This is a genomic window from Rhizobium sp. AQ_MP (genome assembly GCF_014237835.1).
In the GTDB taxonomy this organism is placed as follows: Bacteria; Pseudomonadota; Alphaproteobacteria; order Rhizobiales; family Rhizobiaceae; genus Allorhizobium.
In genome coordinates, this window is the sequence record NZ_JACJVI010000006.1 from 1 (window position 1) to 173,992 (window position 173,992).

Annotated in this window: 148 protein-coding genes, 4 tRNA genes, 1 pseudogene and 1 riboswitch; of the genes and pseudogenes, 80 read left to right on the forward strand and 73 right to left on the reverse strand. The window is 61.3% G+C overall.

The annotated features are described in order from the left end of the window. Positions 1-259 (forward strand): annotated as a pseudogene (locus H6M51_RS11270) (hypothetical protein); the annotation flags it as partial. Beyond that, on the forward strand, positions 256-558 hold the full coding sequence (locus tag H6M51_RS11275; protein ID WP_185809959.1) for an AzlD domain-containing protein: 303 nt from the start codon (positions 256-258) through the stop codon (positions 556-558). The pseudogene H6M51_RS11270 and the gene H6M51_RS11275, both read left to right, overlap by 4 nt. 39 nt (positions 559-597) lie before the next feature. On the opposite strand, the gene H6M51_RS11280 is transcribed toward H6M51_RS11275, so the two are convergent. Next, complete coding sequence (locus H6M51_RS11280) at positions 598-2,094, reverse strand: replicative DNA helicase (RefSeq protein ID WP_185809960.1); 1,497 nt, start codon at positions 2,092-2,094, stop codon at positions 598-600. 403 nt (positions 2,095-2,497) lie between these two features. Between H6M51_RS11280 and H6M51_RS11285 the strand changes: the two genes are divergently transcribed. The 3 genes from H6M51_RS11285 to H6M51_RS11295 are packed head-to-tail and all read left to right on the forward strand — an operon-like array spanning position 2,498 to position 5,694. Beyond that, entirely contained in the window at positions 2,498-2,953 is a 456-nt protein-coding gene (locus tag H6M51_RS11285; RefSeq protein ID WP_185809961.1) for a MarR family winged helix-turn-helix transcriptional regulator, read from the forward strand. After that, the gene (locus tag H6M51_RS11290) at positions 2,950-4,626 is read left to right on the forward strand and encodes an MFS transporter (protein ID WP_185809962.1); all 1,677 of its coding nucleotides are present in this window, start codon (positions 2,950-2,952) and stop codon (positions 4,624-4,626) included. The genes H6M51_RS11285 and H6M51_RS11290 overlap by 4 nt, the downstream gene beginning before the upstream one ends. A gap of 21 nt (positions 4,627-4,647) precedes the next feature. Next, entirely contained in the window at positions 4,648-5,694 is a 1,047-nt protein-coding gene (locus H6M51_RS11295; protein ID WP_185809963.1) for an HlyD family secretion protein, read from the forward strand. A gap of 90 nt (positions 5,695-5,784) precedes the next feature. Here the strand turns inward: H6M51_RS11295 and rplI are convergent, their stop codons facing one another. From rplI to H6M51_RS11325, 7 genes are all read right to left on the reverse strand, one after another. Then, positions 5,785-6,363 carry a 50S ribosomal protein L9 gene (rplI, locus tag H6M51_RS11300; protein ID WP_185809964.1) on the reverse strand — a complete coding sequence of 193 codons (579 nt, stop codon included), beginning with the start codon at positions 6,361-6,363 and terminating at the stop codon, positions 5,785-5,787. Positions 6,364-6,383: 20 nt separating this feature from the next. After that, entirely contained in the window at positions 6,384-7,358 is a 975-nt protein-coding gene (locus H6M51_RS11305; RefSeq protein ID WP_185809965.1) for a DUF2232 domain-containing protein, read from the reverse strand. 182 nt (positions 7,359-7,540) lie between these two features. Next, the gene (rpsR, locus tag H6M51_RS11310) at positions 7,541-7,789 is read right to left on the reverse strand and encodes a 30S ribosomal protein S18 (protein WP_028736123.1); all 249 of its coding nucleotides are present in this window, start codon (positions 7,787-7,789) and stop codon (positions 7,541-7,543) included. 24 nt (positions 7,790-7,813) lie between these two features. Further along, positions 7,814-8,269, reverse strand: a complete 456-nt coding sequence (gene rpsF / locus H6M51_RS11315; protein WP_138288047.1) for a 30S ribosomal protein S6 — start codon at positions 8,267-8,269, stop codon at positions 7,814-7,816. Between the two features lie 314 nt (positions 8,270-8,583). Continuing rightward, positions 8,584-8,823: a hypothetical protein gene (locus H6M51_RS24630; RefSeq protein ID WP_246780492.1), complete on the reverse strand. Its 240-nt coding sequence runs from the start codon at positions 8,821-8,823 to the stop codon at positions 8,584-8,586. Continuing rightward, entirely contained in the window at positions 8,717-9,523 is an 807-nt protein-coding gene (locus H6M51_RS11320; RefSeq protein ID WP_246780493.1) for a sodium:calcium antiporter, read from the reverse strand. The genes H6M51_RS24630 and H6M51_RS11320 overlap by 107 nt, the downstream gene beginning before the upstream one ends. A 132-nt stretch (positions 9,524-9,655) precedes the next feature. Further along, a complete protein-coding gene (locus H6M51_RS11325; RefSeq protein WP_185809966.1) occupies positions 9,656-10,699 on the reverse strand; it encodes an aldo/keto reductase in 1,044 nt (347 codons plus the stop codon). A 208-nt stretch (positions 10,700-10,907) separates the two neighbouring features. Between H6M51_RS11325 and fabD the strand changes: the two genes are divergently transcribed. From fabD to gmk, 7 genes are all read left to right on the forward strand, one after another. Beyond that, positions 10,908-11,894 (forward strand): ACP S-malonyltransferase, encoded by a 987-nt coding sequence (gene fabD, locus H6M51_RS11330; RefSeq protein ID WP_185809967.1) that lies wholly within the window; start codon positions 10,908-10,910, stop codon positions 11,892-11,894. After that, entirely contained in the window at positions 11,882-12,619 is a 738-nt protein-coding gene (fabG, locus tag H6M51_RS11335) for a 3-oxoacyl-[acyl-carrier-protein] reductase (protein ID WP_113459274.1), read from the forward strand. The genes fabD and fabG overlap by 13 nt, the downstream gene beginning before the upstream one ends. 275 nt (positions 12,620-12,894) lie before the next feature. Continuing rightward, entirely contained in the window at positions 12,895-13,131 is a 237-nt protein-coding gene (locus H6M51_RS11340; protein ID WP_006727438.1) for an acyl carrier protein, read from the forward strand. A gap of 132 nt (positions 13,132-13,263) precedes the next feature. Beyond that, complete coding sequence (fabF, locus tag H6M51_RS11345) at positions 13,264-14,520, forward strand: beta-ketoacyl-ACP synthase II (RefSeq protein WP_185809968.1); 1,257 nt, start codon at positions 13,264-13,266, stop codon at positions 14,518-14,520. 189 nt (positions 14,521-14,709) lie between these two features. Beyond that, the gene (mltG, locus tag H6M51_RS11350; protein ID WP_185810089.1) at positions 14,710-15,933 is read left to right on the forward strand and encodes an endolytic transglycosylase MltG; all 1,224 of its coding nucleotides are present in this window, start codon (positions 14,710-14,712) and stop codon (positions 15,931-15,933) included. 20 nt (positions 15,934-15,953) lie between these two features. Then, a complete protein-coding gene (locus H6M51_RS11355) occupies positions 15,954-16,844 on the forward strand; it encodes a YicC/YloC family endoribonuclease (RefSeq protein WP_185809969.1) in 891 nt (296 codons plus the stop codon). A 2-nt stretch (positions 16,845-16,846) separates the two neighbouring features. Further along, entirely contained in the window at positions 16,847-17,494 is a 648-nt protein-coding gene (gmk, locus tag H6M51_RS11360) for a guanylate kinase (protein WP_185809970.1), read from the forward strand. 63 nt (positions 17,495-17,557) lie between these two features. Here the strand turns inward: gmk and betC are convergent, their stop codons facing one another. Both betC and H6M51_RS11370 read right to left on the reverse strand, forming a co-directional pair. Then, positions 17,558-19,045, reverse strand: coding sequence for a choline-sulfatase (betC, locus tag H6M51_RS11365; RefSeq protein WP_210314812.1), 1,488 nt, complete (start codon positions 19,043-19,045; stop codon positions 17,558-17,560). Positions 19,046-19,087: 42 nt separating this feature from the next. After that, the gene (locus tag H6M51_RS11370; RefSeq protein ID WP_407073577.1) at positions 19,088-19,990 is read right to left on the reverse strand and encodes a choline ABC transporter substrate-binding protein; all 903 of its coding nucleotides are present in this window, start codon (positions 19,988-19,990) and stop codon (positions 19,088-19,090) included. 154 nt (positions 19,991-20,144) lie between these two features. Here H6M51_RS11370 and H6M51_RS11375 point away from each other — a divergent pair, with 154 nt between their 5' ends. Next, the gene (locus H6M51_RS11375) at positions 20,145-21,062 is read left to right on the forward strand and encodes a LysR family transcriptional regulator (protein WP_185809973.1); all 918 of its coding nucleotides are present in this window, start codon (positions 20,145-20,147) and stop codon (positions 21,060-21,062) included. Positions 21,063-21,198: 136 nt separating this feature from the next. Then, a complete protein-coding gene (locus H6M51_RS11380) occupies positions 21,199-23,388 on the forward strand; it encodes a methyl-accepting chemotaxis protein (RefSeq protein ID WP_185809974.1) in 2,190 nt (729 codons plus the stop codon). 17 nt (positions 23,389-23,405) lie between these two features. On the opposite strand, the gene rsmA is transcribed toward H6M51_RS11380, so the two are convergent. The 6 genes from rsmA to lptF form a co-directional block, all read right to left on the reverse strand. Further along, complete coding sequence (rsmA, locus tag H6M51_RS11385; RefSeq protein WP_185810090.1) at positions 23,406-24,233, reverse strand: 16S rRNA (adenine(1518)-N(6)/adenine(1519)-N(6))-dimethyltransferase RsmA; 828 nt, start codon at positions 24,231-24,233, stop codon at positions 23,406-23,408. Then, positions 24,233-25,255, reverse strand: a complete 1,023-nt coding sequence (gene pdxA / locus H6M51_RS11390; protein WP_185809975.1) for a 4-hydroxythreonine-4-phosphate dehydrogenase PdxA — start codon at positions 25,253-25,255, stop codon at positions 24,233-24,235. The genes rsmA and pdxA overlap by 1 nt, the downstream gene beginning before the upstream one ends. An 18-nt stretch (positions 25,256-25,273) precedes the next feature. Continuing rightward, complete coding sequence (locus H6M51_RS11395) at positions 25,274-26,224, reverse strand: peptidylprolyl isomerase (RefSeq protein ID WP_185809976.1); 951 nt, start codon at positions 26,222-26,224, stop codon at positions 25,274-25,276. 127 nt (positions 26,225-26,351) lie between these two features. Continuing rightward, on the reverse strand, positions 26,352-28,688 hold the full coding sequence (locus H6M51_RS11400) for an LPS-assembly protein LptD (protein ID WP_348644461.1): 2,337 nt from the start codon (positions 28,686-28,688) through the stop codon (positions 26,352-26,354). Then, positions 28,688-29,731, reverse strand: coding sequence for an LPS export ABC transporter permease LptG (lptG, locus tag H6M51_RS11405; RefSeq protein ID WP_210314813.1), 1,044 nt, complete (start codon positions 29,729-29,731; stop codon positions 28,688-28,690). Before lptG ends, H6M51_RS11400 begins: the two co-directional genes overlap by 1 nt. A gap of 35 nt (positions 29,732-29,766) precedes the next feature. Beyond that, a complete protein-coding gene (lptF, locus tag H6M51_RS11410) occupies positions 29,767-30,933 on the reverse strand; it encodes an LPS export ABC transporter permease LptF (protein WP_185809978.1) in 1,167 nt (388 codons plus the stop codon). A 269-nt stretch (positions 30,934-31,202) separates the two neighbouring features. Here lptF and H6M51_RS11415 point away from each other — a divergent pair, with 269 nt between their 5' ends. Together H6M51_RS11415 and H6M51_RS11420 are read left to right on the forward strand one after the other, a co-directional pair. After that, positions 31,203-32,699 carry a leucyl aminopeptidase gene (locus H6M51_RS11415; protein WP_185809979.1) on the forward strand — a complete coding sequence of 499 codons (1,497 nt, stop codon included), beginning with the start codon at positions 31,203-31,205 and terminating at the stop codon, positions 32,697-32,699. 17 nt (positions 32,700-32,716) lie between these two features. Then, on the forward strand, positions 32,717-33,166 hold the full coding sequence (locus tag H6M51_RS11420; RefSeq protein WP_185810092.1) for a DNA polymerase III subunit chi: 450 nt from the start codon (positions 32,717-32,719) through the stop codon (positions 33,164-33,166). A 37-nt stretch (positions 33,167-33,203) separates the two neighbouring features. Here H6M51_RS11420 and H6M51_RS11425 read toward each other — a convergent pair whose 3' ends face one another. Continuing rightward, entirely contained in the window at positions 33,204-35,267 is a 2,064-nt protein-coding gene (locus tag H6M51_RS11425) for a prolyl oligopeptidase family serine peptidase (RefSeq protein ID WP_185809980.1), read from the reverse strand. A gap of 144 nt (positions 35,268-35,411) precedes the next feature. Between H6M51_RS11425 and H6M51_RS11430 the strand changes: the two genes are divergently transcribed. Next, the gene (locus tag H6M51_RS11430) at positions 35,412-35,609 is read left to right on the forward strand and encodes a hypothetical protein (protein WP_185809981.1); all 198 of its coding nucleotides are present in this window, start codon (positions 35,412-35,414) and stop codon (positions 35,607-35,609) included. A gap of 67 nt (positions 35,610-35,676) precedes the next feature. Here the strand turns inward: H6M51_RS11430 and H6M51_RS11435 are convergent, their stop codons facing one another. The 4 genes from H6M51_RS11435 to H6M51_RS11450 all read right to left on the reverse strand — a co-directional run bounded on the left by H6M51_RS11435 (position 35,677) and on the right by H6M51_RS11450 (position 41,684). Then, complete coding sequence (locus tag H6M51_RS11435; protein ID WP_185809982.1) at positions 35,677-37,629, reverse strand: methyl-accepting chemotaxis protein; 1,953 nt, start codon at positions 37,627-37,629, stop codon at positions 35,677-35,679. Positions 37,630-38,062: 433 nt separating this feature from the next. Further along, entirely contained in the window at positions 38,063-39,952 is a 1,890-nt protein-coding gene (locus H6M51_RS11440; RefSeq protein ID WP_185809983.1) for an ABC-F family ATP-binding cassette domain-containing protein, read from the reverse strand. A gap of 65 nt (positions 39,953-40,017) precedes the next feature. After that, on the reverse strand, positions 40,018-41,055 hold the full coding sequence (locus H6M51_RS11445) for a diguanylate cyclase domain-containing protein (RefSeq protein WP_246780494.1): 1,038 nt from the start codon (positions 41,053-41,055) through the stop codon (positions 40,018-40,020). 122 nt (positions 41,056-41,177) lie between these two features. Beyond that, positions 41,178-41,684: a DinB family protein gene (locus tag H6M51_RS11450; protein WP_185809985.1), complete on the reverse strand. Its 507-nt coding sequence runs from the start codon at positions 41,682-41,684 to the stop codon at positions 41,178-41,180. A gap of 135 nt (positions 41,685-41,819) precedes the next feature. On the opposite strand from H6M51_RS11450, the gene H6M51_RS11455 reads away from it, so the two are divergent. Both H6M51_RS11455 and ndk read left to right on the forward strand, forming a co-directional pair. Then, positions 41,820-42,503 carry a glutathione S-transferase family protein gene (locus H6M51_RS11455; protein WP_185809986.1) on the forward strand — a complete coding sequence of 228 codons (684 nt, stop codon included), beginning with the start codon at positions 41,820-41,822 and terminating at the stop codon, positions 42,501-42,503. Between the two features lie 117 nt (positions 42,504-42,620). Continuing rightward, the gene (gene ndk / locus H6M51_RS11460; protein ID WP_185809987.1) at positions 42,621-43,043 is read left to right on the forward strand and encodes a nucleoside-diphosphate kinase; all 423 of its coding nucleotides are present in this window, start codon (positions 42,621-42,623) and stop codon (positions 43,041-43,043) included. Between the two features lie 103 nt (positions 43,044-43,146). Here the strand turns inward: ndk and H6M51_RS11465 are convergent, their stop codons facing one another. After that, a complete protein-coding gene (locus tag H6M51_RS11465) occupies positions 43,147-43,659 on the reverse strand; it encodes a hypothetical protein (protein WP_185809988.1) in 513 nt (170 codons plus the stop codon). Continuing rightward, positions 43,656-44,207 carry a CGNR zinc finger domain-containing protein gene (locus H6M51_RS11470; RefSeq protein ID WP_185809989.1) on the reverse strand — a complete coding sequence of 184 codons (552 nt, stop codon included), beginning with the start codon at positions 44,205-44,207 and terminating at the stop codon, positions 43,656-43,658. Before H6M51_RS11470 ends, H6M51_RS11465 begins: the two co-directional genes overlap by 4 nt. A gap of 59 nt (positions 44,208-44,266) precedes the next feature. On the opposite strand from H6M51_RS11470, the gene H6M51_RS11475 reads away from it, so the two are divergent. Next, the gene (locus tag H6M51_RS11475; protein WP_185809990.1) at positions 44,267-45,163 is read left to right on the forward strand and encodes a branched-chain amino acid ABC transporter permease; all 897 of its coding nucleotides are present in this window, start codon (positions 44,267-44,269) and stop codon (positions 45,161-45,163) included. Here H6M51_RS11475 and H6M51_RS11480 read toward each other — a convergent pair. From H6M51_RS11480 to H6M51_RS11500, 5 genes are all read right to left on the reverse strand, one after another. Continuing rightward, positions 45,153-45,617, reverse strand: a complete 465-nt coding sequence (locus H6M51_RS11480) for a molybdenum cofactor biosynthesis protein MoaE (RefSeq protein WP_185810093.1) — start codon at positions 45,615-45,617, stop codon at positions 45,153-45,155. The two genes, H6M51_RS11475 and H6M51_RS11480, sit on opposite strands and share 11 nt — an antisense overlap. A 34-nt stretch (positions 45,618-45,651) precedes the next feature. After that, on the reverse strand, positions 45,652-45,906 hold the full coding sequence (gene moaD, locus H6M51_RS11485; protein WP_185809991.1) for a molybdopterin converting factor subunit 1: 255 nt from the start codon (positions 45,904-45,906) through the stop codon (positions 45,652-45,654). Between the two features lies 1 nt (position 45,907). Then, entirely contained in the window at positions 45,908-46,489 is a 582-nt protein-coding gene (pgsA, locus tag H6M51_RS11490) for a CDP-diacylglycerol--glycerol-3-phosphate 3-phosphatidyltransferase (protein WP_185809992.1), read from the reverse strand. Between the two features lie 121 nt (positions 46,490-46,610). Further along, a complete protein-coding gene (gene uvrC, locus H6M51_RS11495) occupies positions 46,611-48,638 on the reverse strand; it encodes an excinuclease ABC subunit UvrC (protein WP_185809993.1) in 2,028 nt (675 codons plus the stop codon). Beyond that, complete coding sequence (locus H6M51_RS11500) at positions 48,635-49,393, reverse strand: SDR family oxidoreductase (RefSeq protein WP_185810094.1); 759 nt, start codon at positions 49,391-49,393, stop codon at positions 48,635-48,637. Before H6M51_RS11500 ends, uvrC begins: the two co-directional genes overlap by 4 nt. 366 nt (positions 49,394-49,759) lie before the next feature. On the opposite strand from H6M51_RS11500, the gene H6M51_RS11505 reads away from it, so the two are divergent. After that, entirely contained in the window at positions 49,760-50,419 is a 660-nt protein-coding gene (locus tag H6M51_RS11505; RefSeq protein WP_185809994.1) for an outer membrane protein, read from the forward strand. A gap of 76 nt (positions 50,420-50,495) precedes the next feature. Here H6M51_RS11505 and H6M51_RS11510 read toward each other — a convergent pair whose 3' ends face one another. Genes H6M51_RS11510 through H6M51_RS11520 form a run of 3 tightly spaced genes read right to left on the reverse strand, consistent with a single transcriptional unit; the run spans position 50,496 to position 52,759 of the window. After that, positions 50,496-51,092, reverse strand: coding sequence for a glutathione S-transferase (locus H6M51_RS11510; protein WP_185809995.1), 597 nt, complete (start codon positions 51,090-51,092; stop codon positions 50,496-50,498). Between the two features lie 29 nt (positions 51,093-51,121). Further along, positions 51,122-51,883: a ribonuclease T2 family protein gene (locus H6M51_RS11515; protein ID WP_185809996.1), complete on the reverse strand. Its 762-nt coding sequence runs from the start codon at positions 51,881-51,883 to the stop codon at positions 51,122-51,124. 12 nt (positions 51,884-51,895) lie between these two features. Further along, positions 51,896-52,759, reverse strand: coding sequence for a 23S rRNA (adenine(2030)-N(6))-methyltransferase RlmJ (locus H6M51_RS11520; protein ID WP_185809997.1), 864 nt, complete (start codon positions 52,757-52,759; stop codon positions 51,896-51,898). A gap of 33 nt (positions 52,760-52,792) precedes the next feature. Here H6M51_RS11520 and H6M51_RS11525 point away from each other — a divergent pair, with 33 nt between their 5' ends. Then, on the forward strand, positions 52,793-54,949 hold the full coding sequence (locus H6M51_RS11525) for a molybdopterin-dependent oxidoreductase (RefSeq protein WP_185809998.1): 2,157 nt from the start codon (positions 52,793-52,795) through the stop codon (positions 54,947-54,949). A gap of 2 nt (positions 54,950-54,951) precedes the next feature. Further along, positions 54,952-55,539, forward strand: a complete 588-nt coding sequence (locus H6M51_RS11530) for an NUDIX domain-containing protein (RefSeq protein WP_185809999.1) — start codon at positions 54,952-54,954, stop codon at positions 55,537-55,539. 9 nt (positions 55,540-55,548) lie between these two features. On the opposite strand, the gene purN is transcribed toward H6M51_RS11530, so the two are convergent. Both purN and purM read right to left on the reverse strand, forming a co-directional pair. After that, positions 55,549-56,205 carry a phosphoribosylglycinamide formyltransferase gene (gene purN / locus H6M51_RS11535; RefSeq protein WP_185810000.1) on the reverse strand — a complete coding sequence of 219 codons (657 nt, stop codon included), beginning with the start codon at positions 56,203-56,205 and terminating at the stop codon, positions 55,549-55,551. After that, the gene (purM, locus tag H6M51_RS11540; protein WP_185810001.1) at positions 56,202-57,275 is read right to left on the reverse strand and encodes a phosphoribosylformylglycinamidine cyclo-ligase; all 1,074 of its coding nucleotides are present in this window, start codon (positions 57,273-57,275) and stop codon (positions 56,202-56,204) included. The genes purN and purM overlap by 4 nt, the downstream gene beginning before the upstream one ends. Before the next feature lie 239 nt (positions 57,276-57,514). Between purM and H6M51_RS11545 the strand changes: the two genes are divergently transcribed. The 5 genes from H6M51_RS11545 (at position 57,515) to H6M51_RS11565 (ending at position 63,813) form a co-directional block, all read left to right on the forward strand. Next, positions 57,515-58,669 carry an AI-2E family transporter gene (locus H6M51_RS11545; RefSeq protein WP_185810002.1) on the forward strand — a complete coding sequence of 385 codons (1,155 nt, stop codon included), beginning with the start codon at positions 57,515-57,517 and terminating at the stop codon, positions 58,667-58,669. Further along, positions 58,670-59,383, forward strand: a complete 714-nt coding sequence (gene hdaA / locus H6M51_RS11550) for a DnaA regulatory inactivator HdaA (protein WP_185810003.1) — start codon at positions 58,670-58,672, stop codon at positions 59,381-59,383. It abuts the gene before it with no gap. Between the two features lie 65 nt (positions 59,384-59,448). Beyond that, entirely contained in the window at positions 59,449-61,641 is a 2,193-nt protein-coding gene (locus H6M51_RS11555; RefSeq protein WP_185810004.1) for an RNA degradosome polyphosphate kinase, read from the forward strand. 12 nt (positions 61,642-61,653) lie between these two features. Next, entirely contained in the window at positions 61,654-63,174 is a 1,521-nt protein-coding gene (ppx, locus tag H6M51_RS11560) for an exopolyphosphatase (protein ID WP_185810005.1), read from the forward strand. Between the two features lie 240 nt (positions 63,175-63,414). Then, positions 63,415-63,813 carry a hypothetical protein gene (locus H6M51_RS11565; protein WP_185810006.1) on the forward strand — a complete coding sequence of 133 codons (399 nt, stop codon included), beginning with the start codon at positions 63,415-63,417 and terminating at the stop codon, positions 63,811-63,813. A gap of 121 nt (positions 63,814-63,934) precedes the next feature. On the opposite strand, the gene H6M51_RS11570 is transcribed toward H6M51_RS11565, so the two are convergent. From H6M51_RS11570 to H6M51_RS11620, 11 genes are all read right to left on the reverse strand, one after another. Next, a complete protein-coding gene (locus H6M51_RS11570; RefSeq protein WP_185810007.1) occupies positions 63,935-65,293 on the reverse strand; it encodes an esterase-like activity of phytase family protein in 1,359 nt (452 codons plus the stop codon). Between the two features lie 89 nt (positions 65,294-65,382). After that, complete coding sequence (locus H6M51_RS11575; RefSeq protein WP_185810095.1) at positions 65,383-67,086, reverse strand: aconitase X; 1,704 nt, start codon at positions 67,084-67,086, stop codon at positions 65,383-65,385. Further along, positions 67,086-68,096 carry a DUF2891 domain-containing protein gene (locus tag H6M51_RS11580; protein ID WP_185810008.1) on the reverse strand — a complete coding sequence of 337 codons (1,011 nt, stop codon included), beginning with the start codon at positions 68,094-68,096 and terminating at the stop codon, positions 67,086-67,088. The genes H6M51_RS11575 and H6M51_RS11580 overlap by 1 nt, the downstream gene beginning before the upstream one ends. Beyond that, positions 68,093-69,070, reverse strand: a complete 978-nt coding sequence (locus tag H6M51_RS11585) for a small ribosomal subunit Rsm22 family protein (protein ID WP_185810009.1) — start codon at positions 69,068-69,070, stop codon at positions 68,093-68,095. The genes H6M51_RS11580 and H6M51_RS11585 overlap by 4 nt, the downstream gene beginning before the upstream one ends. Before the next feature lie 8 nt (positions 69,071-69,078). Further along, positions 69,079-69,576, reverse strand: a complete 498-nt coding sequence (locus tag H6M51_RS11590; protein WP_185810010.1) for a GNAT family N-acetyltransferase — start codon at positions 69,574-69,576, stop codon at positions 69,079-69,081. 3 nt (positions 69,577-69,579) lie between these two features. After that, positions 69,580-70,725 (reverse strand): ribonuclease D, encoded by a 1,146-nt coding sequence (gene rnd / locus H6M51_RS11595; protein WP_185810011.1) that lies wholly within the window; start codon positions 70,723-70,725, stop codon positions 69,580-69,582. A 115-nt stretch (positions 70,726-70,840) separates the two neighbouring features. Beyond that, positions 70,841-71,728, reverse strand: coding sequence for an MBL fold metallo-hydrolase (locus H6M51_RS11600; RefSeq protein WP_185810012.1), 888 nt, complete (start codon positions 71,726-71,728; stop codon positions 70,841-70,843). A 2-nt stretch (positions 71,729-71,730) separates the two neighbouring features. Then, complete coding sequence (locus tag H6M51_RS11605) at positions 71,731-73,140, reverse strand: multicopper oxidase family protein (RefSeq protein WP_185810013.1); 1,410 nt, start codon at positions 73,138-73,140, stop codon at positions 71,731-71,733. Between the two features lie 99 nt (positions 73,141-73,239). Then, entirely contained in the window at positions 73,240-74,478 is a 1,239-nt protein-coding gene (locus H6M51_RS11610; protein ID WP_185810014.1) for an MFS transporter, read from the reverse strand. Positions 74,479-74,611: 133 nt separating this feature from the next. Continuing rightward, the gene (locus H6M51_RS11615) at positions 74,612-75,451 is read right to left on the reverse strand and encodes a hypothetical protein (RefSeq protein ID WP_185810015.1); all 840 of its coding nucleotides are present in this window, start codon (positions 75,449-75,451) and stop codon (positions 74,612-74,614) included. A gap of 8 nt (positions 75,452-75,459) precedes the next feature. Beyond that, entirely contained in the window at positions 75,460-75,891 is a 432-nt protein-coding gene (locus H6M51_RS11620; protein ID WP_185810016.1) for an ABA4-like family protein, read from the reverse strand. 99 nt (positions 75,892-75,990) lie between these two features. Here H6M51_RS11620 and H6M51_RS11625 point away from each other — a divergent pair, with 99 nt between their 5' ends. The 5 genes from H6M51_RS11625 (at position 75,991) to H6M51_RS24855 (ending at position 98,803) form a co-directional block, all read left to right on the forward strand. Further along, a complete protein-coding gene (locus H6M51_RS11625) occupies positions 75,991-76,593 on the forward strand; it encodes a TetR/AcrR family transcriptional regulator (protein WP_185810017.1) in 603 nt (200 codons plus the stop codon). 181 nt (positions 76,594-76,774) lie between these two features. Next, positions 76,775-77,701, forward strand: coding sequence for a hypothetical protein (locus tag H6M51_RS11630; protein ID WP_185810018.1), 927 nt, complete (start codon positions 76,775-76,777; stop codon positions 77,699-77,701). Continuing rightward, positions 77,698-78,825 carry a DNA cytosine methyltransferase gene (locus H6M51_RS11635; protein WP_185810019.1) on the forward strand — a complete coding sequence of 376 codons (1,128 nt, stop codon included), beginning with the start codon at positions 77,698-77,700 and terminating at the stop codon, positions 78,823-78,825. Before H6M51_RS11630 ends, H6M51_RS11635 begins: the two co-directional genes overlap by 4 nt. A 204-nt stretch (positions 78,826-79,029) precedes the next feature. Then, the gene (aspS, locus tag H6M51_RS11640; protein ID WP_185810020.1) at positions 79,030-80,820 is read left to right on the forward strand and encodes an aspartate--tRNA ligase; all 1,791 of its coding nucleotides are present in this window, start codon (positions 79,030-79,032) and stop codon (positions 80,818-80,820) included. A 604-nt stretch (positions 80,821-81,424) separates the two neighbouring features. Next, positions 81,425-98,803, forward strand: a complete 17,379-nt coding sequence (locus H6M51_RS24855) for a tandem-95 repeat protein (protein WP_185810021.1) — start codon at positions 81,425-81,427, stop codon at positions 98,801-98,803. A gap of 231 nt (positions 98,804-99,034) precedes the next feature. Here H6M51_RS24855 and H6M51_RS11650 read toward each other — a convergent pair whose 3' ends face one another. Continuing rightward, positions 99,035-100,231: a hypothetical protein gene (locus H6M51_RS11650; RefSeq protein ID WP_185810022.1), complete on the reverse strand. Its 1,197-nt coding sequence runs from the start codon at positions 100,229-100,231 to the stop codon at positions 99,035-99,037. 206 nt (positions 100,232-100,437) lie between these two features. Between H6M51_RS11650 and parC the strand changes: the two genes are divergently transcribed. Further along, entirely contained in the window at positions 100,438-102,714 is a 2,277-nt protein-coding gene (gene parC / locus H6M51_RS11655) for a DNA topoisomerase IV subunit A (RefSeq protein WP_185810023.1), read from the forward strand. Positions 102,715-102,766: 52 nt separating this feature from the next. On the opposite strand, the gene H6M51_RS11660 is transcribed toward parC, so the two are convergent. Together H6M51_RS11660 and H6M51_RS11665 are read right to left on the reverse strand one after the other, a co-directional pair. Continuing rightward, positions 102,767-103,909, reverse strand: coding sequence for a cyclic nucleotide-binding domain-containing protein (locus tag H6M51_RS11660; protein WP_185810024.1), 1,143 nt, complete (start codon positions 103,907-103,909; stop codon positions 102,767-102,769). Positions 103,910-104,015: 106 nt separating this feature from the next. Then, entirely contained in the window at positions 104,016-105,917 is a 1,902-nt protein-coding gene (locus H6M51_RS11665; protein ID WP_185810025.1) for a GGDEF domain-containing phosphodiesterase, read from the reverse strand. Between the two features lie 329 nt (positions 105,918-106,246). On the opposite strand from H6M51_RS11665, the gene H6M51_RS11670 reads away from it, so the two are divergent. Continuing rightward, the gene (locus H6M51_RS11670) at positions 106,247-107,290 is read left to right on the forward strand and encodes a class I SAM-dependent methyltransferase (RefSeq protein ID WP_185810026.1); all 1,044 of its coding nucleotides are present in this window, start codon (positions 106,247-106,249) and stop codon (positions 107,288-107,290) included. An 85-nt stretch (positions 107,291-107,375) separates the two neighbouring features. Here the strand turns inward: H6M51_RS11670 and H6M51_RS11675 are convergent, their stop codons facing one another. From H6M51_RS11675 to hemB, 3 genes are all read right to left on the reverse strand, one after another. Then, a complete protein-coding gene (locus H6M51_RS11675; RefSeq protein ID WP_185810096.1) occupies positions 107,376-108,137 on the reverse strand; it encodes an arginyltransferase in 762 nt (253 codons plus the stop codon). Between the two features lie 120 nt (positions 108,138-108,257). Beyond that, entirely contained in the window at positions 108,258-108,716 is a 459-nt protein-coding gene (locus H6M51_RS11680) for an RDD family protein (RefSeq protein ID WP_185810027.1), read from the reverse strand. Positions 108,717-108,785: 69 nt separating this feature from the next. Next, complete coding sequence (gene hemB / locus H6M51_RS11685; RefSeq protein ID WP_185810028.1) at positions 108,786-109,802, reverse strand: porphobilinogen synthase; 1,017 nt, start codon at positions 109,800-109,802, stop codon at positions 108,786-108,788. A gap of 179 nt (positions 109,803-109,981) precedes the next feature. Between hemB and H6M51_RS11690 the strand changes: the two genes are divergently transcribed. From H6M51_RS11690 to ribD, 10 genes are all read left to right on the forward strand, one after another. After that, positions 109,982-110,419, forward strand: coding sequence for a DUF6163 family protein (locus H6M51_RS11690; protein WP_185810029.1), 438 nt, complete (start codon positions 109,982-109,984; stop codon positions 110,417-110,419). A gap of 132 nt (positions 110,420-110,551) precedes the next feature. Next, positions 110,552-111,061 (forward strand): transcriptional regulator LdtR, encoded by a 510-nt coding sequence (ldtR, locus tag H6M51_RS11695; RefSeq protein ID WP_102021346.1) that lies wholly within the window; start codon positions 110,552-110,554, stop codon positions 111,059-111,061. A 299-nt stretch (positions 111,062-111,360) separates the two neighbouring features. Further along, a complete protein-coding gene (locus H6M51_RS11700; protein ID WP_185810030.1) occupies positions 111,361-112,689 on the forward strand; it encodes a murein L,D-transpeptidase in 1,329 nt (442 codons plus the stop codon). Between the two features lie 142 nt (positions 112,690-112,831). After that, complete coding sequence (locus tag H6M51_RS11705) at positions 112,832-114,325, forward strand: FAD-binding protein (protein ID WP_185810031.1); 1,494 nt, start codon at positions 112,832-112,834, stop codon at positions 114,323-114,325. Between the two features lie 10 nt (positions 114,326-114,335). Then, positions 114,336-114,740, forward strand: a complete 405-nt coding sequence (locus H6M51_RS11710; RefSeq protein ID WP_185810032.1) for a DUF4383 domain-containing protein — start codon at positions 114,336-114,338, stop codon at positions 114,738-114,740. Next, positions 114,741-115,811 carry a hypothetical protein gene (locus tag H6M51_RS11715; protein ID WP_185810033.1) on the forward strand — a complete coding sequence of 357 codons (1,071 nt, stop codon included), beginning with the start codon at positions 114,741-114,743 and terminating at the stop codon, positions 115,809-115,811. Then, positions 115,801-116,124, forward strand: coding sequence for a hypothetical protein (locus tag H6M51_RS11720; RefSeq protein WP_185810034.1), 324 nt, complete (start codon positions 115,801-115,803; stop codon positions 116,122-116,124). The genes H6M51_RS11715 and H6M51_RS11720 overlap by 11 nt, the downstream gene beginning before the upstream one ends. A 127-nt stretch (positions 116,125-116,251) precedes the next feature. Then, on the forward strand, positions 116,252-117,541 hold the full coding sequence (glyA, locus tag H6M51_RS11725; RefSeq protein ID WP_185810035.1) for a serine hydroxymethyltransferase: 1,290 nt from the start codon (positions 116,252-116,254) through the stop codon (positions 117,539-117,541). Between the two features lie 12 nt (positions 117,542-117,553). Continuing rightward, positions 117,554-118,030, forward strand: coding sequence for a transcriptional regulator NrdR (gene nrdR / locus H6M51_RS11730; RefSeq protein WP_185810036.1), 477 nt, complete (start codon positions 117,554-117,556; stop codon positions 118,028-118,030). 1 nt (position 118,031) lies between these two features. After that, on the forward strand, positions 118,032-119,120 hold the full coding sequence (ribD, locus tag H6M51_RS11735; protein ID WP_185810037.1) for a bifunctional diaminohydroxyphosphoribosylaminopyrimidine deaminase/5-amino-6-(5-phosphoribosylamino)uracil reductase RibD: 1,089 nt from the start codon (positions 118,032-118,034) through the stop codon (positions 119,118-119,120). A gap of 232 nt (positions 119,121-119,352) precedes the next feature. Here the strand turns inward: ribD and H6M51_RS11740 are convergent, their stop codons facing one another. Beyond that, a complete protein-coding gene (locus H6M51_RS11740) occupies positions 119,353-119,715 on the reverse strand; it encodes a hypothetical protein (RefSeq protein ID WP_185810038.1) in 363 nt (120 codons plus the stop codon). A 327-nt stretch (positions 119,716-120,042) separates the two neighbouring features. On the opposite strand from H6M51_RS11740, the gene ribH reads away from it, so the two are divergent. The 4 genes from ribH (at position 120,043) to H6M51_RS11760 (ending at position 124,514) form a co-directional block, all read left to right on the forward strand. Next, entirely contained in the window at positions 120,043-120,501 is a 459-nt protein-coding gene (gene ribH / locus H6M51_RS11745; protein ID WP_185810039.1) for a 6,7-dimethyl-8-ribityllumazine synthase, read from the forward strand. 3 nt (positions 120,502-120,504) lie between these two features. Then, on the forward strand, positions 120,505-120,984 hold the full coding sequence (gene nusB, locus H6M51_RS11750; RefSeq protein WP_185810040.1) for a transcription antitermination factor NusB: 480 nt from the start codon (positions 120,505-120,507) through the stop codon (positions 120,982-120,984). Between the two features lie 10 nt (positions 120,985-120,994). Further along, positions 120,995-122,221 (forward strand): MFS transporter, encoded by a 1,227-nt coding sequence (locus H6M51_RS11755; RefSeq protein ID WP_185810041.1) that lies wholly within the window; start codon positions 120,995-120,997, stop codon positions 122,219-122,221. A gap of 154 nt (positions 122,222-122,375) precedes the next feature. Beyond that, positions 122,376-124,514 (forward strand): sodium-translocating pyrophosphatase, encoded by a 2,139-nt coding sequence (locus H6M51_RS11760; protein WP_185810042.1) that lies wholly within the window; start codon positions 122,376-122,378, stop codon positions 124,512-124,514. A gap of 96 nt (positions 124,515-124,610) precedes the next feature. On the opposite strand, the gene H6M51_RS11765 is transcribed toward H6M51_RS11760, so the two are convergent. Further along, positions 124,611-125,114, reverse strand: coding sequence for an outer membrane protein assembly factor BamE (locus H6M51_RS11765; protein WP_185810043.1), 504 nt, complete (start codon positions 125,112-125,114; stop codon positions 124,611-124,613). Positions 125,115-125,355: 241 nt separating this feature from the next. Here H6M51_RS11765 and H6M51_RS11770 point away from each other — a divergent pair, with 241 nt between their 5' ends. The 9 genes from H6M51_RS11770 (at position 125,356) to H6M51_RS11810 (ending at position 131,658) form a co-directional block, all read left to right on the forward strand. Next, positions 125,356-125,895 (forward strand): ubiquinol-cytochrome C chaperone family protein, encoded by a 540-nt coding sequence (locus H6M51_RS11770; RefSeq protein ID WP_185810044.1) that lies wholly within the window; start codon positions 125,356-125,358, stop codon positions 125,893-125,895. A 62-nt stretch (positions 125,896-125,957) separates the two neighbouring features. After that, on the forward strand, positions 125,958-126,518 hold the full coding sequence (locus H6M51_RS11775; protein WP_185810045.1) for a DUF177 domain-containing protein: 561 nt from the start codon (positions 125,958-125,960) through the stop codon (positions 126,516-126,518). Positions 126,519-126,619: 101 nt separating this feature from the next. Next, positions 126,620-127,666, forward strand: coding sequence for a phosphate acyltransferase PlsX (plsX, locus tag H6M51_RS11780; protein WP_185810046.1), 1,047 nt, complete (start codon positions 126,620-126,622; stop codon positions 127,664-127,666). 16 nt (positions 127,667-127,682) lie between these two features. Then, positions 127,683-128,654 carry a beta-ketoacyl-ACP synthase III gene (locus tag H6M51_RS11785; RefSeq protein WP_185810047.1) on the forward strand — a complete coding sequence of 324 codons (972 nt, stop codon included), beginning with the start codon at positions 127,683-127,685 and terminating at the stop codon, positions 128,652-128,654. Between the two features lie 108 nt (positions 128,655-128,762). Further along, a complete protein-coding gene (locus H6M51_RS11790) occupies positions 128,763-129,101 on the forward strand; it encodes an integration host factor subunit alpha (protein ID WP_185810048.1) in 339 nt (112 codons plus the stop codon). A 125-nt stretch (positions 129,102-129,226) separates the two neighbouring features. Then, on the forward strand, positions 129,227-129,760 hold the full coding sequence (locus H6M51_RS11795; protein WP_185810097.1) for a MerR family transcriptional regulator: 534 nt from the start codon (positions 129,227-129,229) through the stop codon (positions 129,758-129,760). A gap of 82 nt (positions 129,761-129,842) precedes the next feature. After that, positions 129,843-130,256, forward strand: coding sequence for a hypothetical protein (locus tag H6M51_RS11800; protein WP_185810049.1), 414 nt, complete (start codon positions 129,843-129,845; stop codon positions 130,254-130,256). Positions 130,257-130,377: 121 nt separating this feature from the next. Then, a tRNA-Pro gene (locus tag H6M51_RS11805) sits at positions 130,378-130,454 on the forward strand. 178 nt (positions 130,455-130,632) lie between these two features. Then, a complete protein-coding gene (locus H6M51_RS11810) occupies positions 130,633-131,658 on the forward strand; it encodes a PHB depolymerase family esterase (protein WP_185810050.1) in 1,026 nt (341 codons plus the stop codon). 24 nt (positions 131,659-131,682) lie between these two features. Here H6M51_RS11810 and H6M51_RS11815 read toward each other — a convergent pair whose 3' ends face one another. From H6M51_RS11815 to H6M51_RS11840, 6 genes are all read right to left on the reverse strand, one after another. After that, positions 131,683-131,832, reverse strand: coding sequence for a hypothetical protein (locus tag H6M51_RS11815; RefSeq protein WP_185810051.1), 150 nt, complete (start codon positions 131,830-131,832; stop codon positions 131,683-131,685). Between the two features lie 77 nt (positions 131,833-131,909). Beyond that, positions 131,910-132,125, reverse strand: coding sequence for a hypothetical protein (locus tag H6M51_RS11820; RefSeq protein WP_246780495.1), 216 nt, complete (start codon positions 132,123-132,125; stop codon positions 131,910-131,912). A 143-nt stretch (positions 132,126-132,268) separates the two neighbouring features. Continuing rightward, entirely contained in the window at positions 132,269-133,504 is a 1,236-nt protein-coding gene (locus H6M51_RS11825) for an O-antigen ligase family protein (protein ID WP_407073578.1), read from the reverse strand. Next, a complete protein-coding gene (locus tag H6M51_RS11830; protein WP_185810054.1) occupies positions 133,498-135,051 on the reverse strand; it encodes an undecaprenyl-phosphate glucose phosphotransferase in 1,554 nt (517 codons plus the stop codon). Before H6M51_RS11830 ends, H6M51_RS11825 begins: the two co-directional genes overlap by 7 nt. A 110-nt stretch (positions 135,052-135,161) precedes the next feature. Then, entirely contained in the window at positions 135,162-136,304 is a 1,143-nt protein-coding gene (locus H6M51_RS11835; protein ID WP_185810055.1) for a glycosyltransferase family 4 protein, read from the reverse strand. 3 nt (positions 136,305-136,307) lie between these two features. Further along, positions 136,308-136,883, reverse strand: a complete 576-nt coding sequence (locus tag H6M51_RS11840) for a polysaccharide biosynthesis/export family protein (protein ID WP_185810056.1) — start codon at positions 136,881-136,883, stop codon at positions 136,308-136,310. A gap of 184 nt (positions 136,884-137,067) precedes the next feature. Between H6M51_RS11840 and H6M51_RS11845 the strand changes: the two genes are divergently transcribed. Beyond that, positions 137,068-139,263 carry an exopolysaccharide transport family protein gene (locus tag H6M51_RS11845; protein ID WP_185810057.1) on the forward strand — a complete coding sequence of 732 codons (2,196 nt, stop codon included), beginning with the start codon at positions 137,068-137,070 and terminating at the stop codon, positions 139,261-139,263. 30 nt (positions 139,264-139,293) lie between these two features. Here the strand turns inward: H6M51_RS11845 and H6M51_RS11850 are convergent, their stop codons facing one another. Both H6M51_RS11850 and H6M51_RS11855 read right to left on the reverse strand, forming a co-directional pair. Further along, positions 139,294-140,556, reverse strand: coding sequence for a GNAT family N-acetyltransferase (locus H6M51_RS11850; protein ID WP_185810058.1), 1,263 nt, complete (start codon positions 140,554-140,556; stop codon positions 139,294-139,296). A gap of 115 nt (positions 140,557-140,671) precedes the next feature. Beyond that, positions 140,672-140,899: a DUF2842 domain-containing protein gene (locus tag H6M51_RS11855; RefSeq protein ID WP_185810059.1), complete on the reverse strand. Its 228-nt coding sequence runs from the start codon at positions 140,897-140,899 to the stop codon at positions 140,672-140,674. Between the two features lie 115 nt (positions 140,900-141,014). Here H6M51_RS11855 and H6M51_RS11860 point away from each other — a divergent pair, with 115 nt between their 5' ends. Continuing rightward, positions 141,015-142,118: a COX15/CtaA family protein gene (locus H6M51_RS11860; protein WP_185810060.1), complete on the forward strand. Its 1,104-nt coding sequence runs from the start codon at positions 141,015-141,017 to the stop codon at positions 142,116-142,118. Position 142,119: 1 nt separating this feature from the next. On the opposite strand, the gene H6M51_RS11865 is transcribed toward H6M51_RS11860, so the two are convergent. The 6 genes from H6M51_RS11865 to rplM all read right to left on the reverse strand — a co-directional run bounded on the left by H6M51_RS11865 (position 142,120) and on the right by rplM (position 146,509). Beyond that, positions 142,120-142,944 carry a class III extradiol ring-cleavage dioxygenase gene (locus H6M51_RS11865; RefSeq protein ID WP_185810061.1) on the reverse strand — a complete coding sequence of 275 codons (825 nt, stop codon included), beginning with the start codon at positions 142,942-142,944 and terminating at the stop codon, positions 142,120-142,122. 110 nt (positions 142,945-143,054) lie between these two features. Continuing rightward, positions 143,055-143,444, reverse strand: a complete 390-nt coding sequence (locus tag H6M51_RS11870; protein WP_185810062.1) for a VOC family protein — start codon at positions 143,442-143,444, stop codon at positions 143,055-143,057. A gap of 27 nt (positions 143,445-143,471) precedes the next feature. After that, positions 143,472-144,404, reverse strand: coding sequence for an N-acetyl-gamma-glutamyl-phosphate reductase (gene argC / locus H6M51_RS11875; RefSeq protein ID WP_185810063.1), 933 nt, complete (start codon positions 144,402-144,404; stop codon positions 143,472-143,474). 68 nt (positions 144,405-144,472) lie between these two features. Beyond that, positions 144,473-145,426: an agmatinase gene (speB, locus tag H6M51_RS11880; protein WP_185810064.1), complete on the reverse strand. Its 954-nt coding sequence runs from the start codon at positions 145,424-145,426 to the stop codon at positions 144,473-144,475. A 151-nt stretch (positions 145,427-145,577) separates the two neighbouring features. Further along, on the reverse strand, positions 145,578-146,042 hold the full coding sequence (gene rpsI / locus H6M51_RS11885; protein ID WP_185810065.1) for a 30S ribosomal protein S9: 465 nt from the start codon (positions 146,040-146,042) through the stop codon (positions 145,578-145,580). Positions 146,043-146,044: 2 nt separating this feature from the next. After that, positions 146,045-146,509: a 50S ribosomal protein L13 gene (rplM, locus tag H6M51_RS11890; protein ID WP_185810066.1), complete on the reverse strand. Its 465-nt coding sequence runs from the start codon at positions 146,507-146,509 to the stop codon at positions 146,045-146,047. Positions 146,510-146,927: 418 nt separating this feature from the next. On the opposite strand from rplM, the gene H6M51_RS11895 reads away from it, so the two are divergent. Further along, complete coding sequence (locus H6M51_RS11895) at positions 146,928-147,359, forward strand: VOC family protein (protein ID WP_185810067.1); 432 nt, start codon at positions 146,928-146,930, stop codon at positions 147,357-147,359. Between the two features lie 115 nt (positions 147,360-147,474). Beyond that, the gene (locus H6M51_RS11900; protein WP_185810068.1) at positions 147,475-147,939 is read left to right on the forward strand and encodes a CoA-binding protein; all 465 of its coding nucleotides are present in this window, start codon (positions 147,475-147,477) and stop codon (positions 147,937-147,939) included. A gap of 13 nt (positions 147,940-147,952) precedes the next feature. Here the strand turns inward: H6M51_RS11900 and H6M51_RS11905 are convergent, their stop codons facing one another. Continuing rightward, positions 147,953-148,297, reverse strand: a complete 345-nt coding sequence (locus tag H6M51_RS11905) for a hypothetical protein (RefSeq protein WP_185810069.1) — start codon at positions 148,295-148,297, stop codon at positions 147,953-147,955. Positions 148,298-148,413: 116 nt separating this feature from the next. Here H6M51_RS11905 and H6M51_RS11910 point away from each other — a divergent pair, with 116 nt between their 5' ends. Further along, on the forward strand, positions 148,414-148,845 hold the full coding sequence (locus H6M51_RS11910) for a CoA-binding protein (RefSeq protein ID WP_185810070.1): 432 nt from the start codon (positions 148,414-148,416) through the stop codon (positions 148,843-148,845). A gap of 4 nt (positions 148,846-148,849) precedes the next feature. On the opposite strand, the gene H6M51_RS11915 is transcribed toward H6M51_RS11910, so the two are convergent. Next, complete coding sequence (locus H6M51_RS11915) at positions 148,850-149,281, reverse strand: DUF6455 family protein (RefSeq protein ID WP_185810071.1); 432 nt, start codon at positions 149,279-149,281, stop codon at positions 148,850-148,852. A gap of 167 nt (positions 149,282-149,448) precedes the next feature. On the opposite strand from H6M51_RS11915, the gene H6M51_RS11920 reads away from it, so the two are divergent. Both H6M51_RS11920 and H6M51_RS11925 read left to right on the forward strand, forming a co-directional pair. Continuing rightward, positions 149,449-150,735: an O-acetylhomoserine aminocarboxypropyltransferase gene (locus H6M51_RS11920; RefSeq protein WP_185810072.1), complete on the forward strand. Its 1,287-nt coding sequence runs from the start codon at positions 149,449-149,451 to the stop codon at positions 150,733-150,735. A gap of 54 nt (positions 150,736-150,789) precedes the next feature. After that, positions 150,790-151,134 (forward strand): cupin domain-containing protein, encoded by a 345-nt coding sequence (locus H6M51_RS11925; RefSeq protein WP_185810073.1) that lies wholly within the window; start codon positions 150,790-150,792, stop codon positions 151,132-151,134. Here H6M51_RS11925 and H6M51_RS11930 read toward each other — a convergent pair. Beyond that, positions 151,131-151,790, reverse strand: a complete 660-nt coding sequence (locus H6M51_RS11930; protein ID WP_185810074.1) for a glutathione S-transferase family protein — start codon at positions 151,788-151,790, stop codon at positions 151,131-151,133. The genes H6M51_RS11925 and H6M51_RS11930 overlap by 4 nt on opposite strands. A gap of 119 nt (positions 151,791-151,909) precedes the next feature. Here H6M51_RS11930 and H6M51_RS11935 point away from each other — a divergent pair, with 119 nt between their 5' ends. Continuing rightward, positions 151,910-152,908: a YafY family protein gene (locus H6M51_RS11935; protein WP_185810075.1), complete on the forward strand. Its 999-nt coding sequence runs from the start codon at positions 151,910-151,912 to the stop codon at positions 152,906-152,908. Here the strand turns inward: H6M51_RS11935 and H6M51_RS11940 are convergent. After that, positions 152,898-154,145 carry a cytochrome P450 gene (locus tag H6M51_RS11940; RefSeq protein ID WP_185810076.1) on the reverse strand — a complete coding sequence of 416 codons (1,248 nt, stop codon included), beginning with the start codon at positions 154,143-154,145 and terminating at the stop codon, positions 152,898-152,900. The two genes, H6M51_RS11935 and H6M51_RS11940, sit on opposite strands and share 11 nt — an antisense overlap. Before the next feature lie 49 nt (positions 154,146-154,194). After that, positions 154,195-155,439 (reverse strand): GGDEF domain-containing protein, encoded by a 1,245-nt coding sequence (locus tag H6M51_RS11945; protein WP_185810077.1) that lies wholly within the window; start codon positions 155,437-155,439, stop codon positions 154,195-154,197. Between the two features lie 358 nt (positions 155,440-155,797). On the opposite strand from H6M51_RS11945, the gene clpP reads away from it, so the two are divergent. The 6 genes from clpP to H6M51_RS11975 all read left to right on the forward strand — a co-directional run bounded on the left by clpP (position 155,798) and on the right by H6M51_RS11975 (position 164,985). Then, positions 155,798-156,433 carry an ATP-dependent Clp endopeptidase proteolytic subunit ClpP gene (gene clpP, locus H6M51_RS11950; protein WP_185810078.1) on the forward strand — a complete coding sequence of 212 codons (636 nt, stop codon included), beginning with the start codon at positions 155,798-155,800 and terminating at the stop codon, positions 156,431-156,433. Positions 156,434-156,720: 287 nt separating this feature from the next. Further along, positions 156,721-157,998: an ATP-dependent Clp protease ATP-binding subunit ClpX gene (clpX, locus tag H6M51_RS11955; RefSeq protein WP_006727556.1), complete on the forward strand. Its 1,278-nt coding sequence runs from the start codon at positions 156,721-156,723 to the stop codon at positions 157,996-157,998. A gap of 457 nt (positions 157,999-158,455) precedes the next feature. Beyond that, a complete protein-coding gene (gene lon, locus H6M51_RS11960; protein ID WP_185810079.1) occupies positions 158,456-160,873 on the forward strand; it encodes an endopeptidase La in 2,418 nt (805 codons plus the stop codon). Positions 160,874-161,079: 206 nt separating this feature from the next. Next, a complete protein-coding gene (gene hupB, locus H6M51_RS11965; RefSeq protein WP_099057464.1) occupies positions 161,080-161,355 on the forward strand; it encodes a DNA-binding protein HupB in 276 nt (91 codons plus the stop codon). A gap of 141 nt (positions 161,356-161,496) precedes the next feature. Continuing rightward, positions 161,497-161,651, forward strand: a riboswitch (FMN riboswitch). 134 nt (positions 161,652-161,785) lie between these two features. Continuing rightward, positions 161,786-162,688, forward strand: a complete 903-nt coding sequence (locus H6M51_RS11970) for a DMT family transporter (RefSeq protein ID WP_185810080.1) — start codon at positions 161,786-161,788, stop codon at positions 162,686-162,688. Positions 162,689-162,786: 98 nt separating this feature from the next. Beyond that, positions 162,787-164,985: an esterase-like activity of phytase family protein gene (locus H6M51_RS11975; RefSeq protein WP_185810081.1), complete on the forward strand. Its 2,199-nt coding sequence runs from the start codon at positions 162,787-162,789 to the stop codon at positions 164,983-164,985. Between the two features lie 75 nt (positions 164,986-165,060). On the opposite strand, the gene H6M51_RS11980 is transcribed toward H6M51_RS11975, so the two are convergent. Next, positions 165,061-166,047, reverse strand: a complete 987-nt coding sequence (locus H6M51_RS11980; protein WP_185810082.1) for an aldo/keto reductase — start codon at positions 166,045-166,047, stop codon at positions 165,061-165,063. A 140-nt stretch (positions 166,048-166,187) separates the two neighbouring features. On the opposite strand from H6M51_RS11980, the gene H6M51_RS11985 reads away from it, so the two are divergent. The 6 genes from H6M51_RS11985 (at position 166,188) to H6M51_RS12010 (ending at position 173,214) form a co-directional block, all read left to right on the forward strand. Next, positions 166,188-166,352 carry a DUF2256 domain-containing protein gene (locus H6M51_RS11985; RefSeq protein WP_185810083.1) on the forward strand — a complete coding sequence of 55 codons (165 nt, stop codon included), beginning with the start codon at positions 166,188-166,190 and terminating at the stop codon, positions 166,350-166,352. 32 nt (positions 166,353-166,384) lie between these two features. Continuing rightward, complete coding sequence (locus H6M51_RS11990; protein WP_185810084.1) at positions 166,385-167,704, forward strand: MFS transporter; 1,320 nt, start codon at positions 166,385-166,387, stop codon at positions 167,702-167,704. Positions 167,705-167,838: 134 nt separating this feature from the next. Beyond that, the gene (locus tag H6M51_RS11995; RefSeq protein ID WP_185810085.1) at positions 167,839-169,248 is read left to right on the forward strand and encodes a UDP-glucose/GDP-mannose dehydrogenase family protein; all 1,410 of its coding nucleotides are present in this window, start codon (positions 167,839-167,841) and stop codon (positions 169,246-169,248) included. Between the two features lie 116 nt (positions 169,249-169,364). Then, positions 169,365-170,096: a GntR family transcriptional regulator gene (locus tag H6M51_RS12000; RefSeq protein ID WP_407073576.1), complete on the forward strand. Its 732-nt coding sequence runs from the start codon at positions 169,365-169,367 to the stop codon at positions 170,094-170,096. A gap of 94 nt (positions 170,097-170,190) precedes the next feature. Next, the gene (locus H6M51_RS12005) at positions 170,191-171,093 is read left to right on the forward strand and encodes a dihydrodipicolinate synthase family protein (RefSeq protein ID WP_185810087.1); all 903 of its coding nucleotides are present in this window, start codon (positions 170,191-170,193) and stop codon (positions 171,091-171,093) included. Between the two features lie 213 nt (positions 171,094-171,306). Continuing rightward, entirely contained in the window at positions 171,307-173,214 is a 1,908-nt protein-coding gene (locus tag H6M51_RS12010; protein WP_185810088.1) for a CASTOR/POLLUX-related putative ion channel, read from the forward strand. A gap of 154 nt (positions 173,215-173,368) precedes the next feature. On the opposite strand, the gene H6M51_RS12015 is transcribed toward H6M51_RS12010, so the two are convergent. Beyond that, a tRNA-Val gene (locus tag H6M51_RS12015) sits at positions 173,369-173,444 on the reverse strand. A 336-nt stretch (positions 173,445-173,780) separates the two neighbouring features. Between H6M51_RS12015 and H6M51_RS12020 the strand changes: the two genes are divergently transcribed. After that, a tRNA-Asp gene (locus H6M51_RS12020) sits at positions 173,781-173,857 on the forward strand. Between the two features lie 62 nt (positions 173,858-173,919). Then, positions 173,920-173,992: transfer RNA gene (locus tag H6M51_RS12025), tRNA-Asp, on the forward strand.

Below are 173,992 nucleotides of genomic sequence, written 5' to 3' on the forward strand. Positions count from 1 at the left end.
GGTTGCGCTTCATTCTCTGGTCCTCTCGATGGGCCAGAGCTTACTTCAAAATGGATTAGTTCAGCGGGGCAAGGTCATCGTCATCCTCATTGCAGGCTTCTGGCGTGGGCCGCGTACGGGACTGATCCTCATCGGCAGCGGTTCAAGTGCATTGCTCGTCCACCAGCTTGTGCCGGGTGTCTGGTACATCCTCGCCGGAGCACTCGGCGGCGTCGCCGTCGCGGCCTTGAGCTCGCTCGCCAAGGGGGAGAGAGCATGACCGTAGACTTGAACACGCTGCTTGCGATCCTCGCCATGGCGGCCGCCACCATCACCACCCGCCAGACGGGCTTGCTGGTCGGGCGCCTCCTTCGGCTGTCGCCCAGGGCAGAAGACATCCTCGCCGCCATCCCGCCCTCGGTGCTGATGGCCGTGGTAACGCCGACGGCCTTTGCCACGGGGTGGGCCGAAACGGCGGGCTGCGCGGTTGTTGCACTGGCGGCAAACCGCCTGCCGCTTCTGCCGGCCGCTGCCGCCGGCGTCGTCACCGTTGCCGCCTTGAGAGCCGCCGGTCTCTAGTCGTCAAAAAAAAGAGCGCCACTCCGGCGCCCTTCGATCTCACGGTTCTTCGTATTGAATGAAGGTCGGATCGGCCAGATCCGCAAAGCGGGTGAATTCCGACTGGAAGGCGAGCTTCACGGTACCCGTCGGTCCGTGACGCTGCTTGGCAATGATGACATCGGCCGTTCCCTTGACCTTGTCCATATGCGCTTCCCATTCCGGATACTTTGGATCGGCGGGGTCACGGGGCTCCAGGTTCTTGACGTAGTATTCCTCGCGGAACACGAAGAGCACCACGTCGGCGTCCTGCTCGATCGAACCCGATTCACGAAGGTCGGAGAGCTGCGGACGCTTGTCTTCGCGGCTTTCGACCTGACGCGAGAGCTGCGAAAGGGCAACGATCGGAACGTTCAACTCCTTGCCGAGCGACTTCAGACCCGTGGTGATCTGGGTGATTTCCTGCACGCGGTTTTCGCCCGCCTTGCCGGCGCCGGTCATCAGCTGGATATAGTCCACGACGAGGAAGTCGAGACCGCGCTGGCGCTTCAGGCGACGGGCACGCGCAGCCAGCTGGGCGATCGAGATACCACCGGTCTGGTCGATGAACAGCGGCACCTTCTGCATGGTCTGGGAAAAGCCCACGAGCTTTTCGAATTCGTGCTCGGTGATGTCACCGCGGCGGATCTTCGACGACGAGACTTCCGTCTGCTCCGACATGATACGGGTGGCGAGCTGTTCGGCTGACATTTCGAGCGAGTAGAAGCCGACGACGCCGCCGTTCTTCGCCTTGAAGGAGCCATCCGGCAGCACTTCCGGTTCGTAGGCGGCTGCGATGTTCCAGGCGATGTTGGTGGCAAGCGAGGTCTTGCCCATACCCGGACGTCCCGCAAGCACGATCAAGTCGGAGCGCTGCAATCCGCCCATCTTGGCATCGAGCGACATGATGCCGGTCGAAATGCCCGAGAGGTTGCCGTCGCGCTCGAAGGCAGCCCCCGCCATGTCGACGGCCTGCGCCACCGCGTCCGAGAAGGACTGGAAACCCCCATCGTAGCGGCCGTTTTCGGCCAGAGCAAAGAGGCGGCGCTCGGTGTCTTCGATCTGCGCCTGCGGCGGCATGTCGAGCGGCGCGTCATAGGCGATGTTGACGACGTCCTCGCCGATCTGGATCAGCGAGCGGCGTAGCGCCAGGTCATAGATAGCGCGACCATAGTCTTCCGCATTGATGATGGTGACCGCTTCGGAGGCCAGGCGCGCGAGATATTGCGCGACCGTCAGGTCGCCGACCTTCTGGTCGGCCGGCAGGAAGGTCTTGATGGTGACCGGGTTCGCCGTCTTGCCCATGCGGATGATTTCGGAGGCAACCTCGAAGATCTTCCGATGTAGCGGCTCATAGAGATGGTCGGGCTTCAGGAAGTCCGAAACGCGATAGAAGGCATCGTTGTTGACGAGGATGGCGCCGAGCAAAGCCTGTTCGGCTTCGATGTTGTTCGGAGCCTCCCGGTAGAGCGGCTCAGTCGGCTGGACCGGGCTCAGTTTGCGCGCAGCATCGTTCATTCGTTCGCATCCAATCCATGTGTCGGCGGTGGCTGCACCATAGCGAGAACGTGAGGCGGCGAAATGGCTCGCGCAGCAACCCACATTGATTCACAGGCGCCTCATCGCGACTTCAGAAAAAGCCGAGGTTTCGGATCTTTTCGGTTGACTGTGACATTCAACGAATCGGCCTCGGGAACGCACATTCTAGCAGACTGTAAGGTCGGTATGCGCGAAAAACCCGGTCGCGATGGTCCGCGAAAGGCGGGATGGACTGCATGAAACGGACTGAAGTGTCCGGCTGCGGGTCCGCTCCATTCCGATATTGCATGGCTGCCATGGCACAAACACGCTTGAATACCGCACTCCAGCGATTAAATAGGGACAATATAGATAGCAACCTAATTATTAGGAGGCGTTGCGGATGTCGCGGCAGTCCCAGAACGAACAGCTTTTCGACGAAATGTCGGCTTTCAACCGAAAGCTCCGGGCCTTCTTTGACGCAGCCGTGCGCGAGGAGGGGCTGACCCTTGCTCGGGCTCGTGCGCTCTTTGCCATCGCTCGCCGCGGTCCGCTGACCCAGAAGGAACTGGCCGAAGAACTCGAAATCGAGACGCCGACGCTGGTCAGGGTTCTCGATGGCATGGCGGGCCAGAAGCTGATCGTGCGCACTGAAGACCCGAACGACCGTCGGGCCAAGCGGATCGCCATGACCGAAGCAGGCAAGGTGGCCTTCGACAGGATGTATGTTCTTGCTGCTGGCTTGCGCGAAGAAATCGCGGCCGAAATCACGCAAGGCGACCTGGAGATCGCCCTGTCGGTCGTCCGGCGGCTGACCCGCAACCTCCAGCGTCTCGACCAGGAAAAGGTGCGGACATGAGCTCCGTCATGAAGGCCGCTACGCTCGTTCCGGCAGACGAGGCCAGAGCGCCTGCGCCGCCACCTGCTGCCGACGCGGCCGCTCTGGCCATGCCGCCGGCCAAGCCGCTGGGGCTGGGAGCCATCTACATTGCTTCCGGCCTCCTGCTGTTCATCACCCAGGGACTGGGCATGAATATCGTCAACGCCAATCTCTATCAGTTGCAGGGCGAGTTCTCGGCGACCGCCGTCGAGGCCGCCTGGCTTTCGGCCGCCTATATGGCGCCCTATGCCACGCTGTCGATCGCGCTCTTCAAGGTGCGCACCCAGTATGGCCTTCGCCCCTTTGCGGAGTGGAGCATCCTGCTCTTCGTGGTGGCCTCGGCGCTCAATCTCTTCGTCAACGACCTGCAGTCCGCCCTTGTCGTCCGCTTCATCAGCGGCTGTGCCGCAGCCCCGATCTCGACGCTCGGATTCATGTATGTGCTGGAGGCGTTTCCGCTGCAGCGCAAGCTCACCCATGGGCTGAGCATTGCCCTCATGGGCACACTGTTGGCGGCCCCGCTGGCGCGGATGATCTCGCCGAGCCTGCTTGAGGTCGAGGGCTGGCAGGCGCTCTATTCGCTGGAGGTTGGTCTGGCGCTCGTCTCCATGGCCATCATCTTTGCCCTGCCGCTCACCCCGCCGCCGCGCGCCAAGGTGATCGAGCGCATCGACATCCTTTCCTATCTGCTGCTGGCCGCAGGCATCGGCTGCCTTGCCGTCTTCCTGACGCTTGGTCGTCTATACTGGTGGTTCGAGACCTGGTGGCTCGGCGCCTTGCTCGCGGCATCGATCCTTTTCCTCGCAGCAACCGCCTTGATCGAAGCGCACCGGACCAATCCGATGCTCGACTTTCGCTGGATCTTCTCGCGCGACAATCTGCACATGGCTGCCGTGCTCCTGGTCTTTCGCGCCGTGTCGTCCGAGCAGTCATCGACCGCCGTCAGCTTCTTCCAGCAGATCGGGCTGCTCAACGACCAGCAGTTCGCGCTCTGGGGCTTCGTTCTTGTGGCTTCGGTTGCTGGCGGGCTGTTCTGCATGGTCCTGATGTCCTCGAGGTTCGTGGCCGCAGCGCATGTCATCGCCTTGGTGCTGATCGCTGCAGGTGCCTATCTCGACAGCCAGGCCACCAGCCTGACGCGCCCCGAGCAGTTCTATCTCAGCCAGAGCATGATCGCCTTTGGGGCGGCGATGTTCCTGCCTCCCGTCATGGCCAAGGGCTTTATGGCAGCCTTGCAGAAGGGGCCGACCTACATCGTCAACTTCATCGTGATCTTTCTCTTCACCCAGATCACCGGAGCCCTTTTGACGACCTCGTTCCTCGCCACCTTCGTCACCATTCGCGAGAAGTTCCATTCGAGCCATCTGGTCGAGAGCATCCTTCTGACGCGGCCCGAAGTCGCCCAGCGAGTCAGCCAGTTGGCTGGCGCCTACGGCAAGGTCATCAGCGACCCGAGCATCCTCAAGGCAGAAGGGCTCACGCTGTTGTCACAGCAGGTGACCCGCGAGGCCTATGTCCTCGCCTACACCGATACCTTCCTGCTGATTTCACTCGTGACGACCGCAGCGCTCGCCGTGCTCCTCGTCCACCTCGCCTGGAAGGGCCTGCGCAATCTGCGTGCCGCCCCGGCCGGGCAAGCCCTCCAATCCTGACGTTCGAAAGAGTGTACCGCCATGTTGAAGAAATTCCTGACCCCCGCCACCATCCTGATCATCCTCGGCGCTCTAATCGGCACCTCTCTGGTGCTCTACGCCTGGCGCCTGCCACCCTTCACCAGCTCCATCGAAATGACCGACAACGCCTATGTCCGGGGCTATGTCACGACCCTGAGCCCGCAGGTCAGCGGCTATGTGGTCGACGTGCCGGTCCAGGATTACCAGTCGGTGGAGAAGGGCCAGCTCCTCGCGCGTATCGATGACCGCATTTATCGCCAGAAGCTTGCCCAGGCCGAAGCCGCTCTTGCGACCCAGAGGGCGGCCCTCGACAATTCCCGCCAGCAGGAGACGGCAGCCCAAGCCCGTATCGCCTCCAGCGAGGCTGCCGTCGATTCGGTAAATGCGGACCTTGAGCAGGCCGAGAGCCAGTCCAACCGCCAGGACAGCCTGATCCGCAGCGGCGTCGTTGCCACCAGTGCCCAGGAACAGGCCCATGCTGCTCGGGACCGGGCCCGGGCAGCAATGGCCCAGGCGAAGGCCGCCGTCGAGGTTTCCCGCCAGGACCTGCAGACGATCATCGTCAACCGCAACTCCCTTGAGGCGGCCGTCGCCAACGCTCAGGCGGCAGTCGAGCTCGCGAAGATCGATCTCTCCAACACCGAGATCCGGGCTCCGCGCGATGGAAAGCTCGGCGAGGTCGGTGTCCGCGTCGGCCAATATGTGGCGGCCGGCACCCAGCTCATGGCAGTCGTGCCGAAGGACGTCTGGATCATCGCCAACTTCAAGGAGACCCAGCTCGCCGGCATGACCGTCGGCCAGCCCGTCGAGATCCGTGTCGATGCGCTGGACCGCAAGGTCCTGAAGGGCAGGGTGGAGCGCTTTTCGCCCGCGACCGGCTCCGAGTTCTCGGTCATCAAGGCTGACAATGCGAGCGGGAATTTCGTCAAGATCGCCCAGCGTATGGGGGTGCGCATCGCCGTCGACGACACCACGGAGGCCGCATCGCTTCTGACCCCCGGCATGTCGGTCACCGTACGCATCGACAAGAGCGTCGGTCCCGCCTGAGGGAGACACTGTAGGACAATGAAAAAGCCCGGCTTTGCGGATGCAAGGCCGGGCTTTCCGTGACTGTCACACCCGAAGGTGCAAAAGCGCTTAGCGGTCTTCGTCGCCGTCGAGGTCGGCTTCCGGATCGAAGAAGTCTTCCGGACGCAGCGCATCTTCGTCAACGCCGTAGATGGCGTCGGCCGAGGTCAGGCTCTCGCCCTTGGCCTGGCGCTCGGCTTCTTCGGCCGAACGGGCAACGTTGAGCTCGACGGTCAGCTCGACTTCCGAATGCAGGTGCAGCGTGACCTGGTGGAGGCCGATCGACTTGATCGGGGTGTTCAGCTCGACCTGGTTGCGGCCGATGTTGAAGCCTTCGGCAGCCAGGATCTCGACGACGTCACGGGCGGCGACCGAACCGTAGAGCTGGCCGGTTTCGCCAGCCGAACGGACGACGAGGAAGGACTTGCCGGCGAGAGCGTCGGCGACCTTCTGGGCTTCCGACTTGCGCTCGAGGTTGCGGGCCTCGAGTGTAGCGCGCTCGGCTTCGAAACGCTTCTTGTTGGCTTCGTTGGCGCGCAGCGCCTTGCCCTGCGGCAGCAGGTAGTTACGGGCGAAGCCGTCGCGAACCTTTACGGTTTCGCCCATCTGGCCGAGCTTGGCGATGCGTTCGAGGAGAATGACCTGCATTGTCGTGTTCCTTTCAGTTTTCAGTCAGTTTCGGAGTTTTCGGTGTCGGCCTTGCGGGCCGGCGTGAGGGCAACGGTCCGCCGGGTATCGGAGAGGCCGATGATGAGGGGGATCATGAGCGGCAAGAGCATGATCGAAGAGAGATAGGCGAGCACCAGGGCCGGCAGGCGCCAGTCCTTGCCGCGCGTCTTGTGATGCATGGAGGCAAAGCCTGCCATCAGGAAGCCGGCGCCGAAGGTCCCGCAGACGGTGGCGCCGATCATCGCCGGCACACCACCGATAAAGCAGGCGATAATGCCGGCGAGAAAGATGAAGACCGTGTTGCGGTTCATCCGAAGCGCCGAGGGGAAATCCTCGCGCGGACGCTTGTTGCGCCCTGATGCCGTCACGATCCGCACGGCGATGTAATACATCATCGTCAGAAGCAGCACCCAGGTGCCGCCCTGGATCATCGGCAGCAGGATGACCATGGTCCGCTTCAACTGTTCAAGGGCAACCGCATCCGGCAGCATGGCCGGATCCTGCGTGCTCATCGCCTGCACCATGGCATCCACCAACTGGCCGGTGAACTCCGGTCCGAAGCCGATGATGACACCGAGCACGACGACGGCGATCGTCACGAAGCTGCAGAGCTGCAGGATGATGTCCGACAGCGGGTACCAGGCCATCAGGTGGTCCGGACCGCCGATCTCGGAAGCCGGACGCGCCAGGCTCGACAGGTGCGCCAGCCAGCCGGCAGGCGCCAGCGTGAAGATCGACATGCCGAAGGCGAACATCGGCGAGACGCTGATGGTGCCGAGCAGCGCTGCGGTGACGATGGCGGTGATGGATGCGACATTGCCCCAGCCGAGGCCGACGATCAGCACAGGCAGGGCGGAGGCTGCGTAAAGAAGCGAGGCAAGCGATGGCTGTGCCGCAGCGCCCATGACCAACAGGGCGGCAGTAAGACCGGCAACGAAGCCGGTGGTCAGCAATTTGACATCCAGTTTTTGCACGTCGCTGTCCTGCTGGTTCAAGCAGTTAGGGGAGGGGCCTCAAGCGATTGCGCAAAAAGCATCCCCAACATGGGATTTCGCCTGACGTCGCGGCAGCGCGCCATCGGGCAGTCGGTTCCGATCCGCGCCCAACGCGGAAGGGATGAAGCCCGCCGACAGGAGCCGGCAGGCTTCAGATCAGATCAGGCGACGACGTACGGCAGGAGGCCGAGGAAGCGGGCGCGCTTGATGGCCTGGGCCAGCTCACGCTGCTTCTTCTGCGAAACTGCAGTGATACGGGACGGAACGATCTTGCCGCGCTCGGAAATGTAGCGCTGCAGGAGACGGACGTCCTTGTAGTCGATCTTCGGTGCGTTCGCGCCCGAGAAGGGGCAGGTCTTGCGACGACGATGGAACGGGCGGCGTGCCGGAGCAGAGGATGCATCAGCCATTGTGTTTTCTCCTATTGCTCGAGATTAAGCGCGGTCTTCGCGCGGACGGCGCTCGAAGCCACCTTCACGGGGGCCACGGTCCGGACGCGGACCACGATCGCCGAAGTCGCGGCGCGGGCCACGATCGTCGCCTTCGCGGCGCGGACGGTCGTCACGGTCGCGCTTCTGCATCATCGCGGACGGGCCCTCTTCATGGGCTTCGACAGCGATGGTCATGTAACGAAGAACGTCTTCGTTGATGCGCATCTGGCGCTCCATTTCATGGACGGCAGCCGCCGGAGCGTCGATGTCCATGAGAGCGTAGTGAGCCTTGCGGTTCTTCTTGATGCGGTACGTGAGGGACTTGAGGCCCCAGTTTTCGATGCGCCCGACCTTGCCGCCGTTAGCTTCGATGACACCCTTGTACTGTTCGACGAGGGCATCAACCTGCTGAGCGGACATATCCTGCCGGGCAAGGAATACGTGTTCGTAAAGAGCCATGTAAGCTTTGCCTTTTCTTGCGGTTGTCGTCACCCGGATCCGGCGCTAAGCCTCACAGACTGCTCCTGTGCGGCAAGCCGCGGCAAGAAAAGTAGTGTGTTCGAGACGGTCGAGAGCGGAGACACGGGAGACCGGAAACCCTTAATAGTTCCTGCTGCAGACCTTGCGAGCCTGCCAGCCCTCCGTTCAGCCACCAGCCAGAGGACCGGGTGTTGTGAACGGCGCGCTTATACCCCTCTTGGCCATAAAAGCAAGGGCCGCACGGCATTTTCTGCCGGCGGCCCAGGTGCGGGGTCGGAAAATACTTCGCTGCCTCAGATTTGTACCAGCGCCGAGGTGTAGCCCACATAGGCCACCAGCATGGCTCCAGCGGTGAGCCTGCGAACTCCGAGATGCGACAGAAGCAGGAAGGCGAAGCCGATCGTCACACCGAGCATGACGGGCACGTCAAAGCTGCCGAACCGTGGTGCGACCGCAATGGGCTGGATGACGGACGTCACGCCGAGGATGAACAGGATGTTGAAGATGTTCGATCCGACGATATTCCCGATCATGATACATGATATCGGAATGCTTGCGCACCGCTGACATGATGCCGGTTGCCAGTTCCGGCAGCGAGGTGCCAACGGCCACGACGGTCAGGCCGATGACGGCTTCTGATACGCCGAAATCGCGGGCGAGGTTGGTTGCTCCGCGGACCAGAAGCTCGGCGCCGACGAAGAGGGTCACCAGGCCGCCCAGGATGAGCAGCGCCATGAAACCGCTTCCGAGCGTCTCATGTTTGACTTCTTCTTCTGCAACGTCCTCGACGGTGCCCTTGCTGTTGAAATAGGCATAGGCCACATAGGCCAGAAGAACAGCGACCATCACAAATCCGGCCAGCCGTCCGATGGCCGCAAACTGCGTCAGCCCGAGGAGCAGGATCGCTGCGGCCACCATGACATAGCTGTCACGCTTAACCCCTTTGTCCCAGTGGGTAATGGGCAAGATCATCGCACAGGCGCCGATGATGAGCAGGATGTTGGCAGTGTTCGATCCAACGACATTGCCGAGTGCAATGTCAGAAGAGCCGCTAATCGCCGCGCGCACGGACACCAGCAATTCCGGCATGGATGTGCCGAAGCCAACGATCACGAGAGACACGATCAGCGTCGGAATGGCGAGCTTCTGGGCGAGTGCGATGGAGCCGCGCAACAGCCATTCCGCCCCGAAGTACAGTCCGACCAACCCGCCGGCAACCAACAAGTAATCCAATTCAATCCCCCAGGTTTTCGGCAGCAAGGCCAGTCTTCGATCGCCGTCGCAAGTGGTGATGCACTGCAGCGATGTACAGGTCACGGCCATTCACGTTTTTGTTGGTCGAACGGCCGGAGATAATGCCGCTGCTTAGATGGGCATCGGATAGACGCGGTGGATCTTCGCAATCTCCTGCAGCACCTCATCTGCAAGCTTGAGATCGGAGCCGCTGATATTGATCTTCAACTGCTCCATCGTGGTGGCGCCGATGATCACCGAAGCCATAAACGCACGTGTCAGGCAGAAGGCGATCGCCATGGCGGAGGGATCCAGTCCGTGTTTGGCCGCAAGCTCGACATAGGCGCGCGTCGCGGATTCCTGATGCGGGACAAGACGACCGCCGATGTCGCCGTTGATCGAACCGCGTGACCCGGCGGGCTTCTTGCCGTCGAGATATTTGCCCGAGAGGATGCCGCCGGCCAGCGGCGAATAGGCGAGTAGGCCGACATCTTCATGGTGCGAAAGTTCGGCAAGGTCGAGATCGTAGTGCCGATAGAGCAGATTGTATTCGTTCTGGATCGTCGCGATACGGGGAAGCCCCTTGGCTTCGGCAAGCGTCAGATATTTCTGCGTGCCCCAGGCGGTTTCGTTGGAGAGGCCGACGGCTCTCAGTTTGCCGGCCTTCACGCAGTCACCGAGGGCGTCGAGAATTTCAGCGATGTCCGATGCTGCTTTGGCCTTGTCCTGCTTGAAAGGGTTGTAGTTCCACGCGCCGCGGAAATGGAAATGCCCGCGGTTCGGCCAGTGGATCTGATAGAGATCGACATAGTCGGTTTTCAGCCGCTTCAGGCTGGCATCGAGCGCTTCCTTGACGACGGCACCGGTGATCGGCTTGCCATCGCGGATATAGGGACGACCCGGGCCCGCGACCTTGGTTGCCAGTACCACCTTCTCGCGATTGCCGGTTTTCTCGAACCAGTCGCCGATGAGGCGCTCGGTATCGGCGTATGTTTCCGCAGACAGCGGCGTTGTCGGATAAAGCTCGGCCGTATCGAAGAAGTTCACACCCTGGTCAAGCGCGTGGTCCATCTGCGCATAGGCTTCCTCGCGCGTGTTCTGGGAGCCCCAGGTCATCGTGCCCAGGCAGATTTCGGAAACAAGGATATCGGTGCGGCCGAGCCGGTTCATCTTCATGGGAAAGCCTCTGATGTCGAGAAAATTGCCTGCGGAGGCGGAGGGCGGTGCGAGACAATTTAGGCAGAAATTGATGTACCGCAAGATGCCGATAGCTGTGGAACAGCCCGGTCGAAGTGACGGTTCGAGGGGGCGTCACCGGGGTGCAAGGCTTGACTTACAAGGCCCATCTGTGAATTGACAGGGAAAAACCAAGGGAGAAACGCCCATGTCAGTCGCATTCACCTTCCCGGGCCAGGGCAGTCAGGCCGTCGGGATGGGCAAGGACCTTGCCGACAATTTTGCAGAAGCCCGTGCCGTTTTCGCAGAAGTTGACGAAGCGCTCGGCCAGAAACTGTCCGACATCATGTGGAATGGTCCGGAAGAGACGCTGACGCTGACCGCCAATGCCCAGCCGGCGCTGATGGCTGTCTCCATGGCCGTCATTCGTGTGCTTGAAGCCAAGGGCCTGGATCTCAAGTCCAAGATCGCATACGTCGCTGGTCACTCGCTCGGCGAGTATTCCGCCCTCTGCGCTGCCGGAACCTTCTCGATCGCCGATACCGCACGCCTTCTGCGCATTCGCGGCAACGCCATGCAGGCGGCCGTTCCCGTAGGTGAGGGCGCCATGGCTGCCATCATCGGCCTGGAGCACGGTGATGTGCAGGCGATCTGCGCGGAAGCTTCCGCAGCCGGTCCCTGCCAGATCGCCAACGACAATGGCGGCGGTCAGCTGGTCATCTCGGGCGGCAAGGCTGCGGTGGAAAAGGCGGCAGCTCTTGCCACCGAAAAGGGCGCCAAGCGCGCCATCATGCTGCCGGTGTCTGCACCCTTCCATTCGGCTCTGATGGGCCCGGCGGCCGATGCCATGCGCGAGGCCCTTTCCAAGGTCGAAAAGAAAGACCCCATCGTGCCCCTCATCGCCAATGTGCGCGCCGCTCCCGTGACCTCAGCGACCGAAATCGCCGATCTGCTCGTCGAGCAGGTCACCGGCCAGGTGCGCTGGCGCGAAACGGTCGAATGGTTCGGCGCCAATGGCGTGACGACGCTCTATGAGATCGGCTCAGGCAAGGTTCTGACGGGTCTCGCCCGCCGCATCGACAAGAACATCAACGGCGTCGCCGTGAATGGCCCGGCCGATATCGACGCGGCTCTTGCCGCACTCACGGCTGATCGCCTCAACGAACAACAAGGAAAACGATCATGTTCGATCTGACCGGCCGCAAGGCTCTCGTGACCGGCGCCACAGGCGGCATCGGCGAAGAAATCGCTCGCCAGCTGCATGCCCAGGGCGCGATCGTCGGCCTGCATGGCACCCGTGTCGAAAAGCTGGAGGCGCTGGCCGCCGAACTCGGTGACCGCGTCAAGATCTTCCCGGCCAACCTTTCGGACCGAGATGAAGTGAAGGCACTGGGCGAAAAGGCCGAAGCTGAACTCGAAGGCGTCGACATCCTCGTCAACAATGCCGGCATCACCAAGGACGGCCTGTTCGTCCGCATGTCCGATGCCGACTGGGATGCGGTTCTGGAAGTCAATCTCACCGCCGTCTTCCGCCTGACCCGCGAGCTGACCCATCCGATGATGCGTCGCCGCTTTGGCCGCATCATCAACATCACCTCTGTCGTCGGCGTCACCGGCAATCCGGGCCAGGCCAACTACTGCGCCTCCAAGGCCGGCATGATCGGCTTTACCAAGTCGCTCGGCCAGGAAATCGCCACCCGCAACGTGACCGTCAACTGCGTCGCTCCGGGCTTTATCGAGAGCGCCATGACCGGCAAGCTGAACGACAAGCAGAAGGAAGCGATCATGGGGGCCATCCCCATGAAGCGCATGGGCACCGGTGCCGAAGTTGCCTCCGCCGTCGTCTACCTCGCCTCCAACGAAGCCGCCTACATGACCGGCCAGACGCTGCACGTGAATGGCGGCATGGCGATGATCTGACCGAATTGCCGGAAAGAGCCCTTGCGCAATAGGATGTTGACCGAGGCGAAGGGGCGAATTTCTGGCTTTGCGGCGCGCTTAAACCGTGTTAAGCGCTCCATGACTGTGAGCAGTCGCTCCGTCTCATGAGCCGAAGTTTATGCTTTTGTTTGCATAAACCGCTCTGGGTCAGGGCCGAAGGGTTTGCTGGTGGGGACGAAAGCGTCACCGGCTGAATGCAGGGCAGGGTAGCCATTACGGCTCCCTCTGAATTTTAGAAGGTCGAGGATACCGACATGAGCGATATCGCAGAACGCGTGAAGAAAATTGTAGTTGATCATCTCGGCGTTGACGCTGAAAAGGTCGTCGAAGGCGCGAGCTTCATCGACGATCTGGGCGCTGACTCGCTCGACACCGTCGAACTCGTCATGGCCTTCGAAGAAGAATTCGGCGTCGAGATCCCGGACGATGCAGCGGACTCGATCCTGACGGTCGGCGACGCCGTAAAGTTCATCGAGAAGGCCCAGGCCTGATCGATCAGACTGCTGCGGAAGGCGGGTGCGAGCCCGTCCTGTCCGCTTGGGCCCGCGATGAGCGGGCCTTGTTGTATCTGGACCTTTGTTTACAGTGACTTCGGTCAACGAATTTGGGGTGGGCTTCGCACGATGAGACGTGTCGTCATCACCGGTACCGGCATGGTATCGCCTCTGGGAGTGGGTACGGAACTGACCTGGCAGCGGCTTCTCGCCAGCCAGAGCGGCGCTCGCCTGGTCACGGAATTCGAGGTCGAGGACCTGCCGGCCAAGATCGCCTGCCGTATCCCGACCGAAGGTGAAGGCGCCTGGAATCCGGATGACTGGATGGAGCTCAAGGAGCAGCGCAAGGTCGATCACTTCATCATCTACGCGGTCGCAGCGGCCGATATGGCGCTGAAGGATGCCGGCTGGGAGCCGAAGACGGATGACGAGCAATGCGCCACCGGCGTGCTGATCGGCTCCGGAATCGGCGGTATCGAAGGCATTGTCGAAGCAGGCCACATCCTGCGCGACAAGGGCCCGCGCCGCCTGTCGCCCTTCTTCATCCCTGGTCGCCTGATCAACCTCGCTTCCGGCCAGGTGTCGATCCGCCACAAGCTGCGCGGTCCGAACCATTCCGTCGTGACCGCCTGCTCGACCGGCGCCCATGCCATTGGTGATGCAGCCCGTCTCGTCGCTCTTGGCGATGCCGACGTGATGGTCGCCGGCGGCACGGAATCGCCGATCAGCCGCATTTCGCTGGCCGGTTTCGCTGCCTGCAAGGCGCTGTCGACAGCCCGCAACGACGATCCGACCGCCGCCTCGCGCCCCTATGACAAGGACCGTGACGGTTTCGTTATGGGTGAGGGCGCCGGCATCGTGGTTCTCGAAGAACTGGAACACGCCAAGGCACGCGGTGCCAAAATCTATGCCGAAGTCGTCGGCTACGGTCTGTCGGGCGACGCCTTCCATATCACCGCTCCCTCGGAAGATGGGGACGGCGCCTTCCGCTGCATGACCATGGCGCTGAAGCGCGCCGGCCTGAAGCCGTCCGACATCGACTACATCAACGCCCATGGCACCTCGACCATGGCCGACACGATCGAACTCGGCGCCGTGGAGCGACTGCTCGGCGACCACGCCGAAAACGTCTCGATGTCGTCGACCAAGTCGGCGATCGGGCATCTGCTCGGCGCCGCCGGTGCCGTCGAGGCGATCTTCTCGACGCTCGCCATCCGCGACAACATCGCGCCGCCGACGCTCAACCTCGACAATCCCGATGTCGAGACCAAGATCGACCTCGTGCCGCACAAGGCGCGCAAGCGCGAGATCAATGTCGCCCTGTCGAATTCCTTCGGCTTCGGCGGCACCAACGCCTCGCTGGTGCTGAAGCGCTACGAGGCCTGATCGGGTCGGGCGGAGGGGCATTGCTCCGGCCGCCCTCGATTGCACGGAATGACGGCGGACTGCTCTTGCCCGCCGCCACTGTCTGCGGGTAGAAATCTTCCCAACGCCCGGCGCATCTGTGCCGGACGATGACCCGGATTTTTGCCGCATTGCTGGATGAAACAGCCGCGAGTGCGAAACAAAGAAGGATTGCCGGTGACCGACAACAGCCAGAACGGCGGTAGCCAGAACAACGGTGTCTCCTTCGGCCGCGATGCCGATAGCCAGCCGGGCAAGGGACCCTTCATTCCGAAATCGCCCAACGAGGCGCTGCGTCCCGAACGAGTGCCGCAGCCGCCGCGCCGTTCGCGCAAGGCGCGAAGCCAGCTGGTCATTTTCCTGAATTTCCTGATGACCATGGTGGTCTTCGTCAGCGTCGTCGCTGTGGCCGGCTTCTTTTATGTGATGGACGCCTACCAGAAGCCGGGTCCTCTGGCCGCAAACACCAATTTCGTCGTGCGCAGCGGCGCTGGCCTCGCCGAGATCGCCAACAATCTCGAGCGCAATGGCATCGTGTCGGATGCACGCATCTACCGCTACGTGACCACCACCTATCTCCAGGAAGGTCAGACTTTGAAGGCGGGCGAATACGAGATCAAGGCCGGCGCTTCTATGAAGGACATCACGGCGCTGCTGGAATCCGGCAAGTCGATCCTCTACTCGGTGTCGCTGCCGGAAGGCCTGACGGTCAAGCAGATATTCCAGCGTCTCGCCAACGATCCCGTGCTCGAAGGTGACCTGCCCGCCGAATTGCCGCCCGAAGGCAGCCTGCGCCCTGACACTTACAAGTTTACCCGTGGGACCAACCGCGCCGAGATCGTCGCCCAGATGCGCGCCGCCCAGGAGCGCCTGATCGACCAGATCTGGGAGAAGCGTGATCCGGATCTCCCGGTCAAGACGAAGGAAGAATTCGTCACGCTGGCATCGATCGTCGAGAAGGAAACCGGCAAGGACGACGAGCGCGCCCATGTCGCCTCCGTCTTCATCAACCGTCTGAACAAGGGCATGCGCCTGCAGTCCGACCCAACCATCATCTACGGTCTCTTCGGCGGCGACGGCAAACCGGCCGACCGTCCGATCTTCCAATCGGACATCAAGAAGGAAACGCCCTACAACACCTACGTGATCAAGGGACTGCCGCCTGGACCGATCGCCAATCCGGGCCGGGCCGCCCTCGAGGCTGTCGCACATCCGTGGAAGACGGAAGACCTCTATTTCGTCGCCGACGGCACCGGTGGCCATGCGTTTGCGGCCACCTTGCAGGAGCACAACGCCAATGTGCGCCGCTGGCGTAAGATCGAGGCTGAACGCGCCCAGCAGACGCCGGCAACGTTGGATGTCGAGCCGGAAGCCGATCCGACGGCCAACAACTGAGACTGGCGAGGGGCAGGGATATGACACTGCAATCCATGACGGGCTTTGCCCGGGTCGAGGGCTCGTCCGGTCGTTACCGCTGGGCCTGGGAACTGCGTTCGGTCAACGGCAAGGGGCTCGATCTGCGCACCCGCCTGCCGCAGGGTCACGAGGCGCTGGAAACCGATATCCGCCGGCTCGCCGGCGAACGGCTGACGCGCGGCAATCTGCAGATCGGCCTGAGCGTTACGGTCAGTGAAAACCGCGTCGAGGCGGTCCTCAACCGCGATGCCCTGGCTGCGGTTCTGGCGCTGCGCGATGAACTGGGCCCCGAGATTCTCGATCCGGCACCCCTTCGCCTCGATACGCTGCTGTCAATCCGGGGGCTCGTCGACATGCGCGAGGCGACCGACGATGCCGATGCCATTGCCTCCCGTGACGCCGACATTCTCGCTGGTCTTGAGCGCGCCATTCTCGCGCTCGCCGAGATGCGCACGATCGAGGGTGGCGCCCTGCGCCGTATCCTCGAGGAGCATATCGGCAAGATCGAGGAGCTCGCCTTGCAGATCGAGGCAGACCCGTCTCGCTCGCCCGAAGAGATTGCCCGACGGCTGGAGGCCCAGCTTGCCAGTCTGATGGATACGACCAGCGGACTCGATCGTGACCGGCTCCATCAGGAAATCGCCCTGATCGCCACGAAGGCCGATCTGCGCGAAGAGATCGACCGGCTGAAGGCGCATGTCACGGCCGCCCGCGAACTGCTGGCAGCAGGTGGCCCGGTCGGTCGCAAGCTCGATTTCCTGGCGCAGGAATTTAACCGAGAATCAAATACTATCTGTTCCAAATCGAATTCTGTCGCGGTCACGGCCGCCGGCATCGAATTGAAGGTCGTCATCGACCAGTTCCGCGAACAGGTTCAAAATCTGGAGTAGTCATGGCCGCTGCCGCCCCCCAATCCGTCAAGATCGCAAGGCGCGGCCTGATGCTGGTCATTTCCTCTCCCTCCGGTGCGGGCAAATCGACGATCGCCCGGACGCTGATGGACCGCGACCAGCACATCAGCCTTTCGGTCAGCGTCACAACGCGCCCGCGCCGCCAGAGCGAGATCGAGGGAGTGCATTACCACTTCGTCTCCCAGCGCGAATTCGAGCGCCTGCGCGACAGCGACTCGTTGCTCGAATGGGCTGAGGTCCACGGCAATTACTACGGCACGCCCCGTGAAGCCGTAGAAACGGCAATGGGCGAGGGCCGCGACATGCTCTTCGACATCGACTGGCAGGGCGCCCAGCAGCTGCAGGAAAAGATGTCGGCCGACGTCGTCTCGATCTTCATCCTGCCGCCGACCATGGCCGAACTGCAGTCCCGTCTGCACCGTCGCGCGGAAGACACCGAAGAGGTGATCCAGACCCGCCTCAACAATTCCCGCGCCGAGATCGCCCATTGGCGCGAATATGACTATGTCATCGTCAACGACGACCTGAACTCGGCTTTCGATGCCGTGCAGTCGATCGTCAAGGCCGAGCGCCTGCGCCGCGACCGTCGCCACGGTCTCTTCGATTTCGTTGAGGGCCTGATTGCCTGAGGCGATGAATGGGCTGGAATGAAAAAAGGGCGGCGCGATTATCTCGGCCGCCCTTTTCCGTTTTCACTCGCCACGCGGAAAGCGCTGGCTTTCCTCGAGGATGTTGAGGTCCATGTGGTTGCGCATGTAGCGCTCGGACGCCTTCTGCAGCGGCTGGTAATCCCAGGGGAAATAGGCGCCGTTGCGAAGCGCCGTGTAAACGATGTGGCGACGTGCCTGGCTCTCGCGGACCGCGGCATCGAAGCGCGAGAGATCCCATCGTCTTGAGGCTTCCTTGCTGAGTGCTTCGAAGATCTCGGCCGCAGCCGGGTCCTCAGCGAGATTGGTGAGCTCGTAAGGGTCGGCTTCGAGATCGGTGAGGATCGGCGGATCCGCTTCGCAAAGTGTCAGCTTGTAACGGGCGTCACGCAGCCCGACCATCGGGCTGACCGTGCCCTCGGCGGCATATTCCATCGGTACGATCCCGCGGCCACCTCTTCCCGTTGCAAGCGGCATCAGATCCTCGCCATCGGTCCAGTCGAGAATGGTCGTGATGTCGATGCCGGCAAGGCCGGCCAGCGTTGGCGTGACGTCGAGCGTCGAGACTGGCGTCGTTACCAGACGTCCCTCGATACCCGGGACCGCCATCATCATCGGAACCCGTGCCGAGCCCTCGAAGAAGTTCATCTTGAACCAGAGGCCGCGCTCGCCGAGCATGTCGCCATGGTCGGAGACGAAAAGGATGACGGTGTTGTCGGCCATTCTCGTGCGGTGAAGCACGTCCAGGATGTCGCCGATCTTGTCGTCGACATAGGAGATGTTGGCGAAATAGCCCTGACGCGCCCGCGCGACGTTCTCGTCGGTGATGTCGAAGGCGACATGATCGCAGGCATCCATCAGCCGGCGCGAATGAGGGTCCTGTTCGTCATAAGGGATCGCAGGCACGCTGGGCTGAAGGGCCTCGCAGCCCTCGTAGAGATCCCAGTATTTCCGCCGCGCGACATAAGGGTCATGCGGATGGGTGAAGCTGACCGTCATGCACCAGGGGCGCTGGTCATGGCCGCGTGAGAGGTCGTAGAGCCGGCGCGTGGCGTTGTAGGCCACCTCATCGTCGTACTCCATCTGGTTGGTGATCTCAGCGACGCCTGCACCGGTGACAGAGCCGAGATTGTGATACCACCAGTCGATGCGCTCGCCCGGCTTGCGGTAGTCAGGAGTCCATCCGAAATCGGCGGGATAGATGTCCGTGGTCAGCCGCTCCTCGAAACCATGCAGCTGATCGGGTCCGACGAAATGCATCTTGCCGGAGAGGCTGGTCTGGTAGCCGGCGGCCCGCAGGTGATGCGCAAATGTCGGGATATCCGAGGCGAATTCTGCGGCATTGTCGTAAACGCGGGTTCGGCTCGGCAGCTGTCCGGACATGAACGAGGCGCGCGCCGGCGCGCAAAGTGGGCTTGCCGTGTAGGTGTTGGCGAAGCGCACGGAGCGCTGCGCCAGAGCTTTCAGATGCGGGGCATGCAGGAAGTCGGCGGGACCATCCGGAAAGAAGGTCCCGTTGAACTGATCCACCATCAGGATCAGGATATTCGGGCGTGATGTCACGGGTCTTTGACCTTACAGACCGAGGGAGGACTTGACCGCCGCGTCGCCCGGCTGGCCGTCGAGAGTGGTAACGCCCTTGAGCCATGTGTCGAGCACAGAAGGGTTCGCCTTCAGCCAGGCGGATGCTGCTTCTTTCGAGTCCTTTCCGCCAAGGATTTCGCCCATCAGCACGTTTTCCATCGAGACGTCGAAGGTCATCTGCTTGAACAGCGTCGCGGCGTTCGGGCAGCTTGCGCTCCAGCCGGTGCGTGCCAGCGTGTAGACCTCCGCACCACCGAAATTGGGGCCGAAATAGGCGTCGCCGCCGGAGAGATAGGTGAGGTCGAATGCCTCGTTCATCGGATGCGGCGCCCAGGCGAGGAAGACCACGCCCTTGCCTTCCTTCGTTGCCCGCTCAACCTGCGCCAGCATGGCCTGCTCGCCGGATTCGACCAGTTCCCAGCCCTTAAGGCCGAACTCGCCAGCATCGATCATCTTCTGGATATTGGCGTTTGCGGGTGCGCCCGGCTCGATGCCGTAGATCTTGCTGTCGAACTCGTCCGGGTTCTTCCCGAGATCGGCGAAATCCTTGATGCCCTTCGCAGCCGTTGCCGTCGGCACGGCGAGTGTGAACTTTGCGCCTTCAAGGTTCTTTTCCATCACCTCGATGGCCTTGGCGCCGTTCAGGTCGTCGATGAAGGCCTGCTGTGCGGGCATCCAGTTGCCAAGGAAGACGTCGATCTCGCCATTCTTCATCGACTGGTAGCCGATCGGAACCGACAGCGTCTTGACGTCCGGCTCATAGCCGAGCGCGTCGAGAACGACCGATGCAACACCATTGGTCGCAGTGATGTCGGTCCAGCCAGGATCTGACAATCGGACGACCTTGCAACTGTCGGCGTCCGCGGCCGCCACCGAGGTCGTGATCAACAACATTGCCAGAGCAGCGAGCCCGCAAAGGCGTGTGCTGGACGTGAGTGTCTTGCGCATGATGGTTCCCTCTTGTTGTGATATTGGTTACTCTTATTCAAGAGATGCGCCATTGACCTGTGAAGCGGGAGATTTTTGATGTTTCACATAGAATCCTTTTATGTCTGAGGCGTTGGTCGATCTCGGGTGGATGCGATTGCTGGTCGAGGTCGACCGAAAGGGTTCCCTGTCGGCCGCTGCAGAGGCCCTCGGCCTGACCCAACCGGCCGTGAGTTATCAGATCCGCCTTCTGGAGCAGCGGTTTGGTCAGCCCTTGCTGCATCGCCTGCACAGGGGTGTCAGGTATACGGATGAAGGGCGTCGGCTGCTCGCGATTGCGGAAAGAACGGTGTCGGAGGTAGATGCCCTGCAGCGCAGTGTGCGCGCGGCGCGCAGAAGGCCGACCGTGCGGCTCGCCACAGATTACGCCTTCTCAAGCCTCTGGCTCATTCCGCGCATGCATGCCTTTCGGCAGCACCATCCGGAAATCGATTTGCAGATCGTGGCAAGCCAGCGCCTCGGTCATCACTGGCGCGAGGATGCGGATCTCGCTGTCGCTTTCGGGGCGGGCAGCGAGTTTGGCCCGGATGCCCGTCTGCTGATGCCTGAGCGTGTCGTACCAGTGTGCACGCCCATGCTTGCACGCAGTCTCGCGGACGCGCCGGGCCTGGCGATCCGGCAATGCCCCCTGATCCATCTCGAAGCCGAACAGGTCTCGCCCTGGCTCGACTGGCCAGCCTACCTGTCGCGCCTGAAACGGGGCGAAAGCCTGGAGGACAGTCCGGGTGATCTTCGTTTCAACACCTATGCGCTCGTGGTTCAGGCGGCCATGGCCGGGCAAGGTGTCGCCCTTGGCTGGCTGGGCATCGTGGACCACCTGCTGGACGCTAACCTGCTGGTCATGGCAGGCGACATGGTCTCAGTCCAGGGGCGGGGTTATTGGCTGGTACCCGGCAGCAGCAGCGAAGCCGTGTCATTGCTCGCCGCTTGGTTGGTCGACGAGGCCTCTGGTTCATCTGCCCAGCAAATACCCCACTGAAACAGCGAAGAAAACGCAGCATTGTTCAATTTGCGCAATTCAACAATGACTAATGTTTAACCATTGTATTGCATGATTTCGATGACGCTATGGTTGTGTCGTCTTAGCGAATACTAATGCAATGCTGGGGATCGTGATGAGACTGACAGATGTTTCAGTGACTTGGCGCCTCACGATGGCGCTTGCCATACCGCTCGTGGCTCTGGCCGGCCTGGCCTATGTCGAAATCAATACGACGTTTGCTGCTTACCAGCACGCGCGCCACCTGAACGTCGTGAGCGCGGATCTGGGTGTCATCGGGGATCTGGTGCATGCGCTCCAAGGGGAACGGGCTGAAGCAGTGGGTCTGCTTGCTTCCAAGGGGCGGGAGCATGGCGCCGAACTTCAGGCCGCCCGAACAGCAGGTGCGCCCGCCCTGGACAAGATGGATCAGGTTCTCGCCGACATGAAGGCCGAGGGCGACCCAACTCTGATGCGCCACGAACAGGAGCTCGAGGTGGTGCTGGCAAAGCTTCCACAGATCCGGGCCTCGACAGACAATCTGACCTTGGCGCCCACGGAGGCGTTCGTCTACTACACTGATCTCGTTCACCGTCTGATGAATGTCTCGCGCGAGTTCTCGCTCGCAGTCGGCGCCCGAGGGGTTGTCGGCAAGATGATGGCCTACAGCCTGCTGATGAACGCCAAGGAAGTCGCCGGGCAGGAGCGCAATTTGGGGCACGCCTTCATTTCCGAGGGCAAGTTCGACGAGGCGCACTATCTCGATTTCCTCGGCATGTTCGGCTCGCAAAAGTCACTGATCGACCAGTATCTCGAACTCTTGCCGGACGAGGTTCGTGAGCACTATCGCGACTCTCTTCACACGCCGGATGCCGAGGCGGTCGAGGATATCCGCTCGAAGATGATGGTGGGTGGCCTGTCTGCCGACCTCAGTGTGTTCGACAGCGGCGAATGGCTGGAGCGTTCGGCGCGCCGAATCGAGCGCTTGAAAGAGCTCGAAAACGAAACACTCGCAACGATCGTCGTCGATGCCCAGAACATGGCTGCGGATGAATACGAACACCTGCTGCGCGTCGCCGGGATCACCGGTACCGTCCTGACCTTCGCCTGTTTCTTTGCGATTTCTCTGTCACTGACCGTCGTGCGGCCGCTGCGTCGCCTGACAAGGACGATGAACGACCTCGCAGCCGGGAATGTTGAAGTCGACATGATCCGCGCGGAGAGCAAGGACGAGATCGGACAAATGGGTCGGGCCGTCACCGAATACATCGCGCTTGCCAAGGCTCGCATGATCCGGGAACGCCAGGAGCAGGAGGAAGCAGAGCGGATCAAGCGAGCGGCTGAACTGGAAGCCGAGCGGGAACGGGCGGAACGTGCCGCGGAGATCGCTTACGCCGTTGAACAACTGGCCAGTGGTCTGGATGCATTGTCTTCCGGTGAGATCGGCTACCGTCTTTCCAAACCCTTCGCACCCTCCCTCGATCCGCTGCGCCTGAGTTTCAACGGCTCGATGGAGCGGCTGTGCGGCGTGATGGCGACCATCCGCCAGAGTACAGGACAGTTGCATGGCGGCTCCCAGGAGCTTCAGCTGGCGGCGGACGATCTCGCCCGGCGCACCGAGCGCCAGGCTGCGGCACTGGAGGAAGCTGCGGCCTCGATAACCCAGATCACCGCGACCATGACGAGCTCGGCGCAACGGGCGGAAGAAGCCGGCCATCTGGTGCGCGAAGCGAGCCTGACCGCCCAGAAGTCCGGCGCCGTCGTATCGGATACGGTCAAGGCAATGCATCATATCGAACAGTCCTCCGGACAGATCAGCCAGATCATCTCGGTGATCGATGAAATCGCCTTCCAGACCAACCTTCTGGCGCTGAATGCCGGCGTCGAGGCAGCCCGCGCTGGGGAAGCTGGCAAGGGCTTCGCTGTCGTTGCACAGGAAGTCCGAGAGCTTGCCCAGCGGTCTGCCAATGCTGCGCGTGAGATCAAGGCCCTGATCAACCGATCGACCCAGGAAGTCGAAGCTGGTGTCCGACTGGTCAACGAAACCGGAACGACCCTCAGGGGCATCGAAGACCACGTGATGAAGATCAACGAGCGCGTCGCGGCCATCGTTGCAGCTGCGAAAGAGCAGTCGGCTGCGCTCAACGAGATCAGTCAGGCTGTCAGCCAGATGGACCAGGTGACGCAGCAGAACGCAGCGATGGTCGAGGAAGCAAGTGCTGCGACATCGAGTGTGGCAACCGAAGCAGACCGGCTCAATGGCCAGATCGCCATGTTCAAACTGCCCGGGAACGAGAACCGTCAGCGCGGCCGAGAGGCCGCCTGACCCGCCGAGCCTGCCACTCAGAGCAGATTGGCGATGCGACAGAATTCCTCGACGCTGAGCGTTTCCGCCCGGCGTTGAGGATCGATCTCGGCGCGGGCGAGCAAAGCTTCCCCGCCGATCGGCTTGAGGCTCTGCCGGAGCATCTTGCGACGCTGGCCGAAGGCAGTCTGGGTGACCTTTTCCAGCTTGTCCGGATCACAGGACAGGGGCTTTTCGATTGGCACGAGATGCACCACGGTCGAGGTGACCTTGGGCGGCGGCGTGAAGGCCTGCGGGGGAATGTCGAAGGCCATATGCGCCTCCGTCCGCCAGCCGCAGAGCACCCCAAGCCGGCCATAGTGATTGTCGTCCTCACGCGCCACGATGCGCTGCCCGACTTCCTTCTGGAACATCAGCGTCAGAGACTGCCAGAAGGGCGGCCATTGGCGTGGCAGAAGCCAGTTGACCAGCAATTGCGTGCCGACATTGTAGGGCAGGTTCGCGATGATCTTGACCGGCTCGCCACGAGCCAAGTTCTCGAAATCGGTCTTCAGGGCATCACCCTCGATCACCTCAAGGCGACCGGGATAATGGTCGGCAATCTCCTGCAGGGCCGGCAGGCAACGCGGATCACGCTCGATCGCAATGACCTTCTTCGCGCCAAGTGCCAGGATTGCACGCGTAAGACCGCCTGGACCCGGCCCGACTTCGATCACCGTCACGCCTTGAAGGGAACCTGCATTGCGGGCCACCTTCTGGGTGAGGTTCAGGTCGAGAAGGAAGTTCTGTCCGAGCGCCTTCTTGGCATCCAGTCCATGGCGCGCAATCACATCGCGCAGCGGCGGCAATCCATCGAGCGCGGCCATCAGCGTGACGCGTCCCTGGCGCGTGCCATGCAATCCGCCATCTGCAAGGCTGCAACGAGGCTGGTTTCCTTGGCAAAACCGCTGCCCGCCAGACCGAAGGCCGTCCCGTGGTCGGGCGAGGTGCGAATGAACGGGAGACCCAGCGTCACGTTGACGCTGTCGTCGAAACCGAGTGCTTTCGCCGGAATCAGCGCCTGGTCGTGATACATGCAGATTGCAACGTCATAGCGAGTGCGCGCGTCGTCGTGGAACATGGTGTCGGCGGGCAGGGGGCCGAAGGCATCGATGCCCTCGTCACGCAGCCTGCGGATCGCGGGATGGATGATGTCGTCGTCCTCATGGCCGATGGTACCATTCTCGCCGGCATGCGGGTTGAGGCCAGCAACCGCCAGACGTGGCGAGGCCATTCCAAACCGCTCCGCCAGATCCTTCGCGACGATCCGGCAGGTGTCGACGATCAGGTCTTGCGTGAGCGAAGCGGGGACATCCTTGAGCGGGATATGGATGGTCACCGGAACCGCCTTCAGCTTCGGCCCTGCGAGCATCATCACCGGCATCACGGAACCGCCCTTTGCCCGCGCCGCCAGATCGGCGAGAAACTCGGTATGCCCGGGAAAGCCGAAGCCGGCTTCGTAAAGCACGGATTTGGCGATCGGGTTGGTAACAACCGCACGCACCGCACCCACGAGGCACAAAGATACGGCAGTCTCGATGGCTGCAATCGTGCCGCGGGCGTTTGCCACGTGGGGCTTGCCTGCCAGGACGTCCACGCCAGTCGGAATGGCAAGAACCGGCAGCGCACGCGGGAAAACGTCTGCAGCGCAGGCCGCATCCGTCTCCTCCAGGTCGAGGTCTATGTCCAACTGGCGGGCGCGCACCTTCAGGACGGACGGATCACCGACGTAAAGGAAAGGCGGGAGACCGAGTTCATGGCGATTAAGCCAGGCTTGCAAAGCAATGTCCGGCCCGATCCCGGCAGGATCGCCCTGGCTGAGCGCCAGGGGAAGAACGCCATTGGTCATGGATCGGCCTTTCGCCGCTTACTGCATTACGATCTGGGCCTTGGAGCGCAGTTCCTCGAGGTACTTCTCGGAATTCGGGTTTTCACCCTGCTGCTCCTTGCCGATGTCCTCGGCACGAAACACGACTTCTGCCGCGACGTCGTCCGACACCTGGCGCTGGTTGCAGATCGCGAGATACTCAACGCCGCGCTCGGTCACGCGGGTTGCCGTGGTCCCGCCCTTTGCCTTTTCGACCAGCGGCTTCCATTCCGGCGGCATTTCCGGCTCAAGAACACGGCCGAGATTGCGGATGGACACGTCGAGATAATTCTTCGCGAATTCCATCGCCTGATCGCAGCCGGGGAAAGAAGCACGCGACTTCTCGGCCTCAGCCTTGCGCTTCCCGACAGTGCCCTTCTTCGACGCAGGCACGACAAAGATGACCTGCTTCAGGAAGTACTCGGTCGTGATCGGCTTTTGCTTGTTCTCGAGAAGACGGGTGACGAGATCCTCGTTCGACAAACGCCCACGAGAACCTGCACCATAACGGGCGTTCACGAGACGTGGCCAGCTCATGGACACGGCGATGAAAGCCTTGAAATGCGCGGCACCCACGCCGGCCTGGTCGAGCACGGAGTTGAGCTGCGCAATCGAGAGCTTGTTTGATGAGGCAAACCGCTCGAATGAGGCGTCGACGTCAGCCGTGCTGACGGACATTCCGACACGTGCGATCTCTTCACGCTTCAGCGCTTCATTGACCAGCTCTTCCTTCGCGATCTTCTGCAGATTGCCGGTTCGCCGCTGCAGCTTGAGGAATGCAACGCGCCGGCTGACATCTCCAGTGGTAATGGCGGTCTTGTTAACGACGGCGACCACGGAAGTCGCGGCCTGAGCCAGCGTCGGCATGAAGATCGGAGTGGGGCTTACGCTTAAGGACAGCGCGATGACGCCGGCAAGCAGCAGACCGGTGCCCTTCTTCGCAATGGCCATCTGTCATCCTTTCTCCGGAGCGGAACTCATCGCTGCGGACATAACTCTTCGCATAGATTTTAGAACTGCCGCACGGATTGCACAATCCATGCGGCAAAACAATGACCTGTCGCGCAGCGACGCGAACTCACCGGATCGCGGTGTCCCTCACGTTGATCTCTCCGAGCGTGCGGAACACCAGTCTTCCGCCGATTGTCCAGTCGTTTGCTGTCTGGGCGTTCGGATCATATTTGTCCGAGTAGCTGATCGTGAACACTGTGCACTCGTCCGCATAGGATAGTCCCACGCTGCGGCGGTTGAACTTGTTTGCGTCGATGTCATAGTTCAGCGAACCGAACACGGACCAGTTCTCGGTGACCTTCACGGTGGATGACGTGGCGATTGTCTGATTGTCGGTACGGTACGAGTATTCCGGACGGGCATCGACCTGCGAGAAGGTGACACTGGTCGTGAACCTGTCCTGAGAATATGTCGCATTGACGTCGGTTCGGCGAATATCGAGCGATTTCTCATCCAGACGAACACCGGCACTGACCGACAAGCCCATCGGCAGATCGAACCCGGCCGACGCGACATAGTCAGAAACGTCGGTCTCCAGACCGGATCGCGTACCGACGGCGAGCAAATCCTGGGTCGCATACGAGTTCAGACCGGCCAGATGGTAGGATTGGCCAATGACCGCTCTAACACCGACGCCGTTATCGAAGCTGCCGGTGTAGCGCATGCCAACGTTCGCACGCGTGCCACCCTCGACACGATCGAAGCCCGAAAATTTATTGCGCGAGAACAGGTTGCTCGCATCAAACACCAGGCTTTGGGCGTCTTCGTTCGGAAGCTGACCCGGATAGCTTTCGTTGTTGCGGGCGTAAATCTGCGCGATCGGTTCAATGATGTGAGAGCTGTTGGCTGTGGTGATCAGCCATGGATACCGCGCCTCAATCCCGGCCGTTAGCATGCCTCGAGTTGGGAGGTCATTTGACGTGTAGCCGCCCGTATAGTTGCCGGGCGCGTTCATCGCGAGACCATAGACATCACCGCGAGCGGCCAGCAGCGGTGTGATCTGCACACCACCGGGACCGTCGAAGGTGCGCTGCCACTCCAGTTCGCTGGACAGACGGCCCATATGCCCCTTGAGACCGCGATAGACATCGAACGAACCATCGCCGTTGAGGTCGGCAAACTCGCTGGAGAAGCGCGATAAGGACGTGAAGTTCAACGTGCCGGACAACTGCCCGCCGGCAACGAGTTCGGGAGCATAATAGCTGTAGTCGATCACCGGCAGAACGGTGGCCTGCTTCTTTTCCGACGTATCGTTTACATCGGCGTCCTGCACGTCGAAATAATAGCCGCGCATGTCGAAGAAGTTACGCTCGCCAATCCCGGTGAGGTAAGCGACATTGGTGTGGGTTGCGGCATTCAAACCTTCGACACCGTAGGTGCGTGCGAAATTGTTGTCGCTCTGCACCATCACATCCCAGCCGAATGTCCAGCGTGGATTGATCTGGAACTCGCCTTTCGACGCCACGAGGCCGCGCAACTCGCGCGAGGCGTCACTGGTGCCGGCGGTGAACCGGTCTGTGTTCATTTGACTGATGCCGGCGAAGCGGAGGTTCGCCTGGCCTTTTTCAAAGCGCTGGCGGATTTCGGCTTCAAGCAGCACGCCCTGCGCCGTGAAGCCTGTCGCGGTCACCGTGGCATCACGGTCCGGGGCAATTGCGATGTAGTAGGGCACAGAAATGCCGAAGCCGACATTTTGACCCGAGCGGAATCTGGGGAACAAGAAGCCCGTCTTGCGCTTTACGGTGTTGTCCGGCACGACGATGAACGGCAGCGTCACCAGAGACTTGCCGAACAGTTCGAAGCGTGCGCGTTCGAGACGAACAGTGTGCTTCGTGCCGTCCTGAACCACGCGTTCGGCCTTCACCTGCCAAAGAGGAGGCCGAGAGGGGTTTTCAGCGCAAGGAAGGCAGGCCGTGTAGACGCCCTTGTGCAGGATCATCTGGTTGCCGCCAACCCGTTCGGCGGTTTCTGCGACGAGACGTGTATTGTCGGTTGTCTCAAGGCGGAGCGATTGCAGGAAGCCGTCCGAGAACTTGTTCGTCACGTCCAGCGAATCCGCATAGATGCGGTTGCCGGTCGGTTCGACGAGTTCGATATTGCCGGCTGCGGTCACGCGGCCCGTTTTCTGGTCGTAGACGACCTGACGGGCGACCATCTGGTAGCCGGCATAATTGATCTGTACCGCGCCATTCGCGACAACGCGCTCGGCATCACGGTCATAAACGAGTTCATTGGCTGCAAGAAGCAGCTTTGCGTCATCAGGGACGGTGCCTGCAGCCGACGCGGAGTCGGACAGGCTCTGCGCATGCACGAGAGGCGCGGTGGGCGCCATCGCGCACACAGCGACACTGGTCAGCAGGGCTACTGAGAGCCTCCTGATATTCCCGCGGTCTTTTACCGCCACTAACCATCCTCCTTGTGAAGCAGAATCGTTGCCCCCAATGCCATCGCTACGACAACTGGGACCCAGGCCGCAACATACGGCGGCATGACGCCGCTGCTTCCGAATGCCCTGACGAGCACAGAGACAACATAAAGCACGAAGCCTGACAATATTCCACCCAGAATCACCGTTCTCGATTGGTTGATACGGCTGAATTTCAGCGACACGGTTGCCGCAATCAGCGTCATTGCAACCATCAGGAATGGCATCGAAAGCAGCGAATGGAACTGGGTTTCCAGAGCGTAAGGAGCTATTCCAAACGACCGCGCGACTTCAATTTTCTGAAAAAGATCATAAAAAGCAACGCTTTCAGGTCTGGCCAGCCGCTGCTGAACGAATTCCTCGTTGAGATTGGTCGCGACCCGTGCTTCGGCAAGGCGGCTCTGGATCTCGCCGGGACGCGTCTCAAGAACGTCGGTAAGCTTCCAGTAACCATCTTTCAAGGTAGCTGTGCGCGCATCCTGACGCAGGATGATGCGGCCCTCCTTGTCGAAGTGCAGCAAGACCGCATCTACGAGCAGGGTCCCGTCCTCCAGGACAGACCGCGCGCCCAGAGCAACATCGGTATCTCCACTTGATTGGCGAAGCCACGGGATCGGGGCCGGTTTTGCGCTGCCTGCAGCCTCACGCCACCGTGTTTCGATCTCGGTCCCTTGGCGCTCTCCCCAGGCTGCCAGCGGGTTGATGACGAGCGTCGTGAGAAGGCCAATCAGTGTCGCGCCGATCAGGAACGGCGCCATGAATTGCCAGACCGAGATGCCCGCCGCGCGAGCCACGACGAGCTCGGACTTGCGATTGAGCGCGATCAGCGTTGCCATGCCGACGAAAAGACCGATGAACGGAACCGTTTGCTGCAGGATGAGCGGAAGGCGGAGCGCCGTGAGGTAGAGGACGCCCGTCACGGAGTAACCCGGGAGATTGTCAAAGCGGCCGGATGTTTCTGTGAAATCGATCAGATAGGTGATCGAGATGACGCCGAGGAAAAACCAGAGCGTCGTCATCATATAGCGGCGGAAAAAGTAAAGGCCGAGGGTCCAGATCACGCGGTGCCTCCCGCATTCTGGCCAAGCCGCCTCTGAGTCATGGCAACGGCTTTGTTCAAGAGCGCGGATACTGCCTTGGGAAGCCGTGGGCTGCGGTTTGTCGCGAGCATGAAGGTCGCTGCCCCGCCGCTTGCCAGCGGAACCAGATACTGCAAAGGCACGAACGCCGTAGAGGTTTCCGCAAGCGAGGTCACATAGTTCGAGCCCCAGAACACCGTCAGCGCCATGATCAATGCTGATGCCATCGGATGGAGTCTTGCCTCGCGATGGGAGCGGGCGTCGCCGCACATCATCAGGCTGATGAGGGCAAACACCAGAGGGAAGAAGGAGGCGGTGATCCGCCGATGCAATTCTGCCGAGAAGTCGTTTGGGTTGCTGACGTAGCGCTCATCCAGCGGATCAGGGTCCGCAAGGTAGAGGATATCACGGTCCTTGGCGCCGTAGCGCGCCTCACCGCGCTCTTCTGACAGATCGGAGAGGTCGAAGGCGTATCTGTCGAAGCGGATGACCGTCACGTCTCCATTCGGCGCCTTCCGCTGGACTTCTCCGTCCTGCATGATGAGCGCCTTGCCAGTTTCCTCCACTGCGCCCTCACGCGCGTAATAGATGAGCTCGGACGACGGATCGCGAGAATCAGCCACCAGAAGCCCCTTCATCTGACGACCGGCCTGCCGCTCCGAAATCTGCACGAAAAGTCCCGGCTCGATCTGTCGAAAGGTCTTTTCTTCGATCACGGAGGAGAGCAGGTCGGCATAGGCGGTGGCGATCATGGTGCGGACATTGACACGCATCGCCGGTTCGACGAAGCCGATCATGACGAACGAGAATATGCTCAAACCACCGGCCAGCATCAGAAGCGGGCGCTGGATCGTCCGCCGCGGCGCGCCGGCGGCATCGATCACCGCAAGCTCCGAATCGTTGTTCATCGTCGTCAGCGTGTGGGTGATGCCGATGACGAGGGCGAAGGGCAGTACGGTTGAGATGATCGTCGGGAGGATCATCGTTGCCAGCAACATGAAGGATCCCACCGACTGGCCGCTATCCGTGACCAGGTTGATGCGCCGCAACACCTGCGTGGTCCAGATGATCGCCAGCACCGGCACAAGCGCCGTGAGGAACATCAGGACGACCCGTCGCAGAATGTATTGTTCGAGTATCTTCATAGGGTTCCCTTGCTGGCGCGACACGCAGACACCGCGCCGAGGATTGGCTTTCTCTACGATGCTTGCGGCGATTTGGCGACCGTCGAAAGGCAATTTCCCCCGCTTGGTGAAATCCTTTTTTCGGCAACCGCGATAAATCGGACACGCCCCGACCCTGGGCGCGGCATTCAGGGGATTGGCATCTAATCGCGTGGCCAAACTCTTGCCATCGTTCGCGAAAACACCATGATCTCTTCAGGACTTCTCCCCACGAATGCAAGGTGCCCCTTATGTCGTTGAAACTCGCCGTCTCCTTCGCCAAGTCTCATTCACCGGCCGGAGGGCTTGCCATCCTTTTGACGACCTCTGGTACGGATACGCCGGCTGGGGCTTCCGAAGCGGATCCGGCAAAAGTCTATGCGCGGGCAGCCAAGGCGGCGAAATTCTCCGGCAAGTCGCTTGCCACGCTTGACATCGTTGCGCCGCATGGTTCGCCGCTTGACCGATTGGTCGCTCTCGGCCTCGGCAAGGGCGACAACCTTTCGGCCCATGACTGGCTGAAAGCCGGAGGCGTTGCCACGGCGGCTCTCAAGGGTGCCGAGACGGTAACCATCTATCTCGACGTGCCCGGACTTGAGGTCTCGCCGAAGGCCGCCGCCGATTTTGCACTCGGCATGTTGCTGCGGGCTTACAAGTTTGACATCTACAAGACCAAGAAGAAGTCGGAGGACGAGGAGGATAAGGCCGACAAGACGATCAAGGTAACCATCGTCGCCGCCGAGGCGTCTGCGGCCAAGAAGGCCTTTGCCGAAACCGAAGCGATTGCCGACGGCGTCGTTCTCGCCCGCAACCTGGTGAACGAACCCGCCAATGTGCTCGGCCCGCTGGAATTCGCCGCCAAGGCCAAGGAGCTCGAGAAGCTGGGGGTCGAAGTCGAGATCTTGACCGAGAAGGAAATGAAGAAACTCGGCATGGGCGCGCTTCTCGGTGTAGCACAAGGCTCGGTCCGTCCGCCTCGCCTGGTGGTGATGCAGTGGAAGGGTGGCAAGTCCAAGGACAAGCCGCTGGCCTTTGTCGGCAAGGGCGTGGTCTTCGATACCGGCGGCATCTCGATCAAGCCCGCCGGTGGCATGGAGGATATGAAGGGCGACATGGGCGGCGCTGCTGCCGTCACGGGATTGATGCATGTTCTGGCCGCCCGCAAGGCCAAGGTGAATGCCATTGGTATCCTCGGCCTCGTCGAGAACATGCCTGACGGCAACGCCCAGCGTCCCGGCGATATCGTGACCTCAATGTCGGGTCAGACGATCGAAGTCATCAACACAGATGCGGAAGGCCGCCTCGTGCTCTGCGATGCGCTCTGGTACTGCAACGACCGTTTCCAGCCGGCCTTCATGATCAACCTCGCCACATTGACCGGCGCGATCGGTGTTGCGCTCGGCAACCTTCATGCCGGCCTTTTCTCCAACGACGACGATCTGTCGGAAAAGCTCCTCGCCGCAGGCCTGACGACCAACGAACGGCTGTGGCGTATGCCGCTCGGCAAGGACTACGACAAGATGATCGACTCCAAGTTCGCCGACATGAAGAACACCGGTGGACGGCAGGCCGGCTCGATCACCGCCGCCCAGTTCTTGAAGCGCTTCGTCAAGGACACGCCCTGGGCCCATCTCGACATTGCGGGCACCGCGATCGGTTCGCCGACCGATGAGATCAACCAGTCCTGGGCCTCTGGTTACGGCGTGCGTCTGCTGGATGAGCTTGTCCGCGCGTACTACGAATCTTGATGATGGCGAGCGCATCCGTGGCCGACGTTCTCTTCTACCATCTGACGGAATCGAAGCTGGAGGACGCGCTGCCGCCGCTACTCGAGAAGAGCGTCGAGCGGGGCTGGCGCGTCGCGGTCCAGACCTGCGATGCCGAACGCCGAGATGCTCTGGACGCGCATCTGTGGACCTATCGGGAGGAGAGCTTTCTGCCGCATGGCACGGAGGACGGTGCCTCACCAGAGCGCCAGCCGGTTCTGTTGACGACAGTTACGGACAACATGAACCAGGCCAGTGTCCGCTTTATGGTCGATGGTGCAGAGCCTCCGGCGGACCTTCCTTACGACCGCGTCGTCTTCGTTTTCGACGGCTACGATACGGAACAGCTTGAACGTGCTCGCGCTCAATGGAAGCGGCTGAAGGGTGAGGGGCATTCGCTCACCTATTGGCAGCAGACACCAGAGGGGCGTTGGGAAAAGAAGGCGTGATTGGGAAAGGGCGTTTCAGCGGCGCCCTTTCTCGATCTCAGGCTTTCATGATCGTCTGGCGCAAGAAGCTGTAGCCCATGGCGGTCCGCCGCGCCATTTCCGCCGAATTGCCGGCCCCGCCATGACCGCCGGAGCCATATTCGTGGAAGAGAGGCAGGTGTCCGGCCCCTTCCAGCCGCATCGCAAAGCGCCGCGCATGCGAAGGATGCACCCGGTCATCATTGCTGGAGCTTTCGATATAGACGGGCGGATAGGCTTGGTCCGATGCCGGCTTCACCTGATGCAGGGGTGAGTAGCTGAGGAGGAACGCGCGGTCTTTCTCGTCGTCCGGGTTGCCGTATTCGTCGATCCAGGCCCGCCCGGCGGGGAAGAGATGGAAGCGGGTCATGTCGAGCACCGGAACCCGGCACCAGACGGCGCCGAAATCATCCGGATAACGCGTCAGCATGACGCCGGTGAGCAGGCCGCCATTGCTGGCGCCGGTACAGGCAATCCGCGACGAGTTCGTATAGCCGCGCTTGATCAGATCTCGGGCGATCGCGACAAAGTCCTCGTATGCCTTGTGGCGGCCTTCACGCTTCACGGGCTTGTGCCAATCCGGCCCCAGTTCTGAGCCGCCGCGGATATAGGCCTGCACATAGGCGCCACCCTGTTCCAGAAAGCGGCCGGTAGTCCCGGAATAGTGCGGCGCAAGAGGTGCAGCAAAACCGCCATAACCGTAGATCAGAACCGGAAGCTCGCCCTTCTTCCACACCTTCGGCAGCACCAGATGGTAAGGCACATTGGTGCCATCCTCCGATATCGCTTCCAGAAGTTCGCTGGTCATGCCCTCCGCGTCAAAGAACGCGGGCGATGTTTCCTGCGGCACCAGCGCAAGCGGTTCCCTAGTCGGATTGCGGTCCCGGTCGGAGGGGGCGAGCGTGTATCGGGTCGGAGGCACCAGGAAGCCGGAGCCGATCACATGAAGCGTGTCGTCTCCCAAATGCAGGTCGGCGTGAAGCGGCGTGAAATAAAGCGCCTCGATGCCGTCCGGCAAATCGATCCGCTGGGGCACCGCTTCCTCTTGCGTCAGATCGAGTGCATAGAGTTCGGGCGAGAGGCGATCATCGACGGTGTAGATCGCCCAGTGGCGGAGCAGGGTGAAGTGATGCACCGCGCGGCCCGGCTGCGGCTCCACCAGAATGCGCCGCTTCGGCGCCAGCGGTTCAGAATCGAACGGTGTCAGCGCTTGCAACACCAGGCTGCCAGACGCCACCTGCTCGTCGCTCTTTGCGAGCCAAAGGATGTGGCTGTGGTTGATGTCAAAGCCGATGTCCCGTGGCAGCGGCAATCGGCGGGCGGCGCCATCGGCGTCCTCGACATGAAGGCTGAGCTTGCCGATCTCGTGGTTCGCCATGAAGACCCGGATCTGTCGCGTGTCGGGTCCCGTGTGCCCGCCGAGTTCGGGGTCGATGATAAAGCCATAGCCAGTGACGTCGGTGGCAGCAGCTTCAAACAGGATCTCCGCCTCTGCCGGGGCTTCGCCCCGACGCAATCGCCGTCCGACCCTTGGCCAGCCGGATTGCGTGGCGGAGAAGGCGTCGATCGATCCGAAATAGGCGATCTCGTCGGCGCTGAGCCAGGACGCCTGAGCCCGGACTGCCGGCGTGTCGAAGCCACCGTCCACCACTCGTTTCGTTTCCAGATCGAACTCAAGAAAACGCGTCAGGTCCGAGCCACCGTCGGACAGGCGCAGCAGAACGCGCGTCGGTTCGAAGGGGCAGGTGACACAGCCGCCGAAGATCCAGCGTTTCCCCTCTCGTGCGCAGAAAGCATCGACATCGAAGACCGGATCCCAAGCTGCATCGGCGCGCGGCGCATCAGTCGCCGGCAGTCGGCGCAGGACGCCGAGCGGATTGTCTCGGGACCGGTTGAAATCGAACAGCCAGTCGCCGCGCTGCGTGGGCACGATCAGCCTGTCCTGGCGCTCCATCATCGACCGAAGTGCCTCGGCGTCTGCCTCCATTTCAGGTGTCGCCAGTGCCTCGTGAGAACGTGCGTTCCGTGCGGAAATGAAGGCCAGCGTCTGCGGATCGTCATCCTTTTCGAGAAAGAGATCCATGGCGCTGCTCCTTTGCATTTTCATCATTGCATTCGCTCAGGCGAGATCGGTGCGACAGAAGTCCTCGCCCACATGGTGGAAGGGCCCTCCTTAGGCCTTGGCGCCTGCATAGGAAAATCAGTCGCCAAAATTGAGGCAGGCCGGATGGTGCCCCACGCCATGGCGCGAAAAGGCGTCGATGGCGGCAAGCCGCCTGATGACCTGGCCTGCGGTCGCGTCGTCCTTGTTTTCGAGAGCTACGACACGGAACAACTGGGACGGTCTAAGCGGCTGAAAGGCGATGGGCGCGCGCTGCCCTGCTGGGAGCAGACACCGGAGGGGCGCCGGGAAAAGAAGGCTTGAACACTGTCTGAAGATAACAGGTGGAAGGGCTGCCTTGGGCAGCCCTTCGCGTGAATGGTGACGTCGATCAGCCTCCGGCTGCAGCGCGTTTCGAGGGGACCCCGCCATCATTCGCGACTGGCATGGACACGCGTCTTGACGGCGCTGCGGTCTCCAGCTTGAAGTGGCTGATCAGCCGTGAAAGATTGACCGCGTCGTCGGCCAGCCGGTTGGTGCTTGCTGTCGTCTCTTCGACCATGGCCGCATTGCGCTGGGTGAACTGGTCCATCTGGCCGACGGCAGTGTTGACCTCCTGCAGCTTGTGAGACTGCTCCTTGGCCGCTGCCGCGATCTGGTGGACAGACTGGTTGATGTGCATGACATGGTCCCTGATCCGGGAGAGCGCGTCTCCGGTTGCCGTGACCAGCCGCACGCCGATGCCGACCTCCTCGCCTGACTTGGTGATCAGCGACTTGATATCCTTGGCCGCACCCGCCGAACGCTGGGCGAGTTCACGCACTTCCTGCGCGACGACGGCAAAGCCCTTGCCGGCCTCGCCCGCGCGCGCGGCCTCGACACCGGCATTGAGCGCGAGAAGATTAGTCTGGAAGGCGATCTCGTCGATGACATTGATGATCTGTCCGATCTCGCCGGAAGCCTGCTCGATCCGGCCCATGGCCGCAACCGCGTCACCAACGACCGAGCTCGATTCTTCGGTGCTGCGGCGCGCTTCGTCGACCATCTGTGTCGCCAGCAACGCCGTCGCGGTCGATTGCTGGACAGCCGCAGTGATCTCCTCCAGAGCGGAGGAAGTCTCTTCGAGCGCCGCAGCCTGCTGTTCGGTTCGTTTTGCAAGATCGTCGGAGGCGAAGCGCAACTCGCCGGAGCCGGACCTGATCTGGTCGATGGAGGTGCGGACTTCAGAGACGACTGTTCGAAGGACCTGCATTGTGCCGTTCACATTGCCCTGAAGCTCGGCGAAAGCTCCGTGGAACTCGCCGCGCATCGCATCGGTCAGGTCGCCCTCGGAAAGACCGGCGATGACGCGCCGGGTTTCCGCGAGGCCTGTATCGATCGAACGAACCAGATCGTTCATCGAGGTGGCGAAGGCGTTCAGATCGGGGAATTCAAAGTCTCGGTCGATTCGCTGCGTGAAATCTCCGGCGATAGCCGCCGCACAGACCTGGCCGATGCTTTCCTGCAACTCGTCGCAACGCTGCTTCATCCGGTGTTCCTGGGCGTTCATCTCCCGCACCCGCAAACCGTTCTGCTTGAAGACGTCGACGGCGCGGGCCATGTCACCGATTTCGTTCTGCCGCTCGAGATAGGCGATCTCCACGTCGAATTCGTCGCGTGCCAGGCGCCCCATGACGCGGGTCATCCGTTCGATCGGCTTCGTGACGCCGCGGGCGACGAAGAGCATGGCAGCGATGCCTGCCAGTGCACCGACGACCAGGATCGCGGCATTGCTGAGAAGCGACAGGTGGAAGTTGCTGGCGCTTTCTTCGAACATTGCGGCAGCCGCGTCGACATTGGCGTCGCGGAAGGTGTCCGCAAAGCCGTCCATCTCGTCATAGGCAACGACCATCTCGCCCGTCAGAAGCGCGGCAGCGGCAGCCTTGTCGCCAGCGCGCGACAGCTCGATCATGCGTTGGCCTTCCGCAAGATATCGTTCGGCGCTTGCCTTGAAGCCTTCGAAGGCCGGACGTTCGGCAGGAAGCGTGATCATTGCTTCGTAACGCGCCATGCGGTCCCTGAGCTTCTCGACCTCCTTGGCGACAGCAGCATCGGCGGCGGCAAGTGTCTCAGGAGTGGTGCTGAGGATATGCCGCGTCTGCAAGGCACGCAGATTGGCGATCGAGATGTTGAGACGGTTGGTGATATCGACGACCGGCACGGATCCCTGCGCCAGCCGCTGGACATTGGAAAAGACGCCGTTCATCGACCAGAGGGCAAAGCCGCCCTGGATGACAAGCAGTGAAAGAAGAAGCATGAAGGCCCCGAGAAGCGAGGCTTTGATGGACAAGGGTTTCGTCGACATTGAGCAGCTTTCCATTCGCTCCGGGCCGCACCGTCATGGCGCCGCTCGCGGGGGAGGGAGTGCTCCGGCTTCATCGCCGAGGCGCGTATCTGTCGTGCAATTTTCCAGAGGCAAAGCTTCGCCGCTCCCTGCAACGGGTGGGCCGTTGGGGACACAAACGCGGTCACGCTCAGACACCGTACAAGAAGGCTGACGGCACTCGGACAAATGCACTGTGGATTGAAGTAGGCGAACCTAACTCGCGGAAATGATGTGGCGAGGACTTTAATAGTTTACTAAAATGCCCGCTTCAGTTGCAAAATACCGTAAAATAGCGATGTAAAAAGCCTGTGAGTTCCATGAGATAGCTATGAAACACAACCAATTGCTGAAATTCTGTGAGCCAAAAGCCTCAAGGCCCAAAGACGAAGCTGCAGAAACGTGGCAAGCATAATCAGCTTGCCATGCCCTCTTCATACTCTGCCGAGAGCTCCAGCCACTGCTCTTCCGCCTCCGACAGCTTTGCCGCCGCTTCTCCGCGTTGTTTTGCCTTCTCCGCCGCTTTGGCTGGCGCTTTTTCATAAAGCGCAGGGTCCGCGAGTTCCTTGTCGAGCGCCTGAATCAAAGTCTCCAGCTTCTTCGTCAAGGCTTCGACTTCGTTGATTCTTTTCTTCAGCGGCGCGAGGCTCGCGCGCTTGTCGGCAGCCGCTTTACGCTGTTCGGCCTTGTTGACGGTTTCAGCGCCACCCTCGCTCCTGTCCTTCTCGACAGGCTTCTTGCCCGATGCGATGATCAGCGACCGATACTCTTCCATGTCGCCGTCGAAGTTCGTCACGGTGCCGTTGTTAACCAGCCAGAGCCGGTCGACGGTCGCCTCAATCAGGTGGCGATCGTGAGAGATCAGGATGACGGCACCCTCATAGTCGTTGAGCGCCTCGATCAGCGCCTTGCGGCTGTCAATGTCGAGGTGGTTGGTCGGTTCGTCGAGGATCAAGAGGTTCGGCGCGTGGAAGGCCGCAAGCCCCATCAGCAGACGCGCCTTTTCTCCGCCGGAGAGATCCTTGGCTGCCGTTTCCATCTTCTCTGTCGCCAGCCCCATCTGGGCGACACGGGCACGCACCTTGGCTTCCGGCTCTTGGCTCATGAGGCGGCGGACATGATCGACGGGGCTCTCGTTCGGGATCAGGTCGTCCAGCTGATGCTGGGCAAAGAAGCCGATCTTCAGGCTCGGCGCCGTCTTCAGTTGCCCGCCCTGGGCTTCCAGCCGCCCGGAGATGAACTTGGCGAAGGTTGACTTGCCGTTGCCGTTCGAGCCGAGCAGCGCGATGCGGTCGTCGTTGTCGATCCGGAGATTGAGGTTCTTCAGGATCGGCTTGCCAGGCTCGTAGCCGACAACTCCGCCGGAAATGGCGACGATCGGTGAGGCCGGCTGCTTTTCGGGTTTTGGGAAGGTGATAGGGTGAACGTGGTCCTCGATGACGGCGGCGACCGTCCCCATGCGCTCCAGCGCCTTGATGCGGCTCTGTGCCTGCTTGGCCTTGGTCGCCTTGGCGCGGAAGCGGTCGATGAAGCTCTGCAAGTGTTTGCGGGCGGCGTCATTCTTCGCCTTGGCCTTCATCTGCAATTCGTCGTTTTCGGCCTTCTGCCGCTCGAAGCTGTCATAACCGCCGCGGTAGAAGGTCAGCTTCTTCTGGTCGAGATGGACGATCGAATTGACCGCGGTGTTCAAGAGATCGCGGTCATGGCTGATGATGATCACGGTATGCGGATAACGCCGCACATAGTCTTCGAGCCACAGCGTGCCTTCGAGATCGAGATAGTTGGTCGGCTCGTCGAGCAGCAGAAGATCCGGCTCGGCAAACAGCACAGAGGCGAGCGCCACGCGCATGCGCCATCCGCCGGAAAAGGACGAGGCCGGGCGCAGCTGCGCCTCGTGGTCGAAACCGAGGCCGGAAAGGATCGTTGCTGCACGCGCTTCGGCCGAATGCGCGCCGATATCGGCAAGCCGCGTCTGGATTTCGGCAATGCGATGCGGATCGGTCGCCGTCTCGGCTTCCGCAAGAAGCGCCGTGCGTTCCTTGTCGGCGGAAAGCACGATCGAGATCAGCGACTCCTCGGTCCCGGGCGCCTCCTGCGCCACCTGGCCGATCCGGGCATTCTTCGGGATCGAGATCGAACCGCTTTCGGAGGCGAGATCACCGGTGATGATCCGAAACAGCGTCGACTTGCCGGCCCCGTTCTTGCCGACGAGGCCGGCCTTGGTACCGGCCGGCAAGGATACGCTGGCATGGTCGATAAGCAGGCGTCCTGCAACGCGGGCGGAGATGTCGGTGATCGTAATCATGGCACTGGCTTTTGGCCGAAGTCACGGCCAAAGGCAAGCGCGCGTGGGCAGGTCTCGCGCAGGGATCAGGCGACCTGTTTGTGACCCGGCTTGTAGCCGATGATCGGCTGCCGCGGGTTCTGCCGGGCGAGGATGGTCGCCGTCTTTGCGATGCCAAGCCAGCTGGCTGGATCGGCCGCCTCGTGCGCCATCGCATGACCGATCGCCAGCGGCAGGCCCCCGACCTCCTGTGACGTTTCCGACGCGAAGACGAGGTTGTTTTCCGCTGTAGTGAACAGCCTTTCGGCGATGATGTGCGCTTCGTCGGCATTGATGCCCTCGAATACGAAGGCAAAGGTGTCGGCCTCGATGCGGGCGATGACGTCGTTCTTCTTGATTGCCTTGCGGAAGATGCCTGCGAGGCCCTTGATCAGCTTGCTGACCGCTTCCTCGCCGAATTGGTGCTGCAGGCCGGGCAGATCGAGGATCTCGATGAGGACAAGCGCTGCCGGATGCGAGGGCGACGCATCGGCATGAAGCTCGTCCAGCGTCCGGAACAGGCTGATGCGGTTCGGAAGGCCCGTGAGCCTGTCCTTGGTCATGGCGGCTTGAGCGGCCCGGATTGCCCTGTCGGCGCTCTTCAGGCTTTCCAGGCTCGCTGTTACATCGGAGGTCAGCTGCGTTTCGGCACGCACCATGTCCAGCCCGATCGCGGAAATCAGGTCGAGTTCGGCCAGTACCTGTTCCAGTCCGCCGCCCAAATCTTCGCGGATCGAGCGGATGACGCCTTCAACCGAATTGGTGAAGGCCCGCTTTTGCGTCAGGCCGAGTGCCAGCTGTTCCGTGAGCCGCGTCAGCGTCTTCAGCGCCTCCGTCTGCAGTCTTTCCGCCGTCATGCCACAATGCCCGGGCAGGCGATGCTTGAGACCGAGATTGTCCAGCGCTGCCTGGGTCGGGCGGGCGCCCAGCTCGGCGATGTCGCGCGCGAGTTCAGGATTGCCGCCGCAAAAGGCTTCATGCACGAGCTCGAAGTTTCGCGGAACTCCGGCGATCTGGTGTCTCAGCATGAAGACCGTGATCTTCTGCAACTCCTCCGCTGAACCCGTATTCGGTGGCGCCTGCATGCCCGCTGTCCCCTTGCTCCGTCTTGGCGCGCAGTTTGCCCGACATGGCTGCATATTTCGTTAAGCCATGATCGTGCTCCAGCCGTGTGGTTAGCCTGGGGTGAACGCACCGTATGGGGTGCTCAGAGATATGCCGTGCCCTCACTGCGCACGAAATAGATCAGGTCGAGCGAGAGACTTGGCTTGCCCATGCCAGTCAGCCCCGCATGCACCTGTCCGCGATGATGGGTCTGGTGGTTGAAGAAATGCGTGAGCGCCGGCCAGAGTTTATGTGTCACCAGTTCCGATGACGCGACGGGAGTGTAGCTGAAGGATGCTTCGAGCTGTTGAGGGGTGAGGCTTTCGACGGTGCGGATGATGCGTGCATCCTCCTCGACCCGCGCTGCCCTCAACGCCTCGAAATCCGGGCAGGGTCTTTCATTCAGCGCCTTTGGCTTCGGGCCTTCGCCGGTGATGCGGTTGAGCCACACGCGGTCAGCGATCAGGATATGGCTGAGCGTGCCGAAGACCGATCCGAAGAAGGCACCGGTATCCCGATGAAGCTCCTCATCCGTCAGGTCTGCGCTGGCGGCATAGATGAGTCGGTTGGCCCAGGCATTATAGGCTGCGAGCATCTGATAGTTCTGCATGGTGCACTCCTGAATGGCGTCCGAAACGCAGTCTAGCGTGCTTCGACCGAAATGGGGGTGATGGGATCCATGAAAAAAGCTGATTTGCATCAAGGCGCGTGATCAGCTTGTCTGGCGCGACGCCAGGAGAACCCGATGACGATCACGCTTTATTCGCTGTGCGGCGCCGATGTCGCCCGACCCTTTTCGCCCCATTGCTGGAAGGCCGTGATGGCCCTTCATCACAAGGGTCTTGCCTTCGAGGAGCGGCCGCTCGCCTTCACGGCGATCCCGACGGTTGAAGGCGGCTTCTCCAGGACAGTCCCGATCCTGCGGGATGATCAGGAATTGATTTCCGACAGCTTTCGTATCGCGCTCTATCTGGAAGAGACCTATCCGGAACAACCGAGCCTGTTCGGCGGGCAGGGCGGAGTTGCCGCCGCACGCCTTGTCGAGGGCTATTCTCAACATGTCGTCCATCCCGCGATCACCAGGATCGCACTGGTCGACATCCACGACATGCTGGCCCCGGCCGATCAGGCCTATTTCCGCAAGAGCCGCGAGGAGAGGCTTGGAAAGACGTTCGAAGAAATGGCCGCAGGACGGGACGCCGCCATCGCCGCATTGCCGGCCGCTCTGCAGCCACTCCGCCACATGCTGGGCTTCCGGCCCTTCGTCGGTGGCGCCGCTCCCCTGTTCGGCGACTACATCCTCTTCGGTGCGCTGCAGTGGCTGAGGATCACCACGGGATCCATCCATCTGCCGCCAGACGATCCGGTCAGCCTCTGGTTCGATCGATGCCTCGGACTCTATGACGGCGCTGCCCGTGCCGTCGTCTAGGAGGGCAGGATAGGCTGATTGTGACGTCGTCGTGAAATTGTTGACCCCCTCTTGTCTTCGTGATTCGGGGCGGGTAGATACCGCCCACTTTCCCTGACAGACAAAAGGATGAGACAGATGGCGATTGAACGCACCTTCTCGATGATCAAGCCCGATGCCACCAAGCGTAACCTGACCGGTGCGATCACCAAGGTTTTCGAAGACAACGGCCTTCGCGTCGTCGCTTCCAAGCGCGTATGGATGTCCAAGCGCGAAGCCGAAGGCTTCTACGCCGTTCACAAGGATCGCCCCTTCTTCGGCGAACTGGTTGAAGGCATGACCTCGGGCCCGACCGTCGTTCAGGTTCTCGAAGGCGAAAACGCCATCCTGAAGAACCGCGAGATCATGGGCGCCACCAACCCGGCCAACGCTCACGAAGGCACCATCCGCAAGATGTTCGCCCTGTCGATCGGCGAAAACTCGGTCCACGGTTCGGATGCTCCGGAAACCGCTGCCCAGGAAATCAAGTACTGGTTCGCCGACACCGAAATCGTCGGCTGAATCAAGTCCTGAGGCATGCGCCTCAAGACATTGGATTGATTGATGAACCGGAGCCGAGAGGCTCCGGTTTTTCGTTGCGTGAAGCATAGACCAAGATGGCACCCTATGCCGCGGGGCAGGTCTGATCCTTGCCATAATCGGCCGTGCCGTCCGCACCGTAAACTTCGGGATTGGGCGCGTAGACCGGCCCCACCACAAGCGCTTTGCCCGGCATGATGGTTTGATCGAGGCTCGAGGTCAGCGTCGTCTCGATGGTCTGGATGACCTTGTCCTCCCCGTCGAGAATCCGGATCGAAATGGCATAGGGACGATCCTTGACGACGCAATGCACAGGTGGACTTTCCAGCGACACCTTCTCCCAGAAGGGAAAGATCCTGGTTCGGGTGACCAGAGCAGCCCCGCCGGCGGGGTTCTCGAACCTCGCTTCGACGAAGCTCGGTTCCGGCAGGGGACCGTTGCGGGCGAGGGTCACGACATAGGTGGCCTGTGCGACACGATAGTTGAAGATGAAGATCTTGCCCGAGAGCTTCAGCGGTTCGTCGACATCCTCCCGCTGGCAGCCCGAGAGTGGCAGCAGCCCACCGAGCAGGGCAAGGCTGATCAAGATCGCCTTCATGGCGCGGCTTCCTTCTTCTTGCGCTGATAATGCCGGTTTGCCTTCACCCTGTTGCCGCAGACGGCCATGTCGCACCAGGTGCGGCTGCGGTTCTTGCTGCGGTCGAGGAAGAGCCAGCCGCAATTGCCGCAGATTTTTATCCGCTCCGGCTGCGGCTCGCAGATTAGGCCGAGCGCCGAGTGGGCCGTGGCCGCCTCCAGGCTCGCGTCGTCCGGAGCAGCGCGCAAGGCGATGGCAGCGGCCTCCAGAAGATTGGCCAGCTGTTCTCTACTGTCATCGCCCACCACGCGGCGCCGGAAATAGGCGTCGATGGCCTCCCTCAGCTGCAGGAAGAGCGTCTGGTTGTTCTCGGCAACCGGTCTCAGTGTCGTGAATCTGCTCCGCTCCGCAGACAGGTTTGCGGCCGCCGGCGCAAAGGCTTCGAGCTGTTCGGGCACGGCGAAACGATCACGCCGGCCCTCAGGGTCGTGACGGAGGATGACGCTGTTCGCCACATCGAAGGCGAGCGCGCCACCGGCAAAACGGTGCGGAGTCCAGGTAAAGCTCATGGAGTCAATATAACTGGTAAAAGCAATTTTGTAAGTTATAAATGCAGCGGGAGGGATGCATGGCCTACCTGCTGCAACAGCTTCTGAATGCGCTGCCCATGGCCGGCCTCTATGCCTGCCTCGCTTTCGGTTACGCGCTTGCTTTCGGCGTGACGAAGCGGCCCGACATCACCTTTGGGGCACTGGTCGCCTTTGCCGGCCAGATCTGTCTTCTGTTCACCGATCTTGGCTGGAGCCGCCTCTATCTGGTTTTTCCAGCCGCCATGTCCCTTGGGCTGGCAACAGGCCTTGCCTATGCGCTGCTGGCCGGCCTGTGGAACGCGCGCCATGTCATGCTGCCCCTGCACAGGCGCTCACCCAATGCCGTGATCGTCGCCTCGCTCGGTGCCGTGCTGCTGCTTTCCGAAGCCGCGCGTCTGGCGCTCGACACGCGAAGCCTCTGGCTGCCGCCGATAGGCAGGCAGATCGTCACGCTGATGGAGGTCGATGGACGGACCATCGGGCTCAGCATGCTGCAGATCCTGCATGTCGGTTTGATGGTCCTGCTTGTGGCGGTTGGCCAGGCTGCGCTGTCTGCCAGCCGGGCAGGGCGGCTGTGGCGGGCCGTCAGTCAGGATCCCCTGGCAAGCCGTCTTGTCGGGGTCGATGCCGATGCTGTGTTCGTCCTGTCGTTGATGGCTGCGTCACTCTTCGCGGCGCTGGGCGGACTGTCGGCAACCGTGCTCTACGGCACCATGGATTTCGGCGCAGGACTGATGTTCGGACTGAAGGTCGTCCTGGTGGCGGCGGTCGGAGGCTATTCCCGGCCGCTCCGGTCGGCCATGGGGGCCGCAGCCGTGGCCTTTGCCGAAGCCCTGTGGAGCGCCTATGGCCCGATGGTCTGGCGCGATGCCGTGATCATATCAGCGTTGGTCTGGCTTTTGGTGATCAGCCGCCGCGAGCGGATCATTCCTTGATCCAGCGATCCCGCGCGCTGTCATCGGCATCCTTGGCCGCAACCCAGTCGCCGCTCGACCCATCCTGGCCGTGCTCCTTCTTCCAGAAGGGCGCGGAGGTCTTGAGGAAATCCATGACGAAGTTGGCGCCGTCGAAGGCTGCCTGGCGATGCGGTGCCGCGGCAATCACAAGCACGATCTGCTCCCCCGCCTCGATGCGGCCGTAGCGATGGATGGCGGTCAGCCCGATAAGGGAGAAACGATCGATGGCCAGCTGCGCGATGCGCAGCATTTCGGCTTCGGCCATGCCGGGATAGTGTTCGAGCTCCAGGGCAGAAAGCGTGCCCGCTTCGTTACGGCAGAGGCCGACGAAGGAGACGAGCGCGCCGATGTCATGGCAACCCGCCGTCAACAGGCGTGACTCCGCGGCTGCATCGAAGTCGTCACGCTGCACGCGAATGGTGGGCGAGAAGATTGCCGTCACAGCTTTGTCTCCAGCCTGCTGGGGATCAGCCCCCGGTCATCGGCGGAAAGATACCGATCTCGCGGGCGCCTGCGATCGGCTCGTGATGCTCCACATGCTCCTGATTGATCGCCACCCGGATGGCACGCGGCACCCGCAACGCCTCCTCATAGCCTTCGCCCAGGGTTGCAAGCCATGTCACCAGATCGCCGGCGGTCTTCACCTCCGCCGGTATGTCCAGCTCTTCCTCGCCCTTGCCGATCCGCTCACGCACCCAGGCGAAATAGACGAGCTTCACCATCTCAATCCACCATGTGCTTCAGGCCGGCGCGGAAATAGTCATAGCCGGTATAGATGGTCAGAATGGCCGCGACCCAGAGCAGCGTGATGCCGGCTTCGGTCGTGTAGGGCAGAACCTTGTCGCCGGCAGGACCTGCCAGCAGGAAACCGAGCGCAAACATCTGCGCCGTCGTTTTCCACTTGGCAATCCGGGTGACCGGAACGGAGACTTTCAGCGCCGCCAGATATTCGCGCAGGCCCGACACCAGGATCTCGCGGCAGAGAATGGTGATCGCCGCCCACAGTGACCATCCGGCAATGGTTCCGTCAGCCGCCATCAAGAGCAGCACCGAGGCAATCAGCAGCTTGTCTGCGATCGGGTCCAGCATCTTGCCGATATTGGACGTCTGGTTCCAGATCCGCGCCAGATAGCCGTCGAGATAGTCGGTGATCGACGCGACCACGAAGATCGCCAGCGCCGTCCAGCGGGCGAAGTCGGAGCTTTGCAGCCGGCCTTCCAGGAAGAAGCACACGACGATCAGCGGCACGGCGAGAATGCGGGCGTAGGTCAGGAGATTGGGAATGTTGTATGCGCGCGAAGCCATGATGCCCTGTCTGTGAATTCTGATGCGTCTTTAGATGTGATGGGTTTCGGTTGGGCCCGTCAACCCAAGAATTCTGAATAGCCTGTTCGATGCGGTCGACTTCGGCTGCGTCGTTTCCGTGTCAATCACCGCTACTTTCGTGAAAATGATTGTAGATGAGACGGGCCACGGCCTCGGAAATGCCTTCGACAGCCATAAGATCACTGACGGCGGCTCGGGATACAGCCTTTGCCGTGCCGAAATGCTGTAGCAATGCGCGTTTGCGCGTCGGCCCGATCCCGGCAATCTCGTCGAGCGGGTTCTTCACCATCTCCTTCTTGCGCCGTGCCCGATGCGATCCGATCGCAAAACGGTGGGCTTCGTCGCGCATGCGCTGGATGAAGTAGAGCACCGGGTCGCGCGGTGGCAGCGTGAAGTCCGGCTTGCCCTCGACGAAGAAGCGCTCGCGCCCTGCATCGCGGTCGACACCTTTGGCGACACCGATGGCAATCACGCTCTCGGTGATGTCCAGGTCAGCAAGAATCTTGCGCACCGCCGTCATCTGCCCCTGGCCGCCGTCGATGAGAATGACGTCCGGCCAGGCCGGGAAGGCGGCATCCGCGGAATCCTCGGGCGCGACGCTTCTGTCAGGCTTGCCCTCTTCCTTGAGCAGGCGGGAGAAGCGGCGGGTCATCACTTCGCGCATCATGCCGAAGTCGTCCCCAGGCGTAATGTCCGTCGATTTGATGTTGAACTTGCGATACTGGCCCTTCACGAAGCCTTCCGGCCCCGCGACCACCATGCCGCCCACGGCATTGGTGCCCATGATGTGCGAGTTGTCGTAGATCTCGATGCGGCGCGGCACGTAAGGCAGCTGGAAAGTCTCGGCGAGCCCCGCCAGCAGACGCGACTGCGATGCGGTTTCGGCAAGCTTGCGACCATGCGCCTCCCGGGCATTGGCGCTCACGTGATCGACGAGATCCTTCTTCTCCCCACGCTGCGGCACACTGATCGAAACCTTGTGGCCGGCCTTTTCCGAAAGCGCCGTGGCCAGCAGATCCTGCTCCTCGACCTCTTCGGAGAGAAGGATCAGACGCGGCACCGGCTTGTCGTCATAGAACTGCGCCAGGAAAGAGTTGAGCACCTCCGCTGCGCTGAGCTGCGGATCCGCCTTGGGGAAATAGGCCTGGTTGCCCCAGTTCTGGCTGGCGCGGAAGAAGAAGACCTGGATACAGGACAGCCCGCCTTCGTGATGGATGGCGAAGACATCCGCCTCGTCCACCCCGGCCGGATTGATGCCCTGGTGGCTCTGGACATGGGAGAGGCCAGCCAGACGATCGCGGAACACGGCGGCGCGCTCGAAGTCGAGATCTTCCGCTGCCTCGTTCATCGCGCGCGCCATGGCTTCCTTGACGTTCTGGCTTTTGCCCGAAAGGAAGTCCTTGGCCTCGCGCACCAAGCCGACATAGTCCTGGTCGCTGATCTCATGGGTGCAGGGGCCCGAACAGCGCTTGATTTGGTAGAGAAGGCAGGGGCGTGTGCGGCTCTCGAAGACGCTGTCGGTGCAGGTGCGCAAGAGAAAGGCGCGCTGCAGCGAGTTGATCGTGCGGCCGACGGCGCTGGCGGAGGCAAACGGGCCGAAATAGTCGCCCTTGCGAGCCCGCGCTCCGCGATGCTTGTAGATCGCCGGAGAGCGGCTGTCGCCAGTGATCAGGATATAAGGAAAGCTCTTGTCATCGCGCAGCAGCACATTGTAGCGCGGCCTGAGGCGCTTGATCAGGTTGGCTTCGAGCAGCAGCGCCTCGACCTCGGTCCTGGTCGTGACGAATTCCATGTGCACGGTCTCTCGCACCATGCGCGACAGGCGGTTCGAATGAACTCGGCCTTGCGCATAGTTGCTGACGCGCTTCTTCAGGCTGCGCGCCTTGCCGACATACATGACGTCGCCGTCCTTGTTCAGCATGCGATAAACGCCCGGCGCATTCGGCAGGCGCTTGACGAATTCGCCGATCAGATCGGCGCCGGTCAGTCCGGCCTCGTCGAGGCCATCGACATGCCAGTCGATCTCGATGCCGGGGCGGGTAACATCCGCCTCGACCACGATATCGTCGTCGTCCTCTTCCGTGCCGTCATAGAGAACGCCGCCATCGGGCAGCTTTCCTCCATTCATTCATTGATCTCCGTGCCGTGCCAAATCAGATGCTGGCCTCCGTCCAAGGCGATCATTTGGCCGGTGATCGACGGCGTGTCAAAAAGAAAGCGGATCGTCCGGCCGAATTCCTCGAGCGATGGCCCTCGTTTCAGGGGCAGGCTGTCGACCTGAGCCTGAAAATCCTCAGGCCGCTGCCGCTCGGAGATGAGGGTAGGGCCGGGGCCGATGGCGTTCACGCGGACACGGGGCGAAAAGGCCTGGGCGAGGGTCTGCGTCGCCGTCCACAGCGTCGCCTTTGAGAGCGTATAGGAAAAGAACGTCGGCTTCAGTGCCAGCACCCGCTGGTCGATGATATTGACGATCAGGCCGGAGCGATCCTCGGGAAGGGCTTTGACCAGCGCGCCGCTCAGTATCGCCGGAGCCCGGACATGCAGATTGAAATGCCGGTCGAAGATTTCGGGATCGAAATCGATGGCGGAGTCGTCTTCGAAGACGGAAGCATTGTTGACGAGCACCCCAACGGGCCCGAACTCGGCCTGGGTCCTCGAGATCAGGGTCCCGGTCTCGGAAATGTTACCGAGGTCCGCCTTCAGCGCGATCGCCCGTTTTCCCTCGGATTGCAGGTCGCGGGCCACAGCCTCAGCGGCCTCAATCGATCCGTGTGCATGCAATGCCACGGCAAAACCATGTGCGGCCAAGTCTTCGGCGATCGCCCGTCCAAGTCGTTTCGCGGATCCGGTGATCAATGCCACCTTCGGGATGCCGTTTTGCATCGGTCTAACCTTGTTCTGCATGAGCTGTTGCGCTGCATATATGGCGCGTCTCCGATATTTAAACGGGCATGACTTGAAACTTTCGTCACCCGTTTCTGTCAGGCAGCCGTGTAACGTTAAAGTATAACGTCGGAAAACTCTGAGTATATCCCGTAAACCATTTGTTATGGTTAACGAATCGTTTGTGTCTTTTAAGCAACGTCCCGATTTGGTCACTGCTCTGCCACAATCAATTCACATTTTGGCTCTTCCATTTCCTCAATTTTTATTCATTTAGACAGTCGGAACGGACAGGGAATACCCACTAACGTTCAGGCCGCCGTTGGTTCTTAGTGAAGAGCGGCCCGGAACCGAAAGGAGACTAACATGCGTACCCTCAAGATCATGCTTCTGGCATCCGCCACCTCGCTCGCAGCTTTCGCCGCCCAGGCAGCCGACGCAATCTACCAGGCCCCGGAAGCCCCGGCTGCTGCTGAATCCTATTCTGTACCGGCAGGAAACTGGTCGGGTGCCTATGTCGGTGGTGGTCTGACCTATGACTTCGGCAAGTTCACCAGCTCGACCAATGGTCGCGACGCCAAAGGCCTCGGCGGCACCGTCTACGGCGGTTACAACATGCAGAGCGGCTCCATCGTATACGGTGGTGAAGCCGACATCAGCTATGCCGGCGAAGATGGCAATGCTGGCAGCCAGGCTCCGGTCGGCGCCCTGAAGGGCACCCAGGGCGTCAACGGCTCCGTTCGCGGTCGCGTCGGCTACGACCTGAACCCCTTCATGGTCTACGGCACGGCTGGTCTGGCTGTTGCCAACCACAAGCTGGAAGGCGGCGGTGCCAATGACGAGAAGCTGGCCGCCGGTTACACGGTCGGCGCTGGTGTCGAAACCTTCGTCACCGACAACATCACCGCGCGCGTAGAATATCGCTACAGCGACTACCAGAAGCGCGATTTCAACCTCGGCAACTCGACCATTTCCCGTGGCTTCGATGACCATTCGGTCAAGGTCGGCATGGGCGTGAAGTTCTGATCCACACGATCCAGAAATGAAGAAAAGCCGGGGCATCGTCCCGGCTTTTCTGATTCTGGTGGAAAGCTGCGGCAGGTCAGGCCTTCGGCCTGAGGGCGGGGTAGGGCTCGAACTGCCTGGCGAATTTCGCCGGCCATTCCGTCAATGCTGCACGGCCGTTCTCCCATTCTCCGGGGAAGCGCAGCATCAGATATCCAAGCGTCGCGGCAAGCGCAAAGTGCCCGGCATGCAACTTCTTGCCGGTTTTTGGCAGGTGCTTGTCGAGGTGATCCAGGCTGCGATTGATCTTTGCCCATTGCCGGTCGATCGCATCCTGGCTGACCAGTTCCGGTGGCCGGAAACGCTTCTCGTAGACGATGGCAAGCAGGCAGTCGCTGATCCCGTCGGCCAGTGCTTCCAAGACCTCGGCCTCGGTCCGCTTCTCGTCCTTCTTCGGATAGAGCCGCTTGTCACCGATCCGGTGCAGATAATGCATGATGGAACGGCTGTCGAAGATGGCAAAGCCGTCCTCGGTGATCAGCGTCGGGATCTTGCCGAGCGGATTGGCGGCCAGCAGTTCCGGCGGGTTTTCCGCCGTGTTGACCCTGATTTCCTCCAGTTTGATGCCGAGATGGCGGGCCGCCATGCGAACCTTGGAGGAATAGGGAGAGGCGGGCGCGAAGAGCAGCTTCATGACGGTTTCCTCCGGCGCGTGTTGCGGATTCATCGGTTGGGCGGGACGCTGATCTCGGATCGGCGGCAGGATCGGTTGTCGACCTCCGGGCAGGAACGGAAGCCAAGCGAAGGATCGAGACATATCCTGATTTCATCGACTCTCTCCCTATCACAGGTCACGGCTACTGCCGAGCGGGTGAGACCTGGATTGCTGCCGATGAAGGCGGCCTCAACCGCCTGCGGGGACGTTCGGCTTTCGATGCTTACATTCGACAGCTCATTTGGAATCCGAATTTTCTCATAGGCCTGGCGTACCAGGCTGAAGTAGTCGCTCATGCCGAGACCCGAGCAGGACCCATGTTTGCGCCATTGATGGCCGATCAGCCCCATGCTGGGCATGATGTCAATCACGGTTCGCCCTATCCGCTCCGGGACACGGCTTCCCTCGGCTGTGGGGCAGTTTTCCGGCCAGCCTTGTTCGTTCTGCGGCCAGAGACCATGGACCACCCACCCGAACTCCTTGCCCTCGCCGCATTGCTCACGATTGCGCCCCGCGGCCTCGCTGTCGCAAAAGGTCGGCGACCAGGACAAGGCCAGCACGTAGAAATCAAAGCCGCTCCCTTGGGGTGCGTTCCCAGTATCCGGCCCGGTCTCCGGCTGACGCAATTCGGGAGAGCGCGGCGAGGAGGATTCGGTTGATGGCGCAGTCGGGTTATACCGTTCGCCGGGGCCGTCGGCCGGCAGCAGACTGTAGACGACCGAGGCCGCGAGTAGCAGCCCGAAGGCGTAAAGACCGGTATAGCGTCCCATGCAGTGCCTCGCTCACTCTTCTCCGCGAAGCCAGAAGCAGCGATGCGAGGCATAGCGGTCCTGCGCCATCAGCCGCTTGAGTTCCGGCAGCGCCAGATGCATCTCGTCCTTCAGCGTGTAGGGCGGATTGACCACGATCAGGCCGGTGCCGGAAAGCCCCGTCTGGTCCCGGTCACTTTTCACATTGAGTTCGGCGCAGAGAATCTTCGGGACATCAAGCGCCTGGAGCGCCTCGTGGAACTCCTTGATCGGCGCGCCCTTCTTGATCGGATACCAGAGGCAATAAACACCGTTGCCGAAACGGCGATGGGCCTTGGCAAGGCCATCCACCAGTCGCTCATACTCGCCTTCCTTCTCGAAGGGCGGATCGACCAGCACGATGCCGCGCTTTTCCTTCGGCGGCAGATGTGCGTTCAGCGTCAGCCAGCCGTCAAGTTCGGTCACCCGCACCTGGAAATCGCCTTCGAACAGACGGGAGAGGGCGCGCGAATCCTCCGGATGCAGCTCCATCGCCGAAAGCCTGTCCTGCGGGCGGAAAAGGTCCCGGGCGAGTTTCGGCGAACCCGGATACTTCAGCAAAGGGCCGCCCGTCTCGCGGCCCGGGTTGAGTGCCTTTACCGCATCGAGATAGGGCGCCATGATCTCGGCCACCTTCTCCGGCAGCTCGGCGTCGATCACCTTGCCGATGCCTTCGAGCCATTCGCCGGTCTTCTGTGCCTCCTCGGAGGAGAGGTCATAGAGGCCGATGCCGGCATGGGTGTCGAGCACGCGAAAGGCCTTGTCCTTCTGCTGCAGGTAGACGATCAGCCTGGACAGCACGAGATGCTTCAAGACATCGGCAAAATTGCCCGCGTGATAGATGTGGCGATAATTCATGAAGCGTTCCGATGGCAGTGATGAATTGTTCGAATGGGGCTTTTGAGCGTTCCGGCCTTGGCCTATAACCGGCCCATGAACATCCAGAGCCCCATCCGAAACCGGTCGATCGGTCATACGGCCTGTCCGCATGACTGTCCATCCACCTGCGCCCTCGACGTCGAACTGACCGAGGACGGCCGCATCGGTCGCATGCGCGGGGCAACCGAGAACAGCTACACCGCCGGCGTCATTTGCGCCAAGGTCGCCCGTTATGCCGAGCGGCTCTATCACCCCGACCGCCTGATCAAGCCGGCGCGCAGGGCAGGGGCCAAGGGTGCAGGCCAGTGGCAGGATGTCACCTGGGAAGCCGCTCTCGACGAGATAGCAGATGCCTTCGTCAAGGCCGAGCAGCGGCATGGTTCGGAAGCCATCTGGCCCTATTTCTACGCCGGCACCATGGGCCTCGTGCAGCGCGATTCCATTGAGAGACTGCGCCACGCCAAGAAATATTCTGGCTTCTTCGGCACGATCTGCACCAACATGGCCTGGACCGGCTATGTCATGGGCACCGGCACGCTGCGCGGCCCGGACCCGCGCGAGATGGCCGTCTCCGATTGCGTCGTCATCTGGGGCACCAATGCGGTCACCACCCAGGTGAATGTCATGACCCATGCCATCAAGGCGCGGAAAGACCGTGGTGCCAAGATCGTGGTCGTCGACATCTACGACAATCCGACGATGAAGCAGGCCGATATGGCCCTGATCCTGAAGCCCGGCACCGATGCAGCACTCGCCTGCGCCGCCATGCATGTCGCTTTCCGCGATGGTCATGCGGACCGCGAATACATGGCGAAATTCGCCGACGATCCGGTAGGTCTGGAAGCGCATCTCAAGGACAAGACGCCGGAATGGGCCTCCGCCATCACCGGCCTCTCGGTCGAAGAGATCGAAGCCTTCGCCCGCCTCGTCGGCCAGACGAAAAAGACCTATTTCCGCCTCGGCTATGGCTTCACCCGCAGCCGCAATGGTGCCGTCTCCATGCATGCGGCCCTGTCGCTCTCGACCGTGCTCGGCGCCTGGCAATACGAGGGCGGTGGTGCGTTCCATTCGAACAGCGACATCTTCCAGCTAAACAAGGCGGAACTGATGGGCACGGCCATGGTCGACCCCGAGATCCGCATGCTCGACCAGTCGCAGATCGGCCGCGTGCTGACCGGTGACGCCGAGGCGCTGCGCCATCGCGGCCCGGTCGATGCGCTGATCATCCAGAATACCAACCCGGTGAATGTCGCGCCCGAACAGCGGCTGGTGAAGCAGGGCTTCCTGCGCAACGACCTCTTCGTTGCCGTGCACGAGCAGTTCATGACCGAGACGGCGGAACTCGCCGACATCGTGCTGCCGGCCACCATGTTCGTTGAGCATGATGACATCTATCGCGGCGGCGGCCAGAGCCATATCCTGCTCGGGCCGAAACTTGTCGATGCGCCGCCCTTGGTGCGCACCAATCTCTTCGTCATCGAGGAACTGGCCAAGCGCCTCGGCGTCGCGGATCGTCCCGGCTTCGGCAAGACCGAGCGGGAGCATATCGAGCACATGCTCGCGGTCAGCGGCAAGCCGGATTTCGACACGCTGATCGAGGACAAGTGGCTCGATTGCCAGCCGGCCTTCGAGGACGCGCACTATCTGAATGGTTTTGGCCATCCGGACGGCAAGTTCCGCTTCAAGCCGGATTGGGAAGGGACGCCCGCTCCGAACAAGCCACCCGCAAGGCTCGGCTCTCTTGGCCCCGTGACGCAACTACCCGTCTATCCCGATCAGGTCGACCTGATCGAAGTGGCCGATGCCGAACATCCCTTCCGGCTTGCGACCTCTCCGGCACGCAACTTCCTCAACTCCACCTTCGCCGAGACCAAGACCTCGCGCGACAAGGAAGGCCGTCCTGAGGTCATGGTGAACCCCGCCGATGCCTCAAGCCTCGGCCTCGCCGATGGCGATGTTGTCCGCCTCGGCAATTCCAGGGGCGAGCTGCGCATCCATGCGAAGATCACCGATGCCGTGAAGCCGGGCGTGCTGGTGGCCGAGGGCCTGTGGCCGAACAAGGCTCATCTCGATGGCGAGGGCATCAACGTCCTGACCGGTGCGGATCCCGCTGCCCCGCATGGCGGGGCCGCGTTCCACGACAACAAGGTCTGGATGAGAAAAGCATAAATATGAGCATTTTCGACAAGGCCCGGATCGCGATCCTGGAAGACAAGACGCTGTGGAAGGGCTGGAGCCACCTGCGCGGCATCACTTTCGATTTCTTCCGCGAGGGCAGGGCGCCCCACCGCCTCTCCTGGGAGGTCTTCGAACGACGCGAGGCAGTCGGCATCCTGCTGCACAATGTCGAGCGTGACACCGTGACCCTTGTGCGGCAGTTGCGTATTCCGGCTTATCTGATGGGCGATCACGCCTATCTGCTGGAGGTTCCGGCCGGCTTCATCGACGAAGGCGAAACGCCTGAGGAAGCAGTGCTGCGCGAAGCGTTGGAGGAAACCGGCTACCGGATCACAACGGCACGACCGACCTTTACAGCCTATATGTCGCCGGGATCAGTGACCGAAAAGCTGCATGGCTTCTACGCCAGGGTCACCGATGCCGACCGGATCGCACAGGGCGGTGGCCTCGAAGATGAGCAGGAAGATCTCGAGATCGTCGAACTGCCCTTTGCCGAGGCGCGAGAGATGGTCCAGACTGGCGAAATCGTGGATGCCAAGACAATCATGCTCTTGCAATGGGCGGCGTTGGACAGCAAATGAGCGCGTGCCTCAGGCGCTGATCAACCTGGCGCTTGCGTCCGTCCCCGATGAGAGCCGCTCGACGCTGCCGTCCGCGCGCATGGTTACCTGCCCCGATGCCACCAGCTTCAGTGCCGCCGCATAGGTCTGGTGCTCCACCGTCAGCACGCGTGCCGCCAGCGTCTCTGCCGTGTCATCGATCAGTACGGGCACGACCGACTGCGCAATAACAGGGCCTTCATCCATGCCTTCGGTGACGAAATGCACGGTGCAGCCGGCGACCTTCATGCCCGCGTCGATGGCTCGCTGATGCGTGTTGAGGCCCGGGAACAGCGGCAGAAGGGAGGGATGGATGTTGAGGATCCGTCCTTCATGCGGACGGATGAAATCGCCGGATAGCAGGCGCATATAGCCCGCGAGGCAAACAAGGTCAGGACCGATCTCGGCGAGTGCGGCGAGGATGGCAGCCTCGTGCTCACCCTTTGAGGCATAAGACTTGCGTTCGAAAACGTGCGTCGGAATGCCCAGCGCTTCTGCCTTGGCAAGGCCGCCGGCCTCGGGCTTGTCGGAGAAGACGGCTACGATCTCGGCCGGGTAATCGGCTGCTTCGCAGGCTTTTGCCAGCGCCAGCATGTTCGACCCGCCGCCGGAAATGAAGGCGACGACGCGTTTGCGCGATCCGCTCATAGGGCGAGCGTACCCTTGTAGGTCACGCCATGCGCACCCTCTTCGCGGGCGATCATGCGACCCAGACGGGCAACGGTCTCACCTTCGGCTTCCAGCACCTTGGTGACCTCGTCCACCTTGTCGGCGGAGACGACGACGATCATGCCGATGCCGCAGTTGAAGGTGCGCAGCATCTCGTTCTGGGCAACGCCGCCGGTCTTGGCGAGCCAGGAGAAGACGGCTGGAACTTGGAAGGAGGAGAGATCGATCTCGGCAGCCAGATGCTTCGGCAGCACGCGCGGGATATTCTCCGGGAAACCGCCGCCGGTGATATGGGCGAGCGCCTTCAACGCCCCAGTTTCCTTGATCGCCTTCAGAAGCGGCTTCACATAGATGCGGGTCGGGGTCAGAAGCGCTGCACCGAGCGACTGTCCTTCGGCGAAGGGCGCCGGCGCATCCCAGGCAAGGCCCGAGAGTTCGACGATCTTGCGCACCAGCGAAAAGCCGTTGGAATGCACGCCCGAGGAGGATAGGCCGAGGATCACGTCGCCTTCGGCGATGTCGCCTGCCGGCAAAAGCTCGCCCCGCTCGGCAGCACCGACGGCAAAGCCTGCAAGGTCGTAATCGCCTTTGGAATACATGCCCGGCATTTCGGCCGTCTCGCCGCCGATCAGTGCGCAGCCTGCCTCGCGGCAGCCGGCGGCAATGCCCTGGACGATTGCCGCACCCTGGTCAGGGTCGAGCTTGCCGGTGGCGAAATAGTCGAGAAAGAGCAGGGGCTCAGCGCCCTGGACGACGAGATCGTTGACGCACATGGCAACGAGGTCGATGCCGACGGTGTCGTGAATGTCGGCGTCGATCGCGATCTTCAGCTTGGTGCCGACGCCGTCATTGGCGGCCACCAGGATCGGGTCCTTGAAGCCCGCGGCCTTGAGGTCGAAGAGGCCGCCGAAACCGCCGATCTCGCCATCCGCACCGGGACGGCGGGTCGACTTCACGGCCGGCTTGATCTTCTCGACCATCAGGTTGCCCGCGTCGATGTCGACGCCCGCATCGCTATAGGTCAACCCGTTCTTGCCAGCCTGGCTCATGCCTGCCTCCGATCCTGCGAGAATTTCGGCTGGCCATGGCATGAAGAGGCGTCTGATGCAAGCAGCGAGCCGGAGAAGCGCACGATTTCCCGGCCATTCTCGGCTCTGATCCCATCTTCTCGCTGCCGAACCGGCCGCAGTTCTTGACCAAGGCTTCTGCGGTAACCTATCTCCTGTTACGGCGTTGCAGCAGAGAGATTTCGCCTCGCCTGGAGCAGAACGTAAAAACGGAGACGGACATGCCTCGCTACATCAGTGGAATTGGCCTCCGCCGCCAGGTCCTCTTCTGGCTCTTGACGCTGGCTGTCTTCATCGCCTTCCTGATGCTGTTCTCGTCGATCCTGCTGCCCTTCATCGCCGGCATGGCGCTCGCCTATTTTCTCGATCCGGTCGCCGACCGGCTGGAGCGCATCGGCCTCAGTCGCCTGATGGCGACGATTGTCATTCTCGTATCCTTTGTCGTTGTTTTCGTGCTGTCGCTGATGATCATCATTCCGGTGCTCGCCAGCCAGATGAACGACTTCATCCAGCGGGTCCCCGGTTATGTGACCCAGCTGCAGAGTTTCATTGCCACCTCCAACGCCTCATGGCTGCCGGATTGGGTCAATGGCCAGATGGGCACCATCAAGGAGAACTTCTCGCGCTACATCAGCCAAGGCGTGGGCTTCATCGGCACGCTGCTCGAACAGATCTGGAACTCCGGCAAGGCGCTGCTCGATATCGCCTCGCTGCTCGTCGTCACCCCCGTTGTCGCCTTCTATCTGCTGCTCGACTGGGACCACATGATCGAGAAGGTCGACAGCTGGGTGCCGCGTAACCAGGTGGCAACCGTCCGCAAGTTGGCGACGGAACTCGACAGCACGATTGCCGGCTTCGTCCGTGGCCAGGGCTCGCTCTGCCTGATCCTTGGAATCTTCTATGCGATCGCGCTTTCGGTCGCCGGTCTCAACTTCGGCCTGCTCATCGGCTTCTTCACCGGCATGATCAGCTTCATTCCCTATGTCGGCTCGACCGTCGGCCTGCTTCTGTCGCTCGGCGTCGCCCTGGTTCAGTTCTGGCCGGATTTCATCTGGGTCGGCGTCATTGCCGGCATCTTCTTTTTCGGCCAGTTCATCGAGGGCAACATTCTCCAGCCCAAGCTGGTGGGGAAAAGTGTTGGCCTGCATCCGGTATGGCTGATGTTTGCGCTGTTTGCCTTCGGTGCGCTTTTCGGCTTTGTCGGCGTGCTCGTGGCCGTTCCGGCCGCAGCGGCGGTCGGCGTGCTTGTTCGCTTCGCCATCTCGCGTTATCTTGAAAGCGATCTCTATTACGGAACGACGGTCGCGATTGCGCCTCCTTCCCCCGCCGTGGCCGAGATCGCTCCCCCTGTGAACAGAGACGTGCCAGAGGCATGAATGACTGACGCCAAGATGGCTCCCGAAAAGCGCGGAGCCGCAGAACAACTGCCGCTCGCTTTCGAGCATGGCTCGGCGACCGGCCGTGACGACCTGCTGGTTTCCGAGCGCATGGCGGCTGCCGTGTCGATCGTCGACGCCTGGCCGAACTGGCCCTCGCCGGTGGTCATCCTCACGGGACCGGAAGGCTCGGGCAAGTCGCACCTCGCGCAGATCTTCCGCGACACCGCCGGCGCCACCGATATCCTGCCCAAACCGGGCGAGAAAGCTTCCGAGGCCGCCGCTGCCGGCCCGGTGCTGTTCGAGGATGCCGACCGGACGGGTTTCGACGAGGTGGAACTCTTTCATGTCATCAATGCCGTGCGCCAGCACGGCACGACCTTGCTCATCACCTCGCGCAGCTTCCCGCCATCCTGGAATGTCGCTCTGCCGGATCTGAATTCTCGGCTGAAGGCGGCCACCGTCGTGGAGATCGGAGCGCCGGACGAAGAGCTTCTCGGCCAGCTGATCACCAAGCTCTTTGCCGATCGCCAGCTTTACATCGATGACAAGATTGTCGGCTATATCGTCAGTCGCATGGAGCGTTCCTTCTCGGCCGCCCAGGTGGTGGTCGATCGAATGGACAGGCTGGCCCTTGCCCGCCGCGCCAAGATCAGCCGCAGCCTGGCCGCAGAGGTTCTCGAAACTCTTGAGGCGGCCGATATCCGGGAATAGTCGTCGTCACAGATCTGTCGTCAAACTGTTATAATCGGCACCAACGACAAACGAAGGGGCGAATCATGGACAGCGCAGTACACGGCACGGATGGCGAAACCGGTCTGGAGGTCGCGCCCGCCGAGGATCTGCTGACCAGCCCACTGCGCTTCATCAACCGCGAATTCTCCTGGCTCCAGTTCAATCGCCGTGTTCTCGAGGAGACGCTGAACACTGCCCACCCGCTTCTGGAGCGCGTGCGCTTCCTGTCGATCTCGGCAGCGAACCTCGACGAGTTCTTCATGGTGCGCGTGGCCGGCCTCGAAGGTCAGGTCCGCCAGGGCATCGTGATCAAGAGTCCCGATGGCAAGACGCCCGCCGAACAGCTCGATGATATCCTGAAGGAAATCGACAACCTGCAGATGGAGCAGCAGGCCTCGCTCGCCGTCCTGCAGCAATACTTGGCCCAGGAAGAGATCCTGATCGTTCGCCCGGCGGCCCTGTCCGAGGCGGACCGCGGCTGGCTCGAAACCACCTTCGAGGAATCGATCTTCCCGGTCCTGACCCCGCTCTCGATCGACCCGGCCCACCCGTTCCCCTTCATCCCCAACCTCGGCTTCTCCATGGGTCTGCAGCTTTGCTCCAGCCGCACCGGCGAGCCGATGACCGCGCTTCTGCGTCTGCCGCCCACCCTCGACCGTTTCATCCGCCTCCCGGATGAGGGCGCCACGATCCGCTACATCACGCTCGAGGATATGGTCGGCCTGTTCATCAACCGGCTTTACCCGGGATATGAGGTCAAGGGCTTCGGCACCTTCCGTATCATCCGCGACAGCGATATCGAAGTCGAGGAAGAGGCTGAAGATCTGGTGCGCTTCTTCGAGACAGCGCTGAAGCGTCGCCGCCGCGGCTCCGTCATCCGCATCGAGGTGGACAGCGAGATGCCGGTGGCGCTGCGCCAGTTCGTGGTGCATGAACTTGGTGTTGCCGATAATCGCGTTGCGGTTCTCCCGGGGCTGCTAGCGCTGAACACGATTTCCGAAATCACCAAGGCGCCGCGCGACGATCTGCGCTTCGAGCAATACAATGCCCGCTTCCCGGAGCGCGTGCGCGAGCATGCCGGCGACTGCCTCGCGGCGATCCGCGAAAAGGACATGATCGTCCACCACCCCTATGAGAGCTTCGATGTCGTCGTGCAGTTCCTGCTGCAGGCTGCCCGCGATCCCGACGTGCTCGCGATCAAGCAGACGCTCTATCGGACCTCGAACGACAGCCCGATCGTCCGCGCCCTGATCGACGCTGCCGAGGCCGGAAAGTCGGTAACCGCCCTGGTCGAACTCAAGGCCCGTTTTGACGAAGAAGCGAATATCCGCTGGGCCCGCGACCTCGAGCGTGCCGGCGTGCAGGTCGTCTTCGGCTTCATCGAACTCAAGACCCACGCCAAGATGTCCATGGTCGTGCGCCGCGAGGATGGCAAGCTCCGCACCTATTGCCACCTCGGCACCGGCAACTATCATCCGGTCACCGCGAAGATCTACACGGATCTCTCCTTCTTCACCTGCAATCCGAAGATCGCCCATGACATGGCGAATGTCTTCAACTTCATCACGGGCTACGGCGAGCCGGAAGAGGGCATGAAGCTTGCGGTCTCGCCCTACACGCTGCGCCCGCGCATCCTGAAGCATATCCGCGAGGAAATCGAACATGCCAGGGCCGGGCGTCCGGCTGCCATCTGGATGAAGATGAACTCGCTCGTCGATCCCGAGATCATCGACGCACTGTATGAGGCAAGCGGAGCAGCGGTCGAGGTCGACCTCGTCATTCGCGGCATCTGCTGCCTTCGCCCGCGTGTGCCCGGGCTCTCCGACAACATCCGCGTCAAGTCGATCGTCGGACGTTTCCTGGAGCACAGCCGCATCTTCTGCTTCGGCAACGGCCATGGCCTGCCCTCGGAAAAGGCGCTCGTCTATATCGGCTCTGCCGACATGATGCCGCGCAATCTCGACCGCCGGGTCGAAACTTTGGTGCCGCTCATTAACCCCACTGTCCATGAGCAGGTCCTGTCCCAGATCATGCTGGGCAACCTGATTGACAATCAACAGAGCTACGAGATATTGCCCGACGGTACATCACGGCGAATTGAAGTGCGACAGGGTGAGGAACCTTTCAACGCCCAGCACTATTTCATGACCAATCCGAGCCTGTCTGGTCGCGGAGAAGCCTTGAAATCAAGCGCACCGAAACTGATTGCCGGTCTGATTTCCGGCAGGAAACGATAACACTGGTACCTCATGACAAGATCTGAAGCGCAGGGGCGTCTTCCCGGTATCGCCCCTGTCTCCGTTGTCGACATCGGCTCCAACTCGATCCGCCTCGTGATCTACGAGGGATTGTCCCGCGCACCGACGGTTCTCTTCAACGAGAAGGTTCTTTGTGGTCTCGGCAAGGGGGTCGCCACCACCGGCCGGATGGACGAGGATGGTGTCGAACGGGCGCTGGTTGCACTGCGCCGCTTTCGTGCCCTCTCCAACCAGGCCCAGGCTACGCGTATGTATGTGCTGGCGACGGCGGCCGCGCGTGAGGCGTCCAACGGTCCGGATTTCATCCGTCGTGCCGAGGAGATTCTTGGGCACGAAATTCAGGTCCTGACCGGCGAGGAAGAGGCGAAGTATTCCGCGCTTGGCGTGGTGAGCGGCTTCCATGATGCCGATGGCATTGCCGGCGACCTCGGCGGCGGTTCGCTGGAATTGATCGACATCAGTGGCAAGAGCTTCGGTCAGGGCATCACGCTGCCGCTCGGCGGCCTGCGCCTCTCAGAAAGCGTCGATGGATCGCTGCCCAAGGCACGTGGGCTCGCCAAGAAGCTGGTGGCCGATGCATCGCTCCTGAAAAAGGGGCAGGGACGCACTTTCTATGCGGTCGGCGGCACCTGGCGCAACATCGCCAAGCTGCACATGGAAATCCGCAAATATCCGCTGCACATGATGCAGGGCTATGAGCTGCCCTATGACGAGATCGCCTTCTTCCTCGAAGAGATCATCTCCGGCGCCAACAGCCGCGACCCGGCCTGGTCGGTCATTTCGAAGAGCCGCCGCAACCTGATCCCCTTTGGCGCGATCGCCATGCGCGAGGTGATTGAGATCATGCAGCCGAAAAGCGTCTGCTTCTCGGCCCAGGGCGTGCGCGAAGGCTATCTGTATTCGCTGCTTCTCGAAGAGGAACAGGCGCTCGATCCGCTGATCGAGGCGGCTGACGAACTCGCCATCCTGCGTGCCCGCTCGCCCGAACATGCCCGCGAACTCGCCGCCTGGACCGGTCGCATGATGCCGTACTTCGACATCGAGGAGACCGAAGAGGAAAGCCGCTATCGCCAGGCGGCCTGTCTGCTGGCCGATATCAGCTGGCGCGCCCATCCCGATTATCGCGGCCTGCAGGCGCTGAACGTGATTGCCCACTCCTCCTTCGTCGGCATCACCCATCCGGGCCGCGCCTTCATCGCGCTCACAAACTACTATCGCTTCGAAGGCCTGCATGACGACGGCCAGACCGGCCCGCTGGCGGCGATCGCCACCGAGCGCCTGCTCGACCGGGCAAAGCTTGTCGGCGGCATGCTGCGCGTCGTCTACCTCTTCTCGGCCTCCATGCCGGGGGTGGTCCACAATCTGAGCTTCCGTCGCTCCTCCAATCCCGAGCTCGACCTCGAATTCGTCGTGCCCAAGGCCTACGAGGACTTCGCCGGCGAGCGGCTCGATGGCCGCCTGATGCAGCTGTCGAAGCTGACCGGCAAGCGGCTGGCCTTCGTCTACGAATAACCGGGGATTGCCCGCAGCCAGGATATCGATAATTCTCTGATCGGAACCGCGCCTTGGGCGCGGTCCTGACGGCTTACGCCGTGCTGTGGTCCAACTCCGGGGTGTAGCGATATGGTGTTCGGCAGGCTTGGCAGAGGTCGCAATCGTCTGGCGCGCGAGGTGGTCTCCGCGACCGTACGGGCATTGCCGCTACTCTTGGCCACGGCAGCTTGTGTGTCGGCGGAGGATGCCCGCAAGTGGATGGGCGACCAGCAGGAGAACGTTGCCACGCTGATCTATGGTGTGCCGCAGAGCGACGACGCGCCGATTGCCTTCCGATGCGAGCTGCCGGCCCGCGACTTCTTCATCACCATGGCCGTGGACCCGAACTTCGAGCCGAAGGCAGGGACGGTTCCACTGACGCTGACCGCGCCGCCATCGATGGAGCAGCTGACGCTCGAGGCGGACATCCTGTTCATTGAGGACATGGAGGTTACATTCCTGGAAGCCAAGCCAGCTTTCGACGTGCCGATTGCGCGGATGCTGAAGCAGGGCAACGAATTGCGCTTCACGCTAGGCGAAAAGACCTTTGTTTATCCCCTGGCCGGGGCGGCGGACGCCATGGGACCAATTGAGGCGGCCTGCGCCAAGCCCACTTGAAGGCCGGTTTGCTCTGTCTGCCAGAACAACAATGGCGCGGGACCACTGGCCCCGTGCATTGACGTGATGCGACCGGATCGGGCGGCGCCTGCCGCCCGACCCATGCACGAATGACTGCCGCTTACTTCGCCGCGAGGAAATCGCCCACTTCGAGCAGGACGAATTCGTTGTCGTCGGCTTTATCCAGAGCGCGACCCGCCGAGAAGGGCAGGTTGTTGTCGTTGCCGACGATGATGTGGGTCGGATCGACCACATCGACATTCTCGATGGTGACGAAGGGCATGTCATAAAAACCTTCGCCGCCGCCTTGGCGCTTCTTGTTGTCGGGGTCCTCGATCTTCATCAGGTCGATATAGCCGATCTTGCGCACGGCCTTGCCGGCCATCTCGTCCGTCATCTCGATCTTGTAGATGCGCTTGTGCTTGGCGGGAACGGCAAAGCAGTCGGCAGCTGGCGCCTTCGGATCGGCGCAGGCCTTTTCAACGACACCTGCACCGTTGTCGCGCTCGATGACCAGCGCCGTCGTTTCGTCGATCATGTTGAAATCGCCGATCGCCTCGCCGCCTTCGGACAGCGGATAAAGCCAGGTCTTGCCGGTCCAAGCCTTGGAGGCGGCATCGAGTTCGATGATGCGCAGTGCGGTGAGGCCATCGGCCTTTTCGACCGAGCCGTCTTCGAGATAAAGCGGACCTTCGAGCATGCCATAGAGCTTCGTGCCGTCCTTCGACATGGCGAGGCCCTCATAGCCGCCGGAGCGCTTCAGGTTGAAGGCCGGCATCTTGGCGGCCGGATTGGCCGGGACGACGATGGTCGGATTGTCGGGCGACCTAACCTCGATCTCGCCGGCCTTGGTCGCGATGACGTCGGTCAGCACGCCCTCGGTCGAGAACTTCAGGATGTAGGGGCCGAGTTCTTCGCCGACCCAGAAACCGTCCGCGACCGGCTGGATGGATTCGACGTCGAAGTCCGCACCCGTCAGATAGCGCTTGTCCGAACCTTCCATGGCGATCGGGAACGGAGCCTTCTTGTCGGGATCGGAGAGGAAGAGGGTCTTTTCGACCTTTACCGAACCGGCATCCCAGTCGAAGGTAAGGTGATGCAGCATCAGCATGGCGTCGGTGGAGTTCGTCTTCGAGCCGAAGCCGTTGTCCGAGAGGCTCCAGAAGCTGCCGTCGGGCATGGCCTTGATGCCGGAGAAACCCTGCAGCGGCTGGCCGTCGAAGGGCAGCGAAAGGCCGGTCAGGCGAACGCCGTCCTTGCCGGGCACGCTGCCGAGCGCGTCCGCACGCTTGCGGTCGGCGGTCGAGAACTTGCCGGAGGTCTTGAGATAGGCCGGCGCATCGGTGGGTGCGGCGATGATGGTATTGGCTGGCAGGATCGCGTGGTTCACGAGCTTGGTCGAAAAGACCTTCTCTTCGGCCGAGGCCTGGGAAACGAAGAGAACGAAGAGGGCAGCAGACGTCAAAAGAGCTTTGGTCATGGCGTCACCTTGTTGGAAGGGAGGAAACGCCAGAGTGCTATTGAGGCTTCATGTCGCACCGATTGCGATCAGGTGAAATTTCGATGACGTCAGCGGTTACCCACAGGCGCCCCGAGCCATCCAGGCAGAACGCCGCGATCCTCGCCCGTGACGGCCGCCTCGACACAGGCCGCGAGACTGCCGAAACGCATGGCCCGTCCGGTGAGGCCCGGGCCGTAATGGGCATATTTGCCGGAATTGGTCATGATGACCTCAGCATCGACCGGTATGACAGGCTCGGTCACCATGCACCAGCAGGTGTCGTTGACGAGCGTGACGCCGAACGCCGTGAGCACGGCGACATCGCCCGAAGCCTCCGCCTTGGTCATCTCCGCGCGCCCGCAGGTGACCACCAGTGGCACATGCGGAGCCCGTGTCTTGTTCCGACAGAGGGCTGCTAGGGCGGCAAGCTCGGTGGCCGAAAAATGCGGGTTACCGAGCGATACAAGCTGTACTGGGCCAGCCTCTGCACCGTTCAGTTCTTTCCAGGCCCGCAGCAGGTCCTGGTGGGTCAGCGAAATGGTCGGCAAGTCGAGGTCTGCGAATGAATTGGGCTCAAGTGCTTCCGGCGTGACGCCGGCGATGTGGAACATCGGCGCCGCCGAGGTGGTGGCAAATGCTGCACCGAAGGCCTTGAGAGCGTCTGTATCCGGGCGGTGCCCGGACACCCCCTCGACCAGCGGAATGGCCTCGGGCGAAACGGTACCGATCAGATAGCCGAGCAATGGCCAGAGGCTGTCATCCACGCCCTCGAGCGGTGGCACGGTGACCCGCACCTGCGGGGCACGCTCCTCCGGCAGATGACAGCCCGCCTTGGGAGCCCGTCCCGTCAGCGCGATCGCGATGTCGAGATAGTCAGGATATTTCATCGTCCGGGCGCCGAGCACGCTGTTGGCATAGACGACGGCATTCGATTCCGCCCAGACGATCTGCTCGTCGCGCGCGGGCCGGTCGTCGAGCAGATAAGGCGCGCAGGTGAAGGTCGCTTGTGCCCCCATTGCCACATAGGCATCCGCCACAGCCGCTGCCGGACGCCCAAGCGTGTCCGGAACACCCTGCGCCTGCCAGCGCCGGTGATCGACCGAAATCGCATTCAGCGTCGTCGGCACCACGACGCGACCGCCGAGATCGCGCAGCTTCTCTGCAAAGGCGAGACCGCCAGGACCGGTATAGATGCAGCCGTCGATATGGGCGCGAGTGATGTCGATGAGTTCCGTCGCGCCTTCGAGCGCCGCCATCCTGAGCACGATCCGCATGGCAACCGCTGCCGCTTCGCCCCGCTCTCCGGCGAGAATGGCCTGGTCCTGATCCGTCAGCGCGATGTCCGAACCAATCCCTGCAACGGCATCGCTGATCCGGACCCGCCTGGCCATCTTCAATGCCGCAAATGCTTGCTTTCCGACCGCAATCACCGGAATCGACCGCGCGAACACCTCCTCAGCGACGATGACGCCAAGCGTGATGATCGCTTCTGGATGTTCAAGCACGATGGCGGCAGGCCCTTGTCCATTGAGGATCAGTTCGAGGATGACGCCGCTTCCGGTGCAGGAGCCACGGCTTGTCGGCAGGGCGAGCACGCGGCCTGTCAGTCGCTCGCCGCTCAACGGGTGATGCCGGTCGATGATCTCGCCGGTTGCTGCGTCCGCACCGCCCCAGAAGCTGAGCGCCGTATCGGTGAACAGCACCTCTCCCTCCGCAGAGCCTGAAACGAGCACGCGGCCGTTGATATCGACGGTGTCATGGAGGCTGCTCATCATTCCGCCTCCGTCAGTGCCAGGACCGCAAAGCTCGCCAGCCAGTGTTCACCCATATAGTCGCCAGCCACATGCGCGATCCCGGCTTGCAGATGCCCATGCGCGGCCTCGATCATCACGGGCCGGCGCGGGTCCGTGTCGGGCAGGGTGCCCGCCAGAGAGGTCCAGCACCAGGCGCGGCTGAGGCTCAGGCCATCGAGATGGGCGATCTTGCCATCCGAGCGATCGGAAACGGAGGCGGGCGTAAACAGCGTGCGCGGCTGGCTGGCTGCGATGTCAGGCAGGAAACCATCGAACCAGCGGGCGAATTCGGCAGCCGGCAGAAGCCGGCGCATGCATTCCGCTTCGATCAGCGTCGGTGACAGGAAGTCGTCGCCCGAGGGCTCGCCCCAGGCAGGGCAGGCGGTGTCAGCGCCGTACCAGCGTTGCGCCGTAGCCCGCAGTAGATCGAAGAGGCTGTCGTCTCCGGCGGTCTCGGCATAGTCGGCGGCGAGCCTCAGCGCAAAGGCCGTGTTGTAATGCGTGCCTGTTCGCACCGGATAGGTGGCAAGCGGCAGGAAGTCGCGGAAACGCTGGACGATCCGCTCTGTCAGCGGCGACAACGCCTTGGTCCAGGCGGGATCCTCATGACCCTCAAGCTCGGCGGCAAGCTTCAGCAGCCAGCCCCAGCCATAGGGACGCTCGTAACCGCGCGCCATCGGCCGGTCGAAATAGGCGCATTCGCCGGCGATCCTGTCGGGCACCAGCATCGTTGAGAAGAGATCACGGATCGCCTGCGCCTGCGGGATCTTGGGATGAAGGCGCAAGAGCCGCGCCAGCATCCAGTAGCCATGCACGCAGGAATGCCAGTCGTAGCTGCCAAAGAAGACCGGATGCAGTTCGGATGGCGTCTTCGCGTCCTCAGGCCCTTCGAGCCCATGCAGGATGTGATTGGGGTATTCGCGGGTGACATGGCCGAGCGCGATCATCGCAAGGCTAGAGGCGTACTCGGATGTCAGCCGCGAAGTCATCCCTTATTCCCCAGTTCGAGCCGGTCGCCCCAGTCGGCCCGCCTGATGTCCTTGAAGGCCTCGCCGTCGCGCTTGCTGAGCGTCAGCTCGGCAGCCGTGCCATCGGTTCGACAGAGCTTGACCCGCCCGACACCGCCATTGACGCGCGGCGGAGACAGCACCCGGTCGCCGCGGATCGTGACAGGCTGGCGCGAGGCAGCGATGAAGATGTATTTCTCGTCTTCCCACGGCACTTCGGCGCCCTTGGCCATCCGGTGCACGCGCGAGCGCGCCACGCGCCTCGAGAAGTGGCACCAGTCCGGTGCCACGATCGGACAGTCTTCAGAATGCATGCAGGGGGCGACAAGGTGGGCGCCGAGGGATCGAAGTCTGTCGCGAACGGCCAGAATGCGCTGCCAGCCGGCCGGCGTACCCGGCTCGATGACGATGAGCATACCCTTGGTCAGTGTCCAGAGTTTTTCCGTGACAGTTCCGATGGTTGCCGGCGGAAGCTCGTCCAGAACATAGGCAAGCGTCACCAGATCGGCTGGTCCAAGCGCCGGGATCTTGCCAGTCACGTCACCCGCTTGCCAGTGGCTTTTCACGCTACCGGAGGCGGCGAGTTTTTCGCCGACGCTGCGGATCGCGCCACTCGCTTCCACCATCTCGGCGGATGCCAGACTGCTCCACGTATCTGCCGCCGCCCAGAGTGCCGTGCCGGGGCCACAGCCGAGATCGATCAGTGTCTCCGGCTGAAAGTCCGGTGCCGCGTCCTCGACCATGGCCAATGCCGCGCGAACGGCGGCAAAGGTGGCGGGAAGGCGGGTCGCGAGATAGGCTTTGGCGGCCAGCGCATCATCGATATGAAAGCGTCCGTCGCGCACTTCGCGTCGGTAGCGATCCGAGAGAATCGAGCTGGCCTTGGCGAGTTTTTCGAGAGGTTCGCCTGAAAGCATCTGGTCGACAGCAGAGCGGAGAGGTGCGGGAAGCTCCATGATGTCCCTCAGCCGCGCCGTGCCGCCCATTCGGGGCGGAGGATGGACATGAGAAAGAAATCCGAGCGGCTGCCATCGGGCAGCAGCGCCGCCTCGCGCAGCACGCCTTCCTGGATGAAGCCGACCTTGCGATAGACGGTCTGCGCTCTCAAGTTGCCGCTGACCACATCGAGCCAGAGGCGATGGGCATTGGTTTCGAGGAAGGCAAAGTCGACGGCACCGGCAAGCAGCGGTGTGCCGACGCCCTTTTCCGGGCTGGAGACAGCGATGCGCTTGACGCAGGCATTCCCGTCGCGCCGGTTGAGATCCATCAGAATGACAAAGCCGAGCGCCGAACCCTCAGGATTCTCGCCGATCAGATAGGCGAAAGCCGGATTGGCCAAATGCGCCCTGTGTTCGTCGAGGCTGTAGCGGCCGACGAACTGGTCATAGCCCGGCTTGCGCTCGGTCTCCATGACGAACGGGATATCGGCCTCCGTCGCACGGCGCAGAACAAGCGCCGTCACGGATCAGAACTCCACCGCTTCGACGCGCTTGCCGACGAAGCGCAGGCCGACGCCGCCGGAGATGAGCTTTAGCGCGAGGTCGCCGAACAGCTCCTTTCGCCAACCCTGGAGCGCCGCCACTTCCGCCTTCTCGCCTTCGGCTGCGATCTTTTCGAGATCGTCGCTGTTGGCGATGACCTTGGAGGCCACGCCATGCTTTTCCGAGGTGAGACGCAGCAGCACCTTGAGGAGTTCGACGGCCGATTGCGTGCCTTCGGGCGCATGGGTGTGGCGCTGGAGATGCGGCATTTCCGACTTCGGCAGCGCGAGTGCGGCATTCACCTGTTCGAGGATCGCAGCGCCGGAACTCGAGCGCTCCCAGCCCTTCGGGATGGTGCGGAGCCGCCCGAGCGCCTCCACATCCTTCGGCTGCTGCTGGGCGATCTCGTAGATCGCATCGTCTTTCAACACGCGCGAACGCGGCACGTTGCGCGAACGCGCCTCGCGCTCGCGCCAGGCGGCGACATACTGCATGACGGCAAGTTCCGTCGGCTTGCGCAGCCGCATCTTCAGCCGCTGCCAGGCCTGTTCGGGCGGCAGGTCATAGGTTTCGCGGGATTCGAGGATCGCCATTTCCTCGGTCAGCCATTCCGCCCGGCCTTCGGCATCCAGCTGGCCTTTCAGCTTCAGATAGACGTCGCGCAGATGGGTGACATCGGCCAGCGCATAATCGAGCTGCTTTTCCGACAGCGGACGGCGGCTCCAGTCGGTGAAGCGCGAGGTCTTGTCGATATGGACGTTCTTCACCTTCTGCACGAGTTGGTCGTAGGACACGCTGTCGCCGAAGCCGCAGACCATGGCCGCAACCTGCGTGTCGAAGATCGGATGCGGGATCAGATCGCCGAGATGGAAGATGATTTCGATGTCCTGGCGGGCCGCATGGAAGACCTTCACCACGGCCGGATTGGCCATCAGCTCGAAGAACGGCTTGAGGTCCAGGCCCTTGGCCATCGGGTCGATAATGTACTCATGCTCCGGGCTCGCCATCTGGATCAGGCAGAGTTCCGGCCAGAAGGTCGTTTCGCGGAGAAATTCCGTGTCGATCGTGATGAAATCGGATTGAGCGAGGAGGCGGCAGGCCTCTTCGAGCGCAGCAGTGGTATCGATCATTTCGGCTCGGTCATGGAAACTACAGGATCAACCTTAGTTTCCCTTCTGGCCTCCGATGTCAATATGAACGGCCCCGAAACCGGGTCCGCAGCAGTTTTCGAGGCGGAGAAGCGCCTTATTCGTCAGTCTCTCCGGTCTTCAACGCGGCGATGTTCTGGCTGTGGACGGCCTCATAGGGCGCGAAATAGGTGAGTATTCCCGCGGCCAGTTCCGGTGCGATGAAGCTTTCAAGGCCCTCGGTCTCGAGCTCCGGATCGTCGAGCCGGGCAAGCAGCCGCGTGAGATAATCGCGCGTGGCCGTAATCAGCGATGGCGAATAGCCGCCCGAGGCAATCACCGTCTCGTCGCCATGATTGGGCAGGATGTGAGTGAAATCAAGCGTCGCCAGCCGGTCGAGTTCGGCGATGTGGCGCGGCGTATTCTCCGGCTCGGAGATATAGGTGACTGTGTCCTCCAGCGTGTCGCCGGCCAGCAGCACGCCGAGATGCGGCAGCAGCAGAACCGTCCCGTCGGCGCTGTGGATGTCGAACTGTATGAGCCTGACGGTGATATCGCCGACCTCGAGCACCGTCTCGCCCTCGAAGGTCTCCGTCGGCATGACGACCGGATTGATCGGCGGGTCCTTCTCGGCAAGCACCTTGCGCTTCTCGATCAGCGTATTGCGCGTCAGCGTGTTCGAGAGGATCGGACAGTCGATGAAGCCGGCATTGCCTGCCACATGATCGGTATGCCAGTGGCTGAGCACGACCCGGATGCTGGTGACGCCGAGGCTGGAAAGATGGCTGCGGATGGCGCGGGCATGGTCGAAAGATATATGCGTGTCGTAGACGAGCGCTTCCGCGCCAGAGACGATGGCATAACTCGCAACGCCGAGACTATAGGCGCCATCGTCGAGCCAATTGGGCTTGTCCGAATGCAGCCGCTTCCCCTCGATACGCCCGTCGTAATAGGCGAAGATATCAGGGTAGGGCTGGTGGATGCGCAGCGTCTCGGCAAGGTTCATGCTCAGGTCACCCGGAAATAGCCGGTCATGCCGGTCTTCTGGTGTTCTATAATGTGGCAATGAAAGACCCAGTCGCCTGGGTTGTCGGCCACAAGCGCAAGCTGGACCTTTTCATCCGGCAGCACAAGATAGGTGTCCGAGACGAGCGGCTGGACCTCGCGTTTGTTCGAAGAGATCGCCTTGAAATTCATCCCGTGCAGATGGATGGGATGGGCATGCGGCGTGACGTTCTCGACGTTCAGCAAATAGGTTTGGCCCAGTTTCAGCTCCGCGATTGGCGCGGTCGGATCGGGTGTGTCGCCGGGATAGGGCACCTTGTTGATCGCCCAGAAGGAATAGCCGAGCGTCCCGCAGATCGAATCGCGCGCAGCCGTTTCGGCGGTGGCGCTGAGTAGCAGCGGGATCTGGGTGGCGTTGGAGAGATCGGCATCCACGCCGGCGTTTTCCGCAAGCGGGCCGAGATCCCCGAGATGGCGTTTCAGCGATGAGCCGACGGCCCTGAGTCGCGCCACCACCTTCGGCGTCGACGGCCTTACGTCCTCAAGCACCATCTCTACACCTTCGCTGTCGGCAATGCGGACGGCAAGATCGAGCCGTTGGCCGGGCGAGACGACCGCCATGTCGAGTGGCAGACGTTGAGGCACCGGATGTCCGTCGATCGCGATGATCTGTGCCTGTGCCCCTTTGAGGCGCAGATTGTAGATGCGCGTGACATCAGCCGCGAGGATGCGGACACGCACGATGCCGCCGGCCGGGACGTCATAACGCGGCTCGGGTTGCCAGTTGGCGGTGCGCAGCGTGCCGAAGGTCCCGGTTTTGGCCGCATCGCGCGGCTTGAACTGCTCGATGAACTGGCTGTCGCCACCAAGCCGGAAATCCCTCAGATTCAGGACCACCTCGCTATCGAAGGTGGGATCGCGCTCATCTTCCACCACCAGCACACCGGCAAGCCCACGGCCCATCTGGGTCAGCGTGTTGCAATGCGGGTGATACCAGAAGGTGCCGGCATCCGGCGGCGAGAAGGCATAGTCGAAGCGGTCGCCGGTATAGACGTAAGGCTGCGTGACGAAAGGCACGCCGTCCTGGGCGTTCGGCAGGCGGATACCGTGCCAGTGGATCGTCGTCGGCTCGTCCAGCCGGTTGATGAGCCGCGCCTTGAAGGGCTCGCCGCGCTTGGTGCGCAGGATCGGCGGGGAGGGATCGGCAGACGTTTGCCCGGCCAGCGCATAGCGCATCACCCCGCGCGTCGCCTGCTTGCCGTCGAGCATGACATCGCCGGTCAGCGCCTCGATTTCGATCGGGTCTGTCGCCGCGAGCGCCTGGCTCAGACGTGGCATCACGGCAAGACCCGCGCCATAGGCGCCAAGCACGGCGGCGGATTTGAGAAGGGTACGGCGGGAAATGGAAGACACGGTCTGAACTCTTGCTGGTCACCCAGTTCTTAAAGTTGAGCGGTTCATTCAGCAATAGGCTGAGCCGGTCATGCTGTCGCAGGCGTGATGATCGTCACCTCAGCCGCCATCCTTCTCGTTCGGCGGGGTCGCGAGCTTGCTGAAGAAGGTCGAGGTACGCAGCAGGCTGCGGAAACGCATCCGCCGCTTCTCGGTCGGCACGGCATCGCGGGCCCGGATGCGGGCGAGCGTATAGGCGACGAAGAAGGTCAAGACCACGATCGTATAAGCAAACAGCGCATGCGGCCCGAAAGCATCCATCAGGAAGGAGGCAATGAGCGGCCCGACGACCGCGCCGATCGACCAGAAGAACAGCGTTCCCGCCGAGACCAGCGCATGCTGGCCGGGGGCGGCATGGTCATTGGCATGGGCCGAACAGAGGGAATAGAGCGGTAGTGCAAAGGCGCCGAAGACGAAGATGCCGATGAAATTGGCGAGCTCCCCGTCACCCGCCAGAAAGGCGAGGTAGATCGAGGCGATGAGCGCCCCGATCGTCGAGACGAGGATGATGACGCGGCGGTCCAGTTTGTCGGAGTAATGCCCGAGCGGATATTGCAGCACGATGCCGGCAAAGATGCCGATGCTCATGAAGGTGGCGATCGACGTCACCGACAGGCCGATGCCATCGGCATAGATCGGCCCGAGCGAGCGGAAGCTCGAATTGGTGAGCCCGATGACGATGCAGCCGACGGTCGCAAGCGGCGAGACCGACCAGAGCACCTTGAGGTCGAACTTCACATCTTTCGGCGGGGCAGGGCTCGACTTGTCGGCAAAGGAGATCGGCACCAACGACAGCGAAAGCGCCATGGCGATGATGGCAAAGAGATCGATGCCCGACACGCCGAACAGCGGGATCATGTATTGCGCCGCCGTCACCGAGCCGAGATCGACGAAGCGGTAAACGGAGAGCGTGCGCGCTCGGGTGGCATTGGTGACGCGGGCGTTCAGCCAGCTTTCGACGACGGCAAACAATCCCGCAAAGCACACACCCTGCACGAGGCGCATGAGGAACCAGGAGATCGGGTCGATCACCAGCACCATCATGATCGACGCGGCGGATGCGATGGCGGCAAGCGCCGAGAAGGCTCTGATATGCCCGATCGCCCGCATGATCTTGGTGATGTAAACGCAGCCGAAGACGAAGCCGATGAAATAGCCCGCACCGACCATGCCGATCACGGATGTGCTGAAGCCCTCCTCGATGCCGCGCAGCGCGATGAACGTGCCCTGCAAACCGTTGCCGCCGATCAGGATGCCGGCGGTGATCAGAAGCGGGATGAGGGGGCGGATATCATGCATGAGGGGGCCTGCGGGCCACGGCGAAGCATTATGGTGTCGAGTCGGTGCCGGGCAGGTCCGAAGTCCTAAACCTCTTTCACGGATGGCGACAGACCAAAATCGCAGCCCGTCGCCTTCCGCCCGGATTTGACCGTCAGAGGAAGGGCCGCCCCTGGACAGCCTGGACGAAAGTGCCGATGACCACGGCAATCGAAAGGATGGCGCCGAGCGCAATCCCGGGTCTGGCAAAGCGGGGTGCAATCCGATCCAGGGCCAGTCCCAGGATCGTCAGGGCCTGCATGATATGGGTGGCGAAGAAATGCGGCACACGCAGATCCCCGCCGGTCCGCGACCAGCCGACGAGCGGCAGGCCGCCCAGATCCGTCCTGACACCGCCGACCCAATGACCGGGGCCGTCGATCTCGCCGCTGCCGAGCGCAAAGGCGGTTAAGAGGGTCGCGATACTACCAAGCACCAGGCCCCAGCCACCGCCGAGCCTCAAGCCGTTGGGCGCTTCGGGTCTGGGACGCAGCAGGATATAGACCCCGATCACCAGGCTCGACAGCACGAGCAAAGCGGCGCCTGCGCCCATCACGCTATAGGCCATCGCCTCGAACGGCGTGCTATCGTTGAAATGCGAGGCCCGGCCCCGGGCTGCCTGCAGCGTGATGTAGAGAATTTCACCGCTCGCCGTGATCACGGCAACCATACTTGCGAGCCAGACGCCGCGCCCGGCCCGTGTCCTCTGCTCGATGAGCGGCAGCAGCCAAAGCAGCGTTCCCAGCATCAGGATGAGCGACGCCTGAAATTTCAGCGGCTTGCTCCAGACGCTGATGTCGTTGAGCACGCGCTCGTCTATGAAAAGCGCGATCAGGCTGGGAAGGGCCAGCGCCATCTGCAGCCCGATGCCGAGGATCAGCAGGCGGCGTGTCCTGTCTTCCAAAGCCTGGACGTCCTGCGAAGAGGCGGGCGAAATGCCGTCATTGAAGAGCATGTCTTCGGTCAGACCTTTCGGAAAGTCAGCGCCGCCTCTGTGGCGCGGGTGAGATAAAAGAGCAGAAGACCGAGCGGCCCGAACATGAAGGTCGCAACGAGGATCGGCGCCTGCAGCACGCGGTTCCAGCCGCGCTTGTCGGCCTCGACGGCAATAAAGGTGCCGATGAAGAGATCGAAGGCGAGGTAATGCACCCAGCCCGCCACCAGCACCGGATCGCTCATGAAGAGTGCGCGCACCTCGGCAATCGAGCCGAAACCGCCGCCCTCGATGCGGAAGAAATAGACGAAGACCAGAACGGCATAGGTTAGCGACAGCGCCCCGATTAGACCCAGGCGGATGAAGGCGATCAGCGCGCCCCAACGTGGGGCGAGAATGAGCAGCAGCCAGCCGGCCATGGCGGTGCTGCTGGCGAGGGAAAACACTGTTGCGGCGGACATGCTGACCTCATCTTGACGGTGACAAGATAAGCATGCGGCTAAACTTGGCAATGTCAAGATTGATTTTGACGGCGGGTTGCGGAGGGACTATGAAGGGGCATGGCAAGACAGAAATCCTATCACCACGGCGACCTGCGCCAGGCGCTGATCGACAATGGCCTTGATATGCTGGAGGAGCATGGCCTCGAAGGCCTGACGCTGCGCAAACTCGCCGCTCGCGTCGGCGTCTCCCATGCCGCCCCCGAACATCACTTCCCGACGCTCAGGCATCTGCTGACCGCCTTTGCCACGGAGGGGTTCCGACTGTTTGCCGCCTCGATGCGCTCTGCCATGGCGCAAGCGCCGGATGATCCGGCAGAACAGCTGCGCGCCGCCTCGCGTGGTTACCTCGCCTTTGCGACCACGCGTCCGCATCTCTTCCGCCTGATGTTCACCGCCAACCGCCTCGACTGGGAAGATCCGGCCCTCGGCCCCCCGGCAAACGCGGCCCACGCCGTGCTTGAGGAAATCTCGTTGCCGGTGGCGCGCCGCCTGAAGCGGGACACGCCGGAGGGCAGGGCCGCCGTCGAACAGCTCGTCTGGTCGCAGATCCACGGTCACGCCCATCTGATGATCGACGGAAAGTTGCAGGCAGAGGGCGGAGCGGGCTGCGAGCCGTTTGCGGCGCCGCTGGATCTGGCGAGTGTGCTTTTGCCGGGGTGAGGGGGGGACTGGCTTGCGTCTTTACTTCGCCAAGTCAGTCCGTCATCGGACCTTCGAAAAGGTTCCACTGTCTCGCACCTTTCAACCGGCTATTGACAGTGCACGAATATGTCTGGTTCGACTGTGAGAAAATGACTCCTTCAATGTTCACTTTTTGTTCGATGTGTGCTATGGGTGATGGATGACAGACGAAACTGACCTCGACGCAACCGCGCCAAAGCGCCGCCGGGCCGCCAAGCAGGATGCTGTCACCGCCGTGAGGGCTAAGAGCCTCCAAAGTCACGGCAAGAATTCGAAGGTCTATGTGCCAGTCATTCTGAAGCTGTTTCGGGATCGTTGGCGGCCAGGAGCTGCAACTGTGGTGTTCTCGCTCGATGATGTTCGCACGGCTGTAGAGGCCGTCCGCGCGGTGTCCGACAATCCCGATGCGATCTCTGCACGAAATGCAGCCGATGTGGTTTACCGTATGCGTTCGCGCACAGTGCTGCCGGATGAAATTCTGTCCAAAGGTTTTCACGTCTTGCGCGCTATCGGGCGTGGACTGTATCAGTTTGAAAAAGCATCGAGTGGCATCATGGAAGTGCCGGTCTGCGAACTCACGCCTGCGATCGATCAGACGCCGATGCCTGTCAGAAGGCTGTTACCCGAAACGATGGCAGAAATGGACGAACAGGCATTGCTGTCGGTTGTCGGGTATTGTCAGCTTCTCGATCACTTCACCGGCATGAAAATTTATCGGTTGCGTTCCCATGTACGGAAAAGCGTACCAGGTATTGGGCAAGCTGAACTTGATGCAATTGACGTTGGCATCTCAACGGCCGACGACGACGTGCCAGTGGTATTTCCGATCGAGGCCAAGGCCGTGTCAGACGAACTCAACCGAGTGCAAATATATAACATGATTCAATATACAGCTCACTATTTTCCGGGCCTTAAAGTTCGGCCGCTCGCTCTGAAGGTCGATTATCAGTCAGCCGTTCATATCATGGAGTTCAACGTTGCGTCGCGACCGGGCGATCTTCGCATCGTCCGGTCCGCAAGCTACGCCATCAACACGTCGGAGGCTCAAATAGCGATGATCCGCGCGACTAATGTGCCGAAACAATGACAAAACCGATCGGTATTGAGTTGTTCGCCGGCTGTGGCGGGCTTTCCACCGGATTCTTGGATGCGGGCCTTAATGTCGCCGCAGGGTTCGAACTCGATGCTCGGGCCGTGGACGCGTATAACTATAATCACGGCTATCGCGGCAGTGCGGGCTTTCTCGTAGACCTCAACGTCGCAGCCGGATGCGAACTGCTTCGGCTAGCAAACTTGAAAAAGATCGATTTTATCGCCGGCGGACCGCCTTGCCAGCCTTTCTCGATTGCCGGCAAAAGACAAGGCAAGCAAGACATTCGAGCCAATCTAATTGGCCGTTTCATAAGACTTGTGGATGAGCTTCGGCCATCAGCCTTCATGCTGGAAAACGTGCCCAATCTTGCGGCAATCTCGGGCGGGGAATATCTCGATGAGATCAAGGCCGAGCTGCGAACGCTCGATTATGCCGTAGATCACCGCATAGTATCGGCAGCAGATTTTGGAGTGCCGCAAAATCGCAGGCGCCTCGTCGTGCTGGGCATGTTGGGCAGCGAATCGGTCCGCTTCCCGGTCGCTACTCATGGCTCAGTCGAGCGTCCCTACGTGTCGGCCTCAGACGCAATTGGAGATTTGCCCGACGCCGGTGAGTTCGGCGAAACTGGTATCTACAACCACGAGCCTACCTTGCATTCGGCCGATATGGTCGCGCGTTTGAGCACTTTGGAGCCGGGCAAGCGCGAGCGCGGATCATTCCACGATCGTTTGCATCCCGAACGCCCATCGTACACGCTTCGTGCAGGGTCGGGAAATTTCAGCCCACTGAGACCGGTTCATTATAAGTATCATAGAGTTGTCACGGTACGCGAGAGCGCCAGACTGCAAGGCTTCTCGGACGATTTTCGCTGGCCAGACCGAATTCCCCGCCTGCAGCAATACCGTCAGGTAGGAAATGCCGTGCCACCCCCAATGGCCAAAGCATTTGCGGAGTGCCTCGCCGACCAACTGGGCTGGCAACTTGAGCCGGCAAGGTTCGCTGGAGACCCCGCTGCACGTGCACCGGCAAACGTGCTCAGTGATGCCGAAAGGAAAGCGCTGCGTGCCGTTAGAATGCGAGGAGCCTCGCTCGGCAAGGTAGCTCTTTCGAGCAACTGAAGGCGTCTCTTGCCCGGATATCAGGCCCAGCGCTCCTGTTTGGCCAAGCTTCTTGCCGCACCTTAGACGCAGCGCACGCCCCGCCCCAACACCACGCAGCCTTGACAAATCAGCCACACCATGCGCTTTTCCGCCCGATTTTCTATCGGTCGCGCGCCTCGTCTGTTGGTGCCTTTTCGACCGTCACATTCGGGATACCTGATCATGCATCGTTACCGCAGCCACACCTGTGCCGCTCTTCGCAAGTCCGACGTCGGATCGACCGTTCGCCTGTCGGGCTGGGTCCATCGCGTTCGCGACCATGGCGGCGTGCTCTTCATCGATCTGCGCGATCACTATGGCATCACCCAGGTCGTCGCCGATCCGGATAGCCCCGCCTTCAAGACGGCCGAAACCGTGCGCGGCGAATGGGTCATCCGCATCGACGGCCTGGTCAAGGCCCGCACGGATGACACCGTCAACAAGAACATGCCGACCGGCGAGATCGAGCTTTACGCTCAGGAAATCGAGGTTCTCTCGGCCGCCAAGGAACTGCCGCTGCCGGTCTTCGGCGAGCCGGACTATCCGGAAGACGTGCGCCTGAAGTATCGCTTCCTCGACCTGCGCCGCGACACGCTGCACAAGAACATCGTCAAGCGCACGCAGATCATTTCCGCCATGCGCACCGGCATGGCCGAAGCCGGCTTTGCCGAATACACGACGCCGATCCTGACGGCCTCTTCGCCGGAAGGCGCGCGCGACTTCCTGGTGCCGAGCCGCATCCATGAAGGCAAGTTCTTCGCGCTGCCCCAGGCGCCGCAGCAGTACAAGCAGCTCTTGATGGTCGCCGGTTTCGACCGTTACTTCCAGATCGCGCCGTGCTTCCGCGACGAAGACCCGCGTGCCGACCGTCTGCCGGGCGAATTCTACCAGCTCGACGTCGAAATGAGCTTCGTCACCCAGGAAGATGTCTGGGGCACGATGGAGCCGATGATGACGAAGGTCTTCGAGCAGTTCGCCGAAGGCAAGCCGGTCACCAAGCAGTGGCCGCGCATCCCCTATGACGAGGCGATCCGCAAGTATGGCTCCGACAAGCCGGACCTGCGCAACCCGATCGTCATGCAGGCCGTTACCGACCACTTCCGCGATTCCGGCTTCAAGATCTTCGCCAACATGATCGCCTCCAACCCGAAGGTCGAAGTCTGGGCAATCCCGGCCAAGACCGGCGGCTCCCGCGCCTTCTGCGACCGCATGAACGCCTGGGCGCAGAGCGCCGGCCAGCCGGGCCTCGGCTATATCTTCTGGAAGGAAGAAGACGGCAAGCTCGGCGGCTCCGGCCCGCTCGCCAAGAACATTGGCGAAGAGCGCACCGAAGCGATCCGCACCCAGCTCGGCCTCGAAGCAGGCGACGCCTGCTTCTTCGTCGCCGGCGACCCGGCCAAGTTCTACAAGTTTGCCGGCGAAGCCCGCACCCGCGCCGGCGAGGAACTGAACCTCGTCGATCGCGACCGTTTCGAAATGTGCTGGATTGTCGACTTCCCGTTCTACGAATACAACGAGGACGAAAAGAAGATCGACTTCGCCCACAACCCCTTCTCGATGCCGCAGGGTGGTCTGGAAGCGCTGGAAAGCCAGGATCCCCTGTCGCTGAAGGCCTATCAGTATGACGCCGTCTGCAACGGCTTCGAAATCGCCTCGGGCTCGATCCGTAACCAGTCGCCGGAACTGATGGTCAAGGCGTTCGAGCTGGTCGGCCTGTCGAAGGACGACGTCGAGGAGCGCTTCGGCGGCATGTATCGTGCCTTCCAGTACGGCGCCCCTCCGCATGGCGGCTGCGCCTTCGGCATCGACCGCGTGGTTATGCTGCTGGTCGGTGCGAAGAACCTGCGCGAAATCTCGCTCTTCCCGATGAACCAGCAGGCGCAGGACTTGCTGATGAACGCCCCGTCGCCGGCCACCCCGACGCAGCTGCGCGAACTCGCGCTCCGCGTCGTGCCGCAGCCGAAGAAGGACTGAACGGCTCTGCATATCTGGAGTTCGCAAAGGCCGGGAGCGATCCCGGCCTTTTGTTCGTAAACGCTCCGGTTGTGTCTCGCTCACGATTTCGGGCAGGCGAAGTGAGACCCCGCGGTCCACTCAAGCGGCGGCAGGGGTACGAGCCGATCGGCGGCCGACCGCGACAACATCACCCGCAGAACGGAGTTCAGTCAGTCTCAAGGCTCTGCAGGGGGCAGGCGAAGGGGTCGAAAGCGCCCGCGCGGCCGCTGTTCCAATGGGGAGGGCTCGCGGGTCGGACATGGTCGCCATCGACGCGCCACGTCTGCGAAAACCGGCTGAAACCGAGATATCCGAGGTGAGTCTCGCTCTCGATCGGTCGAGTCGACGTATGATTCGGATTCGGCATTGAAAAGCCGGAAAAAGGGGTCGAAATCGCCTTTTTCGACATTTGACTAAAACTTTCTAAATCACCGGTCTGCAAGCATTTTCTGGCCGAAGTTAACGCCATTTTCAATAATGGTCGCTCACGGCATAACCGGCTATGCGTTAGCGGTTAACAGACTGTTGATTCCCGCGCGTCGGACGCACTAACTGCGGTCACGATATTAAGGGGTTAGTCACCATGTCTATTGAAGATCCGCGCCTGTCCAACATCGACAACACGTCCGCAGCTGATGATTTGTATTCGGCTATGGAAGACCAACTCGGATTTGGACGCGATGAGGTCGACGGGGTCGAGGTGGCGCAGGCTCAGACGCCAGAAGCCGGTCGCACGGATCGCCTCCCGGCCCAGCCGCCGGTTCAGACGGCATCTGCCACCATTCCGAGTGAAGTGACGCCAAACGCACAGAACGTCGTTACGCTCCCGGCAGGTATCGAACTGGACAACCTGGAGTTCCAGGTCGACGGCGAGAACCTGGTTTTGGTCCTGGATGACGGCACCCAGATCGTTGTAGTCGGTGGTGCGGCCAACATCCCGACCTTCGTCATCGGCGATGTCGAACTTCCCCAGGTCGCTCTCTTCGCAGCACTCGAAGGCTCGAACATCAACGTCGCAGCCGGACCGGACGGCACTTTCACCGCCCAGTCGACGCCCGGCAACAGTCGCGATTTCGACGACCAGGCCATTAGCAACGGCGTCGAGCAGTTCGGCTTCAGCGCCCTGCTGGACGGAACGGATCAGGAAGATGCTGCAGTTGGCGGCGCGGCTGGCTTCATAGATGGCCGTCCGCTTTTTGGCGTGCAGGGGAATTTTTCGCTCTCCGAAACGGTGCTGGTCGACGCCAATCCCAACAACCAGACGGTCAATGGCCGGATTGTATTCTCCCAGGGAAGTGATTTCGGCACGATCCGCAGCATCGGCTTCGTTGCGGCCGCTGATGTGACGGAGGCGACGAATGTCGCAGGCGCCAACATTGCGCTGACATCCGCCGGGGTCCCCGTGGTTATCACTGCGTCTGCCGACGGTCTGACGCTGACGGGCGCGGCCAATGGCGTGACGATCTTCACCCTGACGGTCACCAATGTCGTGGAAGGCTTCTTCACCTTCACGCTCTCGGGTCCGGTCGACAACCCCGGAGTAGGGCAGTCGGGCATCAATGACCTCCTGCGCCTGACCTTCAACGTTACGATCGCCGACAGAGACGGTGACACGGTGACGGGCAATTTTGCCATCGACATCGCGGATGACGCTCCGACCGTCTCGCAGGGCGCGACCGGCACGGTCGAGGACGAAGCTCTCGTCGGCGGCAACAACGAGAACGAGGGAACCGGCCTTTCGGCTGTCGCCACCGGCTCCCTCAACGTCAACTGGGGTGCGGACAATAACAATGACGGCCTGCTGGGCGATCGCTCGGTCGCTTTCACCTCCGCCACTGTCGGCGTGACCGGCGCCTTTGGGACCGGCCTGAGCTCGATGGGTGAGGCGGTCTCGACCGTCCTGCTGGCTAACGGCACGCTGGTCGGCTACACCGGCAGCGCGGTTCCGACCGCAGCCACCGCCGGCAACGTGGTTTTCTTCGTTACCCTGTCTGACGCGGCTTCCGGTTCCTACACCTTCACGCTCGTAAAGCCGCTGGATCATGCTGCGGGTTCGCAGGAAAATACTCTGTCGCTCACCTTCGGTTACAGGGCCACCGACAGCGATGGCGACAGCGTCACCTCCAACTTCGTGATCAATGTCGTTGACGATGCGCCCGTGCAGGGAGAGGTCGGCGCCGCCAATCCGATCTCCGAGGACGACGTTTCCAAATATCCTGCGACCGACACGACAGAGGGCGAAGATCCCTCGACGACGGGTTCGCTCGGTATCCGTTGGGGCGCGGACAACAATATCCGGGGTGAAACCGAGGGCGACGTTTTCGGTCGCACCGTCCGCTTCTTTGGTGCCGCGGTCACGTCCGGGAGCGAGGCAGCGCCAGGTCTGGCGGTTCAGGGCCAGGTCGCGTCGGGAACCTATCAAGATCCGGGCCGCCTCGGCCTGCAGATCTCGGGCGGCTCGTTCAGTTCGGCTGGCCATACGCTCAGCTTCCGGGTCATCGATCTCGCCAATGGCGGCCAGTCCATCATCGCATTCTACGAGGTGCCGGGCAAAGGCGAGCAACTCGACCGTGTCGATGTGTTCAAGATCACGCTCGATCCCACCGCGGCGAATGGCAGCTACAAGGTCGAACTGTTCCAGCCGCTCGATCATGACAAGGGCTCGGACTCCATCCGCCTGAGCTTCGGCTTCCAGGGGACGGATTCCGACGGCGACAGCGCCGCAGCTGCAACCGCCAGTGTGGTTATTGCCGACGACGCGCCGGTCCAGGGTAAGCCAGGCGAACGTCCGACCCTCAATGAAGATGACGTCTCTCAATATCCCCTGACCGACGCAACCCCGAACCGGGACGTCAGGAAGACGGACGCTGTATCGCTCGGCATTTCCTGGGGTGCCGATGACAACATTCGCGGCGAGACGAAAGGCGATGAATTTGGCCGTACGGTCAAGTTCTTCGGCACAACGAAGTCAGAGGGCGAGGGTGAGGCGAGAATTCTCCCCGTTGGATCGCAGGTCGCAGCAGGCAGCTACGCCAACCCTGAAGCCCTTGGCCTTTCCATTCGCGGTGGAACCTTCACGTCCGGCGGCAAGTCGCTCTATTATGTGGTCTCGGATCTCGCCAATGGCGGTCAGACGCTGACCGCCTACATCGATGGTAGCGAGCCGCGCGCCAAGGTATTCGAAATCGTTCTTGATCCGACCGCCAAGAACGGCTCCTACACGGTCGAGATCTTCCGCGAGCTCGATCACACTGTCGGCAGCGATGCGCTTCGGATTTCCTTCAAGTATCAGGGCACCGATGCCGATGGCGACAGCGCCGCAGCCGGCGAAGCCAGTGTTCGGATCCGTGACGATCAGCCGGTTCAGGGTGAGCCGGGTCGGCGGCCGAGCCTCAACGAGGACGATGTCTCCAACTATGACCTGACGGATGCAACCCCGAACCGCGACGTCAGGAAGACGGACGCTGTATCGCTCGGCATTTCCTGGGGTGCGGATGACAACATTCGTGGCGAGACGAAGGGTGATGAATTCGGCCGCACGGTCAAGTTCTTCGCTGCCGGCAAACCGGAACGAAACGAAGATGCGCCGCCTGCTTTCAACGGCAATCAAGTCGCCGCCAACACCTATTACCGACCAGAGGCCGTTGGCCTCTCCATTCGCGGCGGGACCTTCACGTCCGGCGGCAAGTCGCTCTATTACGTGGTCTCGGATCTCGCCAATGGCGGTCAGACGCTGACGGCCTACATCGATGGTAGCGAGCCGCGCGCCAAGGTCTTCGAGATCGTTCTCGATCCGACCGCGAAGAACGGCTCCTATACGGTCGAGATCTTCCGCGAGCTCGATCACAGTGTCGGTAAGAACGCGCTTCAGATCTTCTTCAAGTATCAGGGTACCGATGCCGACGGCGACAGCGCCGCGGCCGGCGTAGCCAGCGTTCGGATTCGCGACGACGAGCCGGTTCAGGGCGAGGTCGGCGCAATCCCGACTCTGAGCGAAGACGACGTCTCCGCATACGAACAGACGGATGCGACGCAGCCCGATGATGTCACCAAGACGAGCCCGGTCTCGCTGGGCATCGCCTGGGGCGCGGATGACAACATTCGTGGCGAGACGAAGGGTGATGAATTCGGCCGAACGGTTCGGTTCTTCGGCACGACGACAACGGCGGGCGAGGATAAGAAGCCTGTCACCGCCTCCGCTCAGGTGTCCGAAATCACGACGACAAACGCTGCGGCGGTTGGCCTGTCGATCGAAGGTGGCAACTTCTCGTCTGGCGGCCGTGAGCTCAGCTTCGAGGTCGTCAATCTCGCCAATGGCGGGCAGACGCTGACGGCCTATTACATGGATGTCAGCAAGGGTGAGCCGGTTCGCGTGAACGTGTTCCAGATCGTTCTCGACCCGACTTCCAAGAACGGCAGCTACACGCTGGAGATATTCCAGGAGCTTGACCACAATGTAGGCTCCGACTCGATCAAGCTTTCTTTCGCCTTCCAGGGCACCGATGCTGACGGCGACAGTGCGAAATCCGCAACCGCAGCCGTTATCATTTCTGACGATCAGCCGCTCATTGGCCAGCCTTTCCAGGGTGGTGTCGTTGAGGAGGAACAGTGGCAGGTCGCCGGCGCTGGCAACGAGGACGGTGGCAGCCTTGGTGGCCTGGACCAGGATACCCGTAACTCCGACAATGGCACGACCCATCGTGCCGAAGGTACGCTGGCCATCAGCTGGGGTGCAGATGACGCCAACAGCAATACCAACAGCAATACCAACAGCAATAATGGCAGCCTGTTTGGAGACCGCTCGGTGCAGTTCACCGCAGCCGGGATCGATGCTCTCCGGAATCAGGCTCTGACCTCGGACGGCGTGCTCCTGAAATACACGGTTGTGACCGTTGGTGGCCAGCCGACGCTCATCGCATACACGGGGACCGAGCCGACCGCACTGCCGGCCGACCAGACGTCCGGCATTGCTTCCGGTATCGTCTTCACTGTGTCGCTGAGCGATGCGGCTGCAGGCAAGTATGTCTTCAACCTTTACAACACGCTGGACCACAAGGGCTCCGTCCAGGGCGAAGACACGCTGACACTGAACTTCCAGTTCACGGCAACCGATGCCGATGGCGATGTCTCTGCTCCGGCCTCGTTCGGCGTCAAGATCATCGACGATGCGCCGACGGCGCAAGGCGCAGGCCCGCGCTACGTCGAGGAAGAGGCGCTGCCCAACGGCAACGAAGATGCCAGCCCGCTCGGCGTGGAATGGGATGGCGTCGCTGCCAACGGCACTTGGATCACGAATGCCATCGGCGCCTCGCTCAACATTGCCTGGGGCGGTGATGACGGCAACAGGAACGTCAACGGTGGCTTTACCGGCACGCAAGTCGCCGGTGACCGTTCGGTGGTCTTCGCGACCTCCAACAGCGTTGCCGCCACGCAGATTTCGGCTGCGGATGCCAGCGCATTCCTCAAGGTCTACAGCGGCAACACGCTCGTTCCGCTTGCATCGTTGACCTCCGAAGGACAGAGCCTCGTCTACAGCCTGTCGAACAATGGTTCGGTGCTGACGGCGAAGGCTGGCGAGACCGTCGTTTTCACCGTGACCCTGTCCGATGCCAATAATGGCAGCTACAACTTCAACCTCAGCGGCGTCCTCGACCACCCGGTCAAGGGAGACAGTTCCTGGGATGAAGATGTCCTTTCCTTCAACTTCACCTTCACCGCGCGCGATGGCGATGGCGATGTCGTCCGCCAAGGCTTCCAGGTCAATGTCATCGACGATTCCCCGGTCATCGACTACACCGAGCGCGTGACGGTCGAGGATGAGGCCGTCAACAACGGCAACAACGAAAATGACGGCCTGAGCAAGTCGGCAACCGGTTCCCTCGCGATCTACTGGGGTGCCGATGACGGCAACAATGGCTCGGGTGGCAAGGGAGACCGCTCCGTCGCATTCACCAATGCGAACGTCTATGTCGCGGGTGACTATGGCGACAACCTGACGTCCCTCGGTCAGCGTGTCTATACCGCCGTCGTTGATGGTGTCCTCGTCGCCTATACGGGTGGTCAGAATGCTGCACCGGCAAGCTTCAATGCCCAGGCGCTTCCGGCGAACGTTGTCTTCTACGTCACGCTTTCTGACGCGTCTGATCGTGGCAGCTACACATTCAATCTGGTCAAGCCGCTGGATCATGCGGCGGGTCGTGGCGAGAATGAACTCTCGCTCACCTTCAATTTCACCGCCACGGATTCCGATGGCGACAAGGCACGCGATACCTTCACGGTGAATGTCCGCGACGACGTGGCGACCATCACGCCGCCCGCTGGCGTGGTCGAGGAAGAGCATGAAGCCGTTGTCGGCTCGGGCAATGAAGATACGACCGCAAACGGCCAGACCCCTAGCGACAACATCGATGCCGATACGAACGCTGACCCCAACGTGACGACCAATGTCGCGACGGGCGGCCTCGGAATTTCCTGGGGTGCCGACAATGCCAATGACGGAAACGGCCAGCCGGGCGATCGTTCGGTGCAGTTTGCCGATACCGTCCGCAGTGAGCTCAAGGCTCTTGGTCTGACATCAGATGGTGTGGGCCTCAGCTACAAGATCCTGACCATCAATGGGCAGCAGACCCTTCTCGCTTACATTGGAAACGAGCCGCATGCGCTGCCGTCGAACCCGGCACAGGCGGGTATTGTCTTCAGCGTTGCCTTGTCGGATAGCGGCAATGGCCAGTATACCTTCACGCTCTTTAACACTGTCGATCACAAGGGTTCCGTTCAGGGCGAAGACACGCTCACGCTGAGCTTCAAATACACGGCCACGGATTCCGACGGTGACGTCACCCAGCCGGCAAGCTTCTCGGTCAAGCTGGTCGACGATGTGCCAGTCGCGGGCCCTGTGGCCACCCGCTATGTCGAGGAAGAAGTCTTCGCGAACGGCAACAAGGAGACGGAAGGCAAGGTCGAAGCCGATGCCTCCCAGGCAAATGGCGGACCAGTCACAGACCGCGTTACCGGCGCTTCGCTGAATATCAGCTGGGGCGGCGACGATGGTAACAGATACAGCGACGGCGGTTTCAACGGTACGCAGATCGCTGGCGATCGTTCGGTGATTTTTGAGGGCCAGGTAGCCACCTTCCTCAAGGTCTACAGCGGCAGCACAGAAGTCCCGCTCGCTTCCCTGACCTCTGCAGGCCAGACCCTCTACTACTCGATCTCCGGCAATGGCACCGTGCTGACCGCGCGGGCTGGCAGTGTCGAAGGCCCCACCGTGTTCATCGTCAAGCTATCCGACCAGAACAACGGTTCTTATGATTTCGAACTGAAGGGCGTGCTGGACCATCCGGTCAAGGCATCGGGTGCCGCGAACGAAGATGTGCTGAGCCTGAACTTCACGGCAACTGCCCGTGACGGTGACGGAGACAAGATCACCACCACCTTCGCTGTCGGCGTCATCGACGACTCGCCGATCATCACCTCTCCTGAAGTCGGCAAGGTGGAAGACGAGGCCGTCAACGGCGGCAACAACGAGAGCGACGGCCTTTTGGCCTCCGTGGTCGACCGGTCGCTCGGTATTTCCTGGGGTGCGGACAACGCGAACAATGGTTCTGGTGGCAAGGGCGATCGCGCCGTGTTCTTCACCGATGCCAATGTTCAGGTCAGCGGCGGCTACACCTCAAGCCTGACCTCGCTCGGCCAAGCCGTTCAGACCACACTGATCAATGGTGTCCTCGTCGGTTATACCGGCGCTGCTCCGGCTAGCTTCAGTGTCAATCCGGTGCCGGCGAACGTCGTCTTCTACGCTTCGCTCTCGGACACGTCGACGAACGGCTCCTACAACTTCACCCTGGTCAAGCCGCTCGACCATGCTGCGGGCAATGGCGAGAACGAGCTGACGCTCACCTTCAACTTCACCGCCAGAGATTCCGATGGCGACACCGCCTCGTCGACCTTCCAGGTCAAGGTTGTCGACGACATCCTCACCATCGGTACGCCGGTCGGCGGCATCGTTGAAGAAGAGCAGCGGGAAGTTTCCGGACGGGGCAACGAAGACAACGAAGGTACAGACGATCGCGACACCGCCCAGAACCCGGATGTGACGACGCATCGCACGGGCGGTTCGCTGGACATCAACTGGGGCTCCGACAAGGCGAATGATGCCAACGGACAGCCGGGCGACCGCTCGGTCGTGTTCAGCACCGCAACGGTCGCGGTTGCCGATGCTTACGGCTCCACGATCACGTCGCTCGGCGAAGCCGTCAAGACAGCCATCCTGTCAAACGGAACACTGATCGGTTACACCGGCAATAGCGTACCGAGCTCGATCTCCAGCGACCGGGTCGTCTTCTACGCGACCGTGTCGGATGCAGATCCGAAGGGCAGCTACAGCTTCACGCTCGTCAAGCCGCTTGATCATAAGGCAGGTGAAGGCGAAAACCAGCTGACGCTTACATTCCGCTTCACGGCGACCGACAGCGACGGCGACACGGCGGACGGCTCCTTTACCGTCAAGGTCATCGACGACATTCCGACGGTGCCGACCAGCGTCAATGCAGCCTATCGTCTCGACGACGAAGGCCAGGGCGCGATCGCGATCGGGAATCCCGGCGGTGAACCCAGCGATCCGTGGCCGTCCTACTCCGTTGTTTCGGGCGATGAAGGCACGCTCTTCCGCGCTGGCGCCGATGGAGTCTCCTCGATCACGATCAACGGACCAGCCTTCCAGGTGGTTTACGAAAATCGCCAGGGCTTTGCCGAGACGGAAAGCGTCACCTGGGGCAGCGGTCGCGTTGCCGGCGATGGTTCGGTCATCTTTACCGCCACCAGCGCCAACTATCGTGACGGTGCTGCGGTTCTCGTGATCCGGCCGGATGGCTCCTACAACTTCCAACTCAAGGCCCCGGTTGCGCACTCGGGAGCCGGCGAAGACGACAAGCTGTTGTCCTTCGGTTACACGGTCACGGATGGCGATGGCGATGCCAAGAGCGGCACCCTCAACATCAACGTCAACGACGATACGCCCACCGCGCCGTCGGTGGTTAACGCCGCCTGGGTGCTCGATGACGAAGCACAGTGGGGTGTCTCCAGCCCCAACTACTTCGGCCCGAATGATGTAACCCCATCCGTGGATGAGGTTTGGGGCGGGCGCGGCACGCTGTTTTCGGCCGGTTCGGATGGCGTCAAGTCGATCACGATCGAGAAAAGCTCCTTCGATGTCATCTTCAAGAATGCCCAGGGCTTCGCAGAGGTTGTAACCGTCACCTGGGGCTCAGGCACGGTCGGCGCGAACGGAACCGTGGCCTTCAAGGCAACGAACGCCACCTACTTCCCGAATGGCGCCGCGACCCTCGTCATCCGCACGGACGGGTCCTACGTTTTGGATCTGGACGCTCCAATCGCTCACCAGACCCCGGGAACCCGTGAAGAGGACGCCACGCTGCCGATCCGCTACACCGTCACCGATGGTGATGGCGACGTGAAGAGCGGTACGCTCAACATCTTTGTCAACGATGATACCCCGAGGCAGGATGGTGACGCGACGACGGGTCGGACGTTGAATGAAGACGATCTGGTCGGCGGCAACGACAGCCTGCCGAGAGAGCCTCTGTCAACAACCGGCGACCTGAACGTGTCGTTCGGCTCCGACGGCGTGAAGTCATTCGCTCTCAGTGCGGACAATGCGAACTGGAACGAGGGCACCCGGACCCTGACGGCCGGTGACAACTCATGGACGATCTCGGTTGCCGCTGATGGCACCTACAGGTTCACCCTGCTCAACAACACGCTGGCTCACGGGCAGGCAGACAATGGCGAGAACACGCTCGACATTTCCGTGCGCTATGTCGTGACCGATGGGGACGGTGACCAGATCTCCGGCAACTTCGGCATCCGGATCGTCGATGACGTCCCGGTCGCCACCTCTGCCGTGTTGACCGGCACGGCCAACGAACTGCTCGTTGCCGACGGCAACCCGGCAACGCCCGAAGTCAAGGGCTTCCTGTCGTCACTGGTGTCCTTCGGTGCCGATGGTGCCCATGCGACGAATGCCTACACCGTCGAGACTCGGAATCTGTCCACGTCCCTGACCTCGCTCACCTCGAACGGCATCCCGCTGACCTTCACGGCCATCGGCAATGTCATGACGGCACGCGCCGGTGAGGTACCTGTGTTCACCTTCTCGGTGAACGCGGTCACAGGCGAATACACCTTCACGCAGGTCGGACCCATCGACCATGTCCAGAAGGTTGTGCTGGATGGTAAGGGCTATCCGGCCTCGTCGCTCGATAAGAAAGACGAGATTGTCGCAGTGGACCGTGTTGCTGGTGACAGCTTCCAGATCATGGGCCGTCTTGACAACGGCGACGTCATCATTCGCGTTACCAACACCTACGATCGCGCGGTTTCGTGGAGCATCGACAAGAGACATGATTGGGACGATGATTTCCCGGCCTTGAACATTGGTGCCAACCAGACTGTCTATGTCAACGTCGGTCAGCTTGCCAATGGAACAGAGCTGCGCATCAACGGCAACAATGCCCCCGACGGCACCGAGATAGTAAGGGGCTCGACTCCGATTGTCTCCGCCATCGACGGCCGGACCTCACTGACGCTTGATCTGTCTTCGGCGGTTACCGTCCGTGACGGCGACGGTGATACCCTGGCCCTGTCCAATCAGTTGAAGATCACCGTGACGGACTCGACGCCTTCGGCTGCGTCAAACATCAACGGCGAAGTCTTCGAAGACGGGAACAGGTCGATTGAAGGTCGTGCTCTGGTGAACTGGAATGCCGACAATGGCCCGGCCAAGACGCTGGTGCTGAACGGCAATCCGTCCATCCTGGATGCCAGAGGCAATACCGTCGGGACCTTGTACTCGAACTCCCAGGCCGTCGCCTTCACGACCATCAATGGTGTTCTGATCGGCTACATCGCAGGCAAAGACGCGGCGGTTGCGGCCAATCGGGTCTTTACCCTGTCCCTCGACGCCGCCACCGGCAGCTACTCGTTTACGCTGCTGCAGCCGCTCGATCACACGGAACCGAACGGCAACGACCACTTCCTGACGCTCGGCTTCACAGCCGTGGCAACGGACGGTGATCGCGACGTCATCTCCGTTCCCTTCACCGTCAAGGTGGACGCAGCCGGCACCATCGATGGCAGCTCGATTTCTTACGGTAACGTCTCGACAGGTGTGTTCGTCAATCTGGACCAGACTGAGACCGACATTTTCGGCCAGGAGGTTATGGGCCGTACGGCAACTGACCGGACCGGCAACAACCTCATCGGCATTGATGCGTTGGGAACTGGTATCGTCAATGCCGCAGGCGGCAGCGGCCACGATATTGTCGTCGGCAACAATGCCGCGAACATCCTCTCGGGTGGCGACGGCTGGGATGTGATGGTCGGAAAGGGTGGCGACGACATCCTCGAAGGTGGTAAGGGTGACGACTTCCTGCAGGGCGATGACGGCAACGACACCCTGCGCGGCGGCGATGGCAATGACGTCCTCAGCGGCGGTCGTGGCAATGATGTGCTCGAAGGCGGCGCCGGCGACGATATGCTCATCGTCTCCGCCGATATCGACGATGCAGCAGCCTTCGGTCCGCGCGGCTTCACGCTCGGCAACGGCGATGTCCTCCCGATTTCGCTTGCGGGACGTTCGGGTGAAGGTGACAGCCTCTCGGGCGGCACCGGTATCGACACGGTAAGCTTTGTTCCGGCAAGCCCGGACAAGGGTTTCGTCTTCGACCGTGCCAATTCTTCGCTCGGTCTCTCGGGTATCGAGAGGTTCACCGGCACGGATCGTGACGACATCATTCTCCTGCCCAAGAGCTACACGACCTCGGACGCAGTCTTCATCGAGATCGACGGTGGCGAGGGTAACGATATCCTTCAGGGGTCGGACGCCCAAGCGGACAAGATCATCGGCGGCATGGGCAACGACTGGATCTCCGGCCTCGGTGGCAACGACGATTTGGACGGGGGAGAAGGCAATGACCAGATCTGGGGTGGAGCTGGCAACGACACCATCCGCGGCCGCGAAGGCAACGACACTTTGGTGGGCGGAGCTGGCAATGACGTCATAGAAGGAGGTGCCGGCAACGACCGGATCCTCTACACCGTCGGCGACGGAGACGACATCGTCGATGGCGGCACGGAAACCGGCACGACTCATCCGGATTATGACGAGCTGGTGGTCGGCGGTGATGCCACGGCCCGCACCTTTACCCTAGGTCTGGCAAGCGGCGGGACCGAGATCGGAGATGCTGCGAGCAAGGACATTCTGGTCTCCTATGCTGGCGGCTCCGTGCGCGCCGACGAGATCGAGCGCGTCACCTTCAACCTCGGATCCGCTGGCGATACGGTTGTTCTGAACTCCGTCGCTGGTTCCGCCATCGCTCCCTCGACGATCGTCATCAACGGTGGCGTCGGCAACGACACGATCGACCTGTCGAATTTCGTCGGCAGCACGGTCCAGATCGGGGATGCCGGCGGTACGGACAGCCTGAAGTTCAGCAATGTCCGTTGGCAGGCCGTAACGGTCACGAAGGACGACAACGGTCAGTTCATTCTAAATCTGCCGAACGGCACCGTCGTCAAGGCTGGCGGGATCGAAAGCTTCACCTTTGAGAACGGCACGGTTACGGCCCAGCAGCTGATCCAGCAGAAGCCATCGGATATCGACACGACGGGTCTGACGATCGCTGAAAACTCGGGCGAGGGCGCTTCGGTCGGTTCTGTCAAGGGCACCGACGCGAACGGCGAGATTGATCCGCTCACTTATGCCTTCGTGACGAACAGTGGTGTTTCCCAGACGTCACCTGATGGCCGTTTCACCATCAACGCGACGACCGGCGCCATCACAGTGGCCGCTGGCGCGTCCATCGACTACGAGACCGAAAAGACCATCGACGTCACCATCCGCGTCACCGACAGCAGGCTTGGCTACATCGACGAGAAGTTCACGATCAACGTGACGGACGTCAACGAAGCTCCGACGGCTGTTGGTTTCAGCAACGTCGTGTCGGCGATCGATGAAAACATCGTTGTTGGCTCCGACGGCATCAAGGTTGCCGACATCACGGTGACGGATGATGCGCTGGGCACAAACCAGCTCAGCCTCGCCGGTGACGACGCCGCGTCTTTCCGCATCGTCGGCAACGCTTTGTACTTCGTCGGCACCCAGGTGAACTACGAAGCGAAGGCGAGCTACAGCGTCTCCGTTCAGGTCAACGACACGACCGTTGGCGGCACGCCGGATGCCACGCAGACGTTCACGCTGAATGTCAACAACCGGAACGATCTGCCGACGTCGACCAACGACAGCATCACCATCCTCGAAGACACGGCAACGCCGCTGACGATCAACGACTTCGGCACGTTCAAGGATGAGGATGCCGGCCAGTCGCTGGCGGCGGTCAAGATCACGGCTCTTCCTTCGAATGGCACGCTGCAGTTCCAGGGCATGAGCGGCTGGACGAATGTCTCGCTGGACCAGGAGGTCTCCGTCAACGACATCATTGCCGGCAAACTGCAGTTTGTTCCGGCTCTGAACGCCAACGGCGCCGACTACGCCACCATCGGCTTCAAGGTCGGCGACGGCACCGCCTTCAGCGACCAGTCGTACAGCTTGAAGGTGAATGTCACGGCGGTGAATGATCCGCCGATGACAAATGCCGTCGCTGTCTCCGGCAATGAGGATACCCTCATCGCGATTGCGCTTTCTGGCAGCGATGTCGACGGCACGGTTGCGAGCTACAGGATCAACACGCTCCCGAGCAATGGCGTCCTGTATCAAGACGCAGCTATGACGCAGATCCTATGGTCCAACTCGCAGACCACAGGGGCAACCGTGTACTTCAAGCCGTACCCCAATTTCAACGGCGAGGTAACCTTCAGCTATTCTGCAATCGATAATGCTGGCGCCATCGCCACATCGTCAGCAACCGCGACGATCACCGTGGCCCCGGTCAACGACAATCCGGGTGCCAACAATGACGTCCTGCACTTTGGTGGCGACGCAGCTCCTGCAGGGACCGGCTGGGTCCTGAATGCCGCGAACGGCCACTATTACAAGTTTGTGAGTGCTGCGAACGTGTCCTGGGCGGATGCCGTTGCGGGAGCCGCCAACCAGGCTCAGGGCGCTTACTTGCTCACCTTGACCAACGCGGCAGAGCAGAGTTTCGTGCTCAACAACTTAGGCGTCCAGGGCCAGATGCTTTGGCTGGGGGGCTCCGATGCCGAGACAGAGGGCACATTCAAGTGGGTTACGGGTCCGGAAGCTGGGTCTGTTGTCGCAAGCTATCTGCCCTGGAATCCCGGCGAGCCAAACAACTGGGGAGGCAACGAGGACTACATCGCGCTGAACCGCTGGGCTGGGCCGCTCTACCAGACGCCTCTGTGGAACGATGCTGCCTCGATTTCGGGCAATACTTCCGGCTATGTCGCCGAGTGGAGCGGCAACAACGGCAGCATCACCGAAGACACAGTTCAGAGGTTCTCGACCAGCCTGTTGACGGCAAATGACGGTGATTTGGATGGTGACAGCATTGCTGTGACATCTGTCTCGAACTCCACGCGTGGAGCGGCCGTGACACTGAACAACGACGGGACCATCACCTATGATCCGTCGCGGTCCACACAGCTCCAGCAATTGGCGCAAGGCCAGACGGTGACCGATACATTCACCTACACGATAAAGGACATTCATGGTGCCACCTCTACGGCGACCGCCACGATTACTATCAAAGGTGTAAATGACGCTGCCGTTATCTCCGGTGACTTCATTGGAACGGTGACCGAGGATGCCGTCGGCGGTAAAGTCGAGACCTACAACGAGAACTTCTCGTCGTCGGGTAGCGTGAATGGCTGGACCAATGGTGTGCTTGCAACCTATTCGGGTGAGTATAACAATCTTTTTGCAAGCTTCGGACAGTACCTGACCGAGAGCGAAAATCGGAGCAACACTCAGTCGATCTCGAAGGTGCTGTCGGTGCCGGCGGGCAATGTTCCCACGGTCATCGAGTTTGATTTCCTTGCCATCAATACGTGGGATGGCGGCGAAAAACTCCAAGTCTATCTGGATAACGGAAAGGCTTTTGAATTCGCCATCGGTGGATCGTTGAATGGTAGCTTCTCGGTGAATGGGATCACTGGAACCTACGCCATTACGCCCGTCAATCCGAAGGTCTATCATGTGGTTCTCACAGGCTCGGGCTTTGGGAATACTGTAACCTTGGGCTTCGGTGATACCCTTGACCAGTCGGTTGCAGATGAGAGCCTCGGCATCGACAACATCGTTGTCCATGCGAACCGCCCGTCGGGCTTGGTTGTCAGTGGCGACCTGAATGCGACCGATGTCGACAATCCGAACGATGCATGGATTGCGGTTGCTGCGGGTGGCACAACGGCCAACCAATACGGCACGTTCTCGATCGACGCGACTGGTCACTGGACGTACACGTTGAACAACGACAATGCGACTGTGAACGCATTGCCGGCAGGCAAGACCCTGAGCGATACCTTCACGGTGAAGACAGTGGGTGGTACCGAGCAGCTTGTGTCGATCACGATCAACGGTGCAAATGATGCGCCGACGATCACCGGCGACAGGGCAATTGCCGTCAACGAAGGTGCGTCGGTCGTGATCACCTCCACCGACCTTGGTTTCCAGGATGTGGATGATGTGGCGACCGGTGTAACCTTCACGGTGACCGGATCGACGAATGGGACGGTGCTTGTCAACAACGTCGCCGCGACGAGCTTCACCGGGAAGCAGTTGATCGATGGAAACGTGAAGTTCCAGCACAATGGGTCTGAAACTTCTCCTACAGGTTCATTTGGGGTCAGTCTTGACGATGGCAACGAGGATGGGTCAGCGCCTGCGACAGCAAGCGTAAACGTCACTGTTGCGCCGGTGAATGACGGTGCGGCATCAATCACCATCACAAATGCTACCCAGACGGCCACGGCGCCAAAGGTTGGCGATGTCCTGCGCGCTGACTTGGGGCATGATCCTGATGGGGCCAAATCAGGCGTTGTCTATCAGTGGTTGCGTAACGGCGACAGCGTTGGCAGCAACAGTGCAACCTATGCACTCACTGCGGCCGACGTTGGAAAGAAGATTTCCGTCAGGGTTACCTATCGGGACATCCAAGGTTTCGACGAGCGGGTCACCAGCCTGTCAACTGAGACGGTGGTCACCAACAACCAGAAGCCGACCGCTGGTTCAGATGTGATCTATGTGTCTGATGCATCGACCGTCGTGATGCCGTGGAGCGTGTTCCTTGGCAACGACCGAGATCCTGAAGGTGAGATTCTTGCCATCCAATCGGTCACCGTACTTTCAGGGCTGAACAACGGTAGTACTGCCCTTCAGCCGATCTCCGTTTCCATCAACGCGACCGACAAGACTATTTCGTTCAGAACGCCGGACTTTAGTGGGAGTGATGATATCTCGGGCAACACGTTCACCTACACCGTATCTGATGGTAACGGCGGAACGGCGACGGGTACAGTGACGGTTAAGGTGATTGACACCTACACTAACTCCGGTCGTGATTTTGAGATCCCCGCTGGCGATAGCTACGTCGGTTCTTATCTTGAGGGGCACGATTACGACGACAACCTGACAGGTGGTGCCGCTGGAGATGTGCTGATCGGAGAAAATGGGTCTGATACGCTCGATGGGCGCGGCGGTGCAGATATTCTGGTAGGCGGCAGCGGCTGGGACACCCTCACAGGTGGCAGCGGAGCGGATACGTTCAAATGGGGCGACGAGGCTGCCAATTGGCTGAATAGTGACGAGATCACTGACTATTCGTATTCGGATAAGGATGTGATCGATCTGAACTCATTGATCGGTTCAATCGCAAACGGAAAAACAATCAAGAATTACGTGGACCTTGAGCGGGCGGGAGACGACCTGCAGGTGTGGGTGAACATCAATGGATCCGGATCTGACTGGAGGTTGGCTTACACATTGCTGGATGCAAACACTCCTAAGGTGACTGACTCGGTAATCATCACCGCTGCGGGACAAACCTTTACCTTCCGGGACAACGATGATGACACGGTGATCGTGGGCTCCGACCCGATCATCCTTGACCTCGACAAGAATGGCTTCGCCTTCTCGTCGCTCGACAATGGTGTCACCTTCGACATCAATGCCGATGGTCACAAGGATCAGATCGCCTGGACCAAGGATGACGGCATCCTCGCCTATGATGTTGACGGTAACAGCACCATCGACAACGGCTCGGAAATCTTCACGCCGGACTTCAACGGCGGGAAGTTTGCAAGCGGCGTGGCGGCCCTTGCGTCGCTGGACTCCAATGCCGACGGCAAGATCGATGGCGGCGACGCGGCCTTCAAGGATCTGAAGATCTGGGTTGACGCCAACAACAACGGCGTCAGCGATGAAGGCGAGCTTTCGAGCTTGTCGGACAAGGGTGTTGCCAGCATCTCGCTGACGACAAACCAGTCGGGTAACACGGAAGATGGCCAGAAGATCTTCGCCGAAGGTGAGTTTACCTTCGACGATGGTTCGATCGCCAACTTCGTGGAAGTCGGCTTCGATACGATCTTCGGTGCTGAGCCCGAAGGCCTGACGCTGCATGGCGGCATGGGCCAGGTGGTGATGAGCGGCAGCGCCGGCGCCGACACCTTCGTCTTTGATGGTACGGCTCTCGACCAGCTCGACGTCGCCGATGTCATCACCGACTTCAACGGCGGGGAAGGTGACGTTCTCGATGTGACAGCTCTGCTCGACAGCTTGCTGGGCGCACAGCCAGAGGCAACGGCAGAGACCCATCTGCGCGCCACCCTCGATGGTGCCGGCAACACCACCGTCAGCGTCCAGGCAGAGCCGGGCGTTTGGAAGGATGTCGTCGAGCTGCAGAACCACGATACGGCGATCAAGGTGCTGTTCGACGACAAGCACACCACGATCACCCCGCACGACTGACAGGGTGTGCAGGACAAATAAGGAAAAGGGCGCCCATCCGGCGCCCTTTTTGCTTTGCCGCGATGCCCTTAGAGCATCCCGCTGTTACATGACATCCGCGAGAACGTGGTCCTGCTTTCACGGCAAGTCCGTGCCAGCCGTTTTGGCATGCGCGATGGCTTTGCGCTATTTTGACATGAAAAAAGCCCGGCGCGCTTTCGCGGGCCGGGCTCTTGTCAGGATCGATCCCGATCAGTCGTTGGCGGTCACCTTGAGGCCGATCAGGCCCGGAATGGTTTCAGGCGCGCCCATGGCCGCCCCCATGATCATCGGGAAGGCGACGGGGTTTGCGGGGGCCGCCGCGATCGTCAGCGCCTTCGGATTGTCGATATAGGCGTTGACCGCGGCCGAGACCTCGTTCTGCAGCGCGCCGAGTTTGGCCTGGGCGAGCAGGATCGGCACCATGCCCTTGACCATCTGCGCCATTTGCGCGCCATCCGTGCCCTGGCTCTTGCCGGCAAAGTCGAGGCCGCGCTTGGTGATGCCGGCGTCTTCGAAGCGGATCTGGGCGTCGACCAGCGACAGCTGCTGCACCAGGCCGAGCATGGCAAGACCCGCGGCCTGCTGGGCCTGCTCGTTCTGCGGCTGCGCCTGCATCATGCGGGCCTGTTCCTGCATCTGCTTGACGAGGTCGAGCGTATAGCCCGACATCGAAAAGGCGAGGCTGAGCTTGCCGACATTGGCGAAGTCGATCGAGTAATCCTCGATGTCGATCGTGCCGCTTTCCACTTCCCAACTGCCGGACATGTTCATGTTGCCGTCAAGCTTGGTGAGGCCGAGCGCTTCGATCTGTGCCTTGGCCTGTGCATCCTCGACGGTGCTCAGATCAGCCTTCACGCCGGTTACGGAGCCTTCGAAGGTGATCGTGCTCTCGTCATCCGACAAGCCCATCGTGCCGACGGCTTCCGCCATCGAGAATACGGACTTTCCATCGACAGTAACGTCAACGGGACCGCTATGCGCCTCTTCGTAGAACATCAGCGAATCAATGCCCTCGGCCTTGACGTCACCAGGAACGTAGACGCCGGCGAGATAGAGATCCTGAACCTTGAAGCTCGATTTTTCCTCGGTCACGTTGACTTCGGGGAACTCGACGCGGTCGATGAAGTAGGCGCCGCCTTCCTCTTCGCTCACGCCCTGCAGCGTCAGCTGCTCGATGGCCAGCGGCTTGTCGGTCGCATCGCCTTCGACACCGAACTTGACGCCCTTGAGCAGCACGTCCGAGCCCGACACTTCGATGGCGTCTGCCTTGATTGTCGTGCCACCACTGGCGAAGGAGGCATTGATTTTGTTCAGCAAATCCTGGCCGTCCAGCGCAAAAGCCGGACCTGCGAAGGCGCAGAGCGCGGCGCTCGCGAGCAGAAATCGGGTGGAGCGGTGCAAAGTCATGAGGAGGTCCTTCGTGCTGGTCCCGCGTCTGACACGGGTAAAATTCATCGGCGATATTTATAAGGGGGATTGGAAAAACGTCCACCGCTTTTCGCCATAGCGCGATAGCGGACGATTGCGGCGTGATCGGGGTCACAGGCCCTTAATCCACAGGCGGAATGCCCGGATTCCTTGCCGTTGCGGGTCTTCTCCGCTAGGGGAGACCCATGGGGACAAATCAGCTTCCGCCCGATGAGGGTGGCGATCACATTCTTCCGGTGGACCTGAAGGCGGCGCTCGAAGAGCGCTACCTCGCCTATGCCTTGTCGACGATCATGCACCGGGCCCTGCCGGACGTCCGCGACGGCCTGAAACCGGTGCATCGCCGCATCATCCACGCGATGAGCGAGATGGGCATTCGCCCGAACTCGGCCTTCAAGAAATGTGCCCGTATCGTCGGTGATGTCATCGGTAAGTTCCACCCGCATGGCGACCAGTCGGTCTATGATGCGCTGGTGCGTCTGGCGCAGGACTTCTCGCAGCGTTATCCCGTCGTCGACGGGCAGGGCAACTTCGGCAATATCGACGGCGACAGTGCGGCCGCCTATCGTTACACCGAAGCCCGCATGACCGATGTTGCGGCCCTGCTGCTCGAAGGCATCGACCAGGACGCGGTTGACTTCCGTCCGACCTATAACGAGGAAGACGACGAGCCGACGGTTCTGCCCGGTGCCTTCCCGAACCTGCTCGCCAATGGCGCCTCGGGCATCGCGGTCGGCATGGCGACCTCCATCCCGCCGCACAATGCCCATGAGCTCTGCGACGCGGCCCTCTATCTGATCAAGAACCCGGGCGCGCCCGTCGAGGAGCTGCTGGCAGATCCCGCCCATCCGGAGCGCGGTGGCATCGAGGGCCCCGATTTCCCGACCGGCGGTGTGATCGTCGAGAGCCGTGCCTCGATGCTGGAGACCTATCGTACCGGTCGCGGCGGCTTCCGGGTGCGTGCCAAGTGGGAGACCGAGGATCTCGGTCGCGGCGGTTATCAGATCATCGTCACCCAGATCCCGTTCCAGGTGCAGAAGTCGCGCCTGATCGAGAAGATCGCCGAACTCCTGGTCGCCCGCCGCCTGCCGCTTCTGGAAGATATCAGGGACGAAAGCGCCGAAGACGTGCGCATCGTGCTGGTGCCGAAGAGCCGCACGGTTGATGCGACCCTGCTGATGGAATCGCTCTTCAAGCTGACCGAGCTCGAAAGCCGCATTCCGCTCAACATGAACGTGCTCTCGCAGGGCAAGGTGCCCAAGGTCATGGCCCTCAACGAGGTGCTGACCGAGTGGCTGGACCACCGCAAGGACGTGCTCGTCCGCCGGTCCAAGTTCCGCCTGGCGGCCATCGACCGTCGCCTGGAAATCCTCGGCGGCCTGCTGATCGCCTATCTCAATCTCGATGAGGTGATCCGCATCATCCGCGAGGAGGACGAGCCCAAGCCTGTCTTGATCGAGCGGTTCACGCTCACCGACAACCAGGCCGAAGCCATCCTCAACATGCGCCTGCGCAATCTGCGCAAGCTCGAGGAGTTCGAGATCCGCAAGGAGCACGAGGCGCTGTCCGCCGAAAAGGCCGAGATCGAATCCCTGCTCGCGTCCACTGACAAGCAGTGGCAGACGGTTGCCTGGGAAATCGGCGAGGTGAAGAAGAAATACGCCAAGGCGACCGAGCTCGGCCGCCGCCGCACGGTCTTCTCCGACGCTCCGGAAGCCGATGTCGAGGCAATCCAGCAGGCGATGATCGAAAAGGAACCGATCACCGTCGTCATCTCGGAAAAGGGCTGGATCCGTGCGCTAAAGGGCCATATCTCCGACACCTCCTCGCTGACCTTCAAGGAAGGTGATGGATTGAAGGTGGCCTTCCCGGCCCAGACGACGGACAAGATCCTGCTGGTGACCACCGGTGGCAAGGTCTACACGCTCGGCGGCGACAAGCTGCCCGGTGGCCGTGGTCACGGCGAGCCGCTGCGCATCATGGTCGACATGGAAAACGATCAGGACGTGCTGACCGCCTTCGTTCATGACGCAAGCCGAAAGCTCATCTTCGTCTCGACCGCCGGCAACGGCTTCATCGTGCCGGAGGGCGAAGTTGTCGCCAACACCCGCAAGGGCAAGCAGGTGATGAATGTCGGCATGCCGGACGAAGCCAAGCTCGTCGTGCCCGTCAGCGGCGATCATCTCGCTGTCGTCGGCGAGAACCGCAAGCTGCTCGTCTTCCCGATCGCCCAGATCCCGGAAATGACCCGCGGCAAGGGCGTGCGCCTGCAGCGCTACAAGGATGGCGGCGTTTCCGACGTCAAATTCTTCGCGATGGCCGATGGCCTGACTTGGGCAGACAGCGCCGGCCGCACCTTCACCAAGACGAAGGAAGAACTGGTCGAATGGCAGGGCGATCGAGCTTCGGCCGGTCGCCTTGTGCCGAAGGGTTTCCCGCGCAGCGGCAAATTCTCGGGCTGATCCTGAACGAGGAGGGGGAGGGAGCCGGTCGCCTTGCGGCCGGCTTTTTGTGTCAGCCGCGTTCCCAGATCGACCAGACCCCCATCAAGGTGGCTGCATTGCCGAGGATGAAGTGCGAGACGATCGGCCCGGCAAGATTTCGATACTTCAAGTGCAGCCATCCCCAGACGATTCCCGAGACGAGCGCCACCACGGCAAGCGACTGTGAATAGTGCAGGTGCAGGGTCGAGAAGATCAGCGAGGTGATCACGATCGCCGACATCGGGCGCGTCTTGCCGGGCATGAGATCGGCGATCGCCGTCAGCAACACGCCGCGGCAGATCCATTCCTGGAGTGGTGCGACGAGAATGTAGGTGTAGACCGTAATCGTCACCAGCTTGGGGTCGATGATCGGCGTGCCCTGCAGTTCGGGATAGAGGATTGTCCGGAAATAGGCCATCGCGGCCAATGCGACGACACTGATGCCGAGCCCCACGCCGATGGATTTCCAGAGGTTTTCCATCCGGATACCCATGTCCTGCCGGGTGAGGCCGCAGCGGACGGTCAATCCCCAGATGACGAACGCGCCCCAGACCTCCATGACCCGCGACGTCCAGAACATCACCTGCTCCTGATGGGACACCTTCAGATGTGTCAGGATGATGCTGTTCACCAGGGCATAGATATTGATCATCAGGACCATGGTGACGAAGAGGAAGGCGAGGGCGTGGTAGCGCCGGTCTGCCTCTTCGAGCGCCACGAACTGCTGCCTGAGCTTTCCGTAGCTTGCAGAAAGTTGCGCATAGATCTTGCGAAAGAACAGGGTCGCGACTTCGGGTCTGTCGCTGAGAAACTCCCGATACTGCGACCGGTCGATCTTCCAACCTCGGACCGGTGTCAGGGCCCTGGCCGAAGCGCTGCGCGGGTCGCCGCTGATCAGCCCCAGTTCGCCGATGAGACTCCCATCGCCCGCCACCGCTAGCACATGACCGGTCTGTTCGTTGTAAACTTCGACCTCGCCCTCTGCGATGAGGATGGCGAAGCTGCTGTCGTCGCCCGTGCGGAAGAGCACGCTGCCGATGTCGTAATGGATGACTTCCACATGATTGCGAAAGGCGTCGAGATAGGCGTCGCTGACGCTGATCGTCGTATGTTTGAGGAGTTTTTCGGCAAAATCAGACTGTCCGGCCTGGTGCGTTGCGTCGACCGTCTTCATTACTCTATCCGTCCGGCATGGAATTCGTGCGGATACTACTGATTTCGTTCAGAAAACGGAGAGGCGTTGATCGGCCAAAAATGGGCGAGTCCGGGCAGCCCGGCGTCTAGAGCCCGGAAACGCTCGCCAGCCGCGGAAAGGCTTTGATCTTCACTTCGTCGATGGGAGCTGGGCGTCCGAGATAATAGCCCTGGCCAAGCTCGATGCCGAGTTCGTGCATCAGTTCGACATGATCGGCCGTTTCGAGCCCTTCGATGAGAATTTTAAGACCACGATTGCGGATAAGCCGGATAATGTCTTCAAGCATGGCGCGGCCGGCCGGGCGTCGCGCGTCCTGCAGGAAGGAGCGGTCGATCTTGACGGTATCGAAGGGGAACAGCCTGAGCCAGGACAAACCGGCAAAGCCCGTTCCGAAATCGTCAAGCCAGATGCGGATGCCGAGCGCCTGCAGATCGGTGATGCAGCGGATCACGTCGGACTGCCCTTCCATGTCGATGCCCTCGGTGATTTCAAATGCGAGCTGAGAGCCGGAGACACCGGTTTCCTCGAGGATCGTTGAGACCGCAAGTGCAAATCCGCGGGATTTCAACTGGATTGCAGAGACATTCACGCTCGCCATCGGCGCTACGCCGGTCGCCAGAACCTCTGTGCAGGCTTGACGGATTGCCCAGAGCCCAAGGTCCAGAATGGCGCCGGTGCGCTCTGCGACCGGGATGAACTGGGCAGGCGACAATGGCGTGCCGTCGATCATCTTGAGCCGCATCAGCGATTCCACCGCCTCCACGCGACCCGTGCGCATGTTCTGGATCGGTTGGTAGACCAGATGGACGAGATTGTTCTTGACCGCCATGCGCAAGGTGGCCGCTATATTCTCGTTGTCGTCGCTGGTCAGCGGATCGTTCGGGTTGAACAGGCGGATGCAGTTTCGACCGTTTGCCTTGGCGGAATAGAGCGCGCGATCCGCTTCGTTGATGATGCGCTCCAGCTTCGGTCCGCTTTGGGGGCGTGTATAGGATGCGCCAACGCTGACGGTGACGACCGCTTGTCCATCGCGGCGCTGGTCATGGACCAGATGCAGGCCCTCAACGGCGCTGCGGACGATCTCGCAGAGCGCCATGACCTGGTCGCGGCCAGTGACGCGCGACAGCACGATGAACTCTTCCCCACCATAGCGACCGACGGAGGCATTCAGCGGCTTCAGCGTATCGTTGAGGACGCTGGCGACGAGGATCAGGCAGCGATCACCCGACTGATGGCCGTAGAAATCATTGTATTTCTTGAAGAAGTCGACATCGACCAGAATTGCGGCAAAGGCCTTGCCTTCGGTCTGCCACTCGTTCCAGTAGTCCCGCAGGCGCTTGTCCACGGCACGGCGGTTTTCCACACCCGTGAGATAGTCGGTGTTGGAGAGCCGCTCCAGTTCGGCTCCGCGTTTTTCTGCTTCGCTGTGCTGATGTTCAGCTTCCAGCGCATTGAGAAAGACGTTGTAGCGTTCCTCGTTCAGCTTCCAGTTCACGTAGGATGTGAAGACGAAGCAGGACAGATAGAAAAGAATGACGACAAAATTCTGATGATACTCAAGCTCCGGGATGTAATTCAGACTGGTGAAGAAAATAACCAGAATTGCAGCCGAGGTGGCGACCGACAGTCGGAAAAAGAGATTGAAGAAGAGATTGGCGCTCATCATGAAGATGGTGCCAAAGTACATATAGAATTTGAATGTTTCAAAATCGTCCGTTTGCATCGCCGGGATCAGCCATCCGAGATAGGCGACGACCACCGTGACGGCGCATGTCAAATCCGACCATTTTGATGAAGCACGTACGAAGACTACGATTTCCATCGTTGTCAGGGCAAGGATCGCCACGGCGAAACGCGCCATGATCGTGTACCTTGCAACATCCGGTATCAGCATGGCGTCGGCGATGCCAAACAGCAGATAAACAATCAGCGCGAGCCAGAAGCCACCGCGGGTGTCTCGAACTTGGGCTGCGCCTCTTGCCTTCATGTACTGACGCTTCAGCGCTCCCGCTGAGCGAGTATCCGAGCGCGTTTCTCCTCGATGGGGCTGTCGGGCATCGCGGCCAATTGAGGCCGAGTGCGGAGAGGGCGACGGGAAGGCTACGCCTGACCTCGCCTGTCCTGGCTCGTGTTTGCCCAGGTCCATGTCTTGCTCCCGTCTCCGCTCAGCACACTGTCACACGTGCGTCCGGCACTTAACCGCGCCAGGCGTTAACTACGTTTTAAGATGTCGGGAAGTCGGGGCTGTACGGAAATCAAAAGCGATCTATGGTGTACGAAGTATTAATATCGAGTTTGACTAAAATGGAGCGGAAAATGAGTCGTTTGGACATTGCCATCGATGGTGAAAGCCTGATTACCCCGGACTCGATTGCCTCAGAGGTCTTTTCGTCCACCGATCCGATCCGAGATGGTGAACTGGAAGAAGCACGAGCCGCAATGGCCCTTCACCTTCGAGTGGCTGAACAGCAGTTCCAGCAGGATGGCGATGTCGGGCAGACCATGTTGCGCCTGTTCACCGCAATGAACGCCGTACGCAATCGTTATTCCCCGAAGGTGTGGGAGCAGGTGATCCCGATTGCTCAGAATCATGCTGTGGCTCGCTATTGCCACGAGGATCCCTTCACGCGCTGGTCATTCGAAAAGCCCCGTGGTTACTCGGGCGACGCTGGCCTGCTCGATTTCATCTATGGGCATTCGTCCGTTCAACCTCTTCTTGATGCCGCAAGCCCTCTGGGCAAGGCCATTCATGGCTTCGTCAGCCAGGCGCCGGCTTGCGCCGCTGTGCGTGAGCGCCGCGACCTGCTGGCCCAGTTCGTTGATGACGTTGCGTCTTCGCGCGGCGGCGAAGCGGAGATCCTGACAATCGCAGCCGGTCACCTGCGTGAAGGCTCCATGTCGCAGGCCCTGAAAGACAAGACGATCAAGCGCTGGATTGCTCTCGACCAGGATCCAATGAGCGTGGGCGCTGTGGCCAGTGAGTTCCATGGTACGGTCGTCGAAGCCGTCAATGGATCGGTGGGCACGGTGTTGAAGCGTGCACAGAGCTTCGGCACCTTCGATTTCGTCTACGCCGCCGGCCTTTACGACTACCTGGCCGATGAAGTCGCGATCAAGCTGACGCAGCGCTGCTTGCAGATGCTGAAGCCGCACGGCACCTTCCTCTTCGCCAATTTCGCGGACGAAATTCCCGACGACGGATACATGGAAACCTTCATGAACTGGGCGCTGTTGCTGCGTTCCGAAGAAGACATGTGGCGGATCATGCGCGCAGCGAGTGAAGGCCTCGATGTCGAGTGCACGATACGCTTCGGTCAGAACAAGAACATCGTCTACGGCATCATCCGCAAACTGTCCTGATATGAAACAGCCCTCTGCAGCGGCGTGGCTGCGGAGGGCTCGTTTGTCTCGAAATGGGACGCAAGGCGACCGGCGCCTCGTCCGCTCACCCTTCAAGATCCGGGGATTGACGCATCCAGCCTTGGCTCATCAGATGTTCCTGCGGCTGGAAGCGGGTTTTGTACCCCATCTTCTTCGATCCCTGCACCCAATAGCCGAGATAGACATGCGGCAGGCCGAGCGCCTTGGCCCTGCGAATATGGTCAAGCACCATCATCGTGCCGAGCGATCGCTTATCCATTTCCGGATTGTAGAACGAGTAGACCATCGACAGTCCGTCGCTCATCAGGTCGGAGAGGGCAACGGCAATGAGCTCGCCGCGCGGTTGGGCAGAAATCCCGTCGCCCGGCGTCCGTAGCCTGTATTCGATGACCCGCGTCTGGACATGACTGTCCTCGACCATGATCGCATAGTCGAGCGCCGACATATCCGACATGCCCCCATTCTGGTGGCGGTGATCCAGATAGTGGCGGAACAGGGAGAACTGCTCGGTCGATGGCTGGGCGGGAAAGACGGTCGAGACGAGATCGCGGTTGACCGCCTCGACGCGGCGGAATCCGCGGCTCATCTGGAACTCGTTGACCAGAACCCTTACGGAGACGCAGGCGCGGCAGGACTCGCAGGCCGGCCGATAGGCGATGTTCTGTGAACGACGAAAGCCACCCTGCGTCAGAAGATCGTTCATCTCGGTCGCACGCTGACCCACGAGATGCGTAAAAACCTTCCGCTCCATCTCTCCCGCCAGATAAGGGCACGGCGCCGGCGCCGTCAGGTAGAATTGCGGGGAGGGGCTCGTCTGCGTGTTCATATGCGGATCAAGAGAATCCTTTAGCGTCGTCTTGAACAGGTAGGATGGCGCAAGAATGAAAAAGGTCAACACTCCGGCATCGCGCCGGAGTGCTTTGTGCCTGTGATCGGGGTTTTGGATTTAGTAAGTCCGCACCGCAGCCGTGCCGAGCAGCAAGTCGTGCACGAGGCGCGAGCGCTCGATGAACAGACCGGCGAGCAGGACCAGTGGCGTCAGCACCGAGTTCAGGATCCAGAACAGGGCGAGATGGGCGATGGCCGTCACAAAATCGATCTTGCGGCCATCGAGCCGGATCATCGCAATGCCCATCATCCGCATCCCCGGGGTCGCCTGCGACGCGCCACCCACGGACATGCCGAAATAGAGCGCGGCGACCACGAAGAACAGGATCGGATAGAGAAGCCAGCCGAGGCCAAGGGTCAGGATGCCGAGAAAGAACACGACGACGGCGGCCGGGATCCACAGGAGGCCGATGAACAGATAGTCCACGAGAAAGGCAAAAACCCGCCGTGACAGCACGCCGCTATAGGCGCGCCAGTCTTCAGGGGCGGCATAGGACGGATTGCTATCGAGGCTCATGTCGGGCTCCTTTGAGGTTGCACCTCAGATATGGGGTGCCCGATGCCGAATACAATAATCCCCGGAAGATCAGCCACGCTTGGCCAGGAGACGTGCCACCTCGGGCGCGAAATAGGTGAGAATACCGTCGCAGCCGGCGCGCTTGAAACAGAGAAGCGTTTCCAGCATCGCGCGTTCGCCGTCGATCCAGCCATTGGCGGCGGCCGCCTTGATCTGGCTGTATTCGCCGGAAACCTGATAGGCGAAGACCGGCAGGCCAAAGGCTTCCTTGAGGCGCCAGCAGATGTCGAGATAGGGAAGCCCCGGCTTGACCATCAGCATGTCGGCGCCTTCCTCGACATCGAGAGCAGCGTCGCGCACGGCTTCGGTGCCGTTCGCCGGGTCGATGTAATAGGTCTTCTTGTCACCCTTCAAGAGACCGCTGGTCGAGATCGCCTCGCGATAGGGACCGTAGTGACAGGAGGCAAATTTCGTCGCGTAGGACATGATGCCGACACTCTGGTGCCCGGCAGCATCGAGCCCCTGTCGGATGGCTCCGATCCGGCCGTCCATCATGTCGGACGGCGCGATGATGTCGGACCCGGCATCGGCCTGCGCCACGGCTGCGCGCACCAGCTGATCGACCGTCTCGTCGTTGACGATTTCGCCATCGCGCAGGATGCCGTCGTGACCATGGCTGGTGAAGGGGTCAAGCGCCACGTCGGTGATGACGCCGATATTCGCCACCGCCTTCTTGATCGCCGCCGTCGTCTGGTTGATCAGATTGTTCGCCTCGAGAATCTGCGAACCCGTTTCGTCACGCAGCGCAAGCTCGATGTTCGGAAAGGTCGCGAGCGCGGGAATGCCGAGATCGGCAGCTTCTTTTGCCGCCTCAACCGCCTTGTCGACGCTCATCCGGAAGACGCCGGGCATGGCCGCGATGGGGTCCATGATACCTGACCCGGGCACCACGAAGATGGGCCAGATGAGGTCGTCGACGGTCAGGCGGTTCTCTTGAACCATGCGGCGCTGCCAGTCGGCCTTGCGCAGCCGGCGCATGCGCCGGTGGCCGGTGACCTCGTCCACCCGATGTGTCTTGTCCGTCATGATACTGATCCTCGTCTTGTCTCCGGCTGCTGATTAGCACGATGGCCGGAGCTTGCAAAACGGAACAGGGGCTGCAGGGCATCTGCAGATGGTCAGCTTCGGCGAGCAAGTGCGATCAACAGGGGAGGGGGCTCGGCTGATGCTGGCGAAGGTCTTGTCCGGGGCCTATCTTCCACTTCATGGAAGCTGATTCGTCCAACACGCCCATTCGCAGCCTGACCGAGACAATCTTCGTGCTCTTCCTGCGCGTGGTGGCTCTCGCCTGCCTCTGGTTCGGCCTGCAGTACTGGGCATTGCTCGTCGGCTACAGCCACGATGGTCTCGGCCGCTTCGATCTCCTCTCCACGCCCTGGCGCGTGGCGGCCACAGGCCTTGCCGTGGTTTTCCCTGTTGCAGCTTTGGGTCTCTGGGTCGCCGGCTCCTGGGGGCCTGTCATGTGGCTGCTTGCCGCCGGTGGTCAGGTTCTGATGTTCACCGTGTGGCCCGAGATCTTCGGCAACAACATGCTGGCGGTCATCATGCATTCCGTCGTCTTCGTGGTCTTCATCCTCTTCCGCCTGGCGTTGTGGTTCGAAGGGAGACACAAGCAGGAGCGTATAACGGTTGATTTACCCTGATACGACAAGAGGCTTCGGTAAGCCTCTGTTAAGCCTGCGTTTTAAATAGAATTTTATGCGCATTGGATACGGTCCTCACCAAGGCGGGAGAAAAAACCAACACCGCCAAACAAAACAGTGAGGCAGACCGATATGAACACCAAGCTCAAGCCGCAGCCGGCCACTCTCGACCCGCAGGAAGAAGCGATCCGTTCGCTCTACCTCGAATCCCTCCACCTCGTCGAGCGTCTTCACCGTCGCCTTCTCGACGTCATCAAGGACGAGTTCGACCGCAAGGGTCGCTCCGACATCAACGCCGTTCAGGCGCTCCTGCTCTTCAACATCGGCAATTCGGAACTGACCGCCGGTGAACTGCGCTCGCGCGGTTACTATCTGGGCTCGAACGTCTCCTACAATGTCAAGAAACTCGTCGACCTCGGCTTCATCAATCATCAGCGCTCGCGTGTCGACCGGCGCTCGGTCCGCATCAGCCTGACGGATGCCGGCCAGGAGATCGCCGAGACCGTCGCCAAGCTCTATGAGCGCCATATCGGCTCGATCCAGAAGGTCGGCGGCATCGGCACCGACGAGTTCACTCAGATGAACAAGCTCCTGCAGCGCCTCGACCGCTTCTGGAACGACCAGATCCTGTATCGCCTCTGAGGCTTGCCCAGACGACCTCCTCAAGCGATCCACCGCTCGAAACCGGATGCTTCTCGCGAAGCGTCCGGTTTTCGCGTTATGGCTTCACGCGGCGTCCTCCGGGCTACACAGTCCCGTGACGGAACAGCAATGTGACACGAATTGGCCATATTGATATGGGACCGCGAAAACGAGTGGAGGGGGCGCTTCGACAGCCTCCGATCGACCTTGTAACGCACAGTTGAGCCTGTCTGGCGGCGCTTTGTTAACCATGGCGCGCTATGCGTCTGGTTTAGGTTCAGGATGAAACGGTAGGGAATATGTCCAAGAAGTCTGGAATTGTTGCTCTTTCGCGCCGCTCGCTGCTTCGTGGCGCGGCCGCTGCCGGTGCTGCGGCATTCGCCGGGCAGGCCATGGCGCAGGATGCGATCAATGACCTGATCAATGCGCCGCGCCGCGGCAACTGGGATGACCAGTTCGATGCCCAGGCGTCGCGCACGGTTGCCGGTGTCGTTTCCAATTCGCCGATGCTGAGTCCCAACAACCTGGTCTACATGCAGCAGGCCATCTCCCAGTATCAGATGATCGTGTCCAATGGCGGTTGGCCGACGGTGAACGCGCCGGCTGCTCTGCGGATCGGGGCCATGGATCCGTCCGTCCAGAGCCTGCGCCAGCGCCTGATGATCTCGGGCGACCTGCCGCGTGAAGCCGGGATGTCGAATTCCTACGATTCCTATGTCGAAGGCGCGGTGAAGCGCTTCCAGGCCCGCCACGGCCTGCCGGAAGACGGCGTTCTAGGCGAATTTACAGTCAAGGCGCTGAATGTCGGCGCCGATGTGCGCCTCAACCAGTTGAATACCAACCTGATCCGACTGCAGTCGATGTCCGGCGATCTCGGCCGACGCTTCGTCACGGTCAACGTGCCGGGTGCCTCCGTCGAAGCCGTCGAGGATGGCCGTGTTGCGCTGCGCAACACCGCCGTCGTCGGCCGTATCGATCGCCCGACCCACATGATCAATTCGAAGATCTACGAGGTCATCCTCAATCCTTACTGGACCGCGCCGCGCTCGATCGTCGAAAAGGACATCGTGCCGCTCATGCGCAAGGACCCGACTTACCTGACGCGCAACAGCATCCGTCTGTTCGACGGTAACGGCAATGAAGTGGCGCCGGAGACGGTCGACTGGAACGCCGAGAAGGCACCGAACCTGATGTTCCGTCAGGACCCCGGCAAGATCAACGCGATGGCGTCGACAAAGATCAACTTCCACAATCCGAACAACGAATACATGCACGACACGCCCCAGCAGGGCCTGTTCAACAAGCTGATGCGCTTCGAATCTTCCGGCTGTATCCGCGTGCAGAACGTTCGCGACCTTGTCACCTGGCTGCTGCGCGACACGCCTGGCTGGTCGCGTCAGGAAATCGAGCGCGTCATCACCACGCGCCAGAACACGCCGATCAAGCTGGCGGAGGAAGTGCCGGTCTACATCGTTTACATCTCGGCTTGGTCGACCAATGACAGCATCGTGCAGTTCCGCGATGACATCTACCAGAAGGACGGCGACGCCCAGCTGGCTCTGCAGGCCAATATCGGCGTCGAGCAGTTCGCGGGTTCCGTCGACGAGGACCTGGTCCCGCTCCAATAAGCGGTAAATGAATAGAAACCAATGTTGCTTGCGAAAGCCGCGCCCTGTGCGCGGCTTTTGCATGTGAACTTGCCGCCGCAAGTAAATCTGCCTACTGCTTGCTCACAAAACGGTGACTCGCCAGGGGTGGCAAGGGGGCGAAATGGCAGGTTTCACAAGGCGTGCGCTGCTGGTCGGCGGCGGTGCTGCGGCTGGTGCGATGGCGACCCATTTCCTTGGTCGGGAAACAATAGGGGGCGGGACAGGGCTGCCGGTTACGCCTGCGGATGCCCCCGGCGACATTCTCAACGATGCAAGCCAGCTGTCACCAACGCGTGTTTCCAAACATCTGGTTCTGGCCGATGACCGAAAGGACGCGTTGATCGAAACCGTCAGGAGCGAGCTTGCGGAGGCTAAGACCGCAGGTCGCCCTGTCGTGCCAAGTGCCGCCCGCCATTCGATGGGTGGCCAGAGCCTTCACAGCGGTGGGACGGCACTTACTCTCGATCGCGGCTGGCTGGATGTCGATCAGGCCGCAGGCACATGCAGGGTTTCGGCGGGCATGCGCTGGAGCGAGGTGATCACCCGCCTTGATGCGATCGGTTTTTCGCCCAAGGTCATGCAGTCCAACCATGATTTCGGTGTGGCGAGCACCTTCTCCGTCAACGCCCATGGCTGGCCGGTCCCGTGGAGCGCCTTCGGGTCCACGGTCCGATCGATCACGATGCTGCTGCCGGATGGCGGGATGGTCATCTGCTCCCGGCAGGAAAATCCCGAACTCTTCAACCTGGCCATGGGAGGCTACGGCCTCTTCGGCGTCATCGTTGAACTTGAGATCGAGATCGTCCCGAACCGCAATCTTGCACCCACGTTCGACCATGTTGCGGGCGAGGAGCTCGGCCTGCGCTTCATGCAAGCTCTTTCGGCCGACAAGACCATCGAAATGGCCTATGGCCGTCTCGACGTGGCCATCGACGGCTTTTTCGAACGGGGTCTGCTGATCACCTATCGCCCGACGGAGGACCAGACGGATATTCCGGCCGCCAGCGGGTCGGGTATCATCAGCCATATCGCGGCCGGCGTGTTCCGTCGTCAGGTCGGGTCGGATCGCGTCAAGAACTTCCGCTGGATGCTGGAGTCGGCGATCAGCCCGGCGCTCACATCGGGTGTCGCGACCCGCAACAGCCTGATGAACGAGCCGGTTGTCACGCTCGATGATGGCGATCCGGGACGCACCGATATCCTGCACGAATACTTCGTCGCTCCTGAACGCTTCGCGGATTTTGTACGGATCTGCCGCGAAGTCATTCCGTCCTCCTATCAGGAACTCCTGAACATCACCCTGCGCTTCGTCGATACCGATCGCGACAGCGTTCTGGCCTACGCCACCGTACCCCGCATCTGCGCTGTCATGCTGTTTTCCCAGGAAATGTCCGTGCGGGGCGAAGAGGACATGGCGCGCATGACCCGCGCTCTAGTCGACCGGGTCACGGAAATCGGCGGCAGCTATTATCTGCCCTATCGTCCGCATCCGACGCTGGACCAGTTGCGTCGCGCCTACCCACGTGCCGACGAATTCGCGGCTGCCAAGCGCCGCCTCGATCCGGGGCTGCTGTTGCAGAATGGTCTCTGGACCAACTACATTTCAAGGATTTGAGAGGTTACCCATGACGACCGTTCGCAAGATCGCCTTTGCCTATGCCGCCATTCTGTTCGTCGTCGCGGGCCTGAACTATATTCCAGGTTTGACGGATGCCGAGGGCAGGGCGTTTGGCATCTTCGCACTCGATATCTATGACGACCTGCTGCATCTCGCATCCGCGCTGTGGGCCGGAACCGCCGCGTTCCTTTCGACCCGCGCCGCACGCAGCTTCCTTCTCTATTTTGGCATCCTTTATCTGGCCGACGGGCTCCTTGGCCTGGCAACCGGTTCCGGTTACCTCGATCTCGGCATCATCAACTACGGCATCCAGGACCTGCCTTTCGGCTTCAAGATCCTGGCCAACATGCCGCACATTTCTCTGGGCGGGATCGCGGTCTTGTCCGCCATTCTGTTTCGCAAGGAGGCCTGAATGGCAAGGCTGCTGCGGTTGCTGAAATGGCTCTCGCTTTCGGTGGTGCTTTTCGTCGTTGTGCTGCTCATCCCCGTCGGTTATGTCGAAACCTTCTGTAAGGCCGAGCCTGAAGATCAGGCTTTTGCGCCCCAGATCACCGAGCCGGCCTTCGTCCGCGCCGAAGCCAACAGCTATCTGACCTATCCGGAATGGCACATCGTCTATGCCTATGAGGGGCTGGCGAATGTCATGAAGCTCAGTGATGAACATGCATTCGGCTATACGCGCAGCGTCGTCGGTTTCTGGGCTTCCTTCTGCGCTCTCAATCGCGAAGCGGATCGCCACGGTGGCGCCGATGCGGCCACGCGGCGGACAATCCACGTCATCGGCGTAAGCTTCACGCTCGAGATGGGGATGAAGGCATTGTATGAGGAGACGGTGGGCCGCCTCTTTGCCCTTCTCAGGGGAGCGGAAAAGTCGCCACAGGACCTCTATGCGCTGACGATGGCCGAGGACTATGGCCGTTTTCTGCACCAGACGCCGTGGTACAAGTATGATTTCGATGGCTCTGTCGGAAAGCTCTGGGCCGAACCTGTCACGTCGCTGCGCAGCTGGGAGCGCAGGCTGGCACTGGGCGGTGAATGGAAGGCGAAGGCAGCCTATGCCGATGTGATCGCCAGCGCCGTTGCCGCCACGGGGCAGGCACAACTGACAATCCGTTCGCTGGTGTCGGGGATCCCGGCTGCGGATCTTCGGGCGATGCCCGACGTCACTGTCATTGAAGAGCGAGGCGACAACGGCGTACTCATCGAAACGCCCCGCTATCGGGCCTTCACCGTCATTCTCCGGCAAATTGCGGAGCGCAACGGCACAGTGCTCGAAGTCGCCGGCAATGACGACATAATGGTCAGCGCGCTGGCGCCCTCGGCCCCGAGCCAGCTTGGTTACGCCACCGTCATCGCCGACATCAATCGGGATGGCTTTACCGGCCGCCGGCTGCTGCTGCAGGCCAAGGTCCGTGATCTCTCTCTCCTGTTCACTGAACTCAAGTCTGCAGGCTTCGAGCTGGAACATGTCTATGACTACTGAACCGGACATACGCAGGACAGCGGTTCAACGCCTCGTTCGCAGCGGCGCCGTTCTCTTGGGTATCGTCGGCGTCTGGTTCAGCGCGCTTGCGGCCTCGACAGCGATCCTGGGCCCTGTCGGCCCGGCAGTCCTTGTGCTTGGATCGGATATCCCCGCACGCCTTCCGGACGGTGCCGGCATCCTGCGGGCGAACGGCGGGCGCACCATTGTCTCCGCCCCTGATGCGGCTTTCGTCCGAAGCCTTTATGCCCATGGCGCCTGGCTGGTGCTGCCGGCGCTGCGCAACGGCTGCATGGATTTGCGCCCGGCTTAGTCAAGGTGGCTGCGGCCATTCGCCTCCGCGCGCCAATTGATCCGCAAATGTCGTTCTCCGTATTGCTCTCGTGACTGCGGAAGTTTAAGACCCCACAGCATCAAACGCTTTTGAGGAGCCAGCGATCATGTCGAACACCGATGCCTTCTTTTCTCGTTCCCTCGCCGATACCGATCCGGAAATCTTCGGTGCGATCGAGAAGGAACTTGGTCGCCAACGTCACGAGATCGAGCTGATCGCCTCTGAAAACATCGTCTCCCGCGCCGTGCTCGAAGCCCAGGGCTCGATCATGACCAACAAGTATGCGGAAGGTTATCCGGGCAAGCGCTACTATGGCGGCTGCCAGTTTGTTGACATCGCGGAAGAACTCGCAATCGAGCGCGCCAAGAAGCTCTTCGGCGTCAACTTCGCCAACGTTCAGCCCAATTCCGGTTCGCAGATGAACCAGGCCGTCTTCCTGGCGCTCCTGCAGCCGGGCGACACCTTCATGGGCCTTGACCTCAATTCGGGCGGTCACCTGACCCATGGTTCGCCGGTCAACATGTCCGGCAAGTGGTTCAACGTCGTTTCCTACGGCGTGCGTGAAGACGACCACCAGCTCGATATGGACGACGTGGCCGAGAAGGCGCGCACCCACAAGCCGAAGCTGATCATCGCCGGCGGCACCGCCTATTCCCGCATCTGGGACTGGAAGCGCTTCCGCGAGATCGCTGACGAGGTCGGCGCCTATCTCATGGTCGACATGGCCCACATCGCCGGTCTCGTCGCCGGTGGCCAGCATCCGTCGCCGTTCCCGCACTGCCATGTCGCGACCTCCACGACCCACAAGTCGCTCCGTGGTCCGCGCGGCGGCATGATCCTGACGAACGACGAGGATCTGGCGAAGAAGTTCAACTCGGCCGTCTTCCCGGGCCTCCAGGGTGGTCCGCTGATGCATGTCATCGCCGCCAAGGCCGTCGCCTTCGGCGAAGCGCTGCAGCCGGAGTTCAAGGATTACGCCGCCCAGGTCGTGAAGAACGCCAAGGCTCTGGCAGAGACCCTGATCAAGCAGAATCTCGACATCGTTTCCGGCGGCACCGACAACCACCTGATGCTGGTCGACCTGCGCAAGAAGAACGCCACCGGCAAGCGTGCAGAAGCCGGTCTCGGCCGCGCCTACATCACCTGCAACAAGAACGGCATCCCCTTCGATCCAGAAAAGCCCTTCGTCACCTCCGGCATCCGTCTCGGTACCCCGGCTGGCACCACGCGCGGCTTCAAGGAAGCGGAGTTCACCGAAATCGGCAATCTGATCGTCGAAGTTCTCGACGGCCTGAAGGTTGCCAATTCCGATGAGGGCAATGCGTCCGTCGAAGCAGCCGTTCGGGACAAGGTCGTTGCCCTGACGGACCGCTTCCCGATGTACCCTTACATGTAAGGCATACGGCTGATGCGCTGCCCCTTCTGCGGATCGGATGAAACCCAGGTCAAGGACTCGCGACCGGCGGAGGACAACAGTTCCATCCGCCGGCGGCGCATCTGTCCGGATTGCGGGGGGCGCTTCACCACATTCGAACGGGTGCAGCTGCGCGAGTTGATGGTCTTGAAGAAGACCGGCCGCAAGGCGCCGTTCGACCGCGACAAGCTGGTGCGGTCCTTCAAGATCGCACTGCGCAAACGCCCCGTCGATGCCGAGCGCATCGAACGTGCCGTATCCGGTATCGTGCGTCGTCTCGAGAGCTCAGGCGAAACGGAGATTTCTTCGGAGGAAATCGGCCTTCAGGTGCTGGAAGCCCTGAAGACCCTCGATGACGTAGCATTCGTCCGCTACGCCTCGGTTTATCGCGACTTCAGCCATGCCGAGGACTTCGAGAACGTCATCTCCGAGATCAACGCAAAGATCTCCCGAGACAGCACGGCGGACTGACGTGTCCATTACGGCCCGCGATGAACGGTATATGCGGGAGGCAATCGAGCTCTCGCTCACGCATGTCGGGCGCACCGGCCCCAACCCGTCCGTCGGATGTGTGATCGTCAAGGATGGTGAAATCGTTGGCCGTGGCGTGACCGCGCTTGGCGGCCGGCCGCATGCCGAGCCGCAGGCTATCGCCGAAGCCGGCGCGAAGGCAAGGGGAGCAACGGCCTATGTCACGCTCGAACCATGTTCCCACCATGGCAAGACCCCGCCTTGCGCCAATACGATCGTGGCAGCCGGTATTGCCCGCGTGGTCGTCGCCGTTGCGGACCCCGATCCGCGAGTCTCGGGTCGTGGCTTGAAGATCCTTGCGGACGCCGACATCGAGGTCACCATCGGCATACTGCAGAAGGAAGCCCGTCGTGCGATGGCCGGCTACCTCACTCGGCAGACGAAAGGACGACCGCAAGTAATTTTGAAACTTGCGGTCTCTGCCGACGGCATGCTGGGCCGGCAGGGTGCCGGGCAAGTCGCCATCACCGGAGCGGATGCGCGGTCGGATGTGCATCGGCTGCGGGCTCAAAGCGACGCGATTCTGGTGGGGATCGGCACCGCGATTGCCGACGACCCGGAACTGACCGTGCGACTTCCCGGCCTGGAGGATGCGTCGCCGCTCAGGGTCGTGCTCGACCGCAGGGCGGAATTGCCTTCTTCCTCAAAATTGGCATTGACAGCGCGGAATTACCCGGTGCTCGTCGCGGTGTCGCCGGGTGCTTCGGAGCATTGTGCTTTGCTTCGGGAGAAGGGTGTCGAAATCGTTGAAGTCGGCGGGATCGAAGAACTGCTCGCCTTGCTGGCGCAACGCGGCATCTCCACCCTGATGGTTGAAGGCGGAGCCCGCGTCGCCGCCGACCTTCTAGGACGGGGACTGGTGGACCGCATTCACCTCTATGATTCAAAGCTGAATATCGGCGACGGGGGGATTGCCTCGCCGATAACCGCCGATCGCCTGCCGGCTGGCTTCGTGATGACCGAGGCGCGGCAGATCGGGGCCGACAGACTGCAGATCTTCGAGCGTCTGCCGGCCTCCGCCTGGGTTTAGTTCCAGAACAGCAATATCAACAGAATGAGCGGGATCGGCACGCCGACCAGCCAGAGAAGAATGCCACGGCCCATGGGGTGTCTCCTTGGTGTGTTGTGAGGCAACCTCCTCCGGGCTGCCTTTCCATCTGACAACACTTCGTCGAGCCTAAAGGTTCCGCGCGCAAAAAAAGCCCCGTGCCACAGGGGTCACGGGGCCAAGTCGAAAGACTGGAAGAGGGAATGTGCCCTGATCAGCGTACGTAGAAGGTCACGCCCCCCTTGGCGGTCTGCTCGGCGCCGACAATGTCGGTCACTTTGACTTTCTGGCCTTCAAGCTTCGATGCGAGCGGTCGGTTGGCAATGACTGCAGCCTGAACCACGCGGGCCTCCGGGGAGGAGGGGGAAACCACGCTGAACTTTTGGCGTGTGGCATCATTGCTCTTCAGCGAGTTGATCCTGACCACGCGGAACCCTGCTGGTGACATGGATTGGATCGTGCTTTCGATCTTGGCTTTGTGCGCAGCGGCAGCCGAAGGCATGGCGGCCTGGCTTTGTGCACCGAAGGCGACAGCAGACAGAGCGGTTGCGGTGAGGATGGTGGCAAAGCGATTCATGGTCGTGTCCTTTCTAGGATGGTTGCGATGGCGGGGGATTCCGTCGCTCGCTTGCAGGGCCGAAGCTCACTCCGATTTGTGGCGGAATATGGCCGCTAAGTTGCTGAAAATAATAAAAAATATGGCATGCAATTAGCCCGATTTCCGCCAGCTTTAGCGAGACTGGAACAACAAGCCTGTGTCGGCTTTTGCAGGCGTGTCGGGCGCGTCCCTCTCGGCACTCGCCGAGCTTGTTGCAAAAACGCTTGCCTTCCGGGAAATGGCGTGGTTTGACCGCGTTTCTGTTCGGCCAGGGGCCGCAATCACATTCAAGATCGGACGAGACCCATGGGAAACAAGACGGCTCCGCCGCATTTGCTGATCGTCGAGGCACGCTTCTATGACGATATGTCGGACGCTCTCCTGGATGGCGCCAAGCACGCGCTCGAAGAGGCCGGCGCGACATTCGACGTGATCACGGTACCCGGTGCGCTGGAGATCCCGCCGGCCATCGCCATGGCGCTTGACGCCATGGACGATGAGGGGACGCAGTACGACGGCTTCATCGCGCTCGGTATGGTCATCCGCGGTGAGACCTATCACTTCGATATCGTCGCCAACGAATCCTCCCGCGCCCTGATGGATCTCGCCGTCTCCGAGTCGCTGGCCATCGGCAACGGCATCATGACCGTCGAGAATGACGAGCAGGCCTGGGCCCGCGTCAAGCGCAGCGAGAAGGACAAGGGCGGTTTCGCAGCCCGTGCGGCCCTTTCAATGATCGAACTGAAGAAGAAGCTGGGTGGCTGATCGATGACTGGTGAAGGCAAACATCCGGTGAAACCGGCAAACCAGCGCGGCGCAGCCCGCCTCGCAGCCGTCCAGGCGCTCTACCAGATGGACATCGCCGGCTCAGGCGTGCTCGAGGTGGTCGCCGAATACGAGGCCCATCGTCTCGGCCAGGAAGTTGATGGCGAGACTTATCTGAAGGCGGACGCCTCCTGGTTCCGCTCGATCGTCGCGGGCGTCGTGCGGGACCAGACCAAGATCGATCCGATGATTGCCAAGGCGCTCCAGGATGATTGGGCTCTTTCACGCATCGACAGCACTGTCCGCGCCATTTTGCGCGCCGGAACCTTCGAATTGATCGAACGCAAGGATGTGCCGATCGCCGTTATTGTAACGGAATATGTCGAGATCGCTCAGGCCTTCTTCCCCGACGACGAGCCGAAGCTGGTCAACGCCGTTCTCGACCGAATTGCAAAGCAGGTTCGCGCCCCCGCGCAAAAATAGGATGGGACCGATGAGCATGGCGACTGAGGCAGGGCTGGACGGACATCTTTCGACGGCCCGGCGGAATGTCGGTCTGCTCGCAGTTGCTCAGGCGATCCTGGGCTCCGCTCCACCGCTTGCCTTTGCCGTCGGCGGTCTGGCCGGTTTCCAGATGCTGGGTGCCGACAAATCGCTTTCGACCGCGCCGCTCACCGGCTTCAATATTGGTGTCGCCGTCGGCGCAATCGTCGTGGCAGCAGCGTCTCGCGTACTTGGCCGCCGTGAAAGCTTCATGGTTGGTGCCCTGATGGGTGCGCTTGGCAGCGCACTCGCAGCCTTCGCGCTGATCCAGTCCAACTTCTGGCTCTTCGCCTTCGCACTCCTCCTCATGGGCGTCTCGGGCGGCTTCACCCAGAAGATCCGCTTCGCCGCAGCCGATGCGTCGCCGAGCTTCTACAAGGGCAAGGCGATCTCCTGGATCCTTGCCGCCGGTATCATCTCGGCCATCGCCGGCCCCCAGATCGCGATCTGGTTCAAGGATGCCCTCGCGCCGGTCACCTTCGCCGGAGCCTTCCTGGGCATGGTCCCGCTGCTGCTGTGCGCGATCGTCGTCTTGTTCTTCCTCAAGCTGCCGACCATGGCCGAGAAGAAGGCCGAGGCATCGGGCCCGACCAGGCCCCTGCGCGAGATCGTCATGACCCAGCGTTTCATGACCGGCATGATCTGCGGCATCAGCTCCTATGCTTTGATGACCTTCATGATGACGGGTGCGCCGCTCGCCATGGTCGTCGGCTGCGGCTTCTCCTCGGACCTCGCGACCTTGGGCATCCAGTGGCATGTCATTGCGATGTTTGCGCCGAGCTTCTTTACCGGCGTGCTCATCACGCGCTTTGGCGCGGAGAAGGTGGTTGCGGCCGGCCTGCTCATTCTGATGGCCTGCGCCGTAATCGCCCATTGGGGTGTCGAGCTCTGGAACTTCTGGGGAGCACTCGTGCTGCTCGGTATCGGTTGGAATTTCGGCTTCATCGGCGCCACCGCGATCGTCGCGTCGAGCTACCGCCCGGCCGAGGCAGACAAGGTCCAGGGTTTCCACGACATCATCCTCTTCTCGACGGTCGCTCTGTCGTCCTTCTCCTCCGGCAAGGTCTTCACCGCCTTCGGCTGGTCTGTGATGAATCTGGTCATATGGCCGATTACCATTGCCTGCCTGTTGCTGGTGCTTCTGCAGCTGCGTGCAGCCGCCCGTAAACCCGCCTAAGTTCCCTCAGCAGCGCGAAATATGCGTACTTGACGCCGCCGAAAGCGCGACGCAATCTCGCCACGCGTTGACGAGGTCTCGGAGGAGGGGGCCTGAGTCTGCGAGTCACGGCCCGCGATGAGTGAGGCGCGGGCAATACGGGAGGGTATTGCGAATGACGGTTCTTCTAGGCGTAATTTTATGCGGGCTTCTGTCCGTGGTCTACGCGGTCTGGGCGACGCGCTCGGTGCTCGCTGCAGACCAGGGCAATGCCCGGATGCAGGAAATTGCAGGCTATATTCGCGAGGGTGCTCAGGCTTACCTCACTCGGCAATACCTGAACATCGCGATCGTCGGCGCCGTTGTTTTCGTCGCCACATGGCTTCTACTTTCCGCTTCCGCTGCGATCGGTTTCCTGATCGGCGCGGTCCTTTCCGGCGCGGCCGGCTTCATCGGCATGCACGTCTCCGTCCGCGCCAATGTGCGCACCGCACAGGCCGCATCTCACAGCCTCGCCGCAGGCCTCGACATCGCCTTCAAGTCCGGAGCGATTACCGGCATGCTGGTCGCGGGTCTGGCACTGCTGGGCGTGGCCATCTACTTCTACATCCTGACGGCGGTTCTCGGCCATGAAAGCGGCTCGCGCGAAGTGATCGATGCGCTGGTGGCACTCGGCTTCGGTGCCTCGCTGATTTCGATCTTCGCCCGTCTGGGTGGCGGTATCTTCACCAAGGGCGCTGACGTCGGCGGGGACCTCGTCGGCAAGGTGGAGGCCGGCATTCCGGAAGACGATCCGCGCAACCCGGCCACAATTGCCGACAATGTCGGCGACAACGTGGGTGACTGCGCCGGCATGGCCGCGGACCTCTTCGAGACCTATGCGGTCTCGGTCGTCGCGACGATGGTTCTTGCGGCGATCTTCTTTGCCGGTTCCGCCGCACTCGACATCGCGATGGTCTATCCTCTTGCCATCTGCGGCGCCTGCATCATCACCTCGATCATCGGCACCTTCTTCGTCAAGCTCGGCACCAACGGCTCGATCATGGGCGCCCTTTACAAGGGGCTGATCGTTACCGGGCTCTTGTCGGTGGCCGGTCTCGCCATTGCCACGTCGCTGACGATCGGCTGGGGCACGCTCGGAACCGTGTCCGGTATGGCCATTACCGGCGTCAACCTCTTCATCTGCGGCATTCTCGGCCTCGTCGTGACCGCGCTGATCGTCGTGATCACCGAATACTACACCGGCACCAACAAGCGCCCGGTCAACTCGATTGCCCAGGCTTCGGTCACCGGTCACGGCACCAACGTCATCCAGGGGCTTGCCGTTTCGCTGGAATCGACCGCGCTGCCGGCCATTGTCATCGTGGGCGGCATCATCGCGACCTTCCAGCTCGCGGGTCTCTTCGGCACGGCGATCGCGGTCACCACCATGCTCGGCCTCGCCGGCATGATCGTAGCCCTCGACGCCTTCGGCCCGGTAACGGACAATGCCGGCGGTATCGCCGAAATGTCCCACCTGCCGCCGGAAGTGCGCAAGTCGACCGACGCCCTTGATGCCGTTGGCAACACCACCAAGGCCGTCACCAAGGGTTATGCGATCGGCTCTGCCGGTCTCGGCGCGCTTGTGCTCTTCGCCGCCTATGCCAACGACCTGCAATACTTTGCCGCCAACAGCGCACAGTATCCGTATTTCGCGGATATGGGCTCGATATCCTTTGATCTCTCCAACCCCTATGTCGTCGCCGGCCTGATTTTCGGTGGCCTCATTCCCTACCTGTTTGGTGGGATCGCCATGACGGCCGTTGGCCGCGCGGCCGGCTCGATCGTCGAGGAAGTCCGTCGCCAATTCCGTGAAAAGCCGGGAATCATGCAGGGGACCGACAAGCCGGACTATGGTCGGGCGGTGGACATCCTGACCCGCGCAGCGATCAAGGAAATGGTCGTCCCCTCGCTCTTGCCGGTGCTTGCGCCACTCGTCGTCTATTTCGGGGTGCTCTTGATTTCGGGCTCGAAGGCGTCCGCCTTTGCCGCGCTCGGTGCGTCGCTCCTCGGCGTCATCGTCAACGGCCTGTTCGTCGCGATCTCGATGACATCGGGTGGTGGCGCCTGGGACAATGCCAAGAAAAGCTTCGAGGACGGCTTCATCGACAAGGATGGGGTGAAGCACCTGAAAGGCTCGGATGCCCACAAGGCCTCCGTCACTGGCGACACGGTCGGCGATCCCTACAAGGATACCGCAGGTCCTGCCGTCAATCCGGCGATCAAGATCACCAACATTGTCGCCCTTCTGCTTCTGGCGATCCTCGCAGGTTGAAGGCTGAAGGCTGAAACGAAAGAGACCGCGGAAGGCAACTTCCGCGGTCTCTTCTTGTGTGCTGTAACCGGATGACCCGAGGGCGCCCTAAACGGCTTACTGGCCGCTGAAGATGTTGCGCACCGTATTGGCTGCACTGCTGCCGCCCGACAGCATCTGCTGCAGGAAGGTGAGGTCGCGGCCGCCGGTCGGAGTCGTGCGGGAGATCGTATCGAAGACGCGGCCATCCTGCAGGGTGTAGTTGGCCCGCTGCGTGACGATGCCGTCCTTGTCGAAGTAGATTGCCAGAATCTGCTGGTCCACGAGCTGCGGCTTCATGAACGCCACAGAGCGGGTCCGCTTCTGCGAGATGTAGTAGAAGACTTCACCATCGAAAGTGGCCGTGGTCGAGGGTGTGCCGAGCGAAAGCAGAACCTGTTCGCGACTCGAACCAACCGGCACGAGATCGAGGGCCGCCTGGTCGACGACGTAGCCGTTGTGGAAGACCTCGGAGGTCTGGCAGGCGGAGAGGCTAAGAGTGACAGCAAGCGCAAGTGCGGTCGTGCTCAGAAGCTTTCTGTCCGACTTGAAATTCCGAATGTCCACGCAAACGTCTCCCATGACTGTCGATGGCATCCTCTGGATGCCGGATCGCTCTTGCGCATAGCATTGTGGCCTTTCCGGGGAAAGCTGCCATAACGCCTGCGCTGCCGTTTTGCCGGTCACTCTGCCGCGAGATGCGGCATCGGTGCCGGATATCGGCATTGCAATTCACGCCTGCTTCGGTAAACCAGCTTTCGCAATCATGCAACATGACCACGTTCGGGCTTGTCACTTCACTGGCTCTTTTTGGTGGAACTCGATGGTATTCGGCTTCTTCAAGCAGAAAAGAAACAATCAGGTGATCGTCGAGCGTCAATATGGCGCGCTGACGGCGGCTGCCCGCACGCCCACCTTCTATCTCGACATGAATGTGCCGGATACCGTGATCGGCCGGTTCGAGATGCTGACGATCATGTTGATTCTCTATTTTCGCCGTACCGCGAAGTCCCCGCGCAGCGGCCAGGAGATCGCCCAGAACATCATCGATGCCTTCTTCGAGGATGTCGATCATTCGATCCGTGAGCTTGGAATCGGCGATACGGGCGTGCCAAAACGCATGAAGAAGCTCGCGGGCATGTATTACGGTCGGCTGGAGTCCTACGCAGCGGCCCTCGATAAAAATGATCGCGAAGCGCTGGCGGCGGCGCTGAAGCGCAACATCCATCCCGAACACGGGGATGCGGCACCGTCCATGCAGGCGCTCGCCGACTGGATGTTTACGGCCGAACAGGCGCTCGCGGCTCTGAACGAGAGTGAAATCGAGACGGGCATGGCCCGTCTGGCCGTCCCGGGTGGCTGACTGCCCGGAGGCGATCCGGGCCCACAGGTCGCAGACCGGACGGAACGACAAGGATTGATGACATGGCAGGCAGCAATGCAAGGGACCCTCGCGAGTTCACCTATCTGGTGAAGGTCGCCCACATCTCCGCAAATCCCGTTCAGGTCCATGTGGAGGCGGACGAGCGCGAGCGCGCCGGCCTGGCCGAACTGTGGAAGGTCGAGGCGGTCAATCGCCTTTCGGCCGACTTGCAGATTGCCCGCTGGAAGAAGGATGGCGTTCGCATCAAGGGCAATGTGACGGGTGAACTCGTACAGGCCTGCGTCGTCACGCTGGAACCCGTGGTTTCGACGATCGATCAGGAAATAGACCAGATCTTTGTCCCCGAGGGATCGAAACCGGCGCGGATCGTGCTCGACGGTGCGGGCGAAATGGTGCTCGATCCGGAAGGTCCAGATCTTCCGGAAACCTTCACCGGGGACACGATCGATGCCGGCGCCCTGGTGGCCGAATTTGCAGCGCTCGACATCGATCCCTATCCAAAGAAGGAAGGCGTCGCCTTCTCCGGCCATATCGAAAGCAAGGCCGAAGAGGACAGGAAACCCTCCCCATTTGCCGTCTTGAAGGACTGGAAAAAGGATTGATCATCCCCCATCTGCGTTTGCGGGTGGGTTGTCTGCCGATGGAAAAGCGGTATTTTGGCCGAAAATATCGCTGGCCAGCGATGAAGAAGGGTCAGGTCTAAGTGATCAGAATTTCTGTCGACGTCATGGGTGGAGACTTCGGTCCCGAAGTCGTCATCCCCGGAGCCGCCAAGGCACTCGAGCGTCATCCCGATGTAACCTTCATTCTCTTCGGTCAGCAGGAACGCTGCCTGCCGATCCTGGCCCAGTTTCCAAAACTGAAGGACAAATCCACCTTTCACCATTGCGATATCTCCGTCACCATGGACGAGAAGCCGAGCCAGGCCCTGCGCCGCGGCCGCTATGTCTCCAGCATGTGGCGTTCGATCGAGGCGGTGAAGACGGGTCAGGCCGATGTCGCGGTCTCCGCCGGCAATACCGGCGCCCTGATGGCCATGGCCAAGTTCTGCCTGCGCACCATGGCAACCATCGAACGCCCCGCGATCGCGGCGATCTGGCCGACGCTTTCGGGCGAGAGCATCGTGCTTGACGTTGGTGCAGGCATTGGCGCGGATGCCCAGCAATTGCTCGATTTTGCCGTTATGGGTGGTGCCATGGCCCGCGCCCTGTTCGAAATCGAAAAGCCCATGGTTGGTCTGCTCAATGTCGGCGTCGAAGAGATCAAGGGCCAGGAGGAGGTCAAGGAAGCCGGTCGCCTCATTCGTGAGGCCGGCCTCGACACGATCGACTACTATGGCTTCGTTGAGGGCGATGACCTTGGCAAGGGCACGGTCGACGTGGTCGTGACCGAAGGCTTCACCGGCAATATCGCGCTGAAGACAGCGGAAGGCACCGCCAAGCAGATCGCCGAATACCTGCGATCGGCGATGTCGCGGACCTGGATGGCGAAGCTCGGATACATTCTCGCCAAGGGCGCCTTCGACCGGCTGCGCGAGAAGATGGACCCGCGCAAGGTGAATGGCGGTGTCTTCCTCGGCTTGAACGGCATCGTCATCAAGAGCCATGGCGGCACCGATGCCGAAGGCTTTGCGGCAGCTCTCGATGTGGGCTATGACATGGCCCGAAACGGTCTCACGCAGAAGATCGAAAACGATTTGAAAAAATATCACGCGCGGCACCCGTCACCGGCCGGCCCCGAAGCGGCGTGAAAGGTAGGAAACTTCAATGATCCGTTCTGTAGTTCGCGGTTTCGGAGCAGCGCTCCCGAAACGGGTTGTGACCAATCGCGATCTCGAAAGCATGGTCGAAACCTCGGACGAATGGATCGTCCAGCGCACGGGCATCAAGCAGCGCTATATCGCCGGTGAAGGTGAGACAACGGCCTCGCTGGGTGCGGCAGCCGCGCAGGAAGCGCTCGAGCGTGCAGGCCTGACGGCCGCCGACATCGACTTGGTGATCTGTGCCACCTCGACCCCGGACAACACCTTCCCCGCGACTGCCGTGAACATCCAGAACCGTCTCGGCATGCATCACGGCTTCGGCTTCGACGTCCAGGCCGTCTGCTCCGGCTTCGTCTATGCCATGGCGACGGCGGACCTCTATATCCGCGGGGGCATGGCAAAACGTGTGCTGGTCATTGGTGCCGAAACCTTCTCGCGCATCCTCGACTGGACGGACCGCACCACCTGCGTGCTCTTCGGCGATGGCGCTGGCGCCATCATCCTCGAAGCGGCGGAAGGCGAGGGGACCGTCGCCGATCGCGGCGTGCTGACCTCCAACCTTCGCTCCGACGGCGCGCATCGCGAAAAGCTCTATGTCGACGGTGGCCCCTCGACCACCGGCACGGTCGGCCATCTGCGCATGGAGGGCCGCGAGGTCTTCAAGCACGCCGTCGGCATGATCACCGATGTCATCGAGGCCGCCTTCACCGCCACCGGCACGACGGCCGACGACATCGACTGGCTGGTCCCCCACCAGGCGAACAAGCGCATCATCGACGGTTCGGCCAAGAAGCTCGGCATCCCCGACGAAAAGGTCGTGATCACCGTCGACAAGCACGGCAACACGTCTGCAGCCTCCATTCCTCTGGCGCTGGCGACCGCAGCCGGGGACGGTCGGATCAAGCGGGGCGATCTTGTAATGCTCGAGGCGATGGGGGGTGGCTTCACCTGGGGCGCCGTTCTCCTGCGCTGGTAGCATTTGAAACCCCAAAAATTGCGCATCGACAAGCACTTGACCGTTGAGGCCAAGGGCAATAGTCTCTGCCCAATTCAACAAGATCATTGATTTAGGCGGGCGACAACAATGGCCGGGAAGACAGTGACGCGTGCGGATCTGGCAGAATCAGTCTTTCGCAAGGTCGGTCTTTCCCGCACGGAATCTGCCGAACTCGTGGAAACGGTCATCGACGAGATCTGCAATGCCATCGTACGTGGTGAATCGGTAAAGCTTTCCTCGTTCGCGACCTTCCAGGTGCGCAGCAAGAACGAGCGGATCGGCCGCAATCCGAAGACCGGCGAGGAAGTCCCGATTTCTCCGCGTCGTGTGATGACCTTCAAGGCATCGAACGTGCTCAAGCAGCGCATCCTGCGCGCCCATGTCGCCCGCAAGGCCAAACAGAAGCCTGCCAACCCCGCGGCCTGACGGCGACCAAAACCGGTGGAGCATTTTGCCGCCGGTCACCAAGCGCTTGAAATGCGATCCTCAACCCGCTGAAATGTGATCCGAGTCGTGTGGTCGCGCGACAATCGAGGAGCGCCGTGATGCAGTTGGACAAGAGCCCGGATGCTTTCCGCACCATCAGTGAGGTGGCGGATGATCTCGATCTGCCGCAACACGTCCTGCGCTTCTGGGAAACCCGATTCCCGCAGATCAAGCCGCTGAAGCGTGGCGGCGGAAGACGCTACTATCGACCGGACGATGTCGAATTGCTGAAAGGCATCCGGCACCTGCTCTATGACCAGGGCTACACGATCAAGGGCGTCCAGAAGCTCCTGAAAAGCAATGGCAACAAGTTCGTCATGGCCGTCGCCACGGGCGATGTCGCCACCATGGAAGCGCTGGTGGCAGCCAATGCTTCGAAGGGCGAAGAACCGAAAGTCAACCTCGACGAAGACCAGGTTGTCGGTCGCCCCAAGCTGCGCACGAGCGGCCGCTTCTTCGGGTTCGGCGGTGGCGCGAATGATGACGCTCCGGAAATCTCGGTTGGAAAAGGGTCTGTCGGCAAGGAAGATCGCGCACTTCTGCAGGAAGCCTTGTTTGATCTGCTTGAATGCAAACGCCTTCTCGACCAGGTGCGCTGATTGCATTACCGCGTTCCCGCCGGTGGAACATCGCTGAGCCTTCCGACGTTTTGTGACCAACACGCAACCCGCGCGAGGCTCCATGAAACGTCAACTGATCTCGATCCCGCTTCTGTCCCTGCTCGCGGTGGCTCCCGCCAGCGCTCAGCAGACGACTGAGTCGTCCGGCGCTACGGCCGCAAGACCGTCCACCGTGGAAGAAGCCTGCATCTTCGTCGCCAAGAGCATGCTGATGACTGAGGACCTGAAGATTGGCGTCGTCCAGGCCTTTCCGGAGTTGGATCCGCCGGGAGCCCGACTGACATATTCGACGCGACTCGACAGTGAGCCGCAGGACATCACCGACGAAATCGAGTGCCAATTCGAAGGTGGGGCCGACCCCTTGAAGGTGTCTCGTTTCTGTATGGATTCGAGCTGTTATGCAGCCAACAGCGAGGAGCCGGAAGAGCGGCGCCGGTTTGACGAAATCCGCGCGCTCATGCAGCGGCTCAACTGATCATCCTCTCATTTTTTCAATCCTCCCGGAGTTTCCCCTTGCGCAGAAATGGCTGACTGTCTAAAGGGAACGGGCTGCCGAACTGGTCATCCGCGATCAGAAAAACACGGTGGCCATGTGACGGAATGTAGCGCAGCCAGGTAGCGCACTTGACTGGGGGTCAAGGGGTCGTGGGTTCGAATCCCGCCATTCCGACCATTTCCTTCGTAAGATCAAACTGTTGATCCAATCGAACGGTCTTCGAGAGCCGGGTACCGCAAGGTCCCCGGCTTTTCTTTTTCCAAATCCCAGGCGTCGGACCTTTCTTCATGCTTGTCCTATCATTGCTGCAATGCAGCATTATATAGGTTGAAGGTTCGAAGGGAGCCGATGATCCATGCGCTTCAAACTCTCGATGTCACCGTTGTCGGCCATGCTTCGCAGCCAGAAGCGCTGGAAACGCAATCTTGAGAAGGCGATGCCCAAATTCCGCTTCGCTGAACCTTCCAAGACCGCCAAGGCGCCCAAACCGCGCAGGCCGAGATCTGGCCTGGTGCCGATACAGGCTTTTGGCAGCAATCCCGGGCGTTTGACCATGCTCGAATATGCGCCACCGAAGAGACGGGACCCTCCGACCCTGGTCGTAGTGCTGCATGGCTGTCTGCAAACCGCGCGGCAGTTCGATCAGGGAAGCGGCTGGAGCCGGATGGCGCGGGAGAAGGGTTTCGTGCTGCTTTTCCCGGAGCAGCGAAAGGAAAACAACCACAATCTTTGCTTCAACTGGTTTCGCCCCAGCGCCGTGGCGCATGACCGCGGTGAACTGATGTCGATCCGCCAGATGATCGAGCATGCTATCGAGCGGCATGGCATAGACCGAAACAGGGTGTTCATCCAGGGACTGTCAGCCGGCGGGGCCATGGCCAATGCTCTTCTGGTGACCTATCCGGAGCTTTTCGCCTCGGGGCAGGTGATCGGCGGCTTGCCCTTCGGCGCGGCAAGGGATGCCATGACGGCCCTCTCCGTGATGAAATCGGGCAGCAAGCGCAGTCCCGGTGAATGGGGCGATCTGGCGCGAGGTGCCGCGAAGGGTGCCGCCCGGACGATGCCCGCCGTTTCCATCTGGCAGGGAAGGGCGGACAGGATCGTTGCCCCTGCCAATGCGGGCTCTCTGCTTGCCCAGTGGCTCGACCTCCACGGGCTTGATGAGGCTGCTGGTGAGCTAGGGATGGATGCTGCAGGCAACGTGGCGGTCTGGAGGAACGCTGACGGCAGGACGTTGCTTGAATATCGACTGATCGATGGGCTGGACCACGGGCTGCCAGTTGCGGCGCGGCATGCGGCGACAGTTCGCCAGCCCTATATCATCGAGGGCGCCATAAGCGCCCCCGAAGCCTTCTACGAGACCTTCATCCGGCTCCGTTGAAGGGAGCCCGATCCAGCCAATGGCTCAGTTCTCTTCGATCGATACGCCGTTCTGCCCGATCGTCAGTTCCACGCCATCCGGCTTCTGCTCTTCCTGGTAAACATACATCCCCAGTCCGATGACAGCGACTGCGAGGGCGCCGATGATGAGGTAGAGGCCATTGTTTCGGCTCATGAAAATCTCCTGTCTTGTGATGTCGGACAGGGAAAGTCGCAAGCGCAGCTATTGTTCCATCGCCATATTGCAGAAATTCAATCGTCGTTGGCGGAATGGAGCTCTTCGGGCCTCAGGCCAGCTTCGCTTCCAGCGGCGGCCAGGCGCAGACCCTCGCCGCCTGCGGCCTCTTCTCCAGCTCTCAGAAAGACCACACCCAGGCGCTCGAGGGCTTCCTTGAGCGCCCCATAATGCTGAGGTGTGGCATCGTAGCCGTTTGATGTTTCGATTTGGAGGATGAGGAGAGCGGACACTCCACTCTCCTGCGACAGCCTGTCGATCGTCAAATCGAGCATGGCGCGCGCCGCGCGAATTTGTGCCGGTGTGATCATACTGAAAGTATGGGGCTTGCCGGCCGAATTTCAATGCTTGGAACCTTAAGGGAGGATGCCCTCGGTCAAAGGCGCCGTGCCCGTTGATATCGCCATTCCGCAGCGCCGCAGCCCCAGACGATGCCGAGCAGGAGGTAGAAGTGCCGCCAGTGATCCGTGTCGATGACATTGCCGATCAGGACGTGACCCACCAGGACGATCCATGCCACCATCAGATAGGGTTGCCACGGCCGGTCGCGGAGCAGGTAGCGGAAGCCCATGGCCAAGGTGCAGAGCATCAACGCGACATAAGAGACAAAGCCGATCCAGCCATAAGCCATGAGTGATTTCAGCCAGATATTGTGCTCGTCCTCGGGGAAGAGCTTGCCGAACATCATCGGGCCAATGCCCAGCGGCTTCTCCATCGCCAACTCGAAGCCCAGACGGTGGCGGTCGAAGCGACCAAGATGGCCACCGTCGTATTCCTGCACGAGCTGGGTTCGCGTCTCGAACAGCGCACGAACCTTCTCGAATTGAAGGGCCACCGAGAGCGCCGTTACCATCGCAATCACGGCCGCCAGCGAAAGCACAAGAATCTTCAGCCGGAAGGCATTGGTTCGTTCCTTCAGCAACATGACGAAGACGAGGGCGACGGTGCAGAAAAGAAAGAGCCCCCAGGCGGCACGCGAGAAAGAGAGGAAGACGGCAAGCGACAGGATCAGGATGCCGACGATACGCAGGGGCGATTCCAGCAGACGGCCCTTGAGCATGCCATACATGAGATAGAGTGTCGGTGCGACCAGAAACGGGCCGAAAACATTCGGATCCTGGAAGGCGCCCATGGCGCGATCATAGCGCGTGAAGACCTCCGCTCCCGGAAAGGCGTGGAAGTAGCCGAGAATGCCGAGCATGCCCGTGATGATCGCTGCGGCGACCCAGGCCTGGAAGATCAGCTTCAACCTCTGGGGTCGGTCTTCGATGACAGCGGCATAGAACACGGCTGTCAGCGCCAGAAAGATGGAGACGGCAACGTAGAGGACCTGCTCCGTCAGAATGGTCCGCAGCATGGTCAGTGCGAGCAGTCCGCCGACATTGAACACCAGCAACAGGGCGAGCAATGGCGCGACGATGCGCGAGATCTTGAGGCCGAAGAGGAACCAGAGCGCGACCTGACCGACCATGAGCAGTTCATAGGGTGCGGGTTCCGAAATGACGAAGCCGGACAGGAAGACGCCGAAGGCCATGATCCAGGAGACCATCAGCTGAACGGCGGCCGCCTGCGGATTGAAGGCGGTTGTTTGGGTGGCGACGGCGCTCAATATGCGTTCTCGGTGTTGAACAGCCTGAACGGCGTCAGGAAAAGTATCTTCAGATCGAACCAGAGAGACCAGTTTTCGATATAGTAGAGGTCATAGGCCGTGCGGAATTTGATCTTGTCGTCCGTGTCTATCTCCCCGCGCCACCCGTTGATCTGCGCCCAGCCGGTAACCCCTGGCTTGACCCGGTGTCTGGCGAAATATCCTTCGACGATTTCGCAAAACGTCTTGTCGCGGGTCTGGCCCAGGATAGCGTGCGGGCGGGGGCCCACAAGCGAAAGATCGCCGCGCAGCACATTGAAGATTTGCGGCAGCTCGTCGATCGATGTCTTGCGGATGAAGCGACCGACGGGCGTGACGCGCGGGTCGTTCTTCGTCACAGCCTGCTTCGCGGTTGGATCGCTCATCTCCGTATACATCGATCGAAACTTCAGGACCTTGATCACCTCGTTGTTGAAGCCGTGCCGCTTCTGCACGAAGAGGATCGGTCCCTTGGAGGTCGCCTTGACAGCGACGGCGGTGGCGATGAAGACCGGCCAGAGGACGAGGAGTGAAAGCAGACTGAAAACGATGTCGAAGCTGCGCTTGGCAACCGAATCCCAGTCTCGGATCGGCTTGTCGAGAATGTCGAGCAGCGGCACGGCGCCGACATGCGAGTAGGCGCGGGGCCGAAAGCGCAGATTGTTGGAATGGGCCGCCAGACGAATGTCGACCGGCAGCACCCACAGCATCTTGAGAAGCTGCATGATGCGCGCTTCGGCACTGAGCGGCAGGGAAATGATCAGCATGTCGATATGCGCAAGCCGTGCGAATTCGACGAGCTCCGCGACCGTTCCGAGCTTCGGATAGCCTGCAACGACGTCAGGCGACCGGGCGGCACCTCTGTCGTCGAAAATCCCGCAGATGCGGATGTCGTTTTCGGGCTGCTGCTCCAACGCCCGGATAAGCTCCTTGGCGGGCTTGCCTCCACCGACAATGACGGCGCGGCGCTCCATGACGCCGTTGCGTCCCCATCGGCGAATGCCGAACCCGATCAGATTGCGCTCGATGAGGAGATAGAGCGCGCCGAAGAAGAACCAGGCGGCCAGCACGCCACGATAGTTCGGATCGTGGTCGACGAACAGGAAATTGGCGAGGGCCACGAGGCCTATGGCAGTCATCCAGCTCCCCAGCACGCGGGCCATCGAGCCCATGGGCGAGCGCAGAATGGATACGTGGTAGCAATCGCTGCCCTGCATGAAGAGCAGGGCGATCAGGCAGCCGATGAAACCGCTGATGCTGGTATCGAGAAAATGTGCCCCCGGATCGGACGCAATGACAAAGTTCGATGCCAGCGCAATAGCGAAGAGGCTGAAGAATTCCAGGAAGCGCAGCTGGCCGATCACGATCGAAGGCGAGTAGTTCGCGACGGCATATTGGGCGGCGATCTGGCGGGCGAGCGCGCTGATCTCGGCTTTGCGTTCACCGTCTATGGAACTGAATTGATCGCCGGTCGTCTGACCACGACGCAAAGCGTCAAGATCGAATGCCGCAGGTTTGTCGACCTTGTTCATGACTCTTACTCGCACATGTGTGCGTAGAGACTACGGGCAAGGTCCTAAGATTTGCTTTAGGAACCCCTCAGAAATGGCGGGCATGCGTTCGGTTTCGGCACGGGTGGTGATCAAATGCGTGCGAGTTGCGAGCGATAGAGGGCTTCGATGTCGCGAGCCATCACGGAGGCGGAGAAACGCGCGCGGAAGGCATCGGGAGTGGGCATGGTTCGCTTCGCCCATTCCGGATCGGTCAGCGCTTTCGCCATGGTCGCAGCGAAGAGATCGGCCCGCCCGGGATCGACCAGAGCCTCGCTGTCCGTACCGAGAATTTCCGGGATGCCGCCGACGCGGGATGCAATGATGGTCTTCTCCGCAGCGAGTGCTTCCAGCACGATGTAGGGCATCGCCTCGGCGCGGGAGGGGATGATGACGATGTTGGACAATGCGAAGGCTTGAGCAATCGGCATCGCGGCCTGAAACCCGATGCGGCGCACAAGCCCCTTTTGGTCGACCATCTGGCGATATCTTGCCAAATCCGGACCGTCTCCGATGATCAGCCCGCTGAGTGGCCGTCCGACCAGCCTCTCGGTTTCCGCAAAGGCATTGATGAAGACATCCGGCCCCTTGAGGTCACGGAGCATGCCGATATAGGCAAAGTCCACACCGTCGCCAGCCACCGGGATCCGGCCGAAGTCTCGCTCGCTGATGCCATTGTAGACGCGGACCGCGTTGCAATGAGGTGTACCGATCTTGGCTTCATAGGTCTGGCGCTCGAAGTCGCAGACGAAGGAAATCGACTCCGTCATTCGCTCCAGCAGCCGTTCCGCCATGAACACGGACTGGCCTGACAGCGTGCCACGCCTGAAATGCAGGCTGCCGCCATGCGGAGAATAGAGGCGGGCGACGCGATACCCTCGAACCCGCAGAAGTGAGCCGATCAGACGAGCGATCACGCCGCCTTTGGCGCCATGACCGTGTAGAACATTCGGCTTCAATTCCTTGATTAATTTGTAGCTTTCGACCAGTGCCTTCACATCGCCGAGGCCGACGGCGCGCCCGATCGGGAAGCGCGTGATCCCAAGCGACAGGAAGGGCATGATCTGCTCGAAAAGGCGGTCTTCATGCGCGCCGCCCGTTGAGCTGTCACAGAGGATGCCGACCTGGTGTCCAGCCGCGCTGTGCAGTTCCGCAAGGTCACGGACATGGCGGAATATACCGCCGATGGGCGAGCGAAAGCAGTGCACGATGCGGAGGGACTGGGCGTCAGCCATCGATCAGAACAGCCGCTCGCGTACATAGACGGTATCCCCCGCAAGGATGGGGTCCGTGATCGGCACGCGACCGGTGATGATCTGTCCGTTGATCTTGCGGGTTACATCGACATCGCGCTGGTTTGCGCGGCTGTTGAAGCCGCCCGACACGGCGATGGCATTGATGATCGTCATGCCGGGCACATAGGCATACTGCCCTGGTTGGCCGACCTGGCCCATCACGAAAATCGAGCGGTAGCGATCGACCTCGATCGAGACATCGGGATCACGCAGATATCCCTGTTTCAGCTTCTGGGCGATGGCCCCTTCGAGCTGGGGGAGCGTGGCACCGCGCGCCGCAACCTGACCAACCAAAGGGAAGGCGATATAGCCGGCCTGATCGACGGTATAGGTATTGGTGAGGCTGGGCTGCTCGAAAACCGTGACGCGCAGACGGTCGCCGCTATCAAGGCGATAGGGCTGGATCGTCGCTTCATGGAAAACCTTGGGGGCAGGGCGGTAGCTGGCGCAGCCCGACAGGCCGAGCGCCAGAGCCACGCCCGCGACCAGAAGCATCGCCTTGTTGTTGTTCGTCGCCATGCGCTGCGGCGCTCCCACTGAACCCGTATTCGATGGCCTGTTATCGAATGGTTAGGGTTAACGTCGCGTAAACGTGGACCTGTGCTTTGTCCCGGGGGTGGAGCCGAAAACGGTCGGATCGGGGTTAACCCTTGAGTTACCATGATCCTTTACCTTCCCGAGAAAGATGTTCCGGGAGTGTATGATGCCGAGTGTGGACCGCGATCAACATGATGTCGATATCGACCTCGCCCAGCTCTTCCGTGCCGTATGGGAGAGGAGGGGGCGCATTCTCGCGGCCACCGCTCTCGTTGGCGTGCTGGCCTTTGTCGGCGCGAACGCCATTTCGCCGACCTACAAGGGTGATGCCAAACTGCTGATCGAGCCGCGTGAGCCGAACTTCTCGGCTTCGGGAACCGCATCCGCCACCGTCGAGCCAATGCCCGACGAACTGAATATCGCAAGCCAGGTCCAGCTCTTGCAGTCCGTCGATCTGATCAAGCAGGTGGCCCGCGACCTCAAGCTGCACGAGCGCACCGAATTCGATCCGGACTCCAGCCCGTCTGTCGTGACCGACTTCCTCGTGCTCTTCGGACTGAAGAGCAATCCGCTGGAGCTTCCGCCGGAAGAGCGGGTCATCAAGGCCTTCAAGGAAAAGCTCGCCGTCTATCAGGTCGACAAGTCTCGCGTGATCGGGATCGAGTTTACATCGGAGGATCCCAAACTCGCGGCTCAAGTCCCGAACACGATGATGGACGTTTACCGCGCGCTGCAGAGCGGCGCCAAGCTCGACAGCAATTCCGATGCCGTCCGCTGGTTGGAGACCGAGATTGCCAACCTGCGCGAGAAGGTGCGCGAAGCCGAGCAGAAGGTCGCCGAGTACCGCTCTTCGGCGGGCCTGATGTCTCTTGGCGCAGATCAGAGCTCCTTCAGCAGCAAGCAGCTGTCCGATATCTCGACAGAACTCGCGCGGGTCCGCAGCGAACGCGCGAGTGCCGAAGCGACGGCGGCAAACCTGCGCGAAAGCATCAAGGCCGGGAAGTCGACCGAGACCCTGGACGCCATCGCGCGCTCGGAATCGATACAGCGACTGAAGGCGACGGAATCACAGCTGCGTGCGCAGATCTCCGATCTGTCGACACGGCTGCTCGACGGCCATCCGCAGATGAAGGCATTGCGCGCACAGCTCGTCGGCATTCGCGAACAGGTTCAGTCGGAATCGCTGCGGGTCGCCGCGAGCCTCGATAATGAAGCAGCCGTTGCCCGGGAGCGCGAAACGCAGCTGCTGGCGCAGCTCAACTCCTTGAAGGCGGACACCGCCAGAGCCGGTGAAGATGAGGTCGGTCTGAAGTCGCTCGAGCGCGAAGCGACCGCCCAGCGGCAGCTCTTGGAAACCTATCTTGCCCGCTATCGCGAAGCATCATCGCGTCTCGACAAGAATGCGAGCCCCGCAGATGCGCGCGTGATTTCGACGGCAATCGAGCCACAGGAGCCAAATTTCCCGAAGGTGGTACCGATTACCATCGTGGCGACCCTTTCGACGATGATTCTTGCGGCAGTCGCCGTGATGCTGGCTGAACTGTTCAGCGGCAGGGCCCTTCGCTCCCCGGCAGTGGGCGCATCGGTGCCGACCCGCCGCGAGGAGGAGCCTGTTCTTGAAAGCGTGGAAGAGCTGGGACCACAACGAAAGACACGTGCGCCAGCAGATGTGCCGGCGAGCCTGCTGAACATCGAGCCGGATGACGAACTGGTCGAGGAGATGCAGGAGGCGGTGACGGCCGAACTCCCGGTAACCCATGCCACCGAGGACGATGATGAGTTCTCGATAACCTCGGTCGCGGATTACCTGGCCGAACAGAACACGCGCATTGCCTTCGCGATTTCTCCCTCGGGAGACGATGGTTCGCTCGGCACCGTGGCACTTGCGCGCGAACTCGCAGATCGCGGCAGCCGTGTGGCTCTCGTCGATATGACGGGCTCTGGATGCCCCACACGACTGATGGCATCCTGGCGCGACCTTGCCGGCATCACAGACCTGTTGACCGGGGAAGCCGCGTTCGCCGATTGCATTCATCCGGACCGCTCGTCCACGGCCGACATCATTCCACAAGGCAATGCCGACATCCGGCAGGCCATGCGTGGAGCAGACCGGCTGGCAATGATCGTGGACGCGCTGGCTGACGTCTATGACATCGTGCTAGTCGAATGTGGTCCCGCCAATGCCCAGGGCGTCGCCCGGTTGAGCCGCAACGGTCGTCACGAGATCATCCTCTCGGCGCCGGAGCCTCAGGCGGCCGAACTGGCGGAGATCATGGTGGCATTCGAGGACGTCGGCTACAAGGACCTCGTTCTGCTGTCGGTCAAGACACCGCCAGCCCGCGCCAAGCGCAACGCTGCATGAGATCTCGACCGTGAGCAGCTTTGCCGAAGCTCAGTCGTCGGCTTTGCCCGACGACGGGATGGTGCCCTGCGCGCGCAGCCGCTGAATCAGCGCATAGAGATGCGGGTTGCCCTTGATGAAGGACTTGGTCCGCGTCAGGCTGCGATGGGTCATGGCCGCAAGGTGGCCGGCTGGTCGGAGCGGCACCAGGACATCGTGATGGACTGTCTTGATCGTACACCAGCGCCGCTTGTAATCCTGATCGCCGATGCCGAAGTCGAACAGGGCTGCACCATCCAGCGCGCTTTGCTCGATGACGAGCCAGAACAGAAGCTCACCCGGACTGGCTTCGGCCATCAGGCTGTCGTCGATGGAACCAAACTGGCAGATGACATGGTCCCCCTTGCGGGACAGACCGGTGATCGCCGCAATCTTCCCGTCGTGCTCGCCCTTCAGTCGGATTGCATGCAATTCGAGCGGCACATCGGTTGTTCCCTGGTTCCGCTCGAGCAGCATGTGAAAGAAAGCCTGTGTCTCGGCCGGTTGAAACACATTCGGTAGCCCGACCGTCGCAAAGCGCTGCGCCTTCTGCTGGAAGAACAGTTCGAGTAGGGCTTTCTGATCGCCAGGCTGTTTCGGCCGGACATGATCAAAGCCGCCGACCGCCTCCAGCTTGCGAAGTTGCGCACGGTACTTTTTACGACGGCTCTTGGCATTGAGCTGTGCGATGGTGTCTTCCATCGTCGGGGCGAGAGGCAGCTGGAACGAAGCATTCTGGTTGAGGACGTGCGGCAGATCCGCGAGCGGGTGCCTTTCCCCGCGCCAATCCAGCGGCATGTTTGTCAGGCTGAGCAGGTCGGCATGGTTGCGCAGCACCCCGATTAGGAGCGCCTCCAGCTCCCGTCCGGCGATCTGTGGTGCAGCGGATCGGAATGCGGCACTGAAGAGACCGCTGTTGAAATTGGTGAAGGCAGAGCCGATGAACTGGGCACTGCGGACAAAGTAGTGTCGTTCAATTTCGAGCGGCAGCAGAAAGGCGACAGTGTCGTTGAGGCGTGCTTCGACGATGGCCAGCGGGTGACCGTGGGTTTCAACCCAGGCTCGGCACCAGTCGTAGCTTTGGTGCAAGGAGTTCCAGGGATCGGCCTCAAGCTGCCGCCAGATCCGTTCGAGCGGTGCCATGCGATGGTGCACGGTCAGGGAGAGACGTCCGGCTGAGGTGTCGAGGGTTGCTTCATTCCGCTCGACAGCATTGCCGTCATCACGCAGCTCTTCGGCGAAAGCCATTGCATCATGGCGCATATGGGCCCGCATGTACCCTATCCCGTCGTGTTTTTAAGACCAGCCGGAACTTAGGCCGACACTGCCAACAAACGGTTATCGGTAGAGGCTCGGATGGCCACGACGCAACGCCAGGGTAAAGGCCGGGTTAATCCGTGTCCTTCTTCTTGAAAGGGCCGGCCATCCACTTGATGACGAGCATTGCCGGAACGACCCACAACAGGCCTGTCAGCAGGAAGTAGAGAAGATGCGCCCACCAGGGCGCCGTAGCCAGCGTGGCCGTGGCGATCGTGGTCGCGAGCAGGGCATAGATCGACACGATCAGGATGATCAGGATCGTTCCGATGAAGGATCTTAGTTTCGGGCGCCTCGTCATGCCTCTTCCTACTCGACCTGGCGGTCCGCTGCGACGCGACCGCTTGCCGCAAACCGGCGGGCTTGTTTTGCACGCCCGACTGATGCAAATCAACGGGCGAAAAGAGGATTGACGAATGACAGCTGTGTTGACCGGAACCGAGTTGCAGGTGCGCAAGGATATTGCCCGCGTGGACGCCGATCGCAAGGCGATCCGCATCTGGCTGGGTGTGGTGATCTTTGCGCTCTTCTGTCTCGTGCTGGTGGGGGGCGCAACGCGTCTCACCGATTCCGGCCTGTCGATCACCCAGTGGAAGCCGATCCATGGCGTGATTCCGCCGCTGACGACCGAGGAGTGGGAGCAGGAGCTTGAACTCTATCGTCAGATCCCGGAATACCAGCAGATCAACAAGGGCATGAGCCTCGACGAGTTCAAGTTCATCTTCTGGTGGGAATGGGCGCACCGCCTGCTCGCCCGCATGATCGGCCTGATCTTCGCTCTCCCGCTCGCCTATTTCTGGATCCGCGGCAAGGTCGAGCCCAGCCTGCGTGCGCCGCTCGTCGGGCTTCTTGCCCTCGGCGGTCTGCAGGGCTTCATCGGCTGGTGGATGGTCTCGTCGGGCCTGAGCGAGCGCGTCGATGTCAGCCAGTATCGCCTGGCCGTGCACCTGATGATGGCCTGTTTCATATTTGCAAGCTGTGTCTGGATCTTCCGCAGCCTCTTCCCGCATACCAATGACGCCGCACCCACGTCAAAAAGCCGTCTGTTTGCAGCGGTACTGCTTGTTATGACCTTCGTGCAGATCTATCTCGGCGCGCTCGTAGCTGGCCTCGATGCCGGCTTCAGCTACAACACCTGGCCGCTGATGGACGGTGCCTGGATCCCGCAGGGCCTATTCGTTCAGGCACCAGCCTGGATCAACCTCTTCGAAAACCCGAAGACCGTTCAATACATCCACCGCATCGGCGCCTATGTCCTCTGGGCAGCAGCACTTCTGCACATGATCCAGAGCCTGCGGGCCGCCCCGCAAACCACCCATGCCCGCCGCAGCGTGGTGCTCTTCGTCCTCATCAGCATCCAGGCGGTCATTGGCATCGTCACGCTCGTCACCCAGGTGCCGCTGCATGCGGGCGTGACGCACCAGGGCATGGCGCTCGTGGTGCTCGCCTTCGCGGTTGCGCATCTTCGCGCCTTCTACGGCGAGCGCCAGAAGCCGGTTCTCGTCGAGGTCCGCGACTGAGCTATCCGAAGCGATAGGCAGAATAGGGCTTTCCGAGGAACTCGCCCCGGAACACTTGTCGCCCCCCATCGCTGCCGGCCGCACCCGAGGCGACGAATAGCGGGACGAGGTGATCGTGGTCGGGAACATGGCAGGCCAGCGCATCCGGGTTCTGGTCCCAGGTTGCGAGAGCATTCGCGCGCGCTTCGCTATCCGTTGACGCAACCGCCTGCGTCAGCCAGTCGTCAAAGCGGATCGCCTGTTGCACATGGTTCGGTTCGGCCTGCCGGAACATCCGCATGTTGTGATAGCTCATTCCCGAAGCGACAATCAGCACGTCTTCGTCGCGCAGCGGCGCGAGCGCCTTGCCGATCGCCACATGGCTGTCGACATCAAGCGTGTTCTTCAGTGAGATCATGGTGATCGGCACATCCGCTTCCGGATAGACCAGCATGAAAGGGATGAACACGCCATGGTCGAAGCCGCGGCTGCCATCTTCCGCACTTTCGATCCCGGCCTCGGAAAGCAGCATCCGGGCCCGGGCTGCGAGATCCGGCGACCCGGGGGCAGGGTAGGAGAGCTCGTAAGTATGCGGTGGGAAATTGTAATAGTCGAAGAGCATGCCAGGCCTCGCACACGTGCTCACCGTCGGCACCGGTTCCTTCTCCCAATGGCCGGAGACGACAAGCACGGCCTTCGGTCGTCGCCCGATCTCGGAGTCAAGGCCGCGCAGGAAGGTGCCCAGATCGTCCCAGGGTGCCCGGCCTTCGGCATCACGCGGAAATTCCATGAATGGCCAGGGGCCACCGCCATGGGGAATGAAGTAGACGGGGAAACGTTCGCTCATCGGAGTGCCTCACTTTCAGGGAGAGACTACCATCCCTGATCGTCCTCCATAACCACTCGGAAGAGCGACATTTCGTTCAAAAAATGAACGATCATCCATGGCCAGCGACTCTATTCCGGCTTGTGGCACACCGCCTCGATGTTGTGTCCATCGAGATCAAACACGAAGGCGCCATAGTAGTTGGGATGGTAGTGCGCACGGATCCCGGGCGGACCGTTGTCGGTCCCGCCAGCGGCAATCGCTGCTGCATAGAAGGCGTCGACGGCGGCACGGCTCTCGGCCATGAAGGCAATATGCAGCGAACCTTTAGTGCGCCCGCCTGTCCCTATCCAAAACGACGGCTTGCCGTTGAGCCCATAGCCTGCGCCCTCATAGGTGCCGCCGGTCTCTTCCGCCGTGACCGCCATCACGCAGGATGCGCCGATGGTCGGCATGACGGCATCGTAGAACGACTTGGCTTTCGTGTAGTCCGCAACCGACAACCCAATATGATCCAGCATGACTACCTACCTTTTAGGACGCCGGTTTTAGGCCGAGAGCATCAGATCCATGTTCTGCACGGCCGCCCCAGACGCGCCCTTGCCGAGATTGTCGAGCAAGGCCACCAGATTGACGTGCGCGCCACCAGGCGCGCCTAAGACGAAGAGCTTCATGGTGTCCTTACCCGCCAGCTCCTCGGCATCAATGCGCGGCAGCTTCGCGCTTTCAGCGAGCGGGACGACGCTGACGATGTCCTGACCCGCATAATGGGCGACGAGTGCCGCGTGAATGCTCTCGAAAGTGGTGCCCGAAGCGAGATCATCGAGGAAGAGCGGCACCTGCACGATCATGCCCTGCGGGAAGCGACCGACGGAGGGGGCAAAGAGCGGCGCGCGGTCAAGCAGGCCATGGGTCTGCATTTCCGGCACATGCTTGTGCTTCAGCGTCAGGCCGTAGAGGAAGTTGTTTGCAGCCAGATGCTCGGGATGATCAGTGTCTTCCATCTGCGCAATCATCTGCTTGCCGCCGCCGGTATAGCCGGAAACAGCATTGACCGACACTGGATAGCCGTCCGGCAGGATGCCGGCGGCGCGCAGCGGCCGGATGAGGCCGATCGCACCGGTCGGATAGCAGCCTGGATTGGAGACGTAGCGCGCTGTCTGAATTTTCGCCTTCTGCGCCTTGTCCATTTCGGCAAAGCCATAGGCCCAGTCCGGATGGACACGGAACGCCGTCGAGGCGTCCAGAAGGCGGACATTGTTGTTGGCCGCCGTCATCTCATGGGCCTGCTTCGACGCGTCGTCAGGCAGGCAAAGGATGGCGATGTCGGCGCTGTTCAGCATGTCCTCCCGCATCTTCTCGTTCCGCCGCTCGGCTTCCGGGATGGACAAAAGCTCAAGATCACGGCGGTCGGCCAGGCGCGTGCGGATCTGCAGACCCGTTGTGCCATGTTCGCCGTCGATGAAGATCTTCGCTGCCATTTGTCTAGTCCCGTCAGAGATTTGGAGGAGAGAGCGGACTCATTTTGTGAGTATGTTGAATCAGTATGTCAGGCGCGCGTCGCAAGCTTTTCGGCGCGCAGGCCCAGCATATACATGGCAACCGTCGCACCGGCAATTGCGGTGATGTCGGCGTGGTCATAGGCAGGTGCCACTTCGACGATGTCAGAGCCGCGGATGTCGAGAGGGCCGAGCTTGCGAAGGACCGAGAGGATCTTCGCGGACGAAGGCCCGCCTGCGACCGGCGTGCCGGTGCCCGGTGCGAAAGCCGGATCCAGGCAGTCGATATCGAAGGTGAGATAGGTCGGTGCCGATCCGACATGCGAGAGGATCGCATCCGCAATCGCTTGGGAGCTCATGTCCTCGACCTCCCAACCATGCAGGATCTTGATGCCAAAATCCTCGGGCGCATGGGTCCGGATACCGATCTGGATCGATTTCGTCGGATCGATGACGCCTTCGCGCACCGCGCGGCAGACGAAGGAGCCATGATCGATCCTCTGACCGTCGTCGTCCCAGGTGTCCTGATGCGCATCGAAATGCACCATCGCCAGCGGCCCGTGCTTCGCCGCATGGGCTTTCAGAAGTGGCCATGTGACGAAATGGTCACCGCCGAGCCCGAGCAGATAGGCGCCCGAAGCGATGATCTCGGCTGCCTTCTCTTCGATCAGGGAAGGGGTCTTTTGGTGGTTGCCGAAGTCGAGCAGCACGTCGCCGTAGTCGGTGACCGCCATCTGCTCGAACAGATCTCGCGAGAAGGGGTATTGCGGGTCGTTGTCGAAGATCGCCGAGGCGCGGCGGATCGCCTGCGGTCCAAAGCGCGCGCCAGGGCGGTTGGAGACAGCCGCGTCAAAGGGAATGCCGAGCACGACCGCGTCGACATCGGTGAGATCCTTGGAATACATGCGCCGCATGAAGGACAGCACGCCCGCATAGGTCGGGTCGGTCGCAGCGCCCTTAAGGGCTTTGGCGGTGAACGCGTTGTCGATCGTCTTGCTGGCCATGAGGTCTCTCTCGGTGGGAAATTTGATCAAATTATACAGCTCGTGCCCATGGTCAAGCACGAAGGCGGGGGAGGGGCCGTCATCCGGTCATCGAAACAAAAAAAGGCGGAGCCGAAGCCCCGCCTGATTTCCGTGTCCGGTTGTCCAGCGATTAACGCTTGGAGAACTGGAACGAACGACGGGCCTTGGCCTTGCCGTACTTCTTACGCTCGACAACGCGGCTGTCGCGGGTCAGGAAGCCACCCTTCTTCAGGACCGAGCGCAGGCCCGGTTCGAAGTAGGTGAGGGCCTTCGAGAGACCATGACGGACAGCGCCGGCCTGGCCGGAGAGACCGCCGCCGTGAACGGTGGCGATGATGTCGAACTGGCCGTCACGAGCAGCTGCGACGATCGGCTGCTGCAGGATCATCTGCAGAACCGGGCGTGCGAAGTAGGTGCGGAACTCGCGGCCGTTCACGGTGATCTTGCCGGTGCCCGGCTTGACCCACACGCGGGCGACTGCGTTCTTGCGCTTGCCGGTGGCGTAGGAGCGACCCAGCGAGTCGACCTTGCGGACGTGAGCCGGAGCTGCGTCCTGTGCCGGGGCAAGGTCCTTCAGGGAAGAAAGATCGGCCATACTTAGGCGCTCCTTGTGTTCTTGGCGTTCAGCTTGGCAACGTCGAGAGCGACGGGCTGCTGGGCTTCATGCGGGTGGTTTACGCCGGCGTAAACGCGCAGGTTCTTCATCTGGCGACGGCCAAGCGGACCGCGCGGGATCATGCGCTCGACGGCCTTCTCGATGACGCGCTCCGGGAAGCGGCCTTCGATGATCTGGCGAGCCGTACGCTCCTTGATGCCGCCCGGATAACCGGTGTGCCAGTAGTACTTCTTGTCGGCATACTTCTTGCCGGTGAAGACGACCTTTTCGGCGTTGATGACGATGACATTGTCGCCGTCGTCAACATGGGGGGTATAGGTGGCCTTGTGCTTGCCGCGCAGGTGCGTGGCGATGATGGTGGCGAGGCGGCCGACAACGAGCCCTTCGGCGTCGATGAGGATCCACTTCTTCTCCACCTCTGCAGGCTTCTGAACGAAGGTAGACATTGAGGTCTCTTTCCGTATGGTCCCGCAATCCCGTGAAACGGCAACTGCAGGCGTTTCTTGTTGCTTGGTTCGCGCCGCAATCGACGCAAAAAGAAAGCGGTCCGAAGGGCCGCGTTCTGTGCAGGGGTATAATCGCACCACCAATCGAGGTCAAGAAGGCGCCGGCCGGCATGTGTGTCGAATAACCACACGAATTCAATGGGTTGGCAGTGTGGTATTATTTTACCGCACTTTCCGCTGCATTCTCGGGCATTGGCAGAGATATGTGAGCGCTAACGGAAAGATTTGTTCCAACCGCCAGTGGAAATGGAATGGGTGTGCCATAGAATCCATCGCAACCTCAGATTTTGCTAATATTGGCATGAACATAATGAAAACATAAACCGAACGTATCGGCGAATGCCCAACGGAGATCGCCATGACGCTCGAACGCCGCATTTCGCTCATCACTCTCGGCGTCGCAGACGTCGCGCGAAGCACCGATTTTTACGCCAGGCTCGGATGGAGCAAATCTTCGGCCTCCAATGACAATGTCACCTTCATACAGCTGAAGGGGACCGTGCTTGGTCTCTTCTCTCGGAAGAGCCTCGCCGAGGACGCCCATATCGAAGACACGCCTCCCGGCTTTTCCGGCGTGACGCTCGCCTACAACGTCACAAGCGAGATCGGCGTGGATGCCGTGGTGAAATTCGCCGTGTCCTGCGGTGCCCGCCTGGTGAAGCAACCGCAGAAAGTCTTTTGGGGCGGCTATTCCGGCTACGTCGCCGATCCGGATGGTCATCTCTGGGAAATCGCCTATAACCCGTTCTTCCCGCAGGATGAGCATGGCCATGTGGTCCTGCCTGTGTGATCCTTCGAATTCTAGCGATTTCGCTTGGCACCTGTTAAGCGGCTTCGCCTAGACTTTCATGTGGGACAAGATGGATGGGTAGACCACGGGCCCTGGCGGGCCGGGAGGAACGTCCATGAACCACGACACCTACCTCAACAGCTATCTTGCCGATATTCTTGTCGCGGCCAAGAACGTGGCCGTGCTGGGTGCATCCCCGGACGACAAGCGTCCAAGCCACTGGATATCGGGCTTCCTTCTCGGCAAGGGATATCATGTCTTCCCGGTCAATCCCCAGCATCGCGGTGAGTTGATCCTCGGGCAGAGGGTCTATGGTACATTGGCCGAGATCGAGGAGCCCATACACCTTGTCGATGTCTTCCGTCGTTCAGAGCATCTGGGAGCGATCGTCGAGGAGGTCCTGGAGATGCGGCCTCTCCCTTCGGCCATCTGGTGTCAGCTGGGCGTAAGAGACGATGCGGCAGCGGCCAGAGCGGAAGCTGCCGGGATAAAGGTCGTCATGAACCGCGCGCTGGTATCGGAATATCCCCTGGTCTACGAGCGCCTGCATGCGACGGCGCAGCGGGGACATGCCGCCTGACGGATAAGGTTTCTCAGAACCGCACGATCGGCTTGCCGAAGCCGAAGGAGCGCGACTCGGGATCGAAATCCTGGCAGTTCAGAACCGGACAGCGAGCCGCGTCGCGCGTGGGCACATAAGCACGCTCGGCATATTCGTGCGGATCGCACATGGCAGTCCGGGTGACGTACCGATCGTAAAGCGTCATGCCCTTCACCCGTGTCGAGGGATAACGCAGAATGACGGCGCCCTCGTTGAGGACGCGCTCGCGCACCTGATCGCATGTGAGGGCGGTGGAGTTGTAGCGCGAGATCGCAAGCGCCGGCTGGGCCAGCAAAATCGATGCGACGGTCGCGATGGCAAGCTGTGTCGTGCGCATGTCGGTCCTCCTTCAGATGGCTTGGTCAACGTGTATCCGGGCAGTGCGGTTCCGCCTTGTTGTCGAAGACGCCCACACCATCTAAGTCTCATCTCAGCACAGAAAAGGAGAGGGAGATGGCCGATCACGATCACTACAGCGCGGACGAGCTCAGGGACATCCTCGTTAATGTTCGAACCATCGCGCTTCTCGGCGCCTCGCCCAAGCCCGATCGGCCGAGCTTCGGCGTCATGCGCTTTCTTCTTTCAAAGGGCTATACGGTATATCCGGTCAATCCGGGGCAGGCCGGCAAGGAGATCCTCGGTCAGACCGTCTATGCGACCATGGCCGACATCCCCCAAGCAATCGACATGGTCGATGTCTTCCGGGCGCCTGAGTATCTCGGGGAAGTGGTGGCCGAATCGCTCGCCCTGCAGAACCGCCCGAAGGTCATCTGGGGTCAGCTCTCCGTGCGCGACGACGAGGCCGTGAAGCCAGCGGAAGCCGCCGGCATCCGAGTGGTCATGGATCGCTGCCCGGCAATCGAAATCCCAAGGCTCGGTCTCTGACGCGTCAGGCCTCGATCAGCAGATCGGGGTTGGCTCTTAGGGCGTTCAGCGTATCGGCATTGCCGCAATATTCGACAAAGGTCCGCTCGGCCTTGCCCTGCTGCAGATGGTTGCGGCAGGTGTCTTTCGACGAACACTGGGCGCAGGTGACCTGCATGTCACGGAAGACGTGGCGCATGCGATACTCGACCTCCGCCGGATCGATGTTCAGGGCCCGCATCATCGCCGGCATCTCATCGGCGGCATGCGGCCAGGCCTTCACAAGAGCCAAGAGCTGATGGCTGCTGAGGCCGCAATCCTCGGCCAGTGCCTCGACCTCGGCATCGGATAGGCCGGCGAGCATGTCGCTTTCGGAGGCGTGTTCAAAGCCCTGGGCGAACCAGGAGAGGATTTGCTGCACGGTGTGGCGGACCGGATCGGCGATCGTCAGTGTCATGGGGCTCTCCTTTGACTGTGAAGGAGAATGACAGGGGCGCGCCATTGCGCATTGACTTCGATCAAGCAGAATTTTCCTGCCGACAGGGCTCACTTTGGAATAATCCTGGCTGACATCGGTGGACGAGTGACTATGATCCGGCCCGAAGTCATCAAGGGAGGACCACAATGTCGGAGAAAAACCCGGGTTTCGCAACGCTTGCCATCCATGCGGGTGCCCAGCCGGACCCCACGACAGGCGCACGCATCACGCCGATCTACCAGACCACGGCCTACGTCTTCAACGACAGCGATCATGCCGCAAATCTCTTTGCGCTGAAGGAGTTCGGCAATATCTACACCCGCATCATGAACCCCACCCAGGGCGTTCTGGAAGAGCGGGTCGCAGCCCTTGAAGGCGGTACGGCAGCGCTCGCGGTCGCCTCGGGCCATGCCGCCCAGCTCCTCATCTTCCACACCCTGATGCAGCCGGGCGACAACTTCGTCGCGGCGAAGAAGCTCTATGGCGGCTCGATCAACCAGTTCGGCCATGCCTTCAAGAATTTCGGCTGGCAGGTGCGCTGGGCCGATCCCGCCTATCCGGAGAGCTTCGCAGCCCAGATCGATGAGAAGACCAAGGCCGTCTACATCGAAAGCCTGGCGAACCCTGGCGGCACCTTCGTGGATATCGCCGCGATTGCCGACGTCGCCCACCGCCACGGTCTGCCGCTGATCGTCGACAACACCATGGCTAGCCCCTACCTCATCCGCCCGCTGGAGCATGGCGCCGACATCATCGTGCATTCGGCCACAAAGTTCCTCGGCGGCCACGGCAATTCCATGGGCGGCATCATCGTCGATGGCGGCACCTTCGACTGGTCGGTCAAAGCGGGCAAGTATCCCATGCTGTCGGAGCCGCGCCCGGAGTATAATGGCGTCGTCCTGCACCAGACCTTCGGCAATTTCGCCTTCGCCATCGCCTGCCGCGTGCTTGGCCTGCGCGACCTCGGGCCGGCGATCGCGCCGATGAATGCCTTCCTCCTGCTGACAGGCATCGAGACGCTGCCTCTGCGCATGCAGCGCCACTGCGACAACGCCATGAAGGTCGCGACCTGGCTGAAGAGTCATCCGAAGGTCGCCTGGGTCAATTATGCAGGCCTTCCCGACGATCCGAACAATGCGCTCCAGAAGCGTTATTCCCCGAAGGGCGCCGGTTCTGTCTTCACCTTCGGCATCAAGGGTGGGCTGGAAGCCGGCAAGGCGCTGGTTGGCGGGCTGAAGCTCTTCTCGCACCTGGCGAACATCGGCGACACGCGCTCGCTGATCATCCATCCGGCCTCGACCACCCATGCGCAGCTCACCGAAGCCCAGCAGATCGCCGCCGGTGCTGGACCTGACGTCGTGCGCCTCTCGATCGGTATCGAGGATGCCGAGGACATCATCGCCGATCTCGAACAGGCTCTGGCCTCTGCCTGACCATCCAAAGGCGGCGCTGTACGGACAGCGCCGCCCCGCAATTCGGAGAGCATCATGAGCCTTGTCTTGCCGTTTGATCCCGCGACCGCCACGCCGGAAGAGGGTGCTCCAGCCCCTGATCGCCTGATCTCGGGTGATCCGCGCTTCACCACCTGGAACATCGAGGAAGCCGAAGGCGGCGTCTATGCCGGGATCTGGCAGTCGACGCCGGGCAAGTGGCGGATCGTCTACGACGAATGGGAATATTTCCACATTCTCGAAGGGCACTCGGTTGTCACCGAGGACGGTGGAGAGCCGATCCATTTGAGAGCCGGCGACCGCCTGATCCTCAGACCCGGCTTCAATGGAACCTGGGAAGTGCTTGAAACGACTCGCAAGGACTATGTCATCAGGCTCTAGCTCGTGGCCTTCATTCGGGCCGCGATAGCTTCATGCTCCGCGACCATGGCCGCGTCTTCTGCTGAGACCTTCGCAATGCTGGCACGGCCGCCGATCCGCTCCATGTAAGCCTGGAATGCTGGGCGTGCCTCGACCAGACCGAACATCGTCGTCCAGCGCAGCGCGATTCCCCAGAGCAGATCGGCCGCCGTGAAACGTTCGCCCAGCAGATACGGTCCCTTCTTCAAGGTCTCATCCAGGAGGTCGATCAGCGACTCATAGCTGGCATAGGGCGTCTCGTTCATCGATCCCGGCTCGCGCTTCATGTAACGGTCCACCACCGCCGGTTCGAAGCAGCTTCCATAGATGAACAGCCAGCGGACATAGGCGCCGCGATCGGGATCAGTCAGCGCCGGGGCAAGTCCTGCTTCCGGGAAAAGATCCGCGAGATAGAGGTAAATTGCGCCCTGTTCGGTGACGAACGTGCCATCGACACGCACCGCCGGCACCTTGCCGAGCGGATTGATCGCCAGGTAGGCATGCTGGCGCTGCTCGCCCGTCTTCATGTTCAGCACATGGAGATCATAAGGCACCTTGAGCTCTTCCAGCAGCACGCGCGCACCGGTGGCGCGGGTCTGGGGCGAGTAGAAGAGGGTGATTTGATGGTCTTTGCTCATTGGAAGTCTCCCATTTGGAAATTGGATGTGCCGTTTGGCGACGAAGGGAGATTACGCCACCATACCTGTCAGAGTGTGTCAGGTTGGTTTAGTATGATGCCCGATAGGGAGATTTTCCGATGCGGGCGAGCCGGCTCATCAACATCCTGACGACGCTCCAGGCAAAGGGGCTGGTGACGGCCGAGGCACTGGCCGACGAGAACGACGTTTCGGTGCGCACCATCTATCGCGACATCGATGCGCTCACGCTTTCGGGCATCCCCGTCTACAGCGAGCGCGGCTCGGACGGCGGCTACCGGCTGCTGGACGGCTATCGCGTGCGCCTGAACGGCCTCACGCCAGCCGAGGCGGAGGCGATGTTTCTATCCGGTATTCCTGGTGCCGCTGCCGATCTCGGCCTGGGGTCGCTGATGGCCGGCGCCCAGAAGAAGCTGACGGCTGCCCTGCCGGAAGACCTGCGTGAAAGCGCGCGGCGCATGCAGCAGAAATTCCACCTCGATGCGCCGGCCTGGCTCGCCGAGGGTGAACAGCCCGTCTATCTGCAGGCTATTGCCGATGCCGTGTGGAACTCCAAGCGCATCCGCATGCGCTACCGCTCCTGGAAGGCGGAAAAGAACCGCGTGGCCGAACCGCTCGGCATCGTGATGAAAGGCGGCGCATGGTATCTCGTCGCGCGGGTCGAAGCCACGCCGCGAACCTACCGCATTTCCCGCGTGCTCGACCTGATCGTGACCGAAGAGCGCTTCGACTGGCCGAAAGACTTCGATCTCGCAGACTACTGGACCGAAAACACCCGCCGCCTGGAGCTCGAGCTTTACCCGAACTGGGCCGTGATCCGTCTCTCAGCCTGGGGGCTCAAAGAGATCGAGCATATGGCACCGCCCTACGTCCGCGCCCATCTCGAATTCATCGGCGAAACCGACGAGCAGGGCAAGCGGACCGTGCGGCTGCCCGTGGCCCATGAGCGCATGGCCGTGTCCGAGATGCTGAAGCTTGGAACCGAGGTCGAGGTTCTCGAGCCGCCGGAACTGCGGCACGCCATGCGGCGGACGATCGAAACCCTGATGGGGCGCTACGGCGAAACGCCCGGCCTCAGCCGGCCCGACCTTACCAGGTAAGGTCGAACCGCTCCAGCCCGTGGAAATGATAGACATCCTTCACTTGAGGAGCCTGCGCGATCTTCAGGCCCGGCAACCGCTTGAAGAGCAGCGGCAGCACGATGTTGAGCTCGAGCCTTGCGAGAGGCGCGCCGATGCAGAAATGGATGCCGGCACCGAAGGAGAGATTGGCCCCTTCGTCGCGACCCGGCTTGAAGGTCAGAGGCTCCGGAAACTTCTGCGGATCGAGATTGGCCGCGGCGAGGATGAGGCTCACCTTGTCGCCACGCTCGAAAGACACACCGTCGATCTCGCAGGGCTCCAGGCACCAGCGCTGGAAGATATGCACCGGCGCGCAGATCCTGAGTGTCTCCTCGACGGTGCGCTCGGTCGTTTTCTCGTCGGTAAACAGGGTTGCCGGATCGATGCCGCTGTCGAGGATGACCCGCACCGAATTGCCGATCTGGTGCACGGTGGCCTCATGCCCGGCATTGAGCAGCACGATCGTCGTCGAGATCAGCTCGTCCTCGGTAAGGAACTGGCCCTTGTGCTCGGTATGGATCATGTGGCTCAGGAGATCGTCGCGTGGCTCGGCGCGACGCTCCGCGATCACCGTGCGCACGTAATCGGCAAACTCCTTTGCCGAGCGGTCTGCCGCCTCCTCGTCGGCGCGGGTCCGCTTGAACATGTACATGCCGACATAGTCGTGGCTCCATTTGAGAAGCTGCGGTCCCATCTCCTCGGGGATGCCGATCATCCGGGCAATCATCGTCACCGGAATGATGTCGGCAAACGTGGACAGCAGCTCGGTCTTGCCGTCCTTCTCGAAGCCGTCGATCAGCCGGTTAGCGAGTTCTTCGATCTCGCCTGTCATCTTCTCGACATGGCGGGAAACGAAGGCGCGGTTGACGAGCGTGCGAAGCCGCGTGTGTTCCGGCGGCTCGATCTCGAGCAGCGAATGCTCCTCGGCCTTGTCGAAATGGCGCGTATGGGCGGCAGGCTCGGGCAGGCCGAGCTCCTCGCGCGTCGCGACATGCAGGATCTGCCGGCCGAAGCGCCGGTCACGCAACAGCGCGTTCACATGATCGTAGCCGGTAAAGAACCACTGCTTCTGCTCTTCCCAGAAGAAGGTCGGACAGCTCGCATGCAGGGCCGCATAGGCGCGGTTCGGATCGCTGAAGAAAGCCGGATCGCGCGCATCCAGAGAGACGCGACGGGTGGTGGGGTCGATGGAGAGATAGGTCATTGCGTGTGTCATGCCCTCTGTTTATCCCCTCGACGCCGTTCCGCAAGGGGAGAGGGCCACATCAGTCGTGGAGTTTGTTCCCGACCGCTGCGATCCGCTTCAGGACAGCCACCTGCCGATCAGCCTGGGCGTCGAGGCTGTCGCTGTGGGCAGGAGGAACGGTCACGACATGTGCGCCGGTTTTCACCGACGTGCGGTTCCGACCTTCTGCCTTGGCGGCGTATAGAGCGGCGTCGGCCTGCGCCATCATCGTCTCAAGATTGGCCGTTGCCAGTGGCGCCACGGCAATCCCGACGCTGGTCGTGGCATGGATGCGCTGGGTCTCCGCATCGATTTCGCGCTCGGCAAAGGCCATGCGGACCGTTTCCGCAAAGAGAGCCGCATCCTTTGGTTCATTGACGGCAAGCACCGCCGCGAATTCTTCGCCACCGGTTCGACCAAAGGCGGCCCGCTGGGGCAGATGCGCCTTGCAGGTTGCCGAGAATTCGAGGAGCACCCGATCGCCGACCTGATGCCCATGCCGATCGTTGACCTGCTTGAAGTGGTCGAGGTCGAAGATGATCATGGCGATCGCGGACGAGGGCGCAGTACCGACGAGTTGCTCAAACGCGTCTGAAAAACCGCGCCGGTTGAGCGCCCCTGTCAGCGGATCGGCGCGTACCAACGCCTGGAGCCTTTCCTCCGAGCGGTCCATCATCATCTTGGCAATCAGCGTCATAGCAGTGACGAAGGCAATGAGACCAACGATGCTGACGGCGACGGCAAGGGTCATCTCGGTGAAGCTCCGCGGCATGATACGCGTTGCCATATAGGCGAAGACGAGGCAGGCGCCAGCCTGCAGGAACCAGACTGTTCCAAGCATGCGCCGGTATCGCCGCGTGGAGAAGGTCCCGGTGAGCGTGATCGCCGCCAGCGCCACCAGCCCGGCCGCTGCCGCAGTATTGTAGATTGCCATTCGGTAGCCGAGCTCTGCGGTGAGCATGGGCACGGCATTACCTCCAACCCAGATGGCGGCGGGCAGAGCCACATAGGCGGGAACTCTGCGTCCGTCGAAGGCGCAAAGCGCTTGCCCCCAGCATACGAAACCGAGAAGCGACAGCGTATTGCCGACATGAATGGAGATGACGGCAGGGATCTGGTCCCTCAGGCCGACCATGCCAAGCCCCACGGCTTGAAGCAAAAAGCCGAGGCCGAACCAGAGGAAATGGCGCTGGTCGCGGGCATGAAGCCATATGGCAAATAGCAAAATCGCCAGCGTTCCGGCCTGGATGACCCAGAGCAGAAACGCGGTCTTCACGTCGATCACGATCGGAGTTCCTGAAACAATCAAAAGTATATCGCCCGAACCATGGCGGAGACTGGTTAACCAGTCCCTAGAATGTCGAGGCCATAAACCGCCATGGACCCGGCCGCAGCGAAAACCGATTACCGAAATTTCACCAAGTTAGCGTCATCTTGTGTGCGGAGTGGTGTCGCACGACGGCTCTCCTCAGGAAATGCCCGATTTTCCCGGGTTGACACGACTTACCGCGTGTTCCGACCATTAAGGATATCCCGTCCTCGTGTCTTGAATGTCTGGGTGCGGACACTCTATGTAGGGATTGACAGAGATTACGTGATTCCCGCCACCGGATGTGCCGGGGAGAGGCTTGAAAAGGACCGACATGAGAAATCCCGTTGATACCGCTCTCGCTCTGGTGCCGATGGTCGTCGAGCAGACCAATCGTGGCGAGCGCTCCTACGATATCTTCTCCCGACTGCTGAAGGAGCGGATCATCTTCCTGACGGGCCCGGTCGAAGACACCATGGCCTCGCTCGTCTGCGCCCAGCTTCTCTTCCTCGAAGCCGAAAACCCGAAGAAGGAAATCGCGCTCTACATCAATTCGCCCGGCGGCGTCGTCACCTCAGGCATGGCGATCTACGACACCATGCAGTTCATCCGCCCGGCCGTGTCGACGCTGTGCATCGGCCAAGCCGCGTCGATGGGTTCGCTGCTGCTCGCCGCCGGTGAGAAGGGCATGCGTTTTGCGACCCCGAACTCGCGGATCATGGTTCACCAGCCTTCCGGCGGCTTCCAGGGCCAGGCTTCCGATATCGAACGCCACGCTCGTGACATTATTAAGATGAAGCGTCGTCTGAACGAGGTTTACGTCAAGCACACGGGTCGCACCTATGAAGAGGTCGAAACCACGCTTGATCGCGACCACTTCATGGAATCCAGCGAAGCCAAGGACTGGGGTCTGATCGACCGTATCCTGACCTCGCGTGCAGAAATCGAAGGTGCTGCACCTTCGGCATAATGCACTGCCCCGCCCGGGGATGTTTGCCGGACACGGCAGACGTGATCTGAAGCGGGGTTTAATCTCGGCGCAAAAGCGCTAATAGTTAGATTAAGGCTATGTTGAATCTTTGTGACATAGTCTGCCGAGACTGAGAGTTTTCGTTGCCGCCGCTCCGACATGGGTCGGGTCGGCTAGTAGCTCCGGATCGGAAGAGGTTTCCACCAAAGGCGGCGGCGGAAACCGGACAGTGTGAGTGACCGCCCTGCCGTGACTGCGGTGGCGCGGCGTGCTGGAAGGATAAAGACATGAGCAAGGTCAGCGGAAGCAACGGCGGTGACTCCAAGAATACCCTTTATTGTTCCTTCTGCGGCAAGAGCCAGCACGAGGTCCGCAAGCTGATTGCCGGACCGACGGTGTTCATCTGCGATGAATGCGTCGAACTCTGCATGGACATCATCCGCGAAGAGAACAAATCTTCGATGGTCAAGTCCCGCGACGGCGTTCCCACGCCGCAGGACATCATCAAGATCCTCGACGAATACGTCATCGGCCAGAAGCAGGCGAAGAAGATCCTGTCGGTGGCCGTGCACAACCACTACAAGCGTCTGTCGCACGCCTCGAAGGGCGGCGACGTGGAACTGGCGAAGTCGAACATTATGCTTGTCGGCCCGACCGGCTGCGGCAAGACCTATCTTGCCCAGACGCTGGCCCGCATTATCGACGTCCCCTTCACCATGGCCGACGCCACGACGCTCACCGAAGCCGGTTATGTCGGTGAAGATGTCGAAAACATCATCCTGAAGCTGCTCCAGGCCGCCGATTATAACGTCGAGCGCGCCCAGCGCGGCATCGTCTACATCGACGAAGTCGACAAGATCTCCCGCAAGTCGGACAACCCCTCGATCACCCGCGACGTGTCGGGCGAGGGCGTCCAGCAGGCACTGCTGAAGATCATGGAAGGCACGGTTGCATCTGTTCCGCCGCAGGGCGGCCGCAAGCACCCGCAGCAGGAATTCCTGCAGGTCGACACGACGAACATTCTGTTCATCTGCGGCGGTGCGTTTGCCGGCCTCGACAAGATCATCTCCGCCCGTGGCGAGAAGACCTCCATTGGCTTCGGTGCGACCGTCAAGGCGGAAGACGATCGTCGCGTCGGGGAAGTCCTGCGCGAACTGGAGCCGGAAGATCTGGTCAAGTTCGGTCTCATCCCGGAATTCATCGGTCGTCTGCCGGTTCTGGCAACGCTCGAAGACCTCGATGAGGATGCGCTGATCCAGATCCTGTCGGAGCCGAAGAACGCGCTCGTCAAGCAGTATCAGCGCCTGTTCGAGATGGAAGACGTCGAGCTGACCTTCCACGAGGACGCCCTGCGCGAGATTGCCCGCAAGGCGATCACCCGCAAGACCGGCGCGCGTGGTCTTCGCTCGATCATGGAAAAGATCCTGCTCGACACGATGTTCGAACTGCCGGAACTGGAAGGCGTTCGCGAAGTCGTCATTTCCGACGACGTCGTCAACGGCAATTCCCGCCCGCTCTACATCTATGCCGACCGTCAGGAAGAGAAGGCCAACGCCTCCGCCTGATGACGGCGATCTGCCAAGGACAAAAGAGCTCGCCTTCGGCGGGCTCTTTTCGTTTGAGCGGCAGTCTGTTCGGCTGGTTTGGAATTTTCCGGGCCTAAGCCCGATTTTGCTGTAAACCGCTGTTGTCAGCGGCCCGGATTGGGCTAGAAATAGGGACGGTATGAACGCCTGTGTGTTGCGTTGCTCTTGCCGCTTAGCCTGTGTCCCCGATCCCCATGCGAACGACCAGCGCCAGCCTGGCGACGAAGTGACGCGCATGGTTCGCATCAGGTCCGGAAGCTAGTGGTAAAACCGGCAAGATTTGTCATGCTGGCGTCACAGATTCGGCGCCCCGCAGGGCGGCAGGCTTGAATTGGCGAGTTCGCCACTCCACTTGTTGGAGGAGCAAGAAATATGCCTGACGCCTCTTCTGGGTCGGCATGGTGTCCCGGTTTCGGGACGTTGGAAAGGAAGTGAAATGACGAATACGTCTGCAGCAAACGAGGTGAACACCTATCCGGTGCTTCCTCTGCGCGACATCGTGGTGTTCCCGCACATGATCGTCCCGCTGTTCGTCGGCCGTGAGAAGTCCATCCGCGCTCTCGAAGAGGTGATGGGCTCCGACAAGCAGATCATGCTGGCCACGCAGATCAATGCCAGTGACGATGATCCGGCACCCAATGCCATCTACGAAGTCGGCACCGTCGCAAACGTCCTGCAACTCCTGAAGCTGCCCGACGGCACCGTGAAGGTGCTGATCGAAGGGCGCGCCCGCGCCAAGGTCGAAAGCTACACCGGCCGCGAGGACTACTACGAAGCCAAGGCCCGCATTCTCGCCGAACCGGCTGAGGACGCGGTCGAGATCGAGGCGCTGTCCCGCTCGGTGGTGTCCGAGTTCGAAAACTACGTCAAGCTGAACAAGAAGATCTCTCCGGAGGTCGTGGGCGCCGCGAGCCAGATCGAGGACTACTCGAAGCTCGCCGACACGGTGGCGTCGCATCTCTCCATCAAGATCACCGAAAAGCAGGAAATGCTGGAAACGGTGAGCGTCAAGACGCGCCTTGAAAAGGCGCTCGGCTTCATGGAAGGCGAGATCTCGGTTCTCCAGGTCGAAAAGCGCATTCGCTCGCGCGTCAAGCGCCAGATGGAGAAGACCCAGCGCGAGTACTACCTCAACGAACAGATGAAGGCGATCCAGAAGGAACTCGGCGACGGCGAAGACGGCCGTGACGAGATGGCCGAACTGGAAGAGCGCATTGCCAAGACCAAGCTTTCCAAGGAAGCCAAGGAAAAGGCCGATGCGGAGCTGAAGAAGCTGCGTCACATGAGCCCGATGTCGGCGGAAGCCACGGTCGTGCGCAATTATCTCGACTGGCTGCTCGGTCTGCCCTGGGGCAAGAAGTCCAAGGTCAAGATCGATCTGAACGCCGCCGAGAAGATCCTCGACGAGGACCATTTCGGCCTGGACAAGGTCAAGGAGCGCATCGTCGAGTATCTCGCCGTCCAGGCCCGCGCGACGAAGCTCAAAGGCCCGATCCTTTGCCTCGTCGGCCCTCCCGGCGTCGGCAAGACCTCGCTCGCCCGCTCGATCGCCAAGGCGACCGGACGCGAATACGTGCGCATGGCGCTCGGTGGTGTGCGTGACGAGGCCGAGATCCGTGGTCACCGCCGCACCTATATCGGCTCGATGCCCGGCAAGATCGTGCAGTCGATGAAGAAGGCCAAGAAGTCGAACCCGCTCTTTCTGCTCGACGAGATCGACAAGATGGGCATGGACTTCCGCGGCGACCCGTCTTCGGCTCTGCTCGAGGTGCTGGATCCGGAACAGAACTCGACCTTCATGGACCACTATCTCGAAGTGGAATATGATCTGTCGAATGTCATGTTCGTCACGACCGCAAACACGCTGAACATCCCGGGTCCGCTGATGGACCGCATGGAAATCATCCGGATCGCCGGCTACACCGAGGATGAGAAGCTCGAAATCGCCAAGCGGCACCTGATGCCGAAGGCGATCAAGGAACACGCCCTGCGTCCGGAGGAATTCTCCGTGTCGGACAAGGCGATCCTGGCGGTGATCCAGCAGTATACACGCGAAGCCGGCGTCCGCTCCTTCGAGCGCGAACTCATGAAGCTCGCGCGTAAGGCCGTGACCGAGATCATCAAGGGCAAGGTCAAGTCGGTCGAAGTGACCGAGAAGAACATTGCCGATTATCTCGGCGTCCCGCGCTTCCGCCATGGCGAAGCCGAGGGCGAGGATCAGGTCGGTGTTGTCACCGGTCTCGCCTGGACCGAGGTCGGCGGCGAACTTCTGACGATCGAAGGCGTCATGATGCCCGGCAAGGGCCGCATGACGGTGACCGGCAATCTGAAGGACGTGATGAAGGAATCGATTTCGGCTGCGGCATCCTATGTCCGCTCGCGCGCCGTCGACTTCGGTGTCGAACCGCCGCGCTTCGACAAGTCCGACATCCACGTCCACGTACCGGAAGGTGCAACCCCTAAGGATGGTCCGTCTGCCGGTATCGCCATGGCAACCGCCATCGTCTCCATCATGACCGGTATCCCGGTCTCGAAGGATATCGCGATGACCGGAGAGGTGACCCTGCGAGGTCGCGTCCTGCCGATCGGTGGTCTCAAGGAAAAGCTCCTTGCAGCACTGCGTGGTGGCATCAAGAAGGTTCTGATCCCGGAAGAAAATGCCAAGGATCTGGCAGACATCCCGGACAACGTGAAAAACAACATGGAGATCATCCCGGTATCCCGTATGGGCGAGGTCATCCGTCATGCGCTGGTTCGCGTGCCTGAACCGATTGAATGGGACGGAACCGTCGAAACGCCGGCCATTGGCGTCGTCGAAGGGGTCGATGAATCGGGCGCTACGGTCGCTCACTGAGGCAGTTTTGCCATAAGTGGGCCACAAAGCTCCAAAACCGACGAAAAGGCTGGCAGATTTGCCAGCCTTTTTTGTGAAAAGTCCCTCAAACGGCTTGTTTTCCGGGCCTTTCGGGTGCTTTTGAGTTGCGAAGGGCAGAAGCAATCGTATTCTCCGCCCGACTTGAACTTTTGAGTCGTTTCATACCAATCAGAAAGGGTGGAAACATGAACAAGAACGAACTCGTATCCGCGGTCGCCGAGAAGGCTGGCCTGACCAAGGCTGACGCGGCCTCTGCCGTCGACGCCGTTTTTGAAACGGTTCAGGCTGAACTGAAGAACGGCGGCGACGTTCGCCTCGCCGGCTTCGGCGCCTTCACCGTCGCCCGTCGCGAAGCCTCCAAGGGCCGCAACCCGTCCACCGGCGCTGAAGTCGATATCCCGGCTCGCAACGTTCCGAAGTTCACGGCCGGCAAGGGCCTGAAGGACGCTGTCAACAGCTGATCCGTCGTGACCGTCGCCACCCTGCGGTGCCGATGGTCAGCTGACACCCTGGTTAGCCCGGCCTGAGTGCCGGGCTTTCTTTTTGCGCGTCTTGCGTCACAGCAGGAGCTGTCATATTTCTGTGAGGCCGGATTGTCCGGCATTCGTTCTCAGGGCGGGGTGAAACTCCCCACCGGCGGTAAGGAGGAAACTCCAAGCCCGCGAGCGCCTGGCCTTCCTGAAGGGGAGGGGCAGGGTCAGCAGATCCGGTGTGATTCCGGAGCCGACGGTTAAAGTCCGGATGAAAGAGAATGAGGTCAGGTAGCGCTCCCGTCCGTGTCATGCGGATGACCGGGGGTGCTGCTGCGCAGGTCCGTGCCCGTCCGGGTTCGGTTTTCGTTGTCCTCATCTGTCCTGGTTTGTGTTGGTCCTTGGGAAAAGGAAACAGGACATGAATCAGAGCTCCGTATCGCTCTTGAGTTCCCGGGCCGTTGTCGGCGCCGGTTTCATGGTGTTGGCAGGTGTTGCCTTCGCCGCACTCAACGTCGTTACCCAGTGGCTCGCCATGACGCTCGGCTTTCCGCCGGCTTCGACTGCCTTCTGGCAATATGGCTTCGCCCTCGTCCTCTCGCTGCCGCTGCTCTTCCGGCTGGGCCTGAAGGCGATGAAGACGGCCTATCCAGTCCGTCACATTCTTCGCGTCTTGCTCGCTGCCTTTGGTGTGCAGGCCTGGGTGATGGGGCTTGCAACCGTGCCCATCTGGCAGGCGATTGCGCTTGTCATGACCTCGCCTTTCTTCATCATCATCGGCGCACGTCTCTTCCTCGGCGAGACTGTCGGTCGTGACCGATGGCTCGCCACGCTGATCGGCTTCATCGGCGCGATGATCATCCTGCAGCCCTGGTCCGACAGCTTCACGCTGGCGGCCCTGCTGCCGGTGCTGTCGGCGCTGCTCTGGGGAGGTTCCTCGCTGATCATGAAGAACCTCACCCACTATGAAGCACCGGAGACCGTCACCGTCTGGCTGCTGGTGCTGCTGACACCGATCAACTTCGGCCTTGCCGCAGCCTCGGGCTTTGCCGTGCCCGAAGGTCTGGCGCTCTGGCTGCTTCTCGCCGCAGGTCTGTTGACAGCGATCGGCCAGTATCTGCTGACGCTCGCCTACAACGCTGCCGATGCGGCCTATGTGCAGCCCTTTGACGATCTCAAGCTGCCGCTCAACGTCTTTGCCGGCTGGCTGGTCTTCGGTTATGCCCCGAGCGGTTACCTCTGGCTCGGCGCGCTGCTGATCCTGGGTGCTTCGCTCTTCCTGATGCTGCGCGAAGCGGGGAAGGAAGCCTCACCGGCTTCCTGATCGGATGAATCGTCGGATCGACATCCAACTGTCATCCGACTGTCACCGGACTGCCCCAAAAACCTCCTGTTCCATTTCTGGATACTGGAGGTTTCCCGATGACCCATGGTCTCTCCCGCGTCGCCCTGACGGCGGCGCTCTTTGCATCCGTGGCCCTGCCGGCCTCGGCAGGACAGGTTTTCAACCGCATCGCCACATTCCCCGTCGCCGCAAACCTGCCGGCTGACAAGGACAAGCTGACAACCACCTCGGCCGAAATCGTCACCGCCTCGGAAGACGGCAATACGCTGATCTATTCCGACAGCCCGCTCGGCGGTATCGGCTTCATCGACATCACCGACGCCAAGGCTCCGAAGGCTGCCGGCGCGCTGATGATGGACGGCGAGCCCACTTCGGTGGCGGTCGCCGGACCCAAGGTCCTGGTCGGCGTCAACACGTCGGAAAGCAAGGACAAGCCCTCGGGCAAGCTCGCCGTCGTCGACATCGCCTCCAAGGCGATCGACGCGACCTGCGACATCGGCGGCCAGCCTGATTCCGTTGCCGTGGCCAAGGATGGCTCTTTCGTCGCGATCGCGATCGAAAACGAGCGTGACGAGGACGTCAATGACGGGGCCCTGCCGCAGATGCCGGCCGGCGACCTCGTGATCGTTTCGCTGAAGGATGGCACTGCCGATTGCGGCTCGATCAAGCGCGTTGCTCTGACTGGTCTCGCAGACGTCGCCCCGGAGGATCCGGAGCCGGAATTCGTCGCGATCAACAGCCTCGGCGAAATCGCCGTCACGCTGCAGGAAAACAACCATATCGCCATCGTCGACGGCAAGACCGGCGAGGTGAAGGCCCACTTCTCGGCCGGCACCGTCGATCTCACGGGCATTGATACCAAGTCCGACGGCGCTCTGAAGTTTACCGGAACCAAGGAAGGCGTTCCGCGCGAGCCGGATGCCGTGAAATGGCTCGGCGACGATCGCCTCGTCGTTGCCAATGAAGGCGACTGGAACGGTGGCTCGCGCAGCTTCACCATCTTCGACAAGACCGGCAAGGTGGCCTACGAATCGGGCGCCTCGCTGGAAATGGCGATCGCACAGATCGGCCATTTCCCGGACAAGCGTGCCCGCTCCAAGGGCATCGAGCCGGAAGGTCTGGAAGCCGCAACCTTCGGCGAGCAGAACTATTTCTTCGTGCTGTCCGAGCGTTCCTCGATCGTCGGTGTTTACAAGGATACCGGTGCCGAGCCTGAGCTGACCCAGCTTCTCCCGTCGGGTGTCTCGCCGGAAGGCGCGGTCGCGATCCCCTCACGCAACCTGCTGGTTACCGCCAACGAAGTCGATCTCGGCGAAGATGGCGGTCCACGCTCGCATGTCATGCTCTACGAACTGGCAGAAGGCACGCCGGCCTATCCGATGATCCAGTCGGCCGTGGTCGATGGCGCGCCGATCGGCTGGGGTGCTCTGTCGGGCCTCGTCGGCGACGCCGAAAAGGCAGGAACGCTCTATGCCGTCAATGACAGCTTCTACGGCATGCAGCCCTCGATCTTCACGATCGATGCGACGCAGAAGCCGGCCGCCATCACGTCGGCTCTGCCGATCACCCGTGCCGGTGCAGCGGCCCAGAAGCTCGATATCGAAGGCATCACGCTTGATGGCGAAGGCGGCTTCTGGCTGGCCTCTGAAGGCGATCCGGCAAAGCTCGTCGGCCATGGCCTCTTCCACGTCGATGCCAAGGGCGAGATCAAGGCCGAAGTCGGCTTGCCCGTTGAGCTTCTGGCGGGCCAGACGCGCTTCGGTCTCGAAGGCATCACCTCCGTCGGCACGGGTGATGAGATGACGCTCTGGATGGCCGTGCAGCGCGAATGGGGTGACGATGAGAAGGGCACGGTCAAGCTCGTCTCCTACAACCCGAAGTCCAAGGAATGGGGCGCCGTGCGCTATCCGCTGGAAAAGGCCGGTGATGGCTGGATTGGCCTCTCGGAAATCACCGCCCACGGTGACCATGTCTATATCGTCGAGCGCGACAACCAGATCGGTGACAACGCCAAGCTCAAGAAGCTTTACCGCGTCGCCATCGCCGATCTGAAACCTGCCAAGCTCGGGGAAGCCCTGCCGACCGTCGTCAAGGAAGAAGTCCACGACTTCATCCCGAACCTGAAGGCCGCCACCAATGGCTATGTCGTCGACAAGCTCGAAGGCTTCGCCTTCGACGCCTCTGGCAAGGCTTTCGCCGTGACCGACAATGACGGCGTGGATGATTCGTCCGGTGAGACCCTGTTCTGGGAAGTGAACCTGCAGGGCACCAACTGATCGACAGATCCTCGTTCTGAAACAGAAGAGGCCGGGTGATCGCTCACCCGGCCTCTTCTCTGAACCCTTTCGCGTCTACCAGCGGTGATGCACATGCGGCGCGATCAGCCGCTCGTAGACCTCGCGCGATGCCGCCATAACATCCGCAGACAGGGCCGCGAGGTCGGAAGCCGCCGCATTGGCCTTCGCTTGCTCGCCATTGCGGGCGCCGGGGATGACGACCGTGACGGCCTCGTGCATCAGGATCCAGCGCAGCGCAAACTGCGCCATCGAGGCGCCAGCGGGCACCAGCTTCCGGACTTCCTCGACGGCTGCAAGGCCGGTCTCGAAGGGCACACCGGCAAAGGTCTCGCCGACATCGAAGGCTTCGCCATTGCGGTTGAAGTTGCGGTGGTCTTCTGCGGCAAACTGCGTGGCCGCCGTGATCTTGCCGGACAGAAGACCGCTAGCCAGCGGCACGCGCGCGATGACGGCGACGTTGCGGCGTTTGGCTTCCTGGAAGAACAAACCGGCGGGACGCTGGCGGAACATGTTGAAGATGATCTGCACCGAGACGACGCCCGGATATTCGATTGCCTTCAGTGCTTCCTCTACCTTTTCGACCGACACGCCATAATGCTTGATCTTGCCGGCTTTGCGGATCTCCTCAAGACCCTCAAACATCTCCTGACGATAGTAGACATCGGTCGGCGGGCAGTGCAACTGCACGAGATCAAGGCTGTCGATGTCGAGGTTCTTCAGCGAACGATCAATGAAGGCCTCGATATTCGCTTTGGTGTAGCCGTCGGCCACATGCGGGTTGAGCCTCCGACCGGCCTTGGACGCCACCATCGGCCGCTTGCCACCACGCGCCTTCAGGACCTCTGCAATGATCTTTTCCGAGCGACCATCGCCATAGACGTCTGCCGTATCGATGAAGGTCATGCCGGCATCGAGCGCCGCATTCAGCGCCGCACGGCCGTCTGCTTCGGACACTTCGCCCCATGATCCACCGATCTGCCAGGCGCCGAAGCCGATATCGCTGACGGTGAATTCCGTCCGGCCGAATTTATGTTCTCGCATCGTGCTGTCTCTCCCGTGATTGCGGTTTCGAGCTAGCAAGTGGGGCAGGGGGTGGCAAGCTTCAACCACTCTGATCGCGTCAAGTGATCCACCGTCCCCGCTCCTGCGAAATGGGGAGTGAAATCAGCAAAGAGCCCCGCATGCCCAAGATGATCCGCAAGGGCGATTTGCCCCAGAAGACCTGTCCCGTCTGTCGCAAACCCTTTGCCTGGCGTAAGAAATGGGAGCGGGACTGGGAGAATGTCGTCTATTGCTCCGAGCGCTGCCGCCGCACGGGCAAAACCGCAAGCGACGCCAAGCCGTAGACGTCTTCAGACAGTTCATTGATCGGATCCCCATGTCAGACCAGGCCCCGCCGTCGTCGCGCCTTGCCTTCTATGCCCTGCCGGCGATCCCGCTCGCGGCCATCGCGCTGCCCTTCTACATCGTGGTGCCGTCTTTCTATGCCGATCATTTCGCCCTGTCCTTGGCGACCATCGGCACGCTTCTGCTTGGCATCCGCCTCATCGATGCAATCACCGATCCCCTGTTCGGCTGGTTGTCCGACCGCGTCCGGTCGCGGTACGGCCGGCGTCGCTTCTTCTTCGTCATCTCGACGCCGCTCACTGCCCTTGCCGCCTTCATGCTCTTCTGGCCGCCGCAGGACGCCGGCGTCGGTTACCTGGCCTTCTGGGGCGTAACGCTCTCGATCGGCGCAACATGGTCGCTTCTGCCCTACACTGCCTGGGGTGCCGAACTGGCGACCGGCTACCAGGCGCGGGTCAAGCTGTCTGCCTGGCGGGAAGGCGCAACGTTGATCGGTTCCCTGATCGCCATCACCCTTCCATTTGTTGGCGGCCTCGATACGGCCGTCGGTTTCCATGGGCTGGCCTGGATCGCCGTCTTCATCGCCGTCACGCTGCCGCTCGCCGGGCTTCTGGCCGTCATCAGGGTGCCTGAGCCGACGGATCTGTCCCAGCGAAAGCTCTCTCTGCGGGAGGGCTTCCAGCATTTGAAAGCCAATGGTCCTTTCCTGCGGCTCGCCTCTGCCTTCCTGCTCAATAGCTTCGCCAACGCGATCCCCGCCTCGCTCTTCATCTATTTCGTCGGCCAGCGACTCGATGCGCCGGCCATGCAGGGACCGCTGCTCTTCACCTATTTCCTCTGCGCCATCGCAGGCGTGCCGCTCGCGGTTGCCACCGCCAAACGCCTCGGCAAGCACCGTGCCTGGTGCTTCGCCATGATTCTCGCCTGCGCGGTGTTTTCGGTGGCCGGCTTCCTGGGCGAGGGCGATGTTTTCGCCTTCACAATCGTCTGCATCATCACCGGCCTGCTGCTCGGCTTCGATCTCACCCTTCCGCCCGCCATACAGGCCGATGTCATCGACAACGACACCGTCTCCTCGGGCGAGCAGCGCTCGGGCCTCTACTTCGCCGCCTGGAGCTTCATCACCAAGCTTGCCGTGGCGCTGTCCGCCGGTGTCGTCTTCCCACTGCTCGACCTTGCCGGCTTCGTCGGCGACCAGACGGCCACCCAGACGCCGGAGGCTCTGACGGCGCTGACGGCGCTTTACGCCTTCCTGCCCATCCTGCCCAAGCTCGCGGCCATTGCGCTCATGTGGAATTTCTCCCTCGACGAGGCGGAGCATCGCAGGCTGCGCGAGAGCCTGACAACCTGAAAAGGCGCCGCTCGGCCCTTGCCCGATTAGCTATTGCACGAATGCTCCATCGTGCCTGTCATCGGGACGTCGTGTGTTTGAGCAAATGTGACCCCGTTCAGTGGAAGCTTGATTCTCTGCGGGAAGGATCACGGATGCGCATTGTCATGATCGGTTCGGGATATGTCGGGCTCGTATCCGGAGCCTGCCTCTCAGCGCTCGGCCACGACGTTGTCTGCGTCGACAAGAACCTCGACAAGATCCACGCGCTCGAGGCCGGCCAGGTGCCGATCTACGAGCCCGGCCTGGAGATGATCATCGCCGAGAACCGCGCCGCCGGTCGCCTGCGCTTCTCCGGCAATCTCGCGGGTCCCGTCGCGGCGGCCGATGCGGTCTTCATTGCGGTCGGCACACCCTCCCGCCTCGTGGATGGTCACGCTGACCTTAGCCACGTCTATGCCGCCGCCCGCGAAATCGCCGCTGCCGCGAGCGGCTTTACCGTCGTGGTCACGAAGTCGACGGTTCCCGTCGGTACGGGCGATGAGATCGAGCGCATCTTCCGCGAAGAATTCGCGCAAAAGGATCTGACGGTCGTCTCCAATCCCGAATTCCTGAGGGAAGGGGCCGCAATTGCCGATTTCCGCCGCCCTGATAGAATCGTGGTCGGCTCCGATGACGAGCGCTCCACCGATGTCATGCGCGACATCTACGAGGCGCTCGACCTCAAGGAAACGCCTCTCTACTTCTGTGAGCGCCGCACCGCCGAACTGATCAAATACGCCTCCAACGCCTTCCTCGCGATGAAGATCACCTTCATCAACGAAGTGGCCGACCTCTGCGAAGAGCTCGGCGCCGACGTCCAGAAGGTGGCCAAGGGCATGGGCATGGATCGCCGCATCGGCGACAAGTTCCTCCAGGCCGGCCCGGGATTCGGTGGCTCGTGTTTCCCCAAGGATACGCTCGCTCTCGTCAAAACAGCCCAGGACTACGACCGTCCCCTGAAGCTGGTCGAAACCACCGTTGCCATCAACGAGAACCGCAAGCGCGCCATGGGCCGCCGGGTGATCAATGCCTGCGACGGCAGCGTGCTCGGCAAGAAGATCGGCGTGCTTGGCCTGACCTTCAAACCCAATACCGACGACATGCGGGAAGCGCCCTCCATCGCCATCGTCCGTACACTGCTCGATGGCGGCGCCGATGTCCGTGTCTATGACCCCGCCGGCATGGATGCTGCCCGATCGGTGCTGGGAGCGGTGAAGTATCGCCTCAATGCCTATGATGCGGCCGAGGGCGCCGATGCCATCGTGCTGGTCACCGAATGGGACCAGTTCCGCTCGCTTGATCTGCCACGCCTCCGCCAGGCCATGAAAACCCCCGTGGTCGTCGATCTGCGAAACGTCTTCGATGAGGACGAGATGACGCGCCACGGCTTTTCACTGGTGCCGCTCGGCAAGCGTCCGCGCTCGGCCTATCCGGCCCGCACGCTCCTGCATGCGGTGCCACCGGAACTGGCCTGGAACCCGCTTCTGTGGAACGACGAGGCGCCACAGGGGCAGCTCGCCTGACCGTCTCGGCCCGGGCCTTGAGCGAGACCGCCGCCTGTCACCGCCCTTGACTTTGCCCGCCGTTCACCGCTGTGCTGCAGGTGAGACGAGAGCTGCACGCAGGAAGACGCATGGGCATGGATGACGGAACGGGCGCCGAGACCGAGAACCCGAAAGGCGAGGGGCACCGCGCCCGGGGCTCCGGCACCGAATCGGTCTACAAGGCGCTACGCCACGAGATCCTGACCATGGAGCGCGCCCCCGGCAGTCCGCTGGATGAGACGCGCCTCTCCGAACATTTCGGCATGTCCCGCACTCCGATTCGCGAGGCGCTGCTCCGCCTGACGTCGGACGGGCTGGTCACCAGCCTGCCAAACCGCAACACCATCGTTGCGGTCATCGATTTCTCCGGCCTACCGACCTATTTCGAAGCGCTCTGCCTGATGTATCGCGTCACGACTCGCGGGGCCGCGCAACGCTCCGGCGATGCCTGGATGGTGGAGATCACCCGGCACCAGCAAGCCTTTGCCCGCGCTGTGGAGGCGCAGGACGCCTTCGCCATGATCGAGGCGAACAGAGAATTTCATGTCGCGATCGCCGAAAGGGCCGGCAATCCCTATTACACCGCCTTCTTCGCCCGGTTGCTCGACGAGGGCCGCCGTATCCTGAGGCTCTATTACTCCACTTTCGACGACCGCCTGCCGCGCCGCTATGTCGAGGAACACGAGAAGATCATCGAGGCGATCCGCTCCAGCGATGTGGAAGAGGCAGACAGGCTGTCGATTGCCCATGCCGACCAGATCGTTCGCCAGATCCAGGACTACGTCGCCCGCAACATCAAGGCCGCTGCCGAACTGCCTGACCTTTGATCAAGTCAGATCAATCAGAGAATGCTTACATAGGGCCCTTGCATTTGTCGACAAACTGTATACGGTGAATTCGCGTCATCAACAGGAGCTTCCCATGACCACCGGCTGGCACGGCGTTTTCCCCGCCGCAACGACTCAATTCCATGAAGATCTGTCCGTCGACATCGACGCCACGCAGCGGGTGCTGGACGCCCTCGTCAACGACGGTGTCAACGGCTTGATCGTCATGGGCACCTGCGGCGAGAACAATTCGCTTGATCCGGAAGAGAAGCGCACCATCCTGAAGGCCGCCGTCGAAGTGGTGAATGGCCGCGTGCCTGTCGTCACAGGCGTGTCGGAATTCGACACCCGCCGCGCGAGCGCCTATGCCCGGGACGCCGAAAAGATCGGCGCTGATGGCCTGATGGTTCTCCCGGCCATGGTCTATGTGCCCAAGCCGCATGAATTGGTTGCCCATTTCAAGACGGTGGCCGAGGCGACAGGCCTGCCGATCATGCTCTACAACAACCCGCCGGCCTACCGTGTCAACATCGGTTCGGAAGTGCTGGAAGCACTCGACGGCGTGAAGAACATCAAGGCCGTCAAGGAAAGCGCGCCGGATCCGCGCCGCTTCACCGACCTGATCAACGCCTTCGGTGACCGCTACGACATCTTCGCCGGCCTCGACGACGTGGCGCTGGAAGGCCTGATGCTCGGCGCCAAGGGCTGGGTCTCCGGCCTCACCAGCGCCTTCCCGGCCGAATCGGTCGCCCTGGTGGCTGCCGCCGACCGCGGCGACTGGATGGAAGCCCGCCGAATCTACCGCTGGTTCATGCCGCTCCTGCATCTCGATGCCGAGCACGACCTCGTCCAGTCGATCAAGCTCGCCGAGCAGATCATGGGCCGCGGCTCCGAGCGCGTCCGCATGCCGCGAATGCCGCTTCAGGGTGCCCGCCGTGCGGAAGTGACGGCCATGGTTGAAAAGGCCGCTGCGACGCGGCCCATCGGCGGCAAGTGATCGTCAGAAACGCCAATGGCATGAAGGGCCCGCGATCGAAAAATTGCGGGCCTTTTCTTTAGGTTGACGCCGTGAATCACGCCCTGTTGACATTTTGCTCACACTGGCGTGACTTTTTCAGGGTCGATTGGTGCAGCCGACCGTCATTCTCATTGATTCTTTACGAACCTCCTGCGAATTCGGGACTTTCCGAAGTCATCGATGGTTCAAGATATGACGAATAAGACAAGTGCAAGCTGGCGCGCACGGTTGCGCTATGAGTTCGACAAGAGCATGGCCGGGGGTGCGATTGCCCTGATCGGCTGGCTCGCTCTCATCTCCCTGGTGGTCATAACGCTGGCCGGCGCCTTCCTCGCTGTGACCGGCATCGCACCCGAGGGTGGCGAACCGGTCAGCTTTATCGAAGGCACCTGGGAATCTCTGATGCGCACCTTCGACGCAGGCACCATGGGCGGCGACCAGGGCTGGGGCTTCCGCCTGGTGGCACTGGCGGTGACGCTCGCCGGTATCTTCGTCTTCTCCGCCTTGATCGGTGTCATCAGCTCGGGTCTCGAAAACAAGCTCGACGAATTGCGCAAGGGCCGCTCCCGCGTGCTCGAAAGCGACCACACGATCATCCTCAACTGGTCGACCTCGATTTTCGATGTCATCTCGGAACTCGTCATCGCCAACCAAAGCCGCCAGCGTCCGCGAATCGTCATCATGGCGAACAAGGACAAGGTCGAGATGGAGGAGGAGATCGCCGACAAGGTTGGTGATCTCAAGAACACCAAGATCATCTGCCGCAGCGGCGACCCGACCGATCTCTTTGACCTGTCGATCGTCAACCCGCACACCTCCCGCTCCATCATCGTGCTGTCGCCCGAGGGTGACGACCCGGACTCCCAGGTCATCAAGTCGGTGCTGGCATTGGTGAACGACCCGCAGCGTCGTCCCGAGCCCTACATGATCGCAGCCGAGATCCGCGACGCGCAGAACACCGAGGTCGCGCGAATCGTCGGTGGCAAGGAGCTTCAGCTGGTTCTGGCCGATGATCTGATCTCCCGCATCGTGGTCCACACCAGTCGCCAGTCTGGTCTTTCGGCCGTCTACACCGAGCTCCTCGATTTCGACGGCTGCGAGATCTACACGCTTCCCCAGCCTGCTCTGGAAGGCAAGCCCTTCGGCGCGGCCGTCATGTCCTACGAGACGAGCACGCTGATAGGGCTTTGCGACAACGACGGCCAGATCCACCTGAACCCGCCACCGAATCGCGTTATCGCGCCGGGCGAACGGTTGGTGATCATTGCCGAGGACGACGCCTCCATCCAGACCTGGACTGGCGCCCCGCAGATTGCCCAGACTGCGATACGCCAGCCCTCTCCGCAGCCCGCAAAGGCCGAACGCACACTGATCCTCGGCTGGAATCGCAGAGGTCCGATCATCGCCACCGAACTCGGTCGTTACGTCGCTCCGGGATCGGTTCTGACGGTCGCTGCCAGCACCCCGGAATTCGAGGCCGACATCGCGGCACTCTCGCTGCCGAGTGACAACATGGCCGTGTCGCATGTCGTCATCGACACCAGCAGCCGCTCGGCGCTCGAGGCGCTCGACATTCCCTCCTATGACCACGTCCTGGTCCTGGGCTATAGCGACCATATGTCGATGCAGTCGGCCGACACGCGCACGCTGATCACGCTGCTTCATCTGCGCAAGATCGCCGAAATGGCCGGCCTGCACATCAATGTCGTCAGCGAGATGACCGATGTGCGCAACCGAGAGCTCGCCGAAGTCACAAGGGCCGACGATTTCGTCGTCAGCAACAAGCTGGTCAGCTTGATGCTCGCCCAGGCCTCAGAAAACGAGTTCATGGCCGCGATCTTCGATGAGCTCCTCGATGTGGACGGCTCGGAAATCTACATGCGCCCGATGAGCGACTATGTGGATATCTCCAAGCCCGTGAACTTCTTTACGGTCGCTCTCTCGGCGCTCCGCCGCGGCGAAATCGCCATCGGCCACCGCCGCCAGCGGGCAGGGGACGCCGATGAGCGCAATCTGGGCGGCGTCACCGTCAACCCGAACCGCTCGGAGCTGCTGGCCTATACCGAGAAGGACATGGTGATCGTGCTCGCTCAGGATTGAGAGCAAAACGAGGCCCACGAATCGTCGGCCCAAACAAAGAAACGGGCGGATCCGAAAGGCTCTGCCCGTTTTGGCGTATCGCCAGGGGCGAAAACGCAAAAGCCGCCTGTTTAGGCGTGAGACTGACCGGTGTCATGTCGAATTCGGGAGGAAATGGTGGGCGATGAGAGACTCGAACTCCCGACATCTTCGGTGTAAACGAAGCGCTCTACCAACTGAGCTAATCGCCCGTGCGCCTTGCGGATCATGTCCGCCGCGTCGGTGGCCGTGATCTATGCGGATCGCGGAAAATCTGCAAGAGCGTTTGTGCAGATTTTTTGTTTTTTTGTCATGGGCGGTTTGTCGCCATGTGGAAAAGCCAGCAGTTTCCTTGTTTTCCGGCTGCGGCGCGTTGTCGCGAGCAACGCGCGTCGGAGCGCTTCGGGGCAGGGGTGTGGGAAAAAATCGGACGGTCACGGTTTTGTCTTAGATGCTGCTTGACACCTCCGGACGAACCCCGTAGAGAGCCGCTCATCGAACGGCAAGCCGCTCGACGGGGATTGCCTTGAACCCCGATTTGGAAATGCGCGGGTGTAGCTCAGTCGGTTAGAGTGCCGGCCTGTCACGCCGGAGGTCGCGGGTTCGAGCCCCGTCACTCGCGCCATTCCAACCTTCCAGGGCACGCTGCTTGACGCAGCGAATACATGGGGAAAGCCCATGACATGCGCGGGTGTAGCTCAGTCGGTTAGAGTGCCGGCCTGTCACGCCGGAGGTCGCGGGTTCGAGCCCCGTCACTCGC

Bases quoted from the DNA above. Each gene is read 5' to 3' on its own strand.
- H6M51_RS11470 (WP_185809989.1), bottom strand. From the start codon at position 44,207: ATGAGCTTTACCTGGACTCCGCACCGTTTTGCCGGTGGCGCGCTCGCC.
- H6M51_RS11980 (WP_185810082.1), bottom strand. From the start codon at position 166,047: ATGCGAGAACATAAATTCGGCCGGACGGAATTCACCGTCAGCGATATC.
- H6M51_RS11705 (WP_185810031.1), top strand. From the start codon at position 112,832: ATGGCAGGTTTCACAAGGCGTGCGCTGCTGGTCGGCGGCGGTGCTGCG.
- H6M51_RS11680 (WP_185810027.1), bottom strand. From the start codon at position 108,716: ATGAGCCTCGATAGCAATCCGTCCTATGCCGCCCCTGAAGACTGGCGC.
- gmk (WP_185809970.1), top strand. From the start codon at position 16,847: ATGGCCGCTGCCGCCCCCCAATCCGTCAAGATCGCAAGGCGCGGCCTG.
- H6M51_RS11895 (WP_185810067.1), top strand. From the start codon at position 146,928: ATGACGCTCGAACGCCGCATTTCGCTCATCACTCTCGGCGTCGCAGAC.
- H6M51_RS11995 (WP_185810085.1), top strand. From the start codon at position 167,839: ATGCGCATTGTCATGATCGGTTCGGGATATGTCGGGCTCGTATCCGGA.
- H6M51_RS11665 (WP_185810025.1), bottom strand. From the start codon at position 105,917: ATGAAGGCAAGAGGCGCAGCCCAAGTTCGAGACACCCGCGGTGGCTTC.
- aspS (WP_185810020.1), top strand. From the start codon at position 79,030: ATGCATCGTTACCGCAGCCACACCTGTGCCGCTCTTCGCAAGTCCGAC.
- H6M51_RS11555 (WP_185810004.1), top strand. From the start codon at position 59,449: ATGGACAGCGCAGTACACGGCACGGATGGCGAAACCGGTCTGGAGGTC.
- H6M51_RS11920 (WP_185810072.1), top strand. From the start codon at position 149,449: ATGTCGGAGAAAAACCCGGGTTTCGCAACGCTTGCCATCCATGCGGGT.
- H6M51_RS11520 (WP_185809997.1), bottom strand. From the start codon at position 52,759: ATGAATTATCGCCACATCTATCACGCGGGCAATTTTGCCGATGTCTTG.
- H6M51_RS11850 (WP_185810058.1), bottom strand. From the start codon at position 140,556: ATGCGGGCCCATATGCGCCATGATGCAATGGCTTTCGCCGAAGAGCTG.
- H6M51_RS11690 (WP_185810029.1), top strand. From the start codon at position 109,982: ATGGAAGCTGATTCGTCCAACACGCCCATTCGCAGCCTGACCGAGACA.
- H6M51_RS11570 (WP_185810007.1), bottom strand. From the start codon at position 65,293: ATGACCAAAGCTCTTTTGACGTCTGCTGCCCTCTTCGTTCTCTTCGTT.
- rpsF (WP_138288047.1), bottom strand. From the start codon at position 8,269: ATGGCTCTTTACGAACACGTATTCCTTGCCCGGCAGGATATGTCCGCT.
- H6M51_RS11620 (WP_185810016.1), bottom strand. From the start codon at position 75,891: ATGTCCGCCGCAACAGTGTTTTCCCTCGCCAGCAGCACCGCCATGGCC.
- H6M51_RS12005 (WP_185810087.1), top strand. From the start codon at position 170,191: ATGACCACCGGCTGGCACGGCGTTTTCCCCGCCGCAACGACTCAATTC.
- H6M51_RS11475 (WP_185809990.1), top strand. From the start codon at position 44,267: ATGGCCTACCTGCTGCAACAGCTTCTGAATGCGCTGCCCATGGCCGGC.
- H6M51_RS11670 (WP_185810026.1), top strand. From the start codon at position 106,247: ATGAGTCGTTTGGACATTGCCATCGATGGTGAAAGCCTGATTACCCCG.
- H6M51_RS11815 (WP_185810051.1), bottom strand. From the start codon at position 131,832: ATGAGCCGAAACAATGGCCTCTACCTCATCATCGGCGCCCTCGCAGTC.
- moaD (WP_185809991.1), bottom strand. From the start codon at position 45,906: ATGGTGAAGCTCGTCTATTTCGCCTGGGTGCGTGAGCGGATCGGCAAG.
- speB (WP_185810064.1), bottom strand. From the start codon at position 145,426: ATGGCCAGCAAGACGATCGACAACGCGTTCACCGCCAAAGCCCTTAAG.
- H6M51_RS11830 (WP_185810054.1), bottom strand. From the start codon at position 135,051: ATGAACAAGGTCGACAAACCTGCGGCATTCGATCTTGACGCTTTGCGT.
- nrdR (WP_185810036.1), top strand. From the start codon at position 117,554: ATGCGCTGCCCCTTCTGCGGATCGGATGAAACCCAGGTCAAGGACTCG.
- rplM (WP_185810066.1), bottom strand. From the start codon at position 146,509: ATGTCTACCTTCGTTCAGAAGCCTGCAGAGGTGGAGAAGAAGTGGATC.
- H6M51_RS11440 (WP_185809983.1), bottom strand. From the start codon at position 39,952: ATGATTACGATCACCGACATCTCCGCCCGCGTTGCAGGACGCCTGCTT.
- H6M51_RS11710 (WP_185810032.1), top strand. From the start codon at position 114,336: ATGACGACCGTTCGCAAGATCGCCTTTGCCTATGCCGCCATTCTGTTC.
- purN (WP_185810000.1), bottom strand. From the start codon at position 56,205: ATGAGCGGATCGCGCAAACGCGTCGTCGCCTTCATTTCCGGCGGCGGG.
- H6M51_RS11530 (WP_185809999.1), top strand. From the start codon at position 54,952: ATGAGCATTTTCGACAAGGCCCGGATCGCGATCCTGGAAGACAAGACG.
- rplI (WP_185809964.1), bottom strand. From the start codon at position 6,363: ATGCAGGTCATTCTCCTCGAACGCATCGCCAAGCTCGGCCAGATGGGC.
- H6M51_RS11600 (WP_185810012.1), bottom strand. From the start codon at position 71,728: ATGAACCTTGCCGAGACGCTGCGCATCCACCAGCCCTACCCTGATATC.
- H6M51_RS11525 (WP_185809998.1), top strand. From the start codon at position 52,793: ATGGGGCTTTTGAGCGTTCCGGCCTTGGCCTATAACCGGCCCATGAAC.
- rnd (WP_185810011.1), bottom strand. From the start codon at position 70,725: ATGATCGATACCACTGCTGCGCTCGAAGAGGCCTGCCGCCTCCTCGCT.
- H6M51_RS11845 (WP_185810057.1), top strand. From the start codon at position 137,068: ATGCCGAGTGTGGACCGCGATCAACATGATGTCGATATCGACCTCGCC.
- H6M51_RS11445 (WP_246780494.1), bottom strand. From the start codon at position 41,055: ATGCAGGCGCCACCGAATACGGGTTCAGCGGAGGAGTTGCAGAAGATC.
- H6M51_RS11580 (WP_185810008.1), bottom strand. From the start codon at position 68,096: ATGACTTCGCGGCTGACATCCGAGTACGCCTCTAGCCTTGCGATGATC.
- H6M51_RS11615 (WP_185810015.1), bottom strand. From the start codon at position 75,451: ATGCTCTTCAATGACGGCATTTCGCCCGCCTCTTCGCAGGACGTCCAG.
- ldtR (WP_102021346.1), top strand. From the start codon at position 110,552: ATGAACACCAAGCTCAAGCCGCAGCCGGCCACTCTCGACCCGCAGGAA.
- rpsI (WP_185810065.1), bottom strand. From the start codon at position 146,042: ATGGCCGATCTTTCTTCCCTGAAGGACCTTGCCCCGGCACAGGACGCA.
- H6M51_RS12000 (WP_407073576.1), top strand. From the start codon at position 169,365: ATGGATGACGGAACGGGCGCCGAGACCGAGAACCCGAAAGGCGAGGGG.
- H6M51_RS11720 (WP_185810034.1), top strand. From the start codon at position 115,801: ATGACTACTGAACCGGACATACGCAGGACAGCGGTTCAACGCCTCGTT.
- H6M51_RS11790 (WP_185810048.1), top strand. From the start codon at position 128,763: ATGGCCGGGAAGACAGTGACGCGTGCGGATCTGGCAGAATCAGTCTTT.
- rpsR (WP_028736123.1), bottom strand. From the start codon at position 7,789: ATGGCTGATGCATCCTCTGCTCCGGCACGCCGCCCGTTCCATCGTCGT.
- H6M51_RS11775 (WP_185810045.1), top strand. From the start codon at position 125,958: ATGGCAGGCAGCAATGCAAGGGACCCTCGCGAGTTCACCTATCTGGTG.
- parC (WP_185810023.1), top strand. From the start codon at position 100,438: ATGGGGACAAATCAGCTTCCGCCCGATGAGGGTGGCGATCACATTCTT.
- H6M51_RS11355 (WP_185809969.1), top strand. From the start codon at position 15,954: ATGACACTGCAATCCATGACGGGCTTTGCCCGGGTCGAGGGCTCGTCC.
- H6M51_RS11755 (WP_185810041.1), top strand. From the start codon at position 120,995: ATGAGCATGGCGACTGAGGCAGGGCTGGACGGACATCTTTCGACGGCC.
- H6M51_RS11295 (WP_185809963.1), top strand. From the start codon at position 4,648: ATGTTGAAGAAATTCCTGACCCCCGCCACCATCCTGATCATCCTCGGC.
- H6M51_RS11975 (WP_185810081.1), top strand. From the start codon at position 162,787: ATGACCCATGGTCTCTCCCGCGTCGCCCTGACGGCGGCGCTCTTTGCA.
- H6M51_RS11565 (WP_185810006.1), top strand. From the start codon at position 63,415: ATGGGCGACCAGCAGGAGAACGTTGCCACGCTGATCTATGGTGTGCCG.
- H6M51_RS11810 (WP_185810050.1), top strand. From the start codon at position 130,633: ATGCGCTTCAAACTCTCGATGTCACCGTTGTCGGCCATGCTTCGCAGC.
- H6M51_RS11575 (WP_185810095.1), bottom strand. From the start codon at position 67,086: ATGAGCAGCCTCCATGACACCGTCGATATCAACGGCCGCGTGCTCGTT.
- fabD (WP_185809967.1), top strand. From the start codon at position 10,908: ATGTCAGTCGCATTCACCTTCCCGGGCCAGGGCAGTCAGGCCGTCGGG.
- clpP (WP_185810078.1), top strand. From the start codon at position 155,798: ATGAGAAATCCCGTTGATACCGCTCTCGCTCTGGTGCCGATGGTCGTC.
- lptF (WP_185809978.1), bottom strand. From the start codon at position 30,933: ATGAAGATACTCGAACAATACATTCTGCGACGGGTCGTCCTGATGTTC.
- H6M51_RS11630 (WP_185810018.1), top strand. From the start codon at position 76,775: ATGACAGACGAAACTGACCTCGACGCAACCGCGCCAAAGCGCCGCCGG.
- betC (WP_210314812.1), bottom strand. From the start codon at position 19,045: ATGGTGGATCAGTTCAACGGGACCTTCTTTCCGGATGGTCCCGCCGAC.
- ppx (WP_185810005.1), top strand. From the start codon at position 61,654: ATGACAAGATCTGAAGCGCAGGGGCGTCTTCCCGGTATCGCCCCTGTC.
- hemB (WP_185810028.1), bottom strand. From the start codon at position 109,802: ATGACGGACAAGACACATCGGGTGGACGAGGTCACCGGCCACCGGCGC.
- H6M51_RS11910 (WP_185810070.1), top strand. From the start codon at position 148,414: ATGGCCGATCACGATCACTACAGCGCGGACGAGCTCAGGGACATCCTC.
- H6M51_RS11610 (WP_185810014.1), bottom strand. From the start codon at position 74,478: ATGCATGATATCCGCCCCCTCATCCCGCTTCTGATCACCGCCGGCATC.
- H6M51_RS11375 (WP_185809973.1), top strand. From the start codon at position 20,145: ATGTCTGAGGCGTTGGTCGATCTCGGGTGGATGCGATTGCTGGTCGAG.
- uvrC (WP_185809993.1), bottom strand. From the start codon at position 48,638: ATGAATGGAGGAAAGCTGCCCGATGGCGGCGTTCTCTATGACGGCACG.
- H6M51_RS11455 (WP_185809986.1), top strand. From the start codon at position 41,820: ATGACGATCACGCTTTATTCGCTGTGCGGCGCCGATGTCGCCCGACCC.
- lptG (WP_210314813.1), bottom strand. From the start codon at position 29,731: ATGATGACGACGCTCTGGTTTTTCCTCGGCGTCATCTCGATCACCTAT.
- H6M51_RS11800 (WP_185810049.1), top strand. From the start codon at position 129,843: ATGAAACGTCAACTGATCTCGATCCCGCTTCTGTCCCTGCTCGCGGTG.
- H6M51_RS11395 (WP_185809976.1), bottom strand. From the start codon at position 26,224: ATGGCCATTGCGAAGAAGGGCACCGGTCTGCTGCTTGCCGGCGTCATC.
- H6M51_RS11515 (WP_185809996.1), bottom strand. From the start codon at position 51,883: ATGGGACGCTATACCGGTCTTTACGCCTTCGGGCTGCTACTCGCGGCC.
- H6M51_RS11985 (WP_185810083.1), top strand. From the start codon at position 166,188: ATGCCCAAGATGATCCGCAAGGGCGATTTGCCCCAGAAGACCTGTCCC.
- H6M51_RS11675 (WP_185810096.1), bottom strand. From the start codon at position 108,137: ATGAACACGCAGACGAGCCCCTCCCCGCAATTCTACCTGACGGCGCCG.
- H6M51_RS11760 (WP_185810042.1), top strand. From the start codon at position 122,376: ATGACGGTTCTTCTAGGCGTAATTTTATGCGGGCTTCTGTCCGTGGTC.
- glyA (WP_185810035.1), top strand. From the start codon at position 116,252: ATGTCGAACACCGATGCCTTCTTTTCTCGTTCCCTCGCCGATACCGAT.
- H6M51_RS11835 (WP_185810055.1), bottom strand. From the start codon at position 136,304: ATGGCTGACGCCCAGTCCCTCCGCATCGTGCACTGCTTTCGCTCGCCC.
- H6M51_RS11840 (WP_185810056.1), bottom strand. From the start codon at position 136,883: ATGGCGACGAACAACAACAAGGCGATGCTTCTGGTCGCGGGCGTGGCT.
- H6M51_RS11715 (WP_185810033.1), top strand. From the start codon at position 114,741: ATGGCAAGGCTGCTGCGGTTGCTGAAATGGCTCTCGCTTTCGGTGGTG.
- H6M51_RS24630 (WP_246780492.1), bottom strand. From the start codon at position 8,823: ATGATCGGGAATATCGTCGGATCGAACATCTTCAACATCCTGTTCATC.
- H6M51_RS11900 (WP_185810068.1), top strand. From the start codon at position 147,475: ATGAACCACGACACCTACCTCAACAGCTATCTTGCCGATATTCTTGTC.
- H6M51_RS11785 (WP_185810047.1), top strand. From the start codon at position 127,683: ATGATCCGTTCTGTAGTTCGCGGTTTCGGAGCAGCGCTCCCGAAACGG.
- H6M51_RS11585 (WP_185810009.1), bottom strand. From the start codon at position 69,070: ATGGAGCTTCCCGCACCTCTCCGCTCTGCTGTCGACCAGATGCTTTCA.
- H6M51_RS11870 (WP_185810062.1), bottom strand. From the start codon at position 143,444: ATGCTGGATCATATTGGGTTGTCGGTTGCGGACTACACGAAAGCCAAG.
- H6M51_RS11545 (WP_185810002.1), top strand. From the start codon at position 57,515: ATGCCTCGCTACATCAGTGGAATTGGCCTCCGCCGCCAGGTCCTCTTC.
- H6M51_RS11865 (WP_185810061.1), bottom strand. From the start codon at position 142,944: ATGAGCGAACGTTTCCCCGTCTACTTCATTCCCCATGGCGGTGGCCCC.
- ndk (WP_185809987.1), top strand. From the start codon at position 42,621: ATGGCGATTGAACGCACCTTCTCGATGATCAAGCCCGATGCCACCAAG.
- H6M51_RS11940 (WP_185810076.1), bottom strand. From the start codon at position 154,145: ATGACACACGCAATGACCTATCTCTCCATCGACCCCACCACCCGTCGC.
- H6M51_RS11700 (WP_185810030.1), top strand. From the start codon at position 111,361: ATGTCCAAGAAGTCTGGAATTGTTGCTCTTTCGCGCCGCTCGCTGCTT.
- H6M51_RS11855 (WP_185810059.1), bottom strand. From the start codon at position 140,899: ATGACGAGGCGCCCGAAACTAAGATCCTTCATCGGAACGATCCTGATC.
- H6M51_RS11635 (WP_185810019.1), top strand. From the start codon at position 77,698: ATGACAAAACCGATCGGTATTGAGTTGTTCGCCGGCTGTGGCGGGCTT.
- clpX (WP_006727556.1), top strand. From the start codon at position 156,721: ATGAGCAAGGTCAGCGGAAGCAACGGCGGTGACTCCAAGAATACCCTT.
- H6M51_RS11275 (WP_185809959.1), top strand. From the start codon at position 256: ATGACCGTAGACTTGAACACGCTGCTTGCGATCCTCGCCATGGCGGCC.
- H6M51_RS12010 (WP_185810088.1), top strand. From the start codon at position 171,307: ATGACGAATAAGACAAGTGCAAGCTGGCGCGCACGGTTGCGCTATGAG.
- H6M51_RS11500 (WP_185810094.1), bottom strand. From the start codon at position 49,393: ATGCAAAACGGCATCCCGAAGGTGGCATTGATCACCGGATCCGCGAAA.
- H6M51_RS11280 (WP_185809960.1), bottom strand. From the start codon at position 2,094: ATGAACGATGCTGCGCGCAAACTGAGCCCGGTCCAGCCGACTGAGCCG.
- fabG (WP_113459274.1), top strand. From the start codon at position 11,882: ATGTTCGATCTGACCGGCCGCAAGGCTCTCGTGACCGGCGCCACAGGC.
- H6M51_RS11325 (WP_185809966.1), bottom strand. From the start codon at position 10,699: ATGAAGATGAACCGGCTCGGCCGCACCGATATCCTTGTTTCCGAAATC.
- lon (WP_185810079.1), top strand. From the start codon at position 158,456: ATGACGAATACGTCTGCAGCAAACGAGGTGAACACCTATCCGGTGCTT.
- H6M51_RS11915 (WP_185810071.1), bottom strand. From the start codon at position 149,281: ATGACACTGACGATCGCCGATCCGGTCCGCCACACCGTGCAGCAAATC.
- H6M51_RS11290 (WP_185809962.1), top strand. From the start codon at position 2,950: ATGAGCTCCGTCATGAAGGCCGCTACGCTCGTTCCGGCAGACGAGGCC.
- H6M51_RS11935 (WP_185810075.1), top strand. From the start codon at position 151,910: ATGCGGGCGAGCCGGCTCATCAACATCCTGACGACGCTCCAGGCAAAG.
- H6M51_RS11435 (WP_185809982.1), bottom strand. From the start codon at position 37,629: ATGTCGACGAAACCCTTGTCCATCAAAGCCTCGCTTCTCGGGGCCTTC.
- purM (WP_185810001.1), bottom strand. From the start codon at position 57,275: ATGAGCCAGGCTGGCAAGAACGGGTTGACCTATAGCGATGCGGGCGTC.
- H6M51_RS11925 (WP_185810073.1), top strand. From the start codon at position 150,790: ATGAGCCTTGTCTTGCCGTTTGATCCCGCGACCGCCACGCCGGAAGAG.
- nusB (WP_185810040.1), top strand. From the start codon at position 120,505: ATGACTGGTGAAGGCAAACATCCGGTGAAACCGGCAAACCAGCGCGGC.
- H6M51_RS11285 (WP_185809961.1), top strand. From the start codon at position 2,498: ATGTCGCGGCAGTCCCAGAACGAACAGCTTTTCGACGAAATGTCGGCT.
- H6M51_RS11650 (WP_185810022.1), bottom strand. From the start codon at position 100,231: ATGACTTTGCACCGCTCCACCCGATTTCTGCTCGCGAGCGCCGCGCTC.
- H6M51_RS11415 (WP_185809979.1), top strand. From the start codon at position 31,203: ATGTCGTTGAAACTCGCCGTCTCCTTCGCCAAGTCTCATTCACCGGCC.
- H6M51_RS11430 (WP_185809981.1), top strand. From the start codon at position 35,412: ATGGTGCCCCACGCCATGGCGCGAAAAGGCGTCGATGGCGGCAAGCCG.
- H6M51_RS11770 (WP_185810044.1), top strand. From the start codon at position 125,356: ATGGTATTCGGCTTCTTCAAGCAGAAAAGAAACAATCAGGTGATCGTC.
- H6M51_RS11510 (WP_185809995.1), bottom strand. From the start codon at position 51,092: ATGAAGCTGCTCTTCGCGCCCGCCTCTCCCTATTCCTCCAAGGTTCGC.
- H6M51_RS11370 (WP_407073577.1), bottom strand. From the start codon at position 19,990: ATGTTGTTGATCACGACCTCGGTGGCGGCCGCGGACGCCGACAGTTGC.
- rsmA (WP_185810090.1), bottom strand. From the start codon at position 24,233: ATGGCCGCGCTCGATGGATTGCCGCCGCTGCGCGATGTGATTGCGCGC.
- H6M51_RS11990 (WP_185810084.1), top strand. From the start codon at position 166,385: ATGTCAGACCAGGCCCCGCCGTCGTCGCGCCTTGCCTTCTATGCCCTG.
- H6M51_RS11905 (WP_185810069.1), bottom strand. From the start codon at position 148,297: ATGCGCACGACACAGCTTGCCATCGCGACCGTCGCATCGATTTTGCTG.
- H6M51_RS11765 (WP_185810043.1), bottom strand. From the start codon at position 125,114: ATGGGAGACGTTTGCGTGGACATTCGGAATTTCAAGTCGGACAGAAAG.
- H6M51_RS11380 (WP_185809974.1), top strand. From the start codon at position 21,199: ATGAGACTGACAGATGTTTCAGTGACTTGGCGCCTCACGATGGCGCTT.
- H6M51_RS11625 (WP_185810017.1), top strand. From the start codon at position 75,991: ATGGCAAGACAGAAATCCTATCACCACGGCGACCTGCGCCAGGCGCTG.
- fabF (WP_185809968.1), top strand. From the start codon at position 13,264: ATGAGACGTGTCGTCATCACCGGTACCGGCATGGTATCGCCTCTGGGA.
- H6M51_RS11425 (WP_185809980.1), bottom strand. From the start codon at position 35,267: ATGGATCTCTTTCTCGAAAAGGATGACGATCCGCAGACGCTGGCCTTC.
- pdxA (WP_185809975.1), bottom strand. From the start codon at position 25,255: ATGACCAATGGCGTTCTTCCCCTGGCGCTCAGCCAGGGCGATCCTGCC.
- H6M51_RS24855 (WP_185810021.1), top strand. From the start codon at position 81,425: ATGTCTATTGAAGATCCGCGCCTGTCCAACATCGACAACACGTCCGCA.
- argC (WP_185810063.1), bottom strand. From the start codon at position 144,404: ATGGCAGCGAAGATCTTCATCGACGGCGAACATGGCACAACGGGTCTG.
- H6M51_RS11970 (WP_185810080.1), top strand. From the start codon at position 161,786: ATGAATCAGAGCTCCGTATCGCTCTTGAGTTCCCGGGCCGTTGTCGGC.
- H6M51_RS11505 (WP_185809994.1), top strand. From the start codon at position 49,760: ATGCGTACCCTCAAGATCATGCTTCTGGCATCCGCCACCTCGCTCGCA.
- H6M51_RS11660 (WP_185810024.1), bottom strand. From the start codon at position 103,909: ATGAAGACGGTCGACGCAACGCACCAGGCCGGACAGTCTGATTTTGCC.
- H6M51_RS11465 (WP_185809988.1), bottom strand. From the start codon at position 43,659: ATGAAGGCGATCTTGATCAGCCTTGCCCTGCTCGGTGGGCTGCTGCCA.
- pgsA (WP_185809992.1), bottom strand. From the start codon at position 46,489: ATGGCTTCGCGCGCATACAACATTCCCAATCTCCTGACCTACGCCCGC.
- H6M51_RS11860 (WP_185810060.1), top strand. From the start codon at position 141,015: ATGACAGCTGTGTTGACCGGAACCGAGTTGCAGGTGCGCAAGGATATT.
- hdaA (WP_185810003.1), top strand. From the start codon at position 58,670: ATGACTGACGCCAAGATGGCTCCCGAAAAGCGCGGAGCCGCAGAACAA.
- ribH (WP_185810039.1), top strand. From the start codon at position 120,043: ATGGGAAACAAGACGGCTCCGCCGCATTTGCTGATCGTCGAGGCACGC.
- H6M51_RS11340 (WP_006727438.1), top strand. From the start codon at position 12,895: ATGAGCGATATCGCAGAACGCGTGAAGAAAATTGTAGTTGATCATCTC.
- H6M51_RS11930 (WP_185810074.1), bottom strand. From the start codon at position 151,790: ATGAGCAAAGACCATCAAATCACCCTCTTCTACTCGCCCCAGACCCGC.
- H6M51_RS11450 (WP_185809985.1), bottom strand. From the start codon at position 41,684: ATGCAGAACTATCAGATGCTCGCAGCCTATAATGCCTGGGCCAACCGA.
- hupB (WP_099057464.1), top strand. From the start codon at position 161,080: ATGAACAAGAACGAACTCGTATCCGCGGTCGCCGAGAAGGCTGGCCTG.
- H6M51_RS11740 (WP_185810038.1), bottom strand. From the start codon at position 119,715: ATGAATCGCTTTGCCACCATCCTCACCGCAACCGCTCTGTCTGCTGTC.